The organism is Nonomuraea guangzhouensis (assembly GCF_019396345.1).
GTDB lineage: Bacteria > Actinomycetota > Actinomycetes > Streptosporangiales > Streptosporangiaceae > Nonomuraea > Nonomuraea guangzhouensis.
This window is the reverse complement of the sequence record NZ_JAHKRM010000019.1, coordinates 56,089-274,336: the sequence shown is the minus strand read 5'-3', so window position 1 is coordinate 274,336 and position 218,248 is coordinate 56,089. Positions and strand designations below refer to the sequence as shown.

General features: G+C 68.5%; 205 protein-coding genes, 1 rRNA gene and 1 pseudogene (1 of these 207 cut by a window edge). 106 read left to right on the top strand and 101 right to left on the bottom strand.

What is annotated here, in order from left to right; genetic code table 11:
• Positions 1-98 (top strand): 5S ribosomal RNA (gene rrf, locus KME78_RS36030); the annotation flags it as partial.
• Positions 99-125: 27 nt separating this feature from the next.
• Complete coding sequence (locus KME78_RS36025) at positions 126-575, top strand: Imm7 family immunity protein (protein WP_308127264.1); 450 nt, start codon at positions 126-128, stop codon at positions 573-575.
• A 128-nt stretch (positions 576-703) separates the two neighbouring features.
• Here KME78_RS36025 and KME78_RS36020 read toward each other — a convergent pair whose 3' ends face one another.
• On the bottom strand, positions 704-865 hold the full coding sequence (locus KME78_RS36020; RefSeq protein WP_219533894.1) for a hypothetical protein: 162 nt from the start codon (positions 863-865) through the stop codon (positions 704-706).
• Positions 866-1,387: 522 nt separating this feature from the next.
• Between KME78_RS36020 and KME78_RS36015 the strand changes: the two genes are divergently transcribed.
• Entirely contained in the window at positions 1,388-2,341 is a 954-nt protein-coding gene (locus tag KME78_RS36015; protein ID WP_246652632.1) for a serine hydrolase, read from the top strand.
• A 79-nt stretch (positions 2,342-2,420) separates the two neighbouring features.
• Here KME78_RS36015 and KME78_RS36010 read toward each other — a convergent pair whose 3' ends face one another.
• From KME78_RS36010 to pstS, 5 genes are read right to left on the bottom strand one after another with little or no spacing between them, the layout of a single operon-like run.
• On the bottom strand, positions 2,421-3,116 hold the full coding sequence (locus KME78_RS36010) for a response regulator transcription factor (RefSeq protein ID WP_308127263.1): 696 nt from the start codon (positions 3,114-3,116) through the stop codon (positions 2,421-2,423).
• Between the two features lie 26 nt (positions 3,117-3,142).
• Positions 3,143-3,919 carry a phosphate ABC transporter ATP-binding protein PstB gene (gene pstB, locus KME78_RS36005; RefSeq protein WP_219533892.1) on the bottom strand — a complete coding sequence of 259 codons (777 nt, stop codon included), beginning with the start codon at positions 3,917-3,919 and terminating at the stop codon, positions 3,143-3,145.
• A 14-nt stretch (positions 3,920-3,933) separates the two neighbouring features.
• Positions 3,934-4,809 (bottom strand): phosphate ABC transporter permease PstA, encoded by an 876-nt coding sequence (gene pstA / locus KME78_RS36000; RefSeq protein WP_219533891.1) that lies wholly within the window; start codon positions 4,807-4,809, stop codon positions 3,934-3,936.
• On the bottom strand, positions 4,806-5,786 hold the full coding sequence (pstC, locus tag KME78_RS35995) for a phosphate ABC transporter permease subunit PstC (RefSeq protein WP_219533890.1): 981 nt from the start codon (positions 5,784-5,786) through the stop codon (positions 4,806-4,808). The genes pstA and pstC overlap by 4 nt, the downstream gene beginning before the upstream one ends.
• Positions 5,787-5,792: 6 nt before the next feature.
• The gene (gene pstS / locus KME78_RS35990; protein WP_219533889.1) at positions 5,793-6,908 is read right to left on the bottom strand and encodes a phosphate ABC transporter substrate-binding protein PstS; all 1,116 of its coding nucleotides are present in this window, start codon (positions 6,906-6,908) and stop codon (positions 5,793-5,795) included.
• Between the two features lie 120 nt (positions 6,909-7,028).
• On the opposite strand from pstS, the gene KME78_RS35985 reads away from it, so the two are divergent.
• Together KME78_RS35985 and KME78_RS35980 are read left to right on the top strand one after the other, a co-directional pair.
• Positions 7,029-7,502 (top strand): low molecular weight protein-tyrosine-phosphatase, encoded by a 474-nt coding sequence (locus tag KME78_RS35985; RefSeq protein WP_246652631.1) that lies wholly within the window; start codon positions 7,029-7,031, stop codon positions 7,500-7,502.
• On the top strand, positions 7,489-8,274 hold the full coding sequence (locus tag KME78_RS35980) for a fructosamine kinase family protein (protein ID WP_219533888.1): 786 nt from the start codon (positions 7,489-7,491) through the stop codon (positions 8,272-8,274). Before KME78_RS35985 ends, KME78_RS35980 begins: the two co-directional genes overlap by 14 nt.
• A gap of 16 nt (positions 8,275-8,290) precedes the next feature.
• Here the strand turns inward: KME78_RS35980 and hisN are convergent, their stop codons facing one another.
• Together hisN and rsgA are read right to left on the bottom strand one after the other, a co-directional pair.
• On the bottom strand, positions 8,291-9,076 hold the full coding sequence (hisN, locus tag KME78_RS35975) for a histidinol-phosphatase (protein WP_219533887.1): 786 nt from the start codon (positions 9,074-9,076) through the stop codon (positions 8,291-8,293).
• A 249-nt stretch (positions 9,077-9,325) separates the two neighbouring features.
• On the bottom strand, positions 9,326-10,357 hold the full coding sequence (rsgA, locus tag KME78_RS35970) for a ribosome small subunit-dependent GTPase A (protein ID WP_219533914.1): 1,032 nt from the start codon (positions 10,355-10,357) through the stop codon (positions 9,326-9,328).
• A gap of 29 nt (positions 10,358-10,386) precedes the next feature.
• On the opposite strand from rsgA, the gene KME78_RS35965 reads away from it, so the two are divergent.
• Positions 10,387-10,560, top strand: a complete 174-nt coding sequence (locus KME78_RS35965; RefSeq protein WP_219533918.1) for a hypothetical protein — start codon at positions 10,387-10,389, stop codon at positions 10,558-10,560.
• A gap of 41 nt (positions 10,561-10,601) precedes the next feature.
• Here KME78_RS35965 and aroA read toward each other — a convergent pair whose 3' ends face one another.
• Positions 10,602-11,897: a 3-phosphoshikimate 1-carboxyvinyltransferase gene (aroA, locus tag KME78_RS35960; RefSeq protein ID WP_219533886.1), complete on the bottom strand. Its 1,296-nt coding sequence runs from the start codon at positions 11,895-11,897 to the stop codon at positions 10,602-10,604.
• 81 nt (positions 11,898-11,978) lie between these two features.
• On the opposite strand from aroA, the gene KME78_RS35955 reads away from it, so the two are divergent.
• Together KME78_RS35955 and KME78_RS35950 are read left to right on the top strand one after the other, a co-directional pair.
• A complete protein-coding gene (locus KME78_RS35955; RefSeq protein WP_219533885.1) occupies positions 11,979-12,725 on the top strand; it encodes an SOS response-associated peptidase in 747 nt (248 codons plus the stop codon).
• 154 nt (positions 12,726-12,879) lie between these two features.
• Entirely contained in the window at positions 12,880-13,212 is a 333-nt protein-coding gene (locus tag KME78_RS35950) for a TraR/DksA family transcriptional regulator (RefSeq protein ID WP_219533884.1), read from the top strand.
• Positions 13,213-13,222: 10 nt separating this feature from the next.
• On the opposite strand, the gene KME78_RS35945 is transcribed toward KME78_RS35950, so the two are convergent.
• Positions 13,223-13,999 carry a class I SAM-dependent methyltransferase gene (locus tag KME78_RS35945; RefSeq protein WP_219533883.1) on the bottom strand — a complete coding sequence of 259 codons (777 nt, stop codon included), beginning with the start codon at positions 13,997-13,999 and terminating at the stop codon, positions 13,223-13,225.
• Positions 14,000-14,234: 235 nt separating this feature from the next.
• Here KME78_RS35945 and KME78_RS35940 point away from each other — a divergent pair, with 235 nt between their 5' ends.
• The 7 genes from KME78_RS35940 (at position 14,235) to KME78_RS64960 (ending at position 20,793) form a co-directional block, all read left to right on the top strand.
• Entirely contained in the window at positions 14,235-14,840 is a 606-nt protein-coding gene (locus tag KME78_RS35940) for a sigma-70 family RNA polymerase sigma factor (protein ID WP_214640210.1), read from the top strand.
• Positions 14,837-15,103, top strand: a complete 267-nt coding sequence (rsrA, locus tag KME78_RS35935; RefSeq protein ID WP_214640169.1) for a mycothiol system anti-sigma-R factor — start codon at positions 14,837-14,839, stop codon at positions 15,101-15,103. Before KME78_RS35940 ends, rsrA begins: the two co-directional genes overlap by 4 nt.
• A gap of 9 nt (positions 15,104-15,112) precedes the next feature.
• Complete coding sequence (locus KME78_RS35930) at positions 15,113-16,051, top strand: NAD-dependent epimerase/dehydratase family protein (RefSeq protein ID WP_219533882.1); 939 nt, start codon at positions 15,113-15,115, stop codon at positions 16,049-16,051.
• A 243-nt stretch (positions 16,052-16,294) separates the two neighbouring features.
• On the top strand, positions 16,295-17,650 hold the full coding sequence (locus KME78_RS35925; RefSeq protein ID WP_219533881.1) for an HD-GYP domain-containing protein: 1,356 nt from the start codon (positions 16,295-16,297) through the stop codon (positions 17,648-17,650).
• Positions 17,647-18,909 carry an HD-GYP domain-containing protein gene (locus KME78_RS35920; protein ID WP_214640166.1) on the top strand — a complete coding sequence of 421 codons (1,263 nt, stop codon included), beginning with the start codon at positions 17,647-17,649 and terminating at the stop codon, positions 18,907-18,909. The genes KME78_RS35925 and KME78_RS35920 overlap by 4 nt, the downstream gene beginning before the upstream one ends.
• Before the next feature lie 270 nt (positions 18,910-19,179).
• Positions 19,180-20,538 (top strand): acetyl-CoA carboxylase biotin carboxylase subunit, encoded by a 1,359-nt coding sequence (locus KME78_RS35915; protein WP_308127262.1) that lies wholly within the window; start codon positions 19,180-19,182, stop codon positions 20,536-20,538.
• Positions 20,539-20,580: 42 nt separating this feature from the next.
• Positions 20,581-20,793, top strand: a complete 213-nt coding sequence (locus tag KME78_RS64960) for a biotin/lipoyl-binding carrier protein (protein ID WP_214640164.1) — start codon at positions 20,581-20,583, stop codon at positions 20,791-20,793.
• Positions 20,794-20,801: 8 nt separating this feature from the next.
• On the opposite strand, the gene KME78_RS35910 is transcribed toward KME78_RS64960, so the two are convergent.
• Positions 20,802-21,182, bottom strand: coding sequence for a thioesterase family protein (locus KME78_RS35910; protein WP_246652630.1), 381 nt, complete (start codon positions 21,180-21,182; stop codon positions 20,802-20,804).
• A gap of 253 nt (positions 21,183-21,435) precedes the next feature.
• Here KME78_RS35910 and KME78_RS35905 point away from each other — a divergent pair, with 253 nt between their 5' ends.
• Positions 21,436-23,124, top strand: coding sequence for a serine/threonine-protein kinase (locus KME78_RS35905; RefSeq protein WP_219533880.1), 1,689 nt, complete (start codon positions 21,436-21,438; stop codon positions 23,122-23,124).
• Here KME78_RS35905 and KME78_RS35900 read toward each other — a convergent pair whose 3' ends face one another.
• The 5 genes from KME78_RS35900 to KME78_RS35880 all read right to left on the bottom strand — a co-directional run bounded on the left by KME78_RS35900 (position 23,125) and on the right by KME78_RS35880 (position 28,459).
• On the bottom strand, positions 23,125-24,771 hold the full coding sequence (locus KME78_RS35900; RefSeq protein WP_219533879.1) for an acetolactate synthase: 1,647 nt from the start codon (positions 24,769-24,771) through the stop codon (positions 23,125-23,127).
• Between the two features lie 63 nt (positions 24,772-24,834).
• Positions 24,835-25,608 (bottom strand): DUF4097 family beta strand repeat-containing protein, encoded by a 774-nt coding sequence (locus KME78_RS35895; RefSeq protein ID WP_219533878.1) that lies wholly within the window; start codon positions 25,606-25,608, stop codon positions 24,835-24,837.
• The gene (locus KME78_RS35890; RefSeq protein WP_219533877.1) at positions 25,605-26,258 is read right to left on the bottom strand and encodes a response regulator transcription factor; all 654 of its coding nucleotides are present in this window, start codon (positions 26,256-26,258) and stop codon (positions 25,605-25,607) included. The genes KME78_RS35895 and KME78_RS35890 overlap by 4 nt, the downstream gene beginning before the upstream one ends.
• The gene (locus tag KME78_RS35885; RefSeq protein ID WP_219533876.1) at positions 26,249-27,409 is read right to left on the bottom strand and encodes a sensor histidine kinase; all 1,161 of its coding nucleotides are present in this window, start codon (positions 27,407-27,409) and stop codon (positions 26,249-26,251) included. The genes KME78_RS35890 and KME78_RS35885 overlap by 10 nt, the downstream gene beginning before the upstream one ends.
• Positions 27,410-27,490: 81 nt before the next feature.
• Entirely contained in the window at positions 27,491-28,459 is a 969-nt protein-coding gene (locus KME78_RS35880; protein WP_219533875.1) for a hypothetical protein, read from the bottom strand.
• Positions 28,460-28,558: 99 nt separating this feature from the next.
• On the opposite strand from KME78_RS35880, the gene KME78_RS35875 reads away from it, so the two are divergent.
• A complete protein-coding gene (locus KME78_RS35875; protein ID WP_219533874.1) occupies positions 28,559-29,140 on the top strand; it encodes a hypothetical protein in 582 nt (193 codons plus the stop codon).
• Here the strand turns inward: KME78_RS35875 and KME78_RS35870 are convergent.
• Positions 29,137-29,856, bottom strand: coding sequence for a GntR family transcriptional regulator (locus KME78_RS35870; RefSeq protein WP_219533873.1), 720 nt, complete (start codon positions 29,854-29,856; stop codon positions 29,137-29,139). The two genes, KME78_RS35875 and KME78_RS35870, sit on opposite strands and share 4 nt — an antisense overlap.
• Entirely contained in the window at positions 29,853-30,104 is a 252-nt protein-coding gene (locus KME78_RS35865) for a hypothetical protein (protein WP_219533872.1), read from the bottom strand. The genes KME78_RS35870 and KME78_RS35865 overlap by 4 nt, the downstream gene beginning before the upstream one ends.
• Before the next feature lie 201 nt (positions 30,105-30,305).
• Here KME78_RS35865 and KME78_RS35860 point away from each other — a divergent pair, with 201 nt between their 5' ends.
• Positions 30,306-31,778 carry a PAS domain-containing sensor histidine kinase gene (locus KME78_RS35860; RefSeq protein WP_219533871.1) on the top strand — a complete coding sequence of 491 codons (1,473 nt, stop codon included), beginning with the start codon at positions 30,306-30,308 and terminating at the stop codon, positions 31,776-31,778.
• A 157-nt stretch (positions 31,779-31,935) separates the two neighbouring features.
• Here the strand turns inward: KME78_RS35860 and KME78_RS35855 are convergent, their stop codons facing one another.
• Both KME78_RS35855 and KME78_RS35850 read right to left on the bottom strand, forming a co-directional pair.
• Positions 31,936-32,190, bottom strand: a complete 255-nt coding sequence (locus KME78_RS35855) for a WhiB family transcriptional regulator (RefSeq protein ID WP_214640152.1) — start codon at positions 32,188-32,190, stop codon at positions 31,936-31,938.
• Between the two features lie 277 nt (positions 32,191-32,467).
• Complete coding sequence (locus tag KME78_RS35850; protein WP_219533870.1) at positions 32,468-33,433, bottom strand: diacylglycerol/lipid kinase family protein; 966 nt, start codon at positions 33,431-33,433, stop codon at positions 32,468-32,470.
• Positions 33,434-33,523: 90 nt separating this feature from the next.
• Between KME78_RS35850 and KME78_RS35845 the strand changes: the two genes are divergently transcribed.
• Complete coding sequence (locus KME78_RS35845) at positions 33,524-33,916, top strand: hypothetical protein (protein ID WP_219533869.1); 393 nt, start codon at positions 33,524-33,526, stop codon at positions 33,914-33,916.
• Here KME78_RS35845 and KME78_RS35840 read toward each other — a convergent pair.
• From KME78_RS35840 to sodN, 3 genes are all read right to left on the bottom strand, one after another.
• The gene (locus KME78_RS35840; protein ID WP_214640149.1) at positions 33,913-34,692 is read right to left on the bottom strand and encodes an RNA polymerase sigma factor SigF; all 780 of its coding nucleotides are present in this window, start codon (positions 34,690-34,692) and stop codon (positions 33,913-33,915) included. The two genes, KME78_RS35845 and KME78_RS35840, sit on opposite strands and share 4 nt — an antisense overlap.
• A gap of 17 nt (positions 34,693-34,709) precedes the next feature.
• Complete coding sequence (locus tag KME78_RS35835; protein ID WP_214640148.1) at positions 34,710-35,135, bottom strand: ATP-binding protein; 426 nt, start codon at positions 35,133-35,135, stop codon at positions 34,710-34,712.
• 126 nt (positions 35,136-35,261) lie between these two features.
• Positions 35,262-35,663, bottom strand: a complete 402-nt coding sequence (sodN, locus tag KME78_RS35830; protein ID WP_219533868.1) for a superoxide dismutase, Ni — start codon at positions 35,661-35,663, stop codon at positions 35,262-35,264.
• Positions 35,664-35,753: 90 nt separating this feature from the next.
• On the opposite strand from sodN, the gene KME78_RS35825 reads away from it, so the two are divergent.
• Positions 35,754-36,050: a S24 family peptidase gene (locus KME78_RS35825; RefSeq protein WP_219533867.1), complete on the top strand. Its 297-nt coding sequence runs from the start codon at positions 35,754-35,756 to the stop codon at positions 36,048-36,050.
• Here KME78_RS35825 and KME78_RS35820 read toward each other — a convergent pair.
• The 4 genes from KME78_RS35820 to KME78_RS35805 all read right to left on the bottom strand — a co-directional run bounded on the left by KME78_RS35820 (position 36,020) and on the right by KME78_RS35805 (position 39,020).
• Positions 36,020-36,463, bottom strand: coding sequence for a CGNR zinc finger domain-containing protein (locus KME78_RS35820; protein ID WP_219533866.1), 444 nt, complete (start codon positions 36,461-36,463; stop codon positions 36,020-36,022). The two genes, KME78_RS35825 and KME78_RS35820, sit on opposite strands and share 31 nt — an antisense overlap.
• A gap of 114 nt (positions 36,464-36,577) precedes the next feature.
• Positions 36,578-37,321: an amino acid ABC transporter ATP-binding protein gene (locus KME78_RS35815; RefSeq protein WP_219533865.1), complete on the bottom strand. Its 744-nt coding sequence runs from the start codon at positions 37,319-37,321 to the stop codon at positions 36,578-36,580.
• On the bottom strand, positions 37,318-38,196 hold the full coding sequence (locus tag KME78_RS35810; protein WP_308127261.1) for an amino acid ABC transporter permease: 879 nt from the start codon (positions 38,194-38,196) through the stop codon (positions 37,318-37,320). The genes KME78_RS35815 and KME78_RS35810 overlap by 4 nt, the downstream gene beginning before the upstream one ends.
• Positions 38,151-39,020, bottom strand: a complete 870-nt coding sequence (locus tag KME78_RS35805; RefSeq protein ID WP_219533864.1) for an ABC transporter substrate-binding protein — start codon at positions 39,018-39,020, stop codon at positions 38,151-38,153. Before KME78_RS35805 ends, KME78_RS35810 begins: the two co-directional genes overlap by 46 nt.
• Positions 39,021-39,281: 261 nt before the next feature.
• Between KME78_RS35805 and KME78_RS35800 the strand changes: the two genes are divergently transcribed.
• A complete protein-coding gene (locus KME78_RS35800; protein ID WP_246652629.1) occupies positions 39,282-40,484 on the top strand; it encodes an NAD(P)-dependent malic enzyme in 1,203 nt (400 codons plus the stop codon).
• Between the two features lie 102 nt (positions 40,485-40,586).
• Positions 40,587-41,933 (top strand): NsdA family TPR-like regulatory protein, encoded by a 1,347-nt coding sequence (locus KME78_RS35795; protein ID WP_219533862.1) that lies wholly within the window; start codon positions 40,587-40,589, stop codon positions 41,931-41,933.
• 54 nt (positions 41,934-41,987) lie between these two features.
• Here KME78_RS35795 and KME78_RS35790 read toward each other — a convergent pair whose 3' ends face one another.
• From KME78_RS35790 to KME78_RS35765, 6 genes are all read right to left on the bottom strand, one after another.
• Positions 41,988-43,472 carry a trypsin-like serine peptidase gene (locus tag KME78_RS35790; RefSeq protein WP_219533861.1) on the bottom strand — a complete coding sequence of 495 codons (1,485 nt, stop codon included), beginning with the start codon at positions 43,470-43,472 and terminating at the stop codon, positions 41,988-41,990.
• A gap of 206 nt (positions 43,473-43,678) precedes the next feature.
• The gene (locus KME78_RS35785; RefSeq protein ID WP_219533860.1) at positions 43,679-45,184 is read right to left on the bottom strand and encodes a trypsin-like serine peptidase; all 1,506 of its coding nucleotides are present in this window, start codon (positions 45,182-45,184) and stop codon (positions 43,679-43,681) included.
• A 433-nt stretch (positions 45,185-45,617) separates the two neighbouring features.
• On the bottom strand, positions 45,618-47,126 hold the full coding sequence (locus KME78_RS35780) for a trypsin-like serine peptidase (protein WP_219533859.1): 1,509 nt from the start codon (positions 47,124-47,126) through the stop codon (positions 45,618-45,620).
• A 393-nt stretch (positions 47,127-47,519) separates the two neighbouring features.
• Complete coding sequence (locus tag KME78_RS35775; protein WP_219533858.1) at positions 47,520-48,686, bottom strand: trypsin-like serine peptidase; 1,167 nt, start codon at positions 48,684-48,686, stop codon at positions 47,520-47,522.
• Positions 48,687-48,874: 188 nt separating this feature from the next.
• Complete coding sequence (locus KME78_RS35770) at positions 48,875-49,951, bottom strand: trypsin-like serine peptidase (RefSeq protein WP_219533857.1); 1,077 nt, start codon at positions 49,949-49,951, stop codon at positions 48,875-48,877.
• A 307-nt stretch (positions 49,952-50,258) separates the two neighbouring features.
• Positions 50,259-50,822 (bottom strand): trypsin-like serine peptidase, encoded by a 564-nt coding sequence (locus KME78_RS35765; RefSeq protein ID WP_219533856.1) that lies wholly within the window; start codon positions 50,820-50,822, stop codon positions 50,259-50,261.
• A 720-nt stretch (positions 50,823-51,542) separates the two neighbouring features.
• Here KME78_RS35765 and KME78_RS35760 point away from each other — a divergent pair.
• The 6 genes from KME78_RS35760 to KME78_RS35735 all read left to right on the top strand — a co-directional run bounded on the left by KME78_RS35760 (position 51,543) and on the right by KME78_RS35735 (position 56,603).
• Positions 51,543-52,982 carry a TLP1 C-terminal extension domain-containing protein gene (locus KME78_RS35760; protein ID WP_219533855.1) on the top strand — a complete coding sequence of 480 codons (1,440 nt, stop codon included), beginning with the start codon at positions 51,543-51,545 and terminating at the stop codon, positions 52,980-52,982.
• Positions 52,983-53,064: 82 nt separating this feature from the next.
• A complete protein-coding gene (locus tag KME78_RS35755) occupies positions 53,065-53,349 on the top strand; it encodes a DUF6364 family protein (RefSeq protein WP_219533854.1) in 285 nt (94 codons plus the stop codon).
• The gene (locus KME78_RS35750) at positions 53,336-53,764 is read left to right on the top strand and encodes a type II toxin-antitoxin system VapC family toxin (protein WP_219533853.1); all 429 of its coding nucleotides are present in this window, start codon (positions 53,336-53,338) and stop codon (positions 53,762-53,764) included. Before KME78_RS35755 ends, KME78_RS35750 begins: the two co-directional genes overlap by 14 nt.
• A 45-nt stretch (positions 53,765-53,809) precedes the next feature.
• The gene (locus KME78_RS35745) at positions 53,810-54,703 is read left to right on the top strand and encodes a hypothetical protein (protein WP_219533852.1); all 894 of its coding nucleotides are present in this window, start codon (positions 53,810-53,812) and stop codon (positions 54,701-54,703) included.
• A 9-nt stretch (positions 54,704-54,712) separates the two neighbouring features.
• Positions 54,713-55,669, top strand: a complete 957-nt coding sequence (locus KME78_RS35740) for a zinc-binding dehydrogenase (protein ID WP_219533851.1) — start codon at positions 54,713-54,715, stop codon at positions 55,667-55,669.
• 76 nt (positions 55,670-55,745) lie between these two features.
• Entirely contained in the window at positions 55,746-56,603 is an 858-nt protein-coding gene (locus KME78_RS35735) for an oxygenase MpaB family protein (RefSeq protein WP_219533850.1), read from the top strand.
• 23 nt (positions 56,604-56,626) lie between these two features.
• Here KME78_RS35735 and KME78_RS35730 read toward each other — a convergent pair whose 3' ends face one another.
• From KME78_RS35730 to KME78_RS35705, 6 genes are all read right to left on the bottom strand, one after another.
• Positions 56,627-57,367, bottom strand: a complete 741-nt coding sequence (locus KME78_RS35730) for a PadR family transcriptional regulator (protein WP_219533849.1) — start codon at positions 57,365-57,367, stop codon at positions 56,627-56,629.
• Positions 57,364-58,164, bottom strand: coding sequence for a DUF4097 family beta strand repeat-containing protein (locus KME78_RS35725; RefSeq protein ID WP_219533848.1), 801 nt, complete (start codon positions 58,162-58,164; stop codon positions 57,364-57,366). The genes KME78_RS35730 and KME78_RS35725 overlap by 4 nt, the downstream gene beginning before the upstream one ends.
• Positions 58,165-58,268: 104 nt before the next feature.
• Positions 58,269-58,445 carry a DUF6104 family protein gene (locus tag KME78_RS35720; RefSeq protein WP_181308704.1) on the bottom strand — a complete coding sequence of 59 codons (177 nt, stop codon included), beginning with the start codon at positions 58,443-58,445 and terminating at the stop codon, positions 58,269-58,271.
• 11 nt (positions 58,446-58,456) lie between these two features.
• Positions 58,457-59,773: a Fic family protein gene (locus KME78_RS35715; protein WP_219533847.1), complete on the bottom strand. Its 1,317-nt coding sequence runs from the start codon at positions 59,771-59,773 to the stop codon at positions 58,457-58,459.
• A gap of 111 nt (positions 59,774-59,884) precedes the next feature.
• Positions 59,885-63,532, bottom strand: a complete 3,648-nt coding sequence (locus KME78_RS35710) for a multifunctional oxoglutarate decarboxylase/oxoglutarate dehydrogenase thiamine pyrophosphate-binding subunit/dihydrolipoyllysine-residue succinyltransferase subunit (RefSeq protein WP_219533846.1) — start codon at positions 63,530-63,532, stop codon at positions 59,885-59,887.
• A gap of 204 nt (positions 63,533-63,736) precedes the next feature.
• Positions 63,737-64,381, bottom strand: coding sequence for a B3/B4 domain-containing protein (locus tag KME78_RS35705; RefSeq protein WP_219533845.1), 645 nt, complete (start codon positions 64,379-64,381; stop codon positions 63,737-63,739).
• Positions 64,382-64,456: 75 nt separating this feature from the next.
• On the opposite strand from KME78_RS35705, the gene KME78_RS35700 reads away from it, so the two are divergent.
• A complete protein-coding gene (locus KME78_RS35700; RefSeq protein ID WP_219533844.1) occupies positions 64,457-65,029 on the top strand; it encodes a winged helix-turn-helix domain-containing protein in 573 nt (190 codons plus the stop codon).
• Positions 65,030-65,052: 23 nt separating this feature from the next.
• Positions 65,053-66,444 (top strand): MFS transporter, encoded by a 1,392-nt coding sequence (locus KME78_RS35695; RefSeq protein WP_219533843.1) that lies wholly within the window; start codon positions 65,053-65,055, stop codon positions 66,442-66,444.
• A gap of 4 nt (positions 66,445-66,448) precedes the next feature.
• On the opposite strand, the gene KME78_RS35690 is transcribed toward KME78_RS35695, so the two are convergent.
• Entirely contained in the window at positions 66,449-67,363 is a 915-nt protein-coding gene (locus KME78_RS35690) for a hypothetical protein (RefSeq protein WP_219533917.1), read from the bottom strand.
• Between the two features lie 118 nt (positions 67,364-67,481).
• On the opposite strand from KME78_RS35690, the gene KME78_RS35685 reads away from it, so the two are divergent.
• Together KME78_RS35685 and KME78_RS35680 are read left to right on the top strand one after the other, a co-directional pair.
• Positions 67,482-67,997, top strand: coding sequence for a SigE family RNA polymerase sigma factor (locus KME78_RS35685; protein WP_308127260.1), 516 nt, complete (start codon positions 67,482-67,484; stop codon positions 67,995-67,997).
• A complete protein-coding gene (locus tag KME78_RS35680; protein ID WP_219533841.1) occupies positions 67,984-68,742 on the top strand; it encodes a hypothetical protein in 759 nt (252 codons plus the stop codon). Before KME78_RS35685 ends, KME78_RS35680 begins: the two co-directional genes overlap by 14 nt.
• Here KME78_RS35680 and KME78_RS35675 read toward each other — a convergent pair.
• Complete coding sequence (locus tag KME78_RS35675) at positions 68,726-69,586, bottom strand: glutathione S-transferase family protein (protein WP_219533840.1); 861 nt, start codon at positions 69,584-69,586, stop codon at positions 68,726-68,728. The genes KME78_RS35680 and KME78_RS35675 overlap by 17 nt on opposite strands.
• 37 nt (positions 69,587-69,623) lie before the next feature.
• Here KME78_RS35675 and KME78_RS35670 point away from each other — a divergent pair, with 37 nt between their 5' ends.
• The 7 genes from KME78_RS35670 (at position 69,624) to KME78_RS35640 (ending at position 75,829) form a co-directional block, all read left to right on the top strand.
• A complete protein-coding gene (locus KME78_RS35670) occupies positions 69,624-70,688 on the top strand; it encodes an MBL fold metallo-hydrolase (RefSeq protein ID WP_246652627.1) in 1,065 nt (354 codons plus the stop codon).
• A 188-nt stretch (positions 70,689-70,876) separates the two neighbouring features.
• Positions 70,877-71,881: an ABC transporter substrate-binding protein gene (locus KME78_RS35665; RefSeq protein WP_308127259.1), complete on the top strand. Its 1,005-nt coding sequence runs from the start codon at positions 70,877-70,879 to the stop codon at positions 71,879-71,881.
• On the top strand, positions 71,878-72,690 hold the full coding sequence (locus KME78_RS35660) for an ABC transporter ATP-binding protein (protein WP_219533838.1): 813 nt from the start codon (positions 71,878-71,880) through the stop codon (positions 72,688-72,690). Before KME78_RS35665 ends, KME78_RS35660 begins: the two co-directional genes overlap by 4 nt.
• Complete coding sequence (locus KME78_RS35655; protein ID WP_246652626.1) at positions 72,641-73,522, top strand: ABC transporter permease; 882 nt, start codon at positions 72,641-72,643, stop codon at positions 73,520-73,522. Before KME78_RS35660 ends, KME78_RS35655 begins: the two co-directional genes overlap by 50 nt.
• Positions 73,523-73,524: 2 nt before the next feature.
• A complete protein-coding gene (locus KME78_RS35650; RefSeq protein WP_219533909.1) occupies positions 73,525-74,835 on the top strand; it encodes an LLM class flavin-dependent oxidoreductase in 1,311 nt (436 codons plus the stop codon).
• Positions 74,832-75,344 carry an NADPH-dependent FMN reductase gene (locus KME78_RS35645; RefSeq protein WP_219533837.1) on the top strand — a complete coding sequence of 171 codons (513 nt, stop codon included), beginning with the start codon at positions 74,832-74,834 and terminating at the stop codon, positions 75,342-75,344. The genes KME78_RS35650 and KME78_RS35645 overlap by 4 nt, the downstream gene beginning before the upstream one ends.
• On the top strand, positions 75,341-75,829 hold the full coding sequence (locus KME78_RS35640) for a flavin reductase family protein (protein ID WP_219533836.1): 489 nt from the start codon (positions 75,341-75,343) through the stop codon (positions 75,827-75,829). The genes KME78_RS35645 and KME78_RS35640 overlap by 4 nt, the downstream gene beginning before the upstream one ends.
• Before the next feature lie 444 nt (positions 75,830-76,273).
• On the opposite strand, the gene KME78_RS35635 is transcribed toward KME78_RS35640, so the two are convergent.
• Positions 76,274-77,332 (bottom strand): NAD(P)H-dependent amine dehydrogenase family protein, encoded by a 1,059-nt coding sequence (locus KME78_RS35635; RefSeq protein WP_219533835.1) that lies wholly within the window; start codon positions 77,330-77,332, stop codon positions 76,274-76,276.
• A 180-nt stretch (positions 77,333-77,512) separates the two neighbouring features.
• On the opposite strand from KME78_RS35635, the gene KME78_RS35630 reads away from it, so the two are divergent.
• On the top strand, positions 77,513-78,385 hold the full coding sequence (locus KME78_RS35630) for an SDR family oxidoreductase (protein ID WP_219533834.1): 873 nt from the start codon (positions 77,513-77,515) through the stop codon (positions 78,383-78,385).
• Positions 78,386-78,435: 50 nt separating this feature from the next.
• On the opposite strand, the gene KME78_RS35625 is transcribed toward KME78_RS35630, so the two are convergent.
• Positions 78,436-79,695 (bottom strand): nucleotide sugar dehydrogenase, encoded by a 1,260-nt coding sequence (locus KME78_RS35625; RefSeq protein WP_219533833.1) that lies wholly within the window; start codon positions 79,693-79,695, stop codon positions 78,436-78,438.
• 615 nt (positions 79,696-80,310) lie between these two features.
• Between KME78_RS35625 and KME78_RS35620 the strand changes: the two genes are divergently transcribed.
• Together KME78_RS35620 and KME78_RS35615 are read left to right on the top strand one after the other, a co-directional pair.
• On the top strand, positions 80,311-82,398 hold the full coding sequence (locus KME78_RS35620; protein WP_219533832.1) for a DUF4082 domain-containing protein: 2,088 nt from the start codon (positions 80,311-80,313) through the stop codon (positions 82,396-82,398).
• A 240-nt stretch (positions 82,399-82,638) separates the two neighbouring features.
• Complete coding sequence (locus tag KME78_RS35615; RefSeq protein ID WP_219533831.1) at positions 82,639-83,703, top strand: ice-binding family protein; 1,065 nt, start codon at positions 82,639-82,641, stop codon at positions 83,701-83,703.
• Between the two features lie 619 nt (positions 83,704-84,322).
• On the opposite strand, the gene rfbB is transcribed toward KME78_RS35615, so the two are convergent.
• The 3 genes from rfbB to KME78_RS35600 all read right to left on the bottom strand — a co-directional run bounded on the left by rfbB (position 84,323) and on the right by KME78_RS35600 (position 86,970).
• Positions 84,323-85,306 (bottom strand): dTDP-glucose 4,6-dehydratase, encoded by a 984-nt coding sequence (gene rfbB / locus KME78_RS35610; protein WP_219533830.1) that lies wholly within the window; start codon positions 85,304-85,306, stop codon positions 84,323-84,325.
• Positions 85,303-86,370: a glucose-1-phosphate thymidylyltransferase gene (locus KME78_RS35605; protein ID WP_219533829.1), complete on the bottom strand. Its 1,068-nt coding sequence runs from the start codon at positions 86,368-86,370 to the stop codon at positions 85,303-85,305. The genes rfbB and KME78_RS35605 overlap by 4 nt, the downstream gene beginning before the upstream one ends.
• Positions 86,371-86,505: 135 nt before the next feature.
• Positions 86,506-86,970, bottom strand: coding sequence for a GtrA family protein (locus KME78_RS35600; protein WP_219533828.1), 465 nt, complete (start codon positions 86,968-86,970; stop codon positions 86,506-86,508).
• 38 nt (positions 86,971-87,008) lie between these two features.
• Here KME78_RS35600 and KME78_RS35595 point away from each other — a divergent pair, with 38 nt between their 5' ends.
• Positions 87,009-88,049: a glycosyltransferase family 2 protein gene (locus tag KME78_RS35595; protein WP_308127258.1), complete on the top strand. Its 1,041-nt coding sequence runs from the start codon at positions 87,009-87,011 to the stop codon at positions 88,047-88,049.
• Here the strand turns inward: KME78_RS35595 and KME78_RS35590 are convergent.
• From KME78_RS35590 to KME78_RS35580, 3 genes are all read right to left on the bottom strand, one after another.
• Entirely contained in the window at positions 88,000-88,791 is a 792-nt protein-coding gene (locus KME78_RS35590; protein WP_219533827.1) for a GNAT family N-acetyltransferase, read from the bottom strand. The genes KME78_RS35595 and KME78_RS35590 overlap by 50 nt on opposite strands.
• Entirely contained in the window at positions 88,791-89,945 is a 1,155-nt protein-coding gene (gene rffA / locus KME78_RS35585; protein ID WP_308127257.1) for a dTDP-4-amino-4,6-dideoxygalactose transaminase, read from the bottom strand. The genes KME78_RS35590 and rffA overlap by 1 nt, the downstream gene beginning before the upstream one ends.
• A gap of 87 nt (positions 89,946-90,032) precedes the next feature.
• A complete protein-coding gene (locus KME78_RS35580) occupies positions 90,033-92,363 on the bottom strand; it encodes a hypothetical protein (protein WP_219533825.1) in 2,331 nt (776 codons plus the stop codon).
• A gap of 353 nt (positions 92,364-92,716) precedes the next feature.
• Here KME78_RS35580 and KME78_RS35575 point away from each other — a divergent pair, with 353 nt between their 5' ends.
• The 4 genes from KME78_RS35575 to KME78_RS35560 all read left to right on the top strand — a co-directional run bounded on the left by KME78_RS35575 (position 92,717) and on the right by KME78_RS35560 (position 101,113).
• Positions 92,717-95,725, top strand: coding sequence for a DUF4082 domain-containing protein (locus tag KME78_RS35575; protein ID WP_308127256.1), 3,009 nt, complete (start codon positions 92,717-92,719; stop codon positions 95,723-95,725).
• Between the two features lie 150 nt (positions 95,726-95,875).
• Entirely contained in the window at positions 95,876-98,245 is a 2,370-nt protein-coding gene (locus tag KME78_RS35570) for a hypothetical protein (RefSeq protein WP_219533823.1), read from the top strand.
• Between the two features lie 304 nt (positions 98,246-98,549).
• Complete coding sequence (locus KME78_RS35565) at positions 98,550-99,878, top strand: UDP-glucose dehydrogenase family protein (RefSeq protein ID WP_281428944.1); 1,329 nt, start codon at positions 98,550-98,552, stop codon at positions 99,876-99,878.
• Positions 99,879-99,982: 104 nt separating this feature from the next.
• On the top strand, positions 99,983-101,113 hold the full coding sequence (locus KME78_RS35560) for a glycosyltransferase (RefSeq protein WP_219533822.1): 1,131 nt from the start codon (positions 99,983-99,985) through the stop codon (positions 101,111-101,113).
• A gap of 50 nt (positions 101,114-101,163) precedes the next feature.
• Here the strand turns inward: KME78_RS35560 and KME78_RS35555 are convergent, their stop codons facing one another.
• Complete coding sequence (locus KME78_RS35555; protein ID WP_219533821.1) at positions 101,164-102,132, bottom strand: NAD-dependent epimerase/dehydratase family protein; 969 nt, start codon at positions 102,130-102,132, stop codon at positions 101,164-101,166.
• A 400-nt stretch (positions 102,133-102,532) separates the two neighbouring features.
• Here KME78_RS35555 and asnB point away from each other — a divergent pair, with 400 nt between their 5' ends.
• From asnB to KME78_RS35540, 3 genes are read left to right on the top strand one after another with little or no spacing between them, the layout of a single operon-like run.
• Entirely contained in the window at positions 102,533-104,434 is a 1,902-nt protein-coding gene (gene asnB / locus KME78_RS35550) for an asparagine synthase (glutamine-hydrolyzing) (RefSeq protein ID WP_219533820.1), read from the top strand.
• A complete protein-coding gene (locus KME78_RS35545; RefSeq protein ID WP_219533819.1) occupies positions 104,427-105,731 on the top strand; it encodes an MATE family efflux transporter in 1,305 nt (434 codons plus the stop codon). Before asnB ends, KME78_RS35545 begins: the two co-directional genes overlap by 8 nt.
• Positions 105,732-105,751: 20 nt before the next feature.
• Positions 105,752-106,903 carry a glycosyltransferase gene (locus KME78_RS35540; RefSeq protein WP_219533818.1) on the top strand — a complete coding sequence of 384 codons (1,152 nt, stop codon included), beginning with the start codon at positions 105,752-105,754 and terminating at the stop codon, positions 106,901-106,903.
• On the opposite strand, the gene KME78_RS35535 is transcribed toward KME78_RS35540, so the two are convergent.
• Positions 106,900-108,105: a hypothetical protein gene (locus KME78_RS35535; RefSeq protein WP_219533817.1), complete on the bottom strand. Its 1,206-nt coding sequence runs from the start codon at positions 108,103-108,105 to the stop codon at positions 106,900-106,902. The genes KME78_RS35540 and KME78_RS35535 overlap by 4 nt on opposite strands.
• Positions 108,106-108,420: 315 nt before the next feature.
• On the opposite strand from KME78_RS35535, the gene KME78_RS35530 reads away from it, so the two are divergent.
• From KME78_RS35530 to KME78_RS35515, 4 genes are read left to right on the top strand one after another with little or no spacing between them, the layout of a single operon-like run.
• On the top strand, positions 108,421-109,569 hold the full coding sequence (locus KME78_RS35530; protein WP_246652625.1) for a glycosyltransferase: 1,149 nt from the start codon (positions 108,421-108,423) through the stop codon (positions 109,567-109,569).
• A 9-nt stretch (positions 109,570-109,578) separates the two neighbouring features.
• Positions 109,579-110,559: an NAD-dependent epimerase/dehydratase family protein gene (locus tag KME78_RS35525; protein ID WP_219533815.1), complete on the top strand. Its 981-nt coding sequence runs from the start codon at positions 109,579-109,581 to the stop codon at positions 110,557-110,559.
• Complete coding sequence (locus KME78_RS35520) at positions 110,556-111,599, top strand: glycosyltransferase family 4 protein (RefSeq protein WP_219533814.1); 1,044 nt, start codon at positions 110,556-110,558, stop codon at positions 111,597-111,599. The genes KME78_RS35525 and KME78_RS35520 overlap by 4 nt, the downstream gene beginning before the upstream one ends.
• 4 nt (positions 111,600-111,603) lie before the next feature.
• Positions 111,604-112,998, top strand: coding sequence for a tyrosine-protein kinase domain-containing protein (locus KME78_RS35515; RefSeq protein WP_219533813.1), 1,395 nt, complete (start codon positions 111,604-111,606; stop codon positions 112,996-112,998).
• On the opposite strand, the gene KME78_RS35510 is transcribed toward KME78_RS35515, so the two are convergent.
• Both KME78_RS35510 and KME78_RS67415 read right to left on the bottom strand, forming a co-directional pair.
• The gene (locus KME78_RS35510) at positions 112,964-113,548 is read right to left on the bottom strand and encodes an arsenate reductase/protein-tyrosine-phosphatase family protein (protein WP_219533812.1); all 585 of its coding nucleotides are present in this window, start codon (positions 113,546-113,548) and stop codon (positions 112,964-112,966) included. The two genes, KME78_RS35515 and KME78_RS35510, sit on opposite strands and share 35 nt — an antisense overlap.
• Before the next feature lie 53 nt (positions 113,549-113,601).
• A complete protein-coding gene (locus KME78_RS67415; protein WP_219533811.1) occupies positions 113,602-115,416 on the bottom strand; it encodes a DUF4012 domain-containing protein in 1,815 nt (604 codons plus the stop codon).
• Positions 115,417-116,284: 868 nt separating this feature from the next.
• Between KME78_RS67415 and KME78_RS35500 the strand changes: the two genes are divergently transcribed.
• The 6 genes from KME78_RS35500 to KME78_RS35475 are packed head-to-tail and all read left to right on the top strand — an operon-like array spanning position 116,285 to position 123,134.
• Positions 116,285-117,442, top strand: a complete 1,158-nt coding sequence (locus tag KME78_RS35500; protein WP_219533810.1) for an ROK family transcriptional regulator — start codon at positions 116,285-116,287, stop codon at positions 117,440-117,442.
• An 11-nt stretch (positions 117,443-117,453) separates the two neighbouring features.
• A complete protein-coding gene (locus KME78_RS35495) occupies positions 117,454-118,941 on the top strand; it encodes a sugar ABC transporter ATP-binding protein (RefSeq protein ID WP_219533809.1) in 1,488 nt (495 codons plus the stop codon).
• The gene (locus KME78_RS35490) at positions 118,941-119,948 is read left to right on the top strand and encodes an ABC transporter permease (protein ID WP_246652624.1); all 1,008 of its coding nucleotides are present in this window, start codon (positions 118,941-118,943) and stop codon (positions 119,946-119,948) included. The genes KME78_RS35495 and KME78_RS35490 overlap by 1 nt, the downstream gene beginning before the upstream one ends.
• Positions 119,945-120,991, top strand: a complete 1,047-nt coding sequence (locus tag KME78_RS35485; RefSeq protein ID WP_219533808.1) for a substrate-binding domain-containing protein — start codon at positions 119,945-119,947, stop codon at positions 120,989-120,991. The genes KME78_RS35490 and KME78_RS35485 overlap by 4 nt, the downstream gene beginning before the upstream one ends.
• Before the next feature lie 11 nt (positions 120,992-121,002).
• Positions 121,003-122,133 (top strand): Gfo/Idh/MocA family protein, encoded by a 1,131-nt coding sequence (locus KME78_RS35480; RefSeq protein ID WP_219533807.1) that lies wholly within the window; start codon positions 121,003-121,005, stop codon positions 122,131-122,133.
• Positions 122,130-123,134 carry a sugar phosphate isomerase/epimerase family protein gene (locus KME78_RS35475; RefSeq protein WP_219533806.1) on the top strand — a complete coding sequence of 335 codons (1,005 nt, stop codon included), beginning with the start codon at positions 122,130-122,132 and terminating at the stop codon, positions 123,132-123,134. The genes KME78_RS35480 and KME78_RS35475 overlap by 4 nt, the downstream gene beginning before the upstream one ends.
• Before the next feature lie 323 nt (positions 123,135-123,457).
• Here KME78_RS35475 and KME78_RS68175 read toward each other — a convergent pair whose 3' ends face one another.
• Positions 123,458-123,634: a mycothiol transferase gene (locus KME78_RS68175; protein ID WP_372455006.1), complete on the bottom strand. Its 177-nt coding sequence runs from the start codon at positions 123,632-123,634 to the stop codon at positions 123,458-123,460.
• A pseudogene (locus KME78_RS68170) lies at positions 123,612-123,872 on the bottom strand (mycothiol transferase); the annotation flags it as partial. The pseudogene KME78_RS68170 and the gene KME78_RS68175, both read right to left, overlap by 23 nt.
• Before the next feature lie 193 nt (positions 123,873-124,065).
• Between KME78_RS68170 and KME78_RS35460 the strand changes: the two are divergent.
• Together KME78_RS35460 and KME78_RS35455 are read left to right on the top strand one after the other, a co-directional pair.
• Positions 124,066-125,358: an AAA family ATPase gene (locus tag KME78_RS35460; protein WP_219533805.1), complete on the top strand. Its 1,293-nt coding sequence runs from the start codon at positions 124,066-124,068 to the stop codon at positions 125,356-125,358.
• A 5-nt stretch (positions 125,359-125,363) separates the two neighbouring features.
• A complete protein-coding gene (locus tag KME78_RS35455) occupies positions 125,364-125,972 on the top strand; it encodes an RloB family protein (RefSeq protein WP_219533804.1) in 609 nt (202 codons plus the stop codon).
• Between the two features lie 566 nt (positions 125,973-126,538).
• On the opposite strand, the gene KME78_RS35450 is transcribed toward KME78_RS35455, so the two are convergent.
• From KME78_RS35450 to KME78_RS35440, 3 genes are all read right to left on the bottom strand, one after another.
• On the bottom strand, positions 126,539-127,024 hold the full coding sequence (locus tag KME78_RS35450; protein ID WP_219533803.1) for a hypothetical protein: 486 nt from the start codon (positions 127,022-127,024) through the stop codon (positions 126,539-126,541).
• Positions 127,025-127,026: 2 nt separating this feature from the next.
• Positions 127,027-127,353, bottom strand: coding sequence for a PadR family transcriptional regulator (locus tag KME78_RS35445; protein ID WP_219533802.1), 327 nt, complete (start codon positions 127,351-127,353; stop codon positions 127,027-127,029).
• 430 nt (positions 127,354-127,783) lie between these two features.
• The gene (locus tag KME78_RS35440; protein WP_308127255.1) at positions 127,784-128,527 is read right to left on the bottom strand and encodes a TetR/AcrR family transcriptional regulator; all 744 of its coding nucleotides are present in this window, start codon (positions 128,525-128,527) and stop codon (positions 127,784-127,786) included.
• Positions 128,528-128,612: 85 nt separating this feature from the next.
• On the opposite strand from KME78_RS35440, the gene KME78_RS35435 reads away from it, so the two are divergent.
• The 3 genes from KME78_RS35435 to KME78_RS35425 all read left to right on the top strand — a co-directional run bounded on the left by KME78_RS35435 (position 128,613) and on the right by KME78_RS35425 (position 131,682).
• Complete coding sequence (locus KME78_RS35435; protein ID WP_308127254.1) at positions 128,613-130,118, top strand: MDR family MFS transporter; 1,506 nt, start codon at positions 128,613-128,615, stop codon at positions 130,116-130,118.
• Positions 130,119-130,327: 209 nt separating this feature from the next.
• On the top strand, positions 130,328-130,915 hold the full coding sequence (locus KME78_RS35430; protein WP_219533799.1) for an NADPH-dependent FMN reductase: 588 nt from the start codon (positions 130,328-130,330) through the stop codon (positions 130,913-130,915).
• Positions 130,916-130,932: 17 nt separating this feature from the next.
• Positions 130,933-131,682 (top strand): SDR family oxidoreductase, encoded by a 750-nt coding sequence (locus KME78_RS35425; RefSeq protein ID WP_219533798.1) that lies wholly within the window; start codon positions 130,933-130,935, stop codon positions 131,680-131,682.
• Positions 131,683-131,710: 28 nt separating this feature from the next.
• Here the strand turns inward: KME78_RS35425 and KME78_RS35420 are convergent, their stop codons facing one another.
• The 4 genes from KME78_RS35420 to KME78_RS35405 all read right to left on the bottom strand — a co-directional run bounded on the left by KME78_RS35420 (position 131,711) and on the right by KME78_RS35405 (position 134,735).
• Positions 131,711-132,757, bottom strand: a complete 1,047-nt coding sequence (locus KME78_RS35420) for a class I SAM-dependent methyltransferase (RefSeq protein ID WP_219533797.1) — start codon at positions 132,755-132,757, stop codon at positions 131,711-131,713.
• A gap of 90 nt (positions 132,758-132,847) precedes the next feature.
• Entirely contained in the window at positions 132,848-133,339 is a 492-nt protein-coding gene (locus KME78_RS35415) for a DinB family protein (RefSeq protein WP_219533796.1), read from the bottom strand.
• A 94-nt stretch (positions 133,340-133,433) separates the two neighbouring features.
• Positions 133,434-133,805: a darcynin family protein gene (locus KME78_RS35410; protein WP_219533795.1), complete on the bottom strand. Its 372-nt coding sequence runs from the start codon at positions 133,803-133,805 to the stop codon at positions 133,434-133,436.
• 36 nt (positions 133,806-133,841) lie between these two features.
• Positions 133,842-134,735, bottom strand: coding sequence for an NAD(P)H-binding protein (locus KME78_RS35405; RefSeq protein WP_219533794.1), 894 nt, complete (start codon positions 134,733-134,735; stop codon positions 133,842-133,844).
• 113 nt (positions 134,736-134,848) lie between these two features.
• Here KME78_RS35405 and KME78_RS35400 point away from each other — a divergent pair, with 113 nt between their 5' ends.
• A complete protein-coding gene (locus KME78_RS35400; RefSeq protein ID WP_308127253.1) occupies positions 134,849-135,793 on the top strand; it encodes a LysR family transcriptional regulator in 945 nt (314 codons plus the stop codon).
• Positions 135,794-135,884: 91 nt separating this feature from the next.
• A complete protein-coding gene (locus tag KME78_RS35395; protein WP_219533792.1) occupies positions 135,885-136,913 on the top strand; it encodes an alpha/beta fold hydrolase in 1,029 nt (342 codons plus the stop codon).
• Here the strand turns inward: KME78_RS35395 and KME78_RS35390 are convergent.
• The 3 genes from KME78_RS35390 to KME78_RS35380 form a co-directional block, all read right to left on the bottom strand.
• Positions 136,876-138,060, bottom strand: coding sequence for an NAD(P)/FAD-dependent oxidoreductase (locus KME78_RS35390; protein ID WP_219533791.1), 1,185 nt, complete (start codon positions 138,058-138,060; stop codon positions 136,876-136,878). The two genes, KME78_RS35395 and KME78_RS35390, sit on opposite strands and share 38 nt — an antisense overlap.
• Before the next feature lie 81 nt (positions 138,061-138,141).
• Positions 138,142-139,083: an RNA polymerase sigma factor SigJ gene (gene sigJ, locus KME78_RS35385; RefSeq protein ID WP_219533790.1), complete on the bottom strand. Its 942-nt coding sequence runs from the start codon at positions 139,081-139,083 to the stop codon at positions 138,142-138,144.
• A 224-nt stretch (positions 139,084-139,307) separates the two neighbouring features.
• Complete coding sequence (locus tag KME78_RS35380) at positions 139,308-139,910, bottom strand: ATP-binding protein (protein WP_219533789.1); 603 nt, start codon at positions 139,908-139,910, stop codon at positions 139,308-139,310.
• 111 nt (positions 139,911-140,021) lie between these two features.
• Between KME78_RS35380 and KME78_RS35375 the strand changes: the two genes are divergently transcribed.
• Together KME78_RS35375 and KME78_RS35370 are read left to right on the top strand one after the other, a co-directional pair.
• On the top strand, positions 140,022-140,855 hold the full coding sequence (locus tag KME78_RS35375; protein WP_219533788.1) for a helix-turn-helix domain-containing protein: 834 nt from the start codon (positions 140,022-140,024) through the stop codon (positions 140,853-140,855).
• Positions 140,840-141,055, top strand: coding sequence for a DUF397 domain-containing protein (locus tag KME78_RS35370; RefSeq protein ID WP_219533787.1), 216 nt, complete (start codon positions 140,840-140,842; stop codon positions 141,053-141,055). Before KME78_RS35375 ends, KME78_RS35370 begins: the two co-directional genes overlap by 16 nt.
• A gap of 106 nt (positions 141,056-141,161) precedes the next feature.
• On the opposite strand, the gene KME78_RS35365 is transcribed toward KME78_RS35370, so the two are convergent.
• On the bottom strand, positions 141,162-141,551 hold the full coding sequence (locus KME78_RS35365; RefSeq protein WP_219533786.1) for a DUF1877 family protein: 390 nt from the start codon (positions 141,549-141,551) through the stop codon (positions 141,162-141,164).
• Between the two features lie 172 nt (positions 141,552-141,723).
• On the opposite strand from KME78_RS35365, the gene qcrB reads away from it, so the two are divergent.
• Positions 141,724-143,364 carry a cytochrome bc1 complex cytochrome b subunit gene (qcrB, locus tag KME78_RS35360; protein ID WP_219533904.1) on the top strand — a complete coding sequence of 547 codons (1,641 nt, stop codon included), beginning with the start codon at positions 141,724-141,726 and terminating at the stop codon, positions 143,362-143,364.
• Between the two features lie 99 nt (positions 143,365-143,463).
• Positions 143,464-144,018 (top strand): dihydrofolate reductase family protein, encoded by a 555-nt coding sequence (locus tag KME78_RS35355; protein ID WP_219533785.1) that lies wholly within the window; start codon positions 143,464-143,466, stop codon positions 144,016-144,018.
• A 15-nt stretch (positions 144,019-144,033) separates the two neighbouring features.
• Here the strand turns inward: KME78_RS35355 and KME78_RS35350 are convergent, their stop codons facing one another.
• Complete coding sequence (locus KME78_RS35350) at positions 144,034-144,549, bottom strand: hypothetical protein (RefSeq protein WP_219533784.1); 516 nt, start codon at positions 144,547-144,549, stop codon at positions 144,034-144,036.
• Positions 144,550-144,790: 241 nt separating this feature from the next.
• Between KME78_RS35350 and KME78_RS35345 the strand changes: the two genes are divergently transcribed.
• The 4 genes from KME78_RS35345 (at position 144,791) to KME78_RS35330 (ending at position 147,453) form a co-directional block, all read left to right on the top strand.
• On the top strand, positions 144,791-145,360 hold the full coding sequence (locus KME78_RS35345) for a CGNR zinc finger domain-containing protein (RefSeq protein WP_219533783.1): 570 nt from the start codon (positions 144,791-144,793) through the stop codon (positions 145,358-145,360).
• 95 nt (positions 145,361-145,455) lie between these two features.
• Positions 145,456-145,902: a VOC family protein gene (locus KME78_RS35340; protein ID WP_219533782.1), complete on the top strand. Its 447-nt coding sequence runs from the start codon at positions 145,456-145,458 to the stop codon at positions 145,900-145,902.
• Positions 145,902-146,783 (top strand): pyridoxamine 5'-phosphate oxidase family protein, encoded by an 882-nt coding sequence (locus KME78_RS35335; protein WP_219533781.1) that lies wholly within the window; start codon positions 145,902-145,904, stop codon positions 146,781-146,783. The genes KME78_RS35340 and KME78_RS35335 overlap by 1 nt, the downstream gene beginning before the upstream one ends.
• 49 nt (positions 146,784-146,832) lie before the next feature.
• Positions 146,833-147,453 (top strand): TetR/AcrR family transcriptional regulator C-terminal domain-containing protein, encoded by a 621-nt coding sequence (locus KME78_RS35330; RefSeq protein ID WP_219533780.1) that lies wholly within the window; start codon positions 146,833-146,835, stop codon positions 147,451-147,453.
• Here KME78_RS35330 and KME78_RS35325 read toward each other — a convergent pair.
• The 3 genes from KME78_RS35325 to KME78_RS35315 are packed head-to-tail and all read right to left on the bottom strand — an operon-like array spanning position 147,443 to position 149,188.
• Positions 147,443-148,528, bottom strand: coding sequence for a Zn-dependent alcohol dehydrogenase (locus KME78_RS35325; RefSeq protein ID WP_219533779.1), 1,086 nt, complete (start codon positions 148,526-148,528; stop codon positions 147,443-147,445). The genes KME78_RS35330 and KME78_RS35325 overlap by 11 nt on opposite strands.
• 19 nt (positions 148,529-148,547) lie before the next feature.
• Complete coding sequence (locus KME78_RS35320) at positions 148,548-148,739, bottom strand: ferredoxin (RefSeq protein WP_219533778.1); 192 nt, start codon at positions 148,737-148,739, stop codon at positions 148,548-148,550.
• On the bottom strand, positions 148,736-149,188 hold the full coding sequence (locus tag KME78_RS35315; RefSeq protein ID WP_219533777.1) for a pyridoxamine 5'-phosphate oxidase family protein: 453 nt from the start codon (positions 149,186-149,188) through the stop codon (positions 148,736-148,738). The genes KME78_RS35320 and KME78_RS35315 overlap by 4 nt, the downstream gene beginning before the upstream one ends.
• A gap of 85 nt (positions 149,189-149,273) precedes the next feature.
• Between KME78_RS35315 and KME78_RS35310 the strand changes: the two genes are divergently transcribed.
• A complete protein-coding gene (locus KME78_RS35310; RefSeq protein ID WP_219533903.1) occupies positions 149,274-149,903 on the top strand; it encodes a class I SAM-dependent methyltransferase in 630 nt (209 codons plus the stop codon).
• Here KME78_RS35310 and KME78_RS35305 read toward each other — a convergent pair.
• The 4 genes from KME78_RS35305 to KME78_RS35290 form a co-directional block, all read right to left on the bottom strand.
• Positions 149,900-150,913, bottom strand: a complete 1,014-nt coding sequence (locus tag KME78_RS35305; RefSeq protein WP_308127265.1) for a DUF1702 family protein — start codon at positions 150,911-150,913, stop codon at positions 149,900-149,902. The genes KME78_RS35310 and KME78_RS35305 overlap by 4 nt on opposite strands.
• Before the next feature lie 120 nt (positions 150,914-151,033).
• Positions 151,034-152,074: a glycoside hydrolase family 15 protein gene (locus tag KME78_RS35300; protein WP_219533775.1), complete on the bottom strand. Its 1,041-nt coding sequence runs from the start codon at positions 152,072-152,074 to the stop codon at positions 151,034-151,036.
• Positions 152,071-152,787 (bottom strand): class I SAM-dependent methyltransferase, encoded by a 717-nt coding sequence (locus tag KME78_RS35295; RefSeq protein WP_219533774.1) that lies wholly within the window; start codon positions 152,785-152,787, stop codon positions 152,071-152,073. The genes KME78_RS35300 and KME78_RS35295 overlap by 4 nt, the downstream gene beginning before the upstream one ends.
• 32 nt (positions 152,788-152,819) lie before the next feature.
• On the bottom strand, positions 152,820-154,064 hold the full coding sequence (locus tag KME78_RS35290) for a glycosyltransferase family 4 protein (RefSeq protein WP_219533773.1): 1,245 nt from the start codon (positions 154,062-154,064) through the stop codon (positions 152,820-152,822).
• A gap of 249 nt (positions 154,065-154,313) precedes the next feature.
• Between KME78_RS35290 and KME78_RS35285 the strand changes: the two genes are divergently transcribed.
• The 3 genes from KME78_RS35285 (at position 154,314) to KME78_RS35275 (ending at position 156,794) form a co-directional block, all read left to right on the top strand.
• Positions 154,314-155,336, top strand: a complete 1,023-nt coding sequence (locus KME78_RS35285) for a GDP-mannose 4,6-dehydratase (protein ID WP_219533772.1) — start codon at positions 154,314-154,316, stop codon at positions 155,334-155,336.
• Positions 155,337-155,413: 77 nt separating this feature from the next.
• Entirely contained in the window at positions 155,414-155,971 is a 558-nt protein-coding gene (locus tag KME78_RS35280) for a helix-turn-helix domain-containing protein (protein ID WP_219533771.1), read from the top strand.
• Complete coding sequence (locus KME78_RS35275) at positions 155,964-156,794, top strand: SRPBCC family protein (protein ID WP_246652623.1); 831 nt, start codon at positions 155,964-155,966, stop codon at positions 156,792-156,794. The genes KME78_RS35280 and KME78_RS35275 overlap by 8 nt, the downstream gene beginning before the upstream one ends.
• Here KME78_RS35275 and KME78_RS35270 read toward each other — a convergent pair.
• Positions 156,791-157,255 carry a MarR family winged helix-turn-helix transcriptional regulator gene (locus tag KME78_RS35270; protein ID WP_219533770.1) on the bottom strand — a complete coding sequence of 155 codons (465 nt, stop codon included), beginning with the start codon at positions 157,253-157,255 and terminating at the stop codon, positions 156,791-156,793. The genes KME78_RS35275 and KME78_RS35270 overlap by 4 nt on opposite strands.
• Positions 157,256-157,331: 76 nt before the next feature.
• Here KME78_RS35270 and KME78_RS35265 point away from each other — a divergent pair, with 76 nt between their 5' ends.
• Complete coding sequence (locus KME78_RS35265) at positions 157,332-158,192, top strand: LLM class flavin-dependent oxidoreductase (RefSeq protein ID WP_219533769.1); 861 nt, start codon at positions 157,332-157,334, stop codon at positions 158,190-158,192.
• Positions 158,193-158,583: 391 nt separating this feature from the next.
• On the opposite strand, the gene KME78_RS35260 is transcribed toward KME78_RS35265, so the two are convergent.
• Positions 158,584-158,775, bottom strand: a complete 192-nt coding sequence (locus tag KME78_RS35260) for a hypothetical protein (protein WP_219533768.1) — start codon at positions 158,773-158,775, stop codon at positions 158,584-158,586.
• A gap of 901 nt (positions 158,776-159,676) precedes the next feature.
• On the opposite strand from KME78_RS35260, the gene KME78_RS35255 reads away from it, so the two are divergent.
• A complete protein-coding gene (locus KME78_RS35255; RefSeq protein ID WP_219533767.1) occupies positions 159,677-160,513 on the top strand; it encodes a type IV toxin-antitoxin system AbiEi family antitoxin in 837 nt (278 codons plus the stop codon).
• Between the two features lie 124 nt (positions 160,514-160,637).
• Here the strand turns inward: KME78_RS35255 and KME78_RS35250 are convergent, their stop codons facing one another.
• The 7 genes from KME78_RS35250 to KME78_RS35220 form a co-directional block, all read right to left on the bottom strand.
• On the bottom strand, positions 160,638-160,856 hold the full coding sequence (locus KME78_RS35250) for a cupin domain-containing protein (protein ID WP_246652622.1): 219 nt from the start codon (positions 160,854-160,856) through the stop codon (positions 160,638-160,640).
• A gap of 104 nt (positions 160,857-160,960) precedes the next feature.
• Positions 160,961-161,395, bottom strand: a complete 435-nt coding sequence (locus KME78_RS35245; protein WP_219533765.1) for a cupin domain-containing protein — start codon at positions 161,393-161,395, stop codon at positions 160,961-160,963.
• A 106-nt stretch (positions 161,396-161,501) separates the two neighbouring features.
• Positions 161,502-162,353: a permease-like cell division protein FtsX gene (locus tag KME78_RS35240; RefSeq protein ID WP_219533764.1), complete on the bottom strand. Its 852-nt coding sequence runs from the start codon at positions 162,351-162,353 to the stop codon at positions 161,502-161,504.
• A gap of 56 nt (positions 162,354-162,409) precedes the next feature.
• Positions 162,410-162,907 carry a hypothetical protein gene (locus KME78_RS35235; RefSeq protein WP_219533763.1) on the bottom strand — a complete coding sequence of 166 codons (498 nt, stop codon included), beginning with the start codon at positions 162,905-162,907 and terminating at the stop codon, positions 162,410-162,412.
• 21 nt (positions 162,908-162,928) lie between these two features.
• The gene (locus KME78_RS35230; RefSeq protein WP_219533762.1) at positions 162,929-163,402 is read right to left on the bottom strand and encodes a carboxymuconolactone decarboxylase family protein; all 474 of its coding nucleotides are present in this window, start codon (positions 163,400-163,402) and stop codon (positions 162,929-162,931) included.
• A 147-nt stretch (positions 163,403-163,549) separates the two neighbouring features.
• Complete coding sequence (locus tag KME78_RS35225; RefSeq protein WP_219533761.1) at positions 163,550-164,737, bottom strand: cytochrome P450; 1,188 nt, start codon at positions 164,735-164,737, stop codon at positions 163,550-163,552.
• A gap of 213 nt (positions 164,738-164,950) precedes the next feature.
• A complete protein-coding gene (locus tag KME78_RS35220) occupies positions 164,951-166,807 on the bottom strand; it encodes a sensor histidine kinase (protein ID WP_219533760.1) in 1,857 nt (618 codons plus the stop codon).
• A 269-nt stretch (positions 166,808-167,076) separates the two neighbouring features.
• Between KME78_RS35220 and KME78_RS35215 the strand changes: the two genes are divergently transcribed.
• The 3 genes from KME78_RS35215 (at position 167,077) to KME78_RS35205 (ending at position 170,816) form a co-directional block, all read left to right on the top strand.
• Positions 167,077-169,131, top strand: coding sequence for a zinc ribbon domain-containing protein (locus KME78_RS35215; protein WP_219533759.1), 2,055 nt, complete (start codon positions 167,077-167,079; stop codon positions 169,129-169,131).
• A 69-nt stretch (positions 169,132-169,200) separates the two neighbouring features.
• Positions 169,201-170,085 carry an ABC transporter ATP-binding protein gene (locus KME78_RS35210; protein ID WP_219533758.1) on the top strand — a complete coding sequence of 295 codons (885 nt, stop codon included), beginning with the start codon at positions 169,201-169,203 and terminating at the stop codon, positions 170,083-170,085.
• The gene (locus KME78_RS35205) at positions 170,082-170,816 is read left to right on the top strand and encodes an ABC transporter permease (protein WP_219533757.1); all 735 of its coding nucleotides are present in this window, start codon (positions 170,082-170,084) and stop codon (positions 170,814-170,816) included. The genes KME78_RS35210 and KME78_RS35205 overlap by 4 nt, the downstream gene beginning before the upstream one ends.
• Positions 170,817-170,819: 3 nt before the next feature.
• Here the strand turns inward: KME78_RS35205 and KME78_RS35200 are convergent, their stop codons facing one another.
• The gene (locus tag KME78_RS35200) at positions 170,820-171,476 is read right to left on the bottom strand and encodes a response regulator (RefSeq protein WP_219533756.1); all 657 of its coding nucleotides are present in this window, start codon (positions 171,474-171,476) and stop codon (positions 170,820-170,822) included.
• A gap of 534 nt (positions 171,477-172,010) precedes the next feature.
• Here KME78_RS35200 and KME78_RS35195 point away from each other — a divergent pair.
• Genes KME78_RS35195 through KME78_RS35160 form a run of 8 tightly spaced genes read left to right on the top strand, consistent with a single transcriptional unit; the run spans position 172,011 to position 179,691 of the window.
• Positions 172,011-172,856, top strand: coding sequence for a fumarylacetoacetate hydrolase family protein (locus KME78_RS35195; RefSeq protein WP_219533755.1), 846 nt, complete (start codon positions 172,011-172,013; stop codon positions 172,854-172,856).
• A complete protein-coding gene (locus tag KME78_RS35190) occupies positions 172,853-174,160 on the top strand; it encodes an L-fuconate dehydratase (protein WP_219533754.1) in 1,308 nt (435 codons plus the stop codon). Before KME78_RS35195 ends, KME78_RS35190 begins: the two co-directional genes overlap by 4 nt.
• Positions 174,157-174,891: an SDR family NAD(P)-dependent oxidoreductase gene (locus KME78_RS35185; protein ID WP_219533753.1), complete on the top strand. Its 735-nt coding sequence runs from the start codon at positions 174,157-174,159 to the stop codon at positions 174,889-174,891. Before KME78_RS35190 ends, KME78_RS35185 begins: the two co-directional genes overlap by 4 nt.
• Positions 174,892-174,946: 55 nt before the next feature.
• Positions 174,947-175,978, top strand: coding sequence for a sugar ABC transporter substrate-binding protein (locus tag KME78_RS35180; RefSeq protein WP_219533752.1), 1,032 nt, complete (start codon positions 174,947-174,949; stop codon positions 175,976-175,978).
• Between the two features lie 29 nt (positions 175,979-176,007).
• Complete coding sequence (locus KME78_RS35175) at positions 176,008-177,459, top strand: sugar ABC transporter ATP-binding protein (protein ID WP_308127252.1); 1,452 nt, start codon at positions 176,008-176,010, stop codon at positions 177,457-177,459.
• Complete coding sequence (locus KME78_RS35170) at positions 177,456-178,445, top strand: ABC transporter permease (protein ID WP_308127251.1); 990 nt, start codon at positions 177,456-177,458, stop codon at positions 178,443-178,445. The genes KME78_RS35175 and KME78_RS35170 overlap by 4 nt, the downstream gene beginning before the upstream one ends.
• Positions 178,445-178,750 (top strand): L-rhamnose mutarotase, encoded by a 306-nt coding sequence (locus KME78_RS35165; protein ID WP_219533750.1) that lies wholly within the window; start codon positions 178,445-178,447, stop codon positions 178,748-178,750. Before KME78_RS35170 ends, KME78_RS35165 begins: the two co-directional genes overlap by 1 nt.
• A complete protein-coding gene (locus KME78_RS35160; protein WP_219533749.1) occupies positions 178,747-179,691 on the top strand; it encodes an aldo/keto reductase in 945 nt (314 codons plus the stop codon). Before KME78_RS35165 ends, KME78_RS35160 begins: the two co-directional genes overlap by 4 nt.
• A gap of 62 nt (positions 179,692-179,753) precedes the next feature.
• On the opposite strand, the gene KME78_RS35155 is transcribed toward KME78_RS35160, so the two are convergent.
• Entirely contained in the window at positions 179,754-180,092 is a 339-nt protein-coding gene (locus tag KME78_RS35155; protein ID WP_219533748.1) for a GNAT family N-acetyltransferase, read from the bottom strand.
• 434 nt (positions 180,093-180,526) lie between these two features.
• Between KME78_RS35155 and KME78_RS35150 the strand changes: the two genes are divergently transcribed.
• Complete coding sequence (locus KME78_RS35150) at positions 180,527-181,702, top strand: C45 family autoproteolytic acyltransferase/hydrolase (protein WP_219533747.1); 1,176 nt, start codon at positions 180,527-180,529, stop codon at positions 181,700-181,702.
• Positions 181,703-181,741: 39 nt separating this feature from the next.
• Here the strand turns inward: KME78_RS35150 and KME78_RS35145 are convergent, their stop codons facing one another.
• The 6 genes from KME78_RS35145 to KME78_RS35120 form a co-directional block, all read right to left on the bottom strand.
• Positions 181,742-182,689, bottom strand: a complete 948-nt coding sequence (locus KME78_RS35145) for a DNA polymerase ligase N-terminal domain-containing protein (RefSeq protein ID WP_219533746.1) — start codon at positions 182,687-182,689, stop codon at positions 181,742-181,744.
• 15 nt (positions 182,690-182,704) lie between these two features.
• The gene (locus KME78_RS35140) at positions 182,705-183,379 is read right to left on the bottom strand and encodes a FadR/GntR family transcriptional regulator (RefSeq protein ID WP_219533745.1); all 675 of its coding nucleotides are present in this window, start codon (positions 183,377-183,379) and stop codon (positions 182,705-182,707) included.
• A gap of 25 nt (positions 183,380-183,404) precedes the next feature.
• Positions 183,405-184,430, bottom strand: a complete 1,026-nt coding sequence (locus KME78_RS35135; protein ID WP_219533744.1) for an MBL fold metallo-hydrolase — start codon at positions 184,428-184,430, stop codon at positions 183,405-183,407.
• A 71-nt stretch (positions 184,431-184,501) separates the two neighbouring features.
• The gene (locus KME78_RS35130) at positions 184,502-185,620 is read right to left on the bottom strand and encodes a steroid 3-ketoacyl-CoA thiolase (RefSeq protein ID WP_219533743.1); all 1,119 of its coding nucleotides are present in this window, start codon (positions 185,618-185,620) and stop codon (positions 184,502-184,504) included.
• Positions 185,621-185,663: 43 nt separating this feature from the next.
• On the bottom strand, positions 185,664-186,656 hold the full coding sequence (locus tag KME78_RS35125; protein ID WP_219533742.1) for a sigma-70 family RNA polymerase sigma factor: 993 nt from the start codon (positions 186,654-186,656) through the stop codon (positions 185,664-185,666).
• A gap of 183 nt (positions 186,657-186,839) precedes the next feature.
• Complete coding sequence (locus KME78_RS35120) at positions 186,840-187,775, bottom strand: NADP-dependent oxidoreductase (protein WP_219533900.1); 936 nt, start codon at positions 187,773-187,775, stop codon at positions 186,840-186,842.
• Between the two features lie 78 nt (positions 187,776-187,853).
• On the opposite strand from KME78_RS35120, the gene KME78_RS35115 reads away from it, so the two are divergent.
• Complete coding sequence (locus tag KME78_RS35115; protein ID WP_219533741.1) at positions 187,854-188,816, top strand: GlxA family transcriptional regulator; 963 nt, start codon at positions 187,854-187,856, stop codon at positions 188,814-188,816.
• A gap of 158 nt (positions 188,817-188,974) precedes the next feature.
• Here KME78_RS35115 and KME78_RS35110 read toward each other — a convergent pair whose 3' ends face one another.
• Positions 188,975-189,577 (bottom strand): TetR family transcriptional regulator, encoded by a 603-nt coding sequence (locus KME78_RS35110; protein ID WP_246652650.1) that lies wholly within the window; start codon positions 189,575-189,577, stop codon positions 188,975-188,977.
• Positions 189,578-189,819: 242 nt separating this feature from the next.
• Between KME78_RS35110 and KME78_RS35105 the strand changes: the two genes are divergently transcribed.
• Genes KME78_RS35105 through KME78_RS35080 form a run of 6 tightly spaced genes read left to right on the top strand, consistent with a single transcriptional unit; the run spans position 189,820 to position 196,304 of the window.
• Complete coding sequence (locus KME78_RS35105; RefSeq protein WP_219533739.1) at positions 189,820-191,439, top strand: AMP-binding protein; 1,620 nt, start codon at positions 189,820-189,822, stop codon at positions 191,437-191,439.
• Complete coding sequence (locus KME78_RS35100) at positions 191,439-192,494, top strand: acyl-CoA dehydrogenase family protein (protein WP_219533738.1); 1,056 nt, start codon at positions 191,439-191,441, stop codon at positions 192,492-192,494. The genes KME78_RS35105 and KME78_RS35100 overlap by 1 nt, the downstream gene beginning before the upstream one ends.
• Positions 192,494-193,648 (top strand): acyl-CoA dehydrogenase family protein, encoded by a 1,155-nt coding sequence (locus tag KME78_RS35095; protein WP_219533737.1) that lies wholly within the window; start codon positions 192,494-192,496, stop codon positions 193,646-193,648. The genes KME78_RS35100 and KME78_RS35095 overlap by 1 nt, the downstream gene beginning before the upstream one ends.
• Positions 193,645-194,667, top strand: a complete 1,023-nt coding sequence (locus KME78_RS35090; protein ID WP_219533736.1) for a bifunctional MaoC family dehydratase N-terminal/OB-fold nucleic acid binding domain-containing protein — start codon at positions 193,645-193,647, stop codon at positions 194,665-194,667. Before KME78_RS35095 ends, KME78_RS35090 begins: the two co-directional genes overlap by 4 nt.
• Positions 194,667-195,080: a MaoC family dehydratase gene (locus tag KME78_RS35085; protein WP_219533735.1), complete on the top strand. Its 414-nt coding sequence runs from the start codon at positions 194,667-194,669 to the stop codon at positions 195,078-195,080. The genes KME78_RS35090 and KME78_RS35085 overlap by 1 nt, the downstream gene beginning before the upstream one ends.
• A gap of 57 nt (positions 195,081-195,137) precedes the next feature.
• Positions 195,138-196,304, top strand: a complete 1,167-nt coding sequence (locus tag KME78_RS35080) for a lipid-transfer protein (RefSeq protein WP_219533734.1) — start codon at positions 195,138-195,140, stop codon at positions 196,302-196,304.
• A gap of 1 nt (position 196,305) precedes the next feature.
• Here the strand turns inward: KME78_RS35080 and KME78_RS35075 are convergent, their stop codons facing one another.
• Positions 196,306-197,862, bottom strand: coding sequence for an RNA polymerase sigma factor (locus KME78_RS35075; protein WP_219533733.1), 1,557 nt, complete (start codon positions 197,860-197,862; stop codon positions 196,306-196,308).
• A 267-nt stretch (positions 197,863-198,129) separates the two neighbouring features.
• Between KME78_RS35075 and KME78_RS35070 the strand changes: the two genes are divergently transcribed.
• The 5 genes from KME78_RS35070 to KME78_RS35050 are packed head-to-tail and all read left to right on the top strand — an operon-like array spanning position 198,130 to position 202,009.
• Entirely contained in the window at positions 198,130-199,188 is a 1,059-nt protein-coding gene (locus tag KME78_RS35070) for an ABC transporter ATP-binding protein (RefSeq protein ID WP_219533732.1), read from the top strand.
• The gene (locus tag KME78_RS35065) at positions 199,181-199,855 is read left to right on the top strand and encodes an ABC transporter permease (RefSeq protein WP_219533731.1); all 675 of its coding nucleotides are present in this window, start codon (positions 199,181-199,183) and stop codon (positions 199,853-199,855) included. The genes KME78_RS35070 and KME78_RS35065 overlap by 8 nt, the downstream gene beginning before the upstream one ends.
• Positions 199,852-200,523: an ABC transporter permease gene (locus KME78_RS35060; RefSeq protein ID WP_219533730.1), complete on the top strand. Its 672-nt coding sequence runs from the start codon at positions 199,852-199,854 to the stop codon at positions 200,521-200,523. Before KME78_RS35065 ends, KME78_RS35060 begins: the two co-directional genes overlap by 4 nt.
• A 45-nt stretch (positions 200,524-200,568) precedes the next feature.
• Positions 200,569-201,486, top strand: a complete 918-nt coding sequence (locus KME78_RS35055; RefSeq protein WP_246652621.1) for an ABC transporter substrate-binding protein — start codon at positions 200,569-200,571, stop codon at positions 201,484-201,486.
• 40 nt (positions 201,487-201,526) lie between these two features.
• The gene (locus KME78_RS35050; protein WP_308127250.1) at positions 201,527-202,009 is read left to right on the top strand and encodes a flavin reductase family protein; all 483 of its coding nucleotides are present in this window, start codon (positions 201,527-201,529) and stop codon (positions 202,007-202,009) included.
• A gap of 19 nt (positions 202,010-202,028) precedes the next feature.
• On the opposite strand, the gene sppA is transcribed toward KME78_RS35050, so the two are convergent.
• From sppA to KME78_RS35025, 5 genes are all read right to left on the bottom strand, one after another.
• Complete coding sequence (gene sppA, locus KME78_RS35045; protein ID WP_219533728.1) at positions 202,029-203,726, bottom strand: signal peptide peptidase SppA; 1,698 nt, start codon at positions 203,724-203,726, stop codon at positions 202,029-202,031.
• A gap of 96 nt (positions 203,727-203,822) precedes the next feature.
• Positions 203,823-205,202, bottom strand: coding sequence for a S8 family peptidase (locus KME78_RS35040; RefSeq protein WP_219533727.1), 1,380 nt, complete (start codon positions 205,200-205,202; stop codon positions 203,823-203,825).
• A 109-nt stretch (positions 205,203-205,311) separates the two neighbouring features.
• Positions 205,312-207,183: a S8 family peptidase gene (locus tag KME78_RS35035; RefSeq protein WP_219533726.1), complete on the bottom strand. Its 1,872-nt coding sequence runs from the start codon at positions 207,181-207,183 to the stop codon at positions 205,312-205,314.
• A gap of 68 nt (positions 207,184-207,251) precedes the next feature.
• On the bottom strand, positions 207,252-209,408 hold the full coding sequence (gene glgB / locus KME78_RS35030) for a 1,4-alpha-glucan branching protein GlgB (RefSeq protein WP_219533898.1): 2,157 nt from the start codon (positions 209,406-209,408) through the stop codon (positions 207,252-207,254).
• A gap of 297 nt (positions 209,409-209,705) precedes the next feature.
• Positions 209,706-212,777, bottom strand: coding sequence for an ATP-binding protein (locus KME78_RS35025; protein ID WP_219533725.1), 3,072 nt, complete (start codon positions 212,775-212,777; stop codon positions 209,706-209,708).
• 82 nt (positions 212,778-212,859) lie between these two features.
• Here KME78_RS35025 and KME78_RS35020 point away from each other — a divergent pair, with 82 nt between their 5' ends.
• A complete protein-coding gene (locus KME78_RS35020) occupies positions 212,860-213,699 on the top strand; it encodes an NAD(P)-dependent oxidoreductase (RefSeq protein WP_219533724.1) in 840 nt (279 codons plus the stop codon).
• Here KME78_RS35020 and KME78_RS35015 read toward each other — a convergent pair.
• The 3 genes from KME78_RS35015 to KME78_RS35005 all read right to left on the bottom strand — a co-directional run.
• Entirely contained in the window at positions 213,696-215,060 is a 1,365-nt protein-coding gene (locus tag KME78_RS35015; RefSeq protein WP_219533723.1) for a maltokinase N-terminal cap-like domain-containing protein, read from the bottom strand. The genes KME78_RS35020 and KME78_RS35015 overlap by 4 nt on opposite strands.
• A gap of 3 nt (positions 215,061-215,063) precedes the next feature.
• Entirely contained in the window at positions 215,064-216,764 is a 1,701-nt protein-coding gene (treS, locus tag KME78_RS35010) for a maltose alpha-D-glucosyltransferase (protein ID WP_219533722.1), read from the bottom strand.
• Positions 216,765-216,832: 68 nt separating this feature from the next.
• Positions 216,833-218,248 carry the 3' portion of an alpha-1,4-glucan--maltose-1-phosphate maltosyltransferase gene (locus KME78_RS35005; RefSeq protein ID WP_219533721.1) on the bottom strand. 642 nt of this gene lie beyond the right edge of the window, so only the last 1,416 of its 2,058 coding nucleotides appear in the window; the start codon falls outside the window, past its right edge — the gene reads right to left on this strand; its stop codon occupies positions 216,833-216,835.

Below are 218,248 nucleotides of genomic sequence, written 5' to 3'. Positions count from 1 at the left end.
AGGAAACACCCGGTTACATTCCGAACCCGGAAGTTAAGCTTCCCAGCGCCGATGGTACTGCACTCGGGAGGGTGTGGGAGAGTAGGTCACCGCCGGACAATCTTTGTTCGGGAAGGGCTCCACGCATGACGCGTGGGGCCCTTTCTGCGTTTCAGGACCTCTGGCAGAGGGGGACGGCGACAATGGAGTACCACGGGTGGGTGACCATCCGCGAGACGGCCCGCGTCGAGGACGACCACGACAGCCTGCTGGAACGGCAAGTGGAGGAGATTCGCGCCTACCTGGCCCAGATTCCCGACTACGGCCTGATCGATCTGCGGTGGCTCAACGGCATCCCATCCCTGCACGTCGCCGGCCATCCCAACCACAACAGCGGCTGGGTCGACACGCTCCTCGACCTGTTCCAGCGGATCGGCCAGCTCGCGCCCGGCTCCTACGGACTGCTGCACGTCTGGGACGACGGAGGCAATCACCCGAACGAGTTCCGTGTCTACCGGCTCGTACGCGGCCGGTTGAGCGAGCACACCGATTCGCTGCTCTCCCCGACGATCCCGACCCTCGAAGACCGTTCTTAACCTGTGAACATAAGTTGCACTGACGGGCCCCGGTAGGCCACTCCACGGTGGTGGATGGCACCTGGACGGTGAGCTTCCACATGCCCCGGGGCTGGCAGCAGGCCGGTCCACGGCTGCCACAGCTTCCGTCAGGCGACCTTGGCGATCCGCAGCCGGATGAAGGCCAGGATGGAGTAGCCGGACGAAGGCCAGGATCGGGTAGCTGGCGCGGCTTGGTGAGACCGGCGCAAGGTCAGGATCGGGTAGCCGGTGCGGCTCGGTGAGACCGTCGCCCCGAAGTTTTCGATCACGCCGCGGGTGGTCAGTTTGTCGACTCGCGCCTGTTGTGTCCCCTTGGCCACGCCCAGCAGGTGGAGTGGACGAGGGTCAGACCGCTCTGTGAGTGTCCGCGCATCGTGACCAGCGCTCTGGCGACCAGGGCGGCCACGAGAGCTCCTCCGGCGGAGGCCGCACGAGGGCTCCTCTGGGGGAGGCCGGACGAGTGCCCTTCCGGCGGAGGCCGGACGAGTGCCCCTCTGGCGGAGGCCGGACGAGTGCCCCTCTGGCGGAGGCCGCAGAGCCCTTCCGGCGGAGGCCGCACGAGTGCCCCTCTGGGGGAGGCCGTTCGAGGGTGCGGGCCGAGGCTGAGCACCACCTCTGTCTAGGTGCTCGTTTCATGGCGCCGCCTATGCCGCCGTGAGTGCGACTGACATGACGCCGCTTACGCCGCCGTGGGTGTGACTAGTGGGACACCTGCCGACGACGACTCGATCGCCGAACTGGTCGCCACTGGCCACTAGCGTCATATCGCCACCATTCGTGATAATTCACGGATGGTCGCGGGGCGAGGCGTCGGGGGATACTTCCGCGTGGTCATGGCGGGTCTCCTCCTGGTGCCCTTGGCGTTCTGGCCGCTTCCCGAGCGAGAGCCGGTCCAGCGCCCGGTCGTGCTCCACCAGCGAGCTGCGATGCAGCCCCAGCTGCAGGCTCTGGTGGAAGTCTCGGTGCCGGTGAAGACTCCCAGGAAGAAGTCCAAGCCGGATCCGCCGATTGGTGCCAAGAAGATCACCAAGCGGCTCGATCGCTATCTGGCCGGTCGTCCGGGTCCTGTCACGGCCATGGTCAAAGATCTGACCACCGGTCGCCTCTACCGCTATCACCGCAACGAACGCATGATCACCGCGAGCACCGCCAAAGTGCAGATTCTCATGGCGCTCCTCCTCAAGACCCCCTGGCACAAGCTCTCGAAGGCCACCAGGCGTGACGCCGATCTCATGATCCGCTACAGCGACAACCACGCCGCCGACCGGCTCTGGCTGCGCGTCGGCGGGGCCGCCGGGTTCACGAAGGCGGGCAGGAAGTACGGCCTGCGGCACACTCAGGGAGTTCCGGGGAGCTGCGTCGACCTGTACTGCTGGGGCATCACCAGGACCTCGGCCGAAGACCAGGTGCGTCTGATGAAGGCGCTCGTGTCGGCCAAGAGCCCGCTCCGGGCCAAAGACCGGGCGCAGGTGCTCAAACTGATGGGCGGGGTGATCGACGGCCAGGATTGGGGCGTGAGCGCCGCCAGGTGCAAGGGCGACCGGGTCGCGCTGAAGAACGGCTGGCTGAAGCACGTATCCACCAAGCGCTGGGCCATCATCAGTGTCGGCCTCATCCGCGGCCACGGCCACGACTACGCGGTGGCCGTACTGACCGAGAACAATGCCGACACCGGCCAGGGCATCGCGACCGTCGAGGGCGTGACCGAGCGGATCATGAAGTCGTTCTGGTCGTGCCGTACCTGACCGATGGTCGTACAGGGCCGTACATGGCCCGCCGTACAGGTCACACAGGGCCGTACAGGGCCGTACATGACCGAACCGGTCACACCGGGCTGGAAGTGCCGGGTGTGACCAGTCGGTAGCCCACGCCGCGTACCGTCTGGATCAGCGTGTCCTCGTCGTCGCCCAGCCGGGCGCGCAGCCGTTTGACGTGCACCGCGATCGTGTTCGTCGAGGTGCTGGACCCGGTGTGCCACACGTGCCGCATGATCTGCTCGCGCGTGACCGTACGGTTCGCGTTGTGCATCAGGTACTGCAGCAGCTCGAACTCACGCAGCGGCAGGTGCACGATCCGCCCCTCCACGCGTACCTGGTAGGCCTGCGCGTCGAGCTCGACGCCGCCCACGACCAGCACCTTGTGCCCGTCCGGGGAGGCCGCGTGGATGAACGGCAATAACTCCGGCACCCGGTACGGCCTGGCCACGCAGGCCACGGCGCCGGCGGCGAGTGCCTGTACGGCTTGCTCGGCGTGCCCCTCACCGACGCCGAGCAGGACGGGCACGGTCCGCGAGAGCCGTACCGCGCGGACGAAGTCGACGGCGCCGATGACCGGCAGCGTGGCGGACACGAGGACCACGTCAGGCTGCAGCGCCCCGGCCTGGATCAGGCCCTGGGCTCCGTCGGGGACGCCGGTGACCGACACGCCCTCGCGTTCGAGGGCGGTGGCCACGTCTTCCACGACCGTGTCGTCGGGATCCGCGATGAGCAGGATGGGCTTCGTCCTCGTGTCCCCGTTCACAGTGGATGCCGCCTGCTGGTGGATCATCAGCCGAAGCGCCCGGTGATGTAGTCCTCGGTCGCCTTCTCGGTGGGATTGGTGAACATGCGGGAGGTCTCGTCCATCTCGACAACCTTGCCGGGCTTGCCCTGCGCGGTGAGGTTGAAGAAGGCGGTCCGGTCGCTGACCCGGGCGGCCTGCTGCATGTTGTGGGTGACGATCACGATGGTGTAGTCGTCCTTGAGCTTCGCCATCAGGTCCTCGATGGCCAGCGTGGAGATCGGGTCGAGCGCGGAGCAGGGCTCGTCCATCAGCAGCACCTGCGGCTGGACCGCGATGGCCCTGGCGATGCAGAGCCGCTGCTGCTGGCCGCCCGACAGGCCCGCGCCGGGCTTGTTGAGGCGGTCCTTGACCTCGTTCCAGAGGTTGGCGCCCTTCAGCGACGTCTCGACGATGCCGTCCAGCTCCGACTTGGCCACGCGGCCGTTGAGGCGGAGTCCGGCGGCCACGTTCTCGTAGATCGACATCGTGGGAAAGGGGTTGGGGCGCTGGAAGACCATGCCGATCATCCGGCGCACGGAGACCGGCTCGACGGTGGAGGCGTACAGGTCCTCGCCGTCGAGCAGGACCTTGCCCTCCACGCGGGCGCCGGGGATGACCTCGTGCATGCGGTTGAGGGTGCGCAGGAACGTCGACTTGCCGCACCCCGAGGGGCCGATGAACGCCGTGATCGAACGCGGCTCGATGGTCATCGAGACGTCCTCGATGGCCTTGTGCCCGCCGTAGTAGGCGTCGAGGCCGGAGACCTGGATCTGCTTGGACATAGTGGCTTTACCCCTTATCGGCCTTTGGCGGGTGAGCGCCACCGGGCGATCAGGCGCGCCACCAGGTTGAGCAGCATGACGATCAGGATGAGCGTGAGGGCTCCGGTCCAGGCCCGATCCACGGCGGTGACGTTGGGACGGCCCGCCTGGTCGAAGACGAAGAGGGGGAGCCCCATCTGCGGCCCGCTGAACGGGTCGTTGTTGATGGAGTCGGTGAAGAACACGGTGAGCAGCAACGGCGCGGTCTCGCCGGCGACTCTGGCCACGGCCAGCATGACGCCGGTGATGATGCCGGTCAGCGCGGTCGGCAGGACGACCTTCATGATCGTGCGCCACTTGGCCACGCCCAGCGCGTACGAGGCTTCGCGCAGGTCGTTCGGGACCAGGCGGAGCATCTCCTCGGCCGATCTGACCACGGTCGGCATCATCAGGATCGACAGTGCCAGCGCCCCGGCGAACCCGGAGAACGGCTGGCCCAGGAACAGGACCCAGAACGCCAGGATGAACAGGCCCGAGACGACGGAGGGGACGCCGGTCATGACGTCCACGAAGAAGCTGATGGCCCGGCTCAACCGGCCGCCGTTGCCGTACTCGACCAGGTAGATCGCGGTCAGCAGGCCGATGGGGACGGAGATGAGGGAGGCGATCAGGACCTGTTCCAGTGTGCCGATGATCGCGTGGTACGCGCCGCCGCCCACGTCACGGGCGCCGATGTTACGCATCGAGTGGGTGAGGAAGTCCAGGTCGAAGCGCGGCAGGCCGTTCTTGATCACCAGCCAGAGCACGGACACGAGCGGAACCACGGCCAGCGCGAACGCCAGGTAGACCAGCCCCTGGACCACACGGTCCTTGATGCGGCGGCTGGTCGAGATGTGTTGGATCGTGGTCATGCGCCGGCCCTCGCGTACTCCTTGCGGCGGTTGATGATCATGCGGGCCGCCATGTTGACGAGCAGGGTGATGATGAACAGCACCAGTCCGGAGGCGATCAGCGCGCCCCTGCCGATCGGGGTGGCCTCACCGAAGCCGTTGGCGATGTTCGCCGCGATGCTGTTGGCGTGCGGGGTGAGGACCTGGAAGGTGATATCGAAGGTGGCGGGGAAGATCAGCGCGACCGCGATGGTCTCGCCCATCGCCCGGCCGAGGCCGAGCATCGCGGCGCTGATGACGCCGGGGCGACCGAACGGCAGCACGGCCATCCTGATCATCTCCCAGCGGGTGGCGCCGAGCGCGAGCGCCGCCTCCTCGTTCATCTTGGGAGCCTGGAGGAACACCTCACGGGAGATGGCCGCGATGATCGGCAGGATCATGATCGCCAGGACGATGGAACCGGCGATCATGGTCTTGCCGCCGATCGCGCCTTCGCCGGCGAACAGCGGGAACCAGCCCAGGTTCTCGTTCAGCCACTGCGACGGTGTCTTGAGCAGCGGCACCAGGAAGACCACGCCCCACAGGCCGTAGACCACGCTGGGTACGGCGGCGAGCAGGTCGATCAGGTAGCCGAGCGGGCTGGCCAGGCGGCGGGGCGCGTAGTGGGAGATGAAGAGCGCCACACCGACCGCGATGGGAAGCGCGATGACGAGCGCGAGGGCCGAGCTGAGCACGGTGCCGAAGGCCAGGGCGGCGATGCCGAAGACCTGGCTGCCGTTCGGGTCCCAGGTCAGCTCGGAGAAGAAGTGACCCTTGTTCGCCTGCAGGGCGGGGATCGCCTCGCTGATGAGGAAGACGGCGATGGCCGCCATGATCCCCAGCAGGATGATGCCCGCGCCGGTGGCGGCGTATCGGAAGGGCCCTTCACCATGGCTGCGCCGCGAGGCGGGCCGGCCCGTGGCCGGTCCGCCATCACGGGTACGAACGTTGGTCGTCATCGGCTATTAGGAGATCGCCTCGACGGCGGTGCGGACCTTGGTGAGCAGGTCGCCCGAGAGCGGGGCGTAGCCCAGGTCCTTCAGCGCGGCCTGGCCCTCGTCGCTGGCGGTGTAGGTGAGGAATGCCTTGACCAGCTTCGACTGGTCGGCGGGCAGACCCTTCTCACACGTGATCTCGTACGTCACCAGGACGATCGGGTAGGCGCCCGCGGTCTTGGTGGCGTAGTCGATGCCGAGCTTGAGGTCGTTGCCGGTGCCCTTGACCTCGGCGGTCTCGATCGTCTTGGCCGCGCTGTCGCTGTTCAGTTCGACGAACTCGCCCGCACCGTTGGCGACCTTGGCCTTCTGGAGCTGGGAGTTGTCGGCGAACGACATCTCGACGTAGCTGATCGAGCCCTCGGCGCCCTTCACCGAGGAGGCGATGCCGTCGGAGCCCTTCGCGCCCTGGCCCTTGGCCTCGGCGGGCCACGCCTTGGCCGGCTCGTACGGCCATTCGGCCGTCGCCTTGAGGAACTTGGTGAAGTTGTCGCTGGTGCCGGACTCGTCAGCCCGGTGGAACGCCTGGATCGGCGTCGAAGGCAGCTTGGCCTGGGGGTTGTCGGCCTTGATGGCCGCGTCGTCCCACTTGGTGATCTTGCTGCTGAAGATGCCGCCGAGCGTCTTGGGCGAGAGCTGCAGACCGTCCACGCCGGGCAGGTTGTAGACGACCGCGATCGGGCCGGTCACCATCGGGATGTTGATCGCCTTGCCGGTCTTGCACCGGGCGTCGGCCTGGGCGGGCTCGCCCTTGTCGTCCTTGAGGGCCGAGTCGGAACCCGCGAAGGCGACCGTGCCCTGGATGAAGGCCTGGACGCCGGCGCCGGAACCGCTGGGCTGGTAGTTCAGGCTGGCCCCGGGGTTCTTGCTCTGGAAGTCCTTCTTCCACTGGTCGATCGCGTTGGCCTGGGCCGAGGATCCGGCGGCGTTGATCGTGCCGCTCAGACCATTGTCGTTGCCCGCAGCGCTGCTGGCACCGGCGGACGCGGTGGCGTCACTGCCGGCACTGTTGTTGTCTGTGCCGCACGCAGCGAGCGAGAGCGCGCCGACGACGGCGACGGCGGCGAGCCGGCCTGCATACTTCACGGTTGGGTTCCTCCCACTTGGTCCTTAGTCGCCACGAAGGTATGCAGCCAAAGTGACTCAATCCCCCTACCACGGGTGAACGGACGGTGAACGGGCCTGGTCACCCTCATGATGGGAGTTATGACCTATCGCGTATGCCTGGTGTGCATGGGGAACATCTGCCGCTCGCCGATGGCCGAGACGGTGCTCAGACGGACCCTGGACGAGCACGGACTCGGTGAACGAGTGGCCGTCGACAGCGCGGGCACCGGCGGCTGGCACGTCGGGGATCCCATGGACGAACGGGCTCTGCGGACGCTGTCCGAGCACGGTTACGACGGCTCCGCCCACCGGGCCAGACAGTTCACCTCCGGCTGGTTCGACCGCTACGACCTGGTGCTGGCCATGGACCGGGACAACCTGTCGTTCCTGCGGCGGATCGCGCCCGACGGTGTGGAGGTGCTGCTGTTCCGCTCGTTCGACCCCGCCGCGCGGGCCGGGGCCGAGGTGCCCGATCCCTACTACGGCGGCCCCGAGGGCTTCGAAGAGGTGCTGCGCCTGGTCGAGGCCGCTTCCGAAGGCGTCGCGAAGCACATCGCCGATGAGATCGACTGAGGACCTCGGGGCGTCCCACGGCTGGCGGCTGCAGCGGGGCGTGCTCGACGACGGGCGGGTGGTGTTCGCGAAGACCGGAACCGTTTCTCCGGTGTTCACTTCCGAGGCGGAAGGACTGCGCTGGCTGGGCGAGGTCATCGCGGTGCCGGAAGTGATCGAGGTCTCGCGGGATCGGCTCGTACTGTCGTGGGTGGACACCTCGTCGCCGACCGCGGCGGCCGCCGAGCGGTTCGGGCGCGACCTCGCGCGGCTGCACCGCGCCGGCGCGCCCGCCTTCGGCGCCCCCTGGCCGGGCTTCATCGCCGACCTGCCGATGGACAACGCGCGCGCCGACGACTGGCCGGCCTTCTACGCCGCCCGCCGGGTGCTTCCCTTCGTACGGCAGGCGCGGCTGCCCGCGCGGGACGTGGCTCTCATCGAGCGGGCGGTGGCGCGGTTCGGTGAGGTGGCGGGGCCGCCGGAGCCGCCGGCGCGCATCCACGGCGACCTGTGGAACGGGAACGTGCTCTGGTCGGATGGCCGCGGAGTGCTCATCGACCCGGCCGCGCACGGCGGGCATCGGGAGACGGACCTGGCGATGCTGGCGTTGTTCGGGGCGCCCTATCTGGATCGGATCCTGGGGGCATATCAGGAGGAGACGCCGCTCGCCGACGGGTGGCGGGGCCGGGTGCCGCTGCACCAACTGCACCCGCTGCTCGTCCATGTGGTGCTCTTCGGCGGGTCATATCGCGACAGCCTGCTGGAGGCCGTCGCCCGGGTATTGGCTCTGTGAGCCGCTCAGGCGCTCTCTACGAGCCGTTCAGGCGTCTGAGGACCTCGTCGTGCAGGATGCCGTTGGTGCAGACCAGACTGCCGCCCTCAAGGCCGGGCACGCCCGCGAGGTCCGTCCACTTACCGCCCGCCTCCTCGACGATCACGGTGAGCGCCGCCATGTCCCACGGCGACAGCTCCGGCTCGGCCGACACCTCCACCGAACCCTCCGCGACCATCATGTGCGACCAGAAATCGCCATAGGCCCGGGTGCGCCAGCAGGCCCGCCCCAGGTCGAGGAAGTTGTCGAGCCGGCCCATCTTCTCCCAGCCGCCGAAGCTGGAGTAGGAGAACGACGCGTCCTCCAGATCGGCCACCGACGAGACGCGCATCCGGGTCGCCTTGGTCAGGCTCTTGCCGGTCCAGGCGCCGCCCTCGGTGGCCGCCCACCAGCGCTTGCCCAGGGCCGGGGCGGACACCAGGCCCACCTTGACCTGGCCGTACTCCATCAGTGCGATCAGCGTCGCCCACACGGGGACGCCGCGTACGTAGTTCTTGGTGCCGTCGATCGGGTCGATGATCCACGACCTGGCACCCCAGCCCGTCTTGCCGAACTCCTCGCCCACGACCGCGTCCCGCGGCCGGGCTCGCCGGAGGGTGCCGCGAATGGCCTCCTCGACGGCACGGTCGGCATCGCTGACCGGCGTGAGGTCCGGCTTGGTGTCGACCTTGAGATCGACCGCCTTGAACCTCCGCATGGTCAGGTCGTCGGCGTGGTCCGCCATGACGTGCGCCAGACGTAGATCATCGTTATAACCCTGCACGAAGAGCCACGCTACCGTGACTTACCTCCCGAACATCAGTCAAGACGCCCCGCATTTCTGGTAAGTCCCGTCCACTGCCGCTTGACTGTTTTTTCTGATAGGTCCTACCGGCCGCGGGATTGACCACGGAGATGGTGAAGAGGACGCACGTCACGGCGCCCAGCCACCTCCACCGGAGGAGCGTGCCCCTGGACAGAGCCCAGCCCTGGTCGGTGGGTGGGGCCCACCGGGCTGGCCGTAACAGAGAAATCAGATATCTGGAGTGTCGCGGCTGGAGAGCAGGCGGCGGAGGGATTCCAGGCGGGCCGGCTCGGCGTGGCCGGCCGCCACCCACGCGTCCAGCGCGCAGTCGGCGTCCAGGTGCGTGCACCCCTTCGGGCAGCCGACCGTGCCCTCGATGAGGTCGGGGAAGGAGGCCAGGACCGTTTCGACCGAGACGTGGGCCAGGCCGAAGCTGCGTACACCGGGAGTGTCGATGATCCAGCCGCCCTCCGGGAGTTCGAGGGCCACGGCTGAGGTCGAGGTGTGGCGGCCGCGGCCGGTGACGGCGTTGACCTGGGAGACCGCGCGGTTGGCGGCCGGTACGAGGGCGTTGACCAGGGTCGACTTGCCCACGCCCGAGTGGCCGACCATGACGCTGAGGCGGCCGGTGAGGTGGTCGCGGAGTTCGTCCAGCGAACCGCCCTTGTGCACGACGACGTGCGACACCCCGAGCGGCTCGTACATCGCCACCAGGTCGTCAGGCGGCCCGAGGTCCGACTTGGTGAGGCAGAGGAGCGTGTCGATCTCGGCGTCGAAGGCGGCCACCAGGATCCGGTCGATCATGCGCGGCCGGGGTGGCGGGTCGGCGAGCGCGGTCACGATGACCAGCTGGTCGGCGTTGGCCACCACGGGGCGTTCGATGCCGTCGGTGTCCTCGACGTCGTCGGCCGAACGGCGCAGCATCGACGTCCGCGGTTCGACGCGTACGACCCTGGCCAGGGCGTCGGGGCGGCCCGAGACGTCGCCCACCAGGGCCACCCGGTCGCCGACGACGATGCCCTTGCGGCCGAGCTCGCGCGCCTTCATCGCGGTGACCATGCGGCGCTCGGGCTGCTTGCGCTTCTGGGCCGATCCCTTGGCGCGCTCCGGCTCGACCAGCGCGGTGTAGCGGCCCCGGTCCACGGCGACCACGAACCCCTCTACGGCGTCCTCATGCGCAGGCCGAATACGGGTCCGCGGCCGTGAGCCCTTGCTCGGCCTGATCCGTACGTCGTCCTCGTCGTACTCCCGCTTTCTCAGCGGTCTACCCCCATGCGATCGTTCCTGCTGTGCGCGGCCCACCCACCGTGGCGGTCAGTGGCGTCGTTCTGTCCGTACGCTGCCCCACCGCGCGGGCCGCCAAGCGGATCGCGCCTGCCCGCCGCTCCACCGCGCCGGCTTACGGGGCGGTTGTGCCCGCGCATCCGCCCCACCATGCCGGCCGCCGGGCCACCTGCTCGTAGGTGCGGCCTCGTCGGACCGGTGGCCCCGTGGCGGGGGGTGGTCATTGCTCGCCCAGCATGTTCGTCCACATCTGGACGAACTCCGGGAGCGTCTTGGCCGTCGTCGCGATGTTCTCCACCTCGACATCCGGGACCGCCAGCCCGATGACCGCACCGGCCGTGGCCATGCGGTGGTCGTCGTAGCTGTGGAAGACGCCGCCGTGCAGGGGGCGGGGGCGGATGATCAGGCCGTCGTCGGTCTCCTCCGCGTCGCCGCCCAGCCGGGTGATCTCGGTGACCAGGGCGGCCAGGCGGTCGGTCTCGTGGCCGCGCAGGTGCGCGACGCCCCGGATCCGGGACGGCGAGCTCGCCAGCACGGCCAGCGCGGCGATCGTCGGCGTCAGCTCGCCCACCTCGCGCAGGTCGGCGTCGATGCCCTCGATCCGGCCGGTGCCGGTCACGGTCAGGGAACCGGCGTCACCGCTCGCCTCGTGCGGCGCGGGGGACAGCTGGACCGTGGCGCCCATCGAGGTGAGCAGGCCGCGGAGGGCGTCGCCCGGCTGCGTGGTCGTGTACGGCCAGCCGGGGATGGTGACCGTGCCGCCCGTGACCAGCGCCGCGCCCAGGAACGGCGCCGCGTTGGACAGGTCGGGCTCGACGGCCAGGTCCATGGCCGCGATCGGTCCCGGCTCGACCCGCCAGATGTCGCGCTCGCCGTCGTCGACCGTGACGCCGGCCGCCCTGAGCATCTGGATCGTCATCTCGATGTGCGGCTGCGACGGCACGGGCGGGCCGACGTGGCGGATCGTGACGCCCTTCTCGAAGCGCGCCGCCGTGAGCAGCAGCCCCGAGACGAACTGCGACGACCCCGACGCGTCGAGCGTGACCTCGCCGCCCGCGAGGGGACCGTGGATGGTGAACGGCAGGGCGTCGTTGTCCACGCGGGCGCCCAGGGCGCGCAGGGCGTCGAGGATGGGACCCATGGGACGCTTGCGGGCGTGCGGGTCGCCGTCGAAGGAGACCGGGCCGTCGGCCAGGGCGGCCATCGGCGGCACGAAGCGCATGACGGTGCCCGCCAGGCCCGCGTCGATGCTCGCGCCGCCACGGATCGGGCCGGGGGTCACCTGCCAGTCGACGGCGGCCGTGGTCTCGTTCGCCGGCGTCAGGGTGGCGCCCAGGGCGCGCAGCGCCGCCACCATCAGGTCGGCGTCGCGGCTGCGGAGTGCCTGGCGCACCACGCCGGGACCGTCGGCCAGAGCGGCGAGGAGCAGCGCGCGGTTGGTCACGGACTTGGAGCCGGGCAGGCGGATCGACGCGACCACGGGAGCGGTCGCGGAGGGTGCGGGCCAGTTGGGCATGGTGAAAGCCTACTGGCGCTGGTGAACTTTACGGAGACAGGCGTGCATGCGGTCATAGGCCGTACGTGGCAGTGTGGGGACATGTGCGGGAGATACGCGTCGGCGCGCAAGAAGCACGAGCTGCTGGAGGAGTTCCAGGTCGAGCTCGACGGTGACCCCGACGAGGAGCTCGGGCCCGACTACAACGTCGCGCCCACCAAGAACGTCTATGCCGTCCTCAGCCGGGTGCCCAAGGAGGCCGAGCGGGCCGTGCGGCAGCTGCGGATCGTCAAGTGGGGGCTGGTGCCGGCCTGGGCGAAGGACCCGTCGGTCGGGTCACGGATGATCAACGCCAGGGTCGAGACGGTGGCCGAGAAGCCGTCCTTCCGCCAGGCGTTCGCCAAGCGCAGGTGCCTGCTGCCCGCTGACGGCTACTTCGAGTGGATGCCGGTCGAGGGCGACAAGAAGAAGAAACAGCCGTACTTCATCCATCCGGAGGACGGTGGCGTGCTGGCGATGGCGGGACTGTACGAGTTCTGGAAGGACAAGTCGCGCGCCGACGATGATCCGCTCAAGTGGCTGGTGACCTGCACGGTCATCACCACCGACGCCGAGGACGAGCTGGGCCGCATCCACGACCGGATGCCGATGATGATCGAGCGGGAGCGCTGGGCGGAGTGGCTCGACCCCAAGCTCACTGACCCCGAGCAGGCGTCAGGGCTGCTGGTGCCCGCCGACACCGGGCAGTTGACGGCGGTGGCCGTTTCCACAGATGTCAACAATGTGCGGAACAACGGTCCAGACCTCATCAAACCCCTGCCACCAGGGGAGGAAACCGCTCTCCAGTAAAGGTGTAAGAGTCACGCTAAGTGGGCATCTGGTGAGGAAAGCGATGCATCCGTTCACCCGGAGTCACCGCCACGCATGCCCCCACGCGCCGGGTTGGACTTCCGGGGAGTCCCGCTGCGGCTTGCCCCCCCTGTTGACCCGGAGGTGCGGATTCGTGGACGACACGACCGCTCGTGAGCGGCTGGAGAAGATTCTCGCGGACCTGGACCGATCGATCGGGGTGCTGCAGGGCGACCCCGTCGGGATCCGCGAGTACTCCGCGGCCGACGCGGGGTCCGACCTGACCGACGCCGACCGCGCCCAGGCCATGCTGACCGTGGCCACGACGCAGCGCAGGGCGGTGATCGACGCGCTCAAACGCCTGGACGAAGGCACGTACGGGATGTGCGTCGACTGCGAGAAGCCCGTGCCCGAGGGCCGGCTGGAGGCCCGCCCGGAGGCCGCGCGGTGCGTGGAGTGCCAGGGCAAGCGGGAGCGCCGCCGCTAGCGACCCCGGGTCACACCTTGCGGGCGCTGGCCACGAGGTGGATGCCGACCGTGTCGTCGTCGTCAGGGTGCGCGTCGAGCTCGGTGCGCACCAGCCAGGCCAGTGCCCTGGCGTCGGAGCCCAGGACGTGGTCGACGGTGGAGGGCGACAGCACGGTCCGCGGTCGTACCCACTCCACCTCCAGCCCCGCGCCGGTCAGCAGCTCGCGTAGCTGCCCGCTGCTGAAGCAGCGGGTGATGCTGCCGTCGGGCCACGGCACCAGCATGACCTCGCCGGTCTGCCGCAGGTGCTGCCACTGCTCCTGCTCGGCCAGGATCGCCATGCCCAGCACCAGGGAGTCGACGCAGACCAGCGCCCGCCCGCCGGGCCGCAGCACCCGGGCCACGTCGTCCATCGCCGATTCGGCCATGAGCTCGATCGACATGGCGCGTTCCTCGGCGACCACCGCGTCCACGCTCTCGTCGGGCAGGAACGTCAGGTCGTCGGCGCGTACGTGGCGCACGCGCCCGGCGTCGCGCAGCCGGGCCTGCGGGTCGGCCGTCAGCGGAGCGGCCAACGAAGAGGACAGTGAGGCGGTGCGGCGGAAGTCGACCAGCTCGATCACCCGATGCCCGGCTCTGGCGGCTTGCCCGGACCACCGCCCCCGGCCGCCGGACAGGTCGAGTATGACGGAGGGTTCGTCGGGGAGCCACCGGGTCAGCTGCTCGGCGACAACGGCGCGGTAGAAGGTCCAGTACGGCCCGAGCGTCCCTGAGCCGTTCAGTTCCTCGGCCGGAATGGGCAGCACACGCGACTCCTGGGTTCCGGGAAAATGGCTACCAGCCGGTACGTATCCTTACTCCCCGCACCGGGTCGTTCGTCACCTTCTATCTTGCGGGAACAGACGCGGGCGCGGGCGTGTTGCGACGTGCATGCTCACATTGCTCGAACCCCTCCCCAGTGACGGACCAGTCCGTGACGAGCGGGTATTCTCCCGTGAATACGGTGTACCGCCACAGTCGGCCACCGGCGATCTTAGGGGGGTGGGTCCGGTGCCCGCGACAGGCGCGGAGACTCTGGAACAGCGAAGTGAGCGGTTCGAGCGCGAAGCGATGCCTTACCTCGAGCAGCTCTACTCCGCGGCGCTCCGGATGACCCGGAACCCAGCGGACGCGGAGGACCTGCTACAGGAGACCTTCGCCAAGGCGTTCGCGTCGTTCCACCAGTTCCAGGAAGGTACGAACCTCAAGGCCTGGCTCTACCGGATCCTGACGAACACCTTCATCAACAGCTATCGCAAGAAGCAGCGCGAGCCCAAGCAGTCGGGCACCGAGGAGATCGAGGACTGGCAGCTCGCCCGCGCTGAGTCGCACACGTCGAGCGGCCTGAAGTCGGCCGAGGTCGAGGCGCTCGAACATCTCCCTGACGGTGATATCAAGCAGGCCCTCGCGGTGCTGCCCGAGGAGTTCAGGATCGCGGTCTACCTGGCCGACGTCGAGGGCTTCCCGTATAAAGAGATCGCCGACATCATGGGGACCCCGATCGGCACCGTGATGTCCAGGCTGCACCGCGGTCGCAGGCAGCTCCGTGGACTTCTCGAGGACTATGCCCGTGAGCGTGGCCTGGTCCCGGCGGAGGGATCGAAATGAGCTGTGGCAACCCGCACGACACCGACTGTCGCGAAGTGCTGGACAAGGTCTACTCCTACCTCGACGGGGAGCTGACCGAGGGCGACGTGGTGGAGATCCGCGTGCACCTCGAGGAGTGCAGCCCCTGTCTGAAGGAGTACGACCTCGACAAGGCGATCAAGGCGCTCGTGGCCAAGCACTGCGGCTGTGACCCGGTCCCCGGCGACCTGCGCTCCAAGGTGCTGGCCCGCATCGCGCAGGTGAGGTCGGAGCTGTCCGACTAAGATTCCCCCATGCGCGTGCTTGTCACCGGGGGTGCCGGATTCATCGGGTCGAATCTCGTCGACCGTCTGCTGGCGGAGGGGCACGACGTCGCGGTCGTGGACGACTTCTCGTCCGGCCGCAGGGACAACCTGGCCGAGGCGGCCACCCACGACCGCTTCCGCCTGCATGAGCTCGACGTCCGCGATCCGGCCGTGATCGCGCTGGCCGCCGAGCTGCGGCCCGAGGTCATCTGCCATCTCGCCGCGCAGATCAGCGTGCGCGGGAGCGTCGCCGACCCGGTCCACGACGCCGGTGTGAACGTCCAGGGCACCGCGTCGGTCCTGACCGCCGCGCGCGAGGGCAACACCCGCAAGGTGGTGTTCGCCTCCTCCGTCGCGGTCTACGGCCGGCCCGCCACGATCCCGGTGCCCGGCGACGCCGCCACCGACCCGCGCTCGCCGTACGCGGCCTCCAAGCTGAGCGGCGAGACCTATCTCGCCACGTTCCGCGCGCTCTACGGCATCGAGTACACCACCCTCGTGCTGTCCAACGTCTACGGCCCGCGCCAGTCGCCCGAAGGCGAGGCCGGAGTGGTGGCCATCTTCACCGACGGTCTGCTCAGCGGCACGCCCACGGTGCTCTACGGCGACGGCACGCAGACCCGCGACTACATCTACGTCGACGACGTGGTCGACGGCTTCGTCAAGGCCTGCGGGGCCGAGGGCAACGGGTGCAGGTTCAACCTCGGCACCGGCATCCAGACCACCGACCGCAAGCTGCACTCGCTGATCGCCGACGCGGCCAACGCGCAGGACAAGCCCGGGTTCGCGCCGCCGCGCGTGGGTGACCTGCCGGCCATGGCGGTCGACCCGGTGCCGGCCTGCGAGGGGCTCGGCTGGCAGCCGCGTACCGACCTGGCGACCGGGCTGAAGAGCACCGTCGAATGGGCCGTCGGTCGCCCCAGGTAGTGGATTGATTACGCTTTGCTTGCGATTCTCAACTCCGGCCCTGCGCTGACCGCGCCTTCTGTAGCGTGACCCACAGGAGTCGACCTAGAGAGTCGGCGTGGAGGCGAGTAGATGCTGAAGGCTATGATCGCCCGGCTGATCGCGGCCGCGGTGCTGATCACTCCTGTGATGACACTGTTGATGAGCGGGGGCGGGGCCCTGCCAACCGGGGTGTCCTGGACCTGAGCACCCTAGGGGGCCGCAATGCGTGATCTGCCGTGGCCTGCGAAGGTCTACCTCATCGCCGTCATCGGCGCGGCGACCATCCTCATCGGGCATAGCGTGATCACCTCCGGGCGGCTGGTGGCGCCCGGCGATCTGGGCATCCTGCTGGTGCTCGCGCTGCTGTTCCTGGTCTGCGAGTCGATGCCGACGTTGCTGAACGTGGAGCAGTTCGCGGTGTCCGTGAGCTTCTCCGCAGCTCTGGCCGCTGTCGTCCTGATCGGTCCAGAAGGGGCCGCTCTGGTGGGGTTCACCGCGGTCTTCAGCGTGCGTCCCGGGCTGCCGTTGATCAAGCGGCTGTTCAACGGCGCGCAGTTCGCGATCTGCGGCTACGCGGCCGGCTGGGTCTACCAGGGGCTGGGCGGCGTCTCGGGGGTGCCGGGGGTCAACGTCTTCGACGACCTCATCGGCCCCTACGCGGCGGCCACGGGCGTGTTCGTGCCGCTCAACATCATGCTCACGCTGACCATGATCCGGCTGGCGACCCGGGTGCGGGCCATGGAGGTGCCGCTGCGGGGCATGGTCCAGTTCCTGCTGTCCTACCTGGGTTACGGCACGTTCGGGCTGCTGGTGGCGGGGCTCTGGGCGACCGTGCAGTCGATCTCGGCGGTGCTGGTGCTGCTGCCGCTGTTCGTCGCCCGCTGGGCGTTCGGCCAGTATCACGCGCAGCAGCGCTCCTACGACGCCACGATCGCCGCGCTCTGCCAGGCGGTCGAGACGAAGGACTACTACACCCGGGGCCACTGCACCCGCGTCTCGCTCGCCTCCTCGATGATCGCCCAGGAGATCGGCATGGGCCTGGAGCGGCTGCGCGCCATCCGCTACGCGGGCATGCTGCACGACGTGGGCAAGCTCGGCGTGCCGACCAAGGTGCTGCAGAAGGAGGGGCCGCTGACCGAGGAGGAGTTCGCCGCGATCCAGCTCCATCCGATGCGCGGGCTGGAGATCGTCCGCGGCATCGACTTCCTCGACGAGGCGTACGCCGGGATCATGCACCACCACGAACGCCACGACGGCAAGGGCTACCCGATGGGGCTCGCGGCCGACGAGATCCCCGAGTTCGCCCGGATCATCGCGGTGGCCGACGCGTTCGACTCGATGACGTCCGACCGCTCCTACCGCCATGCCCGCTCGGTCGAGGTGGCCGTCGAAGAGCTGCGCAAGAACGCGGGCCGCCAGTTCGACCCGGTCATGGTGGCGGCCTTCGCCAGGGCGCTCGAACGCGACCCGTGGCAGCCGCCGCGCCGCGTCGAGCCGCCGCCACCCGAGGCGACCGAGAACCCGATCAAGGACCATGACGACCCGACCAGGCCGATCGAAGTGGTGAGCGGGCCTTGACGCGTGCCTTGCAGAGCCTCGACTCCGGGCAGCTGCTGCTCATCTGCGGGGCGGGGCTGGTGGCCGTGGCCGGCGTCGCGCACACCTCGGCCGTGGGGCTCGACCGGCCCGAGATCGCGATCGGGTTCGGCGCGCTGATCGCGGTCGGCGAGCTGGCCCGGCTCACCATGCCGGGCAACAGGGAGGTCGCGCCCATCGGCGCCGCCGCCGCGCTCGGCTACACACTGCTGCTCGACCTCAGCGACAACCCGCTGCGCCACACCGCGCTCCAGGTGGTGGCCGTGATCGCGGTCGGCATGATCGCGGGCGCGCTGCCGCACCTGGCGGTCGGCCGCCCGCCGCGCCTGGACGCCATGGCGCGCCGCCTGCTGACCGGGGCGCTGCTCGCCTTCGCCTTCCGGCCGCTCGCCGACCCGCTTTACCAGCTCACCCGGCAGGACCCGCCGACGTGGTGGCCCGCGCTCGGCGTCATGGTCACGCTCATCACGCTCACCCTGCTGATCGACGTGCTGATCGCGGCCCTGCTCAGGGCCGAGCAGGTGCGCACCGCCTTCAGGGTGGCCGTGCGCGACGAGATCAACATGGCCTTCCCGCTCGGCGCGGCCGTGGCCGCCTCCGGGGTGCTGCTCGCGCTGGCCACCCACAGCATGGACCTGGTGGCGCTGCTGGTCTTCGCCGCGCCGCTGCTGGTCACGCAGGTGGCCTTCCGCAAGTACGCCGGGATCCGCGCGACCTACCTGCAGACCGTACGGGCTCTGTCACGGGTCACGGAGGTCGGCGGCTACGTCGAGCCGGGCCACTCGCGCCGGGTGAGCCGCCTGGCCGTGGCGGTCGGCAGGGAGCTGGGCATGGCGGAGCCGGAGCTGCTGGAGCTCGAATACGCCGCGCTCATGCACGACATCGGCCAGCTGTCCCTGAGCGACCCCATTCCGGGTGGCGCGACCGTGCTCGCCGATCCCGCCCAGGCCCGCCGCATCGCCGAGCTGGGGGCCGAGGTGATCAAGCAGACGGGCGTGCTCGACCGGGTGGCCGAGCTGGTGCGCCGTCAGTGCGACCAGATCGCCGAGGACCCGCCGCTGTCCAGCCGGATCATCAAGGCGGCCAACGCCTACGATGACCTGGTCGGCGGTTCGGCTGATCGCGATCGCGGGGGTGCGGCACTCGAGCGGCTGCGGCTGGCCGCCGGCACCGCGTACGATCCCGACGCGATCGAGGCGATGACGCGCGTCGTCGATCGGCTCGGCGTCCACAAGCTCTGAAAAGCCGCCCATCCAGTACGGCAAGCCCGGCAAGACCCACCCGCCGCACGTGGCTGAGGGCCTCCAGGAACACGCCCGCTGACCCCGCACGTGGCCGGCCGCCGTGACGAGACGGTGAGACCGGTGCCGTGGACAATCGTCCCTGTAGGTCCTGCGCAGACGAAGCCGACCCTGGCGCCCTCGCAATTGTAGAGTTCCCACATAAGCAGCCCGCCGGATCCGTTGTTTTGCGGGAAAAGGTGCGGAGCCTCGCGGTCATAGGGTGGGCGGGTGCTTATCGACACACTGGGTCCTGTTCTGGTCGCCAATCGAGGGGAGATCGCCCGGCGGATCATCCGGACGGTCAAGCGGCTGGGCCTGCGGGCCATCGCCGTCCACTCCGAGGCCGACGCGGATCTCCCGTTCGTGCGCGAGGCCGACGAGGCCGTGTTGATCGGGCCGGCCAACCCCCAGCTGAGCTACCTGGATGCCGGGAAGGTGCTGGAGGCGGCTCGCGCCACCGGCGCGCGGGCGATTCATCCGGGCTATGGGTTTCTCGCGGAGAATGCGGCGTTCGCCCGAGCGGTGATCGACGCCGGGATGGTGTGGATCGGCCCGGCTCCCGAGGCCATCGATCAGATGGGCGACAAGATCAATGCCCGGAATCTGATGGAGGACGCGGGTGTGCCCGTGGCGACCGGCACCCGGGAGCCCGTCACCGATCTGGAGCTGGCGCTGCGGGCGGCGGCCCGGATCGGCTATCCGGTCATGGTCAAGACCGCCGGCGGCGGCGGTGGCATCGGGATGAGCGTCGCCCACGACGACGAGGGGCTGGCGAAGGCGTTCGAGCAGGCAGCCAGGGCGGCGGCGAGGTTCGCCGCGGGTGACGTCCTCGACGGGCCCGCCATCCTGCTGGAGCGCTACATCGAGCGGGCCCGCCACGTCGAGGTGCAGATCCTCGGCCGGCCCGACGGCACCGTCGTGGCCCTGGGCGAGCGCGACTGCTCCGTGCAGCGCCGCCACCAGAAGGTCGTCGAGGAGTCGCCGTCACCCGGCATCACGCCCGAGCTGCGCGAGCGCATGCTGGCCGCGGCCGTGCGGGCCGGCGAGGCCGTCGGCTACCTGGGCGCGGGCACCGTGGAGTGCCTGGTCGACGCCGACAGGCAGGACTTCGTGTTCCTGGAGATGAACACCAGGCTCCAGGTGGAGCACCCGGTCACCGAGCTGGTCACCGGGCTGGACCTGGTCGAGCTGCAGCTGCGGGTGGCGGCGGGCGAGAGTCCCGAGGTGAAGCCGGAGAGCAGGGGCCACGCCATCGAGTTCCGCGTCTACGCCGAGGATCCGAAGAGGTTCTTCCCGGGGCCCGGCAAGATCTCCACATGGCGGGAGCCGGTCGGCGAGGGCGTCCGGGTGGACTCCGGCTATGAGGAGGGCAACACGGTCACGCCGTTCTACGATCCCCTCATGGCCAAGCTCTGCGTCTTCGGCGCGAGCCGGGTCGAGGCGCTGCGGGCCGGTCGCGAGGCCGTCGCGGGCTTCGTCGTCGAAGGACCCAAGAACAACCTGCCGTTCTGTGCCGAGCTGCTGGACGACGCGGAGTTCGTCAGCGGCGACTATGACACGGGCTTGGTCGGGCGGATGCGCGCCTAGGCGCACATGGCATTGTTAGCTCATTGGAAGAGGGGAGTCCCGGTGGCCGAGGTACGCGCGGAGATGGTGGCGAACGTCTGGAAGGTCGTCGCCTCGGAGGGTCAGACGGTCGCCGAGGGCGACACGCTGGTCATCCTGGAGTCGATGAAGATGGAGATCCCGGTCCTGGCCGAGGACGACGGCGTGCTCGTGCAGCTCAAGGTCAGCGAGGGTGACGTGATCCAGGAAGGCGACCTGATCGCCGTCATCGAGTAGCCGCCGGCTCAGCGGGTGGCGCGGTCGAGGAACTTGGCGCGATCGACCACCACTCGCTCGATCGTGCCCCGGCCGACCACGGTCCGCTTGTCGCGGGCCTCGAAGCCGAAGACCAGCCGCCTGCCGTCGACCTCGGTGAGCTCGGTGGTGATCTGCACGTGGGTGCCCACCGGGCTGGCGGCCAGGTGCGCCAGCTCGACGCGGGTGCCGACGGTCGTCTCGCCGGGAGCGAGATGCTCACGCACCGCATTGACCGTCGCCATCTCGGCGATCGCGAGGAGCCGTGGAGTGGCGAGCACCGGGACGTCACCGCTGCCGATCTTCTGCGCCGTGTCCGACACCTCGACCATGATGAGCAGCTGGGCGCGGAGCCCCGGAGCGAGCGTCATGCCGCCAGCCTACTGCGATCATCACAATGGGCCCCTGTCAAGGGCCCTGATCTCCCGGAAACGCGGACAAGTGAGGTCAGAAGGCCGCAGGATAGAGTTTGTAGGGCTTACAGCATTCAAGTGGCACGTGGGACTCGTGAGTCATACACTCTCGAAGTTCCGTGACCTCTGTGTTACCTCACCGCGACATAACTTCGCTTTGTTGAACCTGGGGTGGGAGAGGTTATAGAGGTAGGGGGGTAACGGGGGAGTCATGGTAGCCCAAGGGACGACGCTGGCGGGGCGGTATCGCCTGGACACCCGCATTGGCGCCGGGGGCATGGGCGAAGTGTGGCGGGGCGAGGACATCGTGCTGGCGCGCACTGTCGCCGTCAAGGTGCTGCTGCCCGGCCGCATGGACGATCCCGGTTTCGTCGCGCGCTTCCAGGCCGAGGCCAGGGCGATGGCGACGATCAACCATTCGGGTGTCGTCGATGTCTACGACTACGGCGTGAGCGGCGACACCGTCTATCTGGTGATGAAGTTCGTCGACGGGGAGCCGCTCGACAGGCTGCTGATGCGGCTGGGCCGGATCCCGCCGCAGCCGGCGATGGAGCTGATCGCGCAGGCGGCCTCGGCGCTGCAGGCGGTGCACGAACAGGGGATCGTGCACCGTGATGTGAAGCCGGGCAACCTGCTGGTCCAGCGTGACGGCACGCTCGTGCTGACCGACTTCGGCATCGCCCGCTCCGACGTGGCCAACCGGCTCACCGACGCGGGCATGGTGCTGGGCACCGCTGCCTACTGCGCGCCGGAGCAGGCCGAGGGCGCGCCGGTGACGCCCGCGGTCGACATCTACGCGCTGGGCGTGGTGGCGTACGAGTGCCTGGTGGGGCAGCGGCCGTTCGACGGCGAGAGCGCGGTCACGATCGCGCTCAAGCACATCCGTGAGGCGCCTCCGCCGCTGCCCACCGACATCCCCCGGTCCGTGCGCGCGCTCGTCGAGCGGGCACTGTCGAAGGATCCGCTCGCCCGCTACCCGACGGCCAGGGCGATGAGCGAGACGGCACGCAAGATCGCGGCCGGCGAGACGCCCGCTCCCGAGCCGGCGCCGCTGGCGACGGGTGCCACCATGGCCGCGCCGATGGAGGCGTACCAGACAGGATCTCGTCAGTCCGGGCCACACCAGGACGGGTCCTACCAGTCCGGTTCGCACCAGACGGGGTCGTACCAGGCCGGTCCGCAAACAGGGTCTCGTCAGGCGGGGCCGCACCAGACGGGGTCCTACCAGGCTGCGCGGCAGGAGGCGCAGACGGTGGCCGGGCCGCGGCAGGGCGGCCGTCGCAGCGCCACGAAGGCGCCCCGCAGGGGCGGGCTGATCGCCGGGATCGCGGCCGCGGTCGTTCTCGGGGCGGGCGCCGGTGCCGTCGCGCTGACGGGCATCAACGCCGAGCCCGAGCCTGCGCCGACCGCCACTACGACGGACATAGCGAACTCCGTTCCCACCACCGACAAGAGCACCCCGACGACGCCGCGCGCCAGGCGCACCACGCCCAAGGCCAAGCCGACAACGCAGGCGCCGCTCCCCACCAAGACGACCGCGGAGCCGACGGAGGAAGAGACGACGCCGACTCCGGACCCGACGGAGAAGAAGTCGCCGACCAAGACTCCCAGCAGCACGCCGACGCCGACCACGGAGGTCGTGAAGAAGCAGGTCCCCAGAGTGGTCGACCTGCCGTACGCGGTGGCCACCCAGCGGATCCGGGCAGCGGGTTTCAAGACCATCGGGATGGACGACCAGACCACCACCGAGCAGGGCACCGCCTGCGGGAGGATCGGCCAGACCTTCCCGAACGGCGGCACGTGGCTGGATGTGACCAAACCGGTCAAGATCGTCGTCATCGACGGGGGTCCCTGCCCGTCGGGCACCCCGACGCCGACGCCGTCGGCCGGCGTCAGGTAGTCAGATCCCCGTCGTGGTCCTGGGGTAGGCGACCTGGGGGTCGGTGGCGATGTTCACCATGTACGGCACGCCGGAGTCGAACGCGCGACGCAGCGCGGGCCCGATCTCCGACGGCCGGGTGACCAGCTCGCCGCCGCCGCCCAGCGCCGTCACCACCTGGTCGTAACGGCACTGCGGCTGCAGCTCGGCGGCCACGTCGTAGCCGTAGAGCAGCTGCATGGGGTGCTTCTCCAGGCCCCAGATGCCGTTGTTGCCGCAGATCATGGCCACCGGCAGGCCGTGCCGGACCAGCGAGTCGACGTCCATGAGCGAGAACCCGGCCGCGCCGTCGCCCAGCAGCAGCACCACCTGCGAGGACGGCCTGGCCAGGCGGGCGGCGATGGAGTAGCCGAGGCCGGTGCCGAGGCAGCCGTAGGGGCCCGGGTCCAGCCAGTTGCCGGGCTGCTTGGGCTCGACGTACTTGCCCGCGTAGGAGACGAAGTCGCCGCCGTCGCCGATCACCACGGCGTCGTCGGCGAGCACCTTGCCGAGCTCGCCGTAGACGCGCATGGGGTGGATCGGGTCGGAGTCGGCCGCGAGCAGGTCGGCGTCGCCGGCGATCGCCGCGGCGGCGGCCTCCGACAGCTTCGACACCCAGCCGGAGTAGGTCGTGGGCTTCAGGCCGGCGTCGCCGCAGGCCGTACCGAGGCTCCAGAAGACCACGGAGAGGTCGCCGGCGGCGGACGCGGCCGGTTGCGTGTGGGTGGCCAGCTGGGACGGCGCGTCGGCGATGTGCACGACCTTGGCCGGCGGCCGGCCCTCCTTACCGCCGAACCAGCCGTAGCCGAGCCGGAAGTCGAGCGGGGTGCCGATCACGACGACCAGGTCGGCCTCGGCGAAGGCGAGGCCGCGGGCGCGGGTGACGAGCAGTTCGTGGCCGGCGGGCAGGATGCCGCGGCCCTGGCCGTTGGGGATGACCGGCAGCCGCCAGTTCTCGGCGAAGTCGCGCGCGGCCTCCTCGGCCCGGTCCATCCACACGTCGGACCCGTAGACCAGCACCGGGCGTTCGGCCTCGGTGAGCAGCCTGGCGATGGTGGCCAGGGACTCGGGGTCGGGTTCGAGGGGGGACGGACTCTGCGTCTCGACCGGGTGCACGGGCGACGGCGCGAACAGGTCGTCCATGTAGAAGTCGAGGAAGACCGGCCCGCGGTGCGGCGCGACGGCCGTGCGGAAGGCCGCCTCGACATCCTGGCCGATCGAGTCGGCTCCGCTCGCGGTGAACGACAGCTTGGTGATCGGCCCGAGCAGGGGCGGGTGGTCCATCTCCTGCAGGGCGCCGCTGCCCCAGCGCGAGCGGGGCGCCCGCCCGCCCATGACCACCACTGGAGAGCCGTTGAAGTGCGCGGTCGCGACGCCGCTGATCCCGTTGGTGATGCCGGGCCCCGCGGTCAGGGCGGCCAGCCCGGGTGTCCTGGTCAGCCGGGCAGTGGCCTCCGCGGCGAACACGGCGCTCTGCTCGTGGCGTACGTCGAGGATCCGCATGCCCTCGTGCACGGCGCCGTCGTAGAGCGGGAAGACGTGCCCTCCCGACAGAGTGAACATGGTCTCGACACCGTAGGCCTTGGACACGGCGACGGCGGCGTCACCGGCGTGCTTCGCAGACTCCATGCCCGGGAACCTACCAACGAGTCACCCGAGTAAACAGATGTAAACGCTCGGGTCCCCGGAGAGTCACTCGCAGCAGGGCATCACGAGAGCGTTCTGCGCCTGTATGGTGATCTTTCTTGGCGAGGTGGGTTCCTTCTTGACGTTGATGTCGGCCCGCTTGGCGTTGGCCGTCACGTCGTAGCCCAGGTCGGGGACCATCAAGACGACGTCCCCTCTGGTCCTGACGACCGCGCGGACCTTTGTCGGAGCGGCGTCGAAGGACAGATCTACGTGACCCGCGCCGGTCTCCATGTCGGCCTCGCCGCCGGTCAGCCCGATCCCCCTGACATCGCCGGAACCACTCCTGGCCCAGACCTTGCCCGAGGTCCGGTAAACCCGCAGCGCACCCGACTCGGAGGTCATCCGGACGTCGCCGAAGATGTCGCTGACATCGAGGTCGCCATTGGCCGACTCCGCCTCGATATCGGTCTCCTCCGGCACGAACAGCGTGTAGTCGGCCTGACAGATCGGCGCGTCCGGCTGGTCCATGCCAGGGCAGGACACCTCGATCCGCAGCCTCCGCTGCTCGTCCCAGTCCTCCTTGACGCCCGGCTTCTGCTTCGACCAGTGCAGCGACCGTTCGAGAAACAGCTCGCCGGCCTCGCCGGGCTGGATGCTGACATTCACGTTTCCGCGCGCCACGATCACCTTCAACTGCGACAGCTTGAACGGGATGCTCCTGCTGGTGGTCTCTATCGGTGGACGGGCGCGGGCGAACGCGTCCCAGAGCACGCCGCTGGTGATCAGCAGTGCGACCACGGTCGCCATGGCGCCCGCGCTCAGCCAGATGGCCCTCATGGCAGACTCCTGATCTTGAGGAATTGCAGGACGGCGAGGACCCGCCGGTGGTCGCCCTCGGCAGGGGACAGGTCGAGCTTGCTGAAGATGTTGCCGATGTGCTTGCCGACCGCTCCCTCGCTGAGCACGAGCTCCTGGCCGATGCCCGCGTTGGAGCGACCTTCCGCCATCAGCTTGAGCACCTCGCCCTCTCTCGGCGTCAGCCGGTCCAGCGGGTCGCTGTGGCCGCGCAGCAGCAACTGGGAGACGACCTCCGGGTCCAGCGCGGTGCCGCCGGTCGCCACTCTGCGCAGCGCGTCGATGAAGTCGGTCACGTCGGCGACCCGGTCCTTGAGCAGGTAACCGACGCCACCGCTCGCCGAGGCGAGCAGCCGGGCCGCGTAGCGCTCCTCCACGTACTGCGAGAGGACCAGCACGGACATGCCGGGGTGCTCGCGGCGCAGCACGAGGGCCGCCCGCAGGCCCTCATCCGTGTGGGTGGGCGGCATACGCACGTCCGTGACCACTAGGTCGGGCAGGTGCTCCTCGGCGGCGCGCAGCAGGCTCTCAGCGTCGTCCACGGCCGCCACCACCCGCATGCCGGCCGCGTCGAGCAGCCGGACCAGCCCCTCGCGCAGGAGCACGGAGTCTTCCGCCAGCACTACTCGCACGGCAGGTCCACCTCGATCGTGGTCGGCCCGCCGAGCGGGCTGGACAGGCGGAGCGTTCCGTCGACCGAGTCGATCCGCTGGACCAGGCCGCGCAGCCCGGTGCCGCCGTCGAGCGTGGCGCCGCCGCAGCCGTCGTCGAAGATGTGCAGGGACAGCCGGTCGCGCTCGCGCACCACGCTCACCTGGGCTCTGGTGGCCGCCGCGTGCTTGGCGATGTTGGTGAGTGCCTCGGACACGATGAAGAACGCCACCGCCTCGATGGTAGGAGAAGTGCGCAGGCCGATGTCGACGCGGAGCCGCACCGGGATGGGGGCGCGCGCGGCGATGCCGGACAGCGCCGCGTCGAGCCCTTGGTCGTTGAGCACGGCCGGGTGCAGGCCCCGGACGAAGTCGCGCAGCTCTTTGAGCGCCTGTTTGGACTCCTCGTGCGCCTGCTCGATCGCCTCGCGGGCGGGCTCGGGCAGGTCGGTCAGCGTGGCGCGGGCCAGCCCGAGGTTCATGGCCAGGGAGACCAGCCGCTGCTGGGCGCCGTCATGCAGGTCGCGCTCGATGCGCCGTCGTTCGGCGTCGGCCGCGTCGATCACCCCGGCGCGGCTCTCGGTCAGCGTCTCGATCCGCTGTCCCAGCTCGTGGCGGCTGGGGCCGAGCAGCGTGCGCGCCACCGCCAGGTCGAGGTGCGCCATCGCCCGGGCCAAGATCGGGGCCACCAGCAGCAGGGCGCACCCGACAACCATGTAGGCGGAGACCACGTACGGATTCCGCAGGTTGAACCGGAACACCAGCGGCGGTTCCTGCAGCATCGGCTGCAGGAACGCCGTCAGCCCCACCACGGCCGCCCCCCACGCGAACGCGACCAGGACGGCCCCGGCCAGCCCCACCAGCGGCGAGAGCACGTGGTAGCCGATCTGCCGCCAGGTGATGTGGCTGCGGTAGCTGATCGGTGAGCGCACCGGCGGGATGCGCACCCCGAGGAACGCCTCGAACCGGGAGCGCTGCACCCGGGTGAAGTGCGGCAGGCCGCGGCGCATCAGGGGCGGCGCCACGGCGCACGTGACGGTCAACCCGGCGAGGACCATGCCGACGGGCAGCCCGATTACGACGTGCGCCGTGTCGAGCCAGGCGCGTGCCGACCACGGGCGGGGGACTTTCATGCGACCAACCGTATTGACCTACGGGGATGCGCGACATGGGCTTGGTGTGCGCCTGTGGGGTGGGGCTAGCCCCACCCCACTTCATAGCGGCGGGACGGACCAGCCCTTCTCGCCGAACAGCGGGGCGTGCTCGGCGTTGATGAACAGCCGGTCCTCGGGGTTGGGGATGCGGAAGTAGCTCTGCGGATGCAGCAACTCCCTGGCGTTGTCCGACAGGTCGAGCACGTAGCGGTCAGGCGCCCGGCGCTGGGCCAGGAAGCGCAGCTCGAACGGCAGGACGGCGAGCGGGTTCGCGTGGTCCCAGAGGCCCAGCCCCGCCTCGCGGGCCCGCCGTACGGCCTGCCTGGCCCGGCCCAGCGCGCCTGCCTCGGCGACCGTCCTGGCACTGCCCGGGGACGGCACGGCGTCGGCCAACCGGCCTTCCTGGCGTACGAAGGGGTCGACGTTGGGCCAGATGAAGTACGGGATCACGTGCCCGGCCGCGAGCAGCCGCTCGTTGTAGGGGTCGGGGCGGGGCTTCTCGCGCTGGTCGCGGTTGACGTAGCAGAGGAGCCTGCCGTACCTGTCGAGGATCTCGTGCGCGAAGGCCAGCCTGATCTTGAACGTCTCGTCGGTGAGTGCCTGCTCGGTGATGTCGAGCTGGATCATGGTCTTGAGCGCTTGGGTGGCCGGGGCCGCGTGGGCGGCGTGGTTGGGCGCGGCCGCCGGGCCCAGCCTGGCCAGCAGGTTGTTGTGCAGGGCCGTGCGGAGCGTGAGCTCCTGGTAGCCCTTCTCGAACGGGTCGGTGAGGAAGGTCGTCCAGGCGGGCTTGTCGATGGAGACGAAGCCCTTGGGGAAGTCGGGGAAGTTCGGGTTACGCGGTAACTCGAAGCTGACCTCGGGAGCGTCGACACCGAGCAGGCGCACGCCGAAGTTGCCGTCGGCCGCGATGTTGATCGTGTCGCCGTCATGCACGATCTTGTCCACCGGCTGGGCCGTGCCCTTGGAGCGGGCGAGGAGAGCGTGGCCGACCGTGATGCCGGGAACGGGTTGTTCGATCGCCTTTGCCATGCCGTCATCATCACCCCGTTATGGCGACAAGTCCCGGAATAGCTGAACGATTCGCTATTGATGGACGTCTCATGGGATGAGGAATGACATGGAGGCCAGATGTTGCATATGGGAATAGCCGTGGCCGCCGCCGCGGTGATGTCGATGGGAGCGGGCCCCCTGCCCGACGGGACGCTCTTCCTGGAGACTCACCCACCGGCCAAGAAATGGGAGACCTACAAGATCACCGAGTCGAAGGCACTCCCGCTCCGGCTGAACCCGTGCGAGCGTCGTACGGCCTCGACCGCCGACCGCCGGGCGACCCGGGCCGTCCACTACCAATCGGAAGACACGGTCAAGTACGAGCAGCTCGTCGTCTACAAGAGCGTCTCCGCCGCCCGCGAGGCCATGCGGGGGCTGCGCGCGGACCTGTCCCGCTGCGCGAACTACGGCAAGGGCCCCGACCGCCACCACTACTACACCAAGCCACTCAAGGTGGGCGACGACGCTCTGCGGGCCGGTAGCCGGTTCTTCGAGAACGGCGAACAGACGGTTGTCGTACGCAACGGCGCGACCGTCTATGTCGTTGGCGAATCGGGCTGGCCCACGAAGAGCCTGCCGCTCAAGCGCTTCAAGGGCCTCATCGATCAGGCGGAGCGGATGACGGCCAAAGTGTGTGACCTGCCCAAAACCGCCTGCTAGGGGCGGCGCAGGCGGGTGACGAACTTGTACCGGTCGCCGCGGTAGAGCGACTGCGCCCACTCGACCGGGTTCCCGTCGGCGTCGAAGGCGTGCCGGGTCAGGAGCAGCATCGGCAGGCCTACGTCCACGCCCAGGGCCTTGGCGTCGTACGGGGTGGCCAGGACGGTCTCGATGATCTCCTCGGCGTCGGTGAGCCGCACGTTGTAGGCGTTGTGCAGCGTCTCGTACAGCGACGCGTGCACCTCCAGCTCGCGCCGCAGCCGGGGGAAGCGGCGGGCCGACAGGTGGGTGGTGTCTATCGAGACCGGCTCTCCGTTGGCCAGGCGCAGGCGGTGGATGCGCAGGACGCGCCCGCCGGGGTTGATGGCTAGCCGCCGCGCGAGCGGCTCGTCGGCGGTGATGTAGCCGATCTCCAGGATCTTGGTGTCGGGCTCCAGGCCGGCCGTGCGCAGATCTCCGATGTACGACGTGAGCTGGAGCACCTGCGCCACCTTCGGCTGGGCGACGAACGTGCCCTTGCCCTGGATGCGCAGCAGCCGCCCCTCGACGACCAGCTCGGTCAGCGCCTGACGGACCGTGGTGCGCGAGGTCTCGAAGCGTACGGCCAGCGCCCGCTCAGGGGGCAGCGCCGTACCGGCGGACAGGCTCTTGGTGAGCTCGAGCAGGCTCCGTTTCACGTCGTAGTACTTCGGTACGCGAGGGCCGTCGTCCGTCACGCTCTCACCTTCACTTCTGCCACGGCGGTGAGGGCGTGTCTGATCACCGCGAGATCATCGGAACTCAGATTGGCCCGAGCGGTCAACCACCGGCACGACACGCGCACGGGCTCGCTCGTCGTCAGACCGGGCTCGCCCGCCGTGATACATGCCAGTTCGGGCAGCTCAGGTTGATTGTGAAGGATATACACAGGGGCACGCGTGGCCGCAACCGAGGCCGCGCCGACGACGAGCAACGTGTCGATCACCTCCGCAGTGCTCAGTACGGTCCCGCCCCCGCGGGACGGTGTGACGGTTATCACCATGTGAGATTCCCGAAAATAGCCGGTTGACCGCACGATGACACGCCCGTGTTCACCGGCCTTCGAGGTCCGGCGGGCAGGCCGGCGGGCGGCGCGGGCTGGGACGCCGGTTTGGTTGTTCCGCGGGAAAGCACGCATGATGCACTCGTGCCGACTCTCAGCGACCTCGTCGTCCGCCACACCGCTCTCGACGCGGCGGACCTCGACTGGCTGCACTCGCTGGTCTCCGACTGGCAGCTGCTGGCCGACCTGTCGTTCGCCGACCTCATCCTGTGGGCGCCGCTCCAGGGCGAGGGCGGCGGCTGGATCGCGATCGCGCAGATGCGCCCGACCACCGGACCCACCGTCTACCACGACGACATCGTCGGCACCGTCGCGGCCAAGGGCGAGCGCTACCTGATCGACACGGCGTGGAACGAGCGGCGCATCTGCCGCGAGGGCGACCCCGACTGGTCGACGGGCGTGCCCGTCCGCGAGGAGACCATCCCCGTACGCCGGGCGGTCCCGGTCGGCGAGGCCCGCTTCCTCGCGGTGATCCAGCGCTCCACGAACCTGTCCTCGGCACGCACCCCCTCGCGCCTGGAGCTCACCTACCTGCAGAGCGCCTCCGACCTGGCTCAGATGGTGGCGGAGGGACGCTTCCCGTTCTCCGGCGAGGAGCCGATCCTGGTCCGTTCCCCGCGGGTCGGTGACGGCCTGCTGCGGCTCGACCGGGCGGGCCGCGTCACGTACGCGTCGCCGAACGCCCTGTCGGCCTACCGGCGGCTTGGCCTGCACGCGGATCTGGTCGGAGCCGAGCTGGGCCGGGTGACCGCCACGCTCTGCTACTCCGACGAGCCGATCAACGAGGACCTGATGATCGTGGCCAGCGGGCGGGCGGCCAAGGAGACCGAGGTCGAGTCCGGCGGGACGATCGTGCAGCTCCGGGCGATCCCGCTGATCGTCGGCGGCGGCCGCATCGGGGCGCTGGTGCTCATCCGCGACGTCACCGAGCTGCGCCGCCGCGAACGCGAGCTGATGACCAAGGACGCGACGATCCGCGAGATCCACCACCGGGTCAAGAACAACCTGCAGACGGTGGCGGCCCTGCTCCGGCTCCAGGCGCGGCGCCTGCGCGTGCCCGAGGGGCGGGAGGCGCTGGAGGAGGCGGTTCGGCGGGTGGGCTCGATCGCGATCGTGCACGAGACGCTCTCTCACGCGCCGGAGGAGTTCGTCGACTTCGACGACATCGCCGACCGCGTGATCGCGATGGCGGGCGAGGTGTCGGCGGCGGAGGCGGCGGTCACCCCACGCCGGATAGGCAGTTTCGGCACTCTCCCGTCGCTCATCGCCACACCCCTGGCGATGGCCCTCACCGAGCTCCTGCAGAACGCCTTGCAACACGGCCGCCCCAAACACCTGCAAGTGGTCGTGGAACCAACTCCGGACAGGCTCCGCGTGACCGTCTGGGACGACGGCCAGGGCCTGCCCGACAGCTTCGACCTGGACAACTCCACGAGCCTGGGCCTGCAGATCGTCCGCACGCTCGTGGTGGGCGAACTCTCGGGCAAGCTCGCGATCGCCCCTCGTCTGGAGGGCGGCACAGAAGTGACGCTCTCCATCCCGCTACCGGCCGCCTGACGGCGTGCCCTTGTCGAGGGGCGCGCGTGTCGGCGGCCCGTCACGTGCGGGTTCCGCGGGCATGTCCCTGCGGACCCCCAGCCGCGTACGGCGTGTGAGGCCCGCCCATGCCCGCCGTACGAGATCGGGTCGTCAGGCGGTTTCGTCAGGCGTTTCGTCAGGCGGAGGCGCGAGCGCGGGCACGGGCGCTGCGGCGCTTCAGGGCCCTGCGCTCGTCCTCGCTCAGGCCACCCCAGACGCCGGCGTCCTGGCCGGACTCCAGAGCCCACTTCAGGCACAGGTCGACCGCCGAACACGAGCGGCACACCTGCTTGGCCTCGTCGATCTGCGAGAGTGCCGGGCCGGTGTTGCCGATCGGGAAGAACAGCTCGGGGTCGACGTCACGGCAGGCAGCTCTGTGGCGCCAGTCCATGCGTTCACTCCTTAGTAGATGGAACCTCAGGTTGGCTCCGTGCGGCTACTACTTTGTGAAGAGTTTCACTAACTCGCGCGAGCAATGACCCGGATCCTGTGGGGGACCGGGATTGCTCGCCGTACGCCGGAGCGGACCGGTAAGGCTTGTTAAAGGTCCTACGTTCCGACGTCAAAGTTGAGCCTGTCAGCCACGGAGAGTGCACGCAAGGGGGTTGGTGGGAAGTTTTGGCTGGGATGGATGTCGGATGCGTCACACAATGACCGAATGTAACCAGCTAGACCAGAACTTGTAACGCGTTCGGGATAGATCGGAACGTTACCGACTCCCGTTCTCCCAGGTAGTCGCCGTCCAGCTGGAAGGCCACTGGGCGCTCCGCCGTGAGGGTGAACTCGGGCTCGTCGTGTAGCTGGACGAGGTGTCGGCCTGACGGAAGACTGTCACGCTCCGTAAGGATCTGCCGGATGACGGGAAGCATCGAGATCAGGCCCATCCGCTGGAGCCCCAGCAGGTCGAGCCCGGTTTCGAAGCCGGCCCAGGGCGTGGGGCAGACCGGCCGGTTGCCGACATAGGTCCACGGCGAGGTGTTGGAGATGATCGCCATGTAGACGCCCTTGGCGGCGGGGATGCCGGGGCCCGCCAGCGTCATCGCCGGGTGGTGCTTGTCGGTGGCGAGGTAGTGGCGCAACGCGGTGTTCACATAACGCGTCGGTGTCGCCTTCCTGCCCGAGCCGCGGAGCCCCTCGACCGCCCGGACGACTTCGGCGTCGTACCCCATCCCCGAGCAGAAGGTGAAATATCGGCTCTCGCCCTCCCACAGGGCCTGCCCCAGCCCCACGGTCCTGCGGCGGCCGTCGCGCAGCGCCTCCAGCACCGCGCCCGTGGCCTCGACCGGGTCGTTCGGCAGGCCCAGGGCGCGGGCGAACACGTTCGCGCTGCCCCCTGGGATGACGAGGAGCGCGGGCCGTCCGGAGCTGGGATCGTCCAGGTGCGCGGCGTCGTCGCCGTTGATGGCGTTGAGCAGGCCGTTCACGGCCTCGTTGATCGTCCCGTCGCCGCCGAGCACCGCCACCACGTCGTAGCCCTTGGCACGGGCGGTGCCGGCCAGCGTCGCCGCGTGCCCCCGGTATCGGGTCTGCTCCACGGTCAGCTCGACGGTGGCGCCGAGCGCGCGGATCAGCACGTCGCGCCGGCGGGCATTCGTGGTCGTCGCCTTGGGGTTGACCAGGAGCATCGCGCGCATGTCGTTCAGCGTAGCCGGTGTCCGATATCTGGCTTATCAGCCATAAGTCGGAATCAGGAGGCGGCAGGGGGCACCGATAGGGTTTGGGGCGTGAACCGACCTTGGACGCTTCTCGTCGCCGCGCTCGTCGTCGCCCTGGAGGGCCTGGTGGCGCTCGGCCTCGGCCTCTATGTCGGCGTGCAGACGTTGACCGGCGCCGCGGATGACCTCACCAGCGCGCTGGCCGAGGCGGCGTTCGGGATGCTGATCGGCGCCGGACTGCTCTGGGTCGCCTGGGGCGGCCTGCTCAAGATGGAGCGATGGGGGAGATCGCCCAGCGTGCTGGCCCAGATCTTCGTGCTCCCTGTCGCGGTCACGCTCATCCAGTCGGACGAGCCGCTCTATGGGATCCCGTTGATCGTGGTGGCCGTCGCCGGCCTCGGCACGTTGCTCGCGCCCCCCACCACCCACGCACTGTATGGCGAGGACTCTCAGAAAGATTAGTCGTCCGCCGTCAGGCCCTCGCGTAGTTGAGCCAGCGTGCGGGCCAGCAGCCGAGACACGTGCATCTGTGAGATGCCCAGCTCGGTGGCGATCTGCGACTGGGTCATGTTGCCGAAGAACCGCAGCAGCAGGATGCGCTTCTCGCGGGGTGGCAGCCGTTCGAGCAGCGGCTTGAGCGACTCACGGTATTCGACGCCTTCGAGGGACTCGTCCACGATGCCCAGCGAGTCGGACACGGCGGGCGCGTCGTCGTCGCCGGAGTCCGGCGCGTCCAGGGACACGGTGGAGTAGGCGTTGGCCGACTCCAGGCCCTCGAGCACCTCCTCCTCGGTCATCTTCAAGTAGGCGGCCAGCTCCGCGACGGTCGGCGCCCGGCCCTCACGCTGCGACAGCTCGCTGATCGCCTTGGTCAGCGACAGCTTGAGCTCCTGCAGGCGGCGCGGCACGCGCACCGCCCAGCCCTTGTCGCGGAAGTGGCGCTTGATCTCGCCGACGATCGTGGGCGTGGCGTAGGTGGAGAACTCCACGCCGCGGTTGAGGTCGAAGCGGTCGATCGACTTGATCAGCCCGATGGTGGCGACCTGAGTGAGGTCGTCGAGCCACTCGCCGCGGTTGCGGAAGCGGCGGGCCAGGTATTCGACCAGCGGAAGGTGAAGCTCGACCAGCTCGTCCCTGATGCGCTGCCGACGCGGCTCATCGGGACCCAGCTCGGCCAGCTCGGCGAAGAGGATGCGGGCGCGCACCCTGTCGGGCACGGCGTGGTCGCTGGTGGCCATGGCTCCAGTCCTTTCCGTCACGCCGGCCTCGCCGTGCCTCGGCGCTTACGCAGGACGATCGCCATGCGATCGGGAGAGTCGATCACCGCTTCCACATCGTCTGCCAGGGCGGTCAGTACCATCCAGGCGAAGTCGTCCCTCTTGGGCGCGGAGCTGCCGACCGTCGCCACCTCGACGCGGACCTGCATCTCCTGTCCGGTCAGCTCGAATTCGGCGGTCAGGTCGGTCCCGGGCACAGCCTCACTCAGCAGCATCGCGCACGCTTCGTCGACCGCGATCCGCAGATCCTCGATCTCGTCCAGCGTGAAGTCGAGCCGTGCGGCCAGCCCGGCGGTGGCCGTACGCAGCACAGACAGGTAGGCACTCGCGGCGGGGAGCCTGATGCTCACCACGTCACGGATGCCGGCCACGCCCTCAGCCCGCGTCTCGGTTTCCTCGGTCACGTTCCTCCTCGCGTTATGACGCTGACTGCAACTTACCGCCCCTGGGAGGTGGTTGGCGGATTCAGACTCGCCATCGACGGAAAAGGCTCTGCGCGGAAGGTCGCCGCACAGAGCCTTTGTGCCGGTTTAGGCGGCCTTGGTCTCCCAGAAGATCTTCGAGATCTCGTCAATCTTGCCGAGCAGGTCCTCGGCCTTGGCCACCTCGACCGTGCCCTTGCCGCCCGCCGCGCCGGCCAGCTTCGTGGCCTCCCAGAAGAGCTGGTGGAGCTGGGGGTACTGCTCCAGGTGCGGGGGCTTGAAGTAGTCGGTCCAGAGCACCCAGAGGTGGTGCTTCACGAGCTCGGCCCGCTCCTCCTTGATGGAGAGCGCGCGGGCACGGAAGATCGGGTCCTCGTTGGCCGCGTACTTCTCCATGATGGCCTTGACCGACTCCGCCTCGATCCGGGCCTGCGCGGGGTCGTACACCCCACAGGGCAGGTCGCAGTGTGCAGAAGCGACATGCTTGGGTCGTAGCAGTCGTGCGAGCATCAGAAAGTCCTTCCTTGATGCTGAATCAGCTTGGTCCACCTACCGACCTTACTCGGGTCCAAACGCCCGCGGAGGAGAGGGTCACAGCCCATGAGAGTGCGTGTCGAGGGGGATTCGATGCGTCCCGCTCTGGTAGATGGAGACTGGCTTCTCGTACGCCGAGGCGCCCCGGTCCATCCCGGTGACCTCGTCGTGGCGCGGCTCCCCGGCGAGCCCGATCGGCTGATCGTCAAGCGGGCCCAATGGCATGGCGATGAGGGCTGGTGGCTGGAGAGCGACAACCAGCGGGCCAGCGGGCGCCGCGACAGCTGGGACTTCGGCCCGGTGAGCGACATCGTGGGCCGGGTGGTGCTGCGTTACTGGCCGCTCCTGAGGCGGGCGCGGTAGGCGGCCACGTTGGCCCTGCTGGCGCACCGGGCGGAACAGTAGCGGCGCGAGCGGTTGGAGGAGGTGTCGAGGAAGGCCCGCAGGCAGCGCGGCTCCTGGCAGCGGCCGAGCCGGTCGGCGCCCAGCTCGGCGACGACCGCGGCCAGGCCCATCACGGCGCCGGCGGCGGCGTCATCGGTGCCGTCGGCGCTCACAGCCAGGTGGAGGTGCCAGCGCTGCCCGTCGTGGCCCGACAGCTGCGGGCGCACCGGATGGCGGACGAGCAGCGCGTTCAGCCGCGCCACGACGGCTTCCTCGTCACCGGTCCCGTCGAAGACGGCCGCCAGTTCGTCGCGCAGCCCTGTGAGCTCGGGTGGCGGGTGCGGATCGTTGACCAACCGGACCGCCCACTCGGCGTAAGAGGTGAGGTCCATGCCGGAGTATTACACGAGCGGCGGGGCGCCCGGAGACCGGACACCCCGCCGTGCTCGGCGCTCACGCGCCGGGCGACCTTGGACGCCTCGCCCGCGTCGGCCGCCTGGTGGCGGTCAGCCCTCGGGGTGCAGGACGCGCCTGAGGAAGGAGCGGGTGCGTTCCTGCTGCGGGTCGCCGACCACCTGGGCGGGCGTCCCGTCCTCGACGATCACCCCGCCGTCCATGAACACCACACGGTCGGCCACCTCGCGGGCGAAGCCCATCTCGTGGGTGACCACCAGCATGGTCATGCCCTCCTCCGCCAGCTTGCGCATGACGGCGAGCACGTCGCCGACCAGTTCGGGGTCGAGCGCCGAGGTGGGCTCGTCGAAGAGCATCAGGGCCGGGTTCATGGCCAGGGCCCTGGCGATGGCCACCCGCTGCTGCTGCCCACCGGAGAGCTTGCCGGGATATTCGTGGCACTTGTCGGCGACGCCGACCTTGTCCAGGTTCTCCCTGGCGACGATCTCGGCCTCCGCCTTGCTCCGGTTCAGCACCCGCTGCTGGGCGATCATCACGTTCTGCAGCGCGGTCAGGTGCGGGAAGAGGTTGAACTGCTGGAACACCATGCCGACCTGCCGCCGGGTGGCGTCGATGTCGGCGTCGGGATGGGTCAGCTCGCGGCCGTTGACGAACACCTTGCCCTTGGTGGGCGTCTCCAGCAGGTTCACGCAGCGCAGCAGCGTCGACTTGCCCGACCCTGACGGGCCGATGACGCAGACCACCTGGCCGGGCTCGACGGTGAAGTCGATGCCCTTGAGCACCTCGTTGTCGCCGAAGTACTTGTGCAGGTCCCTGATCTCTACGGCGTGGGTCACCGTTTCCTCCCCTGGCGCGCTTCGAGGCGGCGTACGACGAACCCGAGCGGGATCGTGATCAGCAGGTAGGTGGCCCCCGCCACGATCAGCGGCGTGCTGTTGGCCTGGTCGATCGTGGTGTCGGAGCCGAACTTGGTCAGCTCGGTGGTCGCCGCCGTCACGCCCAGCGTGAAGACCAGCGAGGAGTCCTTGAACAGCAGGATCAGCTCGTTGGTGAGCGGCGGGATCACGATCCTGATGGCCTGCGGCAGGATGATCGAGAGCATCGCCCGGCCCGGCTTCATGCCGAGCGACCTGGCCGCCTCCATCTGCCCCTTGGGCACCGCCTGGATGCCCGCCCGGAACGACTCGGCCATGTAGGCGGCGGCCACCAGGCCCAGCGCGAGCGCCACCGTGCCGTAGACGTCTCCGGGGAGCTTGAACCCGGGGAACGCGATCGGCAGACCGAACCCGAGCAGCAGGAAGATGATCAGCGCGGGCAGGCCGCGGAAGACCTCGATGTAGACGAGGGCGACCACCCGGTACGGCGTCACGGAGGACAACCGCATCAGCGCCAGCACGAGACCGAGCAGGAAGCCGATCACATAGCCGGCCACGGTGAAGATCAGCGTGTTCTTCAGCGCGACCGTGAACAGCGTGGGGAACATCCCCGCCGCGACCTTGCCGTTCAGGAAGTTCTCGAAGATCTTCGGCCAGTCCGCGAGCAGGATCACCCCGACGAGGACGAGCACGAAGACGGCGTACTGGATACCGAGACTGATCCTGCGGCGCTGGCGGGGGCTGAGCCCGCTGCGAGCGGGCTCAGCGGTGGTCGGCGTGGTCGTCATGATCAGGAGGTGGGCGTCGGTGTCGTGACGGGCGCGGCGCCCATCCACTGCTGGTACTCCTTGGACCAGGTGCCGTCCTTGATGGCCTCGGACAGCGACTCGTTGATGATCTTGAGCAGCGCGGCGTTGCCCTTCTTGACGGCGAAGCCGTACTGCGCGTGGGTCGGCACCTGGCCGGACAGCTCATAGGCCGAGGAGACGGCCGGCTTCTTCATCCAGTCGACGACGACCGGCAGGTCCTGGATGACCATGTCGACCTGGCCGGACTGCAGCGCGAGCAGCAGCTTGCCGGAGTCCTTGAACTCCTTGGCCTCGATGCCCGCGCTCTTGGCCAGCGTGAGGCTGGTCGTACCGGCCTGCACGCCGACGCTCAGGTTCTTGGACTTGGCGGCCTCGAGCGTGGGCACGCCCGCGCCCTTCTTGGTCACCAGGCCGAGCACCTCGTCGAAGTACGGGCTGGAGAAGTCGAGATGCTGCTTGCGGTCTTCGGTGATCGTCATACCGGCCGCGGCGACGTCGCACTTGCCGGCGCTGAGCGCGGCACCACCCTTGATCGAGTCGAAGTCGATGTCCACGATGTCCTGCGTGACGCCCAGCTTCTTGGCGACCAGGTCGATCATGTCCACGTCGAACCCGACGACCTTGCCGCTGGCGTCCTTGGCCTGGAACGGCGGGTACGGCAGGTTGGTGCAGGTGGTCAGCTTGCCGGGGGAGACCAGCGTGACTCCGCCCGCCGCCGTGGCGGGTGCGGAGGACGTGGCACCGGTGGTGCCCGTCTGAGTGGAGCTGCCGCAGGCGGACAGTGCCAAGGCGGCGGTCAGAGCGAGCGCGCCAGTGGCATAGCCACGGCGCGTTCTGGGCCAGAGGGCCATGAGTGGGCCTCCTCAAGTGATATGTAAGGAAAGTTGGTTTTTGTGCAGTTTAAGTGGGTTTTTGCTGCAGACCGTCATCCGACAATTAACAATGCGTCAACAGAACGGAGTCGGTCTCGAGACGGACCTGATCTCACCATGTGGCACTATGGAGCCACGGGTGACCCCCGTAACCCCTCGCACGAGACGATCGAAGAGGGGATCCTGGCGGCTACCGAAGCCAGGCCTCTCGCGCCGTCTGCCGAAGGTCTCATCCGTCCGATGACTACTGGGGTCGCTGTGACTACCACACCCACTTCCGTCGAATCCCTCGATCTCGATCCCGCCTTCGCATTGCACCGCGGAGGCAAACTCGAGGTCCGATCCACCATTCCGGTCCGTAACGCCGACGACCTTTCCCTTGCCTACACCCCCGGGGTCGCCCGCGTCTGCACCGCGATCGCCGACACGCCGTCACTCGTCAATGACTACACCTGGGTGTCCAACGTGGTCGCCGTCGTCTCCGACGGCACGGCCGTGCTCGGCCTCGGCGACATCGGCCCTGCCGCGGCCATGCCCGTGATGGAGGGCAAGGCGCTGCTGTTCAAGGAGTTCGGGGGCGTCGACGCCGTCCCGATCTGCCTCGACTGCACCGACGTCGACGCCCTGGTCGAGACCGTCGTGCGGCTGGCGCCCTCGTTCGGCGGCATCAACCTCGAGGACATCAGCGCGCCCCGCTGCTTCGAGGTCGAAGACCGGCTGCGCGCCCTGCTCGACATCCCCGTCTTCCACGACGACCAGCACGGCACCGCCATCGTGGCCCTCGCCGCGCTGACCAACGCGGCCCGGCTGACCGGACGCTCCCTGGGCGACCTGCGTGCCGTGGTGGCCGGCGCCGGCGCGTCCGGGGTCGCGGTCACCAGGATCCTCCTGGAGGCCGGCATCGGTGACATCGCGGTCGCCGACTCCAAGGGCATGCTCTACAGCGGCAGGGAAGGGCTCAACCCGGTCAAGGACGCCCTGGCCCGCGACACCAACAAGGCGGGTCACAAGGGCTCGACCGAGGAGGCCCTGGCGGGCGCCGACGTCTTCCTCGGCCTGTCCGGCTCGACCGTGCCGGAGGCGGCCATCGCCTCGATGGCCGCGGACTCGATCGTGTTCGCCCTGTCCAACCCCACCCCCGAAGTGCATCCCGAGGTGGCCGCCAAGCACGCCAGGGTGGTCGCGACCGGCCGCTCCGACTTCCCCAACCAGATCAACAACGTGCTGGCCTTCCCCGGCGTCTTCCGCGGCGCGCTCGACGTCCGGGCCACCACGATCACCGAGAACATGAAGGTCGCGGCGGCCGCCGCGCTCGCCGGGGTGGTGGGCGACGACATCACGGCCGAGTACGTCATCCCCAGCCCGTTCGACAAGCGCGTGGCGCCCGCGGTGACCGCCGCCGTGGCCGCCCAGGCCCGCGCCGACGGGGTCGCCCGTCTGTAGTCCCTCGGCCCCCTTGGGAAATCGCCAATCTTTCTTTACTCTCCGTGCTATAAAGAGGGCTCTCTGTAAGGAAGCGGGCTTCCGGTTGCCGCGAGGAGAGCGATGGAACGCGAGCCCAATCGACTGCTACAGCAGCTGATCGCGGAGGCGGGCTTCTCCCACAAGGGGCTGGCCAGGTGCCTCAACGACCTGGGAGCCGCGCGCGGCGCCCCCGGCCTGAAGTACGACCACAGCTCCGTGCTGCGCTGGATAGGCGGTCAGCGGCCTCGGGACCCTGTGCCGTGCCTCCTTACCGAGATTTTCGCGCTACGGCTCGGCAGGCCTTTCTCCCCTGTGGAGGTGGGCATGCCGGCCATCGTCTCGCCCCTTGATCTCGGGCAGGAGTTCACGCACACGTGGAAGGAAGGGGTCGCGACCGTGACGGCGCTGTGGCGGGCCGATATGGAGAGACGGCGATTCCTGATCGATTCGACTTTCGCGATAGGTGCGGGCTCGGTAGGGGCCGTCCGCTGGCTGACGTCCCCGCCGGAGGAACACCCCGGCGGCGCCGGCTCGCGCCGGGTCGGCCGGGCCGACATCACCGCGATCCATGAGGTCACCCGCTCCTTCGGTGAGCTCGACAACCGGTTCGGCAGCGGACGCGTCCGCGCGTCCGTCATCAAATACCTCGACACCGCGGTCTCGCCGCTGCTCAAAGAGGGCACCTACGGGGAGGCCACCGGCAGGCAGCTGGCCGCGGCCGCCGCGGAGCTGACCCGCCTGGCCGGGTGGATGGCCTACGACCTGGAGCAGCACGGCCTGGCCCAGCGTTACCTGATCCAGGCACTGCGCCTGGCCAGAGGGGCCGACGACCACGCGCTGGGCGGCGAGATCCTGGCCGGCATGGCGCACCAGGCCAGCTACATGGGCCAGCACGCCCACGCGCTCGACCTGGCCAGAGCCGCCCAGCTGTCGGCCCGCCGAGCGGGCGTCCACACCCTCCTGTGCTCGAGCCTGGTGCAGGAGGCGCACGCCCACGCGGGCCTCGGTGACGCCCGCTCCTGCGGCAAGGCGCTGCACGCCGCCGAGGTCGCCTTCGACACGCGGGCACCCGGCGACGAGCCGGCCTGGCTGAGCTACTTCGACGAGGCGTATCTGTCGGCCAAGTTCGCCCACTGCTTCCGCGACCTGGGGGAGGGGGAGCGGGTGGTCCGGCAGGCGCGTCGCTCGCTCGACATGGACGGTCGCTACGTGCGGGGGCGGATGTTCAACCTGTCGCTCCTGGCGGCCGGGCTGCTGCAGTGCGGGGAGCTCGAGGAGGCGTGCCAGGTGGCGGGGACCGCGCTCAAGCTGGCGGGTGAGCTCCAGTCGGCTCGTTCTCGCTCGTACGCGGCCGATCTGCGCAGGAGGCTGGAGCCGTACAAGAGCGAGCCCGCCGTGCGGGCGCTGCGCGAGCTGTCGGCCGTCTAGGCCGCACGCCGCGGGCCCGTCTCCAGAGACGGGCCCGCGACGTTGTCCTTATTACTACTGCATCATCTCGCCGTTGGGGCCGACGATCGACTTGGTCGCCGCGTACTGGGCCTTGTTGTAGACGTCAGCGGTCTCGCCGTCGAAGTAGGCGGAGCTGATGAAGTCGATCCGGCCGTTGCCGTCCTGGTCGTGGAACATGCTCGTCACGCCGTTGACGTAGCCGGTGCGCTTGTTGTTGTCGTACTTCATCAGCCAGGGGGCGCCGTCGGCGCCGGGGGTCATCGAGCACTTCAGCACCTGGTGCGTCTCGACCTTGAACGTGTTGACCTGGTAGGTCTTCGTACCGGTCTTGCCGCTGCACCACTTGGGCGTCACACCGGTGAAGGCCTTGTCGCCGTCGGGGTGCGGGGCGCTGGGGTAGCCGAAGGCGGTGACGTTCTGGCCCATGGGCTGGTTCCAGGCGACGCCCTGGCCGCCGACGGCGTCACCGAGCCGGCCCAGGTCCTTGGCGATGCCGATGACGTACTCGGCCATGTAGTACTTGCGCGACAATCCTGGCTTGACCCACTTTTGCGTGTAGTAGTGGGTGATGAGGTAGTTGCCGGACTTGTCGATGGTCTTCTTGCCGGGGCCCTTGTAGGCGGTGTACTCCGGCAGGGTGACGGGCACGGTCTCGGGCTCGCCGAGCTTGAAGCCGTTGCCCTTGCCGGTCTTGGCGTCCGTGTACTCCTTCTCGCTCGCCTCGACCTTCTCCAGGACCGCGCCGGGGAAGTCGGGACCCACCTTGTCGGCCGGGGTGTCGGCGCCCTCGGACCAGCAGTGGCCGAGGGTGAGCACGCACTTGGCGTACTCGGCCGGGCTGATCTCAACCGGCTTGACCCACTTGTCGCCCCGCCACGCCTGGAACTCCTTGAACGACACCTTCTTGTCGTTGGGGAGCGCGAAGCCGTTGTGCACGGCCACGAACGCGAAGTCGCCGTCGTAGTCGTCGTAGGTGTCGAGGTCGTAGCTGGTGAAGGCGTAGGCGCCCGCGTACACGCCGAACGGCGCCTTGCCCTGGTAGTAGCCGGGGACGAACACCCACTTGGCGAAGACGTCCTTGCCGCGCTCGTAGACGCAGTGGCCCGCGGTGGCGATCAGGTTGCGGTTCCTGGACTGGACGGACGTCGCCGAGCACCAGCGGTAGTTGCCGGCGCTGTCGAGGAAGAAGACCTTGCCGATGGACCTGGGCAGGTTCACCGCCGTGGACTTGGCCACGGGGGGCGTCGTGCCGGTGGGGGAGGCCGAGCCCGGCTTGCCGTCGGGCGTCTTGGCCTGGGTGGAGACCAGCTTCTGAACGTCCTTGGCATCGACGTTGTACTGCGTGGCCTTCTTGAGCGCGGCACCGTTGGCGTCGAGCCAGAAGTAGGCGTTGCTATAGGCCTCGGCCGCCTTGGGAGCGAGCGGGTCCTGGACCCAGTCGGGGGCGGCGTTGGCGGGGAGGGTGAGGGCGGCGGCGCTCAGGCTGGCGGCGGTCAGGGGGACGAGCAGGCGCTTCACTGAAGATCTCCACAACGTTAACAAGCGAGGTGTAAAGACCCTATCGACCCTCTGGTCACTCTGGTAACAGATTGTGCTGGAATGTTACGGAAGATGCTGGAGGCCCAGGTCAGACCCCGGAAAAGGCCGAAGGGCCCGGCAGGATGCCGGGCCCTTCGGTAAAGCTGGTGAACGACGACCTAAGTCTTCGTTCGATCCGCAGTGAACTACGGGATGAGCTTGCCGGACCACGAGGCCGCAGCGGCCTTGTAGATCGCAGCGGTCTCACCGTCGAAGATCGGCGAGGTGATCGTGTCGTAGCGCTTGTTGCCATCGACGTCCACGATGAGGCTGGTGACGCCGGTGACGTAGCCAAGACGCTTCGCGTTGCTGTAGTTCGCCAGCCACGGTCCACCGTCGTAACCGGCGGTGACGGCGCACTTCAGCGACTGCTGCTCCTCGACCTTGCGGGCCGGGATCTTGACGACCTTGCTGGCGGTCTTGCCGTAGCACCACTTCGGCGTAACACCGGTGTAGGGCTTGGAACCGTCCGGGTTGGGGCCGTAGGGGTACCCGAAGGTACGAACGACCTTGCCCGCAGCCTGGTTCCACGCGACACCCTGGCCACCGACGTTGTCACCGAGGCGACCGACGTCCTTGACAGCGTGACCGACAACGAAGAACTCGGTGCGGAAGTACTCGACCTTGGCCGACTTCTTCACCCAGTACCGGAGACGGTAGTGGGTGATGGTGAAGTTGCCCTTTTCGTCGATCTTGCGGTAGCCCGGGCCGGTGTACGCCTTGTACTGCGACTCCGTGACCTGCTCGGTGGAGATCCAGGGAGACTTGCCGCCGTTCACGTTGCCCGTGGGCGCGGCGTCGTACTGCTCCTTGGTGACTTCCTTGAGCACCTTGACGGAGTCAGGGTGGTCAGGGCCAGCCAGGTCCTCGATCTTCGTGACCTTGGCCCAGCAGTCGGAGGTCTCTCCGCCGTTGAGGTCCTTGCACTTCAGGTAGTCAGCCTGGCTGATCGCCACGTCCTTGGTGTACTTCTCACCCTGGTACGCGTCGTACTCAGCCTTGTTGACCTGCTTCGACGAGTTCAGCGTGCCGCCGATGCCGTTGTACACGGTGGCGAACGCGTAGTCGCGGTCGAAGTCCTCGTACACGTCGAAGTCGTAGTGGGTGAAGGCCTGCTTGCCCACGTACAAGCCGTAAGGCGTCTTGCCCTGGTAGTAACCGGGGACGAAGACCCAGCGCGAAACGACCTCGTCGTTGCCGGCGATGTCGTAGACGCAGTGGCCGGCCGTGGCCACCAGGTTACGGTACTGCGACTGGACCGAGGTGCCCGAGCAGTAGTACAGCTTGCCGTCGCGGCCCTCGAAGAAGACCTTGCCGATGGTCCTCGGCAGGTTGACGTTCTGGGACTTGACGGCGACCTTCTTCTCCTCGCCGATCGGCACGGAGGAGCCGGGCTTGGTGTCGGCGCTATAGCCGCCACCACGGGAGATCTTCTCAACCTCGAGCGAGTCGGGGTTGAAGGCCACAGCCTGCTTGAGGGCCGCGTTGTTGGACTTGGTCCAGAAGTCCAGCGTCTCAGCAGCCTGGGCGGCGGTCTTCGCGAGCGGGTCGCTCGCGACGTCGCCAGCGGCCTGAGCGGTGCCGGCGAGGCCGGCAGCCAGCAGACCGGTGGCCAGAATGGCGCCACCGGCGGGGAGGAGGATGCGCTTCAAGGTAACTCCTTGCGCTGTCGTGGGGAGCTTCTTGCGCCCCATGCGTCAGTAAAGGGATAGCCAGGAACATACAGTGTGGATCTTGAACTCGGGTAGCTGCTTTGACGGGAAAAAGGGCGCTAAGTCGGGCGTGATCGTTCCGTGATGTTTAAACGGCGATAGAGGATGACTTGCCGGAAGTGCCGGATGACATCGTTTCCGCAGATCAACATAAGGAAGTTGTCAGTGTTGCTGCGGTGGCGAGAGTGCCGCCCCCTCGGCGGCCGTTCGCCTGATGTGACGCAGATCACACCGACTTGATGGCACCGTCTGGACGCCCCATGCGTCAAAACGCCCTTCAGATTTGCCCGAGAACGCCGAAGGGCCCGGCGATGCCGGGCCCTTCGCGAGTTACCGCTGTGCGCACCGTCCTGGAACGGTCGCGGTGCGTTACTTAGAGGATCTTGCCGGACCACACGTTCGCCGCGGACTTGTACACCGCAGCGGTCTCACCGTCGAAGTACGGCGAGGAGATGTAGTCGACACGCTTGTTGCCGTCCTGGTCGTTGAAGGTGCTGGTGACACCGTTCACGTAGCCGAGACGCTTGCTGTTGCTGTAGTTGAGCAGCCAAGGACCACCGTCGGCGCCCTCGGTCATCGCGCACTTGAGCGCGACGTGCTCTTCGATCTTCTTGGCAGCCGAGCCGACGACCTTCTTGCTGGTCTTGCCGTAGCACCACTTGGGCGTGATGCCCGTGTAGTTCTTGTGGCCGTCGGGGTGCGGGGCGGCCGGGTAGCCGAACACGCGGACGTACTTGCCCGTGGGCTGGTTCCAGGACACGCCCTGGCCGCCGACGACGTCACCGAGGCGACCGACGTCCTTGGCAGCGCCTTCGACGATGTAGAAGACAGTCTTGTAGTAGCCCTTGATGTCTGTCTTCTTCACCCAGTTCTTGACGAAGTAGTGGGTGATCGTGAAGTTGCCCTTTTCGTCAATCTTCCGGTAGCCCGGGCCCTTGTAGGCCTCGTACTCGGACTTGGTGACGTTCTCCGTCTTGGTGGCGGCGGGCGCCTTGGTGCCATTGGCCTTGCCAGTGGCAGCAGCGTCGTACTGCTCCTTGGTGACCTCGGTCAGGGCCTTGATGGCGCCGGCGTAGTCCGGGCCCACGACGTCGATCTTGCTGTCCGTCTTGGCCCAGCAGTCAGGCGTCTCGCCGCCGTTGAGGTCCTTGCACTTCTGGTACTCGGCCTGGGTGATCGGCACGTCCTTGGCATCCTTGATGCCCTGGTACTTGTCGAACTCGGCCTTGGAGACCTGCTTGGCGGTACCGCCACCGAGCTGGATGCCGTTGTACACGGTCACGAACGCGTAGTCGCGGTCGTAGTCCTCGTACACGTCGAAGTCGTAGTGGGTGAAGGCCTGCTTACCCACGTAGATCCCGAACGGCGTCTTGCCCTGGTAGTAGCCGGGCACGAAGACCCACTTGGACATGACGTCCGAGTTGGTCGCGGTGTCGTAGACGCAGTGACCGGCCGTGGCGACCAGGTTGCGGTACTTCGACTGGACCGAAGTGGCCGAGCACCACTTCTTCTCGCCCTTGCTGTTGACGAAGAACACCTTGCCGATGGTCTTCGGCAGGTTCACGTTCTGAACCTTGACGGTGGTCTTCTTCTCCTGGCCGATCGGCACGGAGGATCCGGGCTTGCTGTCCGCGCTGTAGCCACCCTTGCTCTGCAGCTTGGTGACGTCGCCGGCGTCCCAGACGTTGGACTCCTTCGCCGCCTTGAGGGCGGCGTTGTTGGTGGCCGACCAGAAGTCCGCGATGGCCTTCGCGTCAGCGGCGCTCTTCGCCATCGGGTCGGAGGCTACGTCACTGGCGGCCGTGGCCGTACCGGCGAGGCCGGCGGCCAGAAGACCGGTAGCCAGGATGGCGCCACCGGCGGGGATGAGGATGCGCTTCAAGGGAACTGCTCCTTGCTCTGTCGTGGGACACAACATGCGTCCCATGCGTCAGTAAAGGGATAGCAAGGAACATAGCGTGGTGATCTCCGCAGGTAAAAGCCGTTCTGCCCCATCTGGAAGCCACCCTTACCGTCGTGACCTTTCCGTTATCAGTCAGAGATCTTAGCGGAGGGTGATCGAATTGCCACGTTTTCGCTGGGTATGAAGGGGGCATGGCGGAAGGGTCGTAAGGGGTGCGACACGCTTCGTGGCGGCGCCAATGTGACTCAGATCACAGGAACCAGATTGGCGCGAGCTCCGTCTAATACTCCCGAATCCGCCGTAATGATCTTGGAAAAGCACGAAAAAGGGGCCCAGCCGAACCCGGCTGGGCCCCTTTTGGGGTGACGAGTGTTACTTGTAGAGCTCGCCGTTCGGACCGACGATCTTGCCGGACCACACGTTCTTGGCCGAGTTGTACACCGCGGCCGTCTCACCGTCGAAGTACGGCGAGGTGATGTAGTCGATGCGGTCGTTGCCGTCCTGGTCGGCGAACGTGCTGGTCACGCCGTTGACGTAGCCCAGACGCTTGCCGTTGCTGTAGTTGGACAGCCAGGGGCCGCCGTCGAAGCCGGGCGTTACGGCGCACTTGAGGCCGATGTGCTCTTCGATCTTGAGCCACGGTGCGCCCACGGCCTTGGCGGTGGTCTTGTTGTAGCACCACTTGGGCGTCACGCCGCTGTAGGGCTTGTTGCCGTCGGGGTGCGGGCCCGCGGGGTAGCCGAAGGCGCGGACGGGCTTGCCGGTGGGCTGGTTCCAGGCCACGCCCTGGCCGCCGACGACGTCACCGAGCCGGCCGGCGTCCTTGGACAGCAGGATGTAGTAGCGCCCGCCCCAGTTCCGCTTCGGACCGACGAAGCGGTCGTAGTCCTTGCGGTCCACCTGCTTCACACCGTTGAAGGAGATGCCGTTGTACACGGTCACGAACGCGTAGTCGCGGTCGTAGTCCTCGTAGGTGTCGAAGTCGTAGTGGGTGAAGGCCTGCTTGCCCACGAAGATGCCGAACGGCGCCTTGCCTTCGTAGTAGGCGGGCACGAAGACCCAGTTGTTCAGCAGGTCCTTGTTGCTGTCGGTGTCGTAGACGCAGTGGCCGGCGGTGGCGACCAGGTTGCGGTAGTTCGACTGGATGGACGTGGCCGAGCAGTAGCGGAACTTGCCCTGGCCGTCGACGAAGAAGACCTTGCCGAGGGTTTTGGGCATGTTCACGTTCTGAACCTTGCCCGGGGCCTTCTTCTCCTCCCCGATGGGAGTGGCGCTTCCCGGATTGCCGTCAGGGCTGTAGCCGCCCTTCGAGACGACCTTCCTGACCTCTTTGGCGTCCCAGGTGTAGGCGGTGGCGGAGCGGAGGGCGGCGAAGTTGGACGCGGCCCAGAAGGACGCGACCGAGGAGGCCTGCTGTGTCGTACGGGCCATGGGGTCGGTGGCGACGTCGCCCTGTGCCTGAGCGGTGCCTGCCAGGCCGGCGGCCAGGAGGCCGGTCGCCAGAACGGCGCCACCGGCCGGGAGAAGGATGCGCTTCAAGGTAAAACTCCAGACGCGGGGCGCCTCGTGCGCCCCAGATACAGCAAACGGACAGGCGGGAACCTATCGGTCTGACTCTGGTCCTGTGAATTACCTGTTGGCGCGGTCAAGCGCGACGATCATGCCCGTGACCATCCCGAGATCTGAAACCGGCTGATCACTCGGGGTGGCGATACGGTACGTGTAACTTACGTCACATTTTGCGGTGTTGTGAGCGCTGCGGCGCGTCGGTAGACGTCGCCGGTCGTGGTGTTGAAGGTGGGCGAGGACACCGCGTCGTAGCCGCCCTTGGCGTCTCTGTTCCAGGTCAGACTGTTGATCCCGTTGAGGTATCCGACCTTCTGGACGGGCTGGTAGTTGATCAGCCAGGGGCCGCCGCTGGCGCCGGCGCTGAACTCGCACGGCTGGAGCTGCACGCCGTACTGCAGGTCGAGACTGGGGGCCACGGTGCGTCTCGTGGTGCCCGAGCACGCCTTCAGCGTCTTGCCGTCGAACGGCCGGGTGCCGTCGGGCTGTGGGCCCGCCGGGTAGCCGAAGGCGGAGATCGAGATGGCCAGTCCCTTGCCGATCGTCAGGCCCTGCCCGCCGACGTTGTCCTGCAGGCGGCCGACGTCCTGCATCGCGAGCTGGCCGTTCTTCTCCACCCACTTGAAGCCGCGGTGCACGGTGACGAAGGCGTAGTCGAAGTCGTAGTCGCCCTTGCCCGGCCAGTCCTCGTGCATGCTGATCGCGGCGCCGACGTAGATGCCGTCAGGCGTCTCCCCGCCGGGACCCGGGTTGGGGACGAAGATCCAGTAATCGGCGGGCCTGGCCTGGCGCGAGTCGTACGCGCAGTGCCCGGCGGTGGCCACCACGCTGCGGTTCTTGGCCGCGACCGCGCTGGCCGAGCACCAGTACTCCTTGTCGCCGAAGCGGAAGAAGACCTTGCCCATGGTCTTGGCGGCCGTGCTGTTGCGCGGGAGGACAGGTGCGACGCTCAGCGGGCCCTGCGGGCGCTTCAGCGTGACGATCTGACTCGCCCCGGCCGCCGCCGTGGCGGTGGGCGAGGACTGCGAGGCCGGCGTGGCGGGGCTGTAGTTGTCGGCCTTCTTGAGCCGGTCGGGCTGCCAGTAGGCGGCGACCTTCTTCATGTCCGCCACCGTCTTGGCCAGCGTGACCGAGTAGACGCGGCTGTTGGCCGAGGCCGAGGCGGTCCCCACGAGGGCAGGCAGCAGCAGCAGCGCGCTGAGGGCAGCCGCTACCAGGTGCCGGACCCGGGGGATCATGGAAATGCCTTGCCTTTGGGGGTTAGTCGTTCTGGGGGTGTAACGATGGATTTTTCCAGATCACTCACTGTATTGCAGCACGGATGGCGATTCGTTATCAGATCAAGCGTGACTTGTACCTCATAAGGAGTGCGTCAAGGGCGCCATCCGGATTGCGGCCCCGATCTCATGTGAAGGTCGTTTCCGCACGTCACAGGCATAGTACATGACGCGACTTCGATGTCCACCCGGCTTTTCCCGAGTGCCTTTCTTGATCAGTGCACGAGTGCGAGAAGGCCCCGGCCGGAGGAGCGGCCGGGGCCCCTGCTTACGGCATGTTGCCGGTCCACCGGTTCGCGGCGGCCTTGTAGACCTTGTAGGTGTCCGTGTTGAAGTACGGCGACGAGACGTGGTCGTAGCGGTCGTTGCCGTCGGTGTCCCACGCGACGCTGTTGACGCCGATCAGGTATCCGGTGCGGGTCGAGCTCCTGTAGCTGTACAGGAGCGGTCCACCGCTGGCGCCGGCGGTGAAGGCGCACTTGAGGCCGATGTGCTCCTGCAGGTTGTACTTCCGGCGCGGCGGGCATCGGAGCCGTCCTGCCGTAGCACCACTTCGGCGGCCGTCGTTCTTCCGCGTCCACTGCCACTTGCCGTTGACCTTCTCCCACGTGACCTTGATGCCGTTGTAGACGTTGACGAACGCGTAGTCGTAGTCGTGGTCCTCCTTCACCACGAAGTCGTCATGCGCGTTGAACGTCTTGGCGGCGTAGATGCCGTAGGGCGCCTTGCCCTCCCAGGCGTTGTCGCCGTCCCAGTACGACGGGATGAAGATCCAGTTGTCGTAGAAGGCGTCCTTCCTGGTGTCGTAGACGCAGTGGGCCGAGGTGGCCACCAGGTTTGCGGTATTTGCCCTGTACGGAACTGGCCGAGCAGTGCCGCCAGCTCGCCGGTTTCGCCGGGTTCGATCCTGGCAGTGTGAAGAACACGCGTCCGACCGTGTTGGGTAGGTTGACCTGCTTGCTCTTGACGGGCTTGGTCTTCTCCCCGCCGATCGGGGGGATGGATCCGGGCGGGCCGTCGGGGGTGGAGTTGCCGCCCTTGACGCCGTTGGACCGGGCGTCGAGGTTCGTGTCGTGGTCGGCCGCCAGCTTGACGCGGTCGGGCGTCCAGAACCGGACCGCCTGCTCCGCGGGAGTGGTCGCGTTCTTGGACACGACGTCGGAGGGTGGGGTCGCGCCGGCGGCGGTGCCGCCGAACATCCCCGCGGCCAGGCCGATGGCCGGCAGACCGGCGAGCGGGATCGTGATGCGCCTTGCTCGGGAATACATGAAGCTCCTCTTGGTTCTCGGCGGCCCAGAGCAGGGTGCGGCGCCCCGATGGGCCAGGAAAACGCTCGGCACGCTAATGAATGGCGCGACCCGGCAGCCGCGAAGCGGTACGAAAAAGTCTGGCCCGGTCCCGTTCTGTTATGGAAATAACCAGACCGCATATATTCCGAGAAGGCATTTCCGCAGGTGGGAGTGCGTGTATATTTCCTCCGACATCACCGGTAACAGTGATTATCAAAAGCCACTACTTATCAACCGAATGTTATTCTGGTTAGATGGGTGGCATGGATCCACGCACCCCCTGTCTCATCGGCACGGCCCAGCGCACCGTTCGCGAGCAGCCGGGCCCGGAACCACTCGACCTGTGGGAGCACGTCGCGCGCGAGGCGGCTCGCGAGGCGCGGCTGCCGGTCGAGCGGCTCGACTCGATCCAGCTCGTCTACACCGACTCCTGGCAGTACGACTCCCCGGTCGGCCGGCTCGCCGACCGCCTGGGCGCCGCGCCCCGGCACCGGGCGTACTCCAGGGTCAGCGGTACGGCACCGCAGCTGCTCATCGGTGAGGCCGCGGGCAGGATCGCGGCGGGGGAGCTCGACTCGGCCCTGATCGCCGGCGCCGAGGCGCTGGCCACGCGCCGGGCCTACCGGCAGGCGGGCGAGCATGTGGCATGGAGCCATCCGGCCGACCCCAAGCCGCCCTACGGCTGGGACCGACCGCCGCACCCGGCGGAGCTGGCCCACGACCTGTTCCTGCCGCTCCACACCTACGCGATCATGGAGACCGCCCGCCGCGCGTCCCTCGGTATGTCGATAAATGAGGAAATGGTGGACCGGGGGCGGATGATGGCGCCGATGACCGAGGTCGCCGCCGCGAACCCACACGCCTGGCGGCGTACCCCCCGCACCCCGGAGGAACTGGCCACCGGCCACCGCTTCATCGGCTGGCCGTACACCCGCGACACCGTGGCCGTGGGGGAGGTCGACCAGGCCGCGGCCGTCGTCCTGGTGTCGGCCGGACTCGCCGACCGGCTCGGCGTACCGGACGACCAGCGGGTCTACCTGCGCGGATGGGCCTACGGCGAGGACACGTGGGAGGTGGCGGCCCGGCCCGCGCTCGGCGCCTCGCAGGCCATCGGGCGCACCGCCGAGGCCGCGTTCGCGCGGGCCGGGCTGGGCCTGGACGACATTCACGCGCTCGACCTCTACAGCTGCTTCGCGATCGCGCTGCGGCAGGCGTGCGACGCGATCAAGCTGGACCCGCTCGACCGGCGCGGCCTGACGGTCACCGGCGGCCTGCCGTACGCGGGCGGTCCCTCCAGCGACTACGTCCTGCACTCGACGGCCACCATGGCGGGGCTGCTGCGCGCCCAGCAGGGCCATGGGCTGGTGACGGGCGTCGGCATGCACCTGACCAAGCACACGTACGCGATCTGGTCCACGGACCCGGGCGGCACGCTGGGCGATGCGACGCCCGTCTTCACCGCCGATCCGGTGGAGATCGTCGCCCTGTACGACGGCCCCGCCACGGTGGCCGGCTACACGGTGGCGCATGGCCGCGACGGTGTCGCGGAGAAGGGCATCCTCGTCGTCGACCTGCCCGGCGGGGGCCGGGCCCATGCTCACGTGCTGGAGGAGGAACTCCTGGCGGACGCGATGTCCAGGGAACTGGTCGGCCGGCGGGTGCGGCTGGTGTCCGACGGGAAGGTCAATGTGGCGCGGTGGTGAGATTAAAAACTGTGCAAGGATTGTGATCGCGCGACTACTATCTGCTGTTGACATTTTTATGTCAGCGGCGGACGCTGGTGTCATGCGGAGGACCACGGTGCGGATCGACGACGCACTCCTCAACGAGGCCAAGGCGTACGCGGCACGAAACGGACGCAGTCTCACCTCGGTGATGGAGGATGCCTTGCGACAACTACTCAACCGCTCCACGGAGGCGGCCGAGCGGCCCCGAGTGGAGCTGATCACCTCCCGCGCGCGGCCGGGTTACCAGCCGGACGTCCAGCGAAGGCTCGATGCGGGCGAGAAGCTCGAGCACATCATGTACGACCTCGACTTCGAGCTGGAGGTGCCCGATGCTGCTCGCTGACACCAATGTTCTCGTCAACGCGTTCCGGCACGAGGTCCCCGACCAGAAGCGTTACCTGGCCTTCGTCGACGAGATGATCAATGGCGATTCGAGCTACGCGGTCAGCGACTTCGTCGTCAACGGCTTCATCCGGGTAGTGACCAACCGCAGGATCTACCTCGACCCCGATCCGCTCGACCGTGCTGTGGAGTTCGCGCAGTCCTACCGCAACCAGTCGCATGCCGTCCTGATCGACGGCAAGGACAGGCACTGGGAGATCTTCACCCGGCTGGGCAGCCAAAGGGGGGCGAAGGGGAACCTTGTCCCCGATACGTACCTCGCCGCACTGGCCATCGAGCACGGTTGTGAATTCGTGACCTGCGACGCCGATTTCGCCAAGTTCCAGGGCTTGCGCTGGCGGCACCCGCTCAACTGAACTGAGGGCGGATACGCCAGCCGCACTACTCGGCAGGGGATCACCGTGGTCGATCAGTTCGACGTCATCGAGGCAGGCCAGCGTGGCCGGCGTCGGTGGATCGGGATCGGGGTGGTGCTGGCGTTGCTGGCGATCTGCGTCGTCAGCCTGCTCGCGAGTCGCGACCCCGAGCCGGGGCAGGTGCCACTGCCGAGCGCCGTGCCGGTGCCCGGGCCCATCCGGTCGTTGACCAGGATCGAGGGCGCGCCCAATGTCGTACGCGCGCCGGCCAAGGTCAAGGGCGGCGACGAGGTCATCCCGGTGGTGTTCCCCGACGGGCGGCACGCGGATGTCCGCTACCCCGCCGTGCTGCGGCTCAACGAGCTGGGCGCGCGCCCGTTCGTGGGCGCCTGGGTGGCGGGTCACTATCGCGGGCTCTACGCCCCCTACGGCGGTGAGATGGAGATCTCCAGGGGCGGCCTGCCGATCAGGAACCTCACCCCGAACGTCACCCTCTGGCCGCGCCTGCCCGGCGGCGGACCGAACGGGCAGGTGCTGATGTTCGCGTTCGGCAAGTGGCGGCTGGCGATGAACGACCTGCCCGAGGGGCTGACCTTCGAGGAGCGACTGGCGGCGGCCAAGAGCCTGCGCGGGAAGGTCGGCAAGGACGGCTACCTCGTTCTGAGCGGCAGCGGAGACGCGATCCGCCTGGCGGAGCCCGGCGAGACGGCCCGGGGCGACCCGGTCGGGCCGCAGCTCTGGTTCGGTGGTGGCGTCGGCGACATGGTCGCGCTCATTCCCACCCCCGACTGCCAGAAGGCCGCAAGGACACCGTCGGCGGTCGACGGCCGTGGCCGGCCCGCCCAGGTCGTGTGCAGGGGTGACGTGCAGATCGCCGCCTCGGGCTCGCGTTATTTCATCGAGCACGCCATCGCCGGGATCCGGATCACGCTGAAGTAAGGTGCGGCCATGTTCGCCGTAACCGCCACACAGACCGATCCCGACAACCCTCTCGCCGGGCTGACGCTCGGCGAGCATCCGGAGCCGCAGGTCCCGGATGGCTGGACGACCGTCACGGTACGGGCGACCGCACTCAACCATCACGACCTGTGGACGCTCAAAGGCGTGGGCATCAGGCAGGACCGGCTGCCGATCGTGCTCGGCTGCGACGCGGCCGGAGTGGACGCCGACGGCAACGAGGTCATCGTGCACGCGGTGATCGGCTCCGGTGCCGACGAGACGCTCGACCCGAAGCGTTCGCTGCTGTCGGAGGTTCACGACGGCACGTTCGCCGAGCGGGTCGCCGTGCCGCGTCGCAACCTGGTGCCCAAGCCGGCCGCGCTCACCTTCGAGGAGGCCGCCTGCCTGCCCACGGCCTGGCTGACCGCTTACCGCATGCTGTTCGACAAGGCGGGTCTCGAGCCCGGCTCCACCGTGCTCGTGCAGGGGGCGGGCGGCGGGGTGGCCACCGCGCTGATCGCGCTCGGCCGGGCGGGTGGCTACCGGGTCTGGGCGACCAGCCGCTCGGCCGCCAAGCGGGAGCAGGCCGTGAAGCTCGGCGCCGACCAGGTCTTCGAGCCCGGCGCGCGGCTGCCCGAGCGGGTCGACGCCGTTATGGAGACCGTCGGCCAGGCCACCTGGGACCATTCGCTCAAGTCGCTCAAGCCCGGCGGGCGCATCGTGGTCTGCGGCGCCACCAGCGGCGCGGTCCCGCCCGCCGACCTGAACCGGGTGTTCTTCCTGCAGCTCTCGGTGATCGGCTCCACGATGGGCACGCGCGACCAGCTCCAGCGGCTGGCCGTGTTCCTGGAGCAGACCGGGCTGCGGCCGGTCATCGACAGGACGATGCCACTGTCGGACGCCCGTGACGGCTTCGCCGCCCTAGCCGATGGTGACATTTTCGGAAAAATCGTCTTTACCCGATGAATAAGTGAAGGGTTACTTATGTGCACTTGGGGTGATACAAAGAAGGTGAGGTTGTATCACCCCGGGAGGCACCGTCATGGACGTCGAGCCGTTCGCCCCAGGCTCGTTGCACTGGGAAACCGCCGGTGAATACCGCAACCTGCTCGTGGCGGGCAGCGCGCTGGTCCTCCAGACCATGCACCCGGCGGTGGGCGCGGCCGTCGCCGAGCACTCCGTGTACAAGCAGGACCCGTGGGGCCGGCTCAACCGCACGCTCGCCTCGATCCACACCTGGGTGTACGGCGGAGCCGACGGCCTGGCCGAGGGTGCGCGGCTGCGGGAGCTGCACAAGCCGATCAGCGGGGTGGACGAGCAGGGCAGGTGCTACCACGCGCTGAACGGTGCGGCCTGGGCCTGGGTGCACCTGTCGCTGTTCGAGCGCTTCGTCACCCTCAACCGCTACTTCGGCACCCCCTACACCGAAGACGGTGAACGCCGGCTCTACGCGGAGACCCGGCAGCTCGGCGCGATCCTGCGGGTGCCGGAGCGGGAGATGCCGCCGACCGTCGAGGAGTTCTGGTCCTACTTCGACGAGATGGTGGCCGATCGGCTGGAACCGCATCCGACGGCGCTCGACGTGCTCACCGTCATGCGGGGGACCCCGATGCCGCCCGGGCTGCCCCGGCCGCTGCGGCCGCTCTGGGCGCCGGTGGGCGCCGGGTCGGGGGAGGTCAACTACTTCGTGACCGTGGGGACGCTGCCGCCCGCCGTACGGGAGAAGCTGGATCTACCCTGGTCGGCGCGGGACGAGCGGCGGCTGCGGCACCTCGGGCGGGCGGTGGCGATGCTCGTCCCGCGGCTGCCGGAGCGGTTGAGGTATATGCCGATGCCCTATCACGCGCGGAAGGCCGCCCGGCGGCTGCGGGGCCTGGAACGGGCTCTTCGCTGGGCATAGCTGCCGGCCCCACCTGATCATGATCATGGCTTCAGGGAGTCGCGGATCTGCCGGGCGGCCTCGTCGAGCGTGGCGCGTACCTCGTCGATGGCCTTGCGGGTGAGCGGGGCGGCCGACGCCTCGCGGCGTACCTGGGCGACGAAGTCGGCCAGGCGCTCGCCCAGCTCGGCGTCCAGCTCGGCGCGGCTGGGCGATGCGCCGCCCAGCGTGCTCCAGACCTCGGACCAGATCCTGCGCCACTCGCCGCCGAGCCGCTCGCCGTGGTCCTGCCAGTGCGTGGCGTGCTCCATCCACTGGCGCTTCTGCTGCTCCTTGAGCCGCTTGAGGTTCTCCTTCTGCTGATCGCGCATGCGCTTGGGGTCGTCGACGGCGCCGGTGCGGACGTCCTTGGCCATCCTGGTGAGCTCGTCGCGCAGCGACTTGACCGTGTCGCGGACGTCCTCCTTCACCTCGCGCGCGATGTCGCGCACCGAGGCGGAGATCTCCTGCTCCAGGTCGTCGAGCTCGTCGAGGCGGGCGTTGAGCTCGTCGCGGCCCCTGTCGGTGATCGAGAACACCTTCTTGCCCTCGACCACCTCGTGCGTCACCAGCCCTTCCTCCTCCAGGCGGGCCAGGCGCGGGTAGATCGTGCCGGGGGAGGGCGAGTAAACGCCGAGGAAGCGGTCCTGCAGCAGGCGGATGACCTCGTAGCCGTGCCGCGGGCTCTCCTCCAGCAGCTTCAGCAGGTACAGCCGGAGCCGGCCGTGACCGAAGACAGGGCTCATCGCTTCTCTCCCTTGAGCAGCGTGACCTCGCCGGAGACCGTCGTCGCCGACACCGAGGCCATGCCGCCACCCAGCCGCCCGGACATCGACTTGGCACCTGGGCGGCTCGCGTCTGACAGGTTTTCGAATGTGCTGACCAGCCTGCCGGAGGTGGACCTCATGCTGACGTCCGCCTCCACGTTCTCGGGCAGCCTGACCAGGATGTCACCGGACACGCTGTGAAAGGTCACATATCCGGTCGGGCGCAGCTCCAAGTCGGCGGTGATCCGCCCGGACACGGTGTTGGCCCTGAGCCGGCGCGGCGTTCCGTCGGCGACTGTGAGCTCACCTGAGGCGCTCGTGAACGTCAGGTCGCCGTCCATCGCCCGGCACTCGACGTCGCCGGAGACGGTGGTGGCGCTCACGTCGCCGCTCACACCGTCGAGCACGATGTCCCCGGAGACGCTCCTGACCTGGGTCGTCTTCTCGAACCCGGCCACGACCGCCGAGGCGGAGACGACTCCGGTGTTGATGGTGCACCTCTTGGGCACCGTGAGCGTCAGGACGCTCTTGCGCCGGTCACGCCGCAGCCAGCCGAGTAACCCGTCCCAGGTGAGGTCCTTGTAGGCGACGCTCAACTCCCCGCTCTCCTCGTCGTAGGTCACGATCAGTGGCGCGGAGTCGATCTCGGCCACCTCCAGCGTCGGTGGCCCGTCGCTGGCCAGCACGTCCACCCGTCCGGCGACGATCCGCACGTCGAGCGCGGTCACTGAACCGAACGTGAGCTGCTCCGGCCCCTCGATCGCCCACTGCTGCATGATCCCCACCCCTTCTGCCGACACGTCTGCACATGAGACACGATATGTCGCGTCTGTCGAAAACTCAAGATGTATCGCGTCTGGCGGGTGATGGGTATGTCGCGTCAGTCGTCCTCGTCGTCGAGCCGGGCCAGCCAGGTGGCCAGGCGCTCGATCGGGGTCTCGAACTCGGGGTTCAGATCGACGAACTCACGCAGCCGCTCACCCAGCCACAGCAGGCTGACCTCTTCCTCGCCACGCCGCTCGACCAGCTCCTCGATCCCCCGGTCGGTGAAGTACATCGTGCTCCCATTCATTGATTGCGCAGCCGCGACGTCAGGTCGTCGGCTGGGATCCAGGCGTCGGCACGCCCACGTCTGACTTTAGTCAGGAGTCCGCGCTGCTCGAGATCGCGTAGGTCGGTCCGGGCCGTCTGCAGGACGACCTGGTGGCTGGCCGCATGACCGGCGACGGTGTACTCGGCCACGGGATGGCTGCCGGCATGCGTCAGCAGGGCGATCTGGCGGCCGTTGAACGCCCCGGTCCGCCCTCTGGCCAGACTCGCCCGCACCTCACGGGCCTGCTCGGCCTTCCTGCCGAGGTAGGCGTGGAGATCGTCGACGGCCCTTCTCAGCACGCCGAGCTGGCACAGGACGAAGTAGGTGAGGTCGTTCTCGTCCTGTTCGACGTGGAGGAAGCTGCGCCCGTAGCGGGCGGGGGCGTTCTTCAGGATGCGCGAGATGGAGATGAACTCGGTCAGCCAGTAGTCCTGATTGAGCATCGACCAGTAGAACAGGGCCCGCGCGGTCCTGCCGTTGCCGTCCTCGAACGGGTGGTCGTAGGCGAGCATGAAGTGCACGGCGATCGCCCTGATCACCGGCGGGATGTAGGCCGCCTGCGACACGCCGTTGGCGAAGTCGCAGAGCCGTCTCACCCGCTCGGGGAGCTGCTCGGCCGGCGGCGGCGTGTGGAGGACCTCGCCGTAGGTGTCGGCGACGACCACGCGCTCCTCGCCCGGGAGCTGGAAGCGCCCGGCCGCCGCCGGGTTGCGCAGGGTGCCTTCGGTGACGATCCGCTGGATCTCGCAGATCAGGGCGGGGGTGAGCGGTTCGTCGCGTAGCTCGCCGATCCGGCGCATGGCGACGTAGTTGTTACGGATCATGGTCTCGTCGACGGTCCGGGGTTTCCGGCCGCTGCGGAGCATGTCCTTGGCCACCAGGTAGGTGGTCGCCGCGCCTTCGAGCTGGCTGGAGGTGATGGCCTCCTCGATCAGCGAGCTGACCAGGTAGCGGTCGCGCGTCAGCGGGTCGGTGACCGGTTCGGGGATGCCGATGCGACCGCTCAGGTCCCGGTTGAGCGCCTCGACTCCACGAAGGACCTCATCCGGCAGCGCGTACGTGAACGACAGGCCGCCGGCGTCGACCAGCGGCAGGTCACGGCGCATGCCCAGCCGGGCCATCTTGAGTCCGAGCCACCACTGCTCGTGCGTGAGCCCCGCCGGCGGGGTGCGTCGCCGGACCTCGTCCCAGGGGAGGTAGCGCTCCGCCGAGTCGACCGCCGAGAGCAGCCAGAGACTGTCGGCCTCGAGCCAGAGCTTCCGCCAGGGAGGCGGGTCCTGTGGCCGCCGCATCGTTCCTGCCAAATTTAGTAGTTACTAGCAGCTAATTAGCTGCTAGTAACTGCCAATTTTAGCAGCGAGGCCCCCACCTGACGGCGGGGGCCTCGCTGGGTGATGCCTGATCTAGCCGAACAGCTCGCTCAAGATCTCCTCGAGCTCGTTGTCGTGCGTGGCGTGTGAGCCGGTCGCGGGTGAGCTGTTGGGGGTCCGCGAGACGCGGCGCAGCGCGCGGCCGCTCAGCAGGCCGGGGTCCTCGGCCAGCTTGAGCGTGAGGTATGGCCACGGCCCCATGTTGATCGGCTCGTCCTGTGCCCACACCAGCTCGGCCTGCGAGCCGTAGCGGGAGAGCTCGGCGGCGAGCTCCTCCACCGGGAACGGGTAGAGCCGCTCCAGACGGACCAGTGCGACGTCGTTACGGCCCGACTTCTCGCGCCGGTCGAGCAGGTCGTAGTAGATCTTGCCCGAGGAGAGCACGATCTTGGTGACCTGGCCCGGGTCCACCACGGTGTCGCCGAGGACCGGCTGGAAGGTGCCCGTGGTGAAGTCGGACGCCTTCGAGGTGGCCCGCTTGTGCCGCAGCAGCGACTTCGGGGTGAAGACGACCATCGGCTTGCATCGGCCCGACTCCACCTGCCACCTGAGCAGGTGGAAGTAGTTGGCCGGGGTGGAGGGCTGCGCGACCGTCATGTTGTCGAGCGCGCAGGTCTGCAGGAACCGTTCGATGCGGCCCGAGGAGTGGTCAGGACCCTGACCCTCCAGGCCGTGCGGCAGCAGCAGCACGACACCCGACTTCTGGCCCCACTTCTGCTCACCGGACGAGATGAACTCGTCGATGATCGTCTGGGCGCCGTTGACGAAGTCGCCGAACTGGGCCTCCCAGGCCACCAGGGCGTCGGGGCGCACGACGCTGTAGCCGTACTCGAAGCCCAGCGCCGCGAACTCGCTGAGCAGCGAGTCGTAGATGTAGAACTTCGTGGTGCCCTGGTTGAAGACCTTGAGCGGGGTGTGGTCCTCGCCGGTGACCCGGTCGACCAGCACCGCGTGGCGCTGGGTGAACGTGCCCCGCCGGGTGTCCTGGCCGACCACGCGGACCGGGTGGCCATCGATGAGCAGCGAGCCGAAGGCCAGCGTCTCACCCATGCTCCAGTCGATCGCGTCCTGCTCGACCGCCTGACCGCGACGCTGCAGCACCGGCGCCAGACGCGGGTGCGGCGTGAAGCCCTCAGGCAGGTTGAGCTGGGTGTCGACGATCCGCTTGAGCGTCTCGTCGGTGATCGCGGTCGGCGTCTCGTCGTGCGACCACTTGATCACCTCAGCGGGCGGCACCCGCATCGCACCGGCCTCCAGCGGCTTCTTCACCGCTTCACGGGTTTCGGTGAACGCCTGCTCCAGCTTGGCCTGGTAGTCGCGGAGCGCCTGCTCGGCCTCCTCCACCGTGATGTCTCCCCGGCCGATCAGCGCCTCGGTGTAGAGCTTACGAGTGGAGCGCTTGGCGTCGATCAGGTCGTACATCAGCGGCTGGGTGAAGGCGGGGTTGTCGCCCTCGTTGTGGCCGCGGCGGCGGTAGCAGATGAGGTCGATCACGACGTCCTTGCGGAACGTCTGGCGGTATTCGTAGGCCAGCTCGCCCACGCGGACCACGGCCTCGGGGTCGTCGCCGTTGACGTGGAAGATCGGCGCCTGGATCATCCGGGCCACGTCGGTCGCGTAGACGCTCGACCTTGACGAAGCCGGAGATGTCGTGAAGCCGACCTGGTTGTTGACCACCACGTGCACGGTGCCGCCGGTGCGGTAGCCGCGCAGCTGCGACAGGTTGAGCGTCTCGGCCACGACGCCCTGGCCGGCGAAGGCCGCGTCGCCGTGGATGAGCACCGGCAGGACCGTGAAGCCCTCCTCGCCGCGCTCCAGCAGGTCCTGCTTGGCCCGGACGACGCCTTCGAGCACCGGGTCGACCGCTTCCAGGTGGGACGGGTTGGCCACCACGGAGGCGGTGATCGTCTTGCCGCTGGGAGCGGTGAACGCGCCCGACGCGCCCAGGTGGTATTTCACGTCACCCGAGCCGTGCGCGGTGCGCGGGTCGATGTTGCCCTCGAACTCGCCGAAGATCTGCCCGTAGGACTTGCCGACGATGTTGGCGAGCACGTTGAGCCGGCCGCGGTGGGCCATGCCGATGACGACCTCGTCGAGGTCCTCGTCGGCCGCGTCGCTGATCACCGAGTCGAGCAGCGGGATCAGGGACTCGCCGCCCTCCAGCGAGAAGCGCTTCTGCCCGACGAACTTCGTCTGCAGGAACGTCTCGAAGGCCTCGGCCGTGTTGAGCCTGCTCAGGATGTTGAGCTGCTCGTCACGGGCCGGGGAGGCGTGCGGCTTCTCGACCCGCGCCTGGATCCAGGCCCGCTCCTCGGGGTTCTGGATGTGCATGTACTCGATGCCTACCGTGCGGCAGTAGGAGTCGCGTAGCACGCCCAGGATCTCGCGGAGCTTCATCAGCGGCCGGCCGCCGAAGCCGCCGGTGGCGAACTCGCGCTCCAGGTCCCACAGCGTCAGGCCGTGCGACTGGATGTCGAGGTCGGGGTGCTTGCGCTGCTTGTACTCCAGCGGGTCGGTCTCGGCCATCAGGTGGCCGCGTACGCGGTAGGCGTGGATCAGCTCGATCACCCGAGCGGACTTGGCCACGTCGTCGTCGTGCGAGGTCGAGATGTCCTGGACCCAGCGGACCGGCTCGTAGGGGATCCGCAGCGCCTCGAAGATCTCGTCGTAGAAGCCGTCCTCGCCGAGCAGCTGCCGGTGGATCGTGCGCAGGAAGTCGCCCGACTGGGCGCCCTGGATGATCCGGTGGTCATAGGTGCTGGTCAGCGTCATGACCTTGGAGACGGCCAGTCGCGAGAGCGTGTCGGGTGAGGCGCCCTGGTATTCGGCCGGGTATTCCATCGCGCCGACGCCGATGATCGTGCCCTGGCCGGGCATCAGTCGCGGCACCGAGTGGACGGTGCCGATGGTGCCGGGGTTGGTCAGCGAGATCGTGGTGCCGGTGAAGTCGTCGACCCCGAGCTTGCCGGAGCGAGCCTTGCGGACGACCTCCTCATAGGCCATCCAGAACTGCCGGAAGTCCATGTCCTCGGCGCCCTTGATGGAAGGCACCAGGAGCTGTCGCTCGCCGTTGCTCTTCTGGACGTCGATGGCCAGGCCGAGACCCACGTGCTCCGGCTTGACCAGGGTCGGCTTGCCGTCGACCTCGGTGTAGGAGAAGTTCATCTCCGGCATGGCCCGCAGCGCCTTGACGACGGCATAGCCGATCAGGTGCGTGAAGGAGACCTTGCCGCCGCGACCCCGCTTGAGGTGATTGTTGATCACGATGCGGTTGTCGATGAGCAGCTTGGCCGGGATGGCCCGGACGCTGGTCGCGCTCGGGATGGCGAGCGAGGCGTCCATGTTGGCGGCGGTGCGTGCGGCGGCACCGCGCAGTTTGACCTCCTCGGCACCCGCGGGCACCGGGGCCGCGGGCTGCTTCGGCTTGGCAACGGGGACCGGAGCTGTCGGCGCAGCCTTCGCAGGAGCCGCCGGAGAGGGGGCGGTCACAGTGCCGTTCCCCGCCTCCTTGGCGGGCATTCTGCCCGGTCCGTAGTCAGGGTTGTAGTCAGCGAAGAAGTTCCACCAAGCCTTGTCAACAGACTCTGGATCTTGGAGGTACTTCTGGTACAGCTCGTCGACAAGCCACTCGTTCTGTCCAAAGCTTGCCAGCGGGTTTGTCCGCGACGACTCAGACGACACGGCGGAAATCGCCCTCTTCCGCAGATCGGCGTTGATGTTAGAGAACCTGTCCAAGGTTACTCGTCTTGCTCGGTGACGCGCGCAGGAGAGGCCATGCTGCCTCGTCTGATCCTCCCAGGAGAGTCCGAAGAGGTCACGACCCCCTAGTCAATCCAGGTGGTCCCACAATTATCACCGTTTGGTATCAACAGTGAGGCGGTAGGTTTATTTACCGTCAGATACCACTCTTGTGGTGATCCGCACCTCAGGGGACAGCTCGGTCAGCAGGTCCGCCAGCTCCTCGCCCGCCTCCTTGAGCTCCTCCAGGGACATCGGCTCCAGCCGCTCCAGGAGGAAGATCGCGTTGGTGGTCTCCTCGGTGAGCCGGGTGCGCGCCCCCTGGCGCCAGTTCCACCGGCGGCAGGTGACGCCGAGGTCGTCGCGCCAGATCACCTCGCCGGGCTCCGGCTGCCCGAGCGCCTCTTCCGACTCCTCGCCACCGCCGGCCCTGAGCAGCCGCGCCGGGCCTACATAGCGGTCGAGGTCCTCGCCGCCGATCGGCAGCGCGTGCTTCACACTGATCGAGTTGTACGCGTCCACGGCCTGGTTGATCTCCGGCAGCGGAAGCCTGCGGGTCAGGGCGTCGACGGAGGGCCTGGTCTTCTGCGGCTTGGCGCCGAACGCACGGTAGGCGTCCTTCCACGCGTCGATCTTCTCGGTCTGTACGGGCTGCTCCGCGGCCTCCGCGAGCCAGGCGCGGGAACGGTCGTCGGTCGGCCCGTTGCGCAGGTCGTACGCCGTCATGACCAGCACCGCGAAGTCGGGACGCAGGGCGAAGACCGCCTCGTCCACCCAGATGTCGTCAAGCATGCGTCCCAGCTTATTCGCCTCGGGAGATCGCAAAATTCCCTTTGCAAAATTGTCTTTGGGATCTACTCTTCGGATATGGAAGAGAGGTTCAAGATCAGCGATCCTCGGGTGCTCAAGGTGGTGGCGCACCCCCTGCGGGTGCGGCTGCTCGGCCTCCTGCGCGCCCACGGGCCCGCGACGGCCAGCGAGCTGGGGCGCGAGGTGGGGGAGAGCTCCGGCTCGACCAGCTATCACCTGCGCGAGCTGGCCAAGTACGGCTTCATCGAGGAGGACCCGGAGCGCCGCGACGGCCGGGAACGCCGCTGGCGGGCCCGCCACCGCTACACCTCCTGGGACAACCTGGAGATGGCGGCCACGCCCGAGGGACAGGAGGCCGTCCGGATCATGCAGCTGCGCCAGTTGGAGGCGTTGGGGCGGGCGTTCGAGGCGTTCGAGGCGGGGGAGTGGCCCGCTGAGCTGGTCGAGGTCTCCGGGATGAGCGACCATCTGGTCCGGCTGCCGGCGACGGCCGTCCGTGAGTTCAGTGAGCGCGTCGACGAGCTGGTGCGGGAGCTTGCCGACCGGTACGCGGACGACCCCGGCGCCGTGCCGATGAGCGTCTGGTCGGCGGTCTTCCCGCGCGCGCCGCAGGAAGGGCGGGAGAGCTGATGTCAGGTAGGGGTGACAGGCCGATGACGCCCCGGTCCGCGCTGCGCCGTTACCTGCTGGTCAGTTTCCTGACCTGGCTGCCGATTGGCCTGACGATGTCCGTCACGGTGCTGCTGATGACCGAGAGGGGTCTCAGCCTGGCCCAGGTCGGGCTCGCCACCATGGTGTTCTCAATGGTCACCCTCGGCCTCGAACTGCCCACCGGCGGCCTGGCCGACGTGATCGGCCGCCGGACGGTCCTGGCGATCTCGGCCGCGTTCAACGTCGTCTCGCTCGCGCTGATGGCGGTGTCGACCACGTTCTGGATGTTCCTGGCCACCTGGGTGCTCAAGGCCGTCGCCCGCGCCCTGTCCAGCGGCCCCGCCACCGCCTGGTACGTCGACACGCTGCACGACCTCGAAGGCCCGGGCGCCGACCTCAAGCCGGGGTTGGCACGCGGCGGCGCGATGGAGTCGGTGGCGCTGTGCCTGGGCGCCCTGGTGGGCGGGTTCGTCCCGGTCGTGGTGCCGCCTGGGGTGATGACGCCTCTCGCGGTGCCGCCGCTGATGGGCGCGACGGCCGGGCTCGTGCTCCTGGTGTCGGTGCTTTTCGCACTCCCCGAGCCATCGCGCGCTCATCAGCCAGCTGGGGCCTGGTCATTAGCACGGGTGTTCCGGGACGTGCCCGTAACCGTGGCGGGCGGGGTGCGGCTGGTGGCGGGGGCCGCCGTGCTGCGCCGCCTGATGCTGGCCGCCGCCTCTTCGGGCGTCGCGCTGGCCGCCGTCGAACTGCTCACCCCCGGCCGGTTGGCGGCGCTGGCGGGTACGGCGGAGCTGGGCAGCACCGGTTACGCCGTCGTGGCGGCGCTCGGGTTCGCGGGCAGCGCGGTGGGCAGCGCGACAGCGCCCCGGGTGGCCTGGTTGACGGGCGGTTCGGTGCGTGGCGCGGTCGCGGGCGCCGTCCTGACCGCGCTGGCCATCGCCGCCCTGGCCGCCACGGCCGGTGTGGACGGGGCACCCGGTTTCGCGGCCACCGGGCTGGCCTATGTCGTCATGTTCTCGGGGCTGTCGATGACGGGGCTCCTGTGCTTGGAGATGACACACAAGGCCGTCACGGCCGCCCAGCGCACGACGGTGACCTCGACGAGCTCCCTGTCACTGCAGGCGGGGGCGGGGCTGTCCAATGTGATGTTCGGCACACTGGCCACCCACGCCGGTCTCTCGGCCACCTGGTCGCTCGCCGCCGCGGTGGTGCTGGCCTCGGCGCTGCTGTTCGTCCGCATGCCCCCGCTGACCGAACCCCACCGGCTCACGAATGGGGGCGCTCCGGTCAAGGATGCGCACGTCACGGCGCCCAGCCCCGTGAACCGGGGGAGCGTTCCCCTGGAGGGAGACCAGCCCCGCACGGAGGGTGGGGCTGGCCCATGCCGGCCGTAAGACATCAGGGGAGAGCGGGCACCGAGGGAGCAGCGTCGGTCCAGCCGGCCTGGAACAGGGTCTTGGTGTAGGTCTTGTTCGGGAAGGGCTTGCCGTTGAGTGTGGTCGTCTGGTTCTGGGCCAGCAGCACCATCTCGTCCGGGTCGACGATCAGCTCGGTTACGACCGAGTCCTCGTCGATGGAGACCTTCACGCCGGTCCTGCCCAGGCTGTCCTTGGCCGTCCCCAGGGAGCGGACGCCGGGCATCGTCAGCAACGCCTGGTAAGCAGCGGTGCGAACCTCCTTCGGCGCGGGAAGGTCGCTCAGCAGAGTGGGCAGCGCCCCTCTCACGTTCTCCTCGACCCGATCCTCCGGAACCCTTGAGACCCGCGCGGCCTTCCCGAGCCAGGTCTTCAGCCCGCTCGGGTCCGCGGGCAGCTTCTGGACCTCCTCGAACGTCAGCTGCTGCCCGTCCAGGAAGAACGTGCCCGGCCCCTTCACGGCGCGGACGCGGCCCTTGTCCGGCTTGGTGGACAGGTCCACGGTCCTGCCGTCAGCCGTGCGGCTCCACTTGGCCGGCGAGCCGTCGCGGCGCCAGGCCTTCTCGTCGGCCGCGCTCTTCGGACGTGTCCCCAGCGTCCGGAACCCGATCCAGGCCTTTCCATCGCGCGAGGTCCACAACTCGTCGAGTCGCTGCTCCTCCACCCAGTAGCGGTTCGAGCCGCTCCCGAGCTGCCGGGGATGGGTGGTCTTCCACAGCGTCCTCGTATGCCAGTAAGCGCCTTCCGCCGGAGTTGTCACCGTGGCGGTGAGCCGCAGGTCCGGCGCGTCCAGGAGGCCGGGCGCGGCCGGCGGGCTCAGCAGAGCGATGGCGCTCACCGCGGTCAGTCCGGTCCCGACGGCGATCATCGCCCGGATCGGGGTGGTCACGAGTTTCATCACGCCTCCCTATACGCCTGGGCGAGCCGCGGGGTTGCCTGTGAGACAGCGCTTCGGCGCGAGGCAACGCCTGGCGCGGCCCAGGCGTATTAGGAGGCGTGAAATCGGACGGACAGGCGTGAGCGGCGCCGAGGAACAGGAATTCGCCGCGTTCGTGGCCGCACGCGGCACGAGCCTGCTGCGGGTCGCCTACCTCACCTGCGGCAACGAGGCTGAGGCGGAAGACCTGCTGCAGACGGCGCTGGAACGCACATACCGAAACTGGGACCGGGTGCGGTACGCCAACCCCGAGCCCTACATCCGCCGGGTGATCGTCAACACCGCCATCAGCCGGGCCCGGCGCCGGGCGATCCTGCACATCATCCCGGTGCACACCCCGCCGGAGTCGGCGGCGCCGGAGACCGACATCGACCTGCGCCGACTGCTCATGGACGCCCTGCGCGCCCTGCCTCCCCGGCAGCGCGCGGTGATCGTCCTGCGGTACTGGGAGGACCTCGGCGAGACGCAGACGGCCGAGATCCTCGGCTGCTCGGTGGGCACGGTGAAAAGTCAGGCGTCGAAGGCGATGGCCAAGCTCCGTACGGCGCTCGGCGACGGAACAGTGGAAGGAGTGATCAGGAATGTCCACGCTTGAGGACCACCTTCGCCAGATCATGGCGGACGAGACCGCGACGTTGCGGGCCGCGCCCGACCTCGTGGACCGGGTGATCCGGTCCGGCCGGAGGAGGAAGCACCGGGTCAGGTTCGCCGCCCTGGCCACGTCGGTGGCCGTCGCCGCTGCCGTGGTGCCCGCCTACCTGGTCCTCGGCCCGAGCTCCGTGGCTGTGCAGGGGCCGGCACCCGGCCCCGGCGACCCTGCCGTGGCCTCGGAGACGTCGCAGCCGGACGTCCCCGCCATCGACGACACCCCACCCCTCCCGTCCCCGACCCGCGATCTCGGGGACCTGGGCGACGGAAGGGCCTTCGGGCGCGTCAAGGTGGGTTACCTGCCCGATGGGCTGCAGTGGGGCCACTGGTCTCTGGACCACGGTGACAGTTACACGACCTCATGGAACTACGACGGTGACAAGCACGGTTTCTACTGCGTCCAGATCTTCGTGTACGAAGGCCAGGCCGTCCAGGAGGTCGATGAACGCACACAGGACTACCGCGACGAGAAGAAGGGCGAAGAGGTGGCCATCGGCGACCGGACCGGCTACCTGATCGTGCAATGGGTCGGCGAGGACGGTGGGAAGGGAACCCCGACTCTCTTCCTGAACATGGGCGAGGGGCGGCGGGCCGAGGTGATGATCAGCCCGCTCTATGCCAAGAAGCTCGGGGCCGCCAAGACGACCCGCGAGCTGAAGAAGATCGCCGAAGGGCTCACGGCCGCCGACTGAGATCAGGCTCGTTCCAGTCGAGCAGCGGGCCCACCGGGACGATCTGGCTGGGGTTGATGTTCGTCTGCGTGACGTAGTAGTGGCGTTTGATGTGGTCGAAGTCCGTGGTCTCGGCGAAGGCCGGGATCGCGTACAGCCTCCGCGCGTACGCCCACAGCGCCGGATAGTCGCTCAGCCGCCTGATCGAGCACTTGAAATGCCCGTAGTACACCGCGTCGAACCTGGCCAGGGTGGTGTACAGGCGGACGTCGCTCTCGGTCAGCGTGTCGAACAGGTACGCCGACCCTGCCAGCCGGGCCTCCAGGAAGTCGAGGGTGGCGAAGACCCGCGACACCGCCTCCTCGTACGCCCCCTGGTCACGGGCGAACCCCGCCTCATAGACGGCGTTGTTGAGCCCGTGGTAGAGCCGGTCGTTCATCGCGTCGATGTCGGCTCTGAGGTGCTGCGGATAGAGGTCGGGGGAGGTGGACCACGTCATTTCAAGATCTAGCGTGATCTGGGGGAAGTCGTTGGTGACGATGCGCTTGTCCACGGTGTCCCAGACGCAGGGGACGGTGTAGCGGCCCGCGTATTCGGGATCGGTGGCCAGGTACAACTCCGACAGATACTCGCCGCCGGGCACCCGCCAGCCCTTCTCGTCGCGGATCGGGTCCACGATCGTCACGTCCAGCAGGTCCTCCAGCCCGAGGAGCTTGCGGACGATCAGCACCCGCTGCGCCCACGGGCAGGCATAGGAGGCGTAGAGCCGGTAGCGGCCCGGCTCCGGCGGGCCCAGGCGGTCGGTGAAACGGTTCGGCTGCCGGACAAAGCGCCCGTCACCGGCGATTTCTCGTGCCAGCTTCATCTCTTCAGTAGAACATGGTTCGGGCACAATGCTCTGCATGGCGAAGTTCGTGGTGACTCCATCCAGCGAGACCCAGCGCGCGGCGTGGCTCGGCGGAACGATTCCCGAGGTCGAGCGGGTGCGGCCCGGACTGTGGTCGGTCCCGGTGCCGATCCCGGTGAACCCCCTGCGTTACGTGCTGGTCTACGTGCTGGAACTGCCGGACGGGGTCGCCATCGTCGATGCCGGATGGAACACCGACGAGGCCTACGAGGCGCTCGTCGCGGGACTGCGGGTCGCCGGGTACGCGATCACCGATGTCAAGGGCGTCCTGGTCACCCACATCCACCCCGATCACTACGGCCTGGCGGGGCGGGTCCGGGAGATGTCGGGCGCGTGGATCGCCCTGCACCCCGCCGACGCGCGCCTGGTCCACGAGCGGTATGACGACAGCGCCATCGACTCGCTGGTCCAGCGCGAACGGGCGCTGCTCGTCCGGTCGGGGGTGCCCGAGCTGACCCTGGACGAGCTGGCCGGCGCCTCGATGATGATCAGGCACATGGTGTCGATGGCCAAGCCCGACCGGCTGGTCGAGGACGGAGACCGGCTGGACCTGCCCGGCTGGGACCTGCGAGCCGTCTGGACTCCCGGGCACTCGCCCGGCCATCTCTGCTTCGTGTCGCCGTCCAGGAAGCTGCTGTTCTCCGGCGATCACGTGCTGGCCAAGATCACGCCGATGGTGGCCGTGCACCCGCAGTCCGCGCCCAACCCGCTGGCCGACTACCTCGACGCGCTGGCCGCCGTACGGAAGCTGGACGTGGAGGAGGTGCTGCCCGCGCACGAGTACCGCTTCCTCGAACTGGCCGAACGGGTCGACTACGTGATCGCGCATCACGAGGAGCGGCTGGGGGAGATCGAGCGGGCGATCGGGGCCGCCTCCGGCGGGATCTGCTGCTGGGACATCGCGACCGGCCTGACGTGGGCGCGGCCCTGGGAGACGATCCCGCCGTTCATGCGCCGGGCGGCCAACAACGAGACGCTGGCGCACCTGGTGTGGCTGGAGTCGCGGGGGCGGGCGCGGCACGTTCCGGGCGAACCGGACCTGTGGTTCGCGGGCGCCTGACCTGCGGCCTTCATAATTTCATGTAAACCAAGTAGGAAATGTTGACTTTTGGCGCGAGCCTGCGTAGCGTCGTCTGCATGAGCCCGGATCTGACCCGGCGCGCGCATGTCGACTTCTGCCGCGTCGTCAGCGCACAGTGTCACTGATCACGACTTAGTCCCCGTCCCCCCCTTATTTGAGGACATCTCGTGATCAGACCCCTTTCCCTCGTTCCCATCCTCCTTGCCGTAACGACTCTTACGGCGTGCGGCACCGCCCAGGGCTCCACCGAAACCCAGGAGCTGCGTTACCAGGGCAGTGTCGGCAACGTCACCTTCCCCGAGCTGGCCGAGGAGCTCGGCTATCTCAAACCCGTCAAGCTCAAGTGGATCGGCAACACGACCAGCGGACCACAGGACATCCAGACGGCCGCCACGGGACAGAGCGACTTCGGCGGCGCGTTCAACGGCGCCGTGGTCAAGCTCGTCGCCGCCAAGGCCCCGATCAAGGCGGTGGTCAGCTACTACGGCAGCGACCAGTACTCCTACCAGGGCTTCTTCACCCTCCAGGACAGCCCGATCCACACCGCCCGCGACCTGATCGGCAAGAAGGTCGGCATGAACACCCTGGGCGCCCACGCCGAAGCCGTGCTGAAGGAATACCTCAAGCGCGGCGGCCTGACCCCGGCCGAGATCAAGCAGGTCGAACTGGTCGCCGTGCCACCCGTCAGCACCGAGCAGTCGCTGCGCCAGAAACAGATCGACGTGGCCGTGCTCGGCGGCCTCCTGCGTGACAAGGCGCTGGCGCGCGGCGGTCTCAAGGCCCTGTTCAAGGACGTCGACCTGTTCGGCAACTTCTCGGCCGGGACGTACGTGCTCACCGACCGCTTCATCAAGCAGAACCCGAACACGGCCAGGAAGTTCGTCGAGGCCACTGCCAAGGCCATCCAGTGGACCCAGACGCACAGCCGGGACGAGGTCGTGGCCGAGTTCAAGAAGATCATCGCCAAGCGCGGCAGGAACGAGGACGCCACCGCCGTCGGCTTCTGGAAGAGCAGCGGCGTCGCCACCAAGGGCGGGGTGATCGAGCCGCAGGAGTTCCAGCGGTGGATCACCTGGCTGGAGGACGCCGGCGAGATCAAGCCCGGCCAGGTCAAGGCCCAGGACGTCTACACCAACGCCTACAACCCGTTCGCCTCGGGAGGCTCCCGATGAAGATCGAGTTCGTGTCCGTGACCAAGGAGTTCGCCGTGCGCGGCTCCGACCGGCCCTTCGCCGCCGTGTCCGACATCTCGCTGGACGTGGCGGAGGGGGAGTTCCTCACGCTCGTCGGCCCCAGCGGGTGCGGCAAGTCCACCCTCCTCGACCTGCTCACCGGCCTGACCCTGCCCACTCGCGGGGAGATCCGCATCGACGGCGTGCCCGTCACGGGTCCGGGACTCGATCGGGGCATCGTCTTCCAGCAGTACGCGCTGTTCCCCTGGCGTACCGCGGTGGCGAACGTGGAGTTCGGGCTGGAGGCCAAGGGGGTGCCGCGGCGCGAACGCCGTGAGCGCGCCCGCGGCTACCTCGACCTGGTCGGGCTGCGCGGCTTCGACGAGCGCTACCCGCACGAGCTCTCGGGCGGCATGAGGCAGCGGGTCGCCATCGCCCGCAGCCTCGCCTACGACCCGGACATCCTGCTCATGGACGAGCCCTTCGCCGCCCTGGATGCCCAGACCCGCGAGTCCCTGCAGGAAGAACTGCTCCGCATCTGGAACAAGACCGGCAAGACCATCGTGTTCATCACCCACGGCATCGACGAGGCGGTCTATCTCGGGCAGCGGGTCGCCGTCATGACGCCCAGCCCCGGCCGCATCCGGGCCGTGGTGCCGGTTTCGTTCGCCTCCCGTGAAGGGGATCTGCGGGCGGATCCGGTGTTCGGCGAGTACCGGCACGCGATCTGGACGCTGCTGCGCGAGGAGGTGAGCTCCGTTGGCCAGACCCTCACTCAGCACGGCCGGCCTCTCGGCCTCCCCGCTTGACGACGACCACCTCCACCCGTCCGCCGTCACGACCCTCACACCGGTCCCTCAGGCCCCGGCTCGACGCCGTAGCCTCTGGGGCGTCGCCCGCCGGGTGTTCAACGCGTCCGCCGCGATCATCGTGCTGGCCGCCGTCTGGGAGATCCTCCCCAGGGCCCAGGTGGTGGACCCCACCTTCCTGCCGCCGCTGAGCGACGTCCTGTCCGCCTGGTACGACCTGCTCCGAGGGGGCGAGCTGGTGGACCACGCCCAAGCCTCCCTGGCCAGGTCACTGGCGGGGTTCGGGCTGGCCATCCTGACCGCCACCCCGCTGGGCCTGCTGATCGGCTGGTATCGCCCGGTGGCCGACTTCCTGAACCCGGTCCTGGAGCTCTTCCGCAACACCGCCGCCCTGGCCCTGCTGCCGGTGTTCGTGCTGGTCCTGGGGCTGGGGGAGACGTCCAAGATCTCGATCATCCTGTACGCCTGCGCCTGGCCGATCCTGCTCAACACCATCGCGGGCGTCAAAGGCGTCGACCCGCTCCTGATCAAGTCGGCGAGGTCACTGGGGCTCGGGCCGTTCCGGTTGTTCCAGAAGGTCATCCTGCCCGCGGCGGTGCCCACCATCTTCACCGGCATCCGCCTGGCCGGGGCGTACTCGATCCTCGTGCTGGTCGCCGCCGAGATGGTCGGTGCCAAGGCGGGGCTCGGCTACCTCATCAACTACGCGCAGTTCAACTTCCGGGTGCCCGACATGTACGCGGGGATCATCACGATCTCGGTGCTCGGTCTGCTGTTCAACCTGCTCCTCGTGCGCCTGGAGCGCCGCTTCTCCACCTGGAGGACCACGTGACCATGCACCTGAACGCCTTCCTCATGGGCGTCGGACACCACGAGGCCGCGTGGCGGCACCCGCTGACCGAGCCGAGCCGCATCACCGACATCCGCCACTTCCAGGAGCTGGCCCGGATCGCCGAACGCGGCAAGCTGGACTCGGTGTTCCTCGCCGACGGCCTCGCCCTATGGGGAAATGTCCGGCACAACGCGCTGGGCGGGCTGGAGCCCCTCACCCTCCTCGCCGCCCTGGCCGCCGTCACCGACCACATCGGCCTGATCGCCACCGTGTCCACGACGTACAACGAGCCGTTCCACGTGGCGCGCAAGTTCGCCTCGCTGGACCACATCAGCGGCGGCCGGGCGGGCTGGAACATCGTCACCTCCGCCGGCGAGGCCGAGGCCCGCAACTTCGGCATCGAACGCCCGCCGCACGGCGAGCGCTACCACCGGGCCGAGGAGTTCCTGGAGGTGGCGAACGCGCTCTGGGAGAGCTGGGCGGAAGGAGCGGTCGTCGGTGACCGGCGAAGCGGCGTCTACGCCGACGTCTCGCGGATCAAGCCGATCGACCACGAGGGCACGCACTTCAAGGTGCAGGGCCCGCTGAACATCCAGCGCTCACCCCAGGGCCGCCCCCTCCTCGTCCAGGCCGGGTCGTCGGAGGACGGTAAGGAGTTCGCGGCGAGGTTCGCGGAGGCGGTGTTCACCGCGCAGCAGACCCTCGAAGACGCCCAGGAGTTCTACGCCGACCTCAAGGGCAGGCTTCCCGCGTACGGGCGGTCGCCGTACCAGCTCAAGATCCTGCCCGGCATCTCGCCCATCATCGGCTCGACCGAACGCGAGGCGCTGCGGCTGGAGAAGGAGCTGGAGGACCTGATCGTCCCGGCGTACGGGGTGCAGCAGCTCTCGAACATCCTCGGCGTGGACCTCACCGCCTACCCGTTGGACGGCCCATTGCCCGATATTCCTCCCAACCCGGACGGCCAGCAGAGCCGCATCAAGCTGATCAAGGACCTGGCGGGCCGCGGCGACCTGTCGATCCGCGAGATCATCAACAAGCTCGCCGGCGGCCGCGGCCACCGGGTCGTCGCGGGCACCCCCGAGCAGATCGCCGACCAGCTCCAGGAGTGGTACGAGAACGGCGCGGCCGACGGCTTCAACATCATGCCCCCGTACCTGCCCGGCGGCCTCGCGGACTTCGTTGACCAGGTGGTCCCCGAGCTGCAGATCCGCGGCCTGTTCCGCAAGGACTACGAGGCCCGCACGCTCCGCGACCACTACGGACTGGGAGCCGCCCCGAAGAACGTCGTGACGTCAGGAGTGTCCGCGTGAGCATCGTCACCGTCGTCGGCAACCCGCGTCCCGGGTCTCGCACGCTGGGGGCGGCGGTCGCGGCCACCGACGCCATCGCCGCCCGGCTCGGTCACACGGGCGCGAGGGACGTCATCGACCTGTCGACCCTCGCCTCGAAGCTGCTGCAGCCGGAGGCCGACGCGAGCGTGGAGTTCGCCCTCGAACTCCTCACCAGCGCCTCGGTGGCCGTCGTGGCCAGCCCCACCTACAAGGCGACTTACACGGGCCTGCTCAAGGCCTTCCTGGACCGGCTGCCCCCGAACGCCCTGGCCGGCACGGCGGCCCTGCCGATCCTCGTCATGGGCCACCCCAAGCACGCGCTGGCGGTGGAGGTCCACTTCCGCCCCCTCCTGGTGGAACTGGGCGCCTTCGTCCCCACCCCGGGCCTGGCACTGCTGGAGTCGGAACTACCAGGCGCCGAGCCCTTGGCTCAGTGGGCGGATCAGGTCGTGCCGCAGATAGCCGCCAGGGAAGGGGCCCTGAGATGACCATTTCCCTGGACACCGACCAGTTCCGCACGGCCCTGGCCCAGCACGCCGCCGGAGTGGTGATCGTGACGGCCAAGCCGGAGGGCGTCCCGGTGGGCCTCACGGCGACCTCGTTCTCCTCGGTCAGCCTCGATCCGCCGCTGGTGTCCTTCTATGTCGACCAATCGTCCACCACGTGGCCCTGGCTCCGGCTGGCCGACCATTTCGCGGTGAACGTCCTGGCCGGCCACCAGCACGACCTGGCCACCCGCTTCGCCCGCCGAGGCATCGACCGCTTCGCCACACCTACGCGGTGGCGCCCCGGGCCGCACGAGACGCCGCTGCTGGAGGACGTCTCAGCGCACCTGATCTGCATCCCGCACACCACCGTGGAAATAGGCGACCACACGCTGGTGGTCGGCCTCGTCACCGCCGCCTCCACCACGCCCGCCCGCCCGCTCCTCTATCACCGCGGCCAGTACGGGAGATTCTTGCCGCATAACTAACTCCTTCTAAAAGCAGAACTACTTTTCTTTTTACGGCCGGCAGTGGCCAGCCCCATCCGCCGCACGGGGCTGGTCTCTGTCCAGGGGCACGCTTCTCCGGTGGAGCGGGCTGGTCGCCGTGACGTGCGTATCGTTGACCAGGGCTGCCGTCACTCGTGAGCAGGTGTCTCCGGCCATTCGTGAGCAGATGGCTCCGGCTCGACAAGAGGGAGGCAGGGAGCGGCTTGTCTCGGAGGGAGGTGGGTTTTGCTTGGGGGTGGCCGTGGTCTCACCGTCTCGTCGCGGTGGCCGACCCCGCGCACCTCAGGAGCGTATCCCTGGACAGGGCCCAGCCCCGTACAGCGGGTGGGGCTGGCCCATGCAGGCCGTAAAAGAAAAAGAAAAAGAAAAAGAAGAAGAAGAAGTTGCGTGTGGCGGCATCGATCGCAAGAAAGAAAAATATCTCTATTTCGTGCGGACCCTGGCACGGGCGGTGGGGAGCGGGAGATCGAGGATGGTGCAGATGCCGGGTGGGGCGGCGCACACGGAGGGGATGGCGTTGATGGCGTGGGCGGCTGCGGCGGCGAGGCCGTGGGAGACCTCGTCGATGGCCATGGTCATGTGCGGCACCCCCTCGATGTGGATCGCGAAGCCCGGATCCGGCCAGCGCTCCACCTTTCTCGCGTCGGCCTTGTAGATCACCTCGACCGTCATGAACGGCCGCCCCCGCACCAGGCCCGAGAACACCCAGCGCGACGCGCACACCGCGCCCTCCTCGACCAGGCCGGCCGCGATCTCGAACGCCTGGCCGGCCACCTCGAACTCGTCCCGCTCCTCCACCTCGTCGAGGTGCACGTCGAGTGCGTCGGCCACGAGTTGCACGCTCTCGGCGAAGAGCGTGCGCTGGAACGTCCGGAACGGCCGGACCGCGGCCGTGTAGTCCTTGGCCGTGCGGGTGAATCCGATCAGGTCCACGACGACCTGGCGGGACGGGTGGCCGCGGAAGTCCGATGATTCGCGCACGTAGATGTGGTCGACCCGGTCGGCGAGTCCGGTCAGCGCCAGCGGCAGGAAGTCGCTCATGAAGCCCGGGTTGATGCCGGTGCCGTGGAGCGTGGTGCCGCCCTTGGCGCAGGCGGCCTCGATGCGCTCCACCACCCGCGGGCCGTATGACTTGGGGTAGACGAAGCCGGTGGTCGTGATGACGTTCTTGCCCGAGGCGAGCAGCGCGCAGATGGTCTCCAGGTCGAGGGTCCGGTCCGGGCCGAAGAAGGAGGCCGGCAGCGGCATGTGCAGGACGCAGTCGGCTTCGATGGCCATGACGCGTTCCGGGTCGTCCGTGCAGCAGACGCCCGTATAGGGCAGGCCGACCAGTTCGCCGGCGTCCTTGCCGATCTTGTCGGGGTCATAGACCAGGACCCCCGCGAGCTCCAGCCCCGGCCTGCTGAGCACGCTGCGCAGTGCGTAGCGGCCGACGGCTCCGGTGGCCCACTGAACCACGCGAATGGGCACGTTTACCGGCATGTCCGGCCTCCCAGGCCCGGTGGAGGGCGGACGGGTGCTGGAGGGCGCCGCCCGGGCGGAGCCCAGAACTCTAGCAGAAAATGAACCGTTCGATCACTATCCGCGACGATCAGTCACAGTGCAGCGGACTCGGGTTATTGTGCCATTACTAGAACGTTGTTCTCCTGCGCTGGAGGTTCGATGCTTCGGTTCGATGACAGGGTCGCGATCATTACGGGAGCCGGGCACGGTCTCGGCAGGTCGCACGCGCTGCTGCTGGCCGAGCGGGGTGCCAAGGTCGTCGTGAACGACCTGGGCGGCGCGCTCGACGGCACCGGCGCCTCCGCGGGTCCCGCCGCCGAGGTGGTCGAGCTCATCACCAAGAACGGTGGCCAGGCCATCGCCAACGCCGACAATGTGGCCACGCCGGAAGGGGCCAGGGCGATCGCGCAGGCCGCGATCGACGCCTTCGGCAAGATCGACATCGTCGTCAACAACGCGGGCATCCTGCGCGACAGGTCGTTCGGGAAGATGGCGGTCGAGGACTTCGACGGGGTGCTGGCCGTCCACGTGCGCGGCTCCTACCTGGTCTCCCAGGCCGCCTACCCGTACATGAAGGAGGCCGGCTACGGCCGCATCGTCAACACCTCCAGCCCGGCGGGCCTGTTCGGCAACTTCGGCCAGGCCAACTACTCCACCGCCAAGATGGGGCTGGTCGGCCTGACCAAGACGCTCGGCATCGAGGGCGCCCGCAACGGCATCAAGGCCAACGCCATCGCGCCGATCGCCTGGACGCGGATGACCGAGTCGCTGCTGCCTGCCGAGTTCGAGGCCAAGTTCACGCCCGAGCGGGTCAGCGCGTTGGTGGCGTACCTGGTTCACGAGTCGTGCGCGCCGAGCGGTGAGGTGTTCAGCGTCGGCGGCGGCCGGGTGGCGCGTGTGTTCGTGGCCGAGGGGCCCGGCTGGAAGTCCGACGACCTCACGCCGGAGTCGCTCGCGGACAACTGGGACGCGGTCATGGCCGAGCAGCCCTACGTGCTGTCGGCCACCGACTCGATGAAGGCCATGCTCTAAAGACGCAGGGGGGCTACCCGCTCGACCGCAGGTAGCCCCCTGAGAGTCCGTCACAGCCGTTCGACGTTGGGTCCCCGGCAGCGGTTGCGCGTGTCGAAGACGAAGGTGCTCGCCTGCTCGACCATCTCGTAGTCGAAGCAGTCGTGGTCGGTGAGGATCATCACCGCGTCCGCCTTGGCGAGCTCCTGGCGGGTGGCGTCGACGATCGCGATGCCGTGCGGCAGCAGGAAGTGGTCCACGTGTGGGTCGGCGGCGCGCACGTCCGCGCCCAGCTTGCGCAGAGTCCTGGCCACCTCGATCGCCGGGGACTCGCGGCAGTCTCCCGCGTTCTTCTTGTAGGCGAGGCCGAGCACGACCACCCGGCTGCCCTTGATCGACCTGGAGCGCTGGTTCAGCGCGAGGGCCAGCCGGTGGATGACGTGGTCCGGCATGTGGTCGTTGATGTCGTTCGCCAGCTCCACGAACCGGAAGTTGTGCCCCAGACTGCGCTTGACCTTCCACGACAGGTAGGACGGGTCGATCGGCAGGCAGTGCCCGCCGACGCCCGGACCGGGGGTGAAGCGCATGTAGCCGAACGGCTTGGTGGAAGCGGCGTCGATGGCCTCCCAGACGTCGATCCCCAACTGCCGCGCGAAGATGGCCAGCTCGTTCACCAGGGCGATGTTGATGTGCCGGAAGGTGTTCTCCAGGAGCTTGCACAGCTCGGCCACCTGGAGCGAGGAGACGGGAACGACCTCGTGCACGAGCCGCTCGTAGAAGGCCTGGACCTTCTTCAGCGAGGAGTCGTCGATGCCGGACACGACCTTCGGCGTGTTGTCGAGCCGCCAAACGGCGTTTCCCGGGTCGATGCGTTCCGGGCTGTAGCCGAGGAAGAAGTCCTCGGGTGCCTGCAGCCCGGAGCCCTCCTTCAGCAACGGCAGGAGGTACTCCTCGGTGGTGCCGGGATAGGTGGTGGACTCCAGGACCACCGTGGCGCCCGGCCGTAGCAGCGGCGCGACGGATCGGGCGGCCGAGGCGATGTGACGGAGATCGGGAACGCCCTCGCTCAACGGCGTCGGCACCGTGATCACACAGATGTCGAATCCCTTGGCGTCGGCATAATCGGTAGTGGCGAGGTAGCGGCCGCAGCGGTGCGCGGCGGTCAACTCGTCGTCGCCGATGTCCTCGACATAGGACTCGCCGGCGTTCAACCGCTTGATCCGCCACTCGTCCACGTCGATGCCCACGACGTCGAATCCCGCGCCGATCGCCCGCATCGCCAGCGGCAGGCCGACGTATCCCTGGCCGACGACCACCAGTTTCTCTCTCATGTCAGGACCCCCGTTACATCGAGATGAGACACGATCCGACTGTAGAAGTCCGGAGTTCTCATACCGCCGATTCGATGGCGATCCCCGGCGTGTCGTCTTATGGCAGGGTCCAGTATTTTCCGCGGCAAGGCCAGCGGTTTGGCAGGCATAAGGGTATTAATGGGAATATTTCCGCGTGTGGAGCCGGCCTGCCGGGAAACCGGCGGGTGGTTCGGTCGCTGGATGGATTTCGTCAATGGATGACGGCCGGGCATCATGAAGAGGCGATCCGCACGTGAGAGAGTCCTTTAAAGCCTCCAGGTAAGTATCGGAGGAGGATATTTGCGGGTAAAGAGCTGGCCAATCGGGCATTAGTCTGGGCTCTTCTTGATCTCATATGGGTTTTTCGTGTCATGCCGTTCAAGGCATGCTCCTGTCGAATGTCGTAGCGTCTTAACCGGGATCGACGACATTCGGGTCGTATCTCTTGCGGCTGGACTTATAGCCGCCTTTTATGGCAAACGCGACGAACCAGGCGAGTGTGGAACATCGCCGTATGGATCCTTGGCGAGCTGCGGGCTGCGGCGCCCAGCCGATTGCCTGAGCAGCACAAGATACAGTGAGGAGTTGTGGCGCATGTCAAAATCACATAGCGATGCGCCCGATCGAACAGCCGGCACAGCCTTCCCCGAAACTCTCAATCACGAAGCGACCAGCAAAGTCAGATGTTCCCGTTTTTCGGGAAATGCCGGTCGGTTGTGGGTGGGGGTGGCGACGGCGGTCGTGCTGGTGGCAGGCACCCTGGTAGGGCTGCCGCAGACCGCCGGCGCGACGGGGCCGGTGGATATCGGTGACGCGGCGCCGTACGGGGTCGTGGCCGGAGACGAGATCACCAACACGGATCTGACCACGGTCACCGGAGATGTCGCGGTCAGCCCCGGCAATACGCTGACCGGCTTCCCACCCGGCACCATCAACGGTGACCGGGACCTGGGCAACGCGACCGCGGCCAACGTCAAGGCCGATCTGGTGGCCGCCTACAACGACATCGCCGGGCGGACGGCCGATTTCACGGTGGCGGCGCAGCTGGGTGGCACGACCAAGGGGCCCGGCCTGTACACCTCCAACACCAACGCGTTCACGATCAGCGGCACACTCACCCTCGACGCGCAGGGGGACCCGAACGCCGTCTTCATCTTCCGGGCGAACACCCTGACCACCGCCAACGTCTCCAACATCGCCCTGGCGCGCGGTGCGCAGGCCAACAACGTCTTCTGGCAGTTCAACGACACCGTGGCGCTGGGCACCTACAGCACCTTCCGCGGCAACGTGCTGGCCCAGGACAACGTCACGGTGAACTTCGGCGCCAGCGTCAACGGCCGGATCTTCGCACTCAACGATTTCGTGCACATCACCGGCACCGACAGCGTCCCGGCCACGCGTATCACCGTGCCCAACGACCCGCCCACGACCACCACCCTGACCACCTCGGACGACCCCTCCTGGAGAGGGGAACCGGTTACCCTCACCGCCGTCGTGGCGCAGGTCAGCGGCACCGTGGTCCCCGCCGGCGAAGTGGTCTTCAAGGACGGCTCGACCATAATCGGCTCGAGCAACCAGGACGACGACGACGTGGCCAGGATCACGATCCCGAACTTCAGCGCTGGGGCACACCACCTCACCGCCGTCTACCTGGGCGGCGACGTCTTCGACCACGAGGCACTGATCCACTTCGCGCCGAGCTTTTCGCCGGAAGTGGTTCAGGACGTGTCGGACAGCCTGTGGAACAAGCAGGCCACTCCGGCCGTCCAGTCCCAACCTGATACGCAGGCGATCACGGTCGGCGTGAAGTTCCGGGCATCAGTGAGCGGGGTCGTCCACGCCGTCAGGTTCTTCAAGGGCGCCTTGAACACAGGGACTCATACCGGAAGCCTGTGGACCAGCAGTGGTCAGTTGCTCGCGAGCGGGACGTTCTCCAACGAGACTGCCTCTGGTTGGCAGCAGATGAATTTCTCGACGCCTGTCGCGATCGCCGCTAATACCACCTATGTAGCGTCGTATCACACTACGTCGGGAAATTATTCGGTAACTCGCCCGTACTTCAGCTCGGCATTCACGAACGGGCCGCTCACCGCTCTGGCGAACAGTACGGACCCGAACGGGGTGTACACCTACGGGGCGACCAGCACCTTCCCGACGAGCTCCATGCAAGCGACCAACTACTGGGTCGACGTCGTGTTCCAGCCGTCAGACAGTCTGTGGGACACGGTGGCCACTCCGGCCGTCCAGTCGCAACCTGATACGCAGGCTGTTACGGTCGGCGTGAAGTTCCGGGCATCGACGAACGGGAAAATCGTCGCTCTCAGGTTCTTCAAGGGCGCTTCGAATACGGGGACTCATACCGGAGCCCTGTGGAGCAGCGGTGGTCAGCTGCTCGCGAGCGCGACCTTCTCCAACGAGACGGCTTCTGGCTGGCAGCAGGTGAACTTCCTGACGCCTGTCTCTATAACCGCCAATACCACCTATATAGCGTCGTATCACACGACGTCGGGAAATTATTCGGTAACTCGCCCGTACTTCACCTCGGCATACACGAACGGGCCGCTCACCGCTCTGGCGAACGGCACGGACCCGAACGGGGTGTACACCTACGGGGCGACCAGCACCTTCCCGACAAGTTCCTACCAGTCCACCAACTACTGGATCGATCCGGTATTCGACTGACACCCGCGAGTCCGCCTCATAGCGGATCCGTGAGGTCGGGGCGACCGCCAAAGGCCCCGCTGCGCAGACGGTCTCATTGCCTGCGCGGCGGGGCCGTTTCATGTCCTCATCGTGAACGCGACACGGGCCGCGCCGCATGTCATTTCTCAGGAACCGCATCGATGCCCGCTAATGTCAAATATCCAGCGTCATATGACCGGCGGGGGATTTATCCCAGATCACAGATAAAAGGAGTTGCTCATGACTAATATCAATTTTTCCCGTCTTTGGGGGAATGCCGGTCGGTTGTGGATGGGGGTGATCGCGGCGGTCGCGCTGGTGGTAGGTGTGCTGGTGACCCTGACCGAGGGCGCGAGCGCGACGCGGCCGGTGGACATCGGTGACGCGGAGTCGTACGGGGTCGTGGCCGGGGTGTCGGTCAACAACACGAACCTGACCACGGTCACCGGAGATCTGGGGATCAGCCCCGCCAAGACGCTGACCGGCTTCCCGCCCGGCACCATCAACGGTGACAGGCAACTGGGCAACGCGACCGCGGCGGCGGTCAAGGCTGATGTGGTCGCCGCCTACAACGACATCGCCGGGCGGACCGCCGATGCCACGGTGGCGGCGCAACTGGGCGGCACGACCAAGGGGCCCGGCCTGTACGACTCCGCCGGCGGCGGGTTCGCGATCAACGGCACCCTTGTCCTCGACGCGCAGGGAGACCCGGACGCGATCTTCATCTTCCGGGCGGACACCCTGACCACCACCAGGGTCAGCAACATCAGCCTGGTGCGCGGCGCGCAGGCCGACAACGTCTTCTGGCAGCTCAGCGACACCGCGTCGCTGGGGATCTACAGCACCTTCCGCGGCAACGTGCTGGCCCAGCGCACCGTCACCGTGAACTTCGGCGCCAGCGTCGACGGCCGGATCTTCTCCCTGAACGGCTCCGTCAACACCACCGGCACCGACAGCATCCCGGCCACGCACATCGCCATCCCGAACGACCCGCCCACCGCCACCACGTTGACCAGCTCCCGCAACCCCTCCCAGAGGGGACAGCCGGTCACGTTCACCGCCACCGTGGTAGCGGTCAGTGGCCAGCTGATCCCGGCCGGCGAGGTGGTCTTCAAGGACGGCTCGACCGCTCTCGGCTCGGTGTTCCTCAACCGCACCGGTCGTGCGGTGTTCACGACGTCCAGCCTCGACCGAGGCCAGCACCGGATCGTCGCCGTCTACCTGGGTGGCGACACCTTCGACCACGAGGCAATGATCCACCACGCCCCGAGCAAATCCGACCCGGTGCTGCAAATCATCAACTGACGGGGCCTCGCGACCATCCCCCCACCCGCCTCGCCAAAAAGCAAAATCCCACCCATCCTGTACGGCAAGCACGGGAAGACCCACCCGCCGTCGCGGGTCACCGGCATTCCAGGGTCACGCTCACCGGCCGCGCCGCCACCCCACCGCGACGTGCGCACGGTCACCATCTACGTTCCCTTCCACCACCCGGAGCGCCTTCCATCACCCGGGAGCCCGGGAGCCCGGGAGCCCGGGAGCCCGGGAGCCCGGGAGCCCGGAGTGCCCCGAACGCCTGAGCCCCAACTCTCCGAGCCCCGTGAGCCTCCCCGGAGCCCCGGAGCATCCGAGCGCCCGAGTCCCCGCCTGAGCCCCCGAACGCCTGAGCCCAACTCTCCGAGCCCGTGAGCCCCCGAGTCCGTGAGTCCGGAGTCCGTGAGCCCCAGAGCCTCCGAGCGCCCGAGCGCCCGAGCGCCCGAGCCGTCGAGCGTCCGAGCACTTGGCTCCCCGGACCCTCCGAGTCCCGGTGCCCTTGAGCGCCCGAGCGCCCGAGCGCCCGAGCGCCCGAGGTCCCGGGGTCCCGGGGTTGGGTCGGGTGTTGTGGGGCCGGATCGGTGGTCGAGTTGCTGGAACGTTGGTGTGCTTACCCGATCAGAGGTGTGGCCTTCAGGGGTCGCCACCACTGCTGGTTGTCCTCGTACCAGCGCACCGTCTCCGCCAGGCCGTCCGCGAAGCCCGTCAGCGGCTCGTAGCCCAGGGCTCGGAGTTTGCCGTAGTCGACCGAATAGCGGCGGTCGTGTCCGAGTCGGTCCGGTACCTGTCTGACCATCTCCCAGCCCATCCCGAGCGTGGCCAGCAGCCACCCGGTGAGTTCCCGGTTGGTGAGTTCGGTGCCGCCGCCGATGTTGTACGTCTCTCCCGGTGAGCCTTTCTCCAGGACCAGGTGAATGCCTCGGCAGTGGTCGTCGACGTGCAGCCAGTCCCGTACGTTCAGCCCGTCGCCGTAGAGGGGGACCGGCTCGCGGTCGAGGAGGTTGGTGACGAACAGCGGGATGAGCTTCTCGGGGTGCTGGTAGGGGCCGTAGTTGTTGGAGCAGCGGGTCACCCGGACGTCGAGGCCGTACGTCTGGTGATACGCCCGGCAGAGCAGGTCGCTGCCGGCCTTGGCCGCCGAGTACGGCGAGTTCGGGAGCAGGGGCTCGGTTTCGGACCAGGATCCATCCTCGATCGACCCGTACACCTCGTCGGTGGAGACGTGCACCACCGTCCGGACGCCGGACTCCAGCGCCGTCTGCAGGAGTCTCTGGGTGCCCAGCACGTTCGTCGTCACGAAGTCGCCGGCTCCCGCGATGGACCGGTCGACGTGCGTCTCGGCCGCGAAGTTCACGATCACCTCGCACTCGGGGACGATCTCCGCGAGCAGCTGCAGGTCGGTGATGTCTCCGTGGATGAACGTGTAGCCGGGATGTCCGTCTACAGGTGCGAGATTGCCGAGATTTCCGGCATAGGTGAGCTTGTCGAGAACGGTGATGTGCACGGACTCGTAGCCCGGATACGAGCCGAGCAGCAGTGAGCGTACATAGTGCGAGCCGATGAATCCGGCGCCGCCGGTGACCAGAATTCTCATGAGCGCACCTGAATCTTGCTGTGATCGCCCACCATGAGCTCGTGGGTGTTCGGCATGCCTTCCGCCCGGTTCACTTCGACGTTGCGCCCGATCAGGGAGTGTCCGATGCGCGAGACGCCGCGGATGGATGAGCTGTCGAGCACGATGGAGTACTCGATCTCGGTGTTCGCCACCTCGCACCTCGCCCCGATGGAGGTGAAGGGGCCGACATAGGATGAGGTGATCTTGGAGTCCGCCCCGATCACGATGGGCCCGCGCAGGACGGAGTCCTCCACCACCGCGCCCCGCTCGACGACGACCCGACCGGTGATCTCACTCCGGCCGTCCACGGTGCCGCTGATGTCGGGTTCGATCTGTTCGAGGATGATCCGGTTGCATTCCAGCATGTCCTGGAGCCGCCCGGTGTCCTTCCAGTAGCCGCTGACGAAGTGGGAGTGGACGCGGTAGCCCTTGTCGATCAGCCAGGTGATGGCGTCCGTGATCTCCAGCTCGCCGCGCGCGGACGGTGTGATGCTCCGGACGGCCGCGTGGATGACGGGGGAGAAGATGTAGACGCCGACGATCGCGAGATCGCTGCGCGGGTGCTCCGGCTTCTCCTCCAGCCCGACGATCTCGCCGTCCGACCCGAGCTCGGCCACGCCGTAGAACTGGGGTTCGGCGACCTTGGTGAGCAGAATCTGCGCGTCATGGTCGGCCGCGCGGAACGCGTCGACCAGGCTGGTGATGCCACCCACCAGGAAGTTGTCGCCGAGGTACATCACGAACGGCTCGTCGGCGAGGAACTCTTCGGCGATCAGGACGCAGTGAGCCAGGCCCAAGGGGGCCTGCTGGGGGATGTAGGTGATGTCGAGGCCGAACTTGGCGCCGTCCCCGACGGCCTCGCGCACCTCGTGGGCCGTGTCGCCGACGATGATGCCCACGCTGGTGATGCCCGCGTCTCGCAGCGCTTCGAGTCCGTAGAAGAGGACCGGTTTGTTGGCCACGGGGACCAGCTGTTTCGCTGAGGTATGGGTGAGCGGGCGCAGCCTCGTCCCCTTGCCACCCGCTAGAACGAGAGCCTTCATCCGCTTGCTGAGTCCTTCCGCGAAGAGGACGTGGCCGCAACGGCCGCCTGTCCGCTGGAGTTTATGCCGGGTCGCGACCAGGGGAACTTCGTGGTTCCGCGCTCTTGTCGAAGAAAACCCGGCACGTTGCCGAGACTAGATGGTTCCGCGATCGCGAAAAGTCCATGTTCGGTGTATTAGATAGCTCAGGGGTGGACTTATGACTATTATCAGCCCCTGTGCGATCATGATGGGAATTCCGGCGACGCTCACGAGGATCGGCAGGCTGATGAGGGACGCCCCGAGGAAGCTCAGGCCGACCACATAGAATCGCAGGTATCCCCGCAACCAGGAATCGCCGGAGGTCCGGAACACCACCAGCCGATACCACGGGTACACGATCACCACGGTCACGAAGTGGCTGGTCACGACCAGGACAAGATAGGGCACGGCATCCTCGGCGGCCAGCAATGCTAGGCCAAGGAGACAGTAATAGACAACTGCCGTCATGGCGCCGGCCATTAGGTATGTGATGCGGTTTCCAGCAAAAGTGGAGATCAGAGCCCGCCACCAGAAATGCGGTTTCTTGTCGCTTTTGGCGTGGCTCTTCACGTCAACCATGTCGCCCGCACTCCAGATCGTCGCGTGGTGGGGGCAGCATGATTGTAACCGGCTCACACTGGATGATCGGGGGATCAATGTCGGTGTCGGTGGTAATTCCGTGTTACCGATCCGCGCGCACTCTTCCAGCGCTGGTGGCCAGGATCCTGTCGACCATGAGCGAGGCCTCCGTCCGTCACGAGGTGATCCTCGTCGTCGACGGCAGCCCGGACGACACCTGGGCGACGGCCGCCGGGCTGGCCCGTCGGCACGAGGCCGTACGAGCGATCCACCTCTCCCGCAACTACGGCCAGCACAACGCGCTGATCGCCGGCATCAGGGAGGCGGCCTTCGAGGTCGTCGTGACGATGGATGACGACCTGCAGCATCCGCCGGAGCAGATTCCGCTCCTGCTGGCCGCACTTGAGGGCGACCGTCTCGACCTGGTCTACGGCGTCTCCTACCGCGAGGAGCACGGGGTTCTGCGGAGCTTCGCCTCCCGATCGGTGAAGGCCGGGATGTCCAGCGCGCTGGGCATCCGCTCCGCCCGGGCGATCAGCGCCTTCCGCGCCTTTCGTACGCGGCTGCGCGACGGGTTCGAAGAGCTGTCGGGGCCGCACGCCTCGGTCGACGTGGCTTTGTCGTGGGCCACCTCCCAGGTGGGGTCGGTCAGCGTGCGCATGAACGAACGCGATCACGGGCGCTCCAACTACTCGGCGCGGCTGCTGATCCGGCACGCGGTGAACATGCTGCTCGGCTACAGCACGGCGCCCCTGCGGGCGGCGAGCTATCTCGGATTTCTCGTCGGCGTCGTCGGCCTGCTGCTGGGCGGGGTCGTGCTGTGGCGGTTCGCCACGGGGGAGACCACGGTGGCGGGCTTCACGACCATCGCCTCGATGGTCGCGCTCTTCTCCTCCGCGCAGCTCATCTCCATCGGTGTCCTCGGGGAGTACATCGGCCGCATTCATGGCAGCGGCATGGGCCGGCCGACCTACGTCGTGCGGGAGCGCGTCGAACCGGGCGCCGCCGCCGACGCGCGTCCCGGCGGTTCTAGCGTGCCTGCCCAGGCAGGAGCGCGCTCCGGACCAGATGAACAGTGAGCATCGTCCGTACGGGCTCGAACCCGTATCGGGCCCATGCCCGCTGCACCCGGGTGTTGTGTCCCTGGGTGGAGATGACGACCTCGCCCGCGCCGCGCGCCAGCGTGCGGTCCTCGACCGCCTTGAGCAGGTGAGCGTACAGGCCGCGGCCCTGGTGCTCGGAGACCACGCCGGCGAGCAGGATCTCCGTCCGGGCCGCATCCTCTTCCAGGGTGGCCAGCGCGAGGACGGGCGGTTCCGTCCCGGCCGCGCGCTTATCCAGCAGCGCCAGGCAGCCGCCTTCGGCGGCCGACCGCAGCGCCCATTCCTGGTAGCCGGCGATCGCGTCGGCGGCGTCGAACAGGGGATTGGCCAGGTAGTGGTTTCCGTACGCGAGGAAGATGTCGGACACCAGATCCTCGATCGCGGTGCTTCCGGTCAGCTCCGCCGCGCGCAGCTCCGGCGACGCCTCGGGCGCCCGGCCCGCTCCGGCGCGCAGCCGCCAGTACACCAGGGAGTCCGCGAAGATGGCCGTCCGGCCTGGAGTGGTCAGCTGGGCGTACCAGCCGATGTACTCGGCGGGGTAGCGAAGGACGATCACGTCCGCGGCGGATCGTACGACGGCCTCGCGGACCGCGGAGAGCGACGAGTCGGATTCGGCGGAGACGGCGAGTCGCTCCACCGAGTAGCCGAACCGCGCGGACTCGAGCGGAGACTTCCGCGGCTCCACGGCTTCCGACTCGATCACGTCCTGCCAGGCCATCAGCTCACCTCGTAGGTGCGGACCGCGTCGATCACGCGTGACAGGCCGGCGTCGTCCAGGTCGGCGAACAGCGGCAGCCGTACGAGCCGGTCGGCGACCTCCTCCGTGACCGGGCAGCCACCCGGGGCCGTCCGCCCGTACCGCAGGCCCGCGGGTGAATCGTGGAGCGGCTGGTAGTGGAAGGCCGCCTGCGCGCCACGGTCGGCGAGATGGCCGATGAAGGCCTGGCGGTTCGCCAGGTCGGGGAGCAGCAGGTAGTACAGGTGCGCCGGATGTGTGCATCCGTCCGGGATCGTCGGCTGGGCGACCCCGTTCTCCGCGGCCCAGTCCGCCAGTTCCTCGTGGTACCTGTGCCACGCGGACTGACGCCGGAACTGGATCTTGTCGAACGATTCCAGTTGCGAGGTGAGCTGCGCGGCGAGCACGTCCGAGGGCAGGTAGCTGGACCCGATGTCGACCCACCGGTACTTGTCCACCTGGCCGCGGAAGAACCGGCTCCGGTCGGTGCCCTTCTCCCTGACGATCTCCGCGCGCTCGACGAGGCCGGCGTCGTTCAGGAGCAGCGCGCCGCCCTCTCCGCACTGCACGTTCTTCGTCTCGTGGAAGCTCTGGGCGGTCATGCAGCCGAACGACCCGAGCGGACGGTCCTGATAGAACCCGCCCAGTCCATGGGCGTTGTCCTCGATGACCGCGAGGCCGTGCCGTCGGGCGAGTTCGCCGATCTCGTCCATCGCGCACCCGACACCCGCGTAGTGGACGACCACGACGGCCCGGGTGCGGTCGGTGATCGCGGCTTCGAGCAGCCGTTCATCCAGGTTCAGCGTGTCCGGCCGGCAGTCGGCGAACACCGGGACGGCCCCGCGCAGCGCGTAGGCGTTGGCCGTCGACATGAAGGTGAACGACGGCATGATCACCTCGTCGCCGGGCCGCAGGTCGAGCAGGAGCGCCGACATCTCCAGCGCGTGTGTGCACGAGGTGGTCAGCAGCGCCCGGCGGGCTCCGGTGATCTCCCTGAGGAGACGGGTGGCCCGCTCGGTGAAGGGCCCGTCCCCGCGGGTGAACCGCCGGAGTACGGCCTCCGCCAGGTAGTCGAGCTCGTTCTCCGAGATGTGCGGCACGTTGAAGGGGATCGCCGTCAGGCCGGTTGCGTTCACGAACGCAGTGAACAACGGCCCGGGGCGGCCGACACGCATGGTGCCGTGTGGCTGGATGAGGCATTACGCAAGCCTTACCTCACCACCTCAGATCGAGCCGTCCGTCAGCCGATAGACGGCGTAATCGCCGGACCGGAACTGGAATTGCGCGAAATCGCCGATCCGCGGGCTGGGATTCGCCCGGAGCTCGTCGACGAAGAGCCAGCGCACCCCGTAGCGCTCACGCAGCTGCCACATGGCGGTCCGGCTCGGCGACTCGAAGGCCGTGTCGTTCAGCTTGATCAGTTCGGTGTCCCAGAACGGCAGGCCCTCCGGCAGCAGTCCCGGACGCCAGTGGCTCAGGTTCGTGGCCGTGTAGGCCCAGCCTTCGACCAGCACGTGCCGTTCCGACAATGCGGCCACCCACGGGTATCGGGTGTCGCACGGATTCTCGTACCCCAGGCGGCAGTGCGTGTTCGTGGCCACCAGGTCGTCCGGCTCGGAATGGTCGCGCAGCCACCGTCCGGCGGCCAGGGTCCCTTGGGGGATCACCCGGTTCTCCACCGGTCTGACCACCGGGTTGGGATCCTCCCCGGTGACGTTGTCGATGGCGGAAAGGACGCGTGCGTGCCAGTACGCGGGCAGGCCGATGGCCGCGAACGCGACGAGCACGAGGGCGCAGGCGTGGGCGCGTCCCTTCAGGAAAGCCAGGAGGAGGCCCGCCAGCACGGTCAGGGCCACCAGGGTGAGGTACGGCCGGTACAGGATCCCGTCCGCCTGGCCGGAGCCCAGCGGAATCTTGACGCCACAGAGGAGGGGGATCAGGTACGCGGCGACGAGCCCCGCGACGGTCGAGCACACCACCGCCTTGGGCGACACCCGTGCCCGCCGCAGGAGCATGAGGATCCCATAGGCCGCGACGGCCGCCAGATAGGGGTAGGCCCCCCAGAAGAAGAAGAGCTGGCTCTGGCCCGGGTGCCCGAGCAGCAGCACCGCGCCGAGCCCGGCCGCGCCCATGCCGAGCATGAGGCTCACCCGTGGCCGCATGAGCAGCTTCGGCCTGCTCAGCAGCCCGAGGATGCCGGACCAGGTCACGGCCCAGCAGAGCAGGTACACCAGGGTGATGGCCAGCGTCGAGCCCGGCGAGGGCGTGGTCAGGCCGGTGAGCTTGCTCCAGGTGCCGCGCGTGAAGGACAGCGGGTCCGTGACCAGCCCTTGCCGCTCCCGGCCGAACAGGACGAACTGCGCGAAGAACACGCATGCCACGGTCATTCCCAGCAGGATGAGTACGGGTGTGGCCGGCCGGCGCCGCCTCATCACGTCGACCGCGGCCACGAGCAGCAGTCCGGCGCCGAGCAGCGGCAGATAGGTGGCTTTGGCGCCGGTCAGCACCACCAGGAAGAGCCCGGCCAGCAGCCAGGTGCCGGTGTCGCGCCCCCGGCGCTCGAGAAGGTCCACGAGGATGAGGACGAGGGGAGCGAACAGCAGGGCGCCCAGCGTCTGCGTCGGGCTGATATACGCGGTGTCCGGCACTCCTCCCCAGGTGAACACCCCGTTCGTGCCCAGGTACAGGCTCGGGGCGCCCACGAAGATCGTGCCCACGAGAGCGACGGCCCCGCCGATCCACGAGCCCGTGACGCGGCGCCCGGTCATGCCGGCCAGGACGACGAACGCGGCCAGCATGGGCAGCATCCCCAGGCGGTACAGCAGGACAAGAGGTTCCACTCCGGACAGCCAGCTGGCCGCCGCGAGATGCGCGTAGACGAACCAGTGGTACGCCAGAGGCTCACCCACGACCATCGGCACCGAGGGCGGCACATGATGCTTCAACTCGCCGATCAACGCCAGATGGAACGGCATATCGGGAGCCGACGCCCCGAGACCGGGCCAGGTGATGGGGTGGGTGCCGAAGAACTTGAGCGCGCTGCAGCCGGTCAGGAGGGCGATGACGAGGGCGAGGGCCCAGGACCACCACAGGGGAGTCGCCGGGCGGGATCCGGCCCGCCAGTGCCTGCGCAGGGAGGGGACCGCGAGGAAGAGCGCGTACGTGGTCAACGGCCACGCCACGACGAGCAGCGGCATTCCGACGGCGCGCGCGCCTATGTAGACCAGGATCTCCACGGCGTAACCGAACGCCAGGCCCAGGGCGATCTCCTCTGCCGCTGTGCGCGGAGCGCGGTACAGGGCCCTGATCACCAGGACACCGGGCAGCGCCAGCCCCAGGACGACGTAGATGGCGAACAGCGCCATGTCCGTGCCGGACACTCCATAGCGCACCAGTACGGCAGCGGTGAAAGCCGTCACGAAGGCGGCCGCGAGCCGGCCTGACAGTGCGGGCCACCAGCGGGCCGGGCGCCGGGCGCCTCGTGCGTGCCGAGTTGTCTCCACGATGCTCAGCCCGCTCAGCGCGGAACCGTTGACAGGCGAGATCTTGTCCATGGCCGCAAGCTTGATGCGGCGATGGCGTCGATCGGGCCGGGCCCTCTGCTCGCGGTTGTTTCTTGCCGGTTCCTTGTCCGGGCCAATGGGTGATGGCTCGCGTTCTCCGGAGATATGCCGATCTCTGCGGCGAATGAGGTGTTAGCGGAGAATCAATATCAGCGTCCTTCCTGCTGGGAAATCGCCCTGCCCGAACCCGACTAACGAAAGAGCCCGGCATCGTTGTATTCATTTGCTCATGACCCCCCGTGACGGCTGAATCCAGGGGGTGCATCATGCCCGGCAGTGAGAAAAAGACCGGTTTGTGGCAGCGGACATTTCGCAGCCCGCCACTTGTAGTGGGTGCGGGCATTGTGGCCGCGCTGGGCATCCTCGGCGCCGCCCGGGTGCCGGTCGGCGAGAACGGTGTGGTCACCGCGCATGTCATCTCCTACCCGGACCAGGGCGCGACGGCGCAGTCCGCACCCGCGGTCCCTCGCATCAGCGAGGCCGCGCGCAAGGGCTTGGCAGCGATCAAGGCCACCCACGTCCGCCCACCGGGCCGGCCCGGGAGGCGGCATGCCGTGAGGGCGGCGGATCCCTGCCCGCCGACCTCGGTCATCTGCGTGGAGAACGCCCTTCCCGGCAATCCGCCGACCGAGTGGGACGTGGTGGGGGCGGGCAGCCCCACTATTCAGGGATATGCGACGGATATCAGCATCAACAAAGGGACGACCGTAGATTTCAAGGTGGACACGGACGCCACCGACTACCGGATGGACATCTATCGCATCGGCTACTACAGCGGCATGGGAGCGCGACTGATCGCCACCGTGCAACCGTCCGCCGCGCTGCCTCAGGTGCAGCCCACGTGCGACAGCGATGATGTCACCGGACTGGTCGACTGCGGCAATTGGGCGGTGTCCGCGTCCTGGGCGGTGCCGAGCACCGCCGTCTCCGGCGTGTACATCGGGAAGCTGGTACGCGAAGACGGCACGCCCGGTGAGAGCCAGATCACCTTCGTCGTCCGAGATGACACGCGTGGCGCGGACCTCCTGGTGCAGACCTCTGACGCGACGTGGACGGCGTACAACAACTACGGCGGAAACAGCCTGTACACCGGCAGCCCGGCGGGACGTGCCTTCAAGGTCAGCTACAACCGGCCGTTCAACAACCGGAGCGCCGAAGTCAGCGGCGCGGCGGAGTCCTTCTTCTACAACTCCGAATACCCGATGATCAGATGGCTTGAGGCCAACGCCTATGACGTGAGCTACGCCACGAACGTCGACACCGCCAGGTCGGGGGCGGAGCTGCTCGAGCATCGAGCGTTCCTGTCGAGCGGCCATGACGAGTACTGGTCCGAGGACATGCGGAACAACATCGAGGCCGCCCGCGCCAGCGCCGTCAACCTGATGTTCTTCTCGGGCAACGAGATGTTCTGGAAGACCAGGTGGGAGCCGAGCATCGACGGCGCGGCCACGCCGTTCCGGACCATGGTCTGCTACAAGGAGACGCTGGCGAACGCCAAGATCGACCCCAGTCCGCAATGGACCGGCACCTGGCGTGACCCGCGTTTCTCGCCGCCGTCGAACGGCGGCCGGCCGGAGAACGCCGTGACCGGCACGATGTTCGCGGTCAACGGCACCGTCGCCGACTCGGTAGCCGTTCCCGCGTCCTACCGGAGCCTGCGGCTGTGGCGCAACACGTCCGTGGCGAATCTCCTGCCCGGGCAGACGGCGATCTTCCCAGCTGGAACGCTGGGCTATGAATGGGACTCGGCGCCTGACAACCTGACGACCCCCGCGGGCTCGGTGAAGTTCTCCAGCATGACGATGGGCCGGATGGACAAGATCCTGCTCAACTTCGGCGGCGGATACGGCGCCGGGGTCGCGACCCACAATCTGATCCTCTACCGGCATTCGAGCGGTGCGCGCGTCTTCGGCGCGGGCACCGTGCAGTGGGCGTGGGGGCTCGACGCCGTTCACTACCGGCCTGGTACGCCTACGGACATCCGGATGCAGCAGGCGACCGTCAATCTCTTCGCCGACATGAGGCTGCAGCCGGCGAGCCTGCAGGCGGGCCTGGTTCCGGCGACCGCGTCACCGGACACCTCCCCTCCGACGACAACGATCACGAGCCCGTCCATCGGCGCCACTGTGCCGAGCAACACCACGGTCTCCATCCGGGGGACGGCGGTCGACCTCGGGGGCGGACAGCTGGGGGGCGTCGAAGTCTCCCCGGACGGCGGCAACCGGTGGTTCCAGGCGAAGGGACTCGCGGACTGGCAGTTCAGCTGGACGACCGGCGCGGCCGGGCCGGTGACGATTTTGGCGCGGGCGGTCGACGACAGCGGGAATCTCCAGACGACGCCGACCCAGCGGCCCGTCACCGTGACCACGCCATGTCCCTGCACCACGTGGCCGCCGTCCGCGACGCCCGCCACCGCTTCGCAGAATGATCCCTCCGGGACGGAGGTGGGCGTGAAATTCCAGCCCACCAGTCCGGGTCACATAACCGGCATCAGATTTTACAAAGGGGCGCTCAACACGGGAACGCACACGGGTAGTCTCTGGACCTCCACGGGTCAGCTTCTGGCCAGAGCGACGTTCACCAGTGAAACGGCGAGCGGCTGGCAGCAGGTGAACTTCTCCACGTCCGTCGCGGTGAGCGCCAACACCACCTATGTCGCCTCGTATTACGCGCCGTCCGGGAGGTATTCGGTGACCCGCCCGTATTTCAATCAGCAGTATTCGTCGGGGCTGCTCATCGGACTGGCGAACAGCGCCGTCACCCCAGGCAACGGGGTCTATTCGTACAGCGCGACGCCCGTCTTTCCCACGAGTACCTACCAGGCCACGAACTACTGGGTGGACGTGGTGTTCTCGCCGTCGAGCACGCTGTGGGACGAGACGGCCGTACCGGCGCTCGATTCCAGCGGCGACACCAAGGCGGTCGTCGTCGGGACGAAGTTCAGTCCCACCTCGGACGGGGTCGCCACCGGGGTCCGGTTCTACAAGTCTCCGCAGAACACGGGACTCCACACCGGGACTCTGTGGACGGCCGGCGGTCAACTGCTGGCCAGCGCGACGTTCGCCAACGAGACGGCATCCGGGTGGCAGCAGGCGAACTTCGCGACACCGGTCCCGCTCACCGCGAACACCACGTATGTGATCGCCTATCACATGCCCCAGGGAAATTACTCGACAACCAGGCCGTTCTTCACGACGGGATATGGCCGCGGTCCGCTCTACGCACCGGCCGGTACCGAGGTGGCGGGAAGCAACGGGGTGTACAAGTACGGGACGCCGACCACGTTCCCCAACAATACCTATCAGGTCACCAATTACTGGGTCGATGTGCTGTTCGACGCCGCAGCGAGTTAGCGCGCCGTCATCATGGAAATGACCCGGTCCGAGGCTGATGAGCCTCGGGCCGGGTCATTTCTACAAAAACCCACAAAGGGCAGGCAAGAACATCGCCGTGCTGGGGCGTTCGCACCTGTCCGGGGCGCCGGTGTGGTCAAGCTTGCGTGCATGGCCGAAGCTCCGCCCTTTCTGCACTCCGCGCTGCACTCCTCCGCACCCACGTCGGAGCCCGGCGTAGCCGGACCACCGCCCGGGGGGAAGCCCACCTCACTACTGAGGCGCTGCGCGACCTGGCTTCCGGCGACGGCCGTGGTCGCCTGCGTCGGGGTCGCGCTGGGGTTCTACGGCGTCTCCGCCGCGGACCTGGCCGTCTTCAGCCTCTACATCGCCCTGGGTGTCGCGCTGCCGGGCCTGCTGTGGGTCCGAGTGCTGTACCGGGGTACGCCCACGCTGACGGAGGGGCTCGCGCTCGGCGTGACGCTCGGCTACGCGCTGGAAGTCCTCACCTACATACCGGCTCGCGCGCTCGGGGTGCCGCTGCTGGTGCTGGCCTGGCCGATCAGCACCTATGTGCTCTTCCTCGCCGTTCCTCGGCTGCGCAGGCATTGGAGGGGCGCCCCCGACGCGGACAGGACGCCGCTGTGGTGGTCCTGGTGCACCGCGCTGATCATGATGTATCTGATCGTGTGGTCCGCCGTCAACGTCTTCAGAACCCAGGCCCTCACCTGGCCGGCGATCGGGACGTCGTTCATCGACATGCCCTTTCACCTGGCCCTGGCCGGTGAGCTGAAGAACCACATGCCGCCCATGGTGCCGACGGTCGCCGGCGAATCCCTCGTCTACCACTGGTTCGTCTACGCGCATGTCGCGGCGGCCAGCTGGGTCACCGGGGTGGAACCACTGGTCCTGCTCTTCCGCCTCGCCATCCTGCCCATGCTCGCCGCCCTCGTCGTCATCCTCGGGATGATCGGCCGTCGCATCACGCACTCGAACATGGGAGCGCTGGCCGGCCTCGCGAGCACGCTGCTCATCGCGGCGCCGAGCCTGTATCTGGGCGAGGCCAGCGGACTGCTCACCTGGAAGACCGTGCAGTCATGGTCGAGCCCGACCCAGACCTTCGGCGCCCTGTTCTTCGCCCCGATCGTCCTGCTCCTCATCGATCTTCTCGGTCACAAGCCACAGCCACGGGGCAGGTGGGTGCTCCTGGGGATCATGCTCGTGGCGGTCATGGGGGCCAAGGCCATCTATCTGCCGCTGCTCATGGCGGGGCTCGCGGCGGTCGTGCTGGTCGAGGCGGTCAAGTGGTTCGCCCTGCCCCGGCGACCGCTCGCCGCGCTCGGACTCACCGCGGCGTGCCTGCTCTTCGCGCAGTGCGTGCTGTTCGGCGGCGCGCGGCAGGGGCTCCTGATCGATCCGTTGTCGATCATGCGCCTGACGTTGCGGAGCATGACCGGACTGGAGGTCGGGGGCGAGTTCTCGCCGGCCGTCACGATCGGCGCCGCCCTGCTGTGCGTCCTGTGCGGGGTCATCACGTGGTGCGGGATCTTCGGGCTCGTAGGCAGGCCGCACCTGCTCGTGCGGCCTGTGGTGGTCCTGGTGCTCAGCATGAGCGCGGCCGGTCTCGCGGCGGCGCTCGTCTTCGGCCACCCGCATCAGTCCCAGGGGTATTTCCTCCAGGCGTCCTATCCCTACCTGGCGATGGTCGCGGTGTACGGGCTCATGCTCATCGTGCGGAAGGCGCGCGTGCGGTTCTGGGCGATGGCGTGCGCGGCCGGGGTGGGGGTGGTGGCCGTCTACGCCATCCGGACGCTCTGCGGCGTCAGGATCCCGCTGGATCCGGGCCAGGACGAGATCATCCTGTTCCTGCCGTACGTCGCGCTGCTGGGTGTGGTCCTGCTGGCCGTCGTCGTGCTGCGGGCCGCTCGCCAGAGCGGGCTCCGTACCTGTGCGCTGGTGATCTGCATGGTCACGGCCGCCGGCACGCCCGCCGCCTGGTTCGCCCGGGTCATGCCCGGTACGTTCAGAAGCCCGGTAGCCGCTGCCCAGAATCCGAACGGGGTGGCCGCCGGCCATAACGCGCCCGTGTCGCCGGAGGCGATTCCCGAGGGCGCCTTCACGGCCGGGCGGTGGCTGCGTGCCCACTCGGCTGCCGACGATCTCGTCGCGACGAACGTGCACTGCCGTACGGGCTTCGAGAACCCGTGTGACAGCCGTGAGTTCTGGGCGACCGCGCTGAGCGAGCGGCGGATGCTGGTCGAAGGATGGGCCTACACGGTGACCAACATGGACAACTGGCGACCCGGTGAGGTGGTGGAGACCCGGCCGTTCTGGGATCGCGACCGGCTCCTGGCCAACGACGTGGTGTTCCAGGCGCCTTCGGCGGAGGCGGTCCGGCGCCTGCGGGACGTCTATGGGGTGCGGTGGCTCTTCGTGGACGAGAGCCGGATGAGTCCCGGCGCCGACCTCGGCCCCTTCGCCGACCTTCAGCTCCGTGCCGGTGATTACGCCGTCTACCGGCTGCCCCCGACGGGCCAGTGACTGTGGCCGGCGAGGCGTGAAATTTCGTCCGCAGGACGCGGACCGCACGGCACCCATATGGCGCAGTACTCCGCACGAGCGGAGTGCTGCGCATTTTCGTTGATGCGGCAGGGGAAATCATTCTCGGTTGTCCACCGCATATAACCAGATTTGACGGAAGCTCTGCCATGTCTTCAGCCGTTGACCGCCGCGTCACAGCCGTCGCCGAGTTAGAAAGTAATGTGATCTGGTCGGACTCGGGCGACGTGGACGGATACGACATCGCCCCACCGGCATTTTCGATTACCGAGCAGGGGAGAAACTTTTGCAGCCGCAATCGATCGAGCCCTCCGAACACCTCCGAATAAGTGTGATCGGCGCCGGATATCTGGGCACCGCCCACGCGGTGGGCATGGCCCAGCTCGGCCACGATGTCATCGCCATGGACATCGAGAAGGAGAAGATCGCGCGGCTGTCCGCGTGCGAGCTGCCCTTCTTCGAGCCTGGCCTCGGTGAGTTGCTCCGCAAGAGCGTGGAGGCGGGCCGGCTCCGCTTCACCACGGAGTACGACGATGTCGCCGAGGCGGACGTCCATTTCGTCTGCGTGGGCACACCGCAGCTGCCCGGCTCCTTCAACGCGGATCTGCGGTGGGTCGAGACGGCCTTCACCGAGTTGGCGCGACGGGTGGCCGGACCGGCGATCATCGTGGGGAAGTCCACGGTGCCGGTGGGGACCGCGCGGCGCATGGCCGATGTCGTCCGCCACCACACCGGCGGCAGCCGGGTGGAGGTGGCCTGGAATCCGGAGTTCCTTCGCGAAGGGCACGCCGTCCAGGACACGCTCCAACCCGATCGGCTCATCTTCGGGGTGGAGTCGCAGTGGGCGGAGCAACTGCTGCGGGCCGTCTACCAGCCGATCATTGAGGACGGCTGTCCTCTCGTGGTGACCGACTACGCCACTGCCGAGCTCGTCAAGGTTTCGGCCAACGCGTTTCTCGCGATGAAGATCTCCTTCATCAACTCCGTGGCGCAGATATGTGAGGCCACCGGCGCCGCGGTGCTGCCGCTGGCCGAGGCGCTCGGCTACGACGACAGAATCGGCCGGCGTTTCCTGGGCCCCGGGCTCGGCTTCGGTGGCGGCTGCCTGCCCAAGGACGTTCGTGCCCTGTACGCCTGCGCGACGGAGCTCGGCCTGGACGAGGTCGCCACGTTCATCAGGCAGATCGACGCCATCAATCTGAGTCGCCGGGACCGCGCCCTCACGCTCGGCCGGGACCTCCTGGGCGGCACGTACGAGGGAAAGCGGGTCTGCGTCCTCGGCGCCGCGTTCAAGCCGAACACCGACGACGTCCGGGATTCTCCCGCGCTGGCCGTGGCGGTCGCCGCCCATCGCGAGGGCGCGCGGGTCGCCATGCACGATCCCGTCGCGATGAACAGCGCATGGCTCGTCCACCCGGAGATCGAGTACGCCGAGACGATTGTCACGGCCGCGCGGGAGGCCGACCTCGTCATGCTGCTGACCGACTGGACCGAGTTCCAGGACATGGATCCCGCGCTGCTCAGCAACGTGGTTCGAAGCCGGAACGTGCTGGACGGGCGCAACGCGCTGAGGCCGGAACGCTGGCGCGCGGCCGGTTGGACCTATCGCGCTTGACCTGACTCTCGATTTCGACCAGGGGTGGACGTGCGGCTCACGCAGGTCCACCCCTTCGAGAAAAGTGATCCTTTTAGGCACGTGGCAACGATTGGGGTCGCATCATGAGGACACTGCACGTCTGCGAAGTCATCAAGGACCTGGGGGTCGGCGGCGCGGAGATGCTGCTCGTCGAGCGACTGCTGGCCGCGCCGCCCACGGGCGTGCGCTACACGGTCGTCTGCCAGAGCGCGGCGACCGACGAGCTCATCGAGCGACTGCGGCTGGCGGAGATAGAGGTGATCTGTCTCGCCGCCTGGCCGCGGCGGCTCCGCCTCGCCCGTCTGGCGGTCGAGGTCAGACGCTTGCGCCCGCACGTGCTCAACCTCCATTCGCCCGTGCCCGCGTCGCTGCTCCGGCTGACGTCGCGGCTGTCCAGGCCGAGGCCCGCGCTGGTCTCGACCGTGCACAACGTCCGCTACCGCCTGCCGACGATGCTGCTCGACCGGGCGACAGGATGGCTGGACGACCGGACCGTGGCCGTCTCTCCGCAGGTCGCGCGGGCCATCGTCAGCAGGGGCGCGCGCAACCTGTCGACCAGGATCCACGGCATCAACGTCGCGGAGCAGCGCCGCCGGGCGGGGGAGGCGGCGCGGACGAGGCAGGAGTGGAACGTTTCCGAGTCCGCCTTCGTCATCGCGCACGTCGGCAACTTCCGTCCGCAGAAGCAGCACGGCGTGCTCATCGAGGCGGCGGCCAAGGTGGTCGACCGCGATCCGCGAGCTGTCTTTCTGCTGGCCGGCACCGGTCCCTTGCAGGAGGAGACGGCGCGCCGCGTCGCCGAGCTCCAGTCGGACGGTGTACGGCTCCTCGGACATGTGCCGGACGCCGCCCGGCTGATCGCTTCGGCGGATCTGCTCGTGCTCAGCTCGGCGCACGAAGGGCTGCCGGTCGTGGTCATGGAGGCGCTGGCGGCCGGCGTGCCGGTGGTGTCCACGGCCGTCGGAGGGGTACCTGACCTGATCGACAACGGCCGGAACGGCCTCCTGACCAGGCCTGGAGACCCCGATGCGCTCGCTGGGGCCATCCTTCGGGCCATGCGGCCCGACGTTCACGCGCGGCTTCGCGAAGGGATACGGAACGGCGCTGATCCGGTGGACATAGGCCAGACGGCGGAGTGGTTCGAGCGGCTCTACGAGGAAGTCGTCACCGATGGCGGTGCTGTACCGCGCCGGCGGAAGGCCGGCCGGCTTTGACGGGCGGGCCGGATCTCGCTTGTCCACACACGAGATCCGGCGATCGCCGGCTATTCCGAGGTGGGGACGACCTCGTTCTGCAGGGTCCACTCCAACTGCGTCGTCAATCCGGTGCGCAGATCGATCGTGGGCCGATAACCGATCACGTCTTTCGCCCGGGAGACATCGGCATGCGTGTCCCGCACGTCCCCGGCCTGTCCGCGCCCGAATTCGAGGACGACCGGCCGCCCGACGACGGTGCCGACGAGGTCGGCCACGTCGAGCACCGAGGTCGTGACTCCGGTGCCGATGTTCAGGGCCTCCGCTTCGACGTCCGCGGTCATGGCCATCAGATTGGCCTGTACGGCGTCGGCGATGAAAGTGAAGTCCCTTCGCTGCTTGCCGTCGCCCAGAATCGTGACGGCCTTTCCGGTCAGCGCAGATTCGATCAACTTGCTGATCAGCATGTCACGGCGTTGCCTCGGGCCGTAGACCGTGAAATAGCGCAGGGCCACGACCGTCGGCCGGGATCGTGCGCGCCGCGCGTGAGCGAGAGCCAGCTGCTCCGCGGCGAGTTTCGTCACCCCATAGGGCGAGAGCGGGGCGGGGAGGTCCTCTTCGGTCACCGGTCCGTTGGGCGCGCCGCCGTACACACTTGACGAGGACGACACCACGACACGGCGGACAGCGGTACGGGCGGCCGCCTCCATCAGGAGATGGGTGGCGACGACGTTGCTCCGCGCGTAGCTGGTGAATTCGGCTCCCCACGAGGGCCGGACGCCGGGCCGGGCGGCGATGTGGAAGACCGTGTCCGCGCCGTCGAAGTGCGGTTCGAGGGGTAGCTCGGCGAGGTCGCCACGGATCAGGGTGAAGCGGTCGCTGGCCTCGTTCAGCCGGAGGTTCCGCTCGGTGATCTCCTGGGGATGGCCCAGGCAATGGTCGATTCCGACGACCTCGTGGCCGTCGTCGAGCAGTGATCTCGCGATGTGGGAACCGATGAACCCGGCGACTCCCGTCACGACGATACGCTGCCCCGCCATGGGATTCATTGTTCGGTTCTCCTTTAGCAGTGCGAGAAATGGAAGCCTTTTGCATTCTCTTGCCCTTCGGCGTCGAGCCGGCGGCATCGAGATGTGTGGAGTAGAAATCCGGGACGGTCTTGGCCAGCCCACCGATTTGTTCTGCGGGCCATGATAGCGAGAATGACCGAGCCTTCACGTGGAGCCACGCCCACCTTGTTGGAGATGTCACGGTGCGCGGCCCATGGTGGTCTAGGATCCATTTCCAGCGAATCAGGCCCGGACGGCGAACAGCTCAACGGAAAATCGCCCCAAAGATTACCTCGGCGAAGCGTAACGACTTTCCGGGTCCACGTGTTTCTCGAATTTGTCAGTCTGTCGGTCGACGAACACAGTTTCTGCGCCAACTGATGGAGGACCGATGTGCGGGATAGCCGGGATCGTCTCGATGACCCGTCCCGACCCGGCGCTGGTGCGCCGCATGTGCGAGGTGATCGAGCACCGTGGTCCGGACGGCGCCGGGTTCCACAGTGACGAGCACGCGGCGCTCGGCATGAGACGACTGGCGATCATCGACCTGGCCTCGGGCGACCAGCCCGTCTACAGCGAGGACGGCGAGGTCGTGGCCGTCTTCAACGGTGAGATCTACAACTTCGCCGAGCTGCGGCGAGACCTGTCCAGACGAGGGCATCGGCTGCGCGGGAGCGGTGATTCCGAGTGCCTGGTCCACCTCTACGAGGAGCACGGCACCGAGATGGTCCACCGGCTCAGGGGGATGTTCGCCTTCGCCATCTGGGATCGCGCGCGACAACGACTGGTCCTCGCCCGTGACCGCGTAGGGAAGAAACCTCTTTACTGGCGGTCGGACGGCACTTCGCTGCTGTTCGGGTCGGAGCTGAAGTCCCTGGAGCAGGATCCGCGCCTGCGCCGCGAGGTCGATCCGGTGGCCTTGGATCACTATCTGACCTACAAGTACGTCCCGGCACCGTGGTCCATCTACCAGGACGTGCGCAAACTTCCGCCCGGCCGGCTGCTGGTCTGGGAACGAGGGAACGTCTCCGTGGACCGCTACTGGACGCTGGACAGTTCGCCGCGGCCGGTGCTGGACGAGGAGGCGGAAGAGGAGCGACTGCGGGAGCTGCTCCTGGAAGCCACCCGCATCCGCATGGTGAGTGAGCGCCCCATCGGGGCGTTCCTGTCCGGCGGGGTCGACTCGTCCGCGGTGGTGGCGGCCATGGCCATGCAGAGCCACGAACAGGTGCGTACGTTCTGCATCGGTTTCGAGGACGGCGATTATGACGAGCGGCACAAGGCCCGGATGGTGGCGGAGCGATATGGCACGGACCATCATGAGCTGGTCGTCACCGCCGACCTGCTGGACGTCCTGCCGCGCATCGCCTGGCACTTCGATGAGCCGTTCGCCGATGCCTCGGCCATCCCCACGTTCTACGTCGCGGAGCTGAGCCGCAAGCACGTCACCGTGGTGCTCAACGGCGATGGTGGCGACGAGAGCTTCGGGGGATATCGGCGTTACGTTCGGATGGACCAGGCCGGGCGGATCCCGGTCATGCCTCGTGCCCTGGCGATGGCGAGCGGCCGCCTCGGCGACCTGATCGCGGATCGGACCGCCGGCGGATCTTTGCCCCGGCGGCTCGCCCGGCTGATGCAGTTCGCCGCGGAGCGCCCGGCCCGGCGCTACGCCCGCCTCATGTCCCAGTACACGCACCGGCAGAAGTTCGCCATCTACAGTGACCAGCTTCGTGAGCTGCTGGTGGGGGCGGACAGTCACCGGCTGCTCGACGAGGCGTTCGAGCGGTCATCGGCGGCGACCGACCTCGGCCGCATCCTGGACGTCGACATCGCGAGCTACCTGCCGGACGACCTCCTGGTCAAGGTGGACATCTCCACCATGGCCAACTCGCTGGAGGCCCGCTCCCCGCTCCTGGACCACCACCTGATGGAATGGGCGGCCGGGCTGCCCATCGCGCTGAAGGTACGCGACGGCGAGACGAAGGTCCTGCTCAAGCGGGCCGTCGCCCCTTGGCTGCCCAAGGAGATCCTGGGCTTTCCCAAGCAGGGATTCGACGTGCCGCTGGCGGCGTGGCTCCGGGGTGAGCTACGTGAGCTGGCCTTCGACCTGCTCACCGATGCCACCGCCCGCGACCGGGGCATGTTCCGGCCGCGGGCCGTCCGGGAACTGCTCCAGCGGCACATCGAAGGGGCCGACCACAGTGTTCAGTTGTGGGCTCTCCTGCAGTTCGAACTCTGGTACCGAGCGCATGTAACCGTTTGTGCCCAGAAAGATCACTTGAGCGATGCGTAGCCAGCGCGAGGTGACGTCGAGCGCCGCCGTCGGCGATGGGCCCTCCTCCGGAGTTCTGCTCCTTCGGGCCTTGATCTTCTCGGGGAACTCGAATACGGCCAAGATCGTACAGACGGTGGTGAGCCAGGGGCTCCGCCTGCTGCTGGCCACATTCACCAGCATTCTGATCGCCCGCTACCTCCAGCCGGAGGGCCGGGGTCTGTACGCGATGATCGTCAGCCTGGTCAGCACGTCCGTCATTCTTGGGCATTTCACCATCGTCAATTCCCAGATCGCGTTCTGGAAGGACGGCGCTCTCAGTCGTGCGCTGACCGCCAACGGCCTCCTGCTCGGGGTGGGGCTGGGAGCGGTGGCCGCCCTGGGCGCCTTCGCCGTGTCACCGCTGGTGTTTCCGAACCGGCCGGCCCTGATCCTGGCGGTGGCTCTGTCGGCGGTGCCCGCCATGGCGGCGATCATCAACCTGCGGGGCATCCTGACGCTCCAGGCCAGGGTGGAGCTGGTCAACCGCAGTATCCTCATTTCCGGCCTGGTCAGCTGCGTGTCCCTGGTCCTGCTGGCGGTGCTGGGCCACTTCACGATCTTCACGGTCATCGTCGTGTGGACCGTTTCCGCAGCCCTGCCGCTCCCGTTGTACCTGCGGGCGTTGCGCCCGAACCTCAGCCACGCCACCAGGGAACTCGCCGTGCGCCAACTCAGTCTGGCGGGGCGCTACTACATCGGGAACAACGCCCAGTATCTCCTGCTGTATTCGGTGGCGGACATCATGCTGCTCAACACACTGGCGTCCGCGTCCGAGGCGGGTCTCTACAGCGTGGCGGTAGTCGTGACCACGATAGCCAGGGTGCCCGCGGAGGCCGTCATTCAGGTCGTCCTGCCACAGCAGGCCGGCGGTGACCTGACCACGTCCGCGGCGGCGACCGCGCGAGCGCTGCGGCTCTCGTTGCTCTGTTCGACGGGCTGCGCGTTCCTCATCGCCGCCGCCTCCCCGCTGCTGGTCCCCTGGGTGTTCGGTCCCTCGTACGAGGGCAGCGTCCTGCCGCTGGTCGTCCTGGCCCCGGGGGTCGCCGCGTTCGGCGTGGTGCGCCTCACGATGCAGTACCTGATCCGGCTCGACCGCCCCCTCACGATGTCCGGGATCACCATCGGAGCACTCGCCGTGAACATCGCGCTCGACCTGCTGCTGATCCCCAGCCTGGGGGCGGTGGGCGCCGCGCTGTCATCCTCGATCGCTTACGGCCTGCTGGCGGTCATCGAGGTCATGCGATTCTTCCGGGCCCGCGCGTCCGCAGCTGAGTAAACATCACGAAAGGCTTTGCCATGCGGAAAAGAGACCGGTCCGCTCTCCGCCGGGTCGCATTTCTCATCCCCCACCTGGGGCGAGGGGGCGCCGAGGCGCAGATATCCCTGCTCGCGCAGGGCCTGTCCAACAGGGGCATCGAGGTGCACATGTTCCTGATCTCGAAAAGCGGGCCGCACGAGGCGGTGCTCCGGGACGCCGGAATAACGGTGCATCATCTTGGATTCGGCCGCAAGCCGTCGGGAGCACCTGACCTGGTGCGGTGCCTGCGGGGTTTCGCCCGGCTCATTACGTCGTTGCGGCGTATTCAGCCTGACGTGCTGCACGCCTATCTTTTCGAGGGCCGCATGCTGGGCGCGCCCGCCGCGCGGTTGGCCGGTGTCCCCGTCATGGTGGCCGGTCGGCGCAACGCGGGTGAGCCGGAGCAGCGGCACCGGCGGGTGCTCGTTCTCGAACGAGCGATGACCCGGATCACCGATCACGTCGTCGCGAACGCGATCGCCGTAGCCGAGGAAGCCCGCACCGTCGTCAAGATACCGGCCCGCAAACTGAGCGTGATCTACAACGGTCTGCGGGCCTCCGCGTTCGAGCGGGCTGAGCCGGCGAGCATCGACACCGAACTCCCTGTCGTGCTGTGCGTGGCCCGCCTGGCCCCGCAGAAAGGGCACACCGTTCTGCTCGATGCCGCGTCGCGGCTCGTCCGGCGAGGCCGGCCGTGCACGTTCCTGCTCGCCGGCGAAGGCCGGGAACGGCACCGGCTGGAAGAGTTGGTCCGCGAGCTGGGGGTGGATGTCCGGTTCCTCGGTGACCGCACTGACGTCACCGCGCTCCTGGCCAATGCCGACGTGGTGGTCCTTCCCTCGTTGTGGGAAGGCCTGAGCAACGCGGTCATGGAGGCGATGGCCGCCGGGCGGCCGATCGTCGCGACCGCGATAGGCGGTACCCCCGAACTGCTGGAGGGCCGGGGCATCCTGGTCCCCGCGTCCGACGCGGAAGCCTTGGTCGACGGCATCGTCCGGGTGCTCGACGACCCGGACCTCGCGGCCTCGCTCGGACGCGCCGCCCGCGCCTGGGCGCGCGAGCACCTTGACGTGGATGTGCTGATCGATCAGCACATCCAGCTCTACCAGCGGCTCGCCCGGATCCAGAAGGACTGGATGGGTAAGTCCTAAGCGTGGGTCAGCGGCCGAGGCGCAGCTTCCTCAGTGTCCGGCGACGGCCGCCTCCTGCTCCAGGCCACGGCGGCCAGCAGGCTCGTGATCATGACGATGGGAATGCGCTGCCGGAAGATCAGTCCGACGTTGGCCACCGTCGTCGCGTAGGCGATCGTGCTCGGCACGATGAAGAGCAACAGGATCAAGAGCACTCGCCGGTCCTGACGCCATAGCAGGCGCGCCCCGCGCACCGAGCTGTAGAGCATGAAGTACCAGAGCAGCATCTCGATCTTCCCCAGCTGCAGCGTCGCGCTGCCCTCGGCCCAAGGGAAGGGGGCCAGCAGCGTGTAGAGCAGCTTCGGAATCATCGACCCCCACGCGCTGCCGCTGTCGTCGAACAACACGCCCGAACCTTGGCTGGCGTACGAGCGGCGAGCCACCTCCGACTGGGCGAACTCCAACTGGTCCAGTGCCGTCTCCATGACCCCGCCGCCGTCGACGTAGCCGAAGAAGAACAGGCCCGACACCAGCAATCCGGCGGAGACGACCAGAGTGCGAGTGAACGCCGCGCCCCTCGAACCCATGACTCCCAGAAGCGCCGGAGCCCCGCACATGAACATCATGTACGCACGCACGTTCCACAGCGCCCAAAGGAGTGACAGCGTCATGAGCGGTTTGCGTAGGTCGAATCGTCGCGCGTTCGAAACGGCAAGGTAAAGACAGCTCACGACGAGGAACGCGTTGAATCCATCCTTGAACATGTCAGACGTACACAGGACAAACATGGGAGAAAAGGCGGTGACGGCCAGCAGGACGAATGCCGCCCGTTCGTCGGCGCCCACCACCCGCGCGAACCGGTACATGACGATGCACAGCGCGCACGCTATCAACGCCACCACCGCCGTACACGCGAGCGCGGCCGGACCGCCGCACAGATAGATGACGATGGCGAAGACATAACACGGCAGAGCCACGGAGTCGAAGCGCTCGGCCGGCACGGAAGTGGCGAACTGCAAGCCTTCGCGCTGCCAGAACGCGGCGGTCTCCAGGGACATGACCTCATATCCCAGGTGGTCACCGCCGTATCCGACGGCATCGGGCCGCACCACCGCGAGGTGCACGACCAGCCGGACGACGAAGGCGGCGAGCAGCACCGGCAGCACCCGCCACGCCGTCTGTTTGTCAAAACTTACCGAAACAAGAACGACCAGAGTGATCACGGTGGCGGCGACGATAAGGTACTCCACCCAAACTCCTCAACGCTCATCGTGTAATGGCCGGACAGCACGCTGAACAATACGATGATCGGCCGCCGAGATCGACATGGCACACCGAACCGCGCCAAGTCAGTAGGAAAGACATCGGCCTGTCGCCTCATCCGCAGCGATTCCATAACCTGCGGGGACAAGATATGCAAATATTCCGTCGGCACCGCGACTCGGACCATTGACCGCGTCAAGACCCAAGCTAGCTTCTGCGGCATGAAGACCCATTCCGCAGGAGCTTGTGCGAAGCCGGACGGCCGCATAAGAGTCATGGATGTCATCGCCCGGATGAACATCGGCGGCCCGGCTACTCAGCTAACGGGGTTGTGCGCGCAGTTGAACCATGACAAGTTCGACCATCGCCTCTACACGGGTGACGTCAGCGGTGACGAAGGGGACCATTTCCTGCTCCGTAACGCGGCGATGCCGATTCACCGGGTTCCTGGGCTCGGCCGCTCGATCAAGCCCGCTGACGACGTCCGGGCCGTCAGGCACTTGGTCAAGGCGATCCGTGCGTTCCGGCCGCACATCGTCCACACGCGAACGACGAAGGCCGGCTTGCTGGGTCGCGTGGCCGCCCGCCTGTCCGGTATCAACCCGGCCCTGGCACACGTGTTTCACGGGCACCTGCTTTATGGGCATTTCTCCCCGCCCAAGCTATTTGTCTACGTACGGACGGAGCGACTTCTCGCCTCGATGTCCGATCGTCTGGTGACGGTCGGAGCCCGCGTCCGCGACGAGTTGCTGGAGGCCGGAATCGGCCGTATGGAGCAGTACATCGTCACCCCGCCAGGTGTCGGGCTCGGCCCGATCCCCAGCCGTGAGGATGCCCGCCTGTCTCTGGGGATCCCGCTGGACGCGCCCGTCGTCGCCTTCGTCGGCCGGCTCACCCAGGTGAAGCGGCCCGACAGGTTCGTGGCCACGGCGACCGCCGTGCTCCGGAGCGTGCCCGACTGCCGCTTCGTCGTCTGCGGGGACGGCGAGCTCCGCGAGGAGATGGAACAGGCCATCGGTCCCCTGCGTGGTTCCTTCCATCTGCTCGGATGGAGGGACGACGTGGCGACGGTCTACTCGGCCGCCGACATGGTCCTGCTCACCTCCGACAACGAGGGGATGCCGGTCGCGCTCATCGAGGCCGGGATGGCGGGACGGCCCTGCGTCTCCACCAGGGTGGGCAGTGTCGCCGAGGTGATCCGGCATGAGCACACCGGTTACGTGAGCTCCGCCGACGTCGGCGAGCTGACGGAGTACACCGTACGACTGCTGCGCGACCCCGGACTCAGACACCAGATGGGTGAGTCCGCCCGCCACTGGACCACCTCCTCCTTCGGGGTGGAGCGCCTGGTGGCCGACACCGAGGCCATGTATCGATCGCTGTATGAAGAGCGCCGGGCAACCGCGCTTCAGCGGGAAGCGTGAGGTGACCAGATGCGATTTCTGATTACGGGCGGGGCCGGGTTCATCGGGTCCCATCTCACCGACGCGCTGCTGGCCCGCGGCGACTCCGTCGTGATCGTGGACAACCTGTCGACGGGCCGGGTCGCGAACCTCGCGCTCGTCGCCGGCCACCCCCACCTGCAGTTCGTCCAGGGATCCGTGCTGGACGAGCTCATGGTGGACGAGCTGGTGCACCAGTGCGACGTCGTCGTCCATCTCGCGGCCGCGGTCGGCGTCAAGCTGATCGTCGAGCAGCCGCTTCGGTGCCTGACGACCAACATCCGCGGCTCGGAGGTCGTCATCGAGGCCGCGCATCGGTACCGGAAAAAGATCCTGATCACCAGTACGAGCGAGATCTACGGCAAGAACTCGGCCGGACCGCTGAAGGAGGACGCCGACCGCATCCTCGGCAGCCCGTCCGTGGTGCGATGGGCCTACAGCACGGCCAAGGCCGTCGACGAGATCCTCGCCAACGCCTATCACCGGGAGCGCGGCCTGCCGACGATCGTCGTCAGACTGTTCAACACCGTGGGACCACGGCAGAGCCCGGCCTACGGAATGGTCATCCCGCGTCTTGTCCAGCAGGCGGTCAGCGGCGCGCCCCTCACGGTCTTCGGTGACGGAAGCCAGACCCGCTGCTTCGCGCACGTCGCGGACGTCGTCGACGCGCTGCTCCGGCTCCTCGACCTCGAGGCGGCGGTCGGGCAGACCTTCAACATCGGCTCCGCGAACGAGGTGAGCATCCTGGACCTGGCCAGACTGATCATCGATCACACCGGGTCCACCTCGGCGATCGACCTCATCCCGTATCACAAGGCCTACCAGGAGGGTTTTGAGGACATGACCCGCCGGGTCCCCGACACCACCAGGATTCGCGAGCTCACCGGCTGGGTCCCACGGCACACTCTCGACGAGATCCTCGTCGAGGTCGTCAAGCAGGTTCGCGAAGAGCTTTCGGCGTCCATCCCGTGAACGCGACGATCGCCCTTGCCACCGGCGTGGCCGCGTTCCTGATCAGCTGTATGGCGATCGTGCCGTTGAAGCGCCTGGCGCTGAACTGGGAACTGACCGATCGCCCCAGCGAGCAGAAGGCCCACGCTCGACCGACCCCTTACCTCGGTGGCATCGCGATCACGTTCGGCACGGTCGTGCCCGTGATCGCGGTGATCGGCTTCGTCGATCTCCAGATCATGGCGATCCTCCTGGCGGCCACCGCGGTGTCACTGGTCGGCCTGATCGACGACGTCGGCCCGCTGCGCCCGGTCACCAGGCTGGTCGTGGAGGCCGGGGCGGCGAGCGGGGTCGTGCTCTCCGGCGTCCACTTCACCACGCCGGCCGACGGCTGGCTGGACGGGCTGCTCACGGTCGTGTGGATCGTCGTGATGCTCAACTCCTTCAACCTGCTGGACAACATGGACGGCGCGCTGGGCGCCGTCACCACCGTCACGGCCGCCTTCCTCGGTGGAACGGCCTTCCTGATCGGCCATCCGGCGTTGGGGCTGCTCCTGATCGCCCTCGCCGGCACCAGCCTGGGGTTCCTGCCGCACAACTGGGCGCCCGCGAGGATATTCATGGGTGACTCCGGATCCCTGTTCATCGGGTTCGTGCTCACCTGCTCGGCTGTCCTCCTGGTGATGGGGCAGGGCCCCGGCAGGGTGATCGCCGGGTTGCTCCTGCCGACCTTCGTCGCCACCGTCGACACCGGTGTCGTGTTCATCGCGCGGATACGGGCGGGTCGCTCGCCGCTGACGGGTGGCACCGACCACGTGTCACACCGGCTCCGCCGGATGGGGCTCTCCACCCGGGCGGTCGCCGCGACGCTCGGCGCGATCGCGGCCGTGGCCGGCTGTTGCTGTCTGATGATGACCTTGCGCTTGATATCGCCCCTGGTCACGACGATGGTCGTGGGCGGAACCGCCGTCGTGCTCATCGTCCTGCTGCAGGGTGTGCACGTCTACGCGCCGGTCGAAGACCTGACTGTTCCTCCAAGAATTCGTGAAAGGCGGCGTTGATCCAGTGGATCTGCTCTATTACCTGCGGCTCCTGCGCAGGAACTGGCTGCTCCTCCTGCTCTCGCTGGGGATCGGGGTGGGCGCGGCGGTGGTGGTCACCGCGAACACGCCTCCGCAGTACGTCGCGACGATCTCCATGCTGGTCTCCGGCCACGACAGGGAAGGCAGCCTCTCCACGGCGTACCAGGCGGGAATGCTGTCGGCGCAGCGGGTGCAGTCCTATGCCACGTTGCTGTCCAGTCGCCGGGTGGTCAGTCAGATCACCGCGCCCGAGGACATCCGGCGCCTGCAGGCGAACATCGCGGCGGAAGTGGTCCCCGGCACCGTCCTGCTCCGTGCGACCGTCACCGACAACGATCCTGCCCGCGCCGCGCGGCTGGCCAACACCCTGGGGTTGCGGTTCACGCAGCTGATCGACCAGATCGAACGGCCCACTCCGGGCAGCCGCCCCACGATCAAGATCACGGTGGTGGACCAGGCGGAGACCCCCCAGCTGCCGGTCAGCCCCAAGCCCATGGTCAACATGGCGATCGCCGTACTGATCGCGCTGCTCATCGCCGTCGCCACGCTGGTGTTCCGCGACCGCCTGGACACGACCATCAAGTCCTCCGACACGCTCCAGCGGACCTCGAAGAGCTCGACGCTCGGCATCATCGGCTACGAGAGGGACGCGCGGCGTCACCCGCTGATCGTCCGGCCCCGAGGTCGATCGAGCAGGTCGGAGGCGTTCCGCTCGCTGCGTACGAACCTGCAGTTCATCGGCGTGGACCGGCAGCCCAAATCACTGGTCATCACCAGCTGCCTGCCGAACGAGGGCAAGTCCTCGACCTCTTCCAATCTGGCGATCACCCTGGCCCAGGCGGGCTGGCGGGTGCTCCTGATCGATGGCGACCTTCGCCGTCCGCGCATCCCGACCTACCTCGGCATCGAGGGCGCGGTCGGCCTGACGGACGTACTGATCGGCAAGGCGCGGCTGGACCAGGTGATTCAGCCCTGGGGAGAGCCGCGCCTGTTCGTGCTGCCGAGCGGTCAGATCCCGCCGAACCCGAGTGAACTGCTCGGCTCACGAGGGATGCGCAATCTGCTCGACCAGGTGGTGAGCGACTACGACATGGTGATCATCGACGCGCCGCCGCTGCTGCCGGTCACCGACGCCGCGACACTCTCGGCGATCTGCGACGGAGTGCTGCTCGTCGCACGGTACGGCAAGACCCGGCAGGAGCACATCCTGCGCGGCACGGAACTGCTGTCGTCGATCAACGCCCGCATCGTGGGTACGGTCATGAACTTCGTGCCGGCCAAGGCCAGCCGATACGACGGCTATGGCTACGGCTATGGCTACTACGAGGCGTCCGAGACCGACGTCAAGGCAGAGGCGGAGACACCGGCGGTTGTGTGAGGAACTGGAGCGGGACGGCGAGCGATCTGGCGATCCTCCGTCCCGCCATCCGGTGGTGCCACCGGGTGCCACCGATGGGATCGAGGATGTCGGGCCGGTCCACCGGGACCAGGCCGCGTAGCGTTCGCACCTCGTCGACCAGCGCGTGAGCCCGCCATACGGCATCGTGGTGACACGTGATCGCCGTGGGCGCGACGGCTCGGGCCAGGGTGTCGAACTCGACGATGGTGAAGATACGCCCGGCCGCCGGGAGGTGCATCGCCACCGAATCTGCACGGTGCGCGGAGGCGGCCGTCAGCACGAGGTCGGCCGCGGCCACCACCTCGGCGGTCAGCGGGCGGGAGACGAAGCCGCCGGGATCGCCGCCGAGGCGGAGCAGTGTCCGCCGCGTCTGCTCGTGCATGTCCATGCCCGGCTCGGCGTGGGTGCCCGCGCTGGTCACCTGGAACGACGGTCCGAGGGCCGAACGGGCCAGCCGCTCCGCCAGAGGGGAGCGGCAGATGTTGCCCGTACACACGAACAGGATGTGGAAATCCCTCGTACCTTCCATGTGCGCGACGGTAGAACGCCCTGGTCAGGACGCTCTTGTCGGCGCGCCGGTTTTTAACCCTCGCTATCGATCATTTGGGACTCCGGACCGCAGCCGGTGCGGTCCTGCATGATCCGGGTCTGCTGGGGATGGGCCAGCGGCTGCACGGGAACCAGTGGCGGCGCGGTCGAGGCGGGCTCCAGCAGGAGGTACTCCAGCGTCTTCGACTGTCCGGGAGCGAGCTCCAGCATGGTGGAGTAGACCGGATGGGATCGTTCGACCTCTTTGACGACCTTCACCAGCTTGCCGTTGATCCGCACGCCACCGTTCTGCGCTCCGGCCCCGGTGTACATCGACACCCAGAGCAGGTTGGAGCCGACGGCGCGCGGGCGGTCGGGGTGGTCGAGGCGGCTGGTGACGTACGTGGGCAGCTTGCGGTGCGGCACATCGTTGGTGAGACGGACCCGCACCTTCGTGACGCGCTGCCCGTCGGGGCGGCAGGAGGCCAGTTCGTACCGGAGCGAGCGCTTGAGGTAGTAGTCGAGCTTGTTGCCACCGGAGTTGTTGATCACCAGACCGGCGAACGGACCCGGCTTCTCCGGGAGCACGCCGCTCAGCGGCGTCGTCTCCAGACGTTGCTCCTCGGTGTCCCGGCGGCTCCAGACCTGGATCCGCCGCTCCTCGGCCAACTGCGACAAGGTGGAGAGCAACGTGACGGGGTCCGGACGGGACCGGGTCAGCGCCTCGCTGACGGCGCCGGCGATCGTGATGAGGAACTTCTTGCGCTCGTCCGGGTTCGGGTACCGGACATAGGCTTCCTGCTCGGTGAGGCCGATGACGTTCTCGGCGGTCACCGTCTCGCCGCTCGGGAGGGTGACCGGTCCGATGAGCCGCAGCAGGTAGGAGAGACCGACCGGGTCGGTCGCGAGGGCGCCGTCCAACTGCTGGCCGGTCTGCCGTTCCCAGAGGGAGGTCCAGGTATTCGCGGCGTACGGGAAATGTGGGGAAAGATTGGAATTGGAGAGCAGGGAGAGCGCGCTCGGCCCGTAACGCGAGCGAAATTCCGGCCCGTAGTCGGCGACCGGATCCGAACTCGGCGAGAGACGGTTGTTGGCGGAGAGCCGCTCTATGTCGAGCTGGCCGCGCCCGGCTTTCAGAATGCCGAAGGCGCCCACCAGGCCACCGGTTCCGCGCGCTTCGGCATTTGTCTGGAATGCCAGGAAATAGCGGCGGGGACCATCGTGGCCCAGCATCGGCGGCACCAGGGTGGCGGCGTCGGCCGCGGCACCGAGCCAGCCGCCCAGCCGATCGACTTCGCGCAGCGCCGTGCTGCGCGCCTCGTCCACCGCGCTCACGCCCGTGTGCGCCGGGGTGCCGGACAGGCGTGAGCGCGCCGCGGCGACCCGGTCGGCGGCGGAGTCCAGGACCGGTGCCGCCGAATCGAGGACGGCCAGCAACTGCCGCACGTCGGCCATGGAAGGCCGGTCATCCGCGGCGGGCCGGTCGTCCGTGGCGGGTTCTACGTCCATGATCAGCTGCGCGGTGGCCCGGTGCACGTCAGCCAGGGCGGTGGTCAGCTCCGCGACCGTCTCCGCCAGCCCGCGAATGGTCGTCGCGCCGTCTCCCACCACGGGAGCGTGAGCGAGCAACGACCAGTCGGGGCCGGAGGTGAGCCGGCGGGCCTCGGACGCGTGCCATCGCGCGTCCGCGAGCGTCCCGGCCAGCCGGCCGGGGTCGCTCGCGCGCAGCAGGACCAGTGCGTCCCTGGTCGCCTGCAGGTGGTCTCGCACACTCAGACCGAGGTACGCGGACCAACTCCCGGCCAGCGTGAGACCTGCGGCCGGAGCCAGCAGGCTGACGATGGCGACTCGGCGTGTCTTACTTCGCACTGGCAGAACGGCGACGCCGAATAGCGATCATTGTGCCGGCGGTTCCCACCAGTAGCATGCCCGCACCCGCCGCTGCCAGGGCCTTCACGGGTGCTCCTGTCATCGGCAATTCACGGTGGCCGTGATGGCAATGGCCGCCGCAGCCCCAGTTGTTGTGGGGACGCCAGTGATCTCTGGGATCGTCGATGTCCACGTGCACGTCGACGTGCGACGACGAGGTGGAGGTGACTCTCGGCGGGTAGGGCGTCGGGCTGGCTGTCACGGTCCTCGTGGACGTGGGTGTCGGCCTTGGGGTCACGGTCCTCGTGGGCGTCGGCCTCGGAGTCATGGTGCTCGTGGTCGTGGGGGCCGGCGTCGGGAAGGACTCGGCCGACGCAAAACCGGCGGTCCCAAACGCGATCCCACCTCCGACGGCCATCGCCACGAAAATAGGTATCGTGATTTTTTCTCTCATTTCGGACTCCCCGTATGGATGGCGGTGCGGGTCATGGGACATTTCGCCCGGAATGCCAGCGAAGTGTTCATCACAGAACCCGTTATATGCGCCCTATTAATGGGTGCTCCATCCGCCGCACGGTTCTTACCGAATGACCACTGATGGTTCTCCATATGTTGACGATCCGGACGGCCCCGGCCGGGCCGTCCGCCGTGCCGATCTCGCGGCGAGACCGACCCCGACGCGTGGGGGCCCTGGCGTCGCCGCGCGCCCACCCGGCGTGTCGGGCGCCGGAGCCTGTCGGTGGCAATTGTGGTCGAACAGCCCTTATGTCCGAATCTAGAGGGCTTTGTTCGATTGTTGGCGTAAGTTGGGCGTGTTTGGGCGGCTTGCACTCTTGATTTGCCGCATCTGTGATCTTATTGTCGCCGCATGACCTCCGCTCCGGGCTCGCCCGGTGACGTTCTGACACTCATCAGCGCCGGATCCGCGACCACCCGCTCGGACCTCGCCAGACTCACCGGTCTGGCCAGGTCCACGATCAGCCAGCGGGTCGACGCGCTGATCGAGCGCGGCCTGGTATCGGAGACCGGAAGCGGTGAGTCCACCGGCGGGCGCCCACCACGACAACTCCGCCTGCACACCGAGGACCACGCCTTCGCCGGCGTCGACCTGGGCGCCACACACTGCAGGATCGCGCTGATGGACATCTCGGGCGACGTCCTGGCCGAATGCGAAGACCCGCTGCTGATCGCCGAGGGCCCGGAGACGGTCCTGGCCCACGTCGACAGGCGGCTGGAACGGCTGCTCACCGAGGCGGGACGCCCGCGGGCCGCGCTCAAGGCGATCGGGATGGGAGTGCCGGGGCCGGTGGAGTTCGCCACGGGCCGGCCCAACAACCCGCCGATCATGCCCGGCTGGAACGACTACCCGATCCCCGAGCACTTCGCGGACTGCGCCGTACTCGTCGACAACGACGTGAACGTCATGGCGCTCGGCGAGCACCGCAACGCCTACCCCGACGCCGGCCACCTGCTGTTCGTCAAGATCGGCACCGGCATCGGGTGCGGCATCGTGGCCGAGGGCAAGCTGCACCGCGGCGCCCAGGGGTCGGCCGGCGACATCGGCCACATCCGGGTCTCCGGCCACGAGGACGCCGGCTGCCGCTGCGGCAACAGCGCCTGCCTGGAGGCGGTCGCCGGTGGCGCGGCCGTCGCCAGGAGGCTGACCGAGCTGGGCACACCCGCCGAGACGGGGGCCGACGTGGTGGCGCTCGTACAGGCGGGCAACACGCAGGCGCTCCGGCTGGTCAGGGAGGCGGGCAGGCTCATCGGCGAGGTGCTGGCCAGCCTGGTCAACTTCTTCAACCCCGAGGTGATCGTCATCGGCGGCGCCCTGTCCCGGGTCCACGAGCATCTGCTCGCGGGCATCAAGGAGACGGTCTACCGCAGGTCGCTGCCGCTGGCCACGCATCATCTCTCGATCGTGCCGAGCCGTACCGGGATCAACGCCGCCGCGCTGGGCGCCGGGATCCTGGCGATCGAGCACTACCTGTCACCCGAGAACATCAACCGGATCGTCAACGCCTGAAAGGGACCCCGATGCTTGTCATGAGGGGGATCGTCAAGCAGTTCCCCGGTGTGCGCGCGCTCGACGGGGTGGACCTCGACGTACGGGCCGGCGAGGTGCACTGCCTGCTCGGACAGAACGGCGCCGGCAAGTCGACGCTCATCAAGGTGCTGGCCGGCGCCCACCAGCCCGACGAGGGCACGATCGAGTTCAACGGCGCGCAGGTCAGGGCGAGCAGCCCGATGGACGCCATCAGGCTCGGCTTCGCCACCATCTACCAGGAACTCGACCTCGTCGACGGGCTCAGCGTCGCGGAGAACATCTTCCTCGGCCACGAGCACGCCCGCGCCGGCTTCGTGAACAGGGGAGCGGTCAACCGGGCCGCCGGAGCCGTGTTAGCCAGGCTCGGCCACCCGGAGATCCGGCCGAAGGCCGAGGTCGGCCGCCTGTCACCGGCCGCCAAACAGGTCGTCTCGATGGCCCGCGCGCTCTCGCACGAGGCCCGCCTGATCATCATGGACGAGCCGTCGGCCGCGCTGGCCCACGACGAAGTGGCGAACCTGTTCCGCATCATCCGCGAACTCACCGCCCAGGGCGTCGCCGTCGTCTACATCTCGCACCGGCTGGAGGAGATCCGCGAGATCGGCGACCGGGTCACCGTGCTCAAGGACGGCCGTACGGTCGCCGTCGGCCTGCCCGCCCGCGACACCCCCACCTCCGAGATCGTCTCGCTGATGACCGGCCGCAACGTCGAGTACGTCTTCCCACCCCGCGCCGCGGAGTCCCCGGGCGACGAGGTGCTGCGGGTCGAGGGGCTCAGCTCGCCGGGCGCGTTCGCCGACGTGTCGTTCTCGGTGCGCGCCGGTGAGATCGTCGGGCTGGCCGGGCTGGTCGGCTCGGGCCGTTCGGAGATCCTGGAGGCGGTCTACGGCGCGCGGCGCGCCTACGGCAGCGTCGCGCTCTCGGGCAAGCCCGTACGGCGGGGCGACATCGTCGGCACCGTACGGCGCGGCATGGGCCTGGCCCCGGAAGAACGCAAGGCCCAAGCCCTCCTGCTGGACCAGAGCGTCACCGCCAACATCACCCTGGGCAGCCTGCCGGGATTCGCCAAATTCGGCTGGATGGACCGGGCCCGCGAGAAGGCCGAGGCGCAGCGGCTGGTCGAGGCGCTCGACATCCGCCCGCCCGACCCCGAACGGCCGATCAAGACGCTGTCCGGCGGCAACCAGCAGAAGGCCGTACTGGCCCGCTGGCTGCTCGGCAGCCGCAAGCTGCTCCTGCTCGACGAGCCGACCAGGGGTGTGGACGTGGGCGCCAGGGCCGAGTTGTACGCGGTGATCCGCGGGCTGGCCGACCAGGGCATCGGCGTGCTGCTGGTGTCCAGCGAGGTGCCGGAGGTGCTGGGCCTGTCCGACCGCGTGCTGGTGCTGCGCGAGGGGACGGTCATCCACCAGGGCGACGCCCAAGACCTCGACGAGCACCGCGTGCTCGACATGATCATGGATGGGAGAGCCGCCTGATGAGCAACCCCGCAGAAGCGGGCCCGCACGACCGTTTCGCCGTGCGGGCGCCCGGCCCGCTGGCCTGGCTCGGGGAGACCCGGCACCTGGGCCTGGTGATCGCACTGGTGCTGCTCGCGATCGTCGGCCTGGTCACCAAGCCCGAGAACTTCGCCACCACCTCCAACCTGGTCAGCATCTTGTCGCTGGCCGCCACCATCGGTGTCATCACGGTCGGCGCCACGTTCGTCATCATCGGCGGCGGCATCGACCTGTCCGTGGGCGCCACCATGGCCCTGGCCTCCGTCTGGGCCACCACGCTGGCCACGCAGGCGTACGGGCCGGCCGTGATGGCGATCTGCGCGATCCTCGTCGGCACCGGCACGGGGCTGGTCAACGGGCTGCTCATCGCGTACGGGCGGTTAGTGCCGTTCATCGCCACACTCGCCATGCTGGTCGCGGCCCGAGGGCTGGCCCAGCGCATGTCCGACCGCAAGACGCAGATCATCCAGGTCGACAACAGCGCGATCGTGGACCTGTCGACCACGCGCCTGCTCGGCGTGCCGCTGCTCGTCTACATCTTCGCGCTGGTCGTGGTGCTCGGCTGGGTCCTGCTCAACCGCACCACGTTCGGCCGCCGTACGTACGCGGTCGGCGGCAACCCCGAGGCGGCCAGGCTCGCCGGCATCAACGTCCGCCGGCACACGATGCTCCTGTACGCCCTGTCCGGGCTGTGCTGCGGCATCGCCGCCATCCTCATCATGGCCCGCACCACCACGGGCTCCTCCACACACGGCGACCTCTACGAGCTCGACGCCATCGCCGCCGTCATCATCGGCGGCACCCTGCTCACGGGCGGCCGCGGCACGATCATCGGCTCGATCCTGGGGCTGCTGATCTTCACTCTCATCACGAACCTGTTCATCCTCAACGGGCTCAACACCAGCGACCAGCTGATCGCCAAGGGCCTGATCATCGTCGTCGCCGTCCTTCTCCAGCGACGGAACCTGAAGGAGAGAGCACCATGAGCAACAACGTCGCGCGCAGGGGTTTCCTTGTCGGCGGAGCCGTACTGTTAGCGGCCGGCTGCACCAGCAACGAGCCCGTGGCCACGCCCTCGTCGGCGGCCCCCGCCCCCGCTCCCGCTGCCAGCGGCAACGACCAGCCCGGCACCAAGGTCGTCATCGGCTTCTCCGCGCCCGCGGCCGACCACGGCTGGATCGCGGCCATCGCGAAGAACGCCGAGTCCGCCGCCAAGCAGTACACGGACGTCGACTTCAAGCCCGTCGAGCCGACGAACGACATCAACCAGCAGATCTCCGCCGTCGAGTCGCTGATCGCGGCCAAGGTGAGCGCGCTGGTGATCCTGCCGAACGACGGCCAGCAGCTCAACCAGGTCGCGACCCAGGCCACCCAGGCCGGGATCCCGGTCATCAACCTCGACCGGATCTTCCCCGACAAGCTGGCGTACCGCACCTGGATCGGCGGGGACAACTACGGCATGGGCGTCGCGGCCGGCCACTACATCGGCAAGCAGCTCAAGGACAAGGGCGTCTCGAACCCGGTGATCGTGGAGATCCAGGGCATCGCGACGCTCCCGCTGACCCAGGACCGCAGCAAGGGCTTCGCCGACGCGCTGAAGACGTACGGATTCAGCGTCACGGCCAAGCAGGACGCCAAGTTCACCGTGGAGACGGGCAACTCGGTGGCCGCCAGCCTGCTGCAGGCGCACAAGAAGATCGACGCCATGTGGAACCATGACGACGACCAGGGCGTGGGCGTACTCGCCGCGATCAAGGAGGCTGGGCGCAACGAGTTCTTCATGGTCGGCGGCGCCGGCTCCCTGAACGCCATGAAGGAGATCCAGTCGGGTACGTCGGTGCTGAAGGCCACCGTCACCTACAGTCCCACGATGGCCGCCTCGGCCATCAAACTGGCCAGGTTGATAGCGCAGGAGAAGGGCATGAGCGACCTGGTGGAGAACCAGGTCCCGCAGTCGATCACGCTCGCGTCGGAGACCATTACCAAGGAGAACGTCGAGAAATACCTGCCACTCGGCTTCGAATCCTGATCGGGGGTTGCATGTCAGACCAAACCACCGTCGGCGTGGGCATGATCGGCTACGCGTTCATGGGCCGCGTCCACTCCCAGGCCTGGCGCAGCGTCGGCGCCTTCTTCGACCTGCCGCTGGCACCGCGCATGGCGGTGCTGGCCGGTAGGTCCAAGGAACACACCGCCGCCGCTGCCGCCCGGCTCGGCTGGGCCGATACCGAGACCGACTGGAGGGAAGTGGTCAGCCGCGACGACGTGCAGATCGTCGACATCTGCACGCCGGGCGACTCCCACGCCGAGATCGCCATCGCGGCCCTGGCGGCCGGCAAGCACGTGATCTGCGAGAAGCCGCTGGCCAACAGCGTCGCCGAGGCGGAGGCCATGGTGCGGGCCGCGGCTTCGTCGTCCGGCAAGAACATGGTGGCCTTCAACTACCGGCGGGTTCCGGCGGTGGCGCTGGCCCGGCGTTACGTCGAGGAGGGCCGGCTCGGCGAGATCCGGCACGTACGAGCCCAATATCTGCAGGACTGGATCGTCGACGCGGAGTTCCCGCTGGTGTGGCGGCTGCAGAAGGACAAGGCGGGGTCCGGTTCGCTCGGCGACATCGGGGCGCACATCATCGACACCGCCCAGTTCATCACCGGCCAGAACATCGTGGGCGTCTCGGCGCTCACCGAGACGTTCGTCAAGGAGCGCCCGCTTTCGCCGGGCTCGTCGGAGACCGGGCCCGTCACCGTGGACGACGCCGCGCTCTTCATCGGACGGCTCTCCGGCGGGGCGGTGGCCTCCTTCGAGGCCACCCGGTTCGCCACCGGACGCAAGAACGCCCTGCGCATCGAGCTCAACGGCTCGCTCGGCAGCCTCGCCTTCGACTTCGAGGCCATGAACGAGCTGTGGGTCAGCGAGGGCGGCAGCGGCTTCAAACGCATCCTGGTCACCGAGCCCGACCACCCCTACGCGGCGGCGTGGTGGCCGCCCGGGCATGGACTCGGGTACGAGCACACCTTCACCCACGAGATCAAGGACTTCCTGGAGGCCATCGCTCAGGGCGACGACCCGGCGCCGTCGTTCGCGGACGGCCTCCGGGTGCAACGCGTGCTCGCCGCGGTCGAGCGCAGCGCGGCTGACTCCAGCCGCTTCACAGTCGTGGAGGACGTATGAGACCGGTCACATTGTTCACCGGCCAGTGGGCCGACCTGCCGTTCGAGGAGGTCTGCCGGCTAGCCGCCGAATGGGGCTACGACGGCCTCGAGATCGCCTGCTCCGGCGACCACTTCGACGTGGCGCAGGCGATCGCGGACCCGTCGTACGTCTCGGCGAAGCAGGCGCAGCTCGAAAAGCATGGCCTCAAGGTGTGGACCATCTCCAACCACCTTGTCGGTCAGGCCGTCTGCGACCACCCCATTGACGAGCGCCACAAGGCCATCCTGCCCGCGCGCATCTGGGGCTCGGGCGATCCCGAGTCCGTACGCCAGGCGGCCGCCGAGGACATGAAGAACACGGCGCGAGCCGCGGCCCTGCTGGGTGTCGACACGGTGGTCGGCTTCACCGGGTCGTCGATCTGGCACACGGTGGCGATGTTCCCGCCGGTGCCGGCCTCGATGGTGGAGGCGGGCTACCAGGACTTCGCGGACCGCTGGAACCCCATCCTCGACGTCTTCGACGAGGTCGGTGTCCGGTTCGCCCACGAGATCCACCCCAGCGAGATCGCCTACGACTACGTGACGACCCAGCGCACGCTGGAGGCCATCGGCCACCGTCCCGCGTTCGGCCTCAACTGGGACCCGTCCCACATGGTCTGGCAGGACCTCGACCCGGTGGCGTTCATCCTGGACTTCGCCGACCGGATCTACCACGTGGACTGCAAGGACACCCGCGTCCGCATCGGCGACGGCCGCCGCGGCCGCCTCTCCTCCCACCTGCCGTGGGCGGACATGAGGCGCGGCTGGGACTTCGTCTCCACCGGGCGCGGCGACGTGGCCTGGGAGGACTGCTTCCGGGCGCTCAACTCGATCGGGTACAGCGGGCCCATCTCGATCGAGTGGGAGGACGCGGGGATGGATCGGCTGGACGGGGCACGGGAGGCGTTGGGCTACATCCGTGGCCTCAACTCCATCACCCCACCAACCACCGCCTTCGACGCGGCCTTCTCCACCACCTGACGCCTTTCTCGCCGGGGGCCCACAAGCGTGGGCCTCCCGGTGGGGCGCGCTTCGCGCGAATGTCATTCGGGCGTGCTGCCCAGGGGGCTCCGCCCCCTTCGACCCCCTACAGGCATGGGCTTCGCGGTGGGGCGCTTCGCGCGAATGGCGCTCAGGCGTGCTTCTTCGGAGGCTTCGCCCCCCGGGGCGAGGGGCTCCCGCCCCTCGCGCACCCCGGCCTTGTCCGGCGGAAGGCCTGGCTAACTTCTGAGCCGGTCCGGCCTTCCAGCCGATCGGCGTTTGAACTGGCTGGTCCGTCCTGCCCGGCAACAGAGGCGAAAGAGCTATCGAGGCCCGAGCCCAGTCTCCCCATTGAGCAGTTCGCGTACGACGTCGAAGTGGCCCGCATGGCGGGCGGTCTCCTCGATCATGTGCAGGACGATCCGGCGCAGGTCGATGACCTCGTTCCCGAGCGGACCTGGGTGACGCCCCCGCGGGGGGCGACAGAGGATTCGCGGCAAGGACGGCGTCGGACCGCTCGCACTGGGCGCGGTAGAACGCGAAGACCACAGGCGGCGGTCGCGGTGTGGTCAGTGGCGTGTGGTCGTCGGGCCAGGGCAATGGCTCGGCGGACTCGGTGGCGATCTCCCGGAACCAGTGCGGCTCGGCGCAACCGAGGTGTTCCAAGCGACCCAGCACGGTCCATCCTGAGGGCAGGATCGCGGTTGGCAACGCCTCAGCGTCGAGGTCATCCACGATTGCGAGAACGCTGGCGCCCTATGCCTCCAGGAACATCAGCGGTGTGCACTTCTCGTCGTCAGCCACCGGTTCCACGCCCTCTCTGATCAAACAGCGCGGATCGCGTCGTACACGCAGGCAGAAGCCGATATTCGCGAGGAATCGACGGAATCATGGCTATGATGGCTCCGTAGATGCAGGAAGAGGGGTCGATGTGCTGATCCGGTTCGAGGTGGCGAACTTTCGCTCACTACTCGATCCCGTCGAATTGTCGATGGTTGCCGTCGATCGAGATCGGGCGGAGGCGCGCCCGGTGCCCAACTTGGGCGAGAGTCTGCTGCCCGTCGCAGCCGTCTTCGGTCCGAACGCCTCCGGCAAGTCGAATGTCATCGCTGCGCTGACCTGGCTGCGGACCGCCATCCGGGATTCGCTGCGTTTCTGGGATGACGAGATCCCCGTCGAGCCGTTCGCGTTCGCCGGTGGCGAGGCCCGTCCTTCGGAGTTCACCATCGAGTCCGTCGTATCGGGAGTGCGATTCGAGTACATCGTCGAACTTGATCGGCGCGCGGTCCGCTACGAGGGTCTGTTCCACTACCCGGAGAAGAAGCGGCGACGGATCTTCGAACGTGAAGGGGGCGAGTTCAAGCTCCAGCGCGGTCTCGGGAACTTGTCCGGCACGCGTGAACTGTTGACGCCGCGCGCCCTTGCCCTGTCGATCGCCCGGCGATTCGATGAGCCGCTTGTCTCTGGTTTTGCTCGTGACCTCCTCGCGGCGCAGACGCTCGGGCTGAAGTCGCGTGGCCGGCGTCCCGTGAATTCCGCTCCGGCACGCTCGACCCTTCGGTGGTTCGAAGAGCTCTCCGATCGTGACCAGTTCGCGTTGCCGGGATTTGAGGAATTGGACAGGCCTTCTCCGGCGGATCGTACTCAGGCGTTGGCCTTGCTCCGGCTGGCCGACATGGGCATCGACGACGTGGTGATCGACGAGCCCGAGGTCTCCTATCCGGAGGGCAGTCCTGAGTCGGCGCGCATGCGGACACAACGCACAGTCCGCCTCGTCCACCGGGCGGCTCATGAGAGGGTGCCGCTTGACTTCGCGCAGGAGTCGGAGGGCACGCGCACCTGGTTCCAGCTCATCGGGCCGGTGTTGGCCGCGCTCAGGTCCGGCTCGCTGCTGCTGTTCGACGAACTGGACGCGAGCCTGCATCCAACGCTGTCCATGCAGCTGATTCGGCTGTTTCACGATCCGGCGACAAACCCTAAGGGCGCACAGCTGATCTTCACTTCTCACGACACGAGTCTGCTCAACCACCTCAACCGCGATGAGGTCTGGTTGACGGAGAAGGCGGAGGACGGAGCGACCCGGCTCGGCGCACTGGCCGAATTCGCCGGCGAGCGGGTGAGAAAGTCGCAGAACCTGGAGAAGGCGTATTTGCATGGGCGGTTCGGCGCGCTCCCGGATGTCGACCGCGCGGAAATTCTCCGCGCTCTCGGGCTGATCGGCTAGCTGAGATGGCGCCAAGAAGAACTAAGGCGAAGGATCTCAGGCGGAGGACCGCCAACCGTCCAGAACGCAAGACCATTGTTGTGTTCTGCGAAGGCGAAGCCTCGGAACCCGACTACATCAATGGGCTGAAGCGGCTCCCGGATGTTCGCGCCAACACCTCGATCAACATCGAAATCCACCCTGAACAGGGAGTTCCGTTCATCCTGGTGCAGCGAGCGGTCGAGCGAAGCCGTGATGACGAAGTCGATGAGTGCTGGTGTGTGTTCGATGTCGAGTGGCCCAAGAACCATCCGAACCTCAAGCAAGCCATCCGGCTGGCGGATGAGCACGGAATTCGCCTCGCCATCTCGAATCCTTGTTTCGAGCTGTGGTTGATCCTTCATTTTGAAGATCAGACGGCATTTATGAATACCAGCGAAGCCGAACGGAAGAGTCGTAAACTCGACGGGCGCTCCGGGAAGAGGATCGACCCCGATCAATACGTACAACATCGGCATGCGGCGTCGGAGCGCGCGTCTTTGCTGGCCATCCGCCACGCGCGAAACCAGAGCTTGTTTCCCAATAACAACCCCTCGTCTACTATGGGCGACCTGCTTGAGGCAATTGATCCTTGACCGCATGGCGGTCGGGCGGGTCTCCCAGGAGGCGCGCTCCGCGCGGGTGGCATTCGGGCGTGTTTCCCAGGGGCTTCGCCCCTTCGATCCCCGACAAGCGAGGTCCTCGCGGTGGGGGCGCGCTTCGCGCGAATGACGCTCAGGCGTGCTTATTGGGGGCTTCGCCCCCGGGGCGAGGGGCTTCCGCCCCTCGCGCACCCCGGCCTTGCCCGGCGGTAGGACTGGTTAACTTTTGAGCCGATTCGGCCTTCGAGCCGGAGACGTCTGAATTGGCTGGTCCGTCGCGCCTGGTAACAGAGGTGAAAAAGCTATCGAGGCCCATCTCCCATCGAGCAACTCGCGTGCGACGTCCAGCCGGCCCGCATGGCGACCAACTGTCCCTTCCGGATGAAGTTGGCGGAAGGGACAGTGATTGTCCCGCAGCCAGTCATCTTGCTGCGAACGGTTCCGAGTCAAAGTCGTTCAGAACATACACGGATACGCAACAGGCGGCGGCCGTCGTGGACGAGCTTGTTTGGCGAGTCAACGCAGGCCGTCAAAGCCAGCGCCGTCGGCCTGTTGGTCGCCTACAGCGAGTAGCGCTGCAAACCTAGATCGAATCCATGTCTCCTCAGCTGATAGAGGCGTAGGGATCGCTGCGGGATAAAGCCGAGCATGCGGCTGAGCGTCGCGAAGATTACCGTGTGGACCAATTCGATGGGCATGAGGCCGATGAAGGCCCACAGGGGCGATGTCGCGAGCAGCCACGTCGCGCACTGCCGCGCCAGGTAGCGCGAACCGAGCAGGTCGTCGCGTGCCCACCAGCGGTAGGGGTAGGGAAGGCGCTTGTGGAACAGGCGGTACAGCGCCCAGCGCCACAGTGGCGGGCGCTCGCGCAGGCGCAGTGCGATTCCGCCACGTACGACGTCGAGCGAGTCGCGCAGGGTCGGCCTGGTCTGCTCCGGCTCCGCCAGGTCGAGCAGCGTGCCGATCAACTCCTCGCCGCGCGTCTGCCGATAGCGGGGCGGGTAGGCCCGTGCGAGGAGCCGGCAGCGGCGTTCGTAGGTATCCATGATCACGTCCCGGGCAGGAGCCGTGCGCCGAGGCGGCGTTGCGCGGTGGCGGCGAGCCGGGTCAGGCGGGCGGTCTCCTCGGTCAGGAGTTCGGCGCCCTGAGCGGTCAACTCGTAGTATCGGCGGTTCCGGCCGTCCACGACCTCTTCGCTGACCACGCGGGCGAGTCCTGCCTCGGTCAGGCGGTCGAGGGCTCCATAGAGAGTGCCCGCGCCGAGGCGTACACGCTCCTCCGACAGCTCGCGCACGGCTTTGATCACGCCATAACCGTGAAGCGGGCCTTCGGAAAGGGCCAGGAGCACGAGATAGCTCTGTTCGCGTAGTGCCATATCCGATATATATCGCTAACTGTACTATTGGTCAAAGGGGGCGTCCGCAGAACGGGCGCTTTCCCATCTCCGACCCTGAACCGATCCGTGGTGTGCCGGCTATGCCAGATCGCGCCGGAGAAGGTTTCACCGGGTGCTCCACCGGTGGGTGGCGACGGGGTGGACTGCGCGGTGGAACAGGATGGGCCTCCGGGGAGGATCGAACCGGATTTTGGCGCCACAAGACGATCTTGACGACGGTTCGGTGACGGCGGCTGTTCGGCCTGGCCGAGGGCCCCAGCGTGCGTGCTCATGCCGGTGGCTCCGCTCCCAAAGCTGATCGGCCGAGTGGATACCAGGTTGACCCGAGTGTGCGCCCGACATCTCGCCGCAAGTCGGTCGGCCCTCGCGGATTTTCCGGCGTTGCCCTGAAACGAAACTGCCTTCCTGGTCAACGGGACTGGAGCGCTGTGATGAGCGCGGCGATGGCGTCGAGGATGCGTTCGAGCCCGTGCTGGAAGCGCTCGTCGGGGACGAGGTGGGCGGTGCGGGAATCGAGCACCGATCGGCTGAACAGGGGGAAGGCGCCGGATCCGACGACTTGGCGTACGTACGGTCCGATGTAGTCGCGCTTCCAGCGCTGGGGGTCCAGGCCGGTGCGGCGGGCCTCGTCCAGCCAGCTGATCTCGCGGCGGATCGCGCTGTGGACATAGTCGTTGAGCATGCCGACGAAGCCGGTGATGTCGTCGATGTCGAGCCCGATTCCGTCGAGCGCGCCGAGCGCGAACTCGTGTACGCGCAGCAGGTTGGGGCCCAGTGTCGGCCGGCTGGTGAGCAGCGCGGTGAGCCAGGGGTGACGTAGGCTCACGGCGCGGGTCTGCCGGGCCAGTAGCGTCAGGCTGGATCGCCAGTCGCCGGACGGGCTGTCGGGGAGCTCGATCTCACTCATCGCGAGGTCGATCATGAGGTCGAACAGGTCGTCGCGCCGGGGCACGTAGCGGTAGAGCGACATGGCACCGGTGCCCAGCTCGCACGCGATCCGCCGCATGGTCGCGGCTTCGACTCCTTCCGCGTCGGCGATCTGGACGGCGGTCCGGGTGATCTGGTCGCGGCTGTAGCCGGGGCGCCGTCCCGGCCCGGAGCGTTCTTGCCGCTCAGGCTGCATCCAGATGCTGGTCGGTTCCTCGTCGGTCACCTGCGCCCTCTCCTCATTTGCGTACATGGTACCTGAATGACTATGGTCCCATTTCGGGTACGCAGTACGCGAAATGGAGGAACGTGTGGATCGATCGCTTCGTACCGGCGTGATCGGCGTGATGCTGGGCATGATCACAGCCCCGTTGGACGGCATGATGCTCGGGCCCGCGCTGCTGACGATCGTGCGGGATCTCGGCGGCCTGGAGTACTTCTCCTGGGTGGCCACGGCCTACTTGATCTGCATGTCCGCCTCGACGCCGATCTGGGGGAAATTGGGGGACCTGTATGGCCGCAAGGCGGTCTACATGGCCTCGATCGTGGTCTTCCTGTTGGGATCAGGGCTGTCCGGAGTGGCGCAGGACATGATCCAGCTCGTCGGCTTCCGGATGGTGCAGGGGCTGGGCGCGGGGGGCCTGATGACCGGCGCTCTGGCGCTGATCGGCGAGCTGGTGCCGCCCCGGCACAGCGGCAGGCTGATGGGGCTGTTCGGGACGATGATGCCGATCGCCTTCATCGCCGGGCCGTTGCTCGGTGGCCTGTTCGCCGAGCATCTGGGCTGGCGGTGGACGTTCTTCGTCAATCTCCCCATCGGGGCGGTCGCCTTGCTGCTCATCGGCGGCGCCGTACGGCTGGAGCCGCGCCGGATCAGAGCGCGGATCGACTACCTGGGGGCCCTGCTGCTGACGGTGGCGTTGGTGGCGCTGAGTCTGGTCGCCAGCTGGGGCGGCACCCAGTACGCCTGGGCTTCGGCGCCGATTCTCGCTCTGGTTCTGATCGGGCTGGTGGCGCTCGTCGCCTTGGTGTTCGCGGAGCGGCGCGCGGCCGAACCGATCGTCCCGCTGCGGCTGTTCGCCGACCGCAACTTCACCCTCGCCCAGGTCATCCGCTTCCTGGGTGGCGTCGGCATGGTGGTCGCGGCCACCTTCCTGCCCCAGTACATGCAGCTGGTGCAGAACGCCTCACCGATCGCCAGCGGGATGCTGATCCTGCCCTCGATGCTGGGCATGGTCGCCGTGCTGATCGGCACCGGCCGGCTCATCAGCCGCACCGGCCGCTACCGGATCTACCCGATCCTCGGTGGTGCCACCGTGGCCGCCGGGATGCTCGCACTGCTGTTCCTGGGGCCCGGCACCAACCTGGCACTCGCCTCGGCTTTGACCCTGATCGGCGGCATGGGCGTGGGCCTGCTGACGCAGTCGACCACGATCATCACCGTCAACAGCGCCGAGCCGCGCGACATGGGGGCGGCCAGCGGCTCGGTCACCCTCTGGCACACCATGGGCGCCTCGCTGGGCGTGGCCGCCCTCGGCGCCCTGTACACCGCCCGGCTGCAGGACACCCTCATCGACCGCCTCGGCGCGGCGACCGGCACCCACATCGCCTCCCGTCAGCTGACCCCCGACGCGCTCGCCCAGCTTCCGGCCTCCGCCCAGCAGGCGGTCCACCTCGCTGTCTCCAGCGGCATCCACGCCATGGCCCTCGGCGCGGCCGCGTTGGGCGCCCTCGCCTTCGCGCTGGCCTGGTTCATCCGCGAGGTCCCGTTGCGCGACCGGACCCCGTCGGCCGAACCCGCCACCGCGGCCGCCTGAGGCAGGACGCATGGGCTCGCCCCGGGCGCCTCCACCGAGGGACAACCGCTGCTCGCCGTCCTGGATCAGTCCTTCGGCCCGAGCGCGCCGCCCCGGCAGCACCGGCGTGCCGGTCTTCCTCATCGAAGACCTGCCTCCGCTCACCGGATCCCAAACCGAGACCACACTGCCGGCGGCCCTGCGACAGGCCGCCGCGAAAGGAGAACACCATGACCGATGACCCGCTACGGCTGGCCGTCATCGTCGGCAGCGTCCGCGACGGCCGCCTCGGCCCGACCGTGGCCACCTGGTTCGCCGGCCAGTCCACAGCGCGCCCGGACCTCGACGTCGACGTGATCGACCTGGCCGACGTGCCGATCGGGGCGGCGGCCCCGTCAATGTCCGTGCCGGAGCCGGTGCTGAAAGCCCTGGGCGAGCTGACGCCGCGGCTGGCGGCCGCGGACGCGGTCGTGGTGGTCACCCCCGAGTACAACCACAGCTACCCAGCCGCCCTGAAGAACGCCATCGACTGGCACAACCAGCAGTTCCACGCCAAGCCGGTGGCGTTCGTCTCCTACGGCGGCCTCTCCGGAGGGCTGCGCGCGGTGGAGCACCTGCGTGCCGTCTTCGCCGAGCTGCACGCCGTCACCACCCGGGACACCGTCAGCTTCCACGGCGCCTGGGAGTGCTTCGACGGCGACGGGCAGCCGAAGGACCCGGTCGGTCCCGCCACAGCCGCCAAGACCCTCCTGGACCAAGTGACGTGGTGGGCGCGGATCTTGCGCGACGCCAAAGCCACCACCCCCTACACCGCATAAAACGGAAAGGCAGGATCATGAGGAGATTGACCGGAAAGACGGCGTTGGTGACCGGCGCCAGCCGGGGCATCGGCCGCGCCATCGCCACCCGGCTGGCCCGCGAAGGCGCCCGGGTCGCGGTGCACTACGGCAGCAACCACGCGGCCGCCAAGGACACCGTCGCCACTGTCGAAGCGGCCGGCGGACAGGCATTTGCCGTCCAAGCCGAGCTGGGCACGCCTGGCGACGCCGAAGCCCTGTGGGCTGGCTTCGACGCCCACGCCGATGGGCTGGACATCCTGGTCAACAACGCCGGAATCCTCGGCGACCAGGCCGAGATCGACGGGGTCACCCGAGAGGGTTTCGAGCACCTGTTCGCGGTCAACACCACCGCCCCGTTCTTCATCACCCAGCAAGCCGTGCCACGGCTGCGCGACGGCGGGCGGATCATCACCGTGGGCACCATGCTGACCCGCGGAGCGGCCATGCCCAGGGCGATCGACTACGCCATGTCCAAGGCCGCACTCGACGTTCTCACCACCGCCCTGGCCAAGCAGCTCGGGCCACGCGGCATCACGGTCAACACCGTGGCGCCCGGCGTCATCGACACCGACATGCACCAAGGACGCCTGGTGGGCGAGGCCTTGGCCTGGCTGTCGTCGCAGACGCCCCTCGGCCGGCTGGGCACCGCGGAGGACGTGGCCGACACCGTCGCCTTCCTGGCCTCCGACGACAGCCGCTACATCACCGGACACCGCCTGGACGTCTCAGGCGGGACCACCATGTAGCCCGCACCACCACGGCGGGCCGAGACTCCTACGGCCGGATCTCGTAGACGAGGTTGAACGGGGTCTCCGCGGCCCTTCGGAACCGGGTGAAGCCCGCCTCACGACTCAGCTCGCGGATCCTCGCCTCGCCCGCCTGCGCGCCCAGCGCGTAGCCGCCCGGCTGGGACAGCGCGTTGGGCACGCAGAGGAACGTGGAGCCGCTGTAGTACAGCCGCCCCACGGGGGTGAAGTTGTCCTCCACCGCGTCGGCGGCGTACGGCTCGACCAGCAGCCACGCGCCCTCCGGAGCCAGCGCTTCCCGCACCCGCCGGGCGGCCCCCAGCGGGTCGCCCATGTCGTGCAGGCAGTCGAACATCGTCACCAGGTCGTAGCCGGTGCCGGTGAAGGTGTGCGCGCCGGCCACCTCGAAATCGACCCGGTCGGCCACCCCGGCCTCGGCGGCATGTCGGCGGGCCAGCTCGATGGACTCGGCGTGGTAGTCCGAGCCGACGACCGAGGTACGCGGGTACGACTGCGCGAGGAGGATCGAGGACGACCCGAGGCCGCAGCCGACGTCCGCGACCACGGTCCCCGCCTTCAGCTTCTCCTCGATCCCGTCCAGCGCCGGGAGCCAGCTCGACACCAGCGCGGCCACGTAGGCCGGCCGGTAGAACGCGTCGCACCCGACGAAGACGTCCTCCACGTGCTCGTGCCAGCCGAAGCCGGCGCCCGTGCGGAACGCCTCGGTGATGCGCGGCTCGGCGCGCAGCATGCCCAGCGCGATGAGGTACGCCGCCGGGATGTTCGGGCCGGCCGGGTCGGCCAGGCAGTACGCCTGCTCCTCGGAGAGCGAGAACCGGCCTGTCGCCGCGTCGTAGCCGACGTACCCCCCGGCGGCCTGCCCACGCAGCCATTCGGTGAGGTAACGCGGGTGGCACCCGGTGCGCTCGGCGAACTCCTCGGGAGTCGCGGGCCCCTTGGCGAGGGCGCGATACAGGCCGAGCCGGTGACCGATCACGACGGAGCCCGCCGCGTCGGTCGCCCCCAGGTCGCTCACGGCCCTGCCCAGGAACTCCGTCACCTTGTTCTGGTCCATCTGTGGCCTCCTCCCCGCAAGAGGACCCGACAGGGGTGAGTCTGCCCTGGTCACAGGCTTGTTACCCTGCGCAAGCCTCCTGGCCAGCGGCTACCGAGGCCCGAGCCCCGTCTTTCCATCGAGCAGTTCGCGCGCGACGTCGAGGTGTCCCGCATGGCGGGCGGTCTCCTCGATCATGTGCAGGACGATCCGTCGCAGGTCGGTGACCTCGTCTCCGAGCGGGCCTGGGTGTCGTCCCTGTGGGGGCGTCGACAGAGGGGTCGCGGCGAGGACGGCGTTGGACCGCTCGCACTGGTCGCGGTAGAACGCGAAGACCACAGACGGTGGTCGCGGTGTGATCAATGGCGTGTGGTCGTCGGGCCAGGGCAGCGGCTCGGCGGACCCGGTGGCGATCTCCTGGAACCAGTGCCGCTCGGCGTGACCGAGATGCTCCACGAGACCCAGCACCGTCCATCCCGAGGGCAGGATCGCGGTTGACAACGCTTCGACGTCGAGGCCGTCCACGATCGCGAGAACGCTGGCACGCTGCGCCTCCAGGAACATCAGCAGCGTGCTCTTCTCGTCGTCATCCACCGGGTCCACGCCCTCTCTGATCAGACGATGAAGAGCTGCCGGGAGAGCTCGTACAGGATCACTACCGGCGAGTGCCGCACGTTAGCAAACGGAACTGACATTCCTAAGACCTGGTGGTGATGGTGGCGACGGGTTCGAGGCCGTAGGTGCGGGCGTAGCCGTTCTCGGTGCCGACGAGGAGGTCGACGACCTCGAAGTAGCGGTCCCAGAACGGGGTTTCGCGCAGTGCGTCGATGAGGAGCTGGTAGGCGTGGTGGTCTTCCGCTTCCCACACCCAGACGTCGGTGACGCGCGCGGAGTAGAACTCCGTGTCGTAGAAGCGTGACCGGACGCCGCTGGTCTTCGCCTCGATCGCGGGCAGGACCTGGGTGGTGAAGGCGTCCACACGTTCCTGGACGGTCAGGGCGAGCCACTCGGGTGTGGTCTTGACGAGCATGAACGCCGTGACCGGCGGTTCGGTTTTCTCAGCGGGCATCAGGACAGCTCCTCCAAAGGTACGGGTGGTAGGCCCTCATGAGAGGACGGCGGGCTTGAGGGTCTGGGCGCACCACTGCTCGAAGCCGGTGGGGGAGGCGGTGTCCGGGGTACGGGCGACGCCGGCGTCGAGGCCCTCGTCCTTGGCTCGCTTCATGTCGACGACGCCCTGGACGAATGCCTCGTTGAGGCCGTAGCCGATGAGGGTGCTGTACAGCTCGTCGAGCGGCTGGCGTTCGTAGCGGACGGGGCGGCCGAGCTGTGCGGTCATGATGCGGGCCCGGTCGTTGGGGGACAGGTCCTCCGGACCGAGGACCGGGACACTGTCGGTGCCGGTCCACGAGCGGTCCAGCAGCAGGTCGGCAGCGGCGGCCGCGAGGTCGGCGACAGCGACGAGGGGGGCCTTGCGGTCGGCGTCGACGGTGTCGGTGAAGACGCCCTTGTCGCGGATCGAGTCGGACTCCTCCAGGAGGTTCTCGAAGAAGGACGGGCTGGCCAGGGCCCGGTAGGCAACACCCGTACCGGCGATGAGGTCGTCCATGGCGAGGGAGGCGGTGACCAGGCCGGCGCGGTCGGCGACCGGGGTACCGCGGCCGAGCGCCGAGACCCCGACGACATGGCCGACACCGTGGACGGCGAGCGCCTTCACTGCCGGGCGGGTGAAGCCGCTGTAGGCGTCGTGCGGGGCCAGGGAGGCGTCCGGGGGGACGAGCCAGAAGACGGCGTCCGCACCCTCGAAGGCCCGGTCGAGGACCTCGGCGTCCGCGTGCGAGCCGGTGATCACCCCGACACGTCCGCGCGCCGCGTCCGGAAGGCGGGCGGGGTCGCGCACGATCACGCGCAGTTCCTCCCCTGCGGTGGGGGCGGACTCCAGGAGCTTGGAGAGCAGGTGACGGCCGATGTTCCCGGTGGGAGCGGTGATAACGATCATGAAAACCTCGCAGGTCGTGCCGGATCTGTACGACCCTCATCCTGCGGAGGACAGCCGTGTTGCCACAATGGGAACTTCAGCACGCAATCATTGCCTGAAATGGAATAATGCTGGTGAACAGCCCAGAGCCGGTCATCGACGCCAATCTCGCCATTGCGCTGGACGCCCTGCTGACCGAGCACAGCGTCACCCGCGCCGCCGCCCGCCTGCACACCTCGCCCGCCGCCATGAGCCGCACCCTCGCCCGCCTCCGTCGCATCCTCCAGGACCCCCTCCTGGTCCGGGCCGGACAGGCCATGGTCCCCACGCCACGCGCCCAGTCCCTGCGCGACGAAGCCGCCGCGGTGGTACGCAGCCTCGGAGCACTGCTCAGCCCCGGCGCAGGCGTCGACCCCGCCGGCCTGCGCAGTACCTTCACCCTCCAAGCCGCCGACCTGGTCGGCGCGGCACTGGCCCCCGGACTGCTGCGACTGGCTCAACAGGAAGCGCCGGGGGTCTCCTTCCGGCTCCGGGCCGAAGAACTGGAGGCCGGAACCGCCCTCCGCGACGGCCGGATCGACCTGGAGATCGGATCCATCGACCACGTGGACCCCGAGACCCAGGTCGAAGAACTGGTCAGCCTCCGCATGATGGCGGCCGTCCGGCCAGGCCACCCCCTCACCGAAAGACCCCTGACCCCGGCCCGGCTCGCCGCCGCCCAGCACGTCGCGGTCAGTCGCCGCGGCCGGTTCACCGGCCCCCTCGACACCGCCCTGGCCGAGCAGAACCTCCACCGGCTGGTCAGCGTCGTCCTCCCCAGCCACCTGGCCGCAATGACCCTCGCCACCCGCAGCGACATCGTCTGCCTCGTACCTGCCGCACCCCCCGGCGCCGCCCCCTCACCTCTCACCGACGGCGCCACCGCCCTCGGGCTGCACCTCCTCGACATCCCCCTGGCGCTGCCACCATTGATCATCGGCATGGCCTGGCACCCCCGGCACACAGCCGACGGAGCCCACCACTGGCTCCGCGACGCCGTCCGCCGAACCCTCCGCGCACCCGGAAGCCAAACCACATGATCTGGCCGAGGCACCGGGACAGCGCCGCTGTCACATTCAGCCCAGCTACTCCGTCAATCGGCTGGATCTGCTCGAGTTGAGGGAGTCAATGATGGCATCGACACATGTACGTGAGCCTGTACGCAAGGCCAGGCCGTCTCGTCGGCGGTGGGTGCGCTGGACGCTGGGCGTCATGGCGGTCGCGCTGGCCGCGGTTCTCCTGATCGCCTACGTCTGGCAGCCGTCCGCTGATGGCAGCTATCGCTCGCAGTACCTGTCCCGTATCCACTCCATGTACGTCGAGACGCCGGTGGCGCGCTTCCACTACACCAAGACGGGCAGCGGATCGCCGGTCGTCCTGATCGCGGGCGGGGCCCAGTGGCAGTACTCCTACCGTGACACGATCCCCGTCCTGGCCAGGGAGCACACGGTCTACGCCGTGGACATGCCGAGTCAGGGTTACACGACCGTCAAGGACGACTTCGCCTACGACCTGCCGGCCATGTCCGATGCGCTGGGCTCGTTCCTCGACGCCGTGGGGCTGCGTACCACCTCCCTGGTCGGCCACTCCTGGGGCGGCGCCTGGACGTTGTACTTCGCCGAACGCCATCCCTCTCGCGTCGACAGGCTGGTTCTCCTGGACGCGCCCGGGCTGGCCAAGGAACCCGCCTCACAGACGGAGTTGTTCGCCCTTCCCGTCGTCGGTGAGCTGGCCGTCAAGCTGATGGGCCGCTCCGACTTCGAGAAGAGCCTGCGCACCGCCTTCGCCGACCAGGACCGGGTCACCGGCGAGGTGGTGGATGAGACCTGGCACTGGATGTCCAGGTCCGAAAAGCGGGCGGCCTTCGTGAAGCTGGTCCGCAGCCAGGACTTCACGGTTACCGATGCCGCGCTGGGCAGGGTCCGGGCCGAGACGCTGATCGTCTGGGGCGAAGCCGATGAGTGGCTGCCTGCCTCCTATGCCGCCGAGTACGGCAAACGCCTCCAGAACGCCACAGTCAAGATCATCCCAGGGGCCGGCCACAACGTCCACGAGGACAACCCCGAGACGGTCAACCCGCTACTGCGAACCTTCCTCACCGGTGCCCCCGGCGCCACAAGCTTCATACAGTCTCCTGCTTCAGCGTCTGCTGGCGCGTAACGCGGTGGTGCCGGGTCGGCATCCCCAGTGTCGGGTTGGCGACGCTCCATGCGGCGCTCTTGCAGATCAGTTCCTTGTAGGCGGCGGCCAGCCGGCCGCGCAGGACCATCGGCTTGGCGCGGTCGTCGGCTGTGACGTACTGGATCAGGCCCTCCTTGCGGCCCAGTGAGATGCACTGGTTGAAGTAGCCGATCGTCTTGTCCGGGACCTTCCGGCCGGTCAGACGCGCCGCGATGACGTCGGCGGCCAGCCAGGCGGTGGGGATTCCCGAGGCGCACGACATCCGTAGCGGCTTGTCTCCGGCGCCCATCGCCATGGCCGCGTCGCCGACGGCGTACACATCGGGGTGGGAAACCGAGCGCATGGTCCGGTCGACCACGATCTGGCCGGTGCCGGAGACCTCCAGGAAGGTGGCCTTCGCGAGCGGATGGATCGCGAAACCGGCCGTCCATACGGTGACCGCGGCGGGGATGATCCGGCCGTCGGCGGTGGTGACGTGGTCGGCTTCGACCGCGGTGATGGCGGTGTGCTCGTACGCGGTGATGCCGAGCTTGCCGAAGACCTTCCGTACATGCTCGCGGCCCTTGGGGGAGAGCCGGTCGCCGAGGCCGCCGCCGGCGGCGAGGGCGACGTCGAGGTCCGGGCGGGCCTCGGCGATCTCGGTCGAGGCCTCCAGGCCGGTGAGCCCGCCGCCGACCACCACCACGGTCTGCCCGGCATCGAGGCTCGCCAGGCGCTCGCGTAGTCCGAGTGCTCCGGTACGGCCGGCGATCTGGTAGGCGTGCTCGGCGGTCCCGGGTACGGCTTGGCTGTTCCAGCCGCTGCCGAGGGCGTACACGAGGGTGTCGTACTTCAGCTCTTCCGCACCGTTCGCGCCGGTGATGGCGACGGTCTTGCGGTCGACGTCGACGCCGGTGACCTTCGCGAGCCTCAGTTCGACGCCGGTGCCGGCGTAGATCTCGCTGAGCGGCCGGGGTCTGAGGTCCTGGCCGGTCGCCAGTTGGTGGTTGCGGACGCGTTCGACGAAGTCGGGCTCGGCGTTGACGAGGGTGATGGCGACGTCCTCGCGGCGCAGCCGCTTGGCGAGGCGGCCGGCGGCGCTGGCGCCGGTGTATCCGGCTCCGAGAACGATGATGCGGTGCTGCATTGCGGGCTCCTGTCCGGTTCGGATTCGTCACTTGAACCGGATGGCCCGCCGTTTCCTGACAGGAGCGCGATGTGAGACACGTCACATCACGAGCAGTGGCTCCCCATGGCTTGCCGCCGCCCATTGCTCGGTCGCGCGTTCGAGCTTGTCAGGGTTTGCCTGGGTACGGCAGGCGGTGATGCCCTCGGCGGTGACCTCCAGGCACATGATGGCGACGACCCGGCCCTCCACCACGGCCACCACGGCGGGTTCGCCATTGGCGGTCCAGGCGTATATCTCGGGTGAGCCGCCGACGATGGCGCGCTTGGCCTCGGCGGGCTTGAACATGCCCCACATGAACTTCGCGACCGCGACGGCTCCCTCGAACGCCTTGGTGCGTGCCGGAATCTTCCCTCCGCCGTCGCCGATGGAGACGGCGTCCTTGGTGAGCAGGCGTACGAGCTCGTCGGTCTGGCCACTGGTGGCGGCAGCGAGGAACTCCTCGACGATCCGCCGCGCGGCGGCATCGTCGATCGCGGCGCGGGCTTTGCCGTACGCGACATGCTTCTTGGCGCGGTGAAAGATCTGCTGGCTGGCCGCCTCGGTGATGGCGAGGATCTCGGCGATCTCCCGGTGCGGGTAGCCGAACGCCTCCCGCAGCACGTACACGGCCCGTTCGTTGGGGGACAGGCGCTCCATGAGGGTGAGGACCGCGTACGAGACCGATTCGCGCTGCTCGGCGGTGTCGGCCGGGCCGAGCATCGGGTCCCCGGCGAGCAGCGGCTCGGGAAGCCATTGGCCCACGTAGGTCTCGCGGCGCGCCCGCGCGGAGGTGAGCTGGTTGAGGCACAGGTTGGTGAGGACCTTCGTCAGCCAAGCCTCGGGGACCTCGACGCGGTCGACGTCGGTGGCCTGCCAGCGCAGGAACGTCTCCTGTACGACGTCCTCCGCCTCGTCCGCGGAGCCGAGGAGACGGTAGGCGATGGCCGCCAGACGGGGCCTCGACAGCTCGAACCGGTCGACGTCATCCACCGTCAGAGGCATGACCCGATCCTAACGACTGTCTCTTGCCTGACTGCGCCGCAGCCGTGCAGCGCACCCTGGCGGAGGCATTCCCCGAGCGATTCCTGCTTGGCCTCGGCGTCAGCCACCCCGCCCTGGTCATCGACGTGCGAGGCCCGAGCCGGCCCGCGCCCACGCGGCCGCCGCCCTGCCAACCGGCTCACGATGCATGTGCTCACGGCCACACCAGATGAGCCGCCGCTGCGTCAATGGCAGGAACTCGCCGCACAGTTGCTGTGAGTTGCCGCTTTCAGGCCATCTATGTCGGTGGCTGAATTCCCTACCGTCTGGAAGTTCACGTCGGCCCACACGACGCGGTGCTCGGCTTCGGTGACAAATGTCCCCCAGCATCCGTTGGACAGATCGGCGACAATGCGAATACCGCGCCCCGATTCGGCCTCGGAAGTGGGCTCGGTCATATGCGGCTCCGCGTCAAATGCGCCGGGATCCGTTACCTCGACGCGAAAGAAGCCGTCCCCGCGCGCCACGCTCACCGTGACCCAGTCGCGGTGTGGGCCGTCTTCCACGTGTTCGCAGGCGTTCGCGACCAGCTCAGAGACCACCTGTTGCACATCGGGCAGCGTCGGCTGGTCGTCCGCGAGCCACCAGGCGACAGCCGCGCGCGCCTGTTTCGGCGCCATGCGGCTGCGGCGCAGCCTGGTGGCTCCGATAAGACTTACGTCTTCTGTTTGGCTTGGCATGGAAATCACCTGACCTGTCCGAATTTCTGTGCCGTTATAACATGCGATATCGAGAATTCGTGTGTCGCGCGGGGAATTGTTGGCCCGAAACACTGGTAAGCGTGCCATCCAACGGGTAATTTCTGAGGAAACCCCAAGGGCTCGTGCCACACGGATATGAGTCCCACCGGTGGGAATTGTTGTGTGATCCTGTGGGATCGGACAGGGAGCAGCCCCCCAATGCGTCCTGCCAAAGAGTTGAATCCAGACGCCAGCGCGGAGGCCCGTTTTGGGTACGAACTACGTCAGCTTCGTCTTGAAGCAGGACTGACCCAAGGGCAACTCGGCCACAAAATCGGGTTCTCCGCCAATCTTGTCGGTTCGGTCGAACGAGCCGTACGCACACCGACCGAGGCGCTCGCCAAACGATGCGAGGAGAGACTGAGGCTGGAGCCGGGTCGCCTGGTCGACCTCCTGCCTGTCGGCAAGCGGGAGCCAATGCTCAAGACGTTCGCTCCCTGGCTCGATATCGAAACGATGGCTAGGGAGCTCTGGACCTGGGAACCGACCATCGTCCCTGGGCTTCTGCAGACGCCTGAATACGCCCGAGCCATCCTGGAGGGAAAGCCGGGGGTTACCGGCGACCAGGTGGAGGAGGCGGTCAGGTCCCGGATGGCGCGCAAGGAGATCTTCCAAAGGGACAGCCCACCCACGCTCTGGGCGGTCCTTGATGAGTCCATCCTTTACCGTCCGATCGGGGGTGAAAGTATCACCCGCAATCAACTGTCGTACCTCGTCGAAGTGGCTCATAGTCCGTGTATCACGATCCAAATCCTTCCGCTCAGTGCCTGCATAACGGCTGGACTGCTCGGAGGTTTCGTGATCGCGCATATGACAGGCGGGTCGAGCGCGGCCTTCGTCGACAGCCCGGTATCAGGAAAGGTGTGGGGCAAAGCGGCTGAGATCGAGATTCTCCACCTCCGCTATCAGATGTGCCGTGCGGAAGCCCTTCCCCAGAGCCTGTCTATCAAGAAGATCGAGGAGAGGTTGGAGCAGGGATGGACCTGGAACTGAACGAGGAACTCAGGACTGCCGGTTGGCGGAAGTCCTCGTTCTCCGGCGACAACGGAAATTGCCTGGAGGTGGCCCCGCTGTCTGCCGGCCGCGTGGGCATCCGCGACACCGAGCGACCTGACATGCAGCCCTATGTGGTGAGCGCGTCGGTGTGGGCAGCGTTCATGGACGGCGCCAAACGAGGAGAGTTCGACTTCTAGTAACACATCGCGATCATGGTTGGGCTCTGCGCTGGTAGTGGTGGCGGCGCCAGTGTGACCAGCGCAGAACGTCCGTGATGGAGCGGCACTGGCCCGGCACGGGTCGTCAGTACCAGGACATCGTCATACCCGCGTCCGCGTGAACGGCCGCGCTGTACGCCTCCTTGAGGTCGGCGAAGTACAGCGTGAAGTACTCCTCGTCGTCGCCGTTGACGTTCTCGGTCGTCCGTAGGCCCGTCATGAACTGCTCGACAGTGACGGGCGAAAGGCGCTCCCAGAAGGCTCTGACCTGTTCGGGGGCGAGTCGGCCCACGAATCCTTCCTCCGACCCCTCGGCGTCGACGCCGTCCGGACCTCCCACCCCGTGAACGATCTCGTCGCCGTCGAGCCCCAGTGCCTCCAGCCCCACGCGAAGGTAGTGCGCGCTGTCGTCGAGGTCGTAGCTACCAAGCTTCTTTCCGTCCCTGACGACGTCGATGTAGACGCAGACCCCCACGGTTGCCTCCCTCGTATGCCGTGACTCGGCCTTCGGCGACGAGCGTATATGTGCGTAGATGCGCTGCGGAGGGCGCCTGGCGCGGGCGGACATGTCACATTTCCACGCTCTGCAGTGTCTATACGGGGAGATGTTCAACGAGAACGGGGAGCGATATGTGGGTAGATCACGGATGAACGAGCTCAAGGCCATCCCGAAGGCCGTCTCAAGCCCCTCGAACTTCCTCGACGAGCGGCTCGGCATGGCCAACTTCCTCAAGCGCAACATGCGCAAGATCTTCCCCGACCACTGGACGTTCCTGCTGGGGGAGATCGCGCTGTACGCGTTCGTTCTCCTGCTGCTGACCGGGACGTTCCTGACGTTCTGGTTCAAGCCCAGCATGGCGGAGATCGTCTACGACGGGTCGTACGCCCCGCTCAAGGGCGTCATGATGTCCGAAGCCTACGCGTCGTCGCTGGAGCTCAGCTTCGACGTCCGGGGTGGCCTCCTGGTCAGGCAGATGCATCACTGGGCGGCGCTGATCTTCGTGGCGAGCACTATCGTGCACGCGCTGCGGGTGTTCTTCACCGGCGCCTACCGCAAGCCGCGCGAGCTCAACCATGTGATCGGCGTGCTGCTGCTGACGCTGGCGCTCCTTGAGGGGCTGACCGGCTACTCCCTGCCTGACGACCTGCTGTCCGGAGCCGGTCTGCGGATCACCCAGGGGGTGCTGGTCTCGCTGCCGCTGGTCGGTACTTACGCGTCGTTCTTCCTGTTCGGGGGTGAGTACCCGGGCGGGGATGTCATCTCCCGGTTCTTCTCGCTGCACATTCTGCTCATCCCGGGCATCATCCTGGCGCTGGTCACCGCTCACCTGGTGCTCATGTGGATGCAGAAGCACACCCAGATGGCCGGCAAGACCCAGACGAACAAGAACGTGGTGGGGGCGCCGTTCTATCCGGCGTTCATGGCCAAGGCGGGCGCGTATGTCCTGTTTACGTTCGGGGTGATCGCGGGGCTGGCGACGTTCGCCCAGATCAACCCGATCTGGCTGTTCGGGCCCTACACACCCGCCGACGTGTCGGCGGGTTCGCAGCCCGACTTCTACATGGGCTTCCTCGAAGGCGCGCTGCGCATCATGGGGCCGTGGGAGATCAACCTGTTCGGCACGGCCCATGCGGGCACACTGCCGCTCAACGTCATCATCCCGGCGCTGGTGCCGCTGGGCGTCGTCTTGACGGGCCTGGCGTTGTACCCGTTCCTGGAGCAGTGGGTGACGGGGGACAAGCGCGAGCACAACTTCGCCGAACGCCCGCGCGACAACCCGCACCGCACGGCGATCGGCATGACGGCCGTCGTGTTCTATGGCGTGCTCTGGCTCCTCGGTGCCAACGACGAGATCTCCGCCAATTTCCAGATCAGCCTCAATGTGACGACGTACGCGGGCCGGGTGCTGATCTTCGTGGCGCCCGCCCTGGCGTACCTGATCACGTACCGGATGTGTCTGGGGCTCCAGCGCTACGACGCGGGCACCATTTCCCATGGCGTTGAATCCGGTGTGATCAAGAGGTTGCCCAGCGGCGCGTTCGTCGAGGCCCACGTGCCGGCGGCGGACGACATCGAGGCACACGTGCGGGGCAAGGAGCCAGTGCCGATGCTGGCGGCCGCCGAGCCCGACAGCGCGGGCATCCCGCCGAAGGGCATGCGCGGCCCCCTGGGCAGACTACGCGGCCGGATGTCGAAGGCGTACGGGGGCGAGAAGGTCCCCCTCGACGACGGTCACGGGGCCGGAGAGCTGGAGCGCGCGGGCGACGACCGTACGCTGATCAACTAGCCGAAGATCCGCCGAGTAGGGCACCTGAAGAAAATCGTAAGCGGGACCTGAAATGTTGTGGGTGTCACCGAGAGGCACCCCGACACTGAGGAGATTCCGATGCGCAAGCTCATCAACTCGACCTACATCACCCTCGACGGCGTCATCGAGAACCCGATGTGGACGATGCCCTACTTCGACGACGAGGCCGCCGCCTTCGCCGGCGAGCAGACGAATGCCGCCGACGCGCTGCTGATGGGCCGGGCCACGTACGACGGCATGTCCGCCGCCTGGCCGACCCGGGACGAGAGCGACCCGAGCACCGGCGCGGCCTACTTCAACAACGTCAAGAAGTACGTCGCCTCGACCACTCTGACCGACCCCACGTGGAAGAACACCGAGGTGCTGCAGGGCGACCTGGTCGAGGAGGTCACCAAGCTCAAGGCCCAGGACGGCAAGGACATCCTGCAGTACGGCTTCGGCTCGGTCACCACGCAGCTCATCAGGGCGGGTCTGCTGGACGAGGTCCGGTTCTGGATCACCCCGGTCCTGGAAGGCGGCGACAGCGTGACGACGCCGCTCAAGGACTTCAAGGCGTCGTTCAAGTTGGTCGACACCAAGGTCATGAAGAGCGGCGTGATCATCGCCTCCTACCGGCCGCAGACGGCCGAGTGACGGATGGGCCCGCGATCACGACAGCGAGGTGGTCTCGGCGAAACGGATCTCGCTGAACAGCTTGAGTGTCACCGGCCGCAGCCGCAGTCGTGCCTCGCGCGGCCAGCGCATGCTCAAAGACGGAAACACCGTCTCCAGGACGATCTTCAGGTAGGGGTGGCCGGAACGACCGACGGGAATCTTGGCGCACAGAGCGGACACGTCCGTGAAGGTCTCCCGTCGGCCGAGCCGCAGCCGGGTCCGCCCGCTGAACTGGTTCGGGATCCCGGCGGCTTCGAGGCTCACCGACTCCCACAGCAGCTCGGCCGTCTCCTCCTCCCGCAGCCACGTCGGCCGGGTCGGCAGCGGCAGTCGCAGGGTGAATCCCGCCAACAGCCCGGCCGGGGTCAGCCGGAAGGAACCCTGGAACCACGGCAGCTCGTCGAGGAGCCGAGGGCCGTTCAGGGTGCTCATCGACAGGCTCGCCGCACTGGCTTCCATGGCGATCCGCCAACTGGTGGGGTCGGTGTAAGGGACTTCCGGGATGGACACCAACGGGATTCATCTCCCCTGCGCGGACGCCTGGACTTACGGGCGGCTACCTATATGACGCTCGGGCGGCTACCTATAAGACACTTCAACCGCGGAAAATGTGACACTCACGGGCTCTCGAAGGAGACCGTCTCCGTACTCAGTCGGTGAGGCCGTCGTACCGCTGAGGCGTCCTGACCTTCAGCGGACTTACCCGGGGACTCTCACGGGTGAGGGTGTCCGCGGGCGTTAGATTGGGGGAATGTCCTTGACCCTCGATTTCGTCAGCACGGTCAGGGCGGAGCGGTCCGGATTGGTCGACCGCCTGTCCGACGTCGAAGGCCTGACGGTCTGGGTGCGCGAACACGCGGCCGACCTCGACGTCGATCCCGGCTTCACCGCCACGGAGGAACTGCGCGAGCAGACCGTACGCCTGCGCCAGGCCGTACGCGCGTTGTTCGCCAAGGCCGTGTCCCCGGAGCCGCCGAGCCGGGCGGACGCGGCGGCCCTGCCCGGTTTCGCCGAATCGCTGGCCCTGGTCAACGCCGCCGCCCTGGCTGCCCCGCGAGCCCCGCAACTGTCCTGGAGCGGGGAGCCGGCCCTCGTCGTCGTGCCCGCCGTGCCGGTCGAGCCGTCGGCACGGGTCCGGGCCGCGATCGCGACGGCGGCGGTCGAGTTCCTGGCGGGGCCCGAACGGGCGCAACTGCGTACCTGCCAGGCCCCACGCTGCGTGCTCTATTTCCTGAAGGAACACCCACGTCAGGAGTGGTGCTCGACCGCCTGCGGCAACCGTGCCAGAGCGGCCAGGCACTACCGGGAGCACAAGAAGTGAGCCGCATCTAACGCTTGCGACGCCGGTTTGCCGTTATATAGTGTTTTCTAACGGCCGATCGGCCGTCCATGCGTTAGATGATGGGGGAGTGTGGAATGTCGTCGTTCCAGACCGGGCACATCGGGCTCAACGTCACCGACCTCACCAAGTCCTTGGACTTCTACCAGCGCGTCTTCGGCTTCACCACGGCGGGCGAGCGACAGCACGAGGGGCGCCGCTACGCGTTCCTGTTCCAGGGCAGCACGCTCATGCTGACCCTCTGGCAGCAGAGCGAGGGTCGCTTCGCCACCGCGCGGCCAGGGCTGCACCACCTGTCGTTCCAGGTCGCCGACCTCGCGGCAGTACAGGAGGCCGAGGCGGTCATCAGGGAGATCGGAGCCACCCTCCACCACGACGGCGTCGTGCCGCACGGCGAAGGCGCGTCCTCGGGAGGCGTGTTCTTCGAGGATCCTGACGGCATCCGCCTGGAGATCTTCGCCCCGGACGGCGCCGGCGACCGCCCCGCGCCCACCTCTGGCGCACCGACCTGCGGGTTCTTCTAATGGTTTCGCATCCGGGCGAGGTGGCCGTCCAGCAGCGGGCGGGAGTGCGGGGCGGGGAGTACGGCAGTTCGCGCACCCGCCCGGAGATCCCGGAGGTGGCGGCCGAGTTCCTGCGGCAGCAGCAGCTGCTCGTCGCCGGCGCGGCCGACGACCTGGGCCGTCTCTGGGCGAGCGTGCTGACCGGCCCCGCCGGTTTCGCCTCCCCCGAGGACGACCGCACGATCGTCGTACGCGCCCTGCCCGGCGCGCCCGACCCCCTGCACGGGCTGTTCGCCGGGGAACGCGACCTCGGGCTGCTCGCGATCGAGCCCCACACGCGGCGCAGGATGCGGGTGAACGGCACGGCCGTGCAGGCGGGCGAGGCACTGGTGGTATGGACGGAGCAGGTCTACTCGAACTGCCCCAAATACATCCAGACCCGCGAGCCCACGACCGCCTCGGGCGGCACCCCGGTCGGCCTCGGTGCCGGGACCGCGCTGACAGCGCGTCATCAGGCGTGGATCGGCGCGGCGGACACGTTCTTCATCGCGACGGGCGCCGAGAAGCTCGGGGCGGACGTCTCGCACCGGGGCGGCAATCCAGGGTTCGTGAAGGTCACGGGGCCGGGGTCGCTGGTGTTCCCGGACTACGTCGGCAACTCGATGTACATGACATTGGGGAACCTGGAGGTGAACCCGGCGGCCGGGCTGCTGTTCGTGGACTGGGAACGCGGGGAGACGCTGCACCTGACCGGCCGGGCCCAGGTGGACTGGGATCCGGGGGACGTGCCGGGGGCGCAGCGGCTGGTCCGGTTCGAGCTGGAGGAGTGGGTGCACGTCGCGGGCTCGGTCTCGGCGGGCTGGACGGCCCCGGGCTACCACCGCTTCAACCCACCGGTCTAGAGCCCTTGCGACGGCAAACCGTGTGCTGCGCTTCCGGGATAATTTCCGCATGAGCAAGGCCGCGAAGCCCACCCTGAGCCAGGAGTACATCGCGGGTGTCGCGTTGTCGGTGATCGACTCCATGGGGCTCGGCAAGTTCTCCATGCGCAAGCTCGGTGCCGAGATCGGCGTCGACCCGATGGCGGTCTATTACTACTTCGACGATCAGGAGGCGCTGTTCGACGCCGTCGCCGAGCTGATGTTCGACGAGTTCGGCGTCGACACGCTGCCCTGGCGGGGCACGTGGCGCGCGCTGCTCGAACAGTCCTACCGGCGCATGCGGGACACGCTGGCCGCGCACCCGCATGCCGTGCCGGTGTTCGCGTCCCGGCCGATCAGGTCGGCCAAGGCCATCGCCACGGGCAACCAGACGCTCGCGGCCCTGGGGGAGGCCGGATTCGCGCCCGAGGTCGCCCTGCAGATGACGCGCTCCCTGCGCGACTACACCATCGGCCACGCGATGGGCCTGGCCGCCGTCCAGCTGGGCGCGCGGCGGCGCAGCCGGAAGCCCGAGCCAGGGGCGCCCGGCTACAACCTGCTCGCTGAAAGTGCCGATGCCGTAGATATCGACCAGCACTTCGAGCTCGGCCTCACCGCGATGCTGGACGGCTTCGAACGGCTCAGTCCATGAGGACGATCTGGCGCAGCACCTCGCCGCCCTTGAGCGCGGCCACGGCGTCGTTCAGGTCCGCCAGGCGGATCCGGGCGCTGATCATCGACTCCAGGTCGAGCTGGCCGGCCTTGTAGAGCTTGGCGAAGTAGGGGAAGTAGTGCCGTACGTCCGCTTCGCCGTACAGGCTGGAGAGCAGGTTCTTGCCCTCGAACAGCAGGCTGAACGCGGAGATCGACACCATGTCGTCCACCGCGCCCGCGCCGACCACGATGACCTCGCCGCCCGCGCGGGTGACCTGCCACGCGCTCTGGATGGTGGCGGCCTTGCCGACCACCTCGAAGCCGTAGTCGAAGCCGCCGCCGGCGGTCAGCTCGTTCAGCGCCTCGGGGACCTGCTCGGGGGTGACGGCGTGGGTGGCGCCGACCTTCTTGGCCAGCTCGTGCTTGGACTCCAGGGGGTCGATCGCCAGGATCGTCCGGGCGCCGGAGATGCGCGCGCCCTGGATGACGGACAGGCCCACGCCGCCGCAGCCGATGACGGCGACGGTCGAGCCGGGCCGTACCTTGGCGGTGTTGATCGCGGCGCCCACGCCGGTGGTGATGCCGCAGCCGATCAGCGCGGCCGCCTCCCACGACACGTCCGTGTCGACCTTGATCGCGCCCTGCCAGGGGATGACGATCTCTTCGGCCCAGGTGCCGCACCCGGCCATGCCGAACGCCGTCTGGTCGCCGCCGAAGCGGAAGTTGCCCTTGGTGAACGCCTCGATCACGTACTTCATGCAGAGGTACGGCTGGCCGCCCAGGCACAGGTCGCAGTCCTGGCAGGACGGACGCCAGTTGATGATCACGTGATCGCCCGGCTGGACCGAGCTGACATGCTCGCCCACCTCGACCACCTCGCCCGCGCCCTCGTGACCCGGGACGAGCGGCACGGGCTGCGGCAGCACGCCGGACATGGCCGACAGGTCCGAATGGCAGACGCCCGTAGCCTTGATCCGCACCCGTACGTCGGTGGGTCCGACGGGGGCGAGGGTGACATCGTCGCGGATGTCGAGCTTGTCGTCGCCTACGGCATGCAGAAGGGCGGCGCGCATGGGGGGTTCCTCCTCCGGGCTATTCCTCTAGGGAAAGAGCGGCTTTGGGGCAGGACCGGACCGCGTGACGGACGCGGTCCAGGAGTTCGGGCGGTGGTTCCGGGAGCAGGATGTGCAGCTGGTCGTCATCATCCACGTCGAACACCTCGGGTGCGAGCCCCATGCACACCGCATTGGCTTCGCAGACCATTTCATCGACTTTGATCTTCATGTGAGCCTCCTGTGGTCCCATGAGACCACTTTGGTGCGCTCGACGATGTATGCGACCCGCTTTCGTCCGGTTTGTTCGACATAAGGCAGCAGGAGTTCGTCCGCCACGTCCGGGGTCATCCTGCGTGTGACGTGCAAGCCGACCGCCAGGACCTGCTCGGGCTCGTCCACTCGCTTGGCCTCGCCGTACAGCAGGACGCCGCGCAGCTCGTTGTAGTCCTCGCCCGTCTCGATCAGGCAGCTCACCCGGGGGTCGCGCTCCAGGTTGCGGACCTTCTGCGCCTTGGCGTAGCTCCAGAAGGCGATCCGGCCCTCGTCGAGCCCGTAGAACATGGTCACCAGATGTGGCGTGCCGTCCGGGTTGATGGTCGCGAGCTGGAGCTTGCGGGCCCCTTCCAGGAAGGCCGTGACCTCGTCCTCGGACATCGCGATGCGAGCGCGCTGATTCACGTTGCCAAGTAGAACAGGTTGCAGAATGCCGGGCAAGGGGGCGCTGGAATGTTGTTCGGTTCTACTAGGGTGCATCCCTATGACGATGCCGCCTGAACTGCGATTCGCAGCCAAGCAAGCCAAGGGATTCATGCCGGAAAGGGAGGGCCTGGCGCTGTTCGAGGCGGCTTGCCGGTACGGCAAGCTTGGACCGATCTGTGAGATCGGCACCTACTGCGGCAAGTCGGCCATCTACCTCGGGGCGGCGGCCAGGCTGGCCGGGTCCGTGGTCGTCACCGTGGACCACCATCGCGGCTCGGAGGAGATCCAGCCGGGCTGGGCCCACCACGACCCGACGCTGGTCGATCCGCGGTTCGGCAAGATGGACTCGCTGCCGACGTTCCGCCAGACGATCGCCGCCGCCGGGCTGGAGGACGAGGTGATCGCCGTGGTGGGCCGCTCGGAGCAGGTGGCCCGGCTCTGGAACACGCCTTTGGGCATGCTGTTCATCGACGGCGGACATTCCGACGATCCGGTGACGCGCGACTACGAGGGCTGGGCGCCGCACGTCATGGCGGGCGGCGCGCTGGTCTTCCACGACATCTATCCGGACCCGGCCACGGGCGGCCAGGCTCCCTACCGGATCTACCAGCGGGCGCTCGCCTCGGGCGCGTTCGCCGAGACCTCGGCCGAGGGCTCGCTGCGCGTCCTGGAACGGGTCGCTCCGGGGATCTAGCCACGCGTCCTGGAACAAGTTCGCTTCCCGCGTGCCCACGCTCTGCGGGTGTGGGCCCGCCAGGACTGGAAGTCCTCGTGGGTGTGCGGGTCATGGCCGAGCTCGATGAGCGCCCCTTCGGCCCACGCGCCGGCCTCGTCGGGCTCCGCGCCCGCCAGGATCGGTACGGCCAGCGCCACGTGATCCGGCAGTGCCCGCGCCTGGAGCCCGGCCGACACGGCGAACGCGCACCCCTGGGCCAGATGGGCACGGAACCCGTCGGCCCCCGCATGGTCGGCCAGCCACCACAGCTCGTCGGCGGTGGCGCCACCGGTGTGCGTGGCCGCGAACCCGACACCGCTCCACAGATCGCCCCGCCGGCCCGCCGGGAAGGAGGCGATCCTGGCGGCCACGTCGTCCGGAGAGGCGCACTCGTGATACCAGAGCAGGCGGCCCAGGCCCTGGTCGAAGATCGCGCAGTGGGCCCTGGTGAGCAGATCGGGCATGGTCCGTTCGCCGACCATCCGGTCGGCCCGCGCCAGGCTCCACTGGAACCCGAACCCGTCCACGGCCAGCCAGCGGAACAGCGGGTGCGTCCGCCGGATGCCCCACACGGGCCGCAGGCGCAGCAGCGCGTAGCCGCGCCCCGCGCCCACGTGCACGGCGTGCGGGTGAAGTCGGGCGGGGCCGGCCAGTAGCTCGTGAAGGCGCCGGCCCCGGGTCATGGTGAGCAGATCGAGCACGGTGCAGGCGGCACCGGCCCCCTCATAGGCGAAGCTCCGCTGCTCAGGCGACATTTCTTCGATCTTGCAGACTTCACGCGACACAGCGGCGTTGAACCCGAAAAGGTATGACCGCTCGGCCCCTTCGACGACCACCCGGCAATGTCCCTGCCGTAGCCGGAACCTCCGCCGGGCCAGATCGGCCTCGGACCGCTCCTTCAGCAGCAGCTTCCGTAGTCCGCGAACCGGCGAAAGCGTCGGCTCAGTCCTGTCCTGCTCCAAGAACGCTGTTGTGCCCGTGTCGCCCACGCTTCCCCCGAAGACGCCTCGTACGGCCACTCACGAAGCTAGTAACCCCAATGGGGCGTTCAGCGGTGCCGCTCCGCATTTCCCGGCAAAGAACCCGCAAAAGCCCTTGCGCGTACAAGATCACGCACGGGCGGGAGTGCACCCACACAGATGCGGGTCGGCGGGGGAGACGGAGGCGGCGCTGATGTCGCGGAAGATCCCCGCTCCCGGGGAGAAGGTGAACAACGCGTCCGCCGCGAGCACCGCCGCCGCGGCCGTGTATCCGCTCCGCTCGTGCGGAAAGTGGCGGTTGTTGATGAACTGCCACCCCGTCCAGTACGAGCCGTCCTCATGGCGCAGGTGCTGCATGTCGGCGAACAGCCGGGCGGCGCGCTCACGGTCGCCCAGCGCGTCGAGGGCCAGCGCCAGCTCGCACGTCTCCGCGCCCGTCACCCACGGCTGGTCCGAGACGCACCGGATGCCCAGCCCCGGCACCACGAACGTGCTCCACTCCCGCTCCAGCAGCTCCTCCGCCGCCGGACCCCGGACGGCGCCGCCGAGCACCGGGTAGTACCAGTCCATGGAGTAGCGGCTCTTGTCGGTGAACGCCTCCGGGTGCGCGGCCAGCACGTGGGCCAGGCGGTCGGCGGCCAGCTCCCAGTGCGGCTGCGGGTCACCGAGGTGGTCGGCGAGCAGGACGCCGCAGCGCAGGCCCTGGTGGATCGACGAGCAGCCGGTGAGCAGCGCGTAGGCGGAGGCCCGGCCCTGGGCGTCGCGCTCCCAGACGATCTCGCCGCGTTCGGTCTGCAGCCCCACGACGTAGTCGAGCGCCCTCTTGACCATCGGCCACCTGAGCTCGGTGAACCGCTGGTCGCCCGTCACCAGGTGGTGGTGCCAGAGGCCGGCCGCGACGTAGGCGGCGTGGTTCGACTCGCCGCCCGGCTCGGTGGCGACGCCGTCGACCAGCTTCATCGCCCACGAGCCGTCGTCGCGCTGGTGCCGGGCCAGCCAGTCGTAGCCCCGCGTGACGGGGTCGCGCAGGCCGGCCACGGTCATCGCCATCAGGCACTCGACGTGGTTCCACACGTCCACGTGGCCTTCCGGCCACGGCACGCCGCCGTCGTCCTGCTGGATCGCCGAGATGCTCAAGGCCGTCCGAACGGCCTCCTCGCGTGAGATCACGCGGCGGGCTTCCTCACGTAGAGCACCACGCTCTTGCCGATGAGCGGGTTGAGCAGGGATTCTGCCAGCCGGGTGAGCGGCGGGCGCTTCATGATGTCCCAGACCAGCAGCTCGTGGTACGCCTTGGCGAGGGGGTGGTCGTCGTTGTTGACGCCGACCGCGCACTTGATCCACCAGTACGGCGCGTGCAGCCCGTGGGCGTGGTGGTGGGGACCGATGCGGAAGCCGGTGGACTTCAGCTTGGCCGACAGCTCAGCCAACGTATAAATCCGGACATGTCCGCCGGGGGCCGTGTGGTAGTCCTCGTCCAGCGCCCAGCAGATCCGCTCGGGCAGGAAGCTCGGCACGGTGATCGCGGCCGTGCCGCCGGGCTTGAGCACCCGGAAGATCTCCCGCATCGCGGCCATGTCGTCGGGGATGTGCTCCAGCACCTCGGCCGCGATGACCCGGTCGAAGGAGCCGTCCTCGAACGGCATGTCCAGCGCCGTCCCCTGAACGGTCTCGCCACTGGCCTCCGGCGGCACCTCGCCCGCCTTGTCCATCGCCACGAACATGGCCGCCACGCTGTCCAGCTCGGACTGGTCCATGTCGAAGGCGACCACGTCCGCGCCCCGGCGCAGCACCTCGAACGCGTGCCGGCCACCGCCACAACCCAGGTCGAGCACGCGCACGCCGGGCCCGACCGGCAGCCGGGCGAAGTCCACCGTCAGCACTTATCGATCTCCTTGAAATCTCGAAGCTTCGGTCAGCGGGTACGGCGGGCCGCGATGGCCTCGCGGTACGCCTCGACGGTCTTCTTGGCGACGACACGCCAGGTGTAACGCTCCATGACCCGCTCGTATCCGGCCTTGCCCACCCGCTCGCGCTCCTCCGGGGAGTCGTGCAGGCGGCGCAGCACCGCGGCCAGCTCCTCGGCGTCGCCGGGCGCGACCTGGATCGCGGCGTCCCCCACCACCTCGGGCAGCGCGCCCGTACGGCTGGCGACCAGCGGCGTGCCGCAGGCCATGTGCTCCACGGCCGGCAGCGAGAACCCCTCGTACAACGAGGGCACCACGGAGACTTCAGAGGTGGCGATGAGCTCGCCCAGCTCGTCGTCGGAGATGCCGTGCACGAAGCGGACCCGGTCCTGCAGCGACAGCTCCTGTACGAGCTGCTCGGTGGGCCCGCCGGCGGTCGGCTTGCTGACCACGGTGAGGCTGACGTCGCGCTCGGTGGCCAGCTTGGCCACGGCCCGCAGCAGCGTGGCGACGCCCTTCATGGGGGAGTCGGCACTGGCCACCGCCACGATCGAGCCCTTTTTCTTCGGCTTCTCGGGACGTGGGTGGAAATAGCGGGTGTCGACGCCGAGCGGGATCAGGCGCATGTTCGCCTGCGGAACGTTGAAGTCGCGGTGGATGTCGGCCAGCGACGACTCGCTGACGGTCAGGATCGGGCTCAGCCGGGGCGCGACCTTGGCCTGCATCTTCACGAACGCGTACCAGCGGCGCATGGTCAGCTTCTTGGCGCCGGTGGCGGCCTCCAGCTCGATGCGCCGGTCCACGCTGATCGGGTGGTGGATGGTGCCGACCACCGGGAACAGCTTCTGGATGCCGAGCAGCCCGTAACCGAGCGTCTGGTTGTCCTGGACGACGTCGAAGTCGCCGACCCGCTTCTTCAGCGCGCGGTGCGCCCGCAGCGTGAACGTCAGCGGCTCGGGGAACCCGGCGGTCCACATGGTGCCGACTTCCAGCCAGTCGATCCAGTCGCGGTACTCGTGCAGCTTCGGGGTCCTGAACGGGTCCTCGTCGCGGTAGAGGTCGAGACTCGGCACCTTCTGGAGGATCACGCCCTCGTCCAGCTCCGGGTACGGCTGGCCGGAGAACACCTCGACGTGATGCCCAAGGGCGACCAGCTCGCGGCTCAGGTGGCGGAGGTAGACACCCTGGCCGCCACAGGTCGGCTTGCTGCGGTAGGACAGCAGTGCGATCCGCAGCGTGTCGCTCACGGACACCCCTTTCTCGCCGGTAAGCACCCAGAGATGGGCGTGTACCGTGAAGATGACCTTAGTCCGAGAAGGCTACCATTCGGTAGGTCATCTGGAATTGTTCACAACTGCCGCCAAAGGCCGTGCGAACTGCGATGTTGGCATGACCGAGCGCGGTTCGGTGGAACGTGTTCTAGGAGGCTTTGGTGCTGTATCGAGGCGCTTAGCTGTACATTCCCGTCCAAACGGACGCGGTCGTGATAGTGGGAGGACCCCTTGGCCAGGCGCGCTCTGATCACCGGCATCACCGGCCAGGACGGTTCCTATTTGGCGGAGTACCTGCTCGGTCAGGGGTACGAGGTGTGGGGGCTGGCGCGTGGCCAGGCCAACCCGCGCGTGTCGCGGCTGCGCAAGCTGCTGACCGACGTTCAGGTGGTCCGCGGCGACCTGCTCGACCAGGGATCGCTGATCTCGGCGGTGGAACGGGTTCAGCCCGACGAGGTCTACAACCTGGGCGCCATCTCGTTCGTGCCCATGTCGTGGGAGCAGGCGGAGCTCACGGCCGAGGTGACGGGGATGGGCGTGCTGCGCATGCTGGAGGCCATCCGGGTCTGCTCCGGCGTGTCGCGCGGCAACGCCGCCTCCGGCCAGATCCGCTTTTATCAGGCTTCGTCGTCGGAGATGTTCGGCCAGGTCAGCGAGACGCCCCAGACGGAGCGCACCGCCTTCCACCCGCGCTCGCCGTACGGCGTGGCCAAGGCGTACGGGCACTTCCTCACGCAGAACTACCGCGAGTCCTACGGCATGTACGCGGTCTCCGGCATCCTGTTCAACCACGAGTCGCCCCGGCGTGGCGCCGAGTTCGTCACCCGCAAGGTCTCGCTCGGCGTGGCGCGCATCAAGCTCGGCCTCGCCACCGAGCTCCGGCTCGGCAACCTGGAGGCCCGGCGGGACTGGGGTTTCGCGGGCGACTACGTACGGGCCATGCACCTCATGCTCCAAGCCGGCACGCCCGAGGACTACGTGATCGGCACCGGGCGCATGAAGTCGGTCCGCGAGCTGGTCGAGGCCGCCTTCAGGGCGGCCTCCCTGGACTGGGAGCAGTACGTCGTCACCGACCAGGCCCTGCATCGGCCCGCCGAGGTCGACCTGCTCTGCGCCGACCCCAAGAAGGCCCGGGTGCAGCTCGGCTGGGAGCCGACGATGCCGTTCGACGAACTGGTGGCGACGATGGTCGAGGCCGACCTCCGCCTGCTGTCGAACGGCGGCGACCCCGACCAGGACAGCTCCTGGCCCTGATCGACCCCGATGCGCGGTGCTCCTTCGAGCATGCCCTATTGACAAAATACTGTTTTACGTAAAGGATGATTTTTGCGATGAGAGATGTCCTGTACCTGGAACAGATCGAGCAGGCCGAGGCGCTGCTCAAGCCGCAGCGCGTCGAGGTGCTGCGGCAGCTGGCCGAGCCGCGCACCTGCACTGAGGTCGCGGCCCGGCTCGGTCAGACGCCCCAGCGCGTCTACTACCACGTCAAACGGCTGGTGGACGCGGGCTTGGTCGACCTGGTGTCGGAGCGGAAGGTGCGCGGTGTCCACGAGGGCATCTACCAGGCGGGCGCGCGTTCGTACTGGCTGTCACCCCGCCTGGTCGGCCGCATCGGTCTGCGCAAGACGCAGGACGAGCTGAGTCTGGGTTACCTGCTGGACCTGATGGAAGAGGTGCAGGCGGACATCGCGGGACTCGACAGGACCGCGACGGAGCTGCCGTCGATCGGGCTGTCGGGGGAGATCCACGTGCGCCCCGAGGACCGTCAGGAGTTCCTGAACGAGCTGCAGGGGATGCTGCAAGACCTGTTCACGAGGTACGGCGGAGCGGAAGGTGACGCCTTCAAGCTCGCCGTCGCCTGTTACCCCAAGGGAGACGAACATGAGTGAGCCCATGACTGTCCGCGCCCGTGTCCAGGCATCGGTGAAGGAGGTGCACCACGCGCTGACCGACGCCGCGACGATGCGGCTCTGGCTGGCCGAGCACGCCGAGGTGGACCTGCCGGACCGCTACGCGTTCTGGGGGCGCCACACCCCCGAGGGCGACGCGCCGCACCAGCGTCCGCTGCACGTCGACGAGCGCACGGTGCGGTTCTCCTGGCTGCTGGACGGCGAGGACACCACGGTCGAGTTCGGCCTGGAGGAGGAGGGCCCCGAGACGACCGTCGTGTCGGTGTCGCAGACCCACTTCGACTTCCAGGAGGCGCTCGCGGAGTCGACGATCCGCGGGGTGATCCAGACGTACTGGTGCCTCATGCTGGCGAACCTGGCCGAGCACTTCGAGGGCCGCCCGCTCACTCCGAAGCCCGACTTCACCGCCTCCGACCTGCGGGCGGAAGTGCTGATCGCCGCCTCCGCGGAGAAGGTCTTCGACTCACTGATCGACTCGGAGACGGTGACTCGCTGGTTCGGGTTCCCGATCGAGATCGAGCCGCACGTCGGTGGCCGGTTCGCCATGGGCGGGCTGGCGGACAACCCCAATCCGGCGAAAATCGTCGAGCTGGAGCCGGGGCGGAAGCTGTCCGTCGACTGGGGCGGCGTCGGGGTCAGCACCTGGGAGCTGGCGGAGTCCGGCGGCAAGACGCGGTTGACGATGGTGCAGAGCGGATTCGACCGCCCGCCGTACGCGGCCTGGCTCGGCACCGTGTCCGGCATCTCCGAGCTGCGGCGCTTCCACGAGGTGGCCGACTGGAGCCCCATCTGGGTGTCCTAGTCGCTCTCCTCCCCCAGGTGGGTCAGCACGGTGCTCGCGACGGCCCCCAGGACGTCGATCTGCTCCGGAGTCAGCAGGTCGATGAAGTGGCGGCGCACCGACTCCACATGATCGGGGGCTGCCGCCTCGATGGCCCGCAGCCCCTCCTCGGTCAGCACGATCACGGCACCGCGGCCGTCCGTCTCGCACTCCTCGCGGGTCACCAGGCCGCGTTGTTCCATCCGTGAGATGTGCCGCGACAGCCGGCTCTTCGACCACAGCATCCGCTCGGCCAGCTTGGTGAGCCGCCGCCGGTGCCCCTCGCTTGACGACAGGGACGACAGCACGTCGTAGTCGGCGGCCGACAATCCCGAATCCCGCAGCAGATCACGGCTCACCTGGGCGTCCAGGAGCAGCCGCATCCGGCGGTAGCCGAGCCAGGCCCGGAACTCGGCCTCATCCAACCAGCGCGGGTCACCCATGCCGCTCAGACTAGTTGACGTGTAACCAACTTTGGTTTTAGGTTCCATGTAAACCAAATCTGGGGAGGCGGCGCACATGTTCGGTGTGGGTATCTCGGCTTCGGCGGCTCCGGGCGCCGATCCGGTCGGGGACGCGCGGTTGGCCGAGGAGCTGGGGTTCGACTTCGTGTCGACGTCCGACCATCCGTGCGGCACGTCGCCGACGTACGAGATCTGGACGCTGCTCACCTGGATCGCCGCCGCCACCTCGCGGATCCGCGTCGCCACGCGGGTCCTCGGGGTGCCGTACCGGCCGCCCGCGATGGTGGCCAAGATGGCGGAGTCACTGCACCGGCTCTCCGGGGGGCGGTTGATCCTGGGGCTCGGCGGCGGCTATTCGGACGAGGAGTTCCGGGCGTTCGGGCTGGGCGTGCCGACGCCGCGGGAGAAGGTCGACGGGATGGTGGAGGCGATCCACATCATCCGGGGGCTGTGGTCGTCGCCGTCGTACAGCTATCAGGGCGACCGCTATCACACGCTGGACGCCACGATGGAGCCCAAGCCGGTCAGTCCGATCCCCATCTGGCTGGGCACGTACGGCAACCGGGCGCTGGCGGCCACGGGGGAGCTGGCGGACGGATGGATCCCGTCGCTGGGCTTCGCGCCGCCTGAGGTGGCGGTGGGGATGCGGGCTCGGGTGCTGGCGTCGGCTGGTCGGGTGGGGCGGGAGGTGGAATGCGTGTACAACGTGCCGGTGCTGGTGGGCGGGACCTCGGCCTCGGACGAGCCCTTTACGGTGGCGGGCTCGGCCGGGGAGGTGGTGGAGGGGTTGCTGGGGTTGATGCGATTGGGGTTCACCTCGTTGAACCTCATGCCTGTGGGGGCGGACTTCCGTGGGCAGCTGGAACGGCTGGCCACTGACGTCCTTCCGGAGCTGCGCGCGTTTTCTGCAATATGATCTAGAATTCCGGATCATGATGAGTACGGAAGCGAGCACGCGTGAAATCATCAGTCCGCCTCATGCTGGCTTCCGTGATGCTTGCTGCCGTTGCAGGCTGCTCGTTAGTCCAAAAAGTGACGGGCTTGGACTGCGTCAACGACCCCACGGAGCCATGGTCTGAGCTCGCCGGCCGCGATGCGATCCTCGGACGACCGGCGCCACAGACCGAACCGCTGGGAGTTCAGTACGTATCGTTGGCATGCGAGGACGAGGACGGTATCGCGGAGGTAGGGCGCCGATACAGATTCAACGGCTCTCCGCTCGAGGTCGCCGCCTATTACAAAGAGCAAGCTCGCGCGGTCGGATGGGTTCTGACCAAAGATGGCACCGAAGATCTGCGAAGACGCTATCAAACAACGGAGGGATGGCCCTCCGAGACGTGCTTCTCAAAGAACTTCGGTGCTTTCAGGGCGGATCTCCAGATCATTTTTGATTTCTGGTCGCCGAGCGTGGAGAAGAACCCATCCGGGCAAGCGTACTGGTTGGAGATATCGTTCTCCCCAGAAGGCGGTAACTGCGCAAATTCGGTGAAGAGTCCCACAGGTTCTCCATATCGGCCTTGATGCGGAAGGGCGCTGCTGCCCATCCACGTCGAGTCGGCCCAGGCGCTGATGGAATCCGTGCCTGAAGGTTATGCGGCCAACTACGGGGTTGCTTTCCCCGTCCGCCGAGGGTCGCCGATCAGAGGAGGTCTGCTGTGGCCTAGCGGCGCCTGTGGATAAGGGTGTGTCCGCGGAGTCGGCGGGCGAAGGTCTCGGGATCGAGCGCTGGCGTAGACGGCTTCCTATTTGGCTGCATCATCCATCAGTAGAGAGTTTCATGTGAAACTAAACCAGAAGATAAAATACACGATATTAGCACTCAATATAGTCGGACTGGCTATGACCGTCGCTTCTATCGTCACCTGGATAGCGACCGGTACTAGCTCCAGCACCATGGGCCAACTACTGCTCAATGGTGGGCAGCTTATTCTGCTGCCTACCTCGATAGTCACGCTTGTTCTGGTCGTCCGGGAGCGCCAGAATTCGCATCGTCGCTGATCTCGGCGAACCATACATGGTCGGGGCCGCGCCCGCCTGAGCGCCAGCAGGGCGGTCGCCCCGCGGCTGCAATCCCAGTCTGAACCGCTTTCTCAACCTCGGCACCAATGGCGCCTCGGTGCCCTCGTCCTCGATCCCCGGACCGCCAACCGCCACGCCTTCACCGGCGGCAACTCCATCAATGACATCCAACTCGACGGACACATCCACTGACGGAAATGGAACGGCTCGACGCCGACGTCCTTCCGGTTTGCACACATCCCTCGTCGTAGCCGCGTGGTTGTCCACAAGCGATTGTTGAACCGTTTATCTATCCACAGCCGCTGCGGACGAGTGTCAGCCCATCCACAGAACCCGATTCGGCGCCGACCATCGCTTGGCCGCTCACCCATCCTGGACAGCGTGAACCAACCCCTCCCGGAACCCTCCCTGTCAGCCAAGTCCTCCCTGCAGCCCTCTCTGGCGGAGCGGGCCCGGCGCGTCACACAGTCGGTTCCCCAGGCGGTCGCGTGCCGTCGTACGGCCGCCCACATCTGGGGCCTGCACGTGCTGAGCCTCGACACCGCCGAGGACGACTGGCCGGTTGAGCTCATAGCCCCCGGCCACCTGGCGATCCCCGGCTGCGTCACCCACGTGACCACCCTGCCCGCCGACGACATAACGGAGCACGAGGGCGTCCGTCTCACCACCCAGGAGCGCACGGCCCTCGACTGCGTCCGCTGGCTTCCCCGCATGGAGGCCGTGGCCGCCCTGGACCAGTTCCTCCGGCGCGGAGTGGATCTGGAGGCCCTCTGGCACCAGTCGACCTCATGGCACCAACGTGACGCGCTGAGCCTCGCCGACCGGGGTGCCGGCTCGCCTCGGGAGAGCTGGCTACGCGTGATCCTCGTGGACGGCGGCCTCCCCAGACCCACCACCCAGATCCGCGTACCCCTGGCGGACGACCGCTTCGCCTACCTCGACCTCGGCTGGCCGGACTTCCAGGTGGCGGTCGAATACGACGGTCAGCAGCACCACACGTCGTCCGCCGACCAACTCCACGACGAGCGACGCCGCGCGGAGCTGCGCGGCCTCGGCTGGCGGATCATCGCGGTCCGTCGAGACATCTTCCCGGGCCAGACCGCCGACCTCCTCCATCAAGTGGCGGACACCCTCATCCAGCAGGGCTGGCAACCAGGCGCCCGCCAGACGACCCGCATCCTCGCCCGCATCAGAGCCGCTCGCCGCCGCCGTTCATGACAAGCCTCCGAACGGGAGAGGTGGCCCGGCTCCACCAGGCAACGTCCGCCGGCAAGCTGGTCGAATGGCCGTCTGGCAACGCTGAAGGCGGGAACCGAAGCCGGTTCCCGCCTCTCTTCGGCGTTCAGCGCGCGGTGGTGAACAGGAACACGCTGTCCTGCACGGCCTCCACGCGGTGACGGTGTTCGGGCATGACCAGCAGGTCGCCTGGCAGCCCGTCCCACGAGTCAGGCCCGGCCACAAGCCGCACCTGCCCGTGCAGCACCTGCACCGTGACCTCGCCAGGATGCTCGTGTTCGTGGATGTGCTCGCCCTGCCGCAATGCCATCACGGTCTGCCGCAACGAGCGATCGTGTCCACCGTGGACAGTGGTGGCACTGCGGCCACTGTTCGCCTCACGGGCAAGCGTGAGGTGATCGCGGACGAGCGCGGTCAGCGGAACCTTGGTCATGACCGCGGCGCGCGGCGGTCTCGCCGGGCTTCCAGTTCCTCCGGGCTGACCGGGATCAGCATCGGCTGCCCTGGTGCGCAGAACATCGTCACCACGAACTGCGACTCCTCGTCGGCGAGGTGGTTGCCGTCCTGGTAGTGGATCACGTCCCCACCGGGCTCCCAGAACGTCTCACCGGGCCGGACGACCCGCACGGGGTCGCCCTCGAGCTCGAAGTTGACGGCGCCCTTGATCACGTACCCGTACGCGGGGCCGGAGTGGCGGTGCGGCGGCGCACCGGGGCTGTTCGGGGGCAGCGTGACCAGGATCGTCATCGCCTCGGCCCCCTCAGGCGCGGGCGGCGCCCCCGGTACGGTGCCGACCACGTCGAGCTTCGGCGGCGGGCCGCTCTTGTCGGGGTTGTCGAGGTGGTGAGTGTGATCGGTTTTCATGAGGGTTCCCCTCGCGGGACAGTGGCCGGCACGATCCGGCCGTTCACCAGCTCAGACAAGACAGCACCTCGATGTGTGACAACGCCGCCCTGAACAAGCAGATGCGTCAGCGATGCCGCAAGACCTTCTCCACCCCGGAAAGCTCTTTGAGCGCGGCATTGATCGGGGTGAGGTTGGACGGGTCGGCCAGTACGAGGTGGAAGCTCTCACCGGTGACTGACGCGATGGTCTTCGAGTTGAAGATGCTGTCGGCGAAGATATTCCGCCAGTTTCTGACCGCGTGCTCTCGCGGCTCCAAGTAGATCTTCTTCACGCCTTCGAGGTTCCGCAGCGCCTCGAAGATGGCGTCACGCTCAAGGTCTGTGGTCTGACCCCGGCCCTGGCAGGCCCCCTGGTCATTCCGAGGAGCGCAGAGCCTGACCTGCGCGTGGGCCTTGCCGAGCCAGAAGTCCGTTCTCCATTCATGGGCCGAGGCGACCCCGGGCAGTTTCGCCAGCCTGTTGGCCTGCTTGGCGTTCACGACCTTGACCTTGGCCTCGAAGGATTCGGGCATGTCGCTTTTGAGGGTGGCTGCGATCAGGGACGTGTTGTGACGGAACTCTTCGCGGAACTTCCGGAAGGACTCGTCCTGGTTCACGAACCGCACCCTGGAAACTCCAGGCAGCCGCTTGAGGAGCTTCTCGAGTCTCCTTTTCTGCTCTGCCGTCGTCGCCCTGCCGTGACAGCTCGGCATCGTGCTGTTCTTCGAGCACAGAAACACCGAGAGGGTCCCGGACTTCGGCCACGGCCCCTTGGGCGGGGGCAGCGGCGAGTCCCCCTGCTCCATCACAGCGTCGACGCCGTTCGCAACTGTCTCACCCAGCGTCTTCATCCCCGCAGGGACATCTGCCGAGGCCGCAGCCACCCCGCTGGTCGCCAGCGCCGTCGTCAACGCCACAACCGCCCACCTAAGCCTCATGCCGGGACATGATCCTCATCGGAGGAGACCTTGGTCAAACGTAATTTTCACCGGCATCAGAGGGCCAGCAGGGCCATGAAGGCCATGCTGGCCGCCATTCCGGCTGAGCACGCGTTCTGGTTGAGCGCCCTTCGATCCGTGCCCCAATCGGTCAGAACGCGGATGAGCCGCGCGCAGGTCCAGGCCAGCCCGATGACCAGGGCCACCGTGGTCAGTGACCCGCCTCCATGCGCGTGCGCGTGCCCGAACGAAGCGCCGGCGGGAGCGGGCCCGCTGATCGCCGTCAGCACCAAGAGAAGGGCCATGACCACGAAGTCCTGGATGTGCTGACCGGTCTCCGCGCGGCGGGAGGGGGAGCCGCAGAGCCAGGCGGCGGTCAGCAGCGCGAGCACCGTGACGGAGAGGAACAGGCCGCCCAGATGTCCGGTCGCCATGCCGAGCGCCATGACGACGTGCGGCCATCTCCTGGCAGGGCGCGCGGAGGGCACCAGAGCCGGGGCGAGGGCCAGGACGCAGCCGACCGACACCGCCATCGTGTGGAGGAAGGCATGCATCAGGCGGCCAGGTTCTGCTCGTTATCCGAACTGGCCGGGCTGGTAGTCGCCGGCGGGCTGCTGGGTGATGACGTTCAGCCGGTTGAAGGCGTTGATGATGGCGATGAGGGACACCAGGGCGGCGAGCTGGTCCTGGTCGTAGTGCTTGGCGGCGTTGGCCCAGGCCTCGTCCGTGACGCCACCGGCCGCGTCGGCGATGAGGGTGCCCTGCTCCGCCAGTTCCAGGGCGGCGCGCTCGGCCTCGGTGAACACCGTGGCCTCGCGCCAGGCGGCGACCAGGTTGAGGCGTACCGAGGTCTCCCCGGCGTGCGCGGCCTCCTTGGTGTGCATGTCGGTGCAGAAGCCGCAGCCGTTGATCTGACTGGCGCGGATCTCCACCAGTGCCTGCGTCGCGGCCGGTAGCGTCGAGTCCGAGAGGACCCTGCTCGCCGAGGCGATGTGCTTCATGACCTTGCCTGCGGTCGGGTTGCCGAAGAGGTTCAAGCGGGCATCCACGATGCACTCCTTGCCGTTGTTGGTGGGGTTACCTCCCTCTAGACAGGACAGCCCGGCAAGTTGTGACAGGAACGCCCCGGAGAGCGGACGTCCGCGGGCCGGCCGGCACTCATGACGGCGCTGGCCGGCCGTACGTCTGACTGGTCATCACCCCATGACGACCGGCAGTTCCTTGATGCCGTTGATGAAGTTCGACCGCAACCGGCGCGCCTCACCCGTCTGCCGCAGTCGTGGATACCGCCGGGCCAGCTGCTCGAACAGCACCCGCAGCTCCAGTTTCGCCAGGTGGTTGCCCAGGCAGAAGTGTGCCCCGCCGCCGCCGAACCCGATGTGCGGGTTGGGGTCGCGGCCGATGTCGAACACCTCGGCGTCCGGGAAGACGGAGGTGTCCCGGTTCGCCGACGAGTAGAAGACCACGACCTTGTCGCCCTCGCCGATCTGCTGCCCGCCGAGCACCGTGTCCGCCGTGGCCGTACGCCGGAACAGGTTCACCGGCGACACCCACCGGACGATCTCGTCGGACGCCGTCCCCGCCAGCCCCGGGTCCGCCACGAGCCGCTGCCACTGCTCGGGGTGCTCGAAAAGCGCGAGCATCCCGCCGGAGGCCGCGTTGCGGGTGGTCTCGTTCCCGGCAACCACCAGCAAGAGGACGAACAGGTCGAACTCATCCTCCCCGAGCGTCTCGCCACTCTTCTCGTCGGGCTGGATGAGCTTGGTGACGATGTCGTCGCGCGGGTTCGCCCTGCGCTGGGCGGCCAGTTGGTTGGCGTACGCGTACACCTCCATGGCCGCCGCGCCGCCCTCGTCCGGGGAGGAGGCGTAGTCGGGGTCCTGTGCGCCGATCATGCGGTTCGACCAGTTGAAGATCTTGTCGCGGTCGGTGACCGGGGCGCCGAGCAGCTCGCAGATCACGTAGAGGGGCAGCGGGGCCGCCACCTCGGTGACGAAGTCCGCCTCGCCCGAGCACTTGTCGAGAAGGTCATCGCAGATGTCGCGGATGTGCTGTTCGAGCGCTCCAATGGTGCGCGGCGTGAAGCCCCGGTTGACCAGTGACCGGCGCCGCGTGTGCTCCGGTGGGTCCTGGTTGAGCATCATCAGCCGCTGCAGCGCCCGCTGCTCCTCGGTGACCTCGTTGAAGAGCGCCAGCTTCCTGGAGGAGGAGAACAGGTCCGAGTGCCGGGACACATGTACGACGTCCTCGTACCGGGTGACCGCCCAGAAGTCGGGCTCGTCCTTGTGCCGGTATACGGGGTCGTTCGCGCGCAGCCAGCGGAGCTGCTCGTGTGGTGGGCCGGAGGTCGCGTAGTGGTCCTGGTCAACAAGGTTGATATGCACTCGAAGTCACCTCGGGCCTATGGACTGATCAAGCGCTTGGTTAAGCACCTTATTGAAACGTGTTCTATTACGCCGCGCCGTCTCAGTCAATCGCCTGCCCCGCCATCATCCCGGCCCCACCCCTTTGTCCACTCAGTTCGTGATCATGCTAGCCCGCCCGCCTGCCCCGGTCGTCGCCACCCCGTCCGGTCTCCTCCCGCCGGGTGGGCTCGATCAGCGTCGTACGGTCGACACTGTGTCCTTGTGCGACAGCCGTCCGCTGGTGAAACAGAGCCGGTGCGCCGGCGACGGCGAGTCGGCACTGATCCGGTAGAAGCGGCACTCGTCGGTGCCCCGGGGATCCGCGGGTGCGCCCCTCGGCCGCCCGTCGTCGTCCACCTGGTACGCCGGCAGCCGTGACTTCAGCGACGCCAGGCTCTGGCCGACGCGCAGTTCGCCGTACACGCCGGCGTCCAGGACGGAGCGGTGCGCGGTGTACAGGTCGTAGCCGGAGGTCAGCGGCAGCAGGGCGGCGGCCGCCACGACCGGCATCCAGATCGCGTCGATCACGCTGCGCCGTATCTTGCGGCGGGCCAGGGCGAGCTCCCGCCGGGAGTCGGGCGGCGCGGCCGCGTCCCCCGCAGTGAGCGCTGCGCCTCCTACGGCGAGTGCCGCGCCTTCTGCGGTGAGTGATGCGGCCTCCGCGGTGAGCGCTGCGCCCTCGGGAGCGAGTGCCGCGCCTCCTGCGGTGAGCGCCGCAGCCTCCGCGGTATGCACCGCGCCTTCTGTGGTGGGTGATGCGGCCTCCGCGCCGTGCACCGCGCCCCCTGCGGTGAGCGGCAGCCGGGCGGTGACGGCGAAGCCGCCGTCGGCGGGTCCCGCCCGCAGCGTGCCTCCGGCCAGCCGGACGCGCTCGTCCAGGCTGACCAGCCCATAGCCGCCGGATCCCGCCTGGGGCAGCCCTCGGCCGGCCCGTTGCTCCGGCTGGACCGCCGCTTCGGGCAGACCCCGGTCGAGCCGTTGCCCCGGCCGGACCCCCATCCCGGGCAATGTCTCGGGCAGTGGTCCGGCCGGGGGTGCCGTGTTGACCACGCTGATCACCGCCTCCCCGGCCGCCGGATCCGCGTCCAGTCGTACGGTGACCGCGGCGCCCGGCGCGTGCTTGGCGGCGTTGGTGAGGGCCTCCTGTACCACCCTGTAGGCCGCCCGGTCGGCCATCGGCGTCAGCGAACCCAGCCCATCGTCCAGCCGGACCGCCATCCCCGCCGCAGCCGCCCGGTTGACCAGCGCGGCGACGGTGTCGCCCGAGGGCAGCACGGGCGCGGTCTCGCCGTCCTCGCGCAGCACCCCGATGATCTCGCGTAGCCGCTCGGTGGCCAACGCGGCGGACGCGCGCAGCTCGGCGGCCGCCTTGCGGGCGGGCTCGTCCAGCCCCGGATGCACCTGAAGCGCGGCGGCGCTCAGCGCGACCAGGCTCAGGTCATGCCCCAGCGAGTCGTGCATGTCGCCGGCGATCCGGGAGCGCTCCACCAGCCGCATCCGCTCGCCGATCAGGTCCCGCTCCCGCTCCAGCCGTTCGGCGAGCTCCCACCCGGTGCGTACGAGCTCGTCGTGCTGACGGGCGTACCGTCCGGCCAGCCAGGGCAGCAGGATGATCGCCACCGCGTTCGTGACCAGCGACAGCCAGTTCGACAGCGTGACGCCGGGAACGAGATAGACCGCCGCCAACCCCGCCAGGCAGACCCCGGCGAAGAACAGCAGCCCGGGACGCATGCTGGCGGTCCGCCGCCCCAGCAGGAACGCCAGCAGCAACTGGGTGATCATGAAGCTGTCCGTGTACAGCTCCGGCGTCACCGCCAGCGCCAGCGCCGCGGGCACGCCCGCCGCCACCACCGGCCACCGCCGCCCCACGGCCACGGCCAGCGCCAGAAGCGGCACGGCGGCGATCCGCACCCAGGACAGCGGGAGGCCGGGCGGCTGCCCCACCTCGGGCGACTCGTTCGCCAGGAACATCGGCACGGTGATCGCCGCCCACAACAGCAGATCGCCGTCCCGGAATGCCTTCGCGACCATGTCCCGGAGCCGATTCATGGCGATGAGGGTATGAACCGTTCTTGATATTCGCTATGAAAACCTAGGATTCTGCTCTGGGCTCGTAGTCCGTGCTGTGCCGGTGGAACCTGATCCGCGGGATGGATCAGTATCCGGTGGACGTGTATCGCTCACGTGTTCTACCCAACGACGTAAACTCTTGGTATCTTTACGATCACACATCGTTGCGGCGGGGGTGAGCGGGGTGCAGGTCGTGAGGTACACGCGTCGAGGCCGCCTGCTTACCCATGACCTGTTGGGGGCGGTGGGTGAGTAGGGTCACCGCGACCGCCTCTTGCACCGCCCACGCCGCCATGGTGGAGGCGACTGGTGAGGTCGTTTCGCAGGTGCTGTTGGTGCGGCGGGTGGCCTGGCTGGCCGCTCTGGCAGGCGATGTGAGCGCCCGTCTGGTGGCGGTCCGGTGGACTGCGGCTGATCTGGACGTTTTGGCCGGCGGGGTGGGGTTGGACGGGCGGGTGTTGCCGTCGAAGGGCTGGATGGCGCTGCGTCGGCTCGGCTGGAATGTGGGCCCGCGCTCAGGCGTGCATGTGTGTGATCGGGTGCTGCGGTGCGCGCAGGAGCAGGCCGCTCGCCTGTTGCGGCTGGCATTGCACCGGCGCCGTCTGGTGGCGGCGATCGTGGCGACCTGGCCGCACAAGCCGGGTGTGCGTACCGGCGCCGAGTGGGAGGCGTTGCGCGCGCTGCTGCCGGACGGGGTGACGGCGGCGGAGGTCCGTAACCGGTCCCGGCAGATCGCCGCGTATCGCGACCAGCATGACGCGTTTCCGGCCCATCTGACCGAACTGGAGGAGCCGCCGAACGTCGCGGCGCAGATCGTCCTGGCTGCCGCGGACCGGCAACTGCTCACCCTGCAGCGTACCGGCGACGACGGCGCCCGGCTGCGGGTGCGGCTTCCTCTGGTCGAGTGGCCCGCGTCCGCCAGGGACTGGGCGTGGCATGTGCTGCCGGTCGCGTTGCCGCCGACCGTGCCGCCGCAGGCGAGATTGTGCGCCCCCACGTTGCGGGTGGCCAAGGGACGGGTGCGCGTCGATCTGCCGTTCCAGATCCCGGTCGGCTTCGCGCCCGCTACCGGTCATGTGATCGGGTGCGGCTTCGACTGGGGCCTCAACACGCTGCTGACCGGCGTGGCCGGGCGTCTGGCCGATGGCCGGGTGGTCTGCGATGGGCGGCCGCTGGTCTACGACGCGAGCGGTGTGTCGGCCAAGCTGCACCGACTGCGGGCCGAGCGTGAACACCTGACCGCCAAGATCAAGCACCAGCAACGGCTCCTGGCCAGGATCACCGTCGCCGATCCCCGCCACGCCACGTTGAGCTCGGCCTGCCAGGCTCTCGGGGTCGAACACGAGCGGCTGTGCGCACGCATCCGCAACCTGAACAAGGCACTGGCCTGGTCAGCCGCCCGCTGGGCGGTCGACCAGGCCGTCGCCGCGGGGGCGACGGTGCTCTACCTGGAGGACCTTGCCACCCTGGAGGCGCGCGGACGCCGAGGCAGGGCGAACTCGTGGCTGTCGGGGCAGGTGCGCGGGCGGATCATCGAGGCGATCCGGCACCTGGCCGCCAAGCACGCCATCGCGGTGGTCACCGTCCCGGCCCGCGGCACCTCCCGGTACTGCCCCCGCTGCGGGACCGGTACGTCCGTGCTGCGGCATTGCCCGGCTCCGAACCGGCTCGCGGAGCGGGGCTGGCGGTGGGCCTATTGCCCGGCCTGCGGCCTGTCGTGTGACCGGGACTGGGCAGCGGCCGAGCGGATCCTCGCACGCGGCCTGCTTGGCCAGCACGCCACCCGCACCCACCGTTCCACCGGGGCGCGCACCATCGCCACCATCGTGGAGGGCAACGTCGCCCGCGCCCGCCGAACGCGCAAACCCACCCGGGCGGCCCGCCGCGCCCGCCGCACCCGAACCGACCTGCACCCCCGACCGGCAGCACGCGACAGAGCCAAGAACCGCCCCACCCCGAAACGACCTACCCGCACCCCAGCAGCCAACTCACGAAACAACCCGATGACCTCCAGCCGTGTGCCCGACCGGCGCACGGTGCCCGCCCCACCGCCCGCCAGCGGTGGACAGCGTCCGGCGGGCCATGCACCCAAGCCGGGACGGCACCAGCCGCACCGGACAGGGCATGTCAGGAATTCCCATCACCGGACCGGCTTCCACCACGCCAAAGCCACCCCCGTGCTCACGTTCATCGAGCACGGGAGCGGCCCAGGCCCAGGCCACGCCTGTCTGAGTTGCCTGATTCCTTCAAGGAACTACAGAGAATTCAAGACGCTATGCGGTGCCGCGCGCCACGACACCTGACGAAAGTCAGGGGTGCCCGCTGCCGATCGTTCATGACCGCGGCCACCCCCGGATTCCTACGGTCGAGTGATGATCACCCTGAACGGACTGACCAAACGCTACGGCGACAAGACCGCCGTCGACGACCTCACCCTGGAGCTCACCCCCGGCACGGTCACCGGTTTTCTCGGCCCCAACGGCGCCGGGAAGTCCACCACGATGCGCATGATCATGGGCCTGGATTCCCCCACCTCAGGCACCGCCCTGATCGGCGGCCGCCGCTACGCGGAGCTCGACCGTCCGCTGCGTACGATCGGAGCCCTGCTGGACGCCAAGGCCGTCCACCCCGCCCGCAGCGGCCGGGACCATCTGCGTGCCATGGCCGCGAGCCAGCGCCTGCCTCTCTCCAGGGTCGAGAAGGTCCTCTCCCTCACCGGGATGGCCGACGCGGCCCGCCGCCGTGCCGGGACGTACTCGCTGGGCATGAGCCAGCGGCTCGGCATCGCGGGCGCGCTGCTCGGCGATCCGCAGGTCCTGATGCTGGACGAACCCGTCAACGGCCTCGACCCCGACGGGGTTCGATGGATCCGTACCCTGCTCAGATCGCTCGCGGGCGAGGGCCGCACGGTCTTCGTCTCCTCCCATCTGATGAGCGAGATGGAGCGCACCGCCGACCGGCTGATCGTCCTCGGCAAGGGCCGGCTGATCGCCGACGAGCCGATGGAGCGCCTGGTCGCGGGCTCGGAGGTGCGGGTTCGCGGACCGCGGCTGCAACCGCTGGCCGACGTCCTGCCCGCCGCGCGCTGGACCGGCCCGGACGAGCTGACCGTCGCCGGTCAGACCACCGAGCAGATCGGCCGTCAGGCGTACGAGCTGGGGCTGCCGCTCTACGAGCTGCGGCCCGTGGAGTCCTCGCTGGAGGAGTCGTACATGCGGCTGACCGCCGACAGCACCGAGTTCGGAGCCCGGGCATGACGCCCGCGGCCGCCGCCGAGTGGCTGAAACTCCGCTCCATCCGGTCCACCTGGTGGTTCGCCGGTGGCGCCCTGCTGACGATGCTGCTGGTGGCGGTGCTGGAGGCGGAGGACACGGCGGGCTTCCTGCGCAGGCATGGCCAACCGGTCGAGCCGGTGTCGTCGGTCCTCGTAGGCGTGGAATGGGTGCAGCTCATCTTCGGGGCGTTCGGCATGCTGGCGGTGACCGGCGAGTACGCCACCCGCAGCATCGTGGTGACGCTGGCCTGCACGCCGTCCCGGACCCGGCTGCTGCTGGCCAAGACGGCCGTGGTGGGCGCCGCGGTGCTCGCGGCCGGCGGGCTCGTCGCCGCGCTCGGCGTGGCGGCCAGCGCGCCGCTGCTGCGGAAATACTGGGAGTTCGACCTCGGGCAGGTGGCCGGGCGGATCCTGGTCATCGCGGCGTACATGACGCTCGTCGCCGTGCTGGCCCTCGGACTCGGCACGCTGATCCGCAGGTCGGCCGGGACCCTCAGCGTGGTGTTCGTGCTGCTGTACGTGCTCCCGACCGCGTTGCAGGGGCTTGCCTCGTCGCTGAACGCGGAGTTCCTCAACACGGTCGCGGACTTCACCCCCAGCCCCGCCGGGGAACGCTTCATGGCCGGCGAGCCGGCCTTCGGCCTCGTGCTCATGGCGTGGGCCGTCGCGGCGGTCGCCGCCGGAGTGTGGGTGATGCGCGGGCGCGACGCCTGAGCGTCAATCGGGCGGGACCAGCCCGGCCTCGTACGCCAGCACGGCCGCCTGGACGCGGTTCTTCATGCCGAGGCGGCCCAGAATGGCGCTCACGTAGGCCTTGACCGTCCCCTCCACCAGGAACAGCCGTTCGCCGATCTCCGCGTTGGACAGCCCGGCGCCGACCAGCGCCAGCACCTCCCGCTCGCGCGGCGTGAGCACCGTGATCCGCTCCTTGGCCGCCGACTGCCGGCTCATCCGGCCGCCGCTCACCTGCCGGATCACCCGATGGGCGATCTGCGGCGACAGGAACGCGGCGCCGCCGTGCGCGGCCCGTATCGCCGCCATCAGCTCGTACGGATCCCCTGACTTGAGCAGGAACCCGCTCGCGCCGCCGTCCAGCGCCTTGGTGATGTACTCGTCTTCGGAGAACGTGGTCAGCATCACCACCGCGACGTCAGGGACCGCGCGGCGCAGCTCCGCCGCCGCGCCCAGGCCGTCCAGCAGCGGCATCCGGATGTCGAGCAGGGCCACGTCCGGCCGGTGGGTGCGGGCGAGTTCGAGCGCCTCACGCCCGTTGACCGCCTCCGCCACTATCTCGATGTCCGGGGCGGCGGCGAGGACGGCTCGCACGCCCGCCCGGACCAGAGCCTCGTCGTCGGCGAGCAGCACCTTGATCACTCCTGCGACGCTACTGCCTCGTCGCGCCGCACGGCCAAAGAGCCGATCCCTTCGTCGTGGGCTCCTCGCTCCGTCGGGTCCGTCAGCCGGCTGTCGGTGGGTCAGGGCGGGGCTTGTCGTAAACGATTCCAGCTCTTGGGGCAGGTCAGCAGATTCATCGGGTGTTTGGGGCTCTTTCGGGGAGATTTACCCGTTAAGCGAGGCATGTGGTGGAGGCGGATGGGGAAGGCTGCGGGGTGGATGTCCTCGGCTCCGCCTAGCGATTCGCGCTAGACATCCGAGGATCTATCCGTGGTGCAGGGGAGAGGAGTCCGGCATGTGGACGGCATGCCATCCGATGTATGCGACTAGGATGACAGAAATCTGCACGGAATGTCAGCTGTCTGACCGGCATTGCAACCGTTTGTAGTGCGGCTTCGCCGTTAGACCGATTTCACGGATCCGATGTATCCGCGCGCGAAGGCTTGACAGGCCCCACCGAGGCCGACCAGCATCGGGGCTAGATACATCGGATGTATAACCTAAGGATGCGGTGTGAAGCTGCTGCGAGTAGGACCTGTCGGCCAGGAGCGCCCGGTGGTGATGGATGGCGCCGGTAACCTGCGCGACATCGGAGAGCCCGAGATCGATGGGGCTTTCCTCGCTTCCGGGGGAGTGGCGCGCGTCCGCGACGCGCTCGAACGCGATGAGCTGCCCGTCGTCGCGGCTGAAGGGCTGCGGGTCGGCGCCCCTGTCGCGCGGCCAGGCAAGATCGTCTGTATTGGCCTGAACTACAGCGACCACGCGGCCGAGTCCGGCGCGGAGGTTCCGGCGGAGCCGGTGGTCTTCATGAAGGCCACCAACACCATGATCGGCCCGTACGACGAGGTGCTGGTGCCGCGCAACAGCCTGAAGACCGACTGGGAGGTGGAGCTGGCCGTCATCATCGGTAAGCGGGCCCGCTACCTGGGCAGCCGGGAGGAGGCGCGCGAGGTCATCGCGGGGTACGCGGTGGTCAACGATGTCTCCGAGCGGGAGTTCCAGCTGGAGCGGGGTGGCCAGTGGGACAAGGGCAAGTCGTGCGAGACGTTCAATCCGCTCGGCCCGTGGCTGGTGACCGCCGACGAGGTGCCCGACCCCCAGAACCTGGCCATGCGGCTGTCGGTGAACGGTGAGGTGCGCCAGGACGGCGTCACGAAGAACATGATCTTCGACGTGGCGGAGATCGTCCGGTATCTGAGCCAGTTCATGGTGCTCGATCCGGGTGACGTGATCAACACCGGCACTCCGGCCGGCGTGGCCATGGGGATGCCCGGTCAGCCGTACCTGCGGGCGGGTGACGTGATGGAGCTGGAGATCGAGGGGCTCGGCCGTCAGCGCCAGACGGTGGGCCAGGCATGACGACTCCTCAGGAACAAAAAAGCTACCGGATCGTGGAGCTGGAGACGCACGACATCCGCTTCCCCACGTCCCGCGAGCTGGACGGCTCCGACGCCATGAACCCCGACCCCGACTACTCCGCCGCCTACGTGGTCCTCAAGACCGACGACGGCTACGCGGGGCACGGGTTCGCGTTCACCATCGGGCGCGGCAACGACGTGCAGACCGCGGCGATCAGCGCCCTCGAGTCGTACGTGATCGGCCGGGACGTCGAGGACCTGGGCGCCCTCTACAAGGAGATGGTCTACGACTCGCAGCTGCGCTGGCTGGGCCCCGAGAAGGGCGTCATGCACATGGCGATCTCCGCCGTGGTCAACGCGCTGTGGGACCTGAAGGCGAAGCGGGCGGGCAAGCCGCTCTGGCTGCTGCTGTCCGAGCTGACGCCCGAGCAGATCGTCGATCTCATCGACTTCCGCTACCTGAGCGACGTCCTGACCCCCGAACAAGCCCTAGAAATCCTGAAAAAGGCTGAAAAGGGGAAGGGGGAGCGGGTCGAACACATCAAGCGTGAGGGCTACCCCGCCTACACCACCTCCCCGGGCTGGCTCGGGTACGACGACGACAAACTGCGCAGGCTGTGCAAGGAGGCGCTCGACGCGGGCTTCGGCCAGATCAAGCTCAAGGTGGGCGCCGACCTCGACGACGACATCCGACGTTTCCGGGTGGCCCGCGAGGTGTGCGGGGCCGACTTCCCGATCGCGATCGACGCCAACCAGCGCTGGGACGTGCCCGCCGCCATCGACTGGGTGAACGCTCTCAAACCGTTCAACCCGCACTGGGTGGAGGAGCCGACCAGCCCCGACGACGTGCTGGGCCACGCCGCCATCGCCGAGGGCATCAAGCCGATCCCGGTGGCCACCGGCGAGCATGTGCAGAACCGGATCGTGTTCAAGCAGCTCCTGCAGGCGGGCGCGATCTCGTACGTGCAACTGGATTCGGCTCGGGTCGGCGGTGTTAACGAGAACATCGCGATCCTGCTGCTCGCGGCCAGGTTCGGCATCCCGGTCTGCCCGCACGCCGGCGGCGTCGGGCTGTGCGAGCTGGTGCAGCACCTGTCGATGTTCGACTACGCGGCGGTGAGCGGCACGATGGAGAACCGGGTGATCGAGTACGTCGACCACCTGCACGAGCACTTCGTCGACCCCGTGGTCATCGTGGACGGCCGCTACGCCGCCCCCAGCTCGCCGGGCTTCAGCGCGGCGATGCACCCTGAATCGATCGCCGCCCACACCTTCCCCGACGGCGAAATCTGGAGGGACGCATGAGTCTCAAAGCGATCGTCACCGGCGGCGGTTCCGGCATCGGCCTCGCCACCGCCACGTTACTGGCCGAGCGCGGCATGAAGGTCGCCTGTTTCGACGTGAACCCGCCCGGCGACCCGTTCATCGGCATCAAGGTGGACGTCACGGACGACGCCGGCGTACGCGCGGCCGTGGCCGAGGCGGCCGAACGGCTCGGCGGCATCGACGTGGTGGTCAACAACGCGGGCATCGGGGCGCAGGGCACTGTCGAGGACAACCCGGACAGCGAGTGGCAGAAGGCGTTCGACGTCAACGTCTTCGGCATGGTCCGCGTGACCCGGGCGGCCCTGCCGTACCTCAGGCAGTCGGAGCACGCGGCCGTGGTCAACACGTGCTCGATCGCGGCCACCGCGGGCCTGCCGAACCGGGCGCTCTACAGCGCCACCAAGGGCGCGGTCCTGTCGCTCACGCTGGCGATGGCGGCGGACCACGTACGGGAAGGCATCAGGGTCAACTGCGTCAACCCCGGCACCGCGGACACCCCGTGGGTCGGCAGGCTGCTCGACTCGGCCGACGACCCGGCGGCGGAGCGGAAGGCGCTCAACGCCAGGCAGCCGATGGGCCGCCTGGTCAGCGCTGAGGAGGTGGCCGCGGCGATCGCCTACCTGGCCGGGCCCGAGGCCGGGGCCACGACCGGGACCTCACTCGCGGTCGACGGCGGCATGCAGGGGCTCCGGCTGCGGCCGGTCAACTAAGCATTCGAGGGCCCGTCAGGCAAGGCAAGGCATTCGAGGAAGGTAACCCCCCACCATGAAGCTAGGTCCTTTAGCCGCAGGCGCGGCCCTCCTCGCGGTCATCACCGCGTGCGGTTCCGGAACACAGACGACAGGCGGAGGCGGCGGCGGAGGAGAAGGGAAGATCGGCATCGACCACCCGCGCGCCGACTCCGACTTCTGGAACTCCTACATCAAGTACGTCCCGCAGATGGCGAGCGAGCTCAAGGTCGACCTGATGCCCGCCACCAACTCGCAGAACGACGTGACCAAGCTGGTCAACAACGTTCAGGCGCTGATCGGCCAGGGGGCCAAGGCGATCGTCATGGCCCCCCAGGACACCGGCGCGATCGCCACGACCCTCCAGACGCTGGCGAACAAGAAGATCCCCGTCGTGACCGTCGACACCAGGCCGGACAAGGGTCAGGTCTACATGGTCGTCCGCGCGGACAACCGGGCGTACGGGACGAAGGCCTGCGAGTTCCTCGGCGAGAAGCTCGGCGGGAAGGGCAAGGTCGTCCAGCTGATGGGCTCACTGAGCTCGATCAACGGGCGCGACCGGGCCGAGGCGTTCCGCGAGTGCATGAAGACGAAGTTCCCCAGGATCACGGTCTTCGAGGAGCCGACCGAGTGGGAGGGCAGCAAGGCAGCGTCCATGCTGCAGACCAGGCTGGAGCAGAACCCTGATATCAAGGGCATCTATATGCATGCCGGTGGCGTGCACCTGGCCCCGACGCTGCAGGTGCTGAAGCAGAAGGGTCTGCTCGTCCCGCCGACCGACGCGAAGCACGTGTTCGTGGTGTCGAACGACGGCATCCCGCAGGAGTTCGAGGCGATCCGCAAGGGCGACATCGACGCCACGGTGTCACAGCCCGCCGACCTGTACGCGAAGTACGCCCTCTACTACGCGAAAGCGGCGATCGACGGCAAGACCTTCAAGCCGGGTCCGACCGACCACGACAGCACGATCATCCAGCTGCCGAACGGCCTGGAGGACCAGCTTCCCGCCCCCCTCGTCACGAAGGACAATGTGGACGACAAGAGCCTCTGGGGCAACCAGGTCAAATAATGAAAAATCACGTTGAAGCCCGAAATGTCGTGAAGCGCTTCGGCCCGACCGTCGCGCTGAACGGCGCGGGCATCACGATCGCCGAAGGGGAGACCCACGCGCTCGTCGGCCGGAACGGCGCCGGAAAGTCCACCCTGGTGTCGATCCTCACCGGGCTCCAGCGGCCGGACGAGGGCGAGGTGCTGTTCTCGGGAGAGGCGGCGCCCGCCCTCGCCGATCGTGACGCCTGGCGGCAGCGGGTCGCCTGTGTGTACCAGAAGTCGACGATCATCCCGGCGCTGACCGTCGCCGAGAACCTGTTCCTCAACCGCCAGACCGCCAACGGGCTGATCAACTGGCGGACACTCCGGGCGAAGGCCCGTGACCTGCTCAGCACGTACGAGGTGGACGTGGACGCGGAGGCGCTCGCGGGTGACCTCAACGTCGAGCAGCGCCAGCTCGTGGAGATCGCCCGCGCGCTGTCGTTCGGCGCGCGGTTCATCATCCTCGACGAACCGACCGCCCGGCTCGACGGCCCGGCCATCGAGCGGTTGTTCGCCCGCATGCGTGCGCTGCGCGAGCAGGGCGTGACGATGATGTACATCTCCCACCACCTCGACGAGGTGTACGAGATCTGCCAGAGCGTCACGGTCTTCCGCGACGCCCGGCGGGTCATGACCAGACCGGTCGCCGAACTGCCGCACGACGAACTGGTCGCGGCGATGACGGGCGAGGCCACGGCGGCGTACGAGGCCAGGACCCGCGGCGCGGCCAACGGCACCGTGGTCCTGTCGGCCGAGAGCCTGTCGCTGGCCGGCCGCTTCCAGACGGTGGATCTGAGCGTCAGGGCGGGAGAGGTGGTCGGCCTGGCCGGATCCGGCAGCAGTGGCAAGGTCGGCCTGGCCGAGACCCTGGTCGGCCTGCACAGACCGGACTCGGGTACGGTCACGGTCAACGGCACCCGGGTCAGACCGGGCGACGTCCCGGCCGCGCTGGGCGCGGGCCTCGGCTTCGTGCCCGAGGACCGCAACCGCGAGGGTTTCGTCCCGCTGCTGTCGGTCGGGGAGAACGGCACGCTGCCGATCGCCCGCAAGCTCGGCAGGTACGGCGTCGTCTCACCGGCGAGACGCAGGAGCAAGGCCGTACAGCTGATCAAGGAGCTCGACATCAAGACCGAGGGGCCCGACCAGCCCGTCGGCGACCTGTCGGGAGGGAACGCGCAGAAAGTGGTGTTCGCGCGGGCGCTCGTCGACAACCCGGCCGCGCTGGTGGTGATCAACCCGACCGCGGGCGTCGACGTCAAGGCCAAACAGGCCCTGCTCGGCGCCGTGGAGGACGCGGTCGAGCGGGGAGCGGGGGCCGTGCTGGTCTCCGACGAGCTCGACGACCTGCGGATCTGTGACCGGGTGCTGGTGATGTTCCACGGCAGGGTCGTGAAGGACGTGCCGCGTGGGTGGACCGACCATGAGCTCGTGGCCGTGATGGAAGGCATCGAAGAGTGACCACATTGACCGCGCCGCCCCCTCGGGTGCGCCTCGCCAGGTTCCGGGACCTGACGCTGGTGCCGGTGATCCTGATCCTGCTCGTCGTGGGCGCGTTCCTGGACCCGATCTTCCTGTCGGTCGGCAACCTGACGAACGTGCTCCAGCAGCAGGCGTCGATCTCGCTGCTGGTGCTGGCCGAGGCGCTGATCCTGATCGCCGGCAAGTTCGACCTGTCGCTGGAGTCGACGGTCGGCATGGCCCCGGCGATCGCGGTGATGCTGGTGATCCCGGCGTCGGCCGGTGGGTTCGGGCTCGGCCTGCCCGGGCCGTTGGTGATCCCGCTCTGCCTGCTGATCGGGGCGGCGATCGGGGTGTTCAACGGGTTCCTGATCATCAAGTTTCAGCTGTCGGCGTTCATCGTCACGCTGGCCATGCTGATCATCGTGCACGGCCTGCAACTGGGCCCCACCGAGGGCAAGACGCTGTTCGAGCTGCCCGAATCCATTCTCTACCTGGGCAGCGCCACCTGGTTCGGACTGCCCGCGGCGATCTGGATCGCGGCCGTGCTGTTCGCGGCGGGCATCGCCGGGCTCGGCTATTTACGGCTCGGGCGCGCGCTCTACGCGATCGGCGGCAACGCCGACGCGGCGCGGGCGGCGGGTATCCGGGTGGACCGGGTGCTCTGGGGTGTGTTCATCCTCGGTGGCACGCTGGCCGCGCTGGCCGGTGTCCTGGAGACCGGGCGGCTCGGCGCCATCGGCTCCAACCAGGGCGTGGGCTGGATCTTCATGGTGTTCGCCGCGGCCGTCATCGGCGGCGTCAGCATGGACGGCGGCAAGGGCACGATCCTCGGCGCGCTCACCGGCGTGCTGGTGATCGGCCTGGTCCAGAACATCCTCACGCTCAAGGGCGTCTCCGGCTTCTGGCAGCCGGTCGTCTATGGCTGCATCATTTTGATCGCCCTCATCATCAGCCGCATCGCCGGCGGAAAGGCCCAGGACTGATGGAACGGATCGCACTGCGTACCCGGCTCAAACCCGGTAACGAGGAGATATACGACCGGGAGCACGCACAGATCCCCGCCGAACTGGACGCGGTCATGCGGGCGAACGGCGTGCACTCCTGGCGGATCTTCCGCGACGGACTCGACCTGTTCCACTTCGTAGAGGTTGACGACTATGCCGCGCTGCAGGCGGCGCTCAAGGACGATCCCGCCGACCAGGCGTGGCAGGTGCGGATGAACCGGCTGCTCGACGGCGACTTCGACAAGGGCGCCGGAACGCTGCCGCTGGTCTGGGAGATGACGTGACGGCTACTGGTGACCTCGAGTTGCCCCGCCATGGCTTCGGGGCGGCGCCGATCGCCGGCCTCTACCAGGCGGTCAGTGACGACCAGGCACGGGCGACCGTGGACGCCGCCTGGTCTCATGGCGTGCGCTTGTTCGACACGGCCCCGCACTACGGGGTCGGCCTGTCGGAACGCCGTCTCGGCGCCGCGCTCGCCGGCCGCCAGGGCTTCGTGCTGTCGACCAAGGTCGGTCGCCTGCTCGTCCCCTCCGGCGGGGGCGGCCGGGACGCGCAGGGCTTCGACGTACCGGCTGCCTTCGAGCGCGTCTGGGACTTCTCAGGCGACGGCGTACGGAGATCGCTGGAGGAGTCCCTCGAACGCCTCGGCCTGGACCGCGTCGACATCGCCCTGATCCACGACCCGGACAACCACGTCGACCAGGCGCTCACCGAGGCGTACCCCGCCCTGGCCGAACTCCGCTCGCAAGGCGTGATCGGCGCGATCGGCATCGGCATGAACCAGTGGCAGGTGCCGTTGCGGTTCGTCCAGGAGACCGACATCGACGTGGTCATGCTGGCCGGCCGCTACACGCTGCTCGACCAGTCGGGGCTCCCGCTGCTCGACGCCTGCGCCGACCGGGGCGTACGGGTGCTGGCGGCGGGCGTCTTCAACAGCGGCCTGCTCGCCACCTCCACCCCCGCGGGCACCTACGACTACGAGCCCGCCCCCGCCGAGGTGCTCGGCCGCGCCAGACGGATCGCCAAGATCTGCGAGAGGTACGGCGTGGAGCTCCCGCAGGCGGCCATGGCCTTCCCGCTCCGGCATCCGGCGGTCGCGTCCATCGTCATCGGCGCCCGCTCACCGGAGGAGGTCGCGACCAACGCCGCGCTCTGGGATCGCCCGGTCCCCGACAACCTGTGGTCGGAACTGGAGGCCGAGGACCTTCTCCCACGATCGAACTAGCCGGCGCGTCGGCTGAGCCGCCATTGAGGTGGTCGGCTCAGCCGCCGTAGGCGTTCGCCGGCTCAGCCGTCGTAGGCGTAGTTGGCGATCCACAGCCCCGGGATGACCTCCACCTCGTCGAGGCCCGCGAACCCCAGCCGCTCGTACAGCTTCCGCGCCGGAGCGTTGTCCCGGCCGGTCGACACCACGATCCTGCGGCCATCCGCCCGGTTCATGACCTCCTCGACCAGCGCCCGCCCCACCCCTCGCCGATGCGCCCCGGGATCGACCACCAGCCGGTCGATGTCCACCTCATCCACCGTCTCCTCCCACGCGACGGCCCCGACCAGCAGCTCACCCTCGTCGAACGCCCCCAGCCACCGCAACGGCCGCGCCCGCAACTCCTCGAGCGTCTCACTCAACGGAGGAATGCGATCATCGCCGATGATCTTCGCCTCGATCGCGTAAGCAGCATGCTGAACGGCCAGCAACCGAGGCCCCAAGGACTCACCATCAGGCGATATTTCGGAAATCCGCATCCCCTGAGTATCCCTTAACCGATCTCTGCACATGCCGGCCGATGGCGCGTTGGTCGCCATGATCGTGACGCTCTGGCCGCTACCCCCATGACGCGCTGGTCGCAATGATCGTGACGCGTTGGTCGCAGTGATCGTGATGCATTGGTCGCCAGCCCGTAGATGTCCCGCCAGTGCGGCATAGCCTCGGTCCGTGTACGGCGCAAGCGGTTGCCGTCCGCAATCCCCGGTCGATCCCGGATTCTGGGCCAGCCGGTAATGGGGCTGCTGAACCAGGGCAGCCTCTAGGTGCGCAGCGTGTTCGGACGACTGGAGGATTCATGATCGAGTACGGTCAGCCCAACCCGGCGGCAGGCCCGCCGCTCGTCGCCGTCGAAGGGACGCCCCGTCAGATGGGGGCCGAGATCGGCCGCAGGACCAGCGATCTCGTCGAGCGGAGCCTGGCGACGTACCTGCGTAGGTTCCGCGACGACGCGGGGCTCTCGGACGCGGACGTGCTGCGCTGGGGCGCCACCTATCTCCGCGTGGCGCGCGACTACGACCGTACGATCGCGGAGATGCTGGAGGGTCTGGCCGAGGGCGCGGGCAGGCGCGTCGAGCACATCACGGCGCTCAACGCCCGCACCGAGCTGCTCTACGGCACCGGCTACCACGACGAGGGCTGCACCTCGCTGGCGGTGCTGCCGCAGTACACGCGCGACGACCACACCCTGCTCGCGCAGAACTGGGACTGGCACCCCGAACAGGGACCCGTCACGTTCCTGCTGGCGACCCGCGACACCGAGGGCTTCTCGGTGCTCACGCTGGCCGAGGCGGGCATGCTGGCCAAGAGCGGGCTGAACTCCGCGGGCATCGGCGTCTGCGCCAACCTGCTCGTCTCCGACCGGGACACCGGAGGCGAGGGCGTGCCGTACCACTATCTGCTGCGCGGGGTGCTGAACGCGCCGCGGATGAGCACCGCGCTGCGCAGGACGCTGAACGTCACCCGCGTCTCCTCGGGGAACCTGCTCATCGCCGACGCCGGGGGTGAGGCGATCGATCTGGAGGTGGCGCCCGGCGTGTTCGGGCACCTGTTGCCGGAGGACGGCCTGCTGGCGCACTCCAACCACTTCCAGTGCCCGCTCCCGCTGCACGACGAGAAGGTGGCGGCCTCGGCGTTGACGCTGCTGCGGCCGGCGCGGGTCCGTCACCTGCTGGAGGACGCGGCCCGGGTACGTGCGCTGACCGTCGAGGACATCGTGGCCGCGCTGCGCGACCACTTCTCCTTCCCCGACGGGATCTGCCGGCACCGAGACCCGGCCGCCGCGGAGGCCGACCTGTCCACCACCGTGTACTCGATCGTGATGGACCTCGACGAGCGCGTCCTGTCCATCGCGACCGGCCCGCCGTGCGAGCACCGCTACGCGAGCTGGCGCCTGGACGACGTCTTCACGCCGGACGCCCTGCCCGCCCTGCACTTCACGCCCGACGAACCAGTCGGCGCTCGACGGGGGTGAAGTGGGGCGTGAAGCGCGGGTGAAGATCGCCGGCCGGAGCTAGGCGGGGACGAAGATCCAGGACTTCGACTCGCCCGGCTCGTAGGGAGAGTCCAGGCGCTTGGCGACCACGCCGGGCAACCCCTGCTCGCGGGCCGCCTGCCGTACCGGCTTGGCCTGGCCAGGCCACGAGGGGGCGGTCTGCCAGCGGGCGGCCGCCAGCCCGAGCGCTTCGAGGGCCGCGCGGCGGGCCGTGTACGGCAGCGCGACCAGGGAGTGGCCGTCGTCGTAGAGGAGGTCGTAGCAGACCAGGACCTCCGCACCCGCCAGCGTGACGACCTCGCCGTCCAGCACCGCCGCGCGGCTGCCGAACGACGCCGCGAGCGGGCGCAGCCACGGATAGCGCCGCGCCACCTCCGTACGCCCGCCGTCGATCGGCACCAGCACGCGTTCCCCGCCCCAGGCGAACTCGAACGCGTGCCCGTCCGCGTCGCGCGGCAGCCGGGTCCGTTCGACCGGGAGCATCGGGTCGAGCGAGGGCAGGGGGTCGCGGGTGGGCGGGTCCATGCGGTGGATCATCCAGTTCTTGCCGTCCGTCTGGAACAGCACGAACCGCCCCGAGGCTCGCGAGCCCCGCAGCACCACCTTGACCTCGCGGTCGGACCACTTCTCCGTCTCGTACGTGCCGCGGTCCCAGACCGTCATCGTGCCGCCGCCGTACTCGCCCTTGGGGATCTCGCCATGGAAGTCGAGGTACTCCATCGGGTGGTCCTCGGTGTGCACGGCCAGGTGGTTGGTGCTCGGATCGGCGGGCAGCCCCTTGGGGACCGCCCACGAGACGAGCACGCCGTCGCGCTCCAGTCGCAGGTCCCAGTGCAGGGAACGGGCGTGGTGCTCCTGGATCACGAACGCCGCGCCGTCGCCCGGCTCGGGGGCCGCGCCGGGGACGGGCTCGGGGGTACGGCTGGCGTCGCGTTTACTGCGATATTTCTCCAGTTTGTCGGGCACGCACGGTATCTACCCCTAGTCGAGGGCCTTGCGCAGCCAGGATTCGACTCCCGCGATGTGCACCGTGGCCCAGGAGCGGGCCACGTCGGGCTGACGGGTGGCGATGGCCTCGTAGATCGCGGTGTGCTGCTCCCGCGTCTTCTCCATCGCGCCCTCCTGGGTCAGCCCGCGCCAGATCCGCGCCCGGGTCGTCGGCCCGGACAGACTCTCGATGAACGAGCAGAGCACGCTGTTGCCCGAGCCTCGCGCGATCCGATGGTGGAAGTCGAGGTCGTTGGCCACCAGCTCCTCCACCGTTGGCGCGGATGGCAGCGACTCCAGGATCACCCGGAGCTCGTCGACCTCCGCGTCGGTCATCTGCTCGGTCGCCATCGCCGTCGCCGCGGGCTCCAGGATGCGGCGTACCTCGAAGAACTGGATCACCGTGTCGTCACGGTGCAGGTCGAGCACGAAGGACATGGTGTCGAGCAGCAGGCGCGGCTCGAGGCTGGTGACATAGGTGCCGTCGCCCTGCCGTACGTCGAGGACGTTGATCAACGCCAGCGCGCGTACGGCCTCACGGAGCGAGTTACGCGACAGGCCGAGGCGCTCGGCCAGGTCGGCTTCCTTCGGCAGCCGGTCGCCGGGCGTGAGCTCGCCCGAGAGAATCATCTGCTTGATCTTGTCGATGGCCGCGTCGGTGACCGCCACGCTTTTCTCCCTAGACATCGGATGTCTAGGATTCTATGGCCTGGAAGCGCACCGTATCGACTCCGGGGACGCGCCGGATCGCGCCACGCGCCTCCAATGTGCGCAGGTGCGCCGCGGCCTCGCCCGCGGCCATGCCGCGAAGTATGGGGGACAGGTCGTCCCAGGGCCGGTTCCAGGTCATCATCGCGGCGGTCTCCCAGATGGTCAGTGGTTCCGCGCGCTCGGACAGGAGGGCGCCGAGCCGCTGGAGCTTCTCCTCGTGATGGTGGCGGATCTCGGCGGCGCGTGCGGCTACATCTGGAAATATCCACTCATGGGCGGGCAGTGCGTCCAGCGCGCCCAACTCGCCGACGCGGTCCAGGGACTCCAGGAAATCACCCAAAGGATCGACATCATCCCGGTCATAGGGATAAATCCCGACGTGGGGGGTTATGTCGGGGAGGACGTGGTCGCCGGTGAAGAGGCGGTCGGCGTCCTCCAGGTGCAGGCAGATGTGGCCGGGGGTGTGGCCCGGCGTGTGCACGGCCCGCAGCTTGCGGCCCGGCAGGTCCACCAGGTCGCCGTCGCGCAGCTCGCGGTCGGGCAGCGCGGGCGTGTCCGGGCGGCCGGCCGTCGCGACCGCCACGTCGTCCTGCCCGGCGCCCGCCCGCCGGAGCATGTCGGCCTGGAAGTCACGGTGCTCGCCGTCGGCGAAGCTGTGCATGAGCCGGACCAGCGCGGCGTCCGCTTCGTGCATCGCGATCCAGGCGCCGGACTCCGCCCTGACCTGTCCGGCCAGCCCGGCGTGGTCGGGATGGAAGTGGGTGACGACCACGCCTGTGACCGCGGTCACGTCGAGGCCGAGCGTGCGCAGGCCGCCGCTGAGGGCCGCCCAGGCGTCCGGGTGGTTCCAGCCGGCGTCGACCAGCACGGGACCCTTGGGGGAGTCGACGGCGTAGACGAGCGTGTAGCCGAGCGGGTTGCCGGGGATCGGCACGGGCACGCTCCACACCCCGCCGCCGAGGTCCTGCGGGCGCTGCTCGGCGTACGGCCTGCGCCGGGTCGTTTTCATTTAATATCCCCCGTTGAGCGTGCTGATCCTCGGTCGAGTGTGCGGGAAAGAAAAGTGAGATCGGTACCGGATTACGTGATGCGCTCGAGGATCGTGGCCGTGGCCAGCGCGCCGCCCGCGCACATCGTGACCAGCGCGGTCGCCGAGTCGGAGCGCTCCAGCTCGTGCAGCGCCGTCGTGAGCAGCCGTGCTCCCGTCGCGCCGACGGGGTGGCCGAGCGCGATCGCGCCGCCGTTCACGTTGACGCGGTCGAAGTCGGGCTCGTGCACGCTCGCCCACGACAGCACGACCGACGCGAACGCCTCGTTCACCTCGAACCTGTCGATGTCGCCGATCGCCATCCCGGCCGAAGCGAGCACCTTCGCCGTCGCGTCCACCGGTCCGTCGAGGTGGTAGTACGGCTCCGCGCCGACGAGGGCCTGGGCCAGGATCCGCGCCCGGGGCCGCAGGCCGTACCGTGAGGCCGTCTCCTCGTCCATCACCAGCACCGCGGCGGCGCCGTCGGAGATCTGCGACGAGGTGCCCGCGGTGTGCCTGCCGTTCTCGCCCATCACCGGCTTGAGCCTGGCGAGCCCGTCGACGGTGGTCTCGCGTAAGCCCTGGTCCCTGCGTACCTGCCCGACGGGCACGATCTCCCGCTCGAACCGCCCGTCGGCCCACGCCTTGGCGGCCAGTTGCTGCGAGCGCGCCCCGAACCAGTCGAGTCGCTCACGGGTCAGCCCGCGTCGCTCCGCGATCCGCTCGGCCGCGGTGAACTGGTCGGGCAGGTCGATGTTCCAGTCGTCGGGCTTCGGCTTGGCGGGCAGGACGTTGCTGCCGAGCGGCGCCCGGCTCATCACCTCGACCCCGCACCCGATGCCCACGTCGATGACGCCGGCCCTGATCATCGCCGCCGCCAGGTGCACGGCCTGCTGCGACGATCCGCACTGCGCGTCGACCGTGGTCACCCCCGTCTGGTACGGCAGGCCCGCGTACAGCCAGGAGTGCCGCCCCACATGCCCGCCCTGCTCGCCAGCCTGGGTCACGCACCCGGCGAAGGCCTGCTCGACGATCGCCGGGTCGATCCCGGACCGCTCGATCAGGCCGTTGAGCGCGGTGGCCAGCACCTGCTGCGGTTTGAGCTCGGCCAGCCAGCCGCCGCGCTTGCCGATGGGGGTGCGGACGGCCTCGACGATCACCGGTGTGCCCACAGTCGCCTCCAGAACGATGCTCCGGTCGTGACTGTAACGCGTTCTAGTTTCTGGTGGAAGCCCCGCTCAGTGTGCGAGGCAGCCCGAAGGTGTCGAAGAGGCCGAGGTCGAAGAACATCGCGACATGGCTGACCCGCGAACCGGTGAACGTGAGCACCGGCAGCCCGAACGCCTCATAGACGTCGCCGCGCCGGAAATACATCCCGAACGCCGGCTGCCCGTTGGCCTCGATCGGCATCAGCCGCAGATCGCCGGGCTGCTTCGCCGGGCAGTTGGTCACGATGAGCCGGCCGATGTTGTCGGCACCCTGATACCACCCGGTGAACGGCGGCATCTCCCAGACCGCGTCCTTCGTGAACAGCTGCACGATGCCCGCCACGTCGTAATTCTGGAACGCCGCCACATAGCGGTCGAGCTGGGCCCGCTGCTCGGCCGTCAACGGCTCCACCGGGTCGTCGAGGCTCGGCGACACCTCGTCGAGCTGGGCCCGGGCGCGCTGCAGGGTGCTGTTGACGGCGACGGTCGTGGTGTCGAGGACCTCGGCCACCTCCGCGGCCCGCCACTTGAGCACGTCACGCAGGATCAGCACCGCCCGCTGCCGGGGCGGCAGGTGCTGCAGCGCGGCGATGAGCGCGAGCCGGATGCTGTCACGCGAGGTGACGATGGTGGCGGGGTCGCCGGCCCCGGCGCCGACCATCCCGTCGGGTATGGGCTCCAGCCACGGCACCTCGTCCCCCTCGACCAGGGGACCGGTCGCCTCGGACGCCGGCGCGCCGAGCCCGGTCGGCAGCGGCCTCCTGCTCCGGCTGTCGAGCGCCGTCAGGCAGGCCGTCGTGGCGATCCGGTAGAGCCAGGTGCGGAGCGACGAACGCCCCTCGAACCCGTCATAGGCGCGCCACGCGCGCAGGTAGGTCTCCTGGACGAGGTCCTCGGCGTCGTGCACCGACCCCAGCATGCGGTAGCAGTGCGCCAGCAACTCGCGCCGCAGCGGATCGGCCTGCCGGAGGAAGTCCTCGTTTGACGGCCTGTCTGTCATACCCCCTGTATAGCCTCCGCCACCGACAAACCGATGAGTTCCCGGCCGCCACCGAGTCCATACAGGTGTTCCGCTCCGGCCCCGCGGTCGTCCTGCGGGGGCATGGCCGTGGGGCCGGTTCTAGGGTCGCCCTGTCGGGTCCTGATCGTCCTTCCCGTCTACTTGTCGTACCTACAGGACGATCTACTGCCGTACGGACAGGACGATCTTCCCCGTTGTACGGCCGGACTCGCCCAGCTCGTGTGCCTTGGCCGCGTCCGCCAGCGGCAGCACGGCGGCCAGTTCGGGCCGCAGTTTCCCGGCCTTCGCCAGCGCCGCCAGCGCCCTCATCGCGGCGTGGTCGGGCTCGACGAGCATGGCCGCCGACCGGATGCCCCGCTCTGCGGCCTGCGCGTGCAGGTCCGCGTCCAGGAGCGAGAGAGCCAGCGAGACGATCGTGCCGCCCTCGCGCAGGGTGGGCAGCGAGCGCGGGCCGTAGTCGCCGCCCATGGTCTCGATCACCACGTCGACGTCGCGGACGACCTCGGCGAAGTCCTCGTGGCGGTAGTCGACCAGCTCGTCGGCGCCGAGGTCACGGAGCAGGTCGTGCTTGGCGGCGCTGGCCGTGCCGATGACGTACGCGCCGCGTGCCTTGGCGATCTGCACGGCGAAGTGCCCCACACCGCCCGCCGCCGCGTGCACGAGCACCCGCTGGCCCCCCGTCAGCCCGGCGGTGTCCACCAGCGCCTGCCAGGCGGTCAGCGCGGCGAGGGGGATCGCGGCCGCCTGGGTGTGGTCGAGGTTCGCGGGCTTGGGGGCGAAATGGCGGGCCGGGGCGCTCACGTACTCGGCGTAGGCGCCGTTGCCGTACGGATAGCGGAGCATGCCGAAGACCTCGTCACCGGGCTGGTAAATGGTCGTGCCCAGGCCCACCTGCTCGACGACGCCGGAAACGTCCCAGCCGAGCACGAACGGCACCTTCAGATGACCGCCGCCGGCCCGGGTCTTCCAGTCCGCGGGGTTGACCCCGGCCGCGTGCACCCGCACGAGCACCTCGGTCGGCCCCGGCGTGGGCCTGTCCACCTCGACTGTCTTCAGCACTTCCGGTCCGCCCAGGGCGTCCTGGCTGATCGCGCGCATCTTCATGCCCCCAAGGGTGCTGCGCCGGGGTACCGATCTGCGAGTGGCCCAGTGGCCAAGATGTGTAAAGATCGGGCCATGCATCGTGTGGTCGTACTGGCGCTGCCGAACGTCATCCCGTTCGAGCTGAGCGTGCCCTCCAGGATCTTCTCTACGGCACGGGGTCCGGGAGACGAGCCGCTCTACGAAGTGGTCACCTGCACGCTCGACGGCGGCCCCGTCGCCACGGCCGCCGACTACGCGATCGCCGTCGAACACGACGCGAGCGCGCTGGCCACCGCCGACACGGTCGTCATCGCCGCCGCCGCAGGTTTCGCGGACATCACCGGCCCGGAGTCGCTGCCACCCGGACTGCTCGACGCCCTCTCCCTGGTACGTCCGGGCACCCGGGTCGTGTCAATCTGCATCGCCACCTTCGTCCTGGCGGCCGCGGGCCGCCTCGACGGCCGCCCGGCCACCACCCACTGGCGGCACGCCGAGCGCTTCGCCCGCCTCTTCCCGGGGGTGCGGATGGACTCGGATGTGCTGTTCGTGGACGACGGCGACGTACTCACCTCGGCGGGCGCGTCAGCGGGCGTGGATCTCTGCCTGCACCTGGTACGGCGCGACCACGGCAGCGAGGTCGCCAACCAGGTGGCCCGCCACTGCATCGTCCCCCCGTGGCGGGACGGCGGCCAGGCCCAGTACATCGAACGCCCGGTCCCCGAACCATCGGCAACCGGCACCGCCCCCACCAGAGCCTGGGCCCTCCAACGCCTGTCAGAGCCCCTTCAACTGGCCGACCTGGCCGAACACGCGGGCATGAGCAGACGCACCTTCACCCGCCACTTCCGCCACGAAGTAGGCCAGAGCCCCGGCCAATGGCTGACCCGTCAACGCATCGAACTGGCCAGACACCTCCTGGAGACCACAGACCTGCCGGTGGACCGGGTGGCGGAACAGTCGGGCTTCGGCACGGCCGCCTCAATGAGACAACACCTGCACGCGTCACTGGGAGTGTCCCCACACACGTATCGCCGCACCTTCAGGGCTGTGGTCTGAGGCCACCCGCCGGCTGTCGGCCGACCACGCCACCGGCCAAGAACACGCCGTCACGGCGCCCAGCCCCGTGCGGGTCAGAGGCCGTCTCCCTGGAGGTCCTCAGCCATGTGCGGCGGGTGGCGCCGGCCAGGCGGTGCCGTAAAAAATAGCGGTGGTTCTTACGCCGTGGAGAGGTCGTTCACCAGCCGGGCGGCGGCGATTTCGATGCGGCGCTGGATCTGCTCGTACGTGCGGCGCCCACGGAGCATCTCCAGCAGCTCCTGCACCCACACGCTGGACAGCGACCCCGCCAGGTCGAGCTGCACCTCGCTGGCCCGCTCCCGCGTGAGCCCGGCCGAGACCCGCAGCAGCAGCCCCGTCATCCGATCGCCGAACGGGGTCTCCACCTCGGCCATGATCAGCGACCGGATCAGCGCGTCGGCCAGCTCGGGCTCGCGCATGAGGCCACGGGTGGCCCGCATCAGCACGTCGACCGCGCGGCCCGCCGGGGTGGAGGCGCTCGGCGGGCGGCGTTCGATGCTGCTCTCCAGCAGGTCGATCTCCTCGCCGACGACCGCCACGACCAGGTCCATCTTCGACGGGAAGTAGCGGTAGAGGGTGCCGAGCGCGACGCCCGCCCGCTCGGCGACCGTGCGCATCTGCATCGCCTCGACGCCGCCGCGCGAGGCGAGGGCGGCGGCGGCCTGGACGATGCGCTTGCGGCGCTGGTGCTGGCTACGCGTACGGACGCTGTGACCGCCGGATGTGGAATGGCTCTCCATGATCCCCTCGGTGTCGCTGGGGGGCGCGGCGGACGACGGCTGCGGAGTACGCATGAGAACACGTTATCTGATTTCTCGATAACTCGGCTTGTTACCCGCGAGTCACAAAGAACCTGTATAGACGCATGTCTGGGCCGCTACAGGCATATATCCGGAGTTGTTGTGATGTGTCGCCTATGGACAGAGATTAGAATCTGTTCTAGTTTGCGGAACTGTTGACCGGGCGCTTGCTAGGAGGGTCGATGGCCGCGGACACGCTCGCCGCACTGTTGCTGGCCCGGGCCGGCGACGACCGTCCGGGGCTGGTCTTCGAGGATCGCGTGTGGTCGTGGCGCGCGCAGGTGGCCGCCTGCCGCACCGCCGCCGCCTGGCTGAACACCCGCGCCTTCGACGGACCGCCGCACGTGGCGGTGCTCTGCGACAACGTGCCGGAGATGGTGTTCCTGCTGGGCGGGGCCGCGCTCTCGGGGCGGGTGCTGGTGGCGCTGAACCCGACCCGCTCGGTGGAAGAGCTGACCCGCGACGCCCGCGCCACCGACGTCGGCCTGCTGCTGTGGGACGGCCCGTACGAGGCGGTGGCGCACTCCGTGGCCGACGCCCTGGGAGTGGCGTCGGCGCCCATCCCGGACTGGGGCTCGGCCCTCACGACAGACCCGGACGTACGCGACCCGGATCCGGATCCTGGCGCGCTGGTCATGTTGATCTTCACCTCCGGCACGTCCGGCCGGCCGCGGGCGGTGCGGATCACGCACCGGAAGATCGCCGTCCCCGGTGTCTCGCTCGCCGCGATGCTCAGCCCCACCGACGCCGTCTACTGTGCGATGCCGCTCTTCCACTCCGGCGCCGTCATGGCGGCGTACGCGCCTGCCGTGGCGTCGGGGGCGACGCTGGTGCTGCGGCGGCGGTTCTCCGCGTCGGGCCTGCTGCCGGACATCAGACGCTACGGCTGTACGTACCTCCACTACGTCGGCAAGGCGCTCTCCTACGTCCTGGCCACCCCCCGGCAGCCGGACGACGCGGACAACCCCCTGAGGCTCGCCTTCGGCAACGAGGGGAGCGCCACGGCGACCAGGCGGTTCGGGGAGCGGTTCGGCTGCCATGTGATCGACGCGTTCGGGTCGACGGAGACGGCCATCTCGCTCAGCCCGGATCCGACGGGCCCGCCCGGCTGTCTCGGCAGGCTGCCGCTGGGCATCGAGATCCGCAGCCCGCTGACCGGCCTGCCGTGCCCGCCGGGCCGCGTCGAGGACGGGCGGCTGCTCAACCCCGACGAGGCGGTCGGCGAGTTGGTGAACACCGGCGGTCTCGGCCTGTTCGACGGCTACTACAACGACCCGGACGCCGACGCCGAGCGGATGCGGGAGGGCGCGTTCTGGTCGGGCGACCTGGCGTACGCGGACGCCGACGGCTACGTGTTCTTCGCCGGGCGGGGCACCGAGCGGCTCCGCGTGGACGGCGAGAACCTGGCGGTGGCCCCGATCGAGGCGGTCCTGCGGGAGTTCCCGGGGGTGATCGAGGCGGCCGTCTACCCGGTGCCGGACGCGGCGGCCGGAGACCAGGTCATGGCGGCGCTCGTCATGGAAGCGCTGTTCGACCCCGCCGCGTTCGGCAGCTTCCTCGCCGCTCGCCGCGACCTGGGGGCCAAGTCGTTCCCCCGGTACGTACGCATCTCCGATGGTCTACCCCAAACCTCCTCGCACAAGGTCGTCAAGCGGGTCCTGGTGAAGGAGGGCTGGCGGACGGCCGACCCGGTCTGGTGGCGTCCGACCGGTGTGGAGCTCCGATTACTGAAGGGCGAGGACGTCGCGGCGATCGAGCGGGAGTTCGCCCGGCACGGCCGGCAACACCTTTTGGAGAAATAGTGGATTTCAACCTGGATGACACTCAACAGGACCTGCGCATCCTGGCCGCCGATCTCCTGGGCAAGGAGGCGACCTCGGAGCGGCTGGAGGCGCACGAGAAGAGCGGCCTGCCTTACGACGAGGGGCTCTGGCAGACGCTGTCCCAGGCGGAGCTGATGAGCGTGTGCGTGCCGGAGGACGCGGGCGGCGCCGGGCTCGGGCCCGTCGAACTGGCCGTGGTGCTCCGCGAGGTCGGCGCGCGGGCCGCGCCGGTGCCCGCGCTGGCGACGCTGGTCAGCACGCTGGCGATGGCCCGGTACGGGCAGACAGTGGGCACGTCTCCGGACCCGGAGCAGCAGCCGGCTGACAGCGTCGGCACGGTGGCACTCCGTGAACCGGGCAGGGCACTGGCGGACCCGCCCCTGACCACCGCCGAGCGGGACGGCGACGGCTGGGTGCTGACCGGGCGCAAGGTCGGGGTCCCGTACGGGAACGAGGCCGCGTACGTGCTGGTCACCGCCGATGAAGGCGTGTTCGTGGCCACCGGCTCGTGGACGGCGCGGCCGGAGTTCGCCGCCAACGGCGAGGCGCTGGCCACCGTCGTGTTCGACCGGACGCCGGCCGAGCGGCTGGCCGGTCCGGAGGCGGTCTCCGGTCTGCGGCAGCTCTTCACGGCGGCCGTCGCGGCCCAGGCCAGTGGCGTGCTGGCCGGCGCTCTCAAACTGACCACCGAGTACATCAAGAACCGCAAGCAGTTCGGCCGGGCCCTGGCCGAGTTCCAGGCGGTCACCGTGCAGATCGCCGACGTCTACATCGCCACGCGGGCGCTCGACGTGGCCGTGTGGTCGGGCGCCTGGCTGCTCGCCAACGACCTGCCGGCCGAGGAGGACCTGGCCGTGGCCGCGTTCCACGTCAGCGAGGCGTTCACGGCGCTCTACACCTGCCAGCACCTGCACGGCGGCCTGGGTCTCGACGTGACGTACCCGCTGCACCGCTACTTCGCGCACGCCAAGCACCTGACGCACCTGCTCGGCGGCGCCGACGCCCAGCTCGACCTGATCGGAGCGCTCGTCTGATGCTGATCGACCTGACCCCCGACCAGCGCAGGCTCCGCGACGAGCTGCGCGAGTACTTCCAGAACTGCCTCACCCAGGAGGACCGCCGCAAGATCGCCGAGGACCCGTTCGGCACCGCCTACATGGAGCACTGCCGCAGGCTCGGCCGCGACCGCAAGCTCGGTCTCGGCTGGCCGAAGGAGTACGGTGGCGGCGGTTTCGGCCCGCTCGAACAGCAGATCTTCGCCAACGAGGTCGCCCGGGCCGGGGTGCCGTACCCGATCATCACGTTGCAGACGGTCGGTCCCACCCTGATGCAGTACGGCACGCCGGAGCAGAAGGAGAAGTTCCTGCCGAGCATCCTGGCAGGGGAGTGCCACTTCGCGATCGGCTATAGCGAGCCCGAGGCGGGCACGGACCTGGCCTCGCTCCGGACCTCGGCGGTGCTCGACGGCGATCACTATGTCGTCAACGGCCAGAAGATCTTCACCAGCGGCGCCCACTACGCCCAGTACATCTGGCTGGCCACCCGTACCAACCCCGATGCCAAGAAGCACAAGGGCATCACGATGATGATCGCCTCGACCGACGACCCGGGCTTCTCCTGGACGCCGATCATCACCATGGACGGCCGCCACCACACGAACGCCACCTACTACGCCGACGTCCGCGTCCCGGCGAACATGGTCGTGGGCGAGGTGGACAAAGGCTGGGACCTGATCGTCAACCAGCTCAACCACGAACGCGTCACACTCGGCCCCGCCGGGAACCTCGGCCAGACCTACGACCGCTTCCTGGCCTGGGCGCGCCGTACCGGGTTGGTGGACCAGCCGGACGTACGGCGGGCGCTGGGCAGGGTGCGGGCCTACTTCCGGACGAACGAGCTGCTCAACTGGCAGGTCGCGGCGAACATGGACCTCGGCTGGCTGGGCGCGCCCGACGCGTCCGCCACCAAGATCTACGCCTCGGAGCGGGTGCAGGAGGTCGGCCGGCTCATCGCCGACATCCTGGCCCGGTACGCCGACCCGTCGGACCCGGAGACGGCCGAGCTCCTGGAGCGCTTCGACCACGGCGTGAAGGGCGCGGTGGTGCTGACGTTCGGCGGCGGGGTGAACGAGGTGCAACGCGAGCTGATCGCGATGCTCGGCCTGAGCCTCCCGAGGCCGCCCCGATGACGGACGCCCAGCCGACGGACGCCCGCACAACCGCCGCCCAGCCGGCCGATGCCTCGACCACGGACGCCCAGCCGACCGGCGCCTTGAGCGCGGACAGGGAGCTGCGCGAGCTGGCGGACAAGCAGATCGCCCTCGGGGAGGTGCGCGGCGCCGCCGCGCCGGACCCGGTGAACGAGCCCATGATCAGGCACTGGCAGGACGCCATGGGCGACACGAACCCGGCCTACCTCGACAAAGGCCTCGCCCCACCCGCGATGATCCAGGTCTGGACCATGCAGGGCCTCCGCCGGGGGACCAAGGATCGCTCGCCGGTCGACGACATGATCACCGCACTGAACGCCCACGGCTACACGGGCGTGGTGGCGACGAACTGCGAGCAGACCTACCACCGGTACGCCCGGCTGGGCGAGCGCCTGACCCCGTCGACCCGCTTCACCAGCCTCGTGGGCCCGAAGCGGACAGCGCTCGGCGAGGGCTACTTCGCCACCTGGAACGTCACCTGGTACGGCGACGCGGACGACCCAGTGGCCGAGATGATGTTCCGGATCCTGAAATTTCGCCCACGCACCCCCAAGCAACCGCCGCCCACCGCCGCACCAGCCCCGGAGGCGAGCCGCAAACCGTACCCCCTGCGGCCCGCCGTCAACGACGACACGGCCTTCTTCTGGGAAGGCGTCCAGCAGGGCGAGCTGCGCATCCAGCGCTGCGCCGACTGCGGCGAGCTACGCCACCCGCCAGGCCCGATATGTCCCGCCTGCCGCTCCACCAACCGCACCCACACCGTGGCGAGCGGCGAGGGCACCGTCTACAGCTATGTCGTGCACCACCACCCCCCGGTCCCGGGACGGGAGACGCCCTTTGTGGTGGCAGTGGTGGAGCTGCCAGAAGGGGTGAGGATTGTGGGGAACATCGTGGACTGCCCGCCCGACGCCGTGGGTATCGGCATGGCATTGCGTACGACATATCGTGCTTTGGACGACGAACTTGTTCTTCCTATGTGGGCGCCATGGGAGTCGTGATGCGGACGCTGACCGAAGACCAGGTCGAGATCGGTTCGGTGCTTCCCGAGCTGTCGATCGACCTCACGCCCACGGTGGTCGTCTCCACCGCTCTCGCCACCATGGACTTCACCCCGGTCCACCACGACGTCGAGGGCGCCCGCGCGCAGGGCTCCAAGGACATCTTCCTCAACATCCTGACCACGATGGGGCTGGTGGAACGGTACGTCACGGACTGGGCGGGTCCTGAGGCGATCATCCGGCGCATCAAGGTCAAGCTCGGCGTCCCGGCGTACGCGGGCGACCGGCTGAGCTTCAACGGCACGATCGTCTCGCGGGAGGCGGGGGAGTTCACGGTCGAGGTGCGGGGCAAGGTCAGCCTCGGCGACCACGCCACCGGCACGATCACCCTCACCCTCCCCTCAGCCCCCTGACCACGCGGGAACGTAGCGGCGGCTCAAGACCTGATCACCTCAACGAAGGAGCGGTAAGTGCTCAAGTCCCAAGCCGCCATCGCGGGCATCGGCGCCACCGAGTTCAGCAAGCGGTCCGGCCGGTCGGAGTTGCGGCTGGCCGCCGAGGCCGTGTTCGCCGCGCTCGACGACGCCGGGGTGGCGCCGGGTGACGTGGACGGGATGGTGACCTTCACCCAGGACACCAACCAGGAGATCGCCGTCGCCCGCGAGATCGGCGCCGGTGAGCTCACCTACTTCTCGCGGGTCGAGTACGGCGGCGGGGCGGCGTGCGGCACGGTGGCCCAGGCCGCCATGGCCGTCGCGACCGGAGCGGCGAACACCGTCGTCTGCTATCGGGCGTTCAACGAGCGGTCCGGCCGCAGGTTCGGGCAGCCCGACGCGCGCCTGGGCGGGCAGCCGACCTCGCAGGGGCTGGAGATGAGCTGGCACGTGCCGTTCGGGCTGATGACGCCGGCCGGGTGGGTGGCCATGTTCGCCCAGCGGTACATGCACACCTACGGCGCCACATCAGAGGACTTCGGCCGGGTGGCCGTCGCCATGCGCAGGCACGCGGCCACGAACCCCGCCGCCTGGTTCCACGGCCGGCCCATCACGCTGGCGGAGCACCAGGCGTCCAAGTGGATCGTGGAGCCGCTGCACCTGCTCGACTGCTGCCAGGAGAGCGACGGGGCCGTGGCCCTGGTGGTCACGAGCGCCGAACGGGCCCGGGACCTGCGCCGCTCCCCGGCCGTGATCACGGCCGCCGCGCAGGGCGCGGGCGTGGGGCAGATGATGATGACCAGCTACTACCGCGATGACATGAGCGGTCTGCCGGAGATGGGAGTCGTCGGGCGACGCTTATGGGAAATGTCCGGCCTGAGCCCGCAGGACATCCAGACAGCCATCCTGTACGACCACTTCACCCCGTTCGTCCTGGCCCAACTGGAGGAGCTCGGGTTCTGCGGCCGGGGAGAGGCCCCCGGCTACCTCCAGGACGGCGGCATCGAGCTCGGCGGCCGCCTGCCCGTCAACCCGAACGGCGGCCAGCTCGGCGAGGCCTACATCCACGGCATGAACGGCATCGCCGAGGCCGTACGCCAGGTCAGAGGCACCTCCGCCAACCAGGTGGGCGGCGTACGCAACGTCCTGGTCACGGCCGGCACCGGCGTCCCGACCAGCGGCCTGATCCTCTCGGCCGACTGACTTACGGCCCGATGACGAGCGGGACCGCGAAGAACACGATCATCGCGATGACGACGCAGACCAGGAACCCGACCAGCTCCCACGCCCAGTCGTAGTGCTTGTCCCGGCCGGGCCGTACCCGGGCTTCCGGTACGGCCGGCATGTCCGGCAAGTCGTCGGGCAGGTCGTCCACGATCGGCAGGTCGTCCACGCTGGGCGGGAACATCAGCGGGACCGGCATCCGATAGACGGGCTCTTTGGCGGCGGACCTCGGGACGAAGAGGGCGCCCGGCTCCCTGGCCGGGCCCTTGTGCACGAGGATGTCGCCGATGGCGGGCAGCTCCTGGGTCACCGCGTCGTCGTCCAGCACATCGCCGGGAATGGACGCCGAGAGCGGGAAAGGCGGCTTCGTCACGGCCTCGCCGACCGGCTTCCCGGAGCCCGGCTCGACGGGCTGCGGCAGACGGAACAGCCCGTCATGCACCGGCTTCGCGCCCGAGGACCCGTCTTCGGGCGGCCACGCACCGAAAAGCGGGTCCGGGAATGGCTTCGCAGTGGAGGGCGCGTCTTTGGGTGGGCGGGCGCCGAAAAGGGCCTCCCAGGCTGATCGGGCGCTCGTCGGCCGGGGCGTGAAGAACCGCTGTCCCGCCGGAGCCGGGTCCGCGCCGGGCGCCGCCTGGTCGGGGCCGGAGGGAACGCGGCCAGGCCCCTCCAGCCGCCGCCCGATCCCGGAAAACGCCTGATCGAGCCCGGAAAACGGCTGGCCGGTCCCAGAAAACGCCTCGTCGGGCCCGAAACGGAGTTTCGGCATCGGCGCCGTGGGCGCCTCGTGCTCCGGCACCCGGGACGGCGACGGCGGCGTCAGCAGCTCCGTCGGGAAGATCCCCGTGGTGGTCGCCGGATCCGCCTCACCTAACGGCAGCGGCCACGTCGGCGGCCCCGGCCAGAGCGGCTTGACGAACATCGGCGCCGCCGTACGACCACGCATGACCTGGGACACGAAACGCGAGTGGAGATGCTCGGGCGGCGACGGCCACGGCAGCCGCCCCAGCACGTCGCGCAGCGGCGCGACACCGAGCGCCCCGTAGACGTCGGCCACCGGCTTGGGGATGCGGGGACCGACGTAGGCCAGCGCGGTGTCGAGCGCCTGCCGGTAGCGGAGCGCGGCGCTGGTGGCCAGCTCGTCCGCCGTGTCGGGCGCCACGTCGAGCACCCAGGCCAGCTCGGCCAGATCCAGCCCGCACACCTCGCCCAGCACGAGCACCTCGCGCTGGTGCGGGCGTAACTCCCGCAGCGCCCGCTCCACCAGCGCGGACGCCGGGTCGATCAGCGGGTCGACCACCGAAGGCGCGTAGACGACGTCGCGGCGGTGGATCTCGCGCCGGGCGAACGCGAACAGCGCGGCGCGGGGCGGCGGCGTCGCCGGGACGCTCGAGAGGACGGACACCAGGGCGTCGGCTGCGGAACCGTGGTCCCCGAGCTGGTCAGCGCAGTACGCGAACAGCCCGGCGGCGTAACGGTCGTAGAGCTCCGCGATCAGTTCCGCCTGGGAGGGGTGATCGGTGAGCGAGTGTGTCACGGGGCCGGATCCTCTTGCTGAAATACGGACGCTTGAGGGTGGGGGGTGCGGCGTCGATGTCTGTGGTGGTAATCATGCCAACTTACCCAGGTAAAGCGCACTAGCAGCACGGCATTTCGTATGAAACTTGCAGCTAGCTGAAGCGTTTCACAGGGGACCGGGGGGACAGAGCGGGCAGGATCACCGTAGTCTTGTCGCCTTCTGAGAGATCATGCGGCGGCTGTAGCAGGGGGCTGCGGCCTCCGCCACGAACGCGAGAGGTCGCGCGTGATCACATTTGACGACGTCACCAAACGCTACCCGGACGGCACGGTCGCTGTTGATCACCTGAGCCTTGAGGCACCGACAGGTGAGATCACTGTGTTCGTCGGTCCCTCGGGGTGCGGGAAGACGACGTCCCTACGAATGATCAACCGGATGATCGATGCCTCAGAGGGGCAGATCCTCCTTGACGGCGTGCCTGTGCAGGGCATCGATCCGCCGACGTTGCGGCGTGGCATCGGGTACGTCATCCAGCAGGCGGGGCTCTTCCCGCACCGGAAGATCGTTGACAATATCGCCACCGTCCCCTATTTGCTCGGCTGGGACCGCAAGAAGGCCCGGGACCGGGCCATGGAGCTGCTCGAACGCGTGGGGCTCGACCCGGTCATGGGCGAGCGTTACCCGTTCCAGCTGTCCGGCGGTCAGCAGCAGCGTGTCGGCGTGGCCAGGGCGCTCGCGGCGGACCCGCCGGTGCTGCTCATGGACGAGCCGTTCAGCGCGGTCGACCCGATCGTGCGCACCAGCCTCCAGGAAGAGCTGCTCAGACTGCAGGCGGAGCTGAACAAGACCATCGTCTTCGTCACCCACGACATCGACGAGGCCATCAAGCTCGGCGACAAGGTCGCCGTCCTGCGCGTGGGCGGCAAGCTGGCGCAGCTGGCCGATCCCAAGACGCTGCTGTCGGAGCCCGCCGACGACTTCGTCCGGGAGTTCCTCGGTCATGACCGGGGCATCAGGCGCTTGCAGTTCATCTCGACGCAGGGCCTGCGCCTGCGCTCCGACCTGACCGTGCCCGAGGGGTTCGAGGGCCCGACGGACGAGCCGTGGCTGCTCGTCGTCACCGCTGATGACCGGCCGGTCGGCTGGATCTCGCGCGAGCGGCTCGGCGAGCTGGAGCCGTACGGGGCGTTCGTGCTCGGCCGCGACTCGATGCGCTCGACCCTCGACGCGGCGCTGCTGTCGCCGTCGGGCTGCGCGGTGGCCGTGGATGAGGACGGCAAGGTCGTCGGCGTGGCCACCAGAGAGGCGCTCGACGAGGCTCTGGCGGAGGCGGCCGATGGCTGACGGCCCTCCTTCCGTATGGGAGTGGATCGCGCGCAACTGGGACACCGGCCGGGTCGACAGCATCAAGAACCTGCTCGGCGACCACCTGATCATGTCCCTGGTGCCGATCGTCGTCGCGCTGGTCCTGGCGCTGCCGCTGGGGCTGGCCTGCGTACGCTGGCGCTGGCTCTACCAGCCGACGTCCGGCGTGATGAACGTCTTCTACGCGCTCCCATCGCTGCCGGTCTTCATGCTGCTCATCCAGTTCACCGGCCTGTCGAAGACGACGGTGATCGTGCCGCTGACCCTCTACGCCTGCGCCGTGCTCATCCCGTCCGTGGTGGACGGGCTCGGCGCGGTGCCCGAGCATGTGCGGCAGTCGGCCGTCGCGATGGGGTTCACCCCGCTGCGCCGCCTGGTGCAGGTCGAGCTGCCGATCGCCACGCCGGTCGTGCTCGCCGGGCTCCGGGTCGTCGCCGTCTCCAGCATCAGCCTCGTGAGTGTCGGCGCGCTGATCGGGCAGGGCGGTCTGGGGATGCTGTTCACCAGGGCGTACCAGAACCCGTTCGTGCCGCCCGCGCTCGTCGGCATCGTGCTGATCGTGCTGCTGGCCCTGGTCGCCGACGGTCTCCTGGTGCTCGCGCAGCGGCTGCTGACCCCCTGGGTCAGGGCTAGGAGGTCCGCGTGAACTGGCTGCTGGAGTTCTTCGGCAAGGCGGAGAACTGGTCGGGACCCGCGAGCATCCCCGCGCGGCTGCTCGAACACCTGGAATTCTCGGTCATGGCGCTGGTCCTGGCCGTGCTGATCGCGATCCCGCTCGGCCTGCTGATCGGGCACACCGGCAAGGGCGGCCTCGGTGTGGTCGTCACGGCCAACCTGGCCAGGGCGCTGCCGACGCTGGGGTTGCTGGTGATGTTCGTGCTGCTGCTCGGCACCGCGTCGATCCTGCCGGTGATCATCCCTCTTGTCCTGCTGGCCATACCACCGATCCTGGTCAACACCTTCGAGGGCATCAGAGGTGTGGACCCGGAGCTCCGTGACGCCGCCTACGGGATGGGGCTGCGCAGCGGGCAGGTGCTCGGGCGGGTGCTGGTGCCCGTGGCGCTGCCGCTGATCCTGCTGGGGCTCCGGCTTTCGGCCATCCAGGTGGTGGCCACGACCACGATCGCGGCCTACACCGGGCTGGGCGGGCTCGGCCGATTCGTTATCGATGGATTCGCCACGCAGGATTACGCCAGCGTGGTTGGGGGTTCAGTACTGATTGTGTTGTTCGCGCTCGTCGTGCAGGTCCTGTTCACCGTTGTTCGGTGGGTGACGGTCTCTCCAGGGGTGAGTCAGCGGGTCAAGGTCCGCTAATCTCTCTATTACCTGCCGCTTAGGAAGGAAATAAGGATGAAACGCATGTTCAGCACTGCGGCGGTGCTGCTGTCGGCGACGCTCGCGTTGACCGCGTGTGGGGGCGGCGGCGGTGGAGGCAACCCGCTCAACACCACGAGCGCGGCGCCCAGCGGCTCGGCGTCCGCCAGTGGCGGGGGCAAGGTGATCATCGGTTCCGCCAACTTCGACGAGAACACGCTGCTCGCCTCCATTTACGCCCAGGCACTGGAGGCCAAGGGTGTACAGGTCGAGGAGAAGCCCGGCATCGGCACCCGTGAGGTCATCTACGACCAGGTCAAGAGCGGCGGGCTGACCATAGTGCCCGAGTACAACGGCAACCTGCTGGCCTTCGTCGACAAGGCGACCAAGGCGAAGACCACCGAGGAGGTCAACGCGGAGCTCAAGACGAAGCTCCCGCCCGAGCTGGAGGTCCTCGACTCCTCGCCCGCCGAGGACAAGGACACCCTGACGATCACCAAGGACGAGCAGGCCAAGCAGTCGCTCAACACCATGGAAGATCTGGCCAAGGTCTCCAAGACCTGGGTCATCGGCGCTCCGCCCGAGTTCAAGCAGCGCTGGGAGAAGGAGCTGAAGTCGGTCTACGGGATCGAGTTCAAGGACTGGAAGGCCACCGGCGCCACCACGGCCGACGCCATCAAGGACGGCACGGTCCAGGTCGGCAACGTGTTCAGCACGGACCCGAAGATCGCCGCGAACAACCTCGTCTCGCTCCAGGACACGAAGAACCTCTTCGCCGCCCAGAACGTGACGCCGCTGGTCAACAAGGCGGCCGTGAACGACACGATCACCAGCACGCTCAACGCCATCTCGGCCAAGCTCTCGACGCAGTCGCTGCTCGACATGATGCAGAAGATCGCCGTCAACAAGGACGAGCCCGCCACGGTGGCCAAGGAATGGCTGACCTCCAACGGCCTCGGCTGACCCGCCCGGCGAGGGTCCCCGGACTCCGGGGGCTCTCGCCGTGAGCGAGTTCACCGAGGCGATGGCACAGCTCGCGGCGGGCGTGGCGGTGGTCACCGTGCGCGACGACCGCGACGACCTGGGCGCCACGGTCTCGGCGCTGATGTCCGTCTCGCTGGAGCCGCCGCTGGTGCTGGTGAGCCTGCGCAGCGACGGCTACCTCTGCGAGGTGCTGCTGCGCCAGGACCGCTGGTCGGCCTCGCTCCTGTCGGCCGGGCAGGCCGCGATCGCCAGCCGCTTCGCCGCCGCCGGCCGGCCCAGCGCCCGCCACCTGGTGGCGGGCATCGCGCACCACCGCGGCGCACACTCGGACGCGATCGTCGTCGAGAACGGCGTCGCGGCCCTGGAGGCGGAGACCACCCAGGTGGTCCCCGCCGGGGATCACACGCTGTTCGTCGCGCGCGTGCTCGCGGTGCCGTACGTCACGTCCTCTCTCCAGCCGCTCGTACGACTGCGCGGCCGCTACCGCCCGATGGGCTCCTGACCCAGCCCGTACGGCAGCCTCACTGGATCCTGTACCACGCGGGGAGGGACAGCGGCCCGGCGGCCGGGAAGCCCAGCTCGGCGGAGAGCCGGGCGAACGGCCCCCAGGCGTCCAGCCGGACCCGGGTCAGCGCGGCGGCCTTGTCCTCGCTCGACTCCGGTCCGCGCAGCCGCTCCAGCGGGTTGAGCCGCGGATAGACCCGCACGGGCGCCTCCGCGCCCAGGCCCGCGCGCTTCCTGGCCATGCCGAGCGCGTCTTCGAGGCCGCCCAGCTCGTCCACCAGGCCGCAGGACCGCGCGTCGGAACCGGTCCAGACCCGGCCCCGGGCCAGCTCGTGGGCGCGGTCGCGGGTCAGGCCGCGGCCCTCGGCGACCTTGCCCACGAAGTCATCGTAGATCCGGTCGAGCCAGGCGTTGACCCGCTCCCACTGCTCGGGGGACCAGGCCCGCGTCGCGGAGAACATGCCCGCGTTGGTGCCCTCGGCCACCAGTTCGGAGTTGACCCCGACCTTCTCCAGCAGCTCGCGCATCACCGGCTTGCCGGCGAACACCCCGATGGAGCCGGTCAGCGTGCCGGGCTGGGCGACGATCACGTCGGCGGCCATCGAGACGAAGTAGCCGCCGGACGCGGCCACGTCGCCCATCGACACGATCACCGGCTTGACCTTGCGGGCCAGCACGACCTCGCGCCAGACCGTGTCCGAGGCGACGTACGAGCCGCCGGGGCTGTCCACCCGGAACACGATCGCCTTGACGTGCTCGTCGCGCCGGGCGGCCCGCAGCGCGGCGCTCACCGTGTCGGAGCCCATCGCGCCGCCGCCGCCGAGCGGGCTGCGCCCGCTGCGGCCGGACCTGATCTGCCCGTGGCCGTGGACGAGCGCGATGCCGTCGGCCGTCGGGTTCGGCAGCTTGCGCACGGCCGCAGCCCTGGCGTACCGGGAGACGAACTGCAGGTGCGGCTCACCGCCCGCGGCCTGCCTGACCTCGTCGTACACCTCGTCGCGGTAGGCCAGGCCGTCGACCAGACCGGCCTCCAGCGCCTCGGCGCCGATGAAGGGCCCGCGGTCGACGAGCTCGCGCACCTTGGCCGGGTCGAGCCGGCGGCCGTCGGCGATGCCCACGGTGACCTGCTCGATGACCGACTCGACGATGCGGGTCATCGACTCGCGGTGCGGCTCGGTCATGTGGTCCTGGGTGAACATGTTGGCCGCGGTCTTGTACTCGTGGCGCTGGCCGCCCTCGTAGCCGATGCCCAGCTTCGTCAGGCTGCCCTTGACGAAGCGCTGCTCCAGCGCCACGCCCGTCAACCCCACGTCGCCGCTCGGCTGCAGGTAGATCCGCTCGAAGGCGGTGGCCAGGTAGTAGGGCACGGTGGCGTTGCCGAACTCGCCGAACGTCTCGGCGAACGCGACGGTCAGCTTGCCCGAGGCGCGGAACTGGGCCACCGCCTGCCGGAGCTCCTGCACCATCGCCAGACCGAGCGGATTGCCGCCGATCTTCACGACCAGCGCCTTGACCCTGGAGTCCTGCCTGGCCCGCTTGAGTCCCGACAGCACATCGGACAGTCGCGTCTTGCGCATGGACAGCACGGCGGAGAGCGGGTCCGCCGGCGGTCCTTCAGTGAGCCCTTCGGTGAGATCGAGCTCCAGCACCAGCGGGGCGGTGCGCCGCTGGCGATACCGGTCAACCGTGTCCAAGATCGCCTTGCCTGCGTCCATAAAAGCCACCCTAAGCGGCAGGAGTCGGTCATGGGTGACCCAACTCCTGCCGATGGCCGGACGTGGTCAGCGTCCGTGACGCGGCACGGCGGAGCCTCAGACGCCGGTCCGCGCCGGCCCGATGGCCCTGGCGAGGTTGATCCGCTCGGTGCGCACCTGGGAGAGCTCGGTGCTGTACGGAATGTCCATGCCGGTGCTCTGCAGCCGCCGCGCGATCTCCTCGACGCTCATGGTGGGAAAGGCCTGCCTCATCACCGCGAACCCGCCGGTCACGTGCGGTGCGGCCATCGAGGTGCCGCTCAGCTCGGCCCAGGTGTCGTCGGGCACCGATGAGTTGATCTTGACTCCGGGGGCGAATACGTCCAGCATCGCGCCACGGTTGGAGAACCAGGCGATCTGGTCGCTGTCGTCGGTGGCGCCCACCGTGATCGCGCTGGAGACGCAGGCCGGCGAGGCGACGCCGTCGTTGCCGGAGTTGCCCGCCGCCACCACGGGCGCGACGCCGAGCGCCCGCAGGGCGTCGAACTGCGCCTTGTGCGCGCCGGCCCGCGGATCGTCGTCGCACGGCTGGGTGAAGACGCGCCCGCCGCCGAAGCTCATGTTGACCGCGGCGATGTGCAGTCTCTTCGCCGCGCTCTCGACGTACTCCAGTCCGTGCTTCTGATCCGAGGTGTAGCTCAGGAAGCACGGAGCCGAACGGGCTCCCGCCGCCGAGCAGGCCGCGGCGCTGTTGACGCGGGTGAAGATCTGGATCGGCAGGATGGCCGCCCCCGGCGCCACGCCGTTGGACGGAGCGCCCCGCACCATGGCCCCCGCCGCTATGCCCGCCACGTGCGAGCCGTGGAGGCACTGGTTGAGCCCGTTCACCACGCACAGCGGGGTCTCGGCGTTCGCCGCGCCGCGGCCCGTCTGACTGGGCTGCCCGTTGGGGCAGAGCGAGACGGCCTCGGCGCTCGGGTTCGCGGAGGAGAAGCAGGCCTCGTCCGCGATCCGGCCGGTGAAGAACGGATGGTCGTCGTCGATGCCGGTGTCGAGGACGGCGACCGTGGTGCCCTTGCCGGTCCAGCCCGCCGCGTTGGCCTGGTCGGAGCCGATCACCTTGGTGCTCTGGTCCAGGAACGTCGAGCTCAGGTCGTCCTTGTAGACGGATTTGACGCGGAGGTCGTTCCTGAGCCGGTCCAGGCACACGCCGTCGAGCTCGGCCACGAAGAAGTTCGGCGACTTCGCCGACTCGATGATCCGCGCCGTGTCGGAGGCCGCCATGATGTCCCGGGCGACGGCCTCGCCGTCCTGGCCGGGATGCAGCTCGACGATCGAGCGGACGTGCTGCGTCGTCTTCATCTCCTCGACGAGCGCCGGGCTGATGAGCGGGCCGCCGGCGCCGAGGCTGTCCGCGTGGCCCGCCTGGGCCGCGACGAGCGCGGCCGAGATCGTGGCGAGCGCGAGCATGCCGGTCAGCAGCGGTCGTAGCTTCACTGGTTCCTCCGTGGTGGGGTCAGGCGTATTGCCTGCTCAGTCCCCACGCACGTGAACCGTGATGTCCTTGTTTCCCAAGTGACGCATGTAAGCCAGAGAAACCTTTGCGCTACTTCGGCAGGACGCTCTTGGCCGCCTTCTTCAGCGCGGTGGTCGTGGACTTCGCGGAAAGCCGCACCTTCTCGGCGGACTTCAAGGTCGCGGTCCCGTTCGTTCCGTTGGCCCAGTTCAGCCAGCCGGTCAGCAGGGCGGCGTCCAGCTTCTCCCTGTTCGTCTTGGTGGTCTTCAGCACCCGGTACGCGGTGCCCAGGGATGACGCCTTGGTCAGCTCGGGGAAGACCGTGCTGGCCTTCTGCACCAGCTTCAGGTAGCAGGTGAGCGTGGCGTCGGAGAGCTTGCCGGTGCTCCGGTGCACCTCAACGGCCCACTTCTTGGCCGTCATGCGGGTGCCGGCCGTACCGCGCGTACAGACCGTGGCGGGAGCCTTGGGAGTGACGGTCACCGTCACGGTTACGGTGAGGGTCGGCACCGGGACCGGGGTCGTCGTGATCGTCTCCGACGGCTCGGGCGACGGCGAGGGGCCGCTGCTGTCCGACGGGTCGGGCTCGGGGTCGGCCGGGTCGGGGTCTTCGGGGGCCGGCGCGGGCGTCTGTGTGATGGGCGGCTGCGGGGTGCTGCCGGTCAGCGCGGCGAGCACGTCCAGGCGCGGCGTGGTGACCTGGGTGTCGCCGACCTGATAGACGTACGGGCGGCCGGCCGACTTGAGCTTGGCGATCAGGTCGGGCATCGAGGTCTGCGGGGACTGCGCCTTCAGCAGCGCCAGCGCGCCCGCCACGTGCGGAGTCGCCATCGAGGTGCCGCTGTAGACGGCCGTCTGGTTGTCGGGCACCGACGAGTCGATGTCCACGCCCGGCGCGAACAGGTCCACCCCGGCTCCCCGGTTGGAGAAGTCGGCGATCGCGTCGCTGTCGTCGTTCGCGCCCACGGCCACCGTGGAGCTGATGCAGGCGGGGAAGGAGGTGCCCTCGAAGTACTCGTTGCCGGCCGCGACCACGGTCGCGATGCCCTTGGCCAGCAGGGCGTCGATCTTCGGCTTGAAGATCGCGCCCTCCTCGGTGTCGTCGCAGGAGGTCTCGGACAGCCCGCCGCCCAGGCTCAGGTTCACCGCGGCGATCGGCTGCGTCGAGGCGGCCACGTAGTCCAGGGCCAGCCGCAGCGACGACTCGTACGCCAGCAGGCACGACGCCTCGCCGCAGACCGACTCGTCGTCGACCCGGCTGAACACCTGCACCGCGACGATCCCGGCGCCGGGCGCGACGCCGCTGTCGCCCGCCGCGATGCCCGCTACGTGGGTGCCGTGCTCGCACAGGTTCGCGCCGTCGGCCAGGCACTTGGCCGTCATGGCGTTGGCCGCGCCCTTACCGGTCTGCGAGGTCTGGCCGTTGGGGCACAGCGACTGCACGCCCGTGTCCACCGCGGAGAAGCAGGCCTCGTCCACGATCCGGCTGCCGAAGTTCGGGTGGTCCTCGTCGATGCCGGTGTCGAGCACGGCCACCGCCTGGCCGGTGCCGGTGAAGCCTTGGGCGTGCGCCTGGTCGGCGCCGATCTGGACGAGGTTGTTGGCCGCCGACGGGGGATAGGCGCGATCGCGGTGGATCGAGGTGATGCGCGAGTCCTCGGCGAGCGCGGCGAGCTCCTCGGCGGTGCCCTGGACCACGATGAACGGCTGGCTCTCCGGTTGCAGGACGACGTCCACGCTGTCGGCCGCCGCCTCGCCGGCGACGGGCGCTTTCTGCCCCGGGTCGGCCAGCTCGACGATGGCGCGCACGGTGCCGCCATCGAGAGCCAGGCCGTCTTCGAGCTTCTCCTGGGACGCGCTAGGCGAGGGGGTCGCGGTAGGCGTCGGGTCGTCGGCGAAGGCCGGAGCAGCCGGCACCAAGGCCAGCAGGATCGCGCACACTACTAAGGGGCGAAGTCGCACGATCTTGGATTTTAGGGGGATTTATCCGGCGCGCACAGGGGTGAAGCGCCTTTCTCAGCGAACTGGCATCAACTTCCCAGCCCGTCGTGACGCAGCCACACGGCGCCCAGCGGCGGCACCCGCAGCGTGGCGGAGTACGGCAGGCCATGCCAGGGCTCCTCGACGGCCGCGACCGAGCCCATGTTGCCGACCCCGCTGCCCCAGTAGTCGTAGGCGTCGGTGTTGACGATCTCCGCCCACTGCCCGCCGTACGGCAGGCCGAGCTGGTAGGTCTCATACGGCCCGCCGCTGAAGTTAGCCACGCACGCCACCGCGGACCCGTCGGTCGCATAACGGACGAACGAGAAGGTGTTACCCCGCGCGTCGTCGGCGTCGATCCAGCGGAAGCCCTCGGGGGACGCGTCCTGCTCCCACAGGGCCGGGCACTCGCGATAGAGCCCGTTCAGGTCGCGGACCAGCCGCTGTACGCCCGCGTGCCCGTCGAACTCCAGCACCCACCAGTCGAGCCCGCGCTCCTCCGACCACTCCGAGCCCTGGCCGAACTCGCCGCCCATGAACAGCAGCTGCTTGCCCGGATGCGCCCACATGAACGCGAGCAGGGCCCTGAGCTGGGCGAACCGCTGCCATTCGTCGCCCGGCATCTTGCCCAGCAGCGAGCCCTTGCCGTGCACGACCTCGTCGTGGGACAGCGGCAGCACGAAGTTCTCGGAGTAGGCGTACATGAGCGAAAAAGTCATCTGATGGTGGTGGTACTGGCGAAATATCGGTTCATGTCGTAGGTAGGCGAGCGTGTCGTGCATCCAGCCCATGTTCCACTTGAAGCCGAACCCGAGGCCGCCCAGGTGCACGGGCCGCGACACGCCCGGCCACGCCGTCGACTCCTCCGCCACGGTCGTGATGCCCGGAGCCTCCCGATAGCAGACGGAGTTCATCTCCTTGAGGAACTCCACCGCGTCGAGGTTCTCCCTGCCGCCGTAGACGTTCGGCGTCCACTCGCCCTCGCGCCGCGAGTAGTCGAGATAGAGCATCGAGGCGACCGCGTCGACCCGCAGCCCGTCGATGTGGAACTCCTTCATCCAGTAGATCGCGTTGGCGACCAGGAAGTTACGCACCTCGCGGCGGCCGAAGTCGAAGACGTAGGTCCCCCAGTCGGGGTGCTCGCCGCGCGCCGGGTCGGCGTGCTCGTACAGCGGGGTGCCGTCGAAGCGGGCCAGCGCCCAGTCGTCCATCGGGAAGTGCGCGGGCACCCAGTCGAGCAGCACCCCGATCCCGGCCTGGTGCATCCGGTCCACCAGATGGCGGAACTCGTCGGGCGAGCCGAACCTGGCCGTCGGCGCGTAGTAGGAGGTCACCTGGTAGCCCCACGACCCGCCGAACGGGTGCTCGGCCACCGGCAGCAGCTCCACATGCGTGAAGCCCATGTCCTGGACGTAGTCGACGAGCTGCTCGGCCAGCTCCAGGTAGGACAGGCCGGGCCGCCACGACCCCAGGTGCACCTCGTAGACGCTCGCGGGGCCCCGCTGCGCGTCCTTCTCGGCGCGCTCGGTCATCCACGCGCTGTCGTCCCAGGTGTAGGCCGAGTGCTCGACCACGGACGCGGTCTGCGGCGGCACCTCGGTCCGCCTGGCCATCGGGTCGGCCTTGTCCCGCCACACGCCGTCGGCGCCGAGAATGTGGAACTTGTACCGCTCGCCCTGCCCCAGCTCGGGGATGAACAGCTCCCACACCCCGGAACGGCCCAGCGAGCGCATCGGGTAGGCGGTGCCGTCCCAGTGGTTGAAGTCGCCGACGACCCGGACGCCGCGCGCGTTCGGCGCCCAGACGGCGAACGCGGTGCCGTCGACGTCCTCGTGCAGCATCACGCGCGAGCCGAGCACCTCCCACAGCCGTTCGTGCCGTCCCTCGCCGATCAGGTGCAGGTCCACCTCGCCCAGCGTGGGCCAGTGACGGTAGGGGTCACGCGCCGAGTACGGCTCGGCGCCGGCGTACTGGACGCTGAACGTGTAGGAGGGCACCTTGTCGAGCCCCTTGACCGTGACCTCGAACACCCCATGGGCCTGGTGTTTCAGATCGTGGGCCGTTCCGTCGTCCATCACCACTTGCACCCGCTCAGCGAGCGGGCGCAGCGTACGGAACGTGACACCCCCCTCGACGGGATGCGCTCCCAGCACGGAATGCGGATCGTGGTGTGCTCCGCCCGCGAGTCGGTCGAGCTCTGTCCTCATCGGCATGCTCCCACCTTGCCCTACGTCAACCCTCCAACCCAGGCCACTGCCCGCAATCACGGAGACAATCACCGAAAGTGCGGAATCTTGGGTTTATCGAGAGAAGACGCCAGGGCGAAATGCCGCTTTGTGTTGGGTAGCGGATGGTCTGCGTCGGCCACGCCTGCGTGCCCGGCGACGGCGACGAACAGAGCGAGCGCGAGTTGGAGAAACACCATCACTCCTGTGTGTACGGGAACGCCCACGAAGAGTAATGGCGAATCATTACCTTGACTGCCAAACCCGGATATTTGCAGGTCAGGAATGGTCCGGCAGCCGTTGCAGATCGAGCGCCACCCGCACCGCGGCCGCGATCCGATCGACGTCGCCGCGTTCGGCCCCGGGCAGCGGCGCGCCCACCGACGCCCTGAGCGCGCCGGCCGTGTCCAGCAGCCTGGCCGCCTCCTCGTGCTGTCCGCCGAGCGCCTGAGCCCCGGCCAGGCCCTCCATCGCGAGCGCGATCGCGCGTGGATCGCCCACCCGCCGCGCCATCGCCAGCCCCTCCCGCTGCCACTCCAGCGCCGCCGCCGCGTCCCCCCGCTGCTCGGCGACGAACCCCAGCTCGGCCAGGATCAACGCCGCCCCCGGCTCACCCGCCACCTCACGCACCCAGCGCAACCAGCGGCGCAGCAGCCCGTCCGCCTCGTCGAGCCGTCCCTGCCGCCCAGCCACCAAGGCCAGCCCGACCTCCGCGAACTCCTTCAACGGCACATCCGACCTGGCGACGGCCAGCCGCCTGGCCCGCTCGTGCAGCTCCCGAGCCTCGTCGAGGTCGCCGGTCAGCAGCGCCACCCGGCCCAGCCTGGACAGGGCGCCCGACGCCTCGCTCCACAGCCCGAGCTCCTCGGCGATGCGCAGCCCGTCGCGGCGCAGCTCCGCGGCCTGCTCGTAGTCGCCGGTGATCTCGGCCAGCGTGCCGAGGTTCTCGGCGGCCCGCATCTCGCCCCACCGGTCGCCCACCTCGCGGAACAGCTCCAGCCCCCGCTCCCCGTCCCGCCGCAGCGCCACCAGATCACCGCGCAGCAGCGCCCGCCTGGCCCGCAGACTCAGCGCCGCCGCCGTGCCCCACCGGTCGTCCGCGGCCAGAAAGTACTCCAGGGCGCTGTGCAGGTAGGCGTCGGTGGCCGCCGGGTCGTCGTAGCCGTACAGCGTGAAGGCCAGGAACCACTGCGCCCTGGCCCGGCGCGCCGGATCCGCGATGTCGGCCGGTCGTTCCAGGTCGGGGGCCCGCCCCTGCCCCGCCAGCATCCGCAGCCCGGCCAGCCAGACCCGGGCCTGCGCGTCGTCGACGACAGCCAGCACCGCCTCGAACGCCCGCTGTCCTTCGCCGAGCCGGCCCCGCAACACCCAGTACCAGGCCAGCGCATTCACCAGCCGGACGGCGTCTTGTGTGGTTTTGAGCCGGAGGGAGGTCTCGATCGCGGTGCGCAGGTTGGCGGCGTCGGCGTCGAGGAGGGCCAGCCACCGCGGTTGCTCGGGTCCGCGCAGGCCGGGCTCGGCGCGTTCGGCCAGGTCGGCGTAGTGGCGGGCGTGCCGCAGCCGGACCGTCACCGTCTCGTCCGCCTCGGACAGCCGTTCCAGGCAGTACGCCGCCACCGACTCCAGCAGCCGGTACCTGCCGCCCGGCGCCCGTACCACCAGCGACCTGTCCACCAACCTGGCCAGCAGGTCGAGCACGTCCAGGCCGGGTTCGGCGCAGACCGCCTCGGCGGCTTCGAGCGTGCACCCGTCGGCGTGCACGGCCAGGCGCCGCAGCACCAGCCGCTCACCACCCGTCAGCAGCTCCCAGCTCCAGTCGATCATCGCCCGAAGCGTCCGCTGCCGCGCGGGCGCGCCCCGATGCCCCGTGGCCAGCACCCGGAACCGGTCGTCGAGCCGGGCGGCGAGCTGGCGTGGGGTGAGCGCGCGTAGCCGGGTGGCGGCCAGCTCCAGCGCGAGCGGGATCCCGTCGAGCCGCGCACAGATCTCCGCCACGCCGTCGTCCCCCGCCCCGACGCCCGCCCGTGCCGCGAGCAACTCCGCGGCGGCCTCCGGCCCGAGCGGCGGCACACTCCACAGCACCTCACCGGGGACGCGCAGCGACTCCTGGCTGGTCGCCAGCACGCGCAACTCGGGCGCGGCCCGCAACAGCCGCTCGGCCAGCTCGGCGACCTGTTCGACCACGTGCTCGCAGTTGTCGAGGACGAGCAGCGTCGCGCGGGTACGCAACGCGGCGCCGAGCCGGTCGACCGCCGACCCAGGCAGATCATCCCTGACCCCCAGCACGGCCGCCACCGCCTCAGCCACCACACCCGGCTCAGCGGGCGGTGTGATCGCCGCCAGCTCGACCAGCCACACACCTCCCGGGAACGGCTGGCCGGTCTCGGTCGCGGCCTCCAGAGCAAGCCGCGTCTTACCCACCCCACCAGGCCCGGTCAACGTAACGAGCCGCCCACCCCGCAGCAACGCCCGCACCTCGGCCACCTCCACACCCCGCCCGACCAACCCGGTGAGCGGCGCGGGCAGATTCGTCCCCGGCGGCCCGACAACCGATCCGGCCTGGCCGCTGTGCGGCGGACCCGCGAGTGGCGCGGCCGGGTCGGGGTGTGGCGGCGGGGGTGGGTCGAGGGTGGGGTCCTGGCGGAGGATTGCCGCGTGTAGGGCCGTCAGTTCCGGTGCGGGGTCGATGCCCAGTTCGTCCGCCAGCAGCCCGCGCAGCTGCCCGTACCCGGCCAGCGCCTCGCTCTGCCGCCCAGCCCGGTACAGCGCCAGCAGGTGCGCGGTCCGCAGCCGTTCGCGCAGGGGGTGCGCGGCCACCAGGCCGGCCAGGTCGGCCGCCAGGGCACCGTGGTCGCCCAGGTCCAGGCGGGTCTCGGCCAGCTCCTCCAGTGCCACCAGGCGCTGTTCCTCCAGCCGGGCCGCGGCCGCCCGGGCGAAGTCGCCGAACTCGGCGTACGGAGTCCCCCGCCACAGGCCCAGCGCCTCGGTCAGCAGCGCCTGCCGTACCAGCGGATCGTCGCTCCGCCCGGCACGGGCGAGGAGGGACTCGAACAGGTCCGCGTCCACCGCCTCCGGGGACACCGCGAGCAGGTACCCCGGCGGCCGGAAGGCCACCAGCGAGCGGTCGCCGAGCGCCGAGCGCAGCTGGGAGACCTTGACCCGGAGCGCGGCCGGCGGGTTGCCGGGCGGGCGGTCGCCCCACAGGTCGTCGATGAGCCGGTCGGTGGAGACCGGCCGGCCGCGGTGCGCCAGCAGGTCGGCGAGCAGCGCGCGGACCTTGGCTTCTGGCACCTGGACCGGCTGCCCGTCCGGCGTCCACACCGAGAGGGGGCCCAGCACCCCGAATCTCATCAGCCCCCCGTAAGCCAGTCCGAATCCGACCATAACCCCCGGCCAGCAGTGTGGAAGCCGTCAACGGAAAGGACTGCTCAGCATGCGTATCTCTATTCTCGGCCTGGGGCTGATGGGCCGGGCATTGGCCCGGACTCTTGTGAAGGCCGGTCACAGCGTCACCGTGTGGAACCGTACGGAAGGCAAGGCGGACGGTTTGGGCGCCACCAGCGTGGCGACCGCGGCGGAGGCGGTCGAGGCCAGTCCGCTGGTGATCGTCTGCGTGCTCGACTACGCGGCCGTACGGGAGGTCCTCTGCTCGGTCCAGCTCGCCGACCGGGTCCTGCTGAACCTCACCAACGGCAGGCCCGCCGAGGCCAGGGAGCTGACGGAGTGGGTGGCCGCGCGCGGCGGCGACTACCTGGACGGCGGCATCATGGCCGTGCCCCAGATGATCGGCACACCCGGCGCGCTGATCCTCTACAGCGGCTCGCAGCCCGCCTTCGAGCGGTACGAGGAGGCGCTGGGCGCGCTGGCCAGGCCGCGCTACCTGGGTGCGGACGCGGGGCTCGCGCCGCTGTACGACCTGGCCATGCTCACCGGTATGTACGGCCAGATCGCCGGCTTCCTGGAGGCGGCGGCGCTGATCGCCTCGGAGAAGGGGTCGGTGACGGAGTTCACCACGGAACTGCTGGTGCCGTGGCTGAACGCGATGGCCGCGGCGCAGCCCCGATGGGCGGTGGACATCGAGGCGGGCGACTACGCGACCGACGTCTCCAACCTGGAGGTCAACCGGGTCGGCATGGTCAACCTGGTCCGCGCCTTCGAGGATCAGGGGGTGAAGCCGGACCTGTTGCTCCCCATGCAGGACGTCCTCGACCGGCGGGTGGCGGCCGGCCACGGCGCCCAGGGCCTGTCGAGCCTGATCGAAGAGCTGCGCTAACGGCGGAAGGCGGCCAGCGGGATGGGGATCCACGAGGGCCGGTTGCGGGCCTCGTACACCACCTCGTACACCGCCTTCGACAGCTCGAACGCGCGTAGCAGGGCCGCGTCCGTCGAGGAGATCACCCCACCACCCTCGGCGTAGCCGTCCAGGAAGGCGCGCCTGTTGCGGTCGGCCCACTCGGCGGCCCGCGGCTCCAGCGACTCGGGCTCCGGGTGGTCGGCCAGCAGGTGCCTGGCCGCGTAGTCGAACGACCGGAGCATCCCGGCCACGTCACGCAGCGGGGACGACAGCGCCCGGCGTTCGGTCAGGGGCTGGCCCGGCTCGCCCTCGAAGTCGAGCACCACCCAGCCGATCGGGGTACGCATCACCTGGCCGAGGTGGTAGTCGCCGTGCACCCGTTGTACGGGCACCTCGACGGTCAGCTCCTCCACCTGGTGATAGGCCTCCTCCAGCGTGTGGACGTGCTCGCGCAGCTCCGGCACCTCGCCCACGGCCCGGCCCAGCTTTCGCCGGAAGCCCTCGGCCATCCGCTTGACCTCGTGCGCCTCGATCACGTCCGTGGGGAAGGCGCCGGCCAGCTCCAGGTGGACGTGGGCGGTGGCCACGCCGAGCCGGTGCGCCTCGGCGGCGAAGTCGCCCCCGGCGTCGGCCGCGGAGAGCTCGGGTGTCGAGCCGTACAGGTCGCGCACGCTGGCCAGGGCCAGGTCCCAGCCGTCGTTGGCGGTGGACAGGTACTCCTGCATGATGGCGAGCGTCGTGGGCGTGCCGTCGAGGTCGGTCTCGATCCAGCCGTACGGCTTGGCGATGTTCGGGGACTCGTGGAGGGCCAGCGCGGTGATGATCTCCAGCTCCGGGTTCACGCCGGGGATCAGACGGCGGAAGAACTTGCAGATGTACGCGTCCCCGTACACGAGCGAGGTGTTGGACTGCTCGGCGCCGAGCACCAGGCTGCGCGGCGTGGTGTCGATCGTGACGCCGGGCAGGTGGCGGAAGCGCACGGTGCCCCAGCCGCTGCCCTCGGCCATGCACTCCAGGACCCAGCGGGTCAGGGCCTGGTCGTGGACGGCGTCATAGAGATACCACTCGGGATACTCGGGGCCGCCTTCGAAGGCGTAGGGGCCGTGCGTGCCGATCAGCGCGTGTTTCAGCCGGTCGGGCAGCTCGGTCCGCATGCCGAGCAGGATCTGGTAGCGCTCTCTCGAAGCGCCCTGCCACACGGACACGATCAGGTGGCGTAGTCCGGGGTCGTCGGCGTCGATCACGACGTCCGACTCGATCGACAGTGAGTCGATCGCGCGCCCCTTGCCGCCGAACCATCGTTGGCGACTGATCCATGCGGCAAGGAGCTCGTCAAGCACGTCTTACTCCTCCTGGGTGATTGCCGGTGGGAGTGTGAACCAGTAGAAACCATGCCCGGGAAGCGTCAAAAGATACGGAAGTTCGCCAATTGCCGGAAATGGTACCCCACCCATCGTCTCAACAGGCGAGACGCCGACGAATCTGCGCAGGTCAAGCTCGACCGGCTGCGGGAAGCGCGAGAGATTGTTGACGCAGAGCATCCGGTCGTCGCCCAGCTCCCGGACGAACGCGAGCACGCTCGGGTTGGAGGAGTTGAGCTCGATGAACTCACCCAGGCCGAACACCGGGTGCCGCTTGCGGATCTCGATCATGCGCTTGGTCCAGTGCAGCAGCGAACCGTTGTTCTTCTGGTGCGCCTCGACGTTGAGTCCCTGGTAGCCGTAGATCGGGTCCATGATGACCGGCAGGTAGAGCCGCCCCGGGTCGCAGTCGGAGAATCCGGCGTTGCGGTCGGGGTCCCACTGCATGGGCGTGCGTACGCCGTCGCGGTCGCCGAGCCAGATGTTGTCGCCCATGCCGATCTCGTCGCCGTAGTAGAGCACCGGCGAGCCGGGCAGCGACAGGAGCAGCGCGGTGAACAGCTCGATCTGGTTGCGGTCGTTCTCCAGCAGGGGCGCCAGGCGCCGCCGGATGCCGACGTTGGCCCGCATCCGCGGGTCCTTGGCGTACTCGGTGTACATGTAGTCGCGTTCCTCGTCCGTGACCATCTCGAGCGTCAGCTCATCATGGTTCCGGAGGAAGATCCCCCACTGGCAATGTTCCGGAATCTTCGGCGTTTGAGCCAAGATTTCGGAAATGGGGTAGCGCGATTCCCGGCGTACGGCCATGAAGATGCGCGGCATCAGCGGAAAGTGGAACGCCATGTGGCACTCGTCGCCGCCGCCCACCGGGTCGCCGAAGTACTCGACCACGTCCGCCGGCCACTGGTTGGCTTCGGCGAGCAGCACCCGGTCGTTGTAGAGCCGGTCGACCTCCGTGCGGATCCGCTTGAGGTACTGGTGCGTGCGCGGCAGGTTCTCGCAGTTGGTGCCCTCCTCCTCGAAGAGGTACGGCACGGCGTCCAGGCGGAACCCGTCGATGCCCAGGTCGAGCCAGAAGCGGAGCACCTCCAGCATCGCGTCCTGCACGGCCGGGTTCTCGTAGTTGAGGTCCGGCTGGTGGTGGAAGAAGCGGTGCCAGTAGTACTGGCCGCGGACCTGGTCATAGGTCCAGTTCGACGTCTCGGTGTCGATGAAGATGATCCGGGCGTCGGGGTAGGCGTTGTCGTTGTCCGACCAGACGTAGAAGTCGCCGAACGGCCCTTCCGGATCGTGGCGGGCGGCCTGGAACCAGGGGTGGGCATCGCTGGTGTGGTTCATCACCAGGTCGGCGATGACGCGCATGCCACGTTTGTGGGCCTCGTCGACCAGCTTCACGAAGTCTCCCAGGTCGCCGAATTCCGGCAGGATCTTCATGAAGTCGGCGATGTCGTAGCCGCCGTCGCGCAGCGGTGACTCGTACAGCGGCAACAACCACAGGCAGTCGACGCCTAGCCACTGGAGGTAGTCGAGTTTGCTGATCAGGCCTTTGATGTCACCGGTGCCGTCGCCGTTGGAGTCGGCGAAGCCCCTGATCAGGACCTCGTAGAAGACCGCGCGCTTGTACCAGTAAGGATCGCGCGGCTTCTCGTCGTCGAAGGAATTGGGAATGGGTGTGGAGCTCATGAGCACTCCCTCGTGCTCATGAAGGAGGCGCTTTCACACACGTTGAAGACTCCCCGCTGAATTCTGTTCTACCGTGGCGCGGCTCGTACGGTGAAGATGTGGACAGGCTGGATGTGGGGATCGAGGCGTACGTAATTGCTCTGCCGCCAACGATACGACTCGCCCGAAAGCTCGTCATCCACGACGAACTCGGCATTCCAGTCGAGGCCGATCGCCGGCATGTCCAGTTCGACCGTGGCCTCGTGGGTGTGGTGTGGGTCGAGGTTGATGACCGCCAGCACGACATCGCCCAACCCGTGCCGTCGTGTGGCCGGGTCGTAGGCGCCCGGCAGCCGCTTGGAGAAGCACACGATGTCCGGTTGGTCGACCTGGTGGAACCGTAGATTACGCAACTCCTGCAGCGCCGGATGGGCTCTTCGGAACAAATTCAGTTGGGTGATGAAGGGCGCCAGGCTCCACCCTGCCCGCTCTGCCGCCGCCCAGTCGCGAGGTCTGTACTGATATTTCTCACTATCTAGGTATTCCTCACTACCCGGACGGACAGGGATGTTCTCCCCAAGCTCGTACCCCGAGTAGACGCCCCAGGTGGGCGAGGCGAGCGCGGCCAGCGCGGCCCGGATGCGGAAAGCCGGGTTACCGCCGTGCTGTAGGTATTCGTGAAGAATGTCCGGAGTGTTGACGAACACATTGGGCCGCAGGAAGTGCGAGGTCTGCCCGGCCAGCTCCGAGAGGTACGTCTCCACGTCGTGCTTGGAGTTCTTCCACGTGAAGTACGTGTAGGACTGGTGGTAGCCCACCTTGGCCAGCGTCTGCAGCATCGCCGGCCGGGTGAACGCCTCGGCCAGGAAGATCACGTCAGGGTCCGTCGTCTGGATGTCGGCCAGCAGCCGCTCCCAGAACCCCACCGGCTTGGTGTGCGGGTTGTCCACCCGGAAGATCCGTACGCCGTGGTCCATCCAGTGACGCAGGACCCGCTTCACCTCGGTGTAGATGCCGACGGGGTCCTTGTCGAAGTTGATCGGGTAGATGTCCTGGTACTTCTTCGGCGGGTTCTCGGCGTAGGCGATCGTGCCGTCGGCCCGGATCGTGAACCACTCCGGATGCTCCTTGACCCACGGATGGTCGGGGGAGCACTGCAGGGCGAAGTCGAGCGCGACCTCCATGCCCAGCTCGCGGGTGCGGGCGACGAACTCGTCGAAGTCCTGGATCGTCCCCAGGTCGGGATGGATCGCGTCGTGGCCGCCGTCCTCGGAGCCGATCCCCCAGGGCGAACCCGGCTCGTCGGGCTCGGGGCTCAGCGTGTTGTTGCGCCCCTTGCGGAACGTGAGGCCGATGGGGTGGATGGGCGGCAGGTAGACGACGTCGAAGCCCATCTTGGCGACCGCGGGCAGGCGCTTGGCCGCGGTCTGGAAAGTTCCGGACTTGGAGATGCCCAGGTCGCTGACTATCGCGCCCTCTGACCTGGGGAAGAACTCGTACCACGA

What these genes read in the sequence shown, in the direction of transcription:
- KME78_RS36025 (WP_308127264.1), top strand. Translation starts at nt 126, where the DNA reads ATGACGCGTGGGGCCCTTTCTGCGTTTCAGGACCTCTGGCAGAGGGGG.
- KME78_RS36015 (WP_246652632.1), top strand. Translation starts at nt 1,388, where the DNA reads ATGGTCGCGGGGCGAGGCGTCGGGGGATACTTCCGCGTGGTCATGGCG.
- pstB (WP_219533892.1), bottom strand. Translation starts at nt 3,919, where the DNA reads ATGTCCAAGCAGATCCAGGTCTCCGGCCTCGACGCCTACTACGGCGGG.
- pstA (WP_219533891.1), bottom strand. Translation starts at nt 4,809, where the DNA reads ATGACCACGATCCAACACATCTCGACCAGCCGCCGCATCAAGGACCGT.
- pstC (WP_219533890.1), bottom strand. Translation starts at nt 5,786, where the DNA reads ATGACGACCAACGTTCGTACCCGTGATGGCGGACCGGCCACGGGCCGG.
- KME78_RS35985 (WP_246652631.1), top strand. Translation starts at nt 7,029, where the DNA reads ATGACCTATCGCGTATGCCTGGTGTGCATGGGGAACATCTGCCGCTCG.
- KME78_RS35980 (WP_219533888.1), top strand. Translation starts at nt 7,489, where the DNA reads ATGAGATCGACTGAGGACCTCGGGGCGTCCCACGGCTGGCGGCTGCAG.
- aroA (WP_219533886.1), bottom strand. Translation starts at nt 11,897, where the DNA reads ATGCCCAACTGGCCCGCACCCTCCGCGACCGCTCCCGTGGTCGCGTCG.
- KME78_RS35955 (WP_219533885.1), top strand. Translation starts at nt 11,979, where the DNA reads ATGTGCGGGAGATACGCGTCGGCGCGCAAGAAGCACGAGCTGCTGGAG.
- rsrA (WP_214640169.1), top strand. Translation starts at nt 14,837, where the DNA reads ATGAGCTGTGGCAACCCGCACGACACCGACTGTCGCGAAGTGCTGGAC.
- KME78_RS35930 (WP_219533882.1), top strand. Translation starts at nt 15,113, where the DNA reads ATGCGCGTGCTTGTCACCGGGGGTGCCGGATTCATCGGGTCGAATCTC.
- KME78_RS35925 (WP_219533881.1), top strand. Translation starts at nt 16,295, where the DNA reads ATGCGTGATCTGCCGTGGCCTGCGAAGGTCTACCTCATCGCCGTCATC.
- KME78_RS35910 (WP_246652630.1), bottom strand. Translation starts at nt 21,182, where the DNA reads ATGACGCTCGCTCCGGGGCTCCGCGCCCAGCTGCTCATCATGGTCGAG.
- KME78_RS35905 (WP_219533880.1), top strand. Translation starts at nt 21,436, where the DNA reads ATGGTAGCCCAAGGGACGACGCTGGCGGGGCGGTATCGCCTGGACACC.
- KME78_RS35900 (WP_219533879.1), bottom strand. Translation starts at nt 24,771, where the DNA reads ATGGAGTCTGCGAAGCACGCCGGTGACGCCGCCGTCGCCGTGTCCAAG.
- KME78_RS35895 (WP_219533878.1), bottom strand. Translation starts at nt 25,608, where the DNA reads ATGAGGGCCATCTGGCTGAGCGCGGGCGCCATGGCGACCGTGGTCGCA.
- KME78_RS35885 (WP_219533876.1), bottom strand. Translation starts at nt 27,409, where the DNA reads ATGAAAGTCCCCCGCCCGTGGTCGGCACGCGCCTGGCTCGACACGGCG.
- KME78_RS35880 (WP_219533875.1), bottom strand. Translation starts at nt 28,459, where the DNA reads ATGGCAAAGGCGATCGAACAACCCGTTCCCGGCATCACGGTCGGCCAC.
- KME78_RS35875 (WP_219533874.1), top strand. Translation starts at nt 28,559, where the DNA reads ATGTTGCATATGGGAATAGCCGTGGCCGCCGCCGCGGTGATGTCGATG.
- KME78_RS35855 (WP_214640152.1), bottom strand. Translation starts at nt 32,190, where the DNA reads ATGGACTGGCGCCACAGAGCTGCCTGCCGTGACGTCGACCCCGAGCTG.
- KME78_RS35850 (WP_219533870.1), bottom strand. Translation starts at nt 33,433, where the DNA reads ATGCGCGCGATGCTCCTGGTCAACCCCAAGGCGACGACCACGAATGCC.
- KME78_RS35840 (WP_214640149.1), bottom strand. Translation starts at nt 34,692, where the DNA reads ATGGCCACCAGCGACCACGCCGTGCCCGACAGGGTGCGCGCCCGCATC.
- sodN (WP_219533868.1), bottom strand. Translation starts at nt 35,663, where the DNA reads ATGCTCGCACGACTGCTACGACCCAAGCATGTCGCTTCTGCACACTGC.
- KME78_RS35825 (WP_219533867.1), top strand. Translation starts at nt 35,754, where the DNA reads ATGAGAGTGCGTGTCGAGGGGGATTCGATGCGTCCCGCTCTGGTAGAT.
- KME78_RS35820 (WP_219533866.1), bottom strand. Translation starts at nt 36,463, where the DNA reads ATGGACCTCACCTCTTACGCCGAGTGGGCGGTCCGGTTGGTCAACGAT.
- KME78_RS35805 (WP_219533864.1), bottom strand. Translation starts at nt 39,020, where the DNA reads ATGGCCCTCTGGCCCAGAACGCGCCGTGGCTATGCCACTGGCGCGCTC.
- KME78_RS35800 (WP_246652629.1), top strand. Translation starts at nt 39,282, where the DNA reads ATGACTACTGGGGTCGCTGTGACTACCACACCCACTTCCGTCGAATCC.
- KME78_RS35795 (WP_219533862.1), top strand. Translation starts at nt 40,587, where the DNA reads ATGGAACGCGAGCCCAATCGACTGCTACAGCAGCTGATCGCGGAGGCG.
- KME78_RS35770 (WP_219533857.1), bottom strand. Translation starts at nt 49,951, where the DNA reads ATGATCCCCCGGGTCCGGCACCTGGTAGCGGCTGCCCTCAGCGCGCTG.
- KME78_RS35760 (WP_219533855.1), top strand. Translation starts at nt 51,543, where the DNA reads ATGGATCCACGCACCCCCTGTCTCATCGGCACGGCCCAGCGCACCGTT.
- KME78_RS35755 (WP_219533854.1), top strand. Translation starts at nt 53,065, where the DNA reads ATGCGGAGGACCACGGTGCGGATCGACGACGCACTCCTCAACGAGGCC.
- KME78_RS35750 (WP_219533853.1), top strand. Translation starts at nt 53,336, where the DNA reads ATGCTGCTCGCTGACACCAATGTTCTCGTCAACGCGTTCCGGCACGAG.
- KME78_RS35740 (WP_219533851.1), top strand. Translation starts at nt 54,713, where the DNA reads ATGTTCGCCGTAACCGCCACACAGACCGATCCCGACAACCCTCTCGCC.
- KME78_RS35735 (WP_219533850.1), top strand. Translation starts at nt 55,746, where the DNA reads ATGGACGTCGAGCCGTTCGCCCCAGGCTCGTTGCACTGGGAAACCGCC.
- KME78_RS35730 (WP_219533849.1), bottom strand. Translation starts at nt 57,367, where the DNA reads ATGAGCCCTGTCTTCGGTCACGGCCGGCTCCGGCTGTACCTGCTGAAG.
- KME78_RS35725 (WP_219533848.1), bottom strand. Translation starts at nt 58,164, where the DNA reads ATGCAGCAGTGGGCGATCGAGGGGCCGGAGCAGCTCACGTTCGGTTCA.
- KME78_RS35720 (WP_181308704.1), bottom strand. Translation starts at nt 58,445, where the DNA reads ATGTACTTCACCGACCGGGGGATCGAGGAGCTGGTCGAGCGGCGTGGC.
- KME78_RS35715 (WP_219533847.1), bottom strand. Translation starts at nt 59,773, where the DNA reads ATGCGGCGGCCACAGGACCCGCCTCCCTGGCGGAAGCTCTGGCTCGAG.
- KME78_RS35705 (WP_219533845.1), bottom strand. Translation starts at nt 64,381, where the DNA reads ATGCTTGACGACATCTGGGTGGACGAGGCGGTCTTCGCCCTGCGTCCC.
- KME78_RS35700 (WP_219533844.1), top strand. Translation starts at nt 64,457, where the DNA reads ATGGAAGAGAGGTTCAAGATCAGCGATCCTCGGGTGCTCAAGGTGGTG.
- KME78_RS35695 (WP_219533843.1), top strand. Translation starts at nt 65,053, where the DNA reads ATGACGCCCCGGTCCGCGCTGCGCCGTTACCTGCTGGTCAGTTTCCTG.
- KME78_RS35690 (WP_219533917.1), bottom strand. Translation starts at nt 67,363, where the DNA reads ATGAAACTCGTGACCACCCCGATCCGGGCGATGATCGCCGTCGGGACC.
- KME78_RS35680 (WP_219533841.1), top strand. Translation starts at nt 67,984, where the DNA reads ATGTCCACGCTTGAGGACCACCTTCGCCAGATCATGGCGGACGAGACC.
- KME78_RS35675 (WP_219533840.1), bottom strand. Translation starts at nt 69,586, where the DNA reads ATGAAGCTGGCACGAGAAATCGCCGGTGACGGGCGCTTTGTCCGGCAG.
- KME78_RS35670 (WP_246652627.1), top strand. Translation starts at nt 69,624, where the DNA reads ATGGCGAAGTTCGTGGTGACTCCATCCAGCGAGACCCAGCGCGCGGCG.
- KME78_RS35660 (WP_219533838.1), top strand. Translation starts at nt 71,878, where the DNA reads ATGAAGATCGAGTTCGTGTCCGTGACCAAGGAGTTCGCCGTGCGCGGC.
- KME78_RS35650 (WP_219533909.1), top strand. Translation starts at nt 73,525, where the DNA reads ATGCACCTGAACGCCTTCCTCATGGGCGTCGGACACCACGAGGCCGCG.
- KME78_RS35640 (WP_219533836.1), top strand. Translation starts at nt 75,341, where the DNA reads ATGACCATTTCCCTGGACACCGACCAGTTCCGCACGGCCCTGGCCCAG.
- KME78_RS35635 (WP_219533835.1), bottom strand. Translation starts at nt 77,332, where the DNA reads ATGCCGGTAAACGTGCCCATTCGCGTGGTTCAGTGGGCCACCGGAGCC.
- KME78_RS35630 (WP_219533834.1), top strand. Translation starts at nt 77,513, where the DNA reads ATGCTTCGGTTCGATGACAGGGTCGCGATCATTACGGGAGCCGGGCAC.
- KME78_RS35625 (WP_219533833.1), bottom strand. Translation starts at nt 79,695, where the DNA reads ATGAGAGAGAAACTGGTGGTCGTCGGCCAGGGATACGTCGGCCTGCCG.
- KME78_RS35620 (WP_219533832.1), top strand. Translation starts at nt 80,311, where the DNA reads ATGTCAAAATCACATAGCGATGCGCCCGATCGAACAGCCGGCACAGCC.
- KME78_RS35615 (WP_219533831.1), top strand. Translation starts at nt 82,639, where the DNA reads ATGACTAATATCAATTTTTCCCGTCTTTGGGGGAATGCCGGTCGGTTG.
- rfbB (WP_219533830.1), bottom strand. Translation starts at nt 85,306, where the DNA reads ATGAGAATTCTGGTCACCGGCGGCGCCGGATTCATCGGCTCGCACTAT.
- KME78_RS35605 (WP_219533829.1), bottom strand. Translation starts at nt 86,370, where the DNA reads ATGAAGGCTCTCGTTCTAGCGGGTGGCAAGGGGACGAGGCTGCGCCCG.
- KME78_RS35600 (WP_219533828.1), bottom strand. Translation starts at nt 86,970, where the DNA reads ATGGTTGACGTGAAGAGCCACGCCAAAAGCGACAAGAAACCGCATTTC.
- KME78_RS35595 (WP_308127258.1), top strand. Translation starts at nt 87,009, where the DNA reads ATGATTGTAACCGGCTCACACTGGATGATCGGGGGATCAATGTCGGTG.
- KME78_RS35590 (WP_219533827.1), bottom strand. Translation starts at nt 88,791, where the DNA reads ATGGCCTGGCAGGACGTGATCGAGTCGGAAGCCGTGGAGCCGCGGAAG.
- KME78_RS35580 (WP_219533825.1), bottom strand. Translation starts at nt 92,363, where the DNA reads ATGGACAAGATCTCGCCTGTCAACGGTTCCGCGCTGAGCGGGCTGAGC.
- KME78_RS35570 (WP_219533823.1), top strand. Translation starts at nt 95,876, where the DNA reads ATGGCCGAAGCTCCGCCCTTTCTGCACTCCGCGCTGCACTCCTCCGCA.
- KME78_RS35560 (WP_219533822.1), top strand. Translation starts at nt 99,983, where the DNA reads ATGAGGACACTGCACGTCTGCGAAGTCATCAAGGACCTGGGGGTCGGC.
- KME78_RS35555 (WP_219533821.1), bottom strand. Translation starts at nt 102,132, where the DNA reads ATGGCGGGGCAGCGTATCGTCGTGACGGGAGTCGCCGGGTTCATCGGT.
- asnB (WP_219533820.1), top strand. Translation starts at nt 102,533, where the DNA reads ATGTGCGGGATAGCCGGGATCGTCTCGATGACCCGTCCCGACCCGGCG.
- KME78_RS35545 (WP_219533819.1), top strand. Translation starts at nt 104,427, where the DNA reads ATGCGTAGCCAGCGCGAGGTGACGTCGAGCGCCGCCGTCGGCGATGGG.
- KME78_RS35540 (WP_219533818.1), top strand. Translation starts at nt 105,752, where the DNA reads ATGCGGAAAAGAGACCGGTCCGCTCTCCGCCGGGTCGCATTTCTCATC.
- KME78_RS35530 (WP_246652625.1), top strand. Translation starts at nt 108,421, where the DNA reads ATGGATGTCATCGCCCGGATGAACATCGGCGGCCCGGCTACTCAGCTA.
- KME78_RS35525 (WP_219533815.1), top strand. Translation starts at nt 109,579, where the DNA reads ATGCGATTTCTGATTACGGGCGGGGCCGGGTTCATCGGGTCCCATCTC.
- KME78_RS35510 (WP_219533812.1), bottom strand. Translation starts at nt 113,548, where the DNA reads ATGGAAGGTACGAGGGATTTCCACATCCTGTTCGTGTGTACGGGCAAC.
- KME78_RS35500 (WP_219533810.1), top strand. Translation starts at nt 116,285, where the DNA reads ATGACCTCCGCTCCGGGCTCGCCCGGTGACGTTCTGACACTCATCAGC.
- KME78_RS35495 (WP_219533809.1), top strand. Translation starts at nt 117,454, where the DNA reads ATGCTTGTCATGAGGGGGATCGTCAAGCAGTTCCCCGGTGTGCGCGCG.
- KME78_RS35490 (WP_246652624.1), top strand. Translation starts at nt 118,941, where the DNA reads ATGAGCAACCCCGCAGAAGCGGGCCCGCACGACCGTTTCGCCGTGCGG.
- KME78_RS35485 (WP_219533808.1), top strand. Translation starts at nt 119,945, where the DNA reads ATGAGCAACAACGTCGCGCGCAGGGGTTTCCTTGTCGGCGGAGCCGTA.
- KME78_RS35480 (WP_219533807.1), top strand. Translation starts at nt 121,003, where the DNA reads ATGTCAGACCAAACCACCGTCGGCGTGGGCATGATCGGCTACGCGTTC.
- KME78_RS35475 (WP_219533806.1), top strand. Translation starts at nt 122,130, where the DNA reads ATGAGACCGGTCACATTGTTCACCGGCCAGTGGGCCGACCTGCCGTTC.
- KME78_RS35455 (WP_219533804.1), top strand. Translation starts at nt 125,364, where the DNA reads ATGGCGCCAAGAAGAACTAAGGCGAAGGATCTCAGGCGGAGGACCGCC.
- KME78_RS35450 (WP_219533803.1), bottom strand. Translation starts at nt 127,024, where the DNA reads ATGGATACCTACGAACGCCGCTGCCGGCTCCTCGCACGGGCCTACCCG.
- KME78_RS35445 (WP_219533802.1), bottom strand. Translation starts at nt 127,353, where the DNA reads ATGGCACTACGCGAACAGAGCTATCTCGTGCTCCTGGCCCTTTCCGAA.
- KME78_RS35430 (WP_219533799.1), top strand. Translation starts at nt 130,328, where the DNA reads ATGACCGATGACCCGCTACGGCTGGCCGTCATCGTCGGCAGCGTCCGC.
- KME78_RS35425 (WP_219533798.1), top strand. Translation starts at nt 130,933, where the DNA reads ATGAGGAGATTGACCGGAAAGACGGCGTTGGTGACCGGCGCCAGCCGG.
- KME78_RS35420 (WP_219533797.1), bottom strand. Translation starts at nt 132,757, where the DNA reads ATGGACCAGAACAAGGTGACGGAGTTCCTGGGCAGGGCCGTGAGCGAC.
- KME78_RS35410 (WP_219533795.1), bottom strand. Translation starts at nt 133,805, where the DNA reads ATGCCCGCTGAGAAAACCGAACCGCCGGTCACGGCGTTCATGCTCGTC.
- KME78_RS35405 (WP_219533794.1), bottom strand. Translation starts at nt 134,735, where the DNA reads ATGATCGTTATCACCGCTCCCACCGGGAACATCGGCCGTCACCTGCTC.
- KME78_RS35395 (WP_219533792.1), top strand. Translation starts at nt 135,885, where the DNA reads ATGGCATCGACACATGTACGTGAGCCTGTACGCAAGGCCAGGCCGTCT.
- KME78_RS35390 (WP_219533791.1), bottom strand. Translation starts at nt 138,060, where the DNA reads ATGCAGCACCGCATCATCGTTCTCGGAGCCGGATACACCGGCGCCAGC.
- sigJ (WP_219533790.1), bottom strand. Translation starts at nt 139,083, where the DNA reads ATGCCTCTGACGGTGGATGACGTCGACCGGTTCGAGCTGTCGAGGCCC.
- KME78_RS35380 (WP_219533789.1), bottom strand. Translation starts at nt 139,910, where the DNA reads ATGGCACGCTTACCAGTGTTTCGGGCCAACAATTCCCCGCGCGACACA.
- KME78_RS35375 (WP_219533788.1), top strand. Translation starts at nt 140,022, where the DNA reads ATGCGTCCTGCCAAAGAGTTGAATCCAGACGCCAGCGCGGAGGCCCGT.
- KME78_RS35370 (WP_219533787.1), top strand. Translation starts at nt 140,840, where the DNA reads ATGGACCTGGAACTGAACGAGGAACTCAGGACTGCCGGTTGGCGGAAG.
- qcrB (WP_219533904.1), top strand. Translation starts at nt 141,724, where the DNA reads ATGAACGAGCTCAAGGCCATCCCGAAGGCCGTCTCAAGCCCCTCGAAC.
- KME78_RS35355 (WP_219533785.1), top strand. Translation starts at nt 143,464, where the DNA reads ATGCGCAAGCTCATCAACTCGACCTACATCACCCTCGACGGCGTCATC.
- KME78_RS35345 (WP_219533783.1), top strand. Translation starts at nt 144,791, where the DNA reads ATGTCCTTGACCCTCGATTTCGTCAGCACGGTCAGGGCGGAGCGGTCC.
- KME78_RS35340 (WP_219533782.1), top strand. Translation starts at nt 145,456, where the DNA reads ATGTCGTCGTTCCAGACCGGGCACATCGGGCTCAACGTCACCGACCTC.
- KME78_RS35335 (WP_219533781.1), top strand. Translation starts at nt 145,902, where the DNA reads ATGGTTTCGCATCCGGGCGAGGTGGCCGTCCAGCAGCGGGCGGGAGTG.
- KME78_RS35330 (WP_219533780.1), top strand. Translation starts at nt 146,833, where the DNA reads ATGAGCAAGGCCGCGAAGCCCACCCTGAGCCAGGAGTACATCGCGGGT.
- KME78_RS35325 (WP_219533779.1), bottom strand. Translation starts at nt 148,528, where the DNA reads ATGCGCGCCGCCCTTCTGCATGCCGTAGGCGACGACAAGCTCGACATC.
- KME78_RS35320 (WP_219533778.1), bottom strand. Translation starts at nt 148,739, where the DNA reads ATGAAGATCAAAGTCGATGAAATGGTCTGCGAAGCCAATGCGGTGTGC.
- KME78_RS35310 (WP_219533903.1), top strand. Translation starts at nt 149,274, where the DNA reads ATGCCGCCTGAACTGCGATTCGCAGCCAAGCAAGCCAAGGGATTCATG.
- KME78_RS35280 (WP_219533771.1), top strand. Translation starts at nt 155,414, where the DNA reads ATGAGAGATGTCCTGTACCTGGAACAGATCGAGCAGGCCGAGGCGCTG.
- KME78_RS35275 (WP_246652623.1), top strand. Translation starts at nt 155,964, where the DNA reads ATGAGTGAGCCCATGACTGTCCGCGCCCGTGTCCAGGCATCGGTGAAG.
- KME78_RS35270 (WP_219533770.1), bottom strand. Translation starts at nt 157,255, where the DNA reads ATGGGTGACCCGCGCTGGTTGGATGAGGCCGAGTTCCGGGCCTGGCTC.
- KME78_RS35265 (WP_219533769.1), top strand. Translation starts at nt 157,332, where the DNA reads ATGTTCGGTGTGGGTATCTCGGCTTCGGCGGCTCCGGGCGCCGATCCG.
- KME78_RS35245 (WP_219533765.1), bottom strand. Translation starts at nt 161,395, where the DNA reads ATGAAAACCGATCACACTCACCACCTCGACAACCCCGACAAGAGCGGC.
- KME78_RS35240 (WP_219533764.1), bottom strand. Translation starts at nt 162,353, where the DNA reads ATGAGGCTTAGGTGGGCGGTTGTGGCGTTGACGACGGCGCTGGCGACC.
- KME78_RS35235 (WP_219533763.1), bottom strand. Translation starts at nt 162,907, where the DNA reads ATGCATGCCTTCCTCCACACGATGGCGGTGTCGGTCGGCTGCGTCCTG.
- KME78_RS35220 (WP_219533760.1), bottom strand. Translation starts at nt 166,807, where the DNA reads ATGAATCGGCTCCGGGACATGGTCGCGAAGGCATTCCGGGACGGCGAT.
- KME78_RS35210 (WP_219533758.1), top strand. Translation starts at nt 169,201, where the DNA reads ATGATCACCCTGAACGGACTGACCAAACGCTACGGCGACAAGACCGCC.
- KME78_RS35205 (WP_219533757.1), top strand. Translation starts at nt 170,082, where the DNA reads ATGACGCCCGCGGCCGCCGCCGAGTGGCTGAAACTCCGCTCCATCCGG.
- KME78_RS35190 (WP_219533754.1), top strand. Translation starts at nt 172,853, where the DNA reads ATGACGACTCCTCAGGAACAAAAAAGCTACCGGATCGTGGAGCTGGAG.
- KME78_RS35185 (WP_219533753.1), top strand. Translation starts at nt 174,157, where the DNA reads ATGAGTCTCAAAGCGATCGTCACCGGCGGCGGTTCCGGCATCGGCCTC.
- KME78_RS35180 (WP_219533752.1), top strand. Translation starts at nt 174,947, where the DNA reads ATGAAGCTAGGTCCTTTAGCCGCAGGCGCGGCCCTCCTCGCGGTCATC.
- KME78_RS35165 (WP_219533750.1), top strand. Translation starts at nt 178,445, where the DNA reads ATGGAACGGATCGCACTGCGTACCCGGCTCAAACCCGGTAACGAGGAG.
- KME78_RS35150 (WP_219533747.1), top strand. Translation starts at nt 180,527, where the DNA reads ATGATCGAGTACGGTCAGCCCAACCCGGCGGCAGGCCCGCCGCTCGTC.
- KME78_RS35135 (WP_219533744.1), bottom strand. Translation starts at nt 184,430, where the DNA reads ATGAAAACGACCCGGCGCAGGCCGTACGCCGAGCAGCGCCCGCAGGAC.
- KME78_RS35125 (WP_219533742.1), bottom strand. Translation starts at nt 186,656, where the DNA reads ATGACAGACAGGCCGTCAAACGAGGACTTCCTCCGGCAGGCCGATCCG.
- KME78_RS35120 (WP_219533900.1), bottom strand. Translation starts at nt 187,775, where the DNA reads ATGCGCGCGATCAGCCAGGACGCCCTGGGCGGACCGGAAGTGCTGAAG.
- KME78_RS35115 (WP_219533741.1), top strand. Translation starts at nt 187,854, where the DNA reads ATGCATCGTGTGGTCGTACTGGCGCTGCCGAACGTCATCCCGTTCGAG.
- KME78_RS35110 (WP_246652650.1), bottom strand. Translation starts at nt 189,577, where the DNA reads ATGGAGAGCCATTCCACATCCGGCGGTCACAGCGTCCGTACGCGTAGC.
- KME78_RS35105 (WP_219533739.1), top strand. Translation starts at nt 189,820, where the DNA reads ATGGCCGCGGACACGCTCGCCGCACTGTTGCTGGCCCGGGCCGGCGAC.
- KME78_RS35095 (WP_219533737.1), top strand. Translation starts at nt 192,494, where the DNA reads ATGCTGATCGACCTGACCCCCGACCAGCGCAGGCTCCGCGACGAGCTG.
- KME78_RS35090 (WP_219533736.1), top strand. Translation starts at nt 193,645, where the DNA reads ATGACGGACGCCCAGCCGACGGACGCCCGCACAACCGCCGCCCAGCCG.
- KME78_RS35085 (WP_219533735.1), top strand. Translation starts at nt 194,667, where the DNA reads ATGCGGACGCTGACCGAAGACCAGGTCGAGATCGGTTCGGTGCTTCCC.
- KME78_RS35065 (WP_219533731.1), top strand. Translation starts at nt 199,181, where the DNA reads ATGGCTGACGGCCCTCCTTCCGTATGGGAGTGGATCGCGCGCAACTGG.
- KME78_RS35055 (WP_246652621.1), top strand. Translation starts at nt 200,569, where the DNA reads ATGTTCAGCACTGCGGCGGTGCTGCTGTCGGCGACGCTCGCGTTGACC.
- sppA (WP_219533728.1), bottom strand. Translation starts at nt 203,726, where the DNA reads ATGGACGCAGGCAAGGCGATCTTGGACACGGTTGACCGGTATCGCCAG.
- glgB (WP_219533898.1), bottom strand. Translation starts at nt 209,408, where the DNA reads ATGAGGACAGAGCTCGACCGACTCGCGGGCGGAGCACACCACGATCCG.
- KME78_RS35025 (WP_219533725.1), bottom strand. Translation starts at nt 212,777, where the DNA reads ATGAGATTCGGGGTGCTGGGCCCCCTCTCGGTGTGGACGCCGGACGGG.
- KME78_RS35020 (WP_219533724.1), top strand. Translation starts at nt 212,860, where the DNA reads ATGCGTATCTCTATTCTCGGCCTGGGGCTGATGGGCCGGGCATTGGCC.
- treS (WP_219533722.1), bottom strand. Translation starts at nt 216,764, where the DNA reads ATGAGCTCCACACCCATTCCCAATTCCTTCGACGACGAGAAGCCGCGC.